The organism is Asticcacaulis sp. AC466, assembly GCF_000495815.1.
Taxonomy (GTDB): domain Bacteria; phylum Pseudomonadota; class Alphaproteobacteria; order Caulobacterales; family Caulobacteraceae; genus Asticcacaulis.
In genome coordinates, this window is the sequence record NZ_AWGE01000006.1 from 115,089 (window position 1) to 345,774 (window position 230,686).

The 230,686-nt window shown below is 59.3% G+C and carries 199 protein-coding genes and 2 tRNA genes (2 of these 201 only partly in view); 89 read left to right on the forward strand and 112 right to left on the reverse strand.

Annotated elements, in window-relative coordinates; translation table 11 throughout:
• Both AEAC466_RS29390 and AEAC466_RS29395 read right to left on the reverse strand, forming a co-directional pair.
• Positions 1-796, reverse strand: partial view of an efflux RND transporter periplasmic adaptor subunit gene (locus tag AEAC466_RS29390; protein WP_023457366.1) — the 5' portion only. 230 nt of this gene lie to the left of the window's left edge; the window shows 796 of its 1,026 coding nt (coding positions 1-796); it begins with the start codon at positions 794-796; the stop codon falls past the left edge of the window.
• A gap of 42 nt (positions 797-838) precedes the next feature.
• Positions 839-1,165, reverse strand: coding sequence for a rhodanese-like domain-containing protein (locus tag AEAC466_RS29395; RefSeq protein WP_023457367.1), 327 nt, complete (start codon positions 1,163-1,165; stop codon positions 839-841).
• 134 nt (positions 1,166-1,299) lie between these two features.
• On the opposite strand from AEAC466_RS29395, the gene AEAC466_RS29400 reads away from it, so the two are divergent.
• Together AEAC466_RS29400 and AEAC466_RS29405 are read left to right on the forward strand one after the other, a co-directional pair.
• The gene (locus tag AEAC466_RS29400) at positions 1,300-2,604 is read left to right on the forward strand and encodes an NAD(P)/FAD-dependent oxidoreductase (protein ID WP_023457368.1); all 1,305 of its coding nucleotides are present in this window, start codon (positions 1,300-1,302) and stop codon (positions 2,602-2,604) included.
• A gap of 2 nt (positions 2,605-2,606) precedes the next feature.
• Positions 2,607-2,807: a YgaP family membrane protein gene (locus AEAC466_RS29405; RefSeq protein ID WP_023457369.1), complete on the forward strand. Its 201-nt coding sequence runs from the start codon at positions 2,607-2,609 to the stop codon at positions 2,805-2,807.
• Positions 2,808-3,021: 214 nt separating this feature from the next.
• Here the strand turns inward: AEAC466_RS29405 and AEAC466_RS29410 are convergent, their stop codons facing one another.
• The 8 genes from AEAC466_RS29410 to AEAC466_RS29445 all read right to left on the reverse strand — a co-directional run bounded on the left by AEAC466_RS29410 (position 3,022) and on the right by AEAC466_RS29445 (position 8,647).
• Positions 3,022-3,378 (reverse strand): hypothetical protein, encoded by a 357-nt coding sequence (locus AEAC466_RS29410; RefSeq protein WP_023457370.1) that lies wholly within the window; start codon positions 3,376-3,378, stop codon positions 3,022-3,024.
• A gap of 252 nt (positions 3,379-3,630) precedes the next feature.
• The gene (locus tag AEAC466_RS29415) at positions 3,631-3,834 is read right to left on the reverse strand and encodes a CsbD family protein (protein ID WP_023457371.1); all 204 of its coding nucleotides are present in this window, start codon (positions 3,832-3,834) and stop codon (positions 3,631-3,633) included.
• 113 nt (positions 3,835-3,947) lie between these two features.
• On the reverse strand, positions 3,948-4,742 hold the full coding sequence (locus tag AEAC466_RS29420; RefSeq protein WP_023457372.1) for a hypothetical protein: 795 nt from the start codon (positions 4,740-4,742) through the stop codon (positions 3,948-3,950).
• The gene (locus tag AEAC466_RS29425; protein WP_023457373.1) at positions 4,739-5,026 is read right to left on the reverse strand and encodes an HPr family phosphocarrier protein; all 288 of its coding nucleotides are present in this window, start codon (positions 5,024-5,026) and stop codon (positions 4,739-4,741) included. The genes AEAC466_RS29420 and AEAC466_RS29425 overlap by 4 nt, the downstream gene beginning before the upstream one ends.
• A gap of 182 nt (positions 5,027-5,208) precedes the next feature.
• Positions 5,209-5,613 (reverse strand): PTS sugar transporter subunit IIA, encoded by a 405-nt coding sequence (locus AEAC466_RS29430; protein ID WP_023457374.1) that lies wholly within the window; start codon positions 5,611-5,613, stop codon positions 5,209-5,211.
• 216 nt (positions 5,614-5,829) lie between these two features.
• Positions 5,830-6,255: an HPr kinase/phosphorylase gene (locus AEAC466_RS29435; protein ID WP_023457375.1), complete on the reverse strand. Its 426-nt coding sequence runs from the start codon at positions 6,253-6,255 to the stop codon at positions 5,830-5,832.
• Positions 6,256-6,263: 8 nt separating this feature from the next.
• Entirely contained in the window at positions 6,264-7,826 is a 1,563-nt protein-coding gene (locus AEAC466_RS29440; RefSeq protein ID WP_023457376.1) for a HAMP domain-containing histidine kinase, read from the reverse strand.
• Between the two features lie 110 nt (positions 7,827-7,936).
• Complete coding sequence (locus AEAC466_RS29445; RefSeq protein ID WP_023457377.1) at positions 7,937-8,647, reverse strand: response regulator transcription factor; 711 nt, start codon at positions 8,645-8,647, stop codon at positions 7,937-7,939.
• A gap of 216 nt (positions 8,648-8,863) precedes the next feature.
• Here AEAC466_RS29445 and AEAC466_RS29450 point away from each other — a divergent pair, with 216 nt between their 5' ends.
• The gene (locus AEAC466_RS29450; RefSeq protein WP_023457379.1) at positions 8,864-10,582 is read left to right on the forward strand and encodes a hypothetical protein; all 1,719 of its coding nucleotides are present in this window, start codon (positions 8,864-8,866) and stop codon (positions 10,580-10,582) included.
• Positions 10,583-10,618: 36 nt separating this feature from the next.
• Here the strand turns inward: AEAC466_RS29450 and AEAC466_RS29455 are convergent, their stop codons facing one another.
• The 3 genes from AEAC466_RS29455 to polA form a co-directional block, all read right to left on the reverse strand.
• Positions 10,619-11,020, reverse strand: coding sequence for a VOC family protein (locus tag AEAC466_RS29455; RefSeq protein ID WP_031238419.1), 402 nt, complete (start codon positions 11,018-11,020; stop codon positions 10,619-10,621).
• 82 nt (positions 11,021-11,102) lie between these two features.
• Complete coding sequence (locus AEAC466_RS29460) at positions 11,103-12,785, reverse strand: methyl-accepting chemotaxis protein (protein WP_023457381.1); 1,683 nt, start codon at positions 12,783-12,785, stop codon at positions 11,103-11,105.
• A 199-nt stretch (positions 12,786-12,984) separates the two neighbouring features.
• Complete coding sequence (polA, locus tag AEAC466_RS29465; protein ID WP_023457382.1) at positions 12,985-15,858, reverse strand: DNA polymerase I; 2,874 nt, start codon at positions 15,856-15,858, stop codon at positions 12,985-12,987.
• Between the two features lie 171 nt (positions 15,859-16,029).
• Here polA and AEAC466_RS29470 point away from each other — a divergent pair, with 171 nt between their 5' ends.
• Positions 16,030-16,326: a hypothetical protein gene (locus AEAC466_RS29470; protein WP_155913535.1), complete on the forward strand. Its 297-nt coding sequence runs from the start codon at positions 16,030-16,032 to the stop codon at positions 16,324-16,326.
• Here AEAC466_RS29470 and AEAC466_RS29475 read toward each other — a convergent pair whose 3' ends face one another.
• Complete coding sequence (locus AEAC466_RS29475) at positions 16,327-16,794, reverse strand: VOC family protein (protein WP_023457384.1); 468 nt, start codon at positions 16,792-16,794, stop codon at positions 16,327-16,329.
• 36 nt (positions 16,795-16,830) lie between these two features.
• Positions 16,831-17,046 (reverse strand): zinc-finger domain-containing protein, encoded by a 216-nt coding sequence (locus tag AEAC466_RS29480; RefSeq protein WP_023457385.1) that lies wholly within the window; start codon positions 17,044-17,046, stop codon positions 16,831-16,833.
• Between the two features lie 115 nt (positions 17,047-17,161).
• Between AEAC466_RS29480 and AEAC466_RS29485 the strand changes: the two genes are divergently transcribed.
• Positions 17,162-18,439: an MFS transporter gene (locus AEAC466_RS29485; protein WP_023457386.1), complete on the forward strand. Its 1,278-nt coding sequence runs from the start codon at positions 17,162-17,164 to the stop codon at positions 18,437-18,439.
• Positions 18,440-18,510: 71 nt separating this feature from the next.
• Here the strand turns inward: AEAC466_RS29485 and AEAC466_RS29490 are convergent, their stop codons facing one another.
• The 3 genes from AEAC466_RS29490 to AEAC466_RS44405 are packed head-to-tail and all read right to left on the reverse strand — an operon-like array spanning position 18,511 to position 20,174.
• A complete protein-coding gene (locus tag AEAC466_RS29490; protein ID WP_023457387.1) occupies positions 18,511-18,720 on the reverse strand; it encodes a hypothetical protein in 210 nt (69 codons plus the stop codon).
• Positions 18,721-18,732: 12 nt separating this feature from the next.
• Entirely contained in the window at positions 18,733-20,013 is a 1,281-nt protein-coding gene (aceA, locus tag AEAC466_RS29495; RefSeq protein ID WP_023457388.1) for an isocitrate lyase, read from the reverse strand.
• A gap of 5 nt (positions 20,014-20,018) precedes the next feature.
• The gene (locus AEAC466_RS44405) at positions 20,019-20,174 is read right to left on the reverse strand and encodes a hypothetical protein (protein ID WP_155913537.1); all 156 of its coding nucleotides are present in this window, start codon (positions 20,172-20,174) and stop codon (positions 20,019-20,021) included.
• A 165-nt stretch (positions 20,175-20,339) separates the two neighbouring features.
• On the opposite strand from AEAC466_RS44405, the gene AEAC466_RS29500 reads away from it, so the two are divergent.
• The 3 genes from AEAC466_RS29500 (at position 20,340) to AEAC466_RS29510 (ending at position 22,982) form a co-directional block, all read left to right on the forward strand.
• Entirely contained in the window at positions 20,340-21,746 is a 1,407-nt protein-coding gene (locus AEAC466_RS29500; protein WP_023457389.1) for a helix-turn-helix domain-containing protein, read from the forward strand.
• 103 nt (positions 21,747-21,849) lie between these two features.
• Positions 21,850-22,845 (forward strand): LacI family DNA-binding transcriptional regulator, encoded by a 996-nt coding sequence (locus AEAC466_RS29505; protein ID WP_023457390.1) that lies wholly within the window; start codon positions 21,850-21,852, stop codon positions 22,843-22,845.
• A 60-nt stretch (positions 22,846-22,905) separates the two neighbouring features.
• A tRNA-Arg gene (locus AEAC466_RS29510) sits at positions 22,906-22,982 on the forward strand.
• Between the two features lie 220 nt (positions 22,983-23,202).
• On the opposite strand, the gene AEAC466_RS29515 is transcribed toward AEAC466_RS29510, so the two are convergent.
• The 5 genes from AEAC466_RS29515 to AEAC466_RS29540 form a co-directional block, all read right to left on the reverse strand.
• A complete protein-coding gene (locus AEAC466_RS29515; RefSeq protein ID WP_031238421.1) occupies positions 23,203-23,952 on the reverse strand; it encodes an SDR family oxidoreductase in 750 nt (249 codons plus the stop codon).
• Between the two features lie 124 nt (positions 23,953-24,076).
• The gene (locus tag AEAC466_RS29520; RefSeq protein WP_023457392.1) at positions 24,077-24,991 is read right to left on the reverse strand and encodes an AraC family transcriptional regulator; all 915 of its coding nucleotides are present in this window, start codon (positions 24,989-24,991) and stop codon (positions 24,077-24,079) included.
• Between the two features lie 80 nt (positions 24,992-25,071).
• Complete coding sequence (locus tag AEAC466_RS29525; RefSeq protein WP_023457393.1) at positions 25,072-25,827, reverse strand: class I SAM-dependent methyltransferase; 756 nt, start codon at positions 25,825-25,827, stop codon at positions 25,072-25,074.
• A gap of 274 nt (positions 25,828-26,101) precedes the next feature.
• Positions 26,102-26,944 carry an MBL fold metallo-hydrolase gene (locus tag AEAC466_RS29530; RefSeq protein WP_023457394.1) on the reverse strand — a complete coding sequence of 281 codons (843 nt, stop codon included), beginning with the start codon at positions 26,942-26,944 and terminating at the stop codon, positions 26,102-26,104.
• A 353-nt stretch (positions 26,945-27,297) separates the two neighbouring features.
• Positions 27,298-27,843 (reverse strand): hypothetical protein, encoded by a 546-nt coding sequence (locus AEAC466_RS29540; RefSeq protein WP_023457396.1) that lies wholly within the window; start codon positions 27,841-27,843, stop codon positions 27,298-27,300.
• Positions 27,844-28,011: 168 nt separating this feature from the next.
• On the opposite strand from AEAC466_RS29540, the gene AEAC466_RS29545 reads away from it, so the two are divergent.
• Positions 28,012-28,914, forward strand: a complete 903-nt coding sequence (locus tag AEAC466_RS29545; protein ID WP_023457397.1) for a LysR substrate-binding domain-containing protein — start codon at positions 28,012-28,014, stop codon at positions 28,912-28,914.
• A gap of 178 nt (positions 28,915-29,092) precedes the next feature.
• Here the strand turns inward: AEAC466_RS29545 and AEAC466_RS29550 are convergent, their stop codons facing one another.
• Positions 29,093-29,965 (reverse strand): LysR family transcriptional regulator, encoded by an 873-nt coding sequence (locus AEAC466_RS29550; RefSeq protein WP_023457398.1) that lies wholly within the window; start codon positions 29,963-29,965, stop codon positions 29,093-29,095.
• 195 nt (positions 29,966-30,160) lie between these two features.
• Here AEAC466_RS29550 and AEAC466_RS29555 point away from each other — a divergent pair, with 195 nt between their 5' ends.
• The 4 genes from AEAC466_RS29555 (at position 30,161) to AEAC466_RS43670 (ending at position 35,739) form a co-directional block, all read left to right on the forward strand.
• Entirely contained in the window at positions 30,161-31,198 is a 1,038-nt protein-coding gene (locus AEAC466_RS29555; protein ID WP_023457399.1) for an aldo/keto reductase, read from the forward strand.
• 223 nt (positions 31,199-31,421) lie between these two features.
• Positions 31,422-31,823 carry a DUF4260 domain-containing protein gene (locus AEAC466_RS29560; protein ID WP_035429404.1) on the forward strand — a complete coding sequence of 134 codons (402 nt, stop codon included), beginning with the start codon at positions 31,422-31,424 and terminating at the stop codon, positions 31,821-31,823.
• 242 nt (positions 31,824-32,065) lie between these two features.
• Positions 32,066-33,550: a methyl-accepting chemotaxis protein gene (locus tag AEAC466_RS29565; RefSeq protein WP_023457401.1), complete on the forward strand. Its 1,485-nt coding sequence runs from the start codon at positions 32,066-32,068 to the stop codon at positions 33,548-33,550.
• A gap of 89 nt (positions 33,551-33,639) precedes the next feature.
• Positions 33,640-35,739: a sensor histidine kinase gene (locus AEAC466_RS43670; protein WP_081714573.1), complete on the forward strand. Its 2,100-nt coding sequence runs from the start codon at positions 33,640-33,642 to the stop codon at positions 35,737-35,739.
• A 21-nt stretch (positions 35,740-35,760) separates the two neighbouring features.
• Here the strand turns inward: AEAC466_RS43670 and AEAC466_RS29575 are convergent, their stop codons facing one another.
• On the reverse strand, positions 35,761-36,048 hold the full coding sequence (locus tag AEAC466_RS29575; RefSeq protein WP_023457403.1) for a Dabb family protein: 288 nt from the start codon (positions 36,046-36,048) through the stop codon (positions 35,761-35,763).
• 54 nt (positions 36,049-36,102) lie between these two features.
• Positions 36,103-38,253 (reverse strand): alpha-glucuronidase family glycosyl hydrolase, encoded by a 2,151-nt coding sequence (locus AEAC466_RS29580; protein WP_023457404.1) that lies wholly within the window; start codon positions 38,251-38,253, stop codon positions 36,103-36,105.
• A 244-nt stretch (positions 38,254-38,497) separates the two neighbouring features.
• On the opposite strand from AEAC466_RS29580, the gene AEAC466_RS29585 reads away from it, so the two are divergent.
• Entirely contained in the window at positions 38,498-39,262 is a 765-nt protein-coding gene (locus tag AEAC466_RS29585; protein ID WP_031238426.1) for a FadR/GntR family transcriptional regulator, read from the forward strand.
• A 74-nt stretch (positions 39,263-39,336) separates the two neighbouring features.
• Here the strand turns inward: AEAC466_RS29585 and AEAC466_RS29590 are convergent, their stop codons facing one another.
• From AEAC466_RS29590 to AEAC466_RS29600, 3 genes are all read right to left on the reverse strand, one after another.
• The gene (locus AEAC466_RS29590) at positions 39,337-40,728 is read right to left on the reverse strand and encodes an efflux transporter outer membrane subunit (RefSeq protein ID WP_023457406.1); all 1,392 of its coding nucleotides are present in this window, start codon (positions 40,726-40,728) and stop codon (positions 39,337-39,339) included.
• Complete coding sequence (locus AEAC466_RS29595) at positions 40,728-43,964, reverse strand: efflux RND transporter permease subunit (RefSeq protein ID WP_023457407.1); 3,237 nt, start codon at positions 43,962-43,964, stop codon at positions 40,728-40,730. The genes AEAC466_RS29590 and AEAC466_RS29595 overlap by 1 nt, the downstream gene beginning before the upstream one ends.
• 158 nt (positions 43,965-44,122) lie before the next feature.
• A complete protein-coding gene (locus AEAC466_RS29600) occupies positions 44,123-45,313 on the reverse strand; it encodes an efflux RND transporter periplasmic adaptor subunit (protein WP_023457408.1) in 1,191 nt (396 codons plus the stop codon).
• 319 nt (positions 45,314-45,632) lie between these two features.
• On the opposite strand from AEAC466_RS29600, the gene AEAC466_RS29605 reads away from it, so the two are divergent.
• Positions 45,633-46,340 (forward strand): TetR/AcrR family transcriptional regulator, encoded by a 708-nt coding sequence (locus AEAC466_RS29605; RefSeq protein ID WP_031238428.1) that lies wholly within the window; start codon positions 45,633-45,635, stop codon positions 46,338-46,340.
• A 98-nt stretch (positions 46,341-46,438) separates the two neighbouring features.
• On the opposite strand, the gene AEAC466_RS29610 is transcribed toward AEAC466_RS29605, so the two are convergent.
• A complete protein-coding gene (locus AEAC466_RS29610; RefSeq protein ID WP_023457410.1) occupies positions 46,439-47,119 on the reverse strand; it encodes a Fe2+-dependent dioxygenase in 681 nt (226 codons plus the stop codon).
• A gap of 68 nt (positions 47,120-47,187) precedes the next feature.
• The gene (locus AEAC466_RS29615; RefSeq protein ID WP_023457411.1) at positions 47,188-49,476 is read right to left on the reverse strand and encodes a catecholate siderophore receptor Fiu; all 2,289 of its coding nucleotides are present in this window, start codon (positions 49,474-49,476) and stop codon (positions 47,188-47,190) included.
• A gap of 249 nt (positions 49,477-49,725) precedes the next feature.
• On the opposite strand from AEAC466_RS29615, the gene AEAC466_RS29620 reads away from it, so the two are divergent.
• Genes AEAC466_RS29620 through AEAC466_RS29630 form a run of 3 tightly spaced genes read left to right on the forward strand, consistent with a single transcriptional unit; the run spans position 49,726 to position 52,067 of the window.
• Positions 49,726-49,965, forward strand: a complete 240-nt coding sequence (locus AEAC466_RS29620) for a FeoA family protein (protein WP_023457413.1) — start codon at positions 49,726-49,728, stop codon at positions 49,963-49,965.
• A gap of 1 nt (position 49,966) precedes the next feature.
• Positions 49,967-51,805 (forward strand): ferrous iron transporter B, encoded by a 1,839-nt coding sequence (gene feoB / locus AEAC466_RS29625; protein ID WP_023457414.1) that lies wholly within the window; start codon positions 49,967-49,969, stop codon positions 51,803-51,805.
• 4 nt (positions 51,806-51,809) lie between these two features.
• Positions 51,810-52,067: a DUF6587 family protein gene (locus AEAC466_RS29630; protein WP_023457415.1), complete on the forward strand. Its 258-nt coding sequence runs from the start codon at positions 51,810-51,812 to the stop codon at positions 52,065-52,067.
• Between the two features lie 4 nt (positions 52,068-52,071).
• Here the strand turns inward: AEAC466_RS29630 and AEAC466_RS29635 are convergent, their stop codons facing one another.
• A complete protein-coding gene (locus AEAC466_RS29635; RefSeq protein ID WP_023457416.1) occupies positions 52,072-54,561 on the reverse strand; it encodes a glycoside hydrolase family 3 protein in 2,490 nt (829 codons plus the stop codon).
• A gap of 133 nt (positions 54,562-54,694) precedes the next feature.
• Here AEAC466_RS29635 and AEAC466_RS29640 point away from each other — a divergent pair, with 133 nt between their 5' ends.
• The 3 genes from AEAC466_RS29640 (at position 54,695) to AEAC466_RS29650 (ending at position 57,388) form a co-directional block, all read left to right on the forward strand.
• Positions 54,695-55,117 carry a GlcG/HbpS family heme-binding protein gene (locus AEAC466_RS29640; RefSeq protein WP_023457417.1) on the forward strand — a complete coding sequence of 141 codons (423 nt, stop codon included), beginning with the start codon at positions 54,695-54,697 and terminating at the stop codon, positions 55,115-55,117.
• 5 nt (positions 55,118-55,122) lie between these two features.
• Positions 55,123-56,163, forward strand: a complete 1,041-nt coding sequence (mgrA, locus tag AEAC466_RS29645; protein WP_023457418.1) for an L-glyceraldehyde 3-phosphate reductase — start codon at positions 55,123-55,125, stop codon at positions 56,161-56,163.
• A 73-nt stretch (positions 56,164-56,236) separates the two neighbouring features.
• Positions 56,237-57,388: an aminotransferase gene (locus AEAC466_RS29650; RefSeq protein WP_023457419.1), complete on the forward strand. Its 1,152-nt coding sequence runs from the start codon at positions 56,237-56,239 to the stop codon at positions 57,386-57,388.
• 3 nt (positions 57,389-57,391) lie between these two features.
• Here the strand turns inward: AEAC466_RS29650 and AEAC466_RS29655 are convergent, their stop codons facing one another.
• Positions 57,392-58,303: a DUF2608 domain-containing protein gene (locus AEAC466_RS29655; protein WP_023457420.1), complete on the reverse strand. Its 912-nt coding sequence runs from the start codon at positions 58,301-58,303 to the stop codon at positions 57,392-57,394.
• Between the two features lie 32 nt (positions 58,304-58,335).
• Positions 58,336-59,364 carry a cupin-like domain-containing protein gene (locus tag AEAC466_RS29660; protein ID WP_023457421.1) on the reverse strand — a complete coding sequence of 343 codons (1,029 nt, stop codon included), beginning with the start codon at positions 59,362-59,364 and terminating at the stop codon, positions 58,336-58,338.
• Between the two features lie 774 nt (positions 59,365-60,138).
• Here AEAC466_RS29660 and AEAC466_RS29665 point away from each other — a divergent pair.
• The 4 genes from AEAC466_RS29665 (at position 60,139) to AEAC466_RS29680 (ending at position 68,192) form a co-directional block, all read left to right on the forward strand.
• Positions 60,139-63,489, forward strand: a complete 3,351-nt coding sequence (locus AEAC466_RS29665; protein WP_023457422.1) for a TonB-dependent receptor — start codon at positions 60,139-60,141, stop codon at positions 63,487-63,489.
• A 132-nt stretch (positions 63,490-63,621) separates the two neighbouring features.
• Positions 63,622-65,175 carry a tryptophan halogenase family protein gene (locus AEAC466_RS29670; RefSeq protein ID WP_023457423.1) on the forward strand — a complete coding sequence of 518 codons (1,554 nt, stop codon included), beginning with the start codon at positions 63,622-63,624 and terminating at the stop codon, positions 65,173-65,175.
• Complete coding sequence (locus AEAC466_RS29675) at positions 65,172-66,677, forward strand: tryptophan halogenase family protein (protein ID WP_023457424.1); 1,506 nt, start codon at positions 65,172-65,174, stop codon at positions 66,675-66,677. The genes AEAC466_RS29670 and AEAC466_RS29675 overlap by 4 nt, the downstream gene beginning before the upstream one ends.
• Complete coding sequence (locus AEAC466_RS29680) at positions 66,678-68,192, forward strand: tryptophan halogenase family protein (RefSeq protein WP_023457425.1); 1,515 nt, start codon at positions 66,678-66,680, stop codon at positions 68,190-68,192.
• 22 nt (positions 68,193-68,214) lie between these two features.
• On the opposite strand, the gene gabT is transcribed toward AEAC466_RS29680, so the two are convergent.
• Complete coding sequence (gene gabT / locus AEAC466_RS29685) at positions 68,215-69,492, reverse strand: 4-aminobutyrate--2-oxoglutarate transaminase (RefSeq protein WP_023457426.1); 1,278 nt, start codon at positions 69,490-69,492, stop codon at positions 68,215-68,217.
• Positions 69,493-69,582: 90 nt separating this feature from the next.
• Between gabT and AEAC466_RS29690 the strand changes: the two genes are divergently transcribed.
• The gene (locus AEAC466_RS29690) at positions 69,583-70,245 is read left to right on the forward strand and encodes an esterase/lipase family protein (RefSeq protein WP_023457427.1); all 663 of its coding nucleotides are present in this window, start codon (positions 69,583-69,585) and stop codon (positions 70,243-70,245) included.
• Positions 70,246-70,337: 92 nt separating this feature from the next.
• On the opposite strand, the gene AEAC466_RS29695 is transcribed toward AEAC466_RS29690, so the two are convergent.
• The 3 genes from AEAC466_RS29695 to AEAC466_RS29705 all read right to left on the reverse strand — a co-directional run bounded on the left by AEAC466_RS29695 (position 70,338) and on the right by AEAC466_RS29705 (position 74,670).
• Positions 70,338-71,888, reverse strand: coding sequence for a DHA2 family efflux MFS transporter permease subunit (locus AEAC466_RS29695; RefSeq protein ID WP_023457428.1), 1,551 nt, complete (start codon positions 71,886-71,888; stop codon positions 70,338-70,340).
• A gap of 172 nt (positions 71,889-72,060) precedes the next feature.
• The gene (locus AEAC466_RS29700) at positions 72,061-73,203 is read right to left on the reverse strand and encodes an HlyD family secretion protein (RefSeq protein WP_023457429.1); all 1,143 of its coding nucleotides are present in this window, start codon (positions 73,201-73,203) and stop codon (positions 72,061-72,063) included.
• Positions 73,204-73,212: 9 nt separating this feature from the next.
• A complete protein-coding gene (locus AEAC466_RS29705) occupies positions 73,213-74,670 on the reverse strand; it encodes an efflux transporter outer membrane subunit (RefSeq protein WP_031238432.1) in 1,458 nt (485 codons plus the stop codon).
• 97 nt (positions 74,671-74,767) lie between these two features.
• Here AEAC466_RS29705 and AEAC466_RS29710 point away from each other — a divergent pair, with 97 nt between their 5' ends.
• The 5 genes from AEAC466_RS29710 (at position 74,768) to galA (ending at position 83,216) form a co-directional block, all read left to right on the forward strand.
• A complete protein-coding gene (locus tag AEAC466_RS29710) occupies positions 74,768-75,469 on the forward strand; it encodes a TetR/AcrR family transcriptional regulator (RefSeq protein WP_023457431.1) in 702 nt (233 codons plus the stop codon).
• Positions 75,470-75,679: 210 nt separating this feature from the next.
• On the forward strand, positions 75,680-77,533 hold the full coding sequence (locus AEAC466_RS29715; protein WP_023457432.1) for a sensor histidine kinase: 1,854 nt from the start codon (positions 75,680-75,682) through the stop codon (positions 77,531-77,533).
• A gap of 115 nt (positions 77,534-77,648) precedes the next feature.
• Complete coding sequence (locus AEAC466_RS29720) at positions 77,649-79,283, forward strand: sensor domain-containing phosphodiesterase (RefSeq protein WP_023457433.1); 1,635 nt, start codon at positions 77,649-77,651, stop codon at positions 79,281-79,283.
• Between the two features lie 69 nt (positions 79,284-79,352).
• Positions 79,353-80,690: a glycoside hydrolase family 53 protein gene (locus AEAC466_RS29725; protein ID WP_023457434.1), complete on the forward strand. Its 1,338-nt coding sequence runs from the start codon at positions 79,353-79,355 to the stop codon at positions 80,688-80,690.
• A 54-nt stretch (positions 80,691-80,744) separates the two neighbouring features.
• Complete coding sequence (gene galA, locus AEAC466_RS29730; RefSeq protein ID WP_023457435.1) at positions 80,745-83,216, forward strand: beta-galactosidase GalA; 2,472 nt, start codon at positions 80,745-80,747, stop codon at positions 83,214-83,216.
• Positions 83,217-83,256: 40 nt separating this feature from the next.
• On the opposite strand, the gene msrA is transcribed toward galA, so the two are convergent.
• From msrA to AEAC466_RS29745, 3 genes are read right to left on the reverse strand one after another with little or no spacing between them, the layout of a single operon-like run.
• Complete coding sequence (gene msrA / locus AEAC466_RS29735; protein ID WP_023457436.1) at positions 83,257-83,880, reverse strand: peptide-methionine (S)-S-oxide reductase MsrA; 624 nt, start codon at positions 83,878-83,880, stop codon at positions 83,257-83,259.
• 9 nt (positions 83,881-83,889) lie between these two features.
• Positions 83,890-84,357 (reverse strand): peptide-methionine (R)-S-oxide reductase MsrB, encoded by a 468-nt coding sequence (msrB, locus tag AEAC466_RS29740; protein ID WP_023457437.1) that lies wholly within the window; start codon positions 84,355-84,357, stop codon positions 83,890-83,892.
• 56 nt (positions 84,358-84,413) lie between these two features.
• Positions 84,414-85,259, reverse strand: a complete 846-nt coding sequence (locus tag AEAC466_RS29745; protein ID WP_031238435.1) for an MTAP family purine nucleoside phosphorylase — start codon at positions 85,257-85,259, stop codon at positions 84,414-84,416.
• Positions 85,260-85,494: 235 nt separating this feature from the next.
• On the opposite strand from AEAC466_RS29745, the gene AEAC466_RS29750 reads away from it, so the two are divergent.
• From AEAC466_RS29750 to pstB, 5 genes are all read left to right on the forward strand, one after another.
• Positions 85,495-86,520: a porin gene (locus tag AEAC466_RS29750; RefSeq protein WP_023457439.1), complete on the forward strand. Its 1,026-nt coding sequence runs from the start codon at positions 85,495-85,497 to the stop codon at positions 86,518-86,520.
• Between the two features lie 151 nt (positions 86,521-86,671).
• Positions 86,672-87,727: a phosphate ABC transporter substrate-binding protein PstS gene (gene pstS, locus AEAC466_RS29755; RefSeq protein WP_023457440.1), complete on the forward strand. Its 1,056-nt coding sequence runs from the start codon at positions 86,672-86,674 to the stop codon at positions 87,725-87,727.
• 121 nt (positions 87,728-87,848) lie between these two features.
• Positions 87,849-88,835, forward strand: a complete 987-nt coding sequence (pstC, locus tag AEAC466_RS29760; protein WP_023457441.1) for a phosphate ABC transporter permease subunit PstC — start codon at positions 87,849-87,851, stop codon at positions 88,833-88,835.
• An 11-nt stretch (positions 88,836-88,846) separates the two neighbouring features.
• Complete coding sequence (pstA, locus tag AEAC466_RS29765) at positions 88,847-89,701, forward strand: phosphate ABC transporter permease PstA (RefSeq protein WP_023457442.1); 855 nt, start codon at positions 88,847-88,849, stop codon at positions 89,699-89,701.
• Between the two features lie 30 nt (positions 89,702-89,731).
• Positions 89,732-90,541, forward strand: coding sequence for a phosphate ABC transporter ATP-binding protein PstB (pstB, locus tag AEAC466_RS29770; RefSeq protein ID WP_023457443.1), 810 nt, complete (start codon positions 89,732-89,734; stop codon positions 90,539-90,541).
• Between the two features lie 175 nt (positions 90,542-90,716).
• Here the strand turns inward: pstB and AEAC466_RS29775 are convergent, their stop codons facing one another.
• From AEAC466_RS29775 to AEAC466_RS29790, 4 genes are all read right to left on the reverse strand, one after another.
• On the reverse strand, positions 90,717-92,702 hold the full coding sequence (locus AEAC466_RS29775) for an ArnT family glycosyltransferase (protein ID WP_023457444.1): 1,986 nt from the start codon (positions 92,700-92,702) through the stop codon (positions 90,717-90,719).
• Between the two features lie 127 nt (positions 92,703-92,829).
• Complete coding sequence (locus tag AEAC466_RS29780) at positions 92,830-94,227, reverse strand: glycoside hydrolase family 43 protein (protein ID WP_023457445.1); 1,398 nt, start codon at positions 94,225-94,227, stop codon at positions 92,830-92,832.
• A 93-nt stretch (positions 94,228-94,320) separates the two neighbouring features.
• On the reverse strand, positions 94,321-94,635 hold the full coding sequence (locus AEAC466_RS29785) for a Dabb family protein (protein WP_023457446.1): 315 nt from the start codon (positions 94,633-94,635) through the stop codon (positions 94,321-94,323).
• A 97-nt stretch (positions 94,636-94,732) separates the two neighbouring features.
• Entirely contained in the window at positions 94,733-95,149 is a 417-nt protein-coding gene (locus AEAC466_RS29790; protein ID WP_023457447.1) for a MerC domain-containing protein, read from the reverse strand.
• 357 nt (positions 95,150-95,506) lie between these two features.
• Here AEAC466_RS29790 and AEAC466_RS29795 point away from each other — a divergent pair, with 357 nt between their 5' ends.
• Together AEAC466_RS29795 and AEAC466_RS29800 are read left to right on the forward strand one after the other, a co-directional pair.
• The gene (locus tag AEAC466_RS29795; RefSeq protein WP_023457448.1) at positions 95,507-96,193 is read left to right on the forward strand and encodes a DsbA family oxidoreductase; all 687 of its coding nucleotides are present in this window, start codon (positions 95,507-95,509) and stop codon (positions 96,191-96,193) included.
• Positions 96,194-96,317: 124 nt separating this feature from the next.
• Complete coding sequence (locus AEAC466_RS29800; RefSeq protein WP_023457449.1) at positions 96,318-98,159, forward strand: ABCB family ABC transporter ATP-binding protein/permease; 1,842 nt, start codon at positions 96,318-96,320, stop codon at positions 98,157-98,159.
• A gap of 205 nt (positions 98,160-98,364) precedes the next feature.
• Here AEAC466_RS29800 and AEAC466_RS44410 read toward each other — a convergent pair whose 3' ends face one another.
• From AEAC466_RS44410 to AEAC466_RS29820, 4 genes are all read right to left on the reverse strand, one after another.
• Positions 98,365-98,586, reverse strand: coding sequence for a hypothetical protein (locus tag AEAC466_RS44410; protein ID WP_155913539.1), 222 nt, complete (start codon positions 98,584-98,586; stop codon positions 98,365-98,367).
• 129 nt (positions 98,587-98,715) lie between these two features.
• A complete protein-coding gene (locus tag AEAC466_RS29810) occupies positions 98,716-99,504 on the reverse strand; it encodes a 3-hydroxybutyrate dehydrogenase (protein ID WP_023457451.1) in 789 nt (262 codons plus the stop codon).
• Between the two features lie 11 nt (positions 99,505-99,515).
• Entirely contained in the window at positions 99,516-99,887 is a 372-nt protein-coding gene (locus tag AEAC466_RS29815) for a phasin (RefSeq protein WP_235074197.1), read from the reverse strand.
• Positions 99,888-100,004: 117 nt separating this feature from the next.
• Positions 100,005-100,424: a hypothetical protein gene (locus AEAC466_RS29820; RefSeq protein WP_023457453.1), complete on the reverse strand. Its 420-nt coding sequence runs from the start codon at positions 100,422-100,424 to the stop codon at positions 100,005-100,007.
• Between the two features lie 138 nt (positions 100,425-100,562).
• Between AEAC466_RS29820 and AEAC466_RS29825 the strand changes: the two genes are divergently transcribed.
• From AEAC466_RS29825 to AEAC466_RS29835, 3 genes are read left to right on the forward strand one after another with little or no spacing between them, the layout of a single operon-like run.
• Positions 100,563-101,474 carry a response regulator gene (locus AEAC466_RS29825; RefSeq protein WP_031238439.1) on the forward strand — a complete coding sequence of 304 codons (912 nt, stop codon included), beginning with the start codon at positions 100,563-100,565 and terminating at the stop codon, positions 101,472-101,474.
• Complete coding sequence (locus AEAC466_RS29830) at positions 101,474-102,649, forward strand: hypothetical protein (protein ID WP_023457455.1); 1,176 nt, start codon at positions 101,474-101,476, stop codon at positions 102,647-102,649. Before AEAC466_RS29825 ends, AEAC466_RS29830 begins: the two co-directional genes overlap by 1 nt.
• Entirely contained in the window at positions 102,649-103,839 is a 1,191-nt protein-coding gene (locus AEAC466_RS29835) for a hypothetical protein (protein WP_023457456.1), read from the forward strand. Before AEAC466_RS29830 ends, AEAC466_RS29835 begins: the two co-directional genes overlap by 1 nt.
• Before the next feature lie 75 nt (positions 103,840-103,914).
• On the opposite strand, the gene AEAC466_RS29840 is transcribed toward AEAC466_RS29835, so the two are convergent.
• Positions 103,915-106,092: a prolyl oligopeptidase family serine peptidase gene (locus AEAC466_RS29840; protein WP_031238440.1), complete on the reverse strand. Its 2,178-nt coding sequence runs from the start codon at positions 106,090-106,092 to the stop codon at positions 103,915-103,917.
• Positions 106,093-106,379: 287 nt separating this feature from the next.
• On the opposite strand from AEAC466_RS29840, the gene AEAC466_RS29845 reads away from it, so the two are divergent.
• From AEAC466_RS29845 to AEAC466_RS29860, 4 genes are all read left to right on the forward strand, one after another.
• Complete coding sequence (locus AEAC466_RS29845; protein ID WP_023457458.1) at positions 106,380-106,979, forward strand: hypothetical protein; 600 nt, start codon at positions 106,380-106,382, stop codon at positions 106,977-106,979.
• A 4-nt stretch (positions 106,980-106,983) separates the two neighbouring features.
• Positions 106,984-107,292, forward strand: a complete 309-nt coding sequence (locus tag AEAC466_RS29850; RefSeq protein WP_023457459.1) for a winged helix-turn-helix domain-containing protein — start codon at positions 106,984-106,986, stop codon at positions 107,290-107,292.
• Positions 107,293-107,427: 135 nt separating this feature from the next.
• Positions 107,428-108,330, forward strand: coding sequence for a phenylalanine 4-monooxygenase (gene phhA, locus AEAC466_RS29855; protein ID WP_023457460.1), 903 nt, complete (start codon positions 107,428-107,430; stop codon positions 108,328-108,330).
• A 58-nt stretch (positions 108,331-108,388) separates the two neighbouring features.
• Positions 108,389-109,204: a sugar phosphate isomerase/epimerase family protein gene (locus AEAC466_RS29860; protein WP_031238441.1), complete on the forward strand. Its 816-nt coding sequence runs from the start codon at positions 108,389-108,391 to the stop codon at positions 109,202-109,204.
• Positions 109,205-109,260: 56 nt separating this feature from the next.
• On the opposite strand, the gene AEAC466_RS29865 is transcribed toward AEAC466_RS29860, so the two are convergent.
• Positions 109,261-111,156: a glycoside hydrolase family 2 protein gene (locus tag AEAC466_RS29865; protein WP_023457462.1), complete on the reverse strand. Its 1,896-nt coding sequence runs from the start codon at positions 111,154-111,156 to the stop codon at positions 109,261-109,263.
• An 87-nt stretch (positions 111,157-111,243) separates the two neighbouring features.
• Here AEAC466_RS29865 and AEAC466_RS29870 point away from each other — a divergent pair, with 87 nt between their 5' ends.
• The 3 genes from AEAC466_RS29870 (at position 111,244) to AEAC466_RS29880 (ending at position 112,751) form a co-directional block, all read left to right on the forward strand.
• Complete coding sequence (locus tag AEAC466_RS29870; protein ID WP_023457463.1) at positions 111,244-111,537, forward strand: 4a-hydroxytetrahydrobiopterin dehydratase; 294 nt, start codon at positions 111,244-111,246, stop codon at positions 111,535-111,537.
• Between the two features lie 123 nt (positions 111,538-111,660).
• Entirely contained in the window at positions 111,661-112,356 is a 696-nt protein-coding gene (locus tag AEAC466_RS29875; protein ID WP_023457464.1) for a response regulator, read from the forward strand.
• 212 nt (positions 112,357-112,568) lie between these two features.
• The gene (locus AEAC466_RS29880) at positions 112,569-112,751 is read left to right on the forward strand and encodes a DUF1328 domain-containing protein (RefSeq protein WP_023457465.1); all 183 of its coding nucleotides are present in this window, start codon (positions 112,569-112,571) and stop codon (positions 112,749-112,751) included.
• A gap of 103 nt (positions 112,752-112,854) precedes the next feature.
• Here the strand turns inward: AEAC466_RS29880 and AEAC466_RS29885 are convergent, their stop codons facing one another.
• The 9 genes from AEAC466_RS29885 to AEAC466_RS29920 all read right to left on the reverse strand — a co-directional run bounded on the left by AEAC466_RS29885 (position 112,855) and on the right by AEAC466_RS29920 (position 120,243).
• On the reverse strand, positions 112,855-113,580 hold the full coding sequence (locus AEAC466_RS29885) for a sensor histidine kinase (protein ID WP_235074198.1): 726 nt from the start codon (positions 113,578-113,580) through the stop codon (positions 112,855-112,857).
• 192 nt (positions 113,581-113,772) lie between these two features.
• On the reverse strand, positions 113,773-114,132 hold the full coding sequence (locus AEAC466_RS29890; RefSeq protein WP_023457467.1) for a hypothetical protein: 360 nt from the start codon (positions 114,130-114,132) through the stop codon (positions 113,773-113,775).
• A 117-nt stretch (positions 114,133-114,249) separates the two neighbouring features.
• Positions 114,250-114,420, reverse strand: a complete 171-nt coding sequence (locus AEAC466_RS44415; RefSeq protein WP_023457468.1) for a hypothetical protein — start codon at positions 114,418-114,420, stop codon at positions 114,250-114,252.
• A gap of 41 nt (positions 114,421-114,461) precedes the next feature.
• Positions 114,462-115,100: a hypothetical protein gene (locus AEAC466_RS29895; RefSeq protein WP_031238444.1), complete on the reverse strand. Its 639-nt coding sequence runs from the start codon at positions 115,098-115,100 to the stop codon at positions 114,462-114,464.
• A 126-nt stretch (positions 115,101-115,226) separates the two neighbouring features.
• The gene (locus AEAC466_RS29900) at positions 115,227-116,849 is read right to left on the reverse strand and encodes a hybrid sensor histidine kinase/response regulator (RefSeq protein ID WP_031238445.1); all 1,623 of its coding nucleotides are present in this window, start codon (positions 116,847-116,849) and stop codon (positions 115,227-115,229) included.
• Between the two features lie 5 nt (positions 116,850-116,854).
• Positions 116,855-117,301 carry a response regulator gene (locus AEAC466_RS29905; RefSeq protein ID WP_023457471.1) on the reverse strand — a complete coding sequence of 149 codons (447 nt, stop codon included), beginning with the start codon at positions 117,299-117,301 and terminating at the stop codon, positions 116,855-116,857.
• Complete coding sequence (locus AEAC466_RS29910) at positions 117,298-119,151, reverse strand: sensor histidine kinase (protein ID WP_031238446.1); 1,854 nt, start codon at positions 119,149-119,151, stop codon at positions 117,298-117,300. The genes AEAC466_RS29905 and AEAC466_RS29910 overlap by 4 nt, the downstream gene beginning before the upstream one ends.
• Positions 119,152-119,382: 231 nt before the next feature.
• Positions 119,383-119,823, reverse strand: coding sequence for a hypothetical protein (locus AEAC466_RS29915; RefSeq protein ID WP_023457473.1), 441 nt, complete (start codon positions 119,821-119,823; stop codon positions 119,383-119,385).
• A 93-nt stretch (positions 119,824-119,916) separates the two neighbouring features.
• The gene (locus AEAC466_RS29920) at positions 119,917-120,243 is read right to left on the reverse strand and encodes a DUF883 family protein (protein WP_023457474.1); all 327 of its coding nucleotides are present in this window, start codon (positions 120,241-120,243) and stop codon (positions 119,917-119,919) included.
• 373 nt (positions 120,244-120,616) lie between these two features.
• On the opposite strand from AEAC466_RS29920, the gene AEAC466_RS29925 reads away from it, so the two are divergent.
• Positions 120,617-120,805 carry a hypothetical protein gene (locus AEAC466_RS29925; protein WP_023457475.1) on the forward strand — a complete coding sequence of 63 codons (189 nt, stop codon included), beginning with the start codon at positions 120,617-120,619 and terminating at the stop codon, positions 120,803-120,805.
• A 74-nt stretch (positions 120,806-120,879) separates the two neighbouring features.
• On the opposite strand, the gene AEAC466_RS29930 is transcribed toward AEAC466_RS29925, so the two are convergent.
• The 8 genes from AEAC466_RS29930 to AEAC466_RS29965 form a co-directional block, all read right to left on the reverse strand.
• Entirely contained in the window at positions 120,880-122,199 is a 1,320-nt protein-coding gene (locus AEAC466_RS29930) for a glycoside hydrolase family 130 protein (protein ID WP_023457476.1), read from the reverse strand.
• A gap of 110 nt (positions 122,200-122,309) precedes the next feature.
• A complete protein-coding gene (locus tag AEAC466_RS29935) occupies positions 122,310-124,646 on the reverse strand; it encodes a glycosyltransferase family 4 protein (protein WP_023457477.1) in 2,337 nt (778 codons plus the stop codon).
• Positions 124,647-124,876: 230 nt separating this feature from the next.
• On the reverse strand, positions 124,877-125,647 hold the full coding sequence (locus AEAC466_RS29940; RefSeq protein ID WP_023457478.1) for a DUF6445 family protein: 771 nt from the start codon (positions 125,645-125,647) through the stop codon (positions 124,877-124,879).
• A complete protein-coding gene (locus tag AEAC466_RS29945) occupies positions 125,631-126,998 on the reverse strand; it encodes an efflux transporter outer membrane subunit (protein ID WP_023457479.1) in 1,368 nt (455 codons plus the stop codon). Before AEAC466_RS29945 ends, AEAC466_RS29940 begins: the two co-directional genes overlap by 17 nt.
• Positions 126,998-128,959 carry a MacB family efflux pump subunit gene (locus AEAC466_RS29950; RefSeq protein WP_023457480.1) on the reverse strand — a complete coding sequence of 654 codons (1,962 nt, stop codon included), beginning with the start codon at positions 128,957-128,959 and terminating at the stop codon, positions 126,998-127,000. Before AEAC466_RS29950 ends, AEAC466_RS29945 begins: the two co-directional genes overlap by 1 nt.
• Positions 128,960-128,973: 14 nt before the next feature.
• Positions 128,974-130,209 (reverse strand): efflux RND transporter periplasmic adaptor subunit, encoded by a 1,236-nt coding sequence (locus tag AEAC466_RS29955; RefSeq protein ID WP_023457481.1) that lies wholly within the window; start codon positions 130,207-130,209, stop codon positions 128,974-128,976.
• Between the two features lie 108 nt (positions 130,210-130,317).
• Positions 130,318-131,322, reverse strand: a complete 1,005-nt coding sequence (locus tag AEAC466_RS29960) for a Gfo/Idh/MocA family protein (protein ID WP_023457482.1) — start codon at positions 131,320-131,322, stop codon at positions 130,318-130,320.
• 2 nt (positions 131,323-131,324) lie between these two features.
• The gene (locus tag AEAC466_RS29965) at positions 131,325-132,107 is read right to left on the reverse strand and encodes a DUF72 domain-containing protein (RefSeq protein WP_023457483.1); all 783 of its coding nucleotides are present in this window, start codon (positions 132,105-132,107) and stop codon (positions 131,325-131,327) included.
• Between the two features lie 111 nt (positions 132,108-132,218).
• Between AEAC466_RS29965 and dinB the strand changes: the two genes are divergently transcribed.
• From dinB to AEAC466_RS30005, 8 genes are all read left to right on the forward strand, one after another.
• A complete protein-coding gene (dinB, locus tag AEAC466_RS29970; protein ID WP_031238449.1) occupies positions 132,219-133,322 on the forward strand; it encodes a DNA polymerase IV in 1,104 nt (367 codons plus the stop codon).
• A 70-nt stretch (positions 133,323-133,392) separates the two neighbouring features.
• Positions 133,393-134,022 (forward strand): thymidine kinase, encoded by a 630-nt coding sequence (locus AEAC466_RS29975; RefSeq protein ID WP_023457485.1) that lies wholly within the window; start codon positions 133,393-133,395, stop codon positions 134,020-134,022.
• A gap of 62 nt (positions 134,023-134,084) precedes the next feature.
• Entirely contained in the window at positions 134,085-135,107 is a 1,023-nt protein-coding gene (gene moaA / locus AEAC466_RS29980) for a GTP 3',8-cyclase MoaA (RefSeq protein WP_023457486.1), read from the forward strand.
• Positions 135,108-135,344: 237 nt separating this feature from the next.
• Complete coding sequence (locus tag AEAC466_RS29985) at positions 135,345-138,818, forward strand: response regulator (RefSeq protein WP_031238450.1); 3,474 nt, start codon at positions 135,345-135,347, stop codon at positions 138,816-138,818.
• Complete coding sequence (locus tag AEAC466_RS29990) at positions 138,818-139,642, forward strand: CheR family methyltransferase (RefSeq protein ID WP_031238451.1); 825 nt, start codon at positions 138,818-138,820, stop codon at positions 139,640-139,642. Before AEAC466_RS29985 ends, AEAC466_RS29990 begins: the two co-directional genes overlap by 1 nt.
• A 2-nt stretch (positions 139,643-139,644) precedes the next feature.
• Positions 139,645-140,283: a chemotaxis protein CheB gene (locus AEAC466_RS29995; RefSeq protein ID WP_235074199.1), complete on the forward strand. Its 639-nt coding sequence runs from the start codon at positions 139,645-139,647 to the stop codon at positions 140,281-140,283.
• The gene (locus AEAC466_RS30000; RefSeq protein ID WP_023457490.1) at positions 140,280-141,905 is read left to right on the forward strand and encodes a response regulator; all 1,626 of its coding nucleotides are present in this window, start codon (positions 140,280-140,282) and stop codon (positions 141,903-141,905) included. Before AEAC466_RS29995 ends, AEAC466_RS30000 begins: the two co-directional genes overlap by 4 nt.
• Positions 141,898-142,311, forward strand: coding sequence for a response regulator (locus AEAC466_RS30005; RefSeq protein WP_023457491.1), 414 nt, complete (start codon positions 141,898-141,900; stop codon positions 142,309-142,311). Before AEAC466_RS30000 ends, AEAC466_RS30005 begins: the two co-directional genes overlap by 8 nt.
• A 7-nt stretch (positions 142,312-142,318) precedes the next feature.
• Here the strand turns inward: AEAC466_RS30005 and AEAC466_RS30010 are convergent, their stop codons facing one another.
• Both AEAC466_RS30010 and AEAC466_RS30015 read right to left on the reverse strand, forming a co-directional pair.
• Positions 142,319-143,587 (reverse strand): sensor histidine kinase, encoded by a 1,269-nt coding sequence (locus tag AEAC466_RS30010; protein ID WP_031238453.1) that lies wholly within the window; start codon positions 143,585-143,587, stop codon positions 142,319-142,321.
• Entirely contained in the window at positions 143,577-144,113 is a 537-nt protein-coding gene (locus tag AEAC466_RS30015) for a response regulator (RefSeq protein WP_031238454.1), read from the reverse strand. Before AEAC466_RS30015 ends, AEAC466_RS30010 begins: the two co-directional genes overlap by 11 nt.
• A 156-nt stretch (positions 144,114-144,269) precedes the next feature.
• Here AEAC466_RS30015 and AEAC466_RS30020 point away from each other — a divergent pair, with 156 nt between their 5' ends.
• The 3 genes from AEAC466_RS30020 to AEAC466_RS30030 are packed head-to-tail and all read left to right on the forward strand — an operon-like array spanning position 144,270 to position 148,704.
• Complete coding sequence (locus AEAC466_RS30020; protein WP_023457494.1) at positions 144,270-145,562, forward strand: efflux RND transporter periplasmic adaptor subunit; 1,293 nt, start codon at positions 144,270-144,272, stop codon at positions 145,560-145,562.
• A complete protein-coding gene (locus AEAC466_RS30025; RefSeq protein ID WP_023457495.1) occupies positions 145,559-146,263 on the forward strand; it encodes an ABC transporter ATP-binding protein in 705 nt (234 codons plus the stop codon). Before AEAC466_RS30020 ends, AEAC466_RS30025 begins: the two co-directional genes overlap by 4 nt.
• A complete protein-coding gene (locus AEAC466_RS30030) occupies positions 146,263-148,704 on the forward strand; it encodes an ABC transporter permease (RefSeq protein ID WP_023457496.1) in 2,442 nt (813 codons plus the stop codon). Before AEAC466_RS30025 ends, AEAC466_RS30030 begins: the two co-directional genes overlap by 1 nt.
• A gap of 2 nt (positions 148,705-148,706) precedes the next feature.
• Here AEAC466_RS30030 and AEAC466_RS30035 read toward each other — a convergent pair whose 3' ends face one another.
• The 4 genes from AEAC466_RS30035 to AEAC466_RS0122240 are packed head-to-tail and all read right to left on the reverse strand — an operon-like array spanning position 148,707 to position 152,436.
• Complete coding sequence (locus AEAC466_RS30035; protein WP_023457497.1) at positions 148,707-149,741, reverse strand: aromatic ring-hydroxylating oxygenase subunit alpha; 1,035 nt, start codon at positions 149,739-149,741, stop codon at positions 148,707-148,709.
• On the reverse strand, positions 149,741-151,180 hold the full coding sequence (locus tag AEAC466_RS30040; RefSeq protein ID WP_023457498.1) for an APC family permease: 1,440 nt from the start codon (positions 151,178-151,180) through the stop codon (positions 149,741-149,743). The genes AEAC466_RS30035 and AEAC466_RS30040 overlap by 1 nt, the downstream gene beginning before the upstream one ends.
• Positions 151,181-151,229: 49 nt before the next feature.
• Positions 151,230-151,718, reverse strand: a complete 489-nt coding sequence (locus AEAC466_RS30045; protein WP_023457499.1) for an MOSC domain-containing protein — start codon at positions 151,716-151,718, stop codon at positions 151,230-151,232.
• A gap of 58 nt (positions 151,719-151,776) precedes the next feature.
• Complete coding sequence (locus AEAC466_RS0122240; protein WP_023457500.1) at positions 151,777-152,436, reverse strand: response regulator; 660 nt, start codon at positions 152,434-152,436, stop codon at positions 151,777-151,779.
• 467 nt (positions 152,437-152,903) lie between these two features.
• Here AEAC466_RS0122240 and AEAC466_RS30050 point away from each other — a divergent pair, with 467 nt between their 5' ends.
• The 3 genes from AEAC466_RS30050 (at position 152,904) to AEAC466_RS30060 (ending at position 158,428) form a co-directional block, all read left to right on the forward strand.
• Positions 152,904-155,018, forward strand: a complete 2,115-nt coding sequence (locus tag AEAC466_RS30050) for an outer membrane protein assembly factor BamB family protein (protein WP_023457501.1) — start codon at positions 152,904-152,906, stop codon at positions 155,016-155,018.
• A 73-nt stretch (positions 155,019-155,091) separates the two neighbouring features.
• The gene (locus AEAC466_RS30055) at positions 155,092-157,122 is read left to right on the forward strand and encodes a TonB-dependent receptor (RefSeq protein WP_023457502.1); all 2,031 of its coding nucleotides are present in this window, start codon (positions 155,092-155,094) and stop codon (positions 157,120-157,122) included.
• A gap of 7 nt (positions 157,123-157,129) precedes the next feature.
• Positions 157,130-158,428: a leucine-rich repeat-containing protein kinase family protein gene (locus AEAC466_RS30060; RefSeq protein WP_023457503.1), complete on the forward strand. Its 1,299-nt coding sequence runs from the start codon at positions 157,130-157,132 to the stop codon at positions 158,426-158,428.
• A gap of 41 nt (positions 158,429-158,469) precedes the next feature.
• Here the strand turns inward: AEAC466_RS30060 and AEAC466_RS30065 are convergent, their stop codons facing one another.
• Positions 158,470-159,405 carry a sugar phosphate isomerase/epimerase family protein gene (locus AEAC466_RS30065; protein ID WP_023457504.1) on the reverse strand — a complete coding sequence of 312 codons (936 nt, stop codon included), beginning with the start codon at positions 159,403-159,405 and terminating at the stop codon, positions 158,470-158,472.
• Positions 159,406-159,549: 144 nt separating this feature from the next.
• On the opposite strand from AEAC466_RS30065, the gene AEAC466_RS30070 reads away from it, so the two are divergent.
• Together AEAC466_RS30070 and AEAC466_RS30075 are read left to right on the forward strand one after the other, a co-directional pair.
• Entirely contained in the window at positions 159,550-161,688 is a 2,139-nt protein-coding gene (locus AEAC466_RS30070; RefSeq protein ID WP_023457505.1) for an exonuclease domain-containing protein, read from the forward strand.
• Positions 161,689-161,818: 130 nt separating this feature from the next.
• Complete coding sequence (locus tag AEAC466_RS30075) at positions 161,819-162,346, forward strand: isochorismatase family cysteine hydrolase (RefSeq protein ID WP_023457506.1); 528 nt, start codon at positions 161,819-161,821, stop codon at positions 162,344-162,346.
• A 2-nt stretch (positions 162,347-162,348) separates the two neighbouring features.
• Here AEAC466_RS30075 and AEAC466_RS30080 read toward each other — a convergent pair whose 3' ends face one another.
• Both AEAC466_RS30080 and AEAC466_RS30085 read right to left on the reverse strand, forming a co-directional pair.
• Positions 162,349-162,612 (reverse strand): hypothetical protein, encoded by a 264-nt coding sequence (locus tag AEAC466_RS30080; protein ID WP_023457507.1) that lies wholly within the window; start codon positions 162,610-162,612, stop codon positions 162,349-162,351.
• Positions 162,613-162,732: 120 nt separating this feature from the next.
• Positions 162,733-163,965 (reverse strand): flavin monoamine oxidase family protein, encoded by a 1,233-nt coding sequence (locus AEAC466_RS30085; RefSeq protein ID WP_023457508.1) that lies wholly within the window; start codon positions 163,963-163,965, stop codon positions 162,733-162,735.
• 148 nt (positions 163,966-164,113) lie between these two features.
• Here AEAC466_RS30085 and AEAC466_RS43675 point away from each other — a divergent pair, with 148 nt between their 5' ends.
• Complete coding sequence (locus AEAC466_RS43675; RefSeq protein ID WP_162148936.1) at positions 164,114-165,364, forward strand: mechanosensitive ion channel family protein; 1,251 nt, start codon at positions 164,114-164,116, stop codon at positions 165,362-165,364.
• A 204-nt stretch (positions 165,365-165,568) separates the two neighbouring features.
• On the opposite strand, the gene AEAC466_RS30095 is transcribed toward AEAC466_RS43675, so the two are convergent.
• Positions 165,569-165,742 (reverse strand): hypothetical protein, encoded by a 174-nt coding sequence (locus AEAC466_RS30095; RefSeq protein ID WP_023457510.1) that lies wholly within the window; start codon positions 165,740-165,742, stop codon positions 165,569-165,571.
• A 198-nt stretch (positions 165,743-165,940) separates the two neighbouring features.
• On the opposite strand from AEAC466_RS30095, the gene AEAC466_RS30100 reads away from it, so the two are divergent.
• The 5 genes from AEAC466_RS30100 to rhaT all read left to right on the forward strand — a co-directional run bounded on the left by AEAC466_RS30100 (position 165,941) and on the right by rhaT (position 169,394).
• Positions 165,941-166,240 carry an antibiotic biosynthesis monooxygenase family protein gene (locus tag AEAC466_RS30100; protein WP_023457511.1) on the forward strand — a complete coding sequence of 100 codons (300 nt, stop codon included), beginning with the start codon at positions 165,941-165,943 and terminating at the stop codon, positions 166,238-166,240.
• 11 nt (positions 166,241-166,251) lie between these two features.
• Positions 166,252-166,560, forward strand: coding sequence for a transcriptional regulator (locus AEAC466_RS30105; RefSeq protein WP_023457512.1), 309 nt, complete (start codon positions 166,252-166,254; stop codon positions 166,558-166,560).
• A gap of 110 nt (positions 166,561-166,670) precedes the next feature.
• Positions 166,671-167,432: an SDR family NAD(P)-dependent oxidoreductase gene (locus tag AEAC466_RS30110; RefSeq protein ID WP_023457513.1), complete on the forward strand. Its 762-nt coding sequence runs from the start codon at positions 166,671-166,673 to the stop codon at positions 167,430-167,432.
• A 9-nt stretch (positions 167,433-167,441) separates the two neighbouring features.
• Positions 167,442-168,320 (forward strand): amidohydrolase family protein, encoded by an 879-nt coding sequence (locus AEAC466_RS30115; RefSeq protein ID WP_023457514.1) that lies wholly within the window; start codon positions 167,442-167,444, stop codon positions 168,318-168,320.
• Between the two features lie 9 nt (positions 168,321-168,329).
• Positions 168,330-169,394, forward strand: coding sequence for an L-rhamnose/proton symporter RhaT (rhaT, locus tag AEAC466_RS30120; protein WP_023457515.1), 1,065 nt, complete (start codon positions 168,330-168,332; stop codon positions 169,392-169,394).
• 122 nt (positions 169,395-169,516) lie between these two features.
• Here rhaT and AEAC466_RS30125 read toward each other — a convergent pair whose 3' ends face one another.
• Genes AEAC466_RS30125 through rhmD form a run of 3 tightly spaced genes read right to left on the reverse strand, consistent with a single transcriptional unit; the run spans position 169,517 to position 172,370 of the window.
• Positions 169,517-170,263: an SDR family NAD(P)-dependent oxidoreductase gene (locus tag AEAC466_RS30125; RefSeq protein ID WP_023457516.1), complete on the reverse strand. Its 747-nt coding sequence runs from the start codon at positions 170,261-170,263 to the stop codon at positions 169,517-169,519.
• Positions 170,260-171,132: a fumarylacetoacetate hydrolase family protein gene (locus AEAC466_RS30130; protein WP_023457517.1), complete on the reverse strand. Its 873-nt coding sequence runs from the start codon at positions 171,130-171,132 to the stop codon at positions 170,260-170,262. Before AEAC466_RS30130 ends, AEAC466_RS30125 begins: the two co-directional genes overlap by 4 nt.
• Positions 171,133-171,170: 38 nt before the next feature.
• The gene (gene rhmD, locus AEAC466_RS30135; RefSeq protein WP_023457518.1) at positions 171,171-172,370 is read right to left on the reverse strand and encodes an L-rhamnonate dehydratase; all 1,200 of its coding nucleotides are present in this window, start codon (positions 172,368-172,370) and stop codon (positions 171,171-171,173) included.
• A 102-nt stretch (positions 172,371-172,472) separates the two neighbouring features.
• Between rhmD and AEAC466_RS30140 the strand changes: the two genes are divergently transcribed.
• A complete protein-coding gene (locus AEAC466_RS30140) occupies positions 172,473-173,276 on the forward strand; it encodes an IclR family transcriptional regulator (RefSeq protein ID WP_023457519.1) in 804 nt (267 codons plus the stop codon).
• 10 nt (positions 173,277-173,286) lie between these two features.
• On the opposite strand, the gene AEAC466_RS30145 is transcribed toward AEAC466_RS30140, so the two are convergent.
• Entirely contained in the window at positions 173,287-173,589 is a 303-nt protein-coding gene (locus AEAC466_RS30145) for a hypothetical protein (protein ID WP_023457520.1), read from the reverse strand.
• A 354-nt stretch (positions 173,590-173,943) separates the two neighbouring features.
• Between AEAC466_RS30145 and AEAC466_RS43680 the strand changes: the two genes are divergently transcribed.
• The 4 genes from AEAC466_RS43680 to AEAC466_RS0122255 all read left to right on the forward strand — a co-directional run bounded on the left by AEAC466_RS43680 (position 173,944) and on the right by AEAC466_RS0122255 (position 177,785).
• Positions 173,944-174,468 carry a GlcG/HbpS family heme-binding protein gene (locus AEAC466_RS43680; protein ID WP_023457521.1) on the forward strand — a complete coding sequence of 175 codons (525 nt, stop codon included), beginning with the start codon at positions 173,944-173,946 and terminating at the stop codon, positions 174,466-174,468.
• A gap of 1 nt (position 174,469) precedes the next feature.
• Positions 174,470-175,315, forward strand: a complete 846-nt coding sequence (kduI, locus tag AEAC466_RS30150) for a 5-dehydro-4-deoxy-D-glucuronate isomerase (protein WP_023457522.1) — start codon at positions 174,470-174,472, stop codon at positions 175,313-175,315.
• Positions 175,316-175,383: 68 nt separating this feature from the next.
• The gene (locus AEAC466_RS30155; protein WP_023457523.1) at positions 175,384-176,571 is read left to right on the forward strand and encodes a glycoside hydrolase family 88/105 protein; all 1,188 of its coding nucleotides are present in this window, start codon (positions 175,384-175,386) and stop codon (positions 176,569-176,571) included.
• An 8-nt stretch (positions 176,572-176,579) separates the two neighbouring features.
• Positions 176,580-177,785: a DUF4861 family protein gene (locus AEAC466_RS0122255; protein ID WP_023457524.1), complete on the forward strand. Its 1,206-nt coding sequence runs from the start codon at positions 176,580-176,582 to the stop codon at positions 177,783-177,785.
• Between the two features lie 31 nt (positions 177,786-177,816).
• Here the strand turns inward: AEAC466_RS0122255 and AEAC466_RS30160 are convergent, their stop codons facing one another.
• From AEAC466_RS30160 to AEAC466_RS43685, 5 genes are all read right to left on the reverse strand, one after another.
• A complete protein-coding gene (locus AEAC466_RS30160; protein WP_031238464.1) occupies positions 177,817-179,076 on the reverse strand; it encodes a DUF2264 domain-containing protein in 1,260 nt (419 codons plus the stop codon).
• 221 nt (positions 179,077-179,297) lie between these two features.
• On the reverse strand, positions 179,298-182,129 hold the full coding sequence (locus tag AEAC466_RS30165) for a TonB-dependent receptor (protein ID WP_023457526.1): 2,832 nt from the start codon (positions 182,127-182,129) through the stop codon (positions 179,298-179,300).
• A gap of 489 nt (positions 182,130-182,618) precedes the next feature.
• Positions 182,619-183,464, reverse strand: coding sequence for an IclR family transcriptional regulator (locus tag AEAC466_RS30170; RefSeq protein WP_023457527.1), 846 nt, complete (start codon positions 183,462-183,464; stop codon positions 182,619-182,621).
• A 676-nt stretch (positions 183,465-184,140) separates the two neighbouring features.
• Complete coding sequence (locus AEAC466_RS30175) at positions 184,141-185,034, reverse strand: glucosamine inositolphosphorylceramide transferase family protein (RefSeq protein ID WP_023457528.1); 894 nt, start codon at positions 185,032-185,034, stop codon at positions 184,141-184,143.
• Between the two features lie 75 nt (positions 185,035-185,109).
• Positions 185,110-186,129, reverse strand: a complete 1,020-nt coding sequence (locus tag AEAC466_RS43685) for a glycosyltransferase (protein ID WP_023457529.1) — start codon at positions 186,127-186,129, stop codon at positions 185,110-185,112.
• Positions 186,130-186,248: 119 nt separating this feature from the next.
• Between AEAC466_RS43685 and AEAC466_RS30180 the strand changes: the two genes are divergently transcribed.
• From AEAC466_RS30180 to AEAC466_RS30195, 4 genes are all read left to right on the forward strand, one after another.
• Positions 186,249-186,866, forward strand: a complete 618-nt coding sequence (locus AEAC466_RS30180; RefSeq protein ID WP_023457530.1) for an RNA polymerase sigma factor — start codon at positions 186,249-186,251, stop codon at positions 186,864-186,866.
• Between the two features lie 80 nt (positions 186,867-186,946).
• The gene (locus tag AEAC466_RS30185) at positions 186,947-187,942 is read left to right on the forward strand and encodes a FecR family protein (protein WP_023457531.1); all 996 of its coding nucleotides are present in this window, start codon (positions 186,947-186,949) and stop codon (positions 187,940-187,942) included.
• Entirely contained in the window at positions 187,872-190,298 is a 2,427-nt protein-coding gene (locus AEAC466_RS30190; protein WP_081714576.1) for a TonB-dependent receptor, read from the forward strand. The genes AEAC466_RS30185 and AEAC466_RS30190 overlap by 71 nt, the downstream gene beginning before the upstream one ends.
• A gap of 160 nt (positions 190,299-190,458) precedes the next feature.
• The gene (locus tag AEAC466_RS30195) at positions 190,459-190,755 is read left to right on the forward strand and encodes a hypothetical protein (RefSeq protein WP_023457533.1); all 297 of its coding nucleotides are present in this window, start codon (positions 190,459-190,461) and stop codon (positions 190,753-190,755) included.
• A 10-nt stretch (positions 190,756-190,765) separates the two neighbouring features.
• On the opposite strand, the gene AEAC466_RS30200 is transcribed toward AEAC466_RS30195, so the two are convergent.
• The 6 genes from AEAC466_RS30200 to AEAC466_RS30225 form a co-directional block, all read right to left on the reverse strand.
• On the reverse strand, positions 190,766-194,014 hold the full coding sequence (locus AEAC466_RS30200) for an error-prone DNA polymerase (RefSeq protein ID WP_023457534.1): 3,249 nt from the start codon (positions 194,012-194,014) through the stop codon (positions 190,766-190,768).
• Positions 194,011-195,546, reverse strand: coding sequence for a DUF6504 family protein (locus AEAC466_RS30205; protein WP_031238467.1), 1,536 nt, complete (start codon positions 195,544-195,546; stop codon positions 194,011-194,013). Before AEAC466_RS30205 ends, AEAC466_RS30200 begins: the two co-directional genes overlap by 4 nt.
• Positions 195,461-196,216 carry an ImuA family protein gene (locus AEAC466_RS30210; RefSeq protein ID WP_023457536.1) on the reverse strand — a complete coding sequence of 252 codons (756 nt, stop codon included), beginning with the start codon at positions 196,214-196,216 and terminating at the stop codon, positions 195,461-195,463. Before AEAC466_RS30210 ends, AEAC466_RS30205 begins: the two co-directional genes overlap by 86 nt.
• A gap of 108 nt (positions 196,217-196,324) precedes the next feature.
• A complete protein-coding gene (locus AEAC466_RS30215; RefSeq protein ID WP_023457537.1) occupies positions 196,325-197,716 on the reverse strand; it encodes an efflux transporter outer membrane subunit in 1,392 nt (463 codons plus the stop codon).
• A 1-nt stretch (position 197,717) separates the two neighbouring features.
• Positions 197,718-200,894, reverse strand: a complete 3,177-nt coding sequence (locus AEAC466_RS30220) for an efflux RND transporter permease subunit (RefSeq protein WP_023457538.1) — start codon at positions 200,892-200,894, stop codon at positions 197,718-197,720.
• Between the two features lie 67 nt (positions 200,895-200,961).
• Positions 200,962-202,119, reverse strand: coding sequence for an efflux RND transporter periplasmic adaptor subunit (locus AEAC466_RS30225; protein WP_023457539.1), 1,158 nt, complete (start codon positions 202,117-202,119; stop codon positions 200,962-200,964).
• Positions 202,120-202,344: 225 nt separating this feature from the next.
• Here AEAC466_RS30225 and AEAC466_RS0122265 point away from each other — a divergent pair, with 225 nt between their 5' ends.
• Positions 202,345-202,983 carry a TetR/AcrR family transcriptional regulator gene (locus AEAC466_RS0122265; protein ID WP_031238468.1) on the forward strand — a complete coding sequence of 213 codons (639 nt, stop codon included), beginning with the start codon at positions 202,345-202,347 and terminating at the stop codon, positions 202,981-202,983.
• 143 nt (positions 202,984-203,126) lie between these two features.
• On the opposite strand, the gene cyoD is transcribed toward AEAC466_RS0122265, so the two are convergent.
• From cyoD to cyoA, 4 genes are read right to left on the reverse strand one after another with little or no spacing between them, the layout of a single operon-like run.
• The gene (gene cyoD, locus AEAC466_RS30230) at positions 203,127-203,555 is read right to left on the reverse strand and encodes a cytochrome o ubiquinol oxidase subunit IV (RefSeq protein WP_023457541.1); all 429 of its coding nucleotides are present in this window, start codon (positions 203,553-203,555) and stop codon (positions 203,127-203,129) included.
• Positions 203,555-204,211: a cytochrome o ubiquinol oxidase subunit III gene (cyoC, locus tag AEAC466_RS30235; RefSeq protein WP_023457542.1), complete on the reverse strand. Its 657-nt coding sequence runs from the start codon at positions 204,209-204,211 to the stop codon at positions 203,555-203,557. Before cyoC ends, cyoD begins: the two co-directional genes overlap by 1 nt.
• Position 204,212: 1 nt before the next feature.
• Positions 204,213-206,222, reverse strand: coding sequence for a cytochrome o ubiquinol oxidase subunit I (gene cyoB, locus AEAC466_RS30240; RefSeq protein ID WP_200863949.1), 2,010 nt, complete (start codon positions 206,220-206,222; stop codon positions 204,213-204,215).
• 43 nt (positions 206,223-206,265) lie between these two features.
• A complete protein-coding gene (gene cyoA, locus AEAC466_RS30245; RefSeq protein WP_052025089.1) occupies positions 206,266-207,297 on the reverse strand; it encodes a ubiquinol oxidase subunit II in 1,032 nt (343 codons plus the stop codon).
• Between the two features lie 223 nt (positions 207,298-207,520).
• Here cyoA and AEAC466_RS30250 point away from each other — a divergent pair, with 223 nt between their 5' ends.
• Complete coding sequence (locus AEAC466_RS30250) at positions 207,521-208,156, forward strand: hypothetical protein (protein WP_155913543.1); 636 nt, start codon at positions 207,521-207,523, stop codon at positions 208,154-208,156.
• 56 nt (positions 208,157-208,212) lie between these two features.
• Here AEAC466_RS30250 and AEAC466_RS30255 read toward each other — a convergent pair whose 3' ends face one another.
• The gene (locus tag AEAC466_RS30255; protein ID WP_023457546.1) at positions 208,213-208,923 is read right to left on the reverse strand and encodes an SURF1 family protein; all 711 of its coding nucleotides are present in this window, start codon (positions 208,921-208,923) and stop codon (positions 208,213-208,215) included.
• A gap of 204 nt (positions 208,924-209,127) precedes the next feature.
• On the opposite strand from AEAC466_RS30255, the gene AEAC466_RS30260 reads away from it, so the two are divergent.
• Entirely contained in the window at positions 209,128-210,216 is a 1,089-nt protein-coding gene (locus AEAC466_RS30260) for an acyltransferase family protein (RefSeq protein WP_023457547.1), read from the forward strand.
• Positions 210,217-210,314: 98 nt separating this feature from the next.
• Here AEAC466_RS30260 and AEAC466_RS30265 read toward each other — a convergent pair.
• Positions 210,315-210,390, reverse strand: a tRNA-Ala gene (locus AEAC466_RS30265).
• Positions 210,391-210,528: 138 nt separating this feature from the next.
• Here AEAC466_RS30265 and AEAC466_RS30270 point away from each other — a divergent pair.
• Positions 210,529-210,834, forward strand: coding sequence for a YggT family protein (locus tag AEAC466_RS30270; protein WP_023457548.1), 306 nt, complete (start codon positions 210,529-210,531; stop codon positions 210,832-210,834).
• A complete protein-coding gene (locus tag AEAC466_RS30275; protein ID WP_031238473.1) occupies positions 210,827-211,117 on the forward strand; it encodes a DUF167 domain-containing protein in 291 nt (96 codons plus the stop codon). Before AEAC466_RS30270 ends, AEAC466_RS30275 begins: the two co-directional genes overlap by 8 nt.
• 110 nt (positions 211,118-211,227) lie before the next feature.
• On the opposite strand, the gene leuB is transcribed toward AEAC466_RS30275, so the two are convergent.
• From leuB to AEAC466_RS30325, 10 genes are all read right to left on the reverse strand, one after another.
• Positions 211,228-212,295 (reverse strand): 3-isopropylmalate dehydrogenase, encoded by a 1,068-nt coding sequence (gene leuB / locus AEAC466_RS30280; RefSeq protein WP_023457550.1) that lies wholly within the window; start codon positions 212,293-212,295, stop codon positions 211,228-211,230.
• Positions 212,295-212,885 carry a 3-isopropylmalate dehydratase small subunit gene (gene leuD / locus AEAC466_RS30285; protein WP_023457551.1) on the reverse strand — a complete coding sequence of 197 codons (591 nt, stop codon included), beginning with the start codon at positions 212,883-212,885 and terminating at the stop codon, positions 212,295-212,297. Before leuD ends, leuB begins: the two co-directional genes overlap by 1 nt.
• 1 nt (position 212,886) lies before the next feature.
• A complete protein-coding gene (leuC, locus tag AEAC466_RS30290) occupies positions 212,887-214,299 on the reverse strand; it encodes a 3-isopropylmalate dehydratase large subunit (protein WP_023457552.1) in 1,413 nt (470 codons plus the stop codon).
• Between the two features lie 246 nt (positions 214,300-214,545).
• Entirely contained in the window at positions 214,546-215,490 is a 945-nt protein-coding gene (locus AEAC466_RS30295) for a branched-chain amino acid transaminase (RefSeq protein ID WP_023457553.1), read from the reverse strand.
• Positions 215,487-217,079, reverse strand: coding sequence for a 2-isopropylmalate synthase (locus tag AEAC466_RS30300; protein ID WP_023457554.1), 1,593 nt, complete (start codon positions 217,077-217,079; stop codon positions 215,487-215,489). The genes AEAC466_RS30295 and AEAC466_RS30300 overlap by 4 nt, the downstream gene beginning before the upstream one ends.
• The gene (locus AEAC466_RS30305) at positions 217,076-217,363 is read right to left on the reverse strand and encodes an ACT domain-containing protein (protein ID WP_023457555.1); all 288 of its coding nucleotides are present in this window, start codon (positions 217,361-217,363) and stop codon (positions 217,076-217,078) included. The genes AEAC466_RS30300 and AEAC466_RS30305 overlap by 4 nt, the downstream gene beginning before the upstream one ends.
• On the reverse strand, positions 217,341-219,026 hold the full coding sequence (gene ilvG / locus AEAC466_RS30310; protein WP_023457556.1) for an acetolactate synthase 2 catalytic subunit: 1,686 nt from the start codon (positions 219,024-219,026) through the stop codon (positions 217,341-217,343). Before ilvG ends, AEAC466_RS30305 begins: the two co-directional genes overlap by 23 nt.
• A 75-nt stretch (positions 219,027-219,101) precedes the next feature.
• Positions 219,102-220,109 (reverse strand): ketol-acid reductoisomerase, encoded by a 1,008-nt coding sequence (ilvC, locus tag AEAC466_RS30315; protein WP_023457557.1) that lies wholly within the window; start codon positions 220,107-220,109, stop codon positions 219,102-219,104.
• Positions 220,110-220,142: 33 nt separating this feature from the next.
• Complete coding sequence (locus AEAC466_RS30320; RefSeq protein ID WP_023457558.1) at positions 220,143-220,706, reverse strand: dihydroxy-acid dehydratase domain-containing protein; 564 nt, start codon at positions 220,704-220,706, stop codon at positions 220,143-220,145.
• A gap of 102 nt (positions 220,707-220,808) precedes the next feature.
• The gene (locus AEAC466_RS30325; RefSeq protein ID WP_155913546.1) at positions 220,809-220,958 is read right to left on the reverse strand and encodes a hypothetical protein; all 150 of its coding nucleotides are present in this window, start codon (positions 220,956-220,958) and stop codon (positions 220,809-220,811) included.
• A 347-nt stretch (positions 220,959-221,305) separates the two neighbouring features.
• Between AEAC466_RS30325 and AEAC466_RS30330 the strand changes: the two genes are divergently transcribed.
• From AEAC466_RS30330 to AEAC466_RS30340, 3 genes are all read left to right on the forward strand, one after another.
• Positions 221,306-222,265 carry an alpha/beta hydrolase gene (locus tag AEAC466_RS30330; protein ID WP_023457561.1) on the forward strand — a complete coding sequence of 320 codons (960 nt, stop codon included), beginning with the start codon at positions 221,306-221,308 and terminating at the stop codon, positions 222,263-222,265.
• A 124-nt stretch (positions 222,266-222,389) separates the two neighbouring features.
• On the forward strand, positions 222,390-224,255 hold the full coding sequence (ilvD, locus tag AEAC466_RS30335; protein ID WP_023457562.1) for a dihydroxy-acid dehydratase: 1,866 nt from the start codon (positions 222,390-222,392) through the stop codon (positions 224,253-224,255).
• Positions 224,256-224,366: 111 nt separating this feature from the next.
• Positions 224,367-225,041, forward strand: coding sequence for a DUF4197 domain-containing protein (locus AEAC466_RS30340; protein WP_023457563.1), 675 nt, complete (start codon positions 224,367-224,369; stop codon positions 225,039-225,041).
• Positions 225,042-225,065: 24 nt separating this feature from the next.
• Here the strand turns inward: AEAC466_RS30340 and AEAC466_RS30345 are convergent, their stop codons facing one another.
• Positions 225,066-226,553, reverse strand: a complete 1,488-nt coding sequence (locus tag AEAC466_RS30345) for a methyl-accepting chemotaxis protein (protein ID WP_023457564.1) — start codon at positions 226,551-226,553, stop codon at positions 225,066-225,068.
• A gap of 286 nt (positions 226,554-226,839) precedes the next feature.
• On the opposite strand from AEAC466_RS30345, the gene AEAC466_RS30350 reads away from it, so the two are divergent.
• Entirely contained in the window at positions 226,840-228,474 is a 1,635-nt protein-coding gene (locus AEAC466_RS30350; RefSeq protein WP_023457565.1) for a long-chain fatty acid--CoA ligase, read from the forward strand.
• 9 nt (positions 228,475-228,483) lie between these two features.
• Here the strand turns inward: AEAC466_RS30350 and AEAC466_RS30355 are convergent, their stop codons facing one another.
• Positions 228,484-230,394 carry a putative bifunctional diguanylate cyclase/phosphodiesterase gene (locus AEAC466_RS30355; RefSeq protein ID WP_235074202.1) on the reverse strand — a complete coding sequence of 637 codons (1,911 nt, stop codon included), beginning with the start codon at positions 230,392-230,394 and terminating at the stop codon, positions 228,484-228,486.
• 185 nt (positions 230,395-230,579) lie between these two features.
• A protein-coding gene (locus AEAC466_RS30360) for a peptidylprolyl isomerase (protein ID WP_023457567.1) crosses the window boundary here: on the reverse strand, positions 230,580-230,686 show its 3' end. It continues 790 nt past the right edge of the window; the window shows 107 of its 897 coding nt (coding positions 791-897); its start codon lies off the right edge, out of view; its stop codon occupies positions 230,580-230,582.

The following is a 230,686-nucleotide window of genomic DNA, read 5'->3' on the forward strand; positions in this document are numbered from 1 at the left end:
CTATGACAACGGACCCAAGTCCGTCGGCGGTAACGTCGGCGACCACCTGTCCAGCCGTGACGGACGGATAGATTTCGGTGATGGTGCCGGTCGCCCTGACCCCGTTGGCATCAAGAGACAGGGCTTGGCCGACACTAAGCGCGCTTGCCTGGCCCTCAGGCAGTTCTATCCGAACGACACGGTTTCCGGCAGTGATCGTCGCCACGGACTGGCCGGCCATCACAACCGATCCCACCGGCACAGTCGCATGAATCACACGACCTGACGCAGGAGCGATGATAGCCCCTTGTCTGGCGCCTTCGCCGCTGGCCGAGGCCTGGGCGCGTGCTGCCCGGACATTGGCATCGGCGGCGGCGGCGGCGGCTTTGTCCTGGTCCAACCTGGCCTGGGCATATATGCCCTTGTCGAAAAGGGTTTGGGTGCGGCCAAGCGCCGCACGCGCGAGATTGGCCTGCGCTTCGGCGGCAGCGGCGGCCTGATCATAGGCGCTCGTTTGCAGGTTGAGCCTTTGATCCTGGACAAAGCCGATAACCTGACCTTGTGCGACCATATCGCCTTCGTGGACCTTAAGGGAGGTGAGGATGCCTGAGACGCGGGCCGTGGCTTCGCCCATCTGACGCGTGGTCAGGGTCGCTGCCACCGGCTTCACATCATTTATTGTGCGGGATTCGATCTGAAAAGTTTCCCCCTTGAAGGTGGCGAGCTTAGCAACCTCCTCCTTGTGGCCACAGGCAGAAAGGCCCGCGCTCGACAGGGCGAAGACGAGAACGAGAAGGGAGGCTTTGGACCGTACCATGCGGGTTTCCTGAACGTTTTGACGGTTTCTTGTCGTCTTGATCTATCGGATTGTTGGCAGGCCTTGGGCCTTCCAGGCGCCGATACCGCCTGCAAGGTGATGATCGACCTTCAGGCCGCGCTTGCGGCAGACGCCCACGGCCTTGGCTGATCTGACACCGCCTTGGCACTGCATGACAAGGGTCTTGCCTTCTGAGCCCGGCAGTTTTGCCGTTTCAAGCTTCGATAGAGGCACATTGACCGCACCCTTTATGCGCTCGGCATTGTGTTCTTCCACTTCGCGTACATCGACGAGCACGATCTTGCCTTCGTCGAGGCCGGTCTTCACCTCCGCCGGGGTGAGGTTTTTGACGGTGAACATGCTGAACATGGTGTGGACCTTTCGGGGAGAAAAAGATTATTTGCAAATTCGATAAAGCGAATATAAGGTAACGCAAATACAAGGTCAAGACTCATTCTTCCGACGCTTAAGGGAGGACGGGCATAAACACGGAGGAAGCCTAAATGGCCCAGAACCCTAGTAATAAACTAAAACCCCGTATCGTTGTCCTAGGCGCAGGCCTCGGCGGCACGATCGCTGCTTTCGAGATCAAGGAAGCCGTGGGCGATAAAGCCGAGGTCGTTGTCGTGAATAAGGGCGACATCTATCACTTCGTGCCGTCGAACCCTTGGGTCGCGGTCAGTTGGCGCACGCGCGAGGCCATTGAGGTCAAGCTTACGCCTGTCTTCAATAAGAAAGGCATCGTCTTCCATACGATGGGCGCTAAGACGATTGAGCCGGCTAAGAACCAGCTCATCCTGAACGACAATATGGAATTGGTCTATGATTACCTGGTGATTGCCACCGGCCCAGAGCTCGCCTTCGACGAGATCGAGGGCCTGGGACCGGCTGGCTTCACCTCATCGGTCTGCCACGTCGACCATGCTGTTGCGGCGTCACAGGCCTTCGATGACCTCGCCGCCAATCCACGCCCGGTCGTAATCGGCGCGGTTCAAGGTGCGTCCTGCTTCGGGCCTGCATACGAATTCGCCATGATTGTCGATACCGAACTGCGCAAACGCAAGGTTCGCGACCGCGTACCGATGACATTCGTCACGTCCGAGCCTTATGTCGGACACCTGGGGCTCGACGGGGTAGGGGACACCAAGGGACTGCTCGAATCCGAGATGCGCAACCGACATATCAAATGGATCACCAATGCCAAGGTTTCCAAGGTTGAGGCAGGTAAGATGTTTGTTGAGGAATTGACCGAAGAGGGTGCCCACAAGACGGATCACGAATTGCCTTTCGGTTTCTCCATGATGCTCCCGGCCTTCCGCGGCGTCGAGGCCGTCCAGGGGATACCGGGGCTTACCAATCCGCGCGGCTTTATCCTGATCGACAAGCACCAGCGGAACCCGACTTTCCCGAACATATTTGGTTTAGGTGTCTGCGTGGCGATCCCGCCCATGGGCAAGACGGCTGTGCCCGTTGGCGTGCCCAAGACCGGCTTCATGATTGAATCGATGTGCACGGCGATTGCCCACAACATCAAGGACATCCTGGCTGGTAAGCCGCCTGTTCACGAGGCGACCTGGAACGCGATTTGTCTTGCCGACTTCGGTGATGGCGGCGTCGCCTTCTTTGCCCAGCCGCAAATACCGCCGCGTAACATCAACTGGTCGGCGTCGGGCAAGTGGGTTCACATGGCGAAGGCCGCCTTTGAAAGCTACTTCATCGGCAAGGTCAAGGCCGGCAAGAGCGAGATGTTTTTCGAGAAAATGGCGCTCGATATGATGGGCGCGCACAAGCTGAAAGAGGAGAAATAGCCATGACCGTAGAACGTGCCGTCTTTGCTTTTGCCGGATTTATGGTCCTGCTGAGTGTTGTCCTTACGCACTATGTCAGCCCTTACTTCATCTGGTTGACTGTCTTCGTAGGGGCGAACCTGTTCCAGTTCGCCTTTACGAAATTTTGCCCGGCGGCTCTGATATTCAGGGCTATGGGGCTGAAATATGCCGGACAGAAGTAACGCTTGTGGTCTCAGGCTAAGCGAATGCGTGCGGATTTACGGGTGCCTCCCGGGTTAGTTTCAGCCTCGGATTGGTTGGCGGCAGCGTTTTTATCTTGATGCCGCCGTTTCGCCAGAACACTCTTTCAGTCTGCATATGACGAGACTAGGCCAGACTCCGGTCACTATGTGGTGTCCGGCCTAGCCGGGGCTTCTTCACCTCGTCATGCAACCTTTACCGTGCGAGGAACCTGTCCATTTCGTGATGGAGGCGCTTCGCCTGGGTGGCAAGCTCAGAAGATGAGCTTTGCACCTGAGTTGCGGCTTGTCCTGTCTGCTCGGCGGCATCAGCCACACCCGTAATGTTCGATGTCACTTCGGTTGTGCCAATCGAGGCTTGGTTAACGGCCTGCACGATCTCTTGTATGGCGACCGACTGTTGTTCCACAGCCGAGGCAATGACCGTGGAGGTGCGGTTTATGTTTTGGATGGTGCCTGTGATGCGTTGCATCGCGGCGGCGGCCTTGTCGGTCGCTTCCTGAATCTGGGCGATCTTGGCCGATATTTCGGTCGCGCTTTGGCGGTCTGTCATTGGCCTTTTGAATACGTAATCGGGTTCCAACGGTGCCCCCCGCACGCAATGGCGTGTCGCCTATCGGAAGTGCCTTCTGTGACGTCAGCTGGTCCGAATTGGAAATGCCGGCGAAGCCAGATTGACCGGCAAATACTCTAATCATTGCGGCAAAAAAACAGAGCGGAAAGACGCATCTGAGGAAACGCCCTTCCGCCCTTATCATCGCTGCCATCCGGCGGGAAAGCAGCGACAATTCATAAATTCTCGCAATCAGGCGTCGTGACGCTTGTTCCACTCGTCAACCTGCCGATCCGCTTCATCCTTGGCGATGCCGTAGCGTTCCTGGATCTTTCCAGCCAACAGCTTACGGTCGCCTTCGATGACGTCGAGATCGTCATTGGTGAGTTTTCCCCATGCCTTCTGAACGTGACCCTTAACCTGTTCCCAACTGCCTTGCATACGATCGTTGTTCATAATTATCTCCTGAATTCAATATGTTAATCTGGGAGATATCTTAGCGGCCCGCGGGCTAAGTTTTCGACGCTTGAGCGTCCGGGTTTCATAAGAAAGGCATAAGGCCTTTGCGATCAGAATAGCACACTGGGCAGCTTTTGCGGCACACAGTAGCCTTTTTCTCCGAGATGGCTATCGCCTCCCAGGCGGCTGTTCTCGATATCTTCGGCGTAGAAGGCGCCATTTGAGCGATCAAGCGTGATACGCAGCGCGCTACCCCTGCGAGTGACGCGGTTGACCAGGTAATAGGCCGTGCCGCTAACCGTCGCCGAACAGCCAACATCAAGACATACCGATTGGCGTATCAATGACTGGTGCGCCGGATCAACAAAGAGGAACTTGAAATCGGCATTTTCGTCCGGAAAGACCGGGGACGGAAACAGGTCGATATAGAAGGTGCCCTGGGAAATGAAACGCGATCCACGTGTGACCTGGGTTTCGCACTTCAGGCTGACCTGACCGGTGGAAAAGGCGGGGGGGCGCACGACCTCCGGAGCGGGCATGGCGGCAGGCGGCGCAGTCAAAGGTTGACTTGTTACAGGCTGACTGATCGCAGGCGCGGAGGGAAGGGTGGACGGCAGCGCAGACGTCGCGGGGAACTGTGATTTTTCCGGGGACGAAGGGGTGAGCGCGGCGGCCATCTCCGGGCTGAGGGCAGGTGTCGAACCGGCACCTGTGCTGTAGGCTTTGTAAGGAATGGGTGTCGACGGTGTCACCGGCGCCGCAGCGGGCTTGGCCTTAGGCTTGACCCGCTTCTTGACGGGCTTGCGTACGACATCCTCTTCGAGCGAGCCTTCGGCATGGGCAATCGGAGCCAGAATAAGAGGCCCGGCCAGTAGCGCAACGCATAAAGCGATCAGCGGCTTCATGCGTCTTCGTCAAAACGGTTGGCGACCAATTCGACCAAGGCGTTGACGGCGTCCTCTGCCTGGGCGCCTTCGGCTTCGATACCGATCATCGTACCCTTTCCTGCGCCGAGCATGAGCAGGCCCATGATCGACTGCGCATCGACGCGATTATCGTCTTTGATGACATATATCTGTGCGTCAAATGAAGAGGCCAACTTCACGAACTTGGCCGAGGCCCGCGCATGCAGGCCCTTGTTATTGCAAATCTCGACGTCGGCACGCACGCTTTGTTCAGTCTCGCTCATTCACCGCCTCCCTGCCGGGGCGCGATGAGAATGAAAGCGTTCGCGGTTTTAGTCCAGTATTTAGTTAGCCCTCAAGCAGCGAAGCGGTGGGGCATCACAAAGCCCTCAATCAGCGAAGCGGTAGGGCATATTCAAAGCCCTCAATCAGCGAAGCGGTAGGGCGGGCGCTGCGGGTAAGTGGATCAATTGTCGCCCGACAGGACGTAGGACGCGACCGTGACGTATTTGCGGCCGGCCTCCTGGGCGTGGCAGACGCAGGCGCCGAGGTCCTCGTTCTTGCGCAGGGACGCCAGCTTTATGAGCATGGGCAGGTTCAAACCGGCAATCACTTCTGCTTTGGTTTGCTCCATGACCGAAATGGCCAGATTGGACGGCGTGCCGCCGAACATGTCGGTAAGCAGAATGACGCCATCGCCCGAATCGTTCTTGAAAGTGGCGTCGAGGATATCCTTACGGCGTTGAGCCACGTCATCGTCAGGGCCGATGCAAATAGCGGCGACCTGATTTTGCGGCCCCACCACATGTTCCATCGCGGATACGAACTCGTCAGCCAACTTGCCGTGAGTAACGATGACCAGTCCGATCATATAAGCATAATCCTTGCACCTTTTGTGCTAAACGCGCCGGTTATTCGCCGGAGAGCGAGTAGCCCAGCATCATAATCCCGATTTCATCGCACTGCAAAATGAGATTTACCGCCAACCTGCAAATTTTGCGCCGCCATAGAGGGGGTGTGTCAAATATGACAGGGCCGATACGGCAGGTAATAGATGGCCGCGATGACCTCGAATATGTAAGTCTTTTTAAGGGACTTTCAAGCGCAGCAGGAGTTTATTGAGGCTGGAGGCCTCGCGCGGGTTGAGGCGTATGGTCGGGATATTGTGTCCCAATATGGTAGTGACATCGTGTGCGGGTAAACGCTCAATCGGGTCAGATTGGACCAGGACAGCCAGACCGATGCGTGTTACCGGCCGGGTCCTGGCGGTCATAATGCCCAGCCCGCGCACTTCCATGCGCCCGGCGATGGTTTGAGGCGCCGTCGCATACAATGCGCCACCAGAGGCCCACAGGTAGCTGTAATCGTCGCTGACCAGGGCACAGCCGGCATCTATGGCACGCAATGCCAGGTCGCTTTTCCCGCTGCCGGACGGGCCAAGGATAAGCACACCGCGCCACTCGGACCCGACAAGCAGGCTGACGGTGGTGGCGTGGATGACAAGTTTGCTCATTGCGTCAGTTAATACACCGACGGCAACAGAATGCAAAAGCGCGCCCCAATCACGTTACCTGCCGCATCCTTGCGATTTTCGGCCCATATGCGGCCGCCATGCGCGGCGATGATCTGGCGTGAGATTGACAAGCCCAGGCCGGAATTCCTGCCGAAGCTCGTGCCCTTGGGACGCGAGGTGTAAAAGCGCTGGAAGATGGTTTCCAGATTGTCTTCCGGAATGCCGGGCCCGTCGTCTTCCAGAACGATGCTGAGCGGCAGGGCGGGATCGAGGCCGCTATGTTCCAGCCGCACGCGCACCTCGCCGCCTGGCGGCGAAAAGGAGCGGGCATTGTCGATCAGGTTGCGGAAGACCTGACCAAGCGGCCCTTCGCGCCCGCTGACCTTGGATGCGGCCGGTGTCAGGGTACGCTTGAAATCGACGCTCACCTCGCCGGCGATATGGCTTTGCTGATAGAGCGAGATGACGTCTTCCAGCAGGGCGCCGATCTCGACCGTGCGCGGGGTATCGCGCGACAGTTCGGCATCCAGACGCGAAGCGTTGGAAATGTCCGTAATCAGACGATCTGCGCGGCGGACATCCTGGTTGATGACAGCCAGCAATTTTTCCTTGGCGGCTTCGTTCTTGACCATGGGTAAGGTTTCGAGCGCGGACCGGATTGAGGTTAGGGGATTCTTGATCTCATGCGATACATCCGCCGCAAACCGGTCAATCTCTTCCATGCGCCGCCACAAGGTGTCGGTCATGCTTTCCAGGGACCGCGCCAGGACGCCGATTTCGTCGCGGCGAGCCTCCAGATCGGGCAGGGATATGGCGCGCGTCTGGGCCATGCGGACGCTGTCGGCAGCGGCGCTCAGGCGCTGGATCGGTCGTGACACCAGCCATGTCAGCAACAGAGACGACAACATGGTGACACCGAACGCGATCAGGATGAAGGGCAGCATGGCCAGACGCTGAGCCTGGACGATCTTGTCAACATCGCCGCCTTCTATGGTGAGGACGCCCAGCACTTCCTTGACGCGTTTCAACGGAATAGAAACGGAGACAATCTTGACGCCGCGTTCATTGGCGCGAACCGTGGCCGATTCCGATCCCGAAAGCGCCATCATCACTTCGGTGCGTAGTTGCTGCTCGGCCGCCTGGCGGAGGGCCTCGCGTTTGGACGTCTTATCCTTGGGAGGGGGCTCACCAGGCAGGCGGGCGGGCGCCAGGGCATGAACGTCAATTGTGTCGGAAAGCGGATATGAGTCGAGCAGTTGCTTGCCCTTGTCGTCGAACAGGCGGGCGCGCTGGCCGGCCGGTATAAACCGGCTGAGGACAAAGACGGCGTTTTCCGGTTCAAGGTGCGGCTGGGGCTCGCCTTCGGTCGAGACTTCGGCGATGACCTCGGCCATCAGTTCGGCCTGGGAGGTCAGGGATTTGATCTGGGTGACGATCAAACTGCGGCGCAGGTCGCTGAGGACCAGTGCACCAATGACCAGAATGACCAGCCCAAGCAGGTTCAGCCCGAAAATCAGCCGTCCAAGACGGGATTGACCGAAGGGGAACCGTTTAAACCAGGGTCTGGCCATCAGCCACTTTCCAGAATATCAGGGAAGCCTGAGCTTCCTGGCGAAGGGTCATGCGACGTTCGGACCGGGTTTGCCGCCAAATCGAGACGTCTTGGTCCAAACGTCTCGGCCTAGATTTCCCGGTAGCGGTAACCGACACCGTAGAGGGTTTCGATCGAATCGAAGGTCGGGTCCACCTGGCGGAATTTCTTGCGCATGCGCTTGACGTGGCTGTCGATGGTGCGGTCATCGACATATACCTGGTCATCATAGGCGGCATCCATCAGGTTGTCGCGGCTCTTCACAAAGCCGGGACGCTGGGCGAGGGCATGCAGCAGAAGGAATTCTGTGACGGTCAGGCGAACCGGCTTGCCGTCCCACGTGCATTCGTGGCGGGCGGCGTCCATGACCAGTTTACCGCGCTTGAGAGACTTGGCGTTCAGTGCTTCTGTAACTTCTGGCGCCTCGCCCTGCTCGACAATGCCGGCGCGGCGTAGCACGGCCTTGACGCGTTCCAGCAGCAAGCGTTGCGAGAACGGCTTGTGCATATAGTCGTCGGCGCCGAGGTTGAAACCGAGAACTTCGTCGATTTCGTCGTCCTTGGATGTCAGGATGATGACGGGGAGGTTGGAGGTGGCGCGCAGGCGACGCAACACTTCCATGCCGTCCATGCGGGGCATCTTGACGTCGAGGATGGCGAGATCGGGCGGATCCTTTTCAAGCGCTGCCAGGCCGGCAGCACCGTCGTAATAGGCCTGTATCGTGTGTCCGCCGCTTTCCAGCGCCAAGGAGACGCTGGTGACAATGTTTTCGTCGTCGTCGACCAAGGTAATTCTGGCCATATTTTCTCCAGTCCGCAGGTGAAGCCTGCCTGTTTCACTACCCATGCCAAATCGAATTACAAAAATTCCATTCGGATTTTGGACAGGCGCGTTCGATGCATACAACCTTAGGCGCGTTCTTTTAAAGGCGTCAACGCGGCGAATTCGCGGCCATAAGGATAATTTAATATCATATGTGTAAGATTTTGAAGAATATCAAGCAGGTGACAAACACGCATGAGCCACCATCCGGTGCATTACGAGTTGTTTTCGCGCCGCACCCCGCAGGCCTCGTGGGTGCTCGAAATGGCGTCCGAAACGCGCAACCTGGTTATGGAAGCAGCGGAGGACATGCTGAAAGGCGGCCGTTCGGCGGTTCGCGTCTCCAAGGAGATATACGACCAAGATAGCGGAGAGTTCCGCAGCCTGACCGTCTTTGAAAAGGGCATTACGGCGCCGCCTAAGAAGCTGAAGCTGGCGCCCGACACCGACACAATCTGCACCAGCCCTCAGGATCTTTATACCCCGCTGGCCCGCGAAAAAATCTCGCGGCTGCTGGAAGACTGGCTGAATAAGCAACAGGTAACGCCGTTTGAACTGTTGCATCGCCCGGACCTGGCCGAAAAACTGGAAGCATCTGGCAGCGACCTGCTGCATGTCGTGCAAAAGCTGTCCGTGCCGGAAAGTCATGAAACCGGCCAGGACCTGCACAATCTGATGCGGCGCTGGACAGCTTTGTTCGACAAGGCCTGCACGCGCCTGATTCAGGATGGCCGAAAGAATCTGTTTCCGGCCGCCTCGCCAGAAACGGCCGTGCCCTTGGCGGGCCGGTTACAGGCTCATCCGGAACGCGCCTATGTCTTGGGTGGCGCCATCGCGGCAGCGCTTAAGCCGCATCAGCGTCCCGCCGCGAAGCTTGAATTGCTCTTACGCTTTGCACAAGCCTTCGCCGATGAAGAGACCTGCGGCTGGGCCCTGCTGGTGATCGAAGGCCCGATTGTAGAGATTTTCGCGTCGCGCGCCACTTTGAATGACGTGCTGGGCCAGGAAACGGACCTGGGGGATTCCATGGCCGTCATGACGCGAATGGCGGCGGGCCGCGAAGTTGCCTGCATCGCCGACATCGACCCGCGCGTGGCGCGGCTGATGCCGCCGCTGGACGGTGTGCTGGGCGGCTATCACGATTTGATTCGTGACGGTCATCTGCCCCATTTGGCGACCAACATATCGCGTCGCCTTATGCAGGAACTGAAGGGGCCGCGCCGCCTGAAGCCGGGCAATCCGGATGGCGAGATCGAGACATTGCGTGTCCTGGCCCTGTGCATGACGGCCGCGGGCCGCGACGAAGCCCAGCGCGAAGATATCAAGGACGCATTTGCGGAGCGCTCCAAGAAGCTGGTGTCCGCCGATTTCGTTGACAGCCTGCTGCAAACCGCGACATCGCCTGCGGATGAGGCCGACAAGCTGATCTGGCTATGCGAAAACATGGTCGGCGCTGCTAATAAGCGCCAGGCGGCACGCTGGTTGACCCAGACTGTCGGCGCGGCCAAGTTCGAGCGCTATATGCGTGAAAGCGGCCAGGGCAATACCCGGTCGCCGGCGCAACGCCTGCTGGCTCTGGCTCAGATGCAGGACCGCGTCCGCGCTGCGGCACTTATCGATCAGGACGGTCAGGAGATCAGCCTGAAGCTGGGGCAGATCGGTGATCGGATTGCCGGCGAGATCAAGCTGCTGGCGCATGTGGTGCGGGGCAATGCCTCACCGATGCAGAAATTATCCATGCTGCTCAGTTTCGCGTCAGGCCGGTCGGCGCCATTGGGGCCATTGAGCGACCAGGCGAAGGCCGAAGTGATGCGCATGCTGCGCGACCCGCAAATCCGCTCCGGCCTGTCATCGCAGCCGCAGATACTCGCGACCTTGCGACCGATGATGCAGGCGGCCGGCCTGGCAGCCTAGCGGACGTAACGCCGGATTCGGAACAGGCCGCAGATGTCAGGCCAGGTGCCTGAAATTCAGCTCAAGCAGCACATTGTTGGGATCGACCACGAACAGTTGCGTCAGATTGATTTCCGGTAGTTCTGCGCGTTCGTACCGCAGGCCACGAGCCTCCAGCTTTTGCACCATGTCCTCCAGCCCATCGCATTCGAAGGCGACATGATGGATGGCGCCGGTCGGACCGCCGGGAATGACTTCGCGCGCATAGGTGTTGTCGGTGCCGAACAGGTTGAGGTGAATGACCGCGCGGCTCTCGCTGTCATATAACCATTGTCGTTCTTCTGGCTTGCGACGCGGCGCGGTGCGCGCCTCAAGTCCCAGCAGCTCACCGTAAAAGGCGATGGTCCGCGCCATGTCGCGCGTCTGAATATTGATATGGTTGAGATTCTTTACGATCATATTGTCACCATAAGCAAAAAGCGTGGCGATGTTCAATCGCCGCGCCTTTGCCTATCGTGTTTTGCCCCAGTTGTGGGTAGGGCTATGCCGCCCGCACGTGCGCCAGGAAGCTATTGATCTGGCTGCGCAGGTTTGACGCCTGATGGGCCAGTTCTGCCGATGCGCTGAGGACCTGAGAGGCGCCCGCGCCGGTTTCCTCGGCCATGCGCGCCACCCCGGTGATATTGTAGGTGACTTCCTGCGTGCCAGATGACGCCTGATTGACGGCGTGGACGATTTCACTGGTCGCCGCGCCCTGTTGTTCCACAGCGGCGGCGATGGTGGAAGAGGCGATGTTGATGTCGCGGATCGTGCCGGTAATGTTGCCAATCGCTTCAACCGCACGCTGGGTCGTGGTCTGAATGCTGCCGATATGCTGGCTGATTTCGGCGGTGGCCTTGCTCGTCTGCTGGGCCAATTGCTTAACTTCGGCGGCGACGACCGCGAAGCCCTTGCCGGCCTCTCCCGCGCGCGCCGACTCGATCGTGGCGTTTAGCGCCAGCAGGTTGGTCTGGGCGGCAATGCCGGTGATCATGTCGACAATGCCGGTGATGCGGCCTGCGGCCTGGGACAGTTCGAAGACGATGGCGGCGGTGGCGTCCGCTTCGGTCACGGCAGCGCGGGCCTTAGCCGACGAATGTTCGACCTGGCGACCGATCTCGGACACGGACGCGCCGAGCTCTTCGGCTGAACCGGCGACGGAGGTGACATTGGTGCCGGCCTCTTCGGCGGCGGCGGAGACGGAAATGGCCTGGGCGGCGGATTCCTGGGCAGAAGACGTCAATTGAGATGCCGTGGCTTGCATCTCTGTGGCCGCCGACGATACCATCTCGACGATACCGCCGACGGCATTTTCGAACTGATCGGCCAGTTCATACATGGTGCGTTTGCGCTGAACTTCCGCCTCTTCGCGTGCCTGACGGCTGTCTTCTTCTAGTTGATGCGTGCGGATCAGGTTGTCGCGGAAGATTTCGACGGTCATCGCCATATCGCCGATTTCATTGCGTTCACCGGTATTGGGAATAGCCACCGTCGTATCACCGTCGGCCAGTTTCTGCATAATGCTCGACATGCGCTTGATCGGCGTCGAGATCGTGCGGATCATCACGAAGCCTATGGCACCGCAGATCAGAGCGGTAAACACAAGGGCAAACATAATCAGTGTCACAGCCGATTTGCCGAGCGCCAATCCGGCCTGCGCGGCGTTATGGCCTTCGGTGAGTTGGTAGGCACGGTCGGCGCGGATAGCGGTGCGGGCAAGGTTGGCGCTGTCTTGCATATTGCCGAAATAGAGGTTTACGGCACCGGTCATGTCGCCGGCATTGGCTTTGTCGAGCAATGCGTCGCTAGTGGCGATATAGACGCCGACAGAGGTATTGATCGAGTCGGCTAAGGATTCCTCCTTACCCTTGGTGATCAGCGGCTTATAGGCAGCCAGCGAGTTTGAAACAGCTTTCTCCGAATCCCTGATCATGTCGGCCAGTGCCGGTTTCTTTTCGGCCGGAGCCAGCAAGTACTGGCCTTGGCGCGCGCGAAGCCGTTCGAAGTCCTGGGACAGGTCCCCCAGCACATTGGCGGACGGCAGCCAGTTGGTGCCCACGTCGTTGGCAGCGGCGTTTACGGCGCTGAGGCGCAGGATCGAGAAGATGCCGAGCGCGGCAGTGGCGCACAAGACCACGGCAAATGCCGCAATGACACGTGCACGGATCGTCATGTTTTTCAGCATTTAAGCCGTTCCCAAGGGCCGGACACGGGACAAGTCGCATCCGGCAGCCTGCGCAAACTGCGGTGGATGGGTGGCCCTAATACGCAGCCCGTTTCGACACTTTACGGAAAATGTCGTTTTAGGGTGAATAATGAATTAATTTTTACCAACGCTAGACGTTTTCAGGCGGATTTTGCCTCTGAAATTTCAACGTGTGGCATTAGTGCGCTTCGTCCCAGTTAAGAGCGGCATGAGCTTCAACCACAAGCGGGACGCTCATTTCAAGTGCGGGCAGGGTGGCGTCGGACATAATCCGCTTGATCAGCGGCATGACGGTTTCAACCTCGGCCTCCGGCGCTTCAAAAATCAGTTCGTCGTGGACCTGAAGCAACATGCGGGTGGAGAAGCCTGCGTCGCTAAGCGCCTTGGGCATGCGCATCATGGCACGGCGGATAACGTCCGCGGCCGTGCCCTGGATCGGCGCGTTGATGGCGGCGCGTTCGGCGAAGGCCTTGAGCGCCCCGGCCTTGCCGTTGATTTCGGGGATGTGAATCTTGCGCCCCATCAGGGTGGTGACGAAGCCGTGTTCCCGCACAAACGCCTTGGTGGCGTCCATATAGTCCTTGATGCCGGGAAAGCGTTCGAAATAGGTCTTGATGTAGCGCCCGGCCTCTCCCTGATCGATACCGAGCTGGTTGGCCAGGCCGAAGCCCGAAATGCCGTAGATGATACCGAAATTGATCGCCTTGGCACGGCGGCGGATTTCCGAAGTCATCTCGGCCATCGGCGTATTGAACATTTCCGACGCGGTCATGGCGTGGATATCATCGCCGCGCGCGAAGGCCTGTTTCAATTGCGGAATGTCGCCGATATGGGCCAGGATGCGCAGTTCGATCTGCGAATAGTCGGCGCTGATCAACTTATGTCCTGGTTTGGCGATGAAGGCCTGCCGAATTTTACGCCCCTCCTTGGTGCGGATCGGGATGTTCTGTAAATTCGGTTCGTTGGACGACAGCCGGCCCGTCGGCGTCGCCGCCAGATGGAAACTGGTATGTATGCGCTGGGTCTGTGCGTCGGCGTAGGTCACCAACGCATCGGTATAGGTGCCTTTTAGCTTGGCCATCTGACGGTAATCGAGCAGCAGCCGCGCTAGGGGTTGGCCGGCTTCGGTCCCCCCCTTGCCCTCGGCGATCTCCTCCAAGGTCTTTGCATCCGTCGCCCATTGTCCCGACGCCGTGCGCTTGCCGCCGGGCAGGTTCATCTCATCATAAAAGATGGCGCCCAATTGTTGGGGGCTGTTCATGTTGAACGGTCGGCCGACCAGGTTTTGCGCCTCGGCTTCGATCTCGGCCATACGGGTACCAAAATCGTGCGACAAGGATTGCAAGACCGCCGGATCGATGCGGATTCCGGCCAGTTCCATTTCGGACAGGACGGCGGGCATCTGGCGTTCCAGGGTTTCATAGACCGTAAGCAGGCCTTCGCGTTGCAGGCGCGGCTTGAGTATCTGCCACAGGCGCAAGGTGACATCGGCGTCTTCGGCGGCATATTCGGTGGCGGCCTTGAGCTCGACATATTTGAACGACTTGGCCGTTTTGCCGCTGCCGGCCACCTGCTTGAACGTAATGGGGGTGTGGCCCAGATGCTGTTCGGACAGCTCATCCATGCCGTGGCCGTGCAGACCGCCTTCCAGGACATAGGAGATCAACATGGTATCGTCATACGGCGCGACATCTATGCCGTAGCGGTGCAGGACCGACAGGTCGTATTTGATGTTCTGGCCGACCTTCAGAATCGTCGGATTTTCGAACAAAGGCTTCAACGCGGCGATGGCCTGCCTCAGATCAATCTGTTCCAGCCCGCCACCATCGCCGAAATCGAAGCCTTCGGTCGAGGTGTGGCCGAGCGGAATATAACAGGCCTGGTTCGGTCCGACGGCCAGTGAGATGCCGCACAGGTTGGCATGCGATGCCGACAGGTCGTCGGTTTCCGTGTCGACGGCGATGACCTGGGCGTCGTAGGCGCAAGCGATCCAGCGTTCCAGTTCGCTCAGGGTCTGCACGCAGACATATTTGTCGCGCTCGACCGGCTGAATGGCGGTCTCAGCGGGCCCCTTGACCGGTGCGCCGTAAAGCGGGCGCAGGATCGGTGCGGTCGGCACCTTGTCGAGCGCCGTTGACGAATCGAGATTGGACAGGGTGCCGCCGACCCGTCTTGCCAAAGAGGCAAATTCCATCACGCTCAAAAAGGCCGTCAGGACATCGGGCTCCGGTTGTTTCAAGGCGAATGTGTCGATGTCGACCGGCGTGGGGGAATCGCAGCGCAGTGTCACCAGTTCGCGCGACATCAGGATCTGGTCGCGGAAATCGATCAGGGTCTGGCGGCGTTTCTCCTGCTTGATCTCGGACGCGCGTGCCAGCAGGTTGTCGAGATTGCCGTATTCGAGCAGCAATTGCGCGGCGGTCTTGACCCCGATACCGGGTGCGCCCGGCACATTGTCGGCGGAATCACCGATCAGCGCCTGCGCATCGACGACTAGCTCCGGCGGCACGCCGAATTTCGCAATGACTTCCTCCCGCCCGACCAGCGTGCTCTTGACCGGATCGAGCATCATCACATCGTCGTCGATCAGCTGCATCAGGTCCTTATCCGACGAAATGATCGTGACCTTGAAACCGGCCTTCTTGGCCAGATGCGTATATGTACAGATCAGGTCGTCGGCTTCGAAGCCCAACTGTTCGACGGCGGGCAGGCCGAAGGCGCGGGTGGCGTCGCGGATCAGGGGAAACTGGGGGATCAGGTCTTCCGGGGCCGGGGGGCGGTGCGCCTTATACTGATCGTAAATTTCATTGCGGAAGGTGTGCGAAGACGCGTCAAAAATGACAGCCAGATGCGACGGCGCATCGTCGCCGCGGTTTTCCTTGATCAACTTGTACAGCATGTTGCAGAAACCGGCGACCGCTCCGATGGGCAGGCCGTCCGATTTGCGCGTCAGAGGGGGGAGGCCGTGATAGGCGCGAAAAATATAGCCCGACCCGTCAATCAGGACGAGGCGCTTCTGTTTTTCAGCCGGGGTGGTCGACGTGTCATCCATCTTGGGTCGGGTCTCTTGTCTGCGGTCAGCCTTCATACGGCGATCTGACGATCATGCCAAACAAAAGCGACAGCCATCGTCAGTATCGGTGACGTGGGCACTATGTCGCAGTGTCAGGCGGTTCCGTCTGTGTATAATAACCATGCAAATTTTATGGAAATGGAGTGGCAAATGTCCATGGTCAAAGATGCCGGTCATACGGCGGCGCGCATCAATATCAGCCGGATTCTCGAAATGTTTTTGCGCGGCGACATCACGCCGGGCGATGCCGTGGCCGATCTGAAAAAATTCTGCCATCCGCAACTGAGCAATGACGACGGCGCCGGTCTCGATGCCTATATCGCCAAGACCTTGGCTATGGTTCAGACGCGTGAATTCGACGTGGACAGCGCCTTAAGCCATCTGGTGGAACTGTCTGCCGCGAAGACGCTGGACGTCACGCAGACGCCGGTTTTCAAGGCGGTCTGACTACCAGCTTCCACTATTGGGCATGGACACCCACGGCTCCGCCGGAGGCTTTGGCCGGCCTTTTTGCAGCAGCTCGACCGAAATACCGTCCGGCGAGCGCACAAAGGCCATCGCCCCGTCACGTGGCGGGCGATTTATGACCACGCCCATATCGCTCAGATGCTGGCAAAGCGCGTAGATGTCATCAACCTCATAGGCCAGGTGACCGAAATTACGGCCGCCCTTATAGTCTTCGACCGCACCGGTTTCGTCGGGCCAGTTATAGGTCAGTTCGACATGCGCCTGGCCGCGTAGGGCTTCGGTCGGTGTTGCCATGTCCCGGTCTTCCGGCGCCGCCAGGAACACCAGCGTGAACCGGCCGGCGTCGTTGTCGATACGGCGCTGTTCATAAAGCCCCAGACCGTCGCAGTAGAAGCGCAGGGACGCGTCGATGTCCTTCACGCGGACCATGGTGTGCAGATAACGCATCAGCCTGGAAAGCCTGCGAACATGTTTGACATGCGCCTAGTGCTCGCCTTCGGGGCGCGGCGCCGGATCGTGATAGTCGTGGGCGTGATCCTTGTGCACGAACTTGCGGTCGCAATAGCCGCATTCCGCTGTGCCGTCCTCACCCAGCTCATAATAGGTCAGGGGGTGGCCCAAGGCGCCACCGCCGCCGTTGCAGGCGACTTTGTGCGTGTCGACATAGATGACTTCGGGGGCTGGGAGGGTGTCGCTCATGACGCTGCTGTACCTTAGGGGCAATTGGGGCGGAAACCGCTCCGATCCTTAAATCAAACCGCCTTGTGTCGTCAATTGAAGTGTGAAACCTTCGGTCGATACAACAGGGATGCAAATGAAACAGGGCGGCAAACTCGGTTCTATCCTGGGCGGCTCCATCGGCAATTTGGTCGAATGGTACGATTGGTACGCCTATTCGGCCTTTACCCTCTATTTTTCAAAGGCCTTCTTTCCCAATTCCAGCCCGACGGCCCAATTGCTCAATACGGCGGCCATTTTCGCCGTGGGGTTTTTCATGCGACCGATCGGTGGATGGCTGCTGGGTTGGTATGCCGACCGGTACGGGCGTAAAACCGCGCTGACCGCCTCGATTTTGTTGATGTGCGCAGGCTCCCTGATCATTGCCGTCACCCCGGGCTATGCCGCTATCGGCATTGCCGCACCTGCGCTTCTGTTGTTTGCCCGCCTATTGCAAGGCTTAAGCGTCGGCGGGGAATACGGCGCCAGCGCCACATACCTGTCGGAAATGGCCGGGGCGACCCACCGCGGGTTCTGGTCGAGTTTTCAGTATGTCACCCTGATCATGGGCCAGCTGATCGCGCTCGGTGTGTTGATCGCCTTGCAAAAGTGGCTGCTGACGCCTGAACAGCTCGACGCCTGGGGCTGGCGCATTCCCTTTGTCATCGGGGCTATTCTGGCCGTCACGGCCCTGTTCATCCGCACCCATATCGCCGAAACCCGTTCGTTCGAAGAGGGCCGCGCCTTTGCGCGCAATCGCACCTGGGCGCTTCTGAAAGACCATCCGTGGCAGGCGCTTCAGGTCGTGGGCCTGACGCTTGGCGGAACGGTCGCCTTCTATACCTACACCACCTACATGCAGAAGTTTTTGGTCAACACGACCGGCTGGAGCAAGAACGACGCCACCACCCTGTCGGCCCTGACCCTGTGCCTCTACATGCTGTTGCAGCCGGCGTTCGGCGCATTGTCGGACCGTATCGGCCGCCGTCCTCTGCTGATCGGTTTCGGCATGCTGGGCGTCCTGTTCACCGTGCCGATCATGAGCGCCTTAGCGACGGCGCAGGACTTCTGGACCGCCTTCGGACTGGTCATGGCGGCCCTGGTCATCGTTAGCGGCTATACATCCATTAATGCGGTGGTGAAGGCGGAGTTGTTTCCGTCGCATGTCCGGGCGCTTGGTGTCGCCTTGCCCTATGCCGTGGCGGTGTCGGTGTTTGGCGGATCGGCGGAATATGTCGCCCTTTGGCTGAAAAACGCCGGTCATGAATCGCACTTCTTTTGGTACGTGACCGCCTGTATCGCCGTTTCACTGCTGGTCTATGTCTTCACCGCCGATACCCGGCGGGCATCGGCTTTTGGCTCAGACGAGACGTGACCACGCCCTTTCCACCTGGGAGCGGAAAGGGCGTGGCCAAAAGGCAAGACTTGCGAAGGCATGCCTGGCGGCTATTCGTAGCCGTGCGCCGCCTCATTGATGACCAGTGACGGCATCTTGGAAAAATCCACCGCGACGGGCTGTGTGATTTTCGTCTGGTAGGTCTTGATGACATGCTCCAGGCGGCGGCGCACCTCCAGGGTGGTTTGGGCATTGGGATCGAGCGCCAGCGGCGACAGGCAAAAGTCGATGATGGCATCGGCTCGGTTCAGGGGATCCATTGTCATTACTCCTTATTCGGCGGCGAACTGTGCGGTCTCAGTTGAGGCTTTCATGGCGGTGGTGGAAGACTGGCCATTGGTGATCGTCTCGGCAATCTTGTCGAAATAGCCGGTGCCGACCTCGCGTTGGTGCCGGGTGGCGGTGTAGCCCCGTGCTTCGTTGGCGAACTCCCGCTGCTGAAGCTCGGAATAGGCCGCCATGCCGTGATCGCGGTAGCCGTCGGCCAATTCGAACATCGAATTGTTGAGGGCGTGGAAACCGGCCAAGGTGACGAACTGATACTTGTACCCCATGGCGCCCAATTCGCGCTGGAACTTGGCGATGGTCGCCTTGTCGAGCTTGGCTTCCCAATTGAACGACGGCGAACAGTTATAGGCCAGAAGCTTGCCCGGATACTGCTTGTGGACGGCTTCGGCGAAGCGGCGGGCGTCATCCAGGTCGGGGTGCGAGGTTTCCCACCACAACAGGTCGGCATAGCGCGCATAGGACAGGCCGCGGGCGATGCAGTGATCAAGGCCGGTGCCGGGTTTCAGACGGAAGAAGCCTTCGACGGTGCGGTTGTCGCGTTCGATGAAGGGGTGATCGCGTTCATCGACATCCGACGTGATGAGTTGCGCGGACTCCGCGTCAGTGCGGGCGACCGTAAGGGTCGGCACGCCCATGACATCGGCCGCCAGGCGCGCCGAAATCAGGTTGCGTTCGTGGGCCTGGGTCGGGATCAACACCTTGCCGCCGAGATGCCCGCACTTCTTTTCCGAGGCCAGTTGGTCTTCGAAATGGACGCCGGCGGCGCCCGCCTCAATGAAAGCCTTCATGATCTCGAAGCTGTTGAGCGGGCCGCCGAAACCGGCTTCGGCGTCGGCAACAATGGGGGCGAACCATTCGCGTTTGGCGCCGCCTTCACTGTGCTCGATCTGATCGGCGCGTTGCAGGGTGCGGTTGATGCGGCGGCACAGTTCCGGCGCGGCATTGGCTGGATACAGCGATTGGTCCGGATACATGGACGACGCAGTGTTGGAATCCGCCGCGACCTGCCAGCCGGACAGATAAATCGCCTTAAGCCCGGCGCGCACCATCTGCATGGCCTGGTTGCCGGTCATGGCGCCCAGCGAGTTGATGAATGGCTCGGTGTGCAAAAGGTCCCACAGACGGTTCGCGCCGCGTTCGGCCAGGGTGTGCTGGATAGGAAATGACCCGCGCAGCCTCAAAACGTCGGCCGGGGTGTAAGGGCGCTCGATGCCGTCGAACCGGTCGGGCGCGGCGGTGGGAACAAGGTCTTGAAAGGTTGTCATGTCGGTTATCCTTGAGACGATTGGCGCGAAGGCTGGGGTGGCGGCGGAACGCGGCGGGCGGCCATGAGAAGGCCAGGCGCGAACAGCCCGAAGGAGGCGGCGTAGGCGGTGGCCACGTCCCACGGGGTGGTAAAAGGTGTGGGGTCTGGTCTATTTGTCATAATATGTCTCCTTTCGGACGGTCTTGCCGTCGGTGTGCGTGGAGGCATAAAGCGCTTGTTTTGAAGGAAAATATAGAGCTAGGAGGGCGCAATTGGCGACATTTGGAAAATTGTGACATTGCAAATTTTGTAAATTTGTGACAATATGCCTATCTGTGAGGTGCCATGGCAGACCTGGATCGCAAACTGTTTCTCGGCGGGCGGCTAAAGCGGCTGCGTTATGATCTGTCCTTGACCCAGACCCAGATGGCCGCCGATCTGGGCGTGTCGGCCTCCTATCTCAACCATCTCGAACGCAATCAGCGGCCCGTGACGGCTCAGGTCCTGCTTAAGCTGGCCTCTACCTACGATCTGGACCTGCGCACCTTTACCGACGACAGCGAACCGGCGGGGGAGGCGGACCTGCTCGAGATCTTCGCCGATCCCCTGTTCAAGGACCTTCATTTGCCGCGCCGGGAAATATCCGAACTGGTCGCCGTATCGCCCATGGCGGCCGAAGCGGTGACGCGGCTGTACCGCGCCTATGTCGAACGTCGGAAACGCGACGCCGTGGCCATTGCGCCGGAAGACGCCGATCAGTCGCCCTCCGACTGGGTGCGCGACCAGATTCAGACTCATCACAACTTCTTTCCCGAACTGGACGAACTGGGCGAACGCCTGTTTGCGGTGCTGGGCGGCGATCCGCATGGCTTGGCCGAGGCGGCGCAAAAGCGGTTGGCCGAGGTCTATCGCATCGATATCCGGTTGATGCCGGCCCAGGTGATGATGATGTACCAGCGCCGCTTCGATCCGCACCGTCGCCGCCTGATGATTTCCGAGACGCTTGGCGCCTCATCGCGCCGTTTCGCCATCCTCTATCAATTGGCGCTTAGCGAATATGGCTCTGAAGTCAACGCCTTGGCGGAGAAGGCGCGGGCGCCGGACCTGGCGACACAGCGTCTGTACAAGATCGCCCTACTCAATGCCCTCGCCGCCGCGACCTTGATGCCTTATTCCGCTTTTCTGGAAATGGCCGAGCAAAACGCCTATGATATCGAGTTGTTGCGGGCGCCGTTCGAGGTGTCGTGGGAACAGGCATCTCAACGCCTGACCACCCTGTCACGGCCGGGTGCGCGCGGTGTGCCGTTCTTTCTGATGCGGATCGACAGCGCCGGCAATGTGTCCAAGCGTTTCGCCGCCGGACATTTCCCGTTTTCGAGATATGGTGGCGCCTGCCCGCGCTGGAATATCCATCAGGCCTTTCAAACACCAGGCCGCGTAATCACCCAGGTTATAGAAACGCCGGATGGCCTGCGCTATTTCACTGTATCGCGCACGCTTGATCGCAACCTCAGCCCCTATGCCGATGGGGCCTATTCCCAGGCGGCCATCGGCCTGGGTTGCGAATTGAAATATGCCGACAAGCTGATCTATGCCCGCGGGCTTGACCTGGCTCAGCCCAATGCGGTCCAGACCGGGCCGATGTGCCGTCTGTGCGAGCGGCCGAACTGTCGCGAACGCGCTGCGCCGCCGGCGGTCAAGGCGTTGCAGATCGACGAATGGATCAAGGGCGTGACCGCTTTTCCGTTTTGACCTTAATACGAATAATACCAAGTGCGTGGCCTCTGAGCGATATAAAGTCTGCATTTACACCTGTGCCCGAAGCGCATAGGTTGGCGCTATTCTGGGAGACACTATGTCGGGAGTTACGCTGAAGGACATTGCGCGCGAAGCGAACGTTTCGATCGCTTCGGCCTCCCGCGCCATAAACGGGCTGGACAATGTCACCGACGATGTGAAGGCGCGTGTCCTCGAAGCCGCCAAGCGTCTGCGTTATGTGCCGCACGGTGGCGCCCGTTCCCTGGTCATGTCGCGCACAAATACGGTCGGCGTTCTTCTGCCCGACATCTACGGCGAGTTTTTTGCCGAAATCATGCGCGGCGTCGATGTGGCGGCGCGGGCGCGTGATTTGCATGTGCTGGTGTCGGGCTCGCATGGCAATCCGGACGAAGCGGTGCGCGCGGTGCGGGCCATGGGTGGACGCGTCGATGGGCTGCTGGTCATGTCGCCGTTTGTCGAATCGCACGACTTGGCCGCCATCATCCCGCTCAACCTGCCGCTCGTGACCATTTCCAGCCGGATTGGCAAGGTGGGCCAGGGCTCGATCAGCGTCGATAATTTCGGTGGCGGCGTCACAGCGGCGCTGCACCTACTCGACCAGGGATGTCAGCGGATTGCGCATATTTCCGGGCCGAAGCACAATTTCGAAGCCGAGGAACGCAAGCGTGGCTTCCTTTCGGCGACCGAGGGCCGCACGCCGCAACTGTTCGAAGGCGACTTCACCGAGGCATCGGGCTATCGCGGCGCCAAGGCGTTCCTGGCGTCGGGCAACCGGCCGGACGGCATATTCGTGGCCAATGACATGATGGCGGTGGGGTGTCTTCTGGCCCTGCGCGAAGCCGGGCTGAACGTGCCGGAGGATATAGCCGTCGTCGGCTTCGACGACATTCCCATCGCGCGCTTTACCTCACCGCCCCTGACGACCTTACGAGTCGGCATCTTCGATATCGGACGGCGAGGGCTGGAGCTGCTGGTGGCCGCGCTCGACGAAGGCGAAATGAAGCCGCACGAAGGCCTGATCGTCACGCCCGAACTGGTTATCCGCGACAGCACGCGCCGCAAAATTACCTGAACGCATTTTAGCAGTTGAGTACAACGCCGCTTTCGCTTAGGTAGGCTTCTCAGGCCACAGGCACCCATAGCTCAGCTGGATAGAGCGTTGCCCTCCGAAGGCAAAGGTCAGAGGTTCGAATCCTCTTGGGTGCGCCATAATCCGCCGGTTCCACGCTATTATACGCGATTGCCACCTGTTATGTGTGGGACTGGATATGCAGTGCCAAACTTCCACGCTCCACATTTAAAAACGGCGGCATTCGGCGGAGAAAAGTTCGTATTCTCTGGATGGTAAAGATGGCCGACGAACAGCCAGCACCGGCGGGGAGGCCGATGCTGGCTGTGATCGTCCTTTGATGATCAGGACGCTTTGCGCTTATCGGTGACGGGCCTCATAGAGTGCGACCGCGTCGGCACCGCCCGGAAACTGAAGGCGACCTGTTGTGTCGTGGGCTGCATCCCAAATGGCCGCGGCGACATCCGTTTCCTTTGTTGTCATGGCGGGATGCGCAAACTCCGCGAAGATCGGCCCCGCGAAGCCGGCATAGGCAGGCGGGATCAGGTCTTCGATCCGCACGTCCGTATTCTGCGCAAAGCGCGTCGTCGGGGCATAGCCGGGCTCGACCAGTTTGGCGCGGACATTGAAATAGCCAAGTTCATGGGCGAGCGAGCCTGTGAAGCCCTCGATCGCCTGCTTGCTGGCGGTGTAGGCGGCGGCCAGTGGCATGGCGGTCAGTGTCACGCTTGAGGTCACGTTGACTATCACGCCGGAGCGGCGTTCGCGCATCTGCGGAATGACGGCCTGGCACATGGCCATGACGCCGAACGTGTTGGTGGCGAAGACCTTGCGGACATGCGCCATCGGCGTCGCCTCGAATGCGCCGACAACACCGATGCCGGCATTGTTGACCAGCACATCTATGGGGCCGGCGGCGGCGACGGCGGCGGCGATGCTCTCGTCGCTTGTGACATCAAGCGGCAGAATGCGCAGCCGGGGCGAGGCCGGGAAAAGGCTGGCGTCGGGGCGGCGCATCGTTGCTATGACATTCCACCCCTTGCCGAGGAAGTGGCGCGCCGTCTCCAGGCCGTAGCCAGAGGATGTGCCGGTGATCAGGATCGTTTGCATGGGAACCTCCATTCGTTTCAGATGGTTCCTTGATAGTCCGGATCGACTAGACGATCTATAATTAGAAATCCAATTATATTGCTCAATCGTCCAGATTATAATGAAGCGCCTCCGCGCCTCGATTTCAGGCGTGCCCGGCGCTGCCATTCATCCTGGCGAACTGCCCCGGCGGACATCCAAGCCGCTTGCGGAACGCCGTGCTGAAGGCGCTGGCCGAGTCGTAGCCGATGTCGTCGGCAATCCGGTCGAGCGTCTTTGCCCCGCGCAGCAAGGCATCTTTGGCCAGCGCCATCCGCCAGCGGACGAGATATTCGATCGGACCGCAGCCGAGCACCGCGCCAAATCGCGCAGCAAAGGCGGAACGCGATTGGCCGGCGATTCGGGCAAGGCCTGCGACTGTCCAGTCTGCGCGCACATCGGCATGCATCGCCGCAAGCACCCGTGCAAGCGCCGGATCGCGCATACCATGCAGCAGACCAGCGCGGTCTTCGCCCATGGTAGTTCCCTGCGAGCGAAGCGCTTCGATGAGAAGAACTTCGAGCATGCGCTGAAGGATCATATCCTTGCCCGGCTCGTCGCCACGGCACTCATCTGCAATGAGGTCGATCAGCCGGCCGAGCCGCGCCGATCGCCCTTCGGACGGCGGAACATGGATCATGCGCGGCAATAGGGCGAGCAGCAGCGGCGCATTCGCCGCCTCGATACGAAACGTGCCGCCAAGTGCCATGAAGTCCGCTTCATCCTCCTGCTCGCCATGGCGCACGGGCACATTCATCGGGTCTGTCGGCCTCCCGACCAGGCCGGGATGGCTGCTCAAGGTAAAGGCGGGGGTCGAGGGCAGCAGAAGAAATGCTCCCGTTTCCAGCTTCAAGAGCGCCTCGCCTTCAAATGCAATCCAGCATTCGCCCTTAAGAATGATCGTAAAGCCGGGGGCTTCATTCGCGGCATAGTGTACGGCCCAGGTGCCCCGGCCAGAAATGGGCTTCGAGATGGCCGTGTTCGGCCGAAGCAGGGCGATCACATCGCTGAGCGGGTCCACGTGGATGATCCATATAATATCGAGACAATTAATTATAGATCGTCCGAAAGGGCAAGTCCAGTGCCCGACGGCGGACCTGGCTACAGCTTGCGATAGGCAAACATGCTCGTCTCATAAGGGAAGGAAATGTCACCGCCCTTGGAGAGTTCAGGGGTGTGCGCGATCAGCGCCCTTACCTGCTTTTCGACTTCCGCCTGTTTCTGCTGAGGCAAGGCCGCGATGAAGCTGACGGATAATGTCCGTTTGACAATGACCTGGTCTGCCGTACCAACATGTGCGTTGCGGGCATGGCGCTCATCGATGAACTCAAATCCAGGTGCGGGAAAGACACGGCGCCATTCTCCCGTCACATAGCGGGGCGTATTTCCCTCCCACTCGTCCGTGATGGCGGACAGTTCAGCGACCCATGGCACGGTCTCGTCCCGCCCATTCCAAATGAGCCCCAGCACGCCGCCCGGCACGAGAACCCGCCTGATCTCCCGCAGGGCGGCGACGTTTGCGAACCAGTGAAAGGCCTGCGCGCAGACGACGGCATCAACGGATGCGTCTGGCAAGGGGATAGCTTCCGCCGATCCGGCCAGCGCCTCGACCTCCGGAAAGTCGGCCGTCAGTTGCGCGCGCATGGCATCGATAGGCTCAACGGCCATGAGCGTTGCCCCGCATTGCCTGAGCAAGGGCATGAACTTTCCGGTACCGGCACCCAGTTCCAGGACTTTTCGGCCGGGCCCGACACCCACGATGTCGCGCAACCAGTCCAGTGCCTCGGGCGGATAGCCAGGCCGCCCGCCGACATAGGCCGCAGCACCGGTCTTGTAGCCTTCAGATGATGTATGCATTGCAATGGACCTTGCTTGATGGAATTTTGCCTGATCGTCGAGGTGGGCGCATTTAGGCGGGCTTAGAGGGCTATGACGTAGACATAATTGTTATCATCACCGGGCGTGGTGCGCCAAATTTCTCAAATTCCCCTTTGGCGAACTTGTTATCGCCGATAGCTCGATATTCCAACCTGCGATTTGAACTGGGATAATTTTCGTGCTGAAAATTCTGGTGGCCGCCTTCCCACGCGCCGAGAAGCCAAGACGCGGAGGTGAGGCGGCTGACCCACTTTCATTTTTCGTAAGAGACTGCATAGGTCCTGTTTGCTGTTCGCTCGATCCGCGCGAATCCGGGTTCGCCGAGGTGCATGCCCGCGATTAGCAGTTGCTCGGCGGCCACGCAGTCGAGAAGCCTCGATCGTGTCGCGGCGGAGAGCGATGCATCTTGATCGAACGCAATCGACACCTCCGGGCGCGGAACCTGAATATGCGGGAAATGAACGATGTCGCCCCAGACCAGCAGGCTCTTGTTACCCGAATCGAGCCGATAGCCGGTGTGTCCAGCTGTATGTCCCGGCAGCGGCATCGCCGTGACGCCGGGCAGCACCTCGCCACCCTCAAAAGTGCGCAGTCTATCGCGATAGCCATCGAACGCCTGACGCGCCACGAGGAAGTTGCCACGGGCGCGCTCGGGTGCGCGGTTCAGATTGCCGTCATCTCGCCAAAACGCGACTTCCCGATGGTGGGCAATCAGTTCGGCGTTCGGGAAGACTGCTTCTCCCGAGGCGTCCATTAGCCCTCCGACATGATCGGGATGGGCGTGCGTCAACAGAATCGTATCGATTTCGGATGGCTGGATGCCCGCGAGCAGCAGATTGGCTTTTAATTGACCGCCCCATTGCTTGAAACCGCCTGCTCCTGCATCGATCAAGACGATGCGACCGCCCGCACGGACAAGGTAGCAGTTGATATGGATCGAGGTAGGGTCCGTTATCCCCGCATTTTCCTGCATACGGGAGGCATTGGCCGGGTCGATATTCGCCAGAAAATCGAAACTGGCGTTGAGATAGCCATCGCTGACGGCGGTGATGGTTAAATCACCGATCTGTTGGTTGGGTAATGCGAAACTAGACATTGGTTTTCTCCTGGCGTCCCCTCAATTTCGCGCATGAACGCTTGACGCCTCATAGCCAAAGCAACGAATGCGCACGGTGAGACCGGTATTGCGCCTTATGGCGTCGTCCAGTTCCTTCATGAACTGCGCCATGACTGGCGGTGTCCGAAATGGTTCAAGGCGATATTGAATTTCTGCAAAAGCGGGGTGGCCCCGGCCATGCCGGACAGCGACATAGACAATATGCACATTCGCCAATGCGGCCCGGAGTATGCCGGTGCAAACGTCTGTGCATTGCTCCGTGAGGTCTGTGAGTGCTTCGTCCGGCGGCATTCTGTCTGCGGGAATATAGATCGTGACATTCGGCATGGGTGTTACCGCGCCTTCCTGACAGCGGCGTTACCATCATTCGTCAACTGCGCCGTCATCGGTGCATAGATATGGATGCCTTCCGGTAGATGCTCGATGTCAGGCAGATTGCCGCGCTCCACCTTGGCAAGCCAGCGATGTTCCGGGAACGTCTCCATAGCGACCGCCTGCATCGCATATGGGGTGAGGCCCAGCCGGATCAGAAATTCGGGGCCTGTGACGCTCGACGCTAGATATTCGCCCTCACCAATGGCCTGCGCTCGCTCAATGCCGCCATAGAGGTTCCGGTGCCAGTCGGTGATGTGCTGTTGCCAGCGTGCAAAATTGCCGCCGCCCTTTTGACTATATTCCTCACCTGTAAGGATATTGAGGCCATCAATCGAATGGAGAGCAAGATAAACGGGGCAACCGCGGCTCAAAGCCTTGAAACGCTGCGAAGTGTGAAAGCCGCTCACCGAAATCAGGGCTGGCAGTTTGTCCAAACTGTAAAAGTCGTTCCATTCCGCTTCACTGGCCGGATCGGCAAAGCTGCATTCTACTGTATAGATCATCGCACCACCTTCGACCGAAAGAGTGGATCTTCCGGCCTTGTCTATCGTTGATATTTTCTCATGATAGACTGGCGACCACCGTCCATATATGGACAATGGATCATGCTTCAGTGAGCTAATATCAAGGTAGAGGCGAATGCGATGCCGAGCTACCTGTCAGGAACCGCTATGCGCCGCAAGATTCCCAGTAATTCCGCACTCATGGCGTTCGAGGCGGCCGCTCGTCATTGCAGCTTCGCGCGCGCGGCCGACGAACTTGCTCTGACCGAAGGGGCGATCAGCCGCCAGATTGGCCGCCTTGAAACGTTTCTCGGCGTCACGCTGTTTCTGCGGGTCGGCAATCGTGTTCGGCTTTTGCCGAATGGCGAACGTTATGCGCTTCAGGTTCGCGAAACACTGGACCGGCTGGAACGAGACAGCCAATATCTGATGGGGCAGCCCAGCGGAGGCGCGAGCCTCGACATCGCCACCATCCCGACCTTTGCCACGCGCTGGCTTATTCCCCGGCTGGCGCGGTTTCGTGAAATGCACCCTAACATCACCGTGCACCTTGCCGAACGTATGGAGCCTTTTGTGCTTGCCGGAAGCGGTTTCGATGCTGCGATCCATTTCGATCATCCCGCTTGGACGGGAATGAGAACCCACCGCCTATTGCGTGAGAAGTTGGTACCTGTTTGCCATCCGGCGCTTCTTTATGGAGGTGAAGGAGCCGTTTCCCTGGATGAACTGCCGCGCCTTCATCGACGTCAGAACCCGGACGCCTGGCAACGCTATGCACAGGAAACCGGGATCGCGCTCACGAATCCCGCAGTTGGCGCCCGTTATGATCTTCACTCCATGCAAATCGAAGCCGCGCTGGCCGGTCTCGGCGCCGCGCTCGTGCCGCGCCTCTATATAGAGACCGAATTGGCAGAAGGCCGCCTGGTTGCTCCTTGGCCTGACAGTGAGTCGATCTCCAAGACCTTCTGCCTCGTCCTTCCGGAGCCTATCCGATTGAGCGAAGGGCCTATCCAGATGTTCGCGAACTGGCTGATCGAGGAAGCGCGCCGTCATAGTCCAAGCCTCGATTGACACGGGGCAGCCGAATACTCCTGAGATTCGAACCGTCTTAATGGAGGGCCATAGCGTAGACGTAGTTCTCATCTTCGCTCGGTGCCGCGCGCCATATTTCCTAGAAATGACATTTTCAGCGAACTGATTTCCGCCGATTGCTCTACACTGACGCATTAGGGGAACGCGAGCGTCCGACTCATAAAATCCTTCCGCGTTCGGCTAGGTAATCGAGCAGCACCCGGACGCGCGACGGGAGCGGTCCGCCTTGTCCTATATGGATTGCGTGGAAGGCTTCGCGATCACCGGGGTTCAGATGTTCCAGCACCGGCACCAAACGCCCCATTTCGATATCCTCGCGCACCGTAAATGCCGCGAGACGTGCCAGCCCCGCGCCGTTTAGCGCCAATCGGCGTAGCCCCTCACCGTCACTTGCCTGAACCCTCCCCACAGCGGGGACGGTGACGGTCTCGGTTCCCTTCTTCATCAACCAACCATCTACGGTTCGGGCATAGCCGAAGCTGATACGGTTGTGCCGTTCCAGGTCTTCAAGCGTCTTAGGCTCGCCGAATCGGGCAAGGTATGACGGAGCAGCGGCGACGATCATCGGCGTGTCGCCCAGCTTACGAGCGACGAGACTGGAACTCTTGAGCGGACCGGCGCGTACCGCCACGTCGGTCCTTTCCGCCACCAGATCTACCACCATATCGGTTTGCACGAGATCGAGCGTGACGCCCGGATAGCGGTCCAGAAACTCCGGCAAGATCGGCGCCAGGATGTGAGTGGCGTATGACGCACTGGTGTTTAGGCGGATGCGTCCCACGGGCTGTTCTCCAGCGCCCGCGCCGCGTTCTGCATCCGTAATATCCGCCAGAATGCGCGTCGCGCGTTCGTAGAACGCGCATCCTTCTGGCGTGAGCTGGAATGCGCGTGTCGAGCGATTGATGAGCCGAGCGCCAAGGCGCGCTTCGAGCCGGATAGCGAGCTTGCTGACGGCGGAAGGCGTCATGCGGCAAGCGCGCGCGGCCGCCGAGAACCCTCCGCGTTCCACGACACAGACGAACACTTCCATTTCGCGGGTCCGGTTTATCTCGGAGCGTGCCATCGGTCTTTCAATTCATAAATGATGTTCTATTACGCCTACTATATCATCTTATGATGGAGATCTATGTGTCGTATCGAACTTGAAACTTGCGAGACAGATCATGCCCTTGGCTCTCTACGCCCTGACGGCCGATGCCTCATCCACCATAGAAAGGATCTTATCATGGAATATCGTTTTCTCGGCCGGTCGGGCCTCAAGGTTCCAGTGCTGAGTTTCGGCGCGGGCACATTCGGCGGAATGGGGCCACTGTTCGGAGCTTGGGGCACTACAGATGTTGAGGAGGCGCGGCGCCTGATCGACATTTGCCTCGACACCGGCGTCAACCTGTTCGACACCGCAGATGTTTATTCCAATGGAGCCTCTGAAGAGGTGCTCGGGACGGCCCTCAAGGGGCGGCGCGACAGCGTGCTAATTTCGACCAAGACTAGCCTGCCGATGGGAGATGGTCCCAATGACGCCGGTTCGTCGCGGTTCCGCCTCATCCGCGCCGTCGAGGATGCGCTGAAGCGCCTTCGCACCGACTATATCGATCTCCTGCAATTGCACGCCTTCGACGTGAACACGCCGATGGAAGAGGTTCTGTCCACGCTCGATACACTCGTGCGAGCCGGGAAGGTTCGCTATGTTGGCGTGTCCAACTTTTCCGGTTGGCAGATCATGAAGGCCTTGGCAGTCGCCGACCGCTATGGCTGGCCGCGTTACGTCGCCAACCAGACCTATTACTCTCTGATTGGCCGCGACTATGAATGGGATCTGATGCCGCTGGGGGCCGATCAGGGCCTGGGCGCGCTGGTCTGGTCGCCGCTCGGCTGGGGCCGCCTGACGGGAAAGATCAAGCGCGGTGCGCCGTTGCCCGAAGGCAGTCGCCTGCACGAAACCGCGAGCTATGGCCCTCCCGTCGACGACGAACACCTGTTCCGGGTTGTCGATGCGCTGGACGCCGTGGCGGAGGACACCGGGAAGACTGTGCCGCAAGTGGCGCTCAACTGGCTGACGACGCGGCCCACCGTCTCCTCCGTCATCATTGGCGCGCGTAACGAAGACCAGCTTCGCCAGAACCTCGGCGCGGTCGGTTGGACGCTTGCACCCGAGCAAATCGCAAAGCTGGACGAAGCCAGCGCCGTCTCCGCACCTTACCCCCATTTTCCCTATCGTCGCCAGGAGGGGTTCTCGCGCCTCAATCCTCCGATTGCTGGTTAGCAATTCGGAGGGTGAACACTAGGCATCTCCGGCGAAACCTTCCTCGTCCATACGCTGCTGTCGAGCTGCGGACGGCACCGACGACAATCCATTGCCTCGCTCACATGATCGCGCACATAGCGCAATCACATTCCATGCAAAAGCGGATGGGTTATGTTCAGAATTAGTCAAACTCAATTCATCGTCAAATGGGTTAGCGTCGTGGCCTATCAAGGAGATTGCGATGTCAGGGTCTGTAACAGGAATGCCCAAACTCATCCTTCGGACAGAAGGCCTGGTCATATTTGCGGCCGCATGTCTGACCTATTCAAAATTCGGTGCGGGCTGGATGTGGTTTGCCATATTTTTCCTTGTGCCGGACCTCAGCATGTTTGGCTATCTGCTGGGCAAAAAGACGGGTGCTGCGATCTACAATGCCGGGCACAGTTTGATGGGGCCGATTGGGTGTCTCGTGGTTGGGCAATATATCGGACATGCTGAGGTGCTGAGCGCAGGCCTGATCTGGATTGCTCATGTCGGCTTCGACCGCTTTGCAGGCTATGGCCTGAAATACGCCGCGGGATTTGGTTTCACGCATCTGGGGCTGAAAGGCCGCGACAAAAAACGGAACGAGGTTGCGGTGTGAAGAGATTGGTATATCCGTCCTGCGACTTTAACATGTAATCACGTTCTGTCATCGGTGATGTAACATAGTTAATTTTTTAAACAAAACGAAAGCAATTCTATTGTATAGAGATCATATCGGCAGATATGCTCATAAATTATGATTTACGAATTGTAACATTGGTGTAAGAATTTATTTTATCAGCATTAAGATCGCAGGCCTTATACTGCTTATATAAGTATGTATAATGTGTTGGAGAATCTATGCTTTTCGGATCTGGTAAGAATGATGACAAGGCGGTTATCGCTAGTCTCAACGCGTCCCAAGCGCTCATCGAATTTTCGCCTGATGGCAGCATTCTGTCGGCGAATGCGAATTTCCTGGAGGCGGTGGGCTACACCCTGTCAGAGATCAAAGGGCGCCACCACAGCCTGTTTTGCGATCCGGCCTATGTGGCATCGGATGACTACAAGACATTTTGGGCCGGCCTGCGCGCCGGCCAGTTTCGCGCCGGAGAATTCAAGCGCTTCGGTGCTGGCGGACGGGTCGTTTGGCTCCAGGCGTCCTATAATCCGGTCGTAGATAACGCCGGCAAGGTTATAAAGGTGATAAAAATCGCCGCAGATATTACCGCCGCCAAACTGGTTGCGATCGATTACGCCGGCAAGATTACCGCGATCGATCGTGCTCAGGCCGTGATTGAGTTTACGCCGTCGGGCGATATTATCCAGGCCAACAAGAATTTTCTGGATACAATGGGCTATGTTGCCGACGAGATTGTCGGCAAGCATCACCGAATATTCTGCGAACAGAGTTATGCCAACTCGTCCGATTACAAGGTATTTTGGGACCGACTGGGCCGGGGCGAAGTTCAGGCCGCCGAATATAAACGTATCGGCAAGGCGGGGCGCGAGGTCTATATCCAGGCGACCTACAATCCGATTTTTGACGATACCGGCGCTGTGGTCAAGGTCGTGAAGTTTGCAACTGATATTACCGCTTCCGTCGTGCGACGCCTGCGCAATGACGCGCTCGGCCAGGAGATCAACGCCGAACTTGGCAGTGTTATCCATCAGATGGTCGACGCGACCCAAATGACGTCTGGCGCAGCTCAGGCTTCGAGCGACACCACGTCGATTATTCATTCTGTCGCTGCGGCATCGGAAGAGTTGAGTCTTAGCGTCCGCGAGATTGGCGAGAGCATGACCAATGCTCAGGCCGGTGTCGAGAGTGTATTCAACAGTGCCCAGAAGGCGAATGATTCCGTAGCGACATTGGATGTGTCTGCAACAGCCATGAACGATATCGTTGCCCTCATTCAAAATATTGCGTCACAAATCAATCTTCTCGCGTTGAATGCCACAATCGAGTCTGCGAGAGCGGGGGAGGCGGGTAAGGGTTTCGCCGTCGTCGCCTCGGAGGTCAAATCGCTTGCCAATCAGGCGGCGGCATCTACCAAAACTATCGGTACGGAAATCGCCAAGATGCAGTCCGTAACGACTGAGGTTGTGGGCGCGATGGGGTTGATCTCGTCTTCGCTCAATTCCGTGTTGGAAAATGTCGCGAGTGTGGCGAGCGCCATCGAAGAACAACACGCGGTTACCGGCGAAATCTCCAATAATATGCAGATGGCCGTGTCTTCGGTGCAAAAGATTGAAGATAGTCTTGGGCAGATAAATTCAACCTTCTCCAGCGTCGCCAATGCCTCCGAACAGGTCAAGCAGAGCGTCGAGCAACTGGTTGCCTGATGTTTCATGGTTTGGGAAAGCGTGAGCTTGTTTGCCTGCGAGGCTCAGCAGGCGACCGTAAGCGTCCAGCAGAATAGTCGAGAGAAATAATGCCAAGGCTGCGAAACCTCAAAAGTGAAGCCCAAAGGCTTAACGCCTTGGCAGCGCTGGACATTCTCGACACGCCGCCAGAACCCGCCTTCGATCAACTGACAGAACTCGCGAAGCTGATCTTCGGCGTGCCTATCGTACTCATCTCGCTCGTCGATGAAGAGAGGCAGTGGTTCAAATCCCACATCGGCCTGGATGTGGATCATACGGCGCGCGAAGTCTCCTTTTGCGATCATGTCATTCGTGAAGATAAGGTCATGATCGTAACCGATGCGTTAGACGATCCACGCTTTTCGACCAATGCGCTGGTTGTCGGTGCGCCTCATATTCGGTTTTATGCCGGCGCGCCGGTGCGTTACGATAAGGTGCTGATCGGAACCCTTTGCGTGATCGATCGCATACCGAGGCCAGATTTCGGCCCCGTCGAAGCGAGTAAACTCGAACAGATGGCCGCCGCCGTTTCCTCAGTCCTGGCGATGCGCAAGGCGGCGTTGATCAACAGCGCTATAATAAAGGCGAAGGAAGAGGGGCAGAGAACGCTCGAACTGGTCGAAGATATAGCCGGCATAGGTCAATGGTCGTTCAATGCAAAAACAGGCCGTATAACTTGGTCGGATCAGGTCTTCCGCATTCACGGCCTTACGATTGCCGACGAACCGCCTGATTACGCGCAGGTGCTGGCGCTCTACGAACCAGAAGACGCATCAAAGCTCGCCATGATGGTTAAGCGCGCCTTAGATACGGGCCAGGGCTATACCCTAGAGGCGCGTATACGTCGCGCCGACGGTTCACTGCGCAATGTGGTGGCGAAGGCCGTGGTGCTGCGTGGTGACGACGGCGAAGTGGAAACGCTCAACGGCGTCTTCCAGGATACGACCGATTATCGCAAGGCCATCGAACAATCGCGCCAAGGCGAGGCTCGTCATCGGCTTCTGGCGGAAAACATGCCCGGCATGTTGGGATACTGGGATGTGGACCTCAAATGCCGCTTTGCCAACAATGCCTATTTTGAATGGTTCAACAAAAGGCCGGATGAACTCATGGGCATTCATCTGAAAACCTTGCTTGGCACAGAAATTTTCGCTTTGAACCAGCCCTATATTCGCGGCGCGCTGAGCGGTAAAAAGCAAACCTTCGAGCGGGCGATTACAAAGCCCGATGGCGCCGTAGGCTACATGCTGGCGCAATACCTGCCTGACTTCGAAGAGAGCGGTCGCGTCTGCGGCTTCTACGTGATGGTTACAGATATCACCAATATGAAGCTCAAGGAACTGGCGCTGGCCGATAGTAATGCCCAACTGATTGCCGCGCGCAGGCAAGCTGAGGCGGCACTTGAAATCAAGGCGCAGTTCCTGGCGACGATGAGTCATGAAATACGAACGCCGATAACGACCATATTGGGATATTCCAATCTTTTGAGTGATCAGGACGGCTTGTCGACGGAAACCCAGTCGTTTGTAAAGCGTATTGAAAGGGCAGGGCAGACGCTTCTCGGAATCGTCAACGACATCCTCGACGTCTCGCGTCTGGAAGCTGGCCAGCTGACGCTGAGCCCCAAGGCTGTCAATGTGAGAGAGCTGGCCCATGACACGGTTGATCAGTTTCAGCGGCAAGCCCAGGTGCACAATCTTAGCCTGACTGTGGCCTATGACGAAGCGCTGCCGGAATGGCAGGTAATCGACGATACGCGCCTGGGTCAGATACTGAGCAACCTGATTAGCAACGCCTGTAAGTTCACTTCGGGTGGCGATATCTGCGTCTCTATGCGCGCGGTTTCAGGACAAAATGGGGGGCGCATGCGGGTTGAGGTTTCCGATCCGGGGCCCGGACTCAACACCGAACAGACCGGAAAGTTGTTCCAGCGTTTTCAGCAATTGGATGCCGGCATAAATCGTAAGCATGGCGGGAGCGGCTTAGGCCTCGCCATCTGCGCGGAGCTGGTCAAGCTGATGCAAGGTCAGATAGGGGTGGTGTCAGATGTCACTTCGGGCAGTACGTTCTGGTTTGAAGTTCCTTTGGAACACGCGACGCCGGCCAGCGAAGACGCGTCGCCGTCGGGCCAGATGGCCTCACCTTATGCCGTCGGGGCAAAAAAATAGTCGCACAAATCCCGTTGAGCTCTATTCCGTGAGGTCTATCTCCATAAAATCCGCCACGTCTACGAGCCAGCGCGTTTGCACGAAATCGACGTGGGCCGGATGGGTGTTATAGGCCTCGTAAGCGGCCTGATCCGCAAAGGCCATGGAGACGCAGAAGTCGAAGTTCGACTTCGGGCTGACCTGACGTAGCAGTTCAAAATTTTCGACACCCGGAATGTCCGCCAGGCGACGATTGGCGACGAGGAAGTCGGCCTCTGCGGCCGAGCCATGGGCATGTGTCAGGCGGAACGGAACGATATGGCGGATCATGCGGGGCTCCAAAACATAAAAAGCAGAGTGGGCTGCATACCTGACCGGGTTCAATCAGTTGTGACCTGGAGCATAGGGGAAGTTGAGGCCCTTATAATAGTCCAAATCGTGCGCTGGCGCGGCAATGCCGGCGGGCAGGGGCAGGCCGGACTTCGACTGGAAATAGGCAATGGAGGCGTCACGCCACCATTTTGCTTCGCGTTCCTGAATGGTCAGATTGGCCGATATGGCGGCGAAGCGTTGCGGATCGACATAGGCGCTCAAGGCCGACCAGGTCCGGCGCATATCGGTGGCAGACCGCGCGCCGGCGTCATAGTCGATAACCAGTTCGTCCCACAGGCTGCGGCCCGACTGGACCCTATACGTCCAGGGCAGATGGTGGAACCACAGCAGGTAACGTTCGTCCATGGTCTTCGGGTCAGCCCACAGCCTGGCCGCCTTGGGCGTATATTGCGCAAGCGCGTTGGAGCCAGTGGCCGTACGGTCGAAACCGATGCCCTGAGCGTCCGCTTTGGCGTAGTAGCATGGGTTCCATTCCGGCCGCGCCAGATCGCAGACCCACGGTCCGGGTCCATAGTGATGCCCTGTCGCCATCTGATGCGCCAGCCCGAGCGGCGTCATGTAGTTCGCCGCCGTTTCGCGCGAGTTCATCATCATCTCGACAACGGGCTTCACGAAGGCCGGATCGGCGGAGAAGGTCATTTTTACCCAATCGTCGGCAATGTCGCGGCTTGAGGCCTCCGGGTCCCAGGCCAGCCGTCCGAAGGCGTACCAGTCGGCCTGGCTGAAATCGTGCGCCGTCCAGTTGCGGTCGTCGCCGACATTAGACACGCCCGCAATGCCGGTCAGGGCGTGGCCATCGAGCGAACCGTCGATAATTCTGGCGACGGTTGAGCCCTTGCCCTTGGCGAAGGTGTCGGCCTTCAGCGTCTCTTCATAGAGCGGCCCCTGATAGACCAGGTGCGTGCCCTGGCCGAGATATTCCTTGGTGATCTGCACTTCCAGCATCTCGTTGGTTTTGGGCATGGCGCCGAACAAGGGGTGGAAAGGCTCGCGCGGCTGAAAGTCGATGGGCCCGTTCTTGATTTGCAGCAGGACATTGTCGGCGAACTGGCCTTCGACCGGGGCAAATTCGTTATAGGCCTGTTTGGCGCGGTCATCGGCATCATGCTCGGAATAGACAAAGGCGCGCCACATAACGATGCCGCCGTGCGGTTTGAGCGCCGCCGCCAGCATGTTGGCGCCCTGGGCATGGTTGCGGCCGTAATCGCCAGGGCCGGGCTGGCCTTCGGAGTTGGCCTTTACGAGGAAACCGCCGAAATCGGGGATAATCCTGTAGATCTCATCTGCCTTGGCGGCCCACCAGGCCTGAACGGCGGGATCGAGCGGATCGGCGGTTTTCAGCCCCCCCAGTTCGATGGGGGCGGAAAAACGCGCCGACAGGTAAACCTTGACGCCGTACGGGCGCAGGACCTGCGCCACAGCTTCGGTCTTGCGCAGATAGGGTTCGGTCAGGCTGTCGGCTTTGGCGTTGACATTGTTGAGCACCACACCATTGATGCCGATCGAGGCTTCGGCGCGGGCATAGTCGGTCAGGCGCGGATCGACCAGATCGGGCAGCCGCCACCAATCGAAAATCGAGCTGCCGGAATAGCCGCGTTCGACCGTGCCGTTGAGATTGTCCCAATGGTCGATGATGCGCAGCTTGATTTTCGGCGCATCATCGATGTTGATGTGATCAAGGCTTTGGCGCGTCTGGATCTGGCGCAGAAAGCGGAAGGCGCCATAAAGCGCACCTTGGTCGGTCCGCGCCGAAATGATTGTCACCTCATGGCTGTCGAGGGTGCGGGCTTGGATACGGTAGCCCTCTTCCGGTACGCTTTTGTCCTCCGTGACCAGCATGACGGCGCCATCTACCGGCAAGTCGACAATGGGCGTTTTCTGGTCAAGCAGGCCGTCCAGCCCGCGTTGCAATTCGGCCTTTGCGCGGGTCAGGATGGGGGTATTGCCGCCGATGATGGCGGTCGCATGCGGTCTGTACTGCGCGGCAAAGGACGCGTCTACCGGCCGGTAGCGCAACCACAGATCGTAACCGTCCTCCGCCCGTGCCGGCTTGGCCTGGAGTGGGGATGTCGCGGCGACGAGGGTAATACAGGCGATGGCGATACGGGCGACGGTAATCCAGCGGTATGACCAATGATGCATAACGAACCTTTTCGGCGGTGACTTTTTCCCGGCGCGGACAAAGCGAGTGAATGACGCAGGCGCCGAACAGACTAGCAATTAAATATCCGTCTGTCCCGACGCGATTTATCGGCAGGTAAGTGGCCAGATTTGGGCATTCTCAGCGTCTTTAAGGTGCAGGCTTTGCGTCGTTGGTCCTTTCTTTATTGTGTCGGGCGTGGTTAAAGGTCATACCAATGGTTTAGCCTTATCCCTTGACCGCATAATGTCAGATACCAAGAAGCTCTATCGTCAGATAGCCGATTCTATCGCCGCCGAAATCGAGTCGGGGCGGTACAGGCCCGGCGACCGCCTGCCGACGGAGCGCGATCTGGCCCTGCAATTCGGTGTCAGCCGACCCACCCTGCGCGAAGCTTTGATCGCGCTGGAAATCCTGGGCCTGATCGAAGCCAAGCACGGTCACGGCATTTTGGTCACCGGCACCGGCCACGCTGCCAAGGCGCCGCCCATTACCGACTCGGAAATTGGCGCATTTGAATTGATAGAGGCGCGGCGTCTGTTCGAAGGCGAGGTCGCGGCCATGGCGGCGGCACTGGTTCACGATACGGACATCGCCGAGCTCGAAAAACTGGTCAAGGCCATGGACGACAAGGATCCGGTCAAGGCGGAAAAGGCCGACCGGGAGTTCCATGTCATGATCGCCAATATCACCGGTAACGGTGCGCTGATCACGACGGTCGAAAATCTGTGGGACTGGCGCTACCAATCGCCTTTCGCCAAGATGGTCCTGGCCCGGGCTGCCGACATGGGCATGAAGCAGCGTATCAACGAGCATACGGGAATTCTCGAAGCCTTGCGCAGTCGGTCGTCGTCCGCCGCGCGTCAGGCCATGCACGAACATATGGACCGCGTTATCGAACACCTGCTCAACGCCACGGAAGTGTTGGCGGTCGAAAGCGCAAAGCAAGCCAGCCATGACCGCCGCAAGGCCATGGCTGGGCGCTTCAAGGCCATTTCCCAGGATATCTGAATAAAGGACATCTGAACTGAAAACAGGCGCGCAGCTTTGCCGCGCGCCTGTAAGGGGTCAGCCTGGCCGCCAGATCAGGCCGACCACCCCCCGCCGAGGGCTCTGATCAGGCCGACGGTGGACTGGTATTGCGCCGCCCGCACACGCAGGGCCTGACGCCTTATGGTGAGCAGTTGCCGCTGGGCATCGAGCACCTCAAGCTGTGACGACGAGCCGTTGGTGTAGCGTGACTGCGACATGTTCAGCGCGCGGGTGGCGGCGGCGACCGCCTGATCCTGCGATGCCTGCTGCTGCTTGAGATAGGTCAGGTCGGACAACTGGTCCTCGACATCGGCGAAGGCGACCAGGCCGGCTTGCCGGTATTGAGCGAAGGCGGCTTCGAGACCGCCTTTCGCGTAATCGACACCGGCGCGGCGGCGGCCGCCGTCGAAAATCGCCTGCGACAGAATTCCGGTCAAGGACCAGGTTCGCGCCGCGTCCTTGAACAGGGTGTCTAGGTCGCCCGACGCGTAGCCGCCATTGGCGGTCAGGCTCAGCGTTGGGAACCAGGCCGCCTTCGCGATACCGACGCGGCGTTGCGCGGCGTAAAGCGACGCTTCGGCGGATGCGACATCGGGGCGGCGATGCAGGATGTCGGCGGGTATGCCGGCGGGAATAACCGGCACGGCGCTGGCCCAAGGCTGGGAGGCCCATTGTGCGACACCGAAATTGAACGTGCTGGCCGGCTCGCCGAGCAGGACGGCCAGGGCATGGGCGACCTGAGCGCGTTGTTGGTCGAGCGCGGCGGACGCCGCTTCAGTCGATGCAACCTCGGTCTGGAGACGGGCGACATCCAGCTCGGCGACATCGCCTTCCTGGAAGCGGCGTTGCGTGACCGACAGACTGCCGCGGTAGGCAGTGAGGGTGTCGCTCACGATAGCGCGGTCTTCATCGAGGGCGCGCAGGGCGAAATAGCTTTCGGCGACACGGGCCTGGACCAGCAGTTGGGTATCGCGCAGCATGGCCTCATTCGATTGTGCATCGAAACTGGCCGCACCGGCGGCGGCACGCAAACGCCCGAACAGGTCGACTTCATAGCTGAGGTCAGCCCCCAGGGTGTGGGTCGTACCGGGCTTGGTCGAGCCATTGTTCAGGACCGGATTGGCCCCATGGTTGACGGAATAGCCGGTGCCAAGCTGGGGCCACAGGTCGGCACGGGACGCCCCCAGCAAGGCCTGGGCCTGATCGAGGCGAGCATAGGCCAGTTTGATGTCGTTGTTCTTCTCCATGGCGCGGGCCATGAGGCCGTTCAAGGCATCGTCGTTGAAGACCAGCCACCAGGTGCCGACCGGTGTCGGCGCACGGACGCCGGCTGTGGTCTGGCCGGCAAAGGCGGCGGGGGTCTCCACGGCTGCCTGCTGGAGCGGGGCGGTGGCGCAGCCGCTCAGCAGGGCGGCGGCGAGGGTGAGGGAAATCAGGCGTTTCATCAGAAAGCCTCCGGCTTGAGTTTGGCGGGCGTAGAGGTCGGTTGCGGCGCGAGCTCATCGTACACATCCTCTTCGCCTTCGAGCGTCGAGGTGTGCGACTTGAGCGGCCGGTTGCCCGACAGGGCGCGCAGCAGGACATAGAAGAAAGGCGTCATGAACAAGCCGATCAGGGTGGCCCCGATCATGCCGCTGAATACGGCGATCCCCATGGCGCGGCGCATTTCGGCCCCTGCCCCTTGCGAGGTGACAAGCGGCAGGACACCCATAATGAAGGCGATGGACGTCATCAGGATCGGGCGCAGCCGCAGGCGGGAGGCGCGAATGGCGGCTTCCAGCGGATTGAGCCCCGTCAGTTCGAGTTCACGGGCGAATTCGACGATCAGGATGGCGTTCTTCGCCGACAGCCCCACCAGGACGAACAGGCCGATCTGGGTGAAGATGTTGTTGTCGCTATGGGTCAGGAAAACCCCGACCATGGCGGACAGCAGGCCCATCGGCACGATCAGGATGATCGAGATCGGCAGGACGACGCTTTCATACTGGGCGGCGAGGACGAGGAAGACCAGTAGGATGACCAGCGGGAAGACGAGCGATGATGAATCGCCGGCCAGGATCTGCTGGTAGGTCAGTTCTGTCCATTCGTAGTCGATACCGGACGGCAGGGTTTCGGCGGCGATGCGCTTGATCGCGTCCTGAGCCTGGCCGGACGAATAGCCGGGTGCCGGACCGCCTGAGATGTCGGCGGACAGGTAGCCGTTGTAGCGGCTGGCCATGACCGGGCCGGAGGTCGGATCGACCTTGAGGACGGCAGCGAGCGGAATCATTTCGCCGGATGCCGAGCGGACCTTAAGCTTGCCTATGTCTTCCGGGTGGGCGCGATACGGGGCATCGGCCTGGACCCGGACGCTGTAGGTGCGGCCGAAGCGGTTGAAGTCGTTGACATATTGCGAACCGAGATAGATCTGCATGGTGGCGAAGATATCGCTGACGCTAACGCCCAACTGGCGGGCGCGGGTGCGGTCGATATCGGCGTAGAGCTGCGGCGTGTTGATATTGTAGCCGCTGAACACCCCGGCCAGTTCCTTGGTCTGCGACGCCTTGGCGATGAAGGCCTTGGTGGCTTCGTCGAGCTTGGCGTAGCCGAGGCCGGCGCGGTCTTCCAGTTGCAGCTTGAAGCCGCCCGTGGTGCCGAGACCGAGCAGTGGCGGCGGCGGGAACATGACGGCATAACCTTCCTGGATACCGGCCAGTTTGCCGTTAAGCGCACCGGCGATGGCACCAGCGGACAGGGCCGCGCCATGGCGTTCCTTGAACGGCTTCAGCGGCATGAAGACGACGGCTTCGTTGGAGGCGATAGTAAAGCCGTTGATCGACAGGCCGGGGAAGGCCAGGGCGTGGGCGACGCCCGGCGTCTGGGCGGCGATTTCCGAGACCTTGCGGGCGACGGCTTCTGTGCGATCGAGCGTCGCGCCGTCCGGCAGCTTGACCATGCCGACCAGATAGGCCTTGTCCTGCTGCGGGATGAAGCCGCCGGGGACGACCTGGAACATGACATAGGCCAGGGCGGCCAGACCGGCATAGAGGCCGAGCATCAGGCCCTTGCGGGTAGCCGTTTTGCCGACGCTCTTGCCATAGGCTTCCGATCCACGCTTGAAGGTGCGGTTGAAGCGGGCAAAGAACCCGCCCAGCCATTTGTCCATGAAGCGGGTCAGGCCGTCCTTGGGGGCATTGTGCCCCTTGAGCAGCAAGGCCGCCAGGGCGGGCGACAAAGTGAGCGAGTTGATCGCCGAAATCACGGTCGAGATGGCGATGGTCAGCGAAAACTGGCGGTAGAACTGACCCGACAGGCCGGTAATGAAGGCCAAAGGCACAAAGACCGCCACAAGGACGAGCGCAATGGCGATGATCGGGCCGGAGACTTCGCGCATGGCCTGATAGGTGGCCTGGCGAGGAGACTTGCCGGCTTCGATATTGCGTTCGACGTTTTCGACGACGACGATGGCGTCATCGACCACGATACCGATGGCCAGCACCAGTCCGAACAGGGTCAAGGCGTTGATGGTGAAGCCGAAGAGGTGCATCACCGCGAAGGTGCCGATAACCGAAACAGGCACGGCCAGCAGCGGGATGATCGAGGCGCGCCAGGTTTGCAGGAACAGGATGACGACGATAACGACCAGTATGATGGCTTCGAGCAGGGTGTGGATGACCGAGTCGATCGATTCGTGGACATATTCTGAGGTGTCGTAGGCGATCTCGTAGGAGACGCCTTCCGGCATGGCTTTTTTCAACTGTTCCATGGTCTCGTGGACCTCTTTGGACAACTGAAGTGAATTGGCGCCGGCGGTTTCGAAGATGGGAATGCCGACCGCGTTCTTGTTGTCGAGCAGTGAGCGCAGGGCATAGTCCGACGCACCCATTTCAATGCGGGCGATGTCGCCGAGGCGGGTAACGGCCCCGTCGGCGCCGGTTTTGACGATGATGTTGCGGAAGTCTTCTTCGGTGCTCAGGCGGCCCTGGGCATTGACCGACAGTTGCAGGGTAAGGTCGGGCAGGCCGGGCGAGGCGCCGATGACGCCGGCGGCGGCCTGGACGTTTTCGGAGCGGATGGCGTCGGCGACCTGGGAGGCCGACAGGCCGCGCTCAGCGACCTTTTGCGGATCGAGCCAGACGCGCATGGCATAATCGCCGCCACCGAACATCTGGATCGGGCCGACGCCCTTGATGGCTTGCAGGCGATCCTTGACATGGAGCAGGGCGTAGTTGCGCAGATAGGTCGCGTCGTAGCGGCCATTGGGCGACGTGATATGCACCACCAGCGGCAGGGAGGATTGGCTCTTCTGCGTTGTGATGCCGAGTGCGCGGACGTCGGCCGGAAGACGAGCTTCGGCCTGCGATACGCGGTTCTGTACCATTTGTTGCGCCAGATCGGCATTGGTGCCGAGCTTGAAGGTGACGGTCAGGGTCATCTGGCCGTCGGCTGTTGCCTGCGACGACATGTAGAGCATGTTCTCGACGCCGTTGACCGCTTCTTCGATCGGTGCGGCGACGGTTTCGGCAATGACGGCGGGGGATGCGCCGGGATAGGCGGCGCGCACCACGACCTGGGGCGGCACCACTTCGGGATATTCGGAGACAGGCAGGACGCGCAGGCTGAGCAGCCCGGCGACAAGGATCAGCAGGGAGAGCACCCCGGCGAAGATCGGCCTGTCGATAAAGAATTTGGAGAGGTTCATGTTTGCCTCTTGAGCTGGCGGATTTGAGGTAAGCGTCGCCCGCCGCCGCGTCGCAAGGCGATGCGCCGTCTACCCGTTTCAGGGCAGGCAGGGAGCGGGCGGAACCGTGACCGGCTTCGGTCACGGTGGGCGCTTATAGAGCTGAGGTCAGGGTGTTATCAGGCTTTCGGGGCGGCGGTCTTGCCCATCGCCACGACGGTTTCAGCGACGACGGAACCGGGACCGACATGCTGGAGACCGCTGACGATGATGCGTTCGCCGTCCTTCAGACCGGAGGTGACGATGCGCAGGCCATTGGCCGTCCCGCCGATCGTCACTTCGCGATAGGCCACCTTGTGATCGGCGCCGACGACATAGACGAAGCGCTTATTCTGATCGGTGCCGATAGCCAGCTCCGAGACGAGCAGGACCGGCTTTTGCTGGGCCGCACCCATATGGACGCGGACGAACTGACCGGGGATCAGCTTGCCTTCGGCATTCTGGAAGACGGCGCGGGCGCGAAGGGTCCCGCTGGTGCCGTCGAACTGGTTGTCGATCAGTTGCAGGTGGCCGGAGATGGGCTCGCTGCTCGCATCTGTGTCAACCGTGACTGGGATGGTTTCCAGAGAGGTTGTGCCCAGGTCGGCAAGGGTGCGGTTGATGACCGCTTCGTCGGCGTCGAAGCTGGCATAGATCGGGCTGACCGAAACCAGGGTCGTCAGAACTTGTGACTGCGGGCCGGCCCCGATCAGGTTCCCGACGGTTACCTCGATACGGCCGACGCGGCCGGAGACCGGGGCGCGAACCTGGGTGTAGCTGAGGTTCAGGTTGGCGGTTTGCAGATTGGCGCGCGCCGCAGCCAGATTGGCTTCGGCCGCCTTCAGGTCATTGGTGCGGCTTTCCAGTTCGGATTGCGCAATGGCGTGATCGTTCCACAAACGCTGGGCGCGGGCGGCTTCGGATGTGGCCAGGGTCAACCGGGCAGAGGCGGCGGAGACCTCAGCCTGTGCGCGGGCCGCTTCGGCTTGGTAGGTTGCCGGATCTATGGTGACCAGCAAGTCGCCGGCCTTGACCAGAGCACCTTCGCGGAAGTGGATGGCCTTAACGGCACCGGCAACGCGCGGGCGGATTTCCACGCGATCGACGGCTTCGAGATGGCCGGAAAAATCGGTCCATTGGGCGGCGTTTTGCAAGGCAACGACCGAAACGGTGACGGGTGTGGCGGCGGGCGCCTGAACCTGGCTGGCGGCCTGGGTGGTCAGGGCCGTTCCGATGCCGGCAGCGGCCAGGACGGTCAGGGATACAGCACCGGCGACAAGTATTTTGCGATAGCGATTAAGCTTGAGGGTGGAGATGACAGGGTCGAACATAACGGATTTCCTTTGGGGAGAAAGGAGCAGGAGGGAGAACGCATACTGGCGGTTGGCGGCAAAAGGGCTTGCGCTTCTCGGGTGCAGGCTTATTTTATGCGGCGTCGCAGTTAAATAGTCCGGGCCTGTCATTTTGTAAACATATTTTTATGCGACATCGCAAATAAATATGCTAAGGCAGGATCTAAGGCTCTGCCAAGGCGCCGTAAATGCCGCAGAATCGCCCGCTTTTTCAGGCTGGCCTCCGCGGCAGAAGAGGATTACTCTGCGGGATCGCCAATAAATGGCAGTTGCCGCTTTTGGGTTTGGAGTTTGTATCGTGGACGATTTCAAAGCGTTTGAATTGCCCGATGTGGCGTGCGGCGGCGAGGCGGTCGATCCGCAAGCCTGTGCCTGCGAAGCTCCGCGCAAACGCGGACGACCCCGCGCCTTCGATCCCGACGCCGTGCTGGAAACCGTGCTGGAGATGTTTTGGATGCGGGGGTTCGCCAATACGTCGCTAGACGATATTGCCGCTGCGACGGGCGTCAGCCGGCCTAGCCTGTCAGCGACGTTCGGCGACAAGGAAGCGCTGTATCTCAAGGCCATGGAGCGCTATCGCCAAGGTATTTCCGGGCAGCTGGATCAGGTGCTGCAATGCAACGGTTCGAACGACAATCTGCGCGGCATCATAAACCGCTATTTCGACGTCATGATCCGGTCATATACCGGCGATGTAGACGGTGAGTCGGAAGCCGGTGAGTGCCTGGGTTGCGCCTTCATGTGCACGGCTCTGAACGAAGCGCCGCGGCATGAATCGATCATGAGCGTATTGCAGGGCACGATCGAAGAGTTCGATGCCCGCTTTGAACGGTTCTTCGTCAAGGCGCAGGAAATGGGTCATATCGGTTCCAATCAGAATCCGAAGGTGATGTCACAAATGATCACCTCCCTCACCTCCAGTCTGGCCGTTCGGGCTCGGGCCGGTGCCAGCCGCGACGACCTGAAGGCCATCGTCGACGCGACGACAAGCTTCCTGTTTCCCTAGAGCCTTATGCCGAAAAGTGGACACCACTTTTCGGAAAATATGAGGCGTTACAAAAAAAGAGCCATGAGGCGGCTCAACTGAGCCGACGAATGCTCTAGCTAGAGCTCCGCCCACTGGCGGATCAGATTGTGATAGTGGGCCGTAAGTGCGACCACTTCCGGCGTGTCGCCCAATTGCGCCCGCAGCTTCAAAATGGTCATATCCAGGTCGAACAGCATCTGGCGGCGATGGCTGTCACGCACCATTGACTGTGTCCAGATAAAGGACGCCAGCCGCATCCCGCGCGTCACCGGCTCAACGCGATGGATGCTGGTTCCCGGATACAGGATCGCATCGCCAGCCTTCAACTTGACTTCGTGGGCGCCGTACGTGTCTTCGACGACGAGTTCGCCGCCGTCATAATCATCCGGATCACTCAGAAAGACGGTGGTCGACACATCGGTGCGCACCATGGCTTGCGTGACGGGATCGGGCTGGATGGCTCCATCGACGTGATTGCCGAAGTAACCGCCGTCTTCATAGGCGTTGAAGCGTGGCGTCAGGACCGTTTTCGGCAGCGCCGCCGATTGAAACAGTGGGTGACGCAACAAGGCGCCGCGAACCAGATTGGCCAGGGGTTGCGCTTCCGGCGCCAGGACGGGCAACTGGTAGTTCCATTTTTGCCCGGCCGCCTGCGCGCCCGTCGTGTGGCGGCCGTCGGTCCAGCCGGCCTGGGCCAGCACACCGCGAATATGGGTCAGTTCGGCGGACGTCAGAACGTCGGGAATGTGCAGCATCATGGTCCATACTCCTTATAGACAAAGCGCTCCGGCGTAAACCGGAGCGCTTGACAGCCCGTCGGCTACGGTCAGAACCTGACGTTCAGGGTCAGGGTGCCGCTGAGCGGCGCGCCTGGCGTCAGGCGTGAACCGCCATTGTTGAGGGTGGCGATATAGTCTTCATCGAACAGGTTGTAGATGTTGAGCTGAAGCGCCACACGCGATGTAATGTCATAGGAGGCCATGGCATTGGCGACCCAGTATTCGGGGATTTTTGCCAGGCCAGGCGATTGGGCGAGATTGACGCTGGGGTCGACGACGCGCAGTTGGTCGCCGGTATAGGACGCGCCACCGCCGATCGTGAATTTCGGTGTCACCTTGTAGGTTGTCCAGACCGTGCCGGTCAGCTTCGGCGACCAACGGGCGGCCGCGCCTTCGGAGTTGTTGCCGGTCGTTCCGCCGGTGATTTCGGTGTGCAGGGTCTGCACCCCGGCTGAGATCTGCCAGCCTGGGGTGATTTGACCGACCAGACCCAGTTCGATGCCGTCAACCTTGCGTTCACCGACCTGAAGGAAAGAAGTCGGGTTCAGCGGGTCGGCCAGGGTCAGCTCGTTCTTGGCGATCGTCTGGTACCAGGCCGCGGTGAGCGATACCTTTTTCGACATCAGGTCCCACTTCGTCCCGACTTCGAGATTACCGACCTCAACCGGATCGAAGGCCGAGTTCGATGTGCTCGACGCCGAAGCGCTGAGAACGAAATTGTTCCCGCCGGGCGGGGTCAGAGAATTGCCATAGGCAATGTACAGGCTGCCATTGTGACGCGGCTTGTAGACGACACCGAGGTTCCAGCTGGCCAGGGTGCCTGACGCCTTGAGGTGGTCGACCGTCGGCGTATAGGCGGGGGCCGTACCCGCTTTGGCGACATCGGTTTCTGTGGCGTAATTGTCCAGGCGCAGGCCTGCGTTTAGCAGCCATTTTTCGTCTAGCTTGATGGTGTCGAAGGCGTAGGCCGCCACGGTCACCGTATTGCCATCCGTATAGGCCCCGGTTGCGCGCGGCATCGGCAGGGCGGTGTCTGAGTTCGGCGTGTACAGATTGCTTGGCGGCACGATGTCGGTTACGCCCATGGCCGAGGTGCTGTAGGTGCGGTTGAACTGGCTTTCATACGAGACTTCCGCTCCGATGGCCAAATCGTGTTCCCATGTGCCGGTATGCGTCGTCAGGCTGACATTGGTGGTGTTGATGAGTATCTTGTTGTCCTGATCGACGCGCTGACGGTTGCGCGTCATGGTCCAGGTTGACGGGTCCGCCGGGTTGATCGCGTCGATGCCCGAAGACCCCGCGCTGATACCGGTCAGAACCCGGTTCATGCTGTTTTGACCATATCGACTGGTGTTGGTCAGAACCGCGCCGCCGGCGAAATTGTGCTCGACCTTTCCGGTCAGCATGGCGGCATCGACCTTTTCGTAGTCATCGGCGCTGCCGTAGAAGTTTTCGCGGTTCACCCGCTTTCCGGCACTGAGGGCGGGAACGCTGTTAAAATAGCCGTCATAGCCGATGGCTGAGATGCCGCCGTCGGGCAGATTGTCCTGATGAAGGGCCTGCGCGAAGACGTAAAACCGCGTGTCCGTGCCCAGGCCGATAGCGAAGGACGGCGCGATACCGTAACCGGTATTGTTGACGTGGTCGCGACCGGCAACATCGATATCCTGGGCCATGATATTCAGACGGAAGGCGCTGGTTTCACCGGTGCGGAAATTGACGTCGGCCGTGGCGCGGGCGCCGCCCTGGCTATATACGCTGGCGGTCGCCGAGTGCCCGCCTTTAAGCGTTGGCAGCTTGGACACCAGATTGATATAGCCGGACGATGCGCCGCGACCGATGTCCGCGCCGGCCGGCCCCTTCGCGACCTCGACCTGCTCGACATTGAACACATCGCGCGACACAGCGCCAAGGTCGCGGACCCCGTCCAGAAATACCGATGACTGAGCCGAAAACCCGCGTAGCTGGAAGGTGTCGCCGGCGCTGGTATTGCCGTTTTCACCCAGCTGCATGGTAATGCCCGGTGTGTTGCGCAAAGCGTCGATCAGGGTGGTCGCGTTTTGGTCCTGCAACACTTCCTTGCTGATGACGGCGACCGTTTGCGGTGTGTCGATCAGCGCCTGAGTCTTTTTCGGAGAGGAGGTGTGGTCTGCCTTGTACGGCCCGTGGCGTTCGCCCTTCACGGTCACCTCGGTGCCGCGATCATTTAAATCGGCGCCTGCGTCAGCGGCGGCGTCGGCCAGGGCGGGGAGGGCGATGCTGGGAAGAGCGATGGCAGCCAGGGCGATGGCATAGGGATTGACGGGGTGTTTACGGCTGCGAATGGAGGCGGACATGATGTATTTTCTCTCAGATTTTGCCGGAGGGGGAGTCGGCGTCGCCAAGCGTGTTATTGCGAGCTATTATCAATTGCAAGTGAAATTTTGCGAATAACTTGCATTCTTGACAATGAAAAGCCGTCTTCCCGCCTGAATCTTCGGTCTTAAGCCTGTGCGCTGCGAATTGTCGCAGCGCCGCGACTCGATGTCCCTTGACCCGCAGGGTTCATAAATGATAATCATTCGCAACCTTTAGAGTGACTATTTATGAAACTGACTGAGTTGCCCGCTTTTTCACCTGCCTTGGTGACCGGTGTCGTCGATGCACATGACGGCGACCTGATCAGTAATCGCTTGCGCGAATTGGGTTTCGTAACGGGTGAAGAGGTCAAGGTTGTCGGGCGCGGGCCAATTGGCGCCGATCCCCTGCTGATACAGATCGGCTTTACGCGCTTCGCTCTGCGCCGTTCGGAAGCGGCCCGGGTGACGGTTGAGCGGGCGGCATAGGATGGACACGCTTACAATTGCTCTCGTCGGCAACCCGAATTGCGGGAAGACGGCGCTTTTCAACCAACTGACGGGCGCCAAGCAAAAGGTCGCCAACTATGCCGGTGTGACCGTCGAGCGCAAGGAAGGCCACTTCACCGCGCCCTCCGGCCGCAAGGTGCAGGTGCTCGACCTGCCCGGCACCTATAGTCTAGATGCCATGGGCCCGGACGAGATTATTACGCGGGACATCTGCCTGGGGCGCCGGCCGGGCGAGACCATGCCTGACCTGATCGTTTGCGTCGCCGATGCCACCAATCTGCGCCTGCATCTGCGTTTCGTGCTGGAGGTCAAGCGCCTGGGGCGGCCGATGATTCTGGCGCTGAACATGATGGACGCGGCCCGCAAGCGCGGCATTCAGATCGATACGGCCCGCCTGGAACAGGAACTGGGTGTTAAGGTGATCGAAACCGTCGCGGTCAAGGCGGACGGTACGGCAGCGCTGGTGGCGCATCTCGACGCCAATGTGGCGCCACACGTGCCTGAAATTCGTGAAAGCGGCGACCTGCACGGCGATGTCCGCCGCATTCTTAAGGCTGCCGTCGTCATGCCGACACGGACGTCCCTGATCGACGACCGCCTGGATGGCATCCTGCTCAACCCGGTTCTCGGCATTCCCATACTCGTGGTCATCATGTTCTTGGTGTTCCAGTCGGTTTTCACCTGGGCGACGCCGGCCATGGACTTCATTGAAGGCAGTATGCGCTGGCTCGGCGGGGTGGTGACGGAAACCCTGCCGGACGGCCTGTTGAAAAGCTTCATTGCCGATGCCCTGATCGGTGGTCTGGGGGCGGTGATCGTCTTCCTGCCGCAGATTCTGATTCTGTTTTTCTTTATTCTGATCCTCGAAGAGTCCGGCTATCTGCCGCGCGCCGCCTTTCTGCTCGATAACCTGATGTCGAAGGCCGGCCTGACGGGGCGGTCGTTCATTCCCTTGTTGTCCAGCCATGCCTGCGCCATTCCCGGCATTATGGCCACGCGATCGATACACGATGTCCGCGACCGCATAACCACCATCCTTATCGCGCCCCTGATGACCTGCTCGGCGCGCATTCCGGTCTATACGCTGCTCATCGCCGCCTTCGTTCCAGAACAAAAACTGTGGGGTTTTGTCAGTCTGCAAGGCCTGATCCTGTTCGGCATGTATATCATCGGCATCACGGGGGGGCTGACGGTCTCGCTCGTCATGTCGATCTTCCGGCGCGACAAGAGCGAACATCCGCTGATCATGGAACTGCCGTCCTATAGATTGCCGCACGCCAAGAACCTGCTCATCGGTTTGGGTGAACGCGCCATGATCTTCATGCGCCGCATCACCGGCATCATCTTTACCGTCAATACCCTGTTGTGGGTGCTGACCACCTTCCCCGGCAAGCCCGCGGGCGCGCAAGGCCCAGATATCGATTACTCCGTCGCCGGCATGATCGGCCATTGGATGGAAGCGGTCTTCGCGCCCATCGGCTTCAACTGGCAAATCTGTGTTGCCCTCATTCCCGGTCTCGCTGCGCGCGAAGTGGCCGTTTCGGCGCTGGGCACCGTCTATTCGGTCTCCGGTGATGATGCCGCCGTGGCCGATCAACTGGGGCACCTTATTTCGGCGCAGTGGCCGCTCGCCACGGCCTTGTCCCTGATGGCCTGGTACGTTTTCGCGCCGCAATGTCTGTCCACCCTGGCCGTGATCCGCCGCGAAACCAATTCCTGGAAAATGGTTGGCGTGACGGCTGGGTATCTGTTCGCCCTGGCCTATATTGCGGCGTTCCTGACCTACCAGATCACGCACTATTTCGTACCGGGAGTCTGACCGCATGTATGCCAACGTCCAGGCCGTCATTATTGTCCTCATTGTCGCCTTCTGCGTCGTGCAGATGCTGCGCCGCCTCATGCCCAAGCTTAGCCGCGAGCTTCAGGTGAAAGGCGCGGACGCATTGACCCGCGCCGAATTACCCCCTGTCGTTCAAGCCATAGGGCAGACCCTAAAACCGGCCGAAATCACCGATAGCGGCTGCGGCTCCGGCTGCGGCAGTTGCAAGGGGTGTTCGCTGTCGGAACTGAAAAAGGGGTAAGACCCTATTCCGCAGGACAGGCCGCCCCCGGCCTGGTTTCGATCAGGCGAATATCCGCCACTGATATATCCAGGCTGCTGGACGTTTCCATACGGGCTACGCTCGGCGTTGCGGACAGGTCCTGCGCCTTGAAGCAGGACAGGGGCACGGCCAGTGTCGCATAGGCCGCAGGGGATGACGTTTTTAGCCAGGCTGTGACCGGGACGGACGCCGTGCCGACGCCCAGACGCACCTCGCCGGTCGGCGCTGAATTGACACGGACAGACAGTGAAATCATCATTGCGCCATTGGCTTCGCGGGCAATGTCGGAGGGCTTTTCGGCGCCGACTTCCAGCGCGGCCCTGGCCTTGCCGTTCCACATGGCGTGCAAGGCACCGTCATCCTGCGGCGATACCGTCAGAGCCGCGGAGCCGTACAGGGTTGCCTGTGTGCCGACATACTCCATGCGATGCTGGGCATCGTCGGATAGGCTAATCTTATAACCATTCCAAGCGGTGCCCTTGGTGTAATACACGTTTTTCTCGCCGTAGCGGACGGTGTCGGCCACCTCGACAAGGTGGGGCGTGACCGCCGGCGCGGCGTAGCTAAGCCCGTAACCATAGGCGAATTGCGGATCATAATTGGCGTCACCGACATTCAGCGGTGTCTGGTCTGGCCGTTTTGGCCACGAAAAACTTAAACGCCCCTGAAAATCGCGCTTGCCGGTCAGTACATCAGCGATTCCGGCGCCTTCCGATCCGGGCAGCCAGGCAGCGACAAAGGCATCGGCGGCGTTGATCTGAGGATTCACATACAAAGGCCGGCCGGACATCATTACGGCGACAACAGGAATGCCCTGCGCCTTCAGCTTGCGGATCAGGGCAAGCGATTCGACATTATCGTGGTGCAGGGCGACATCTGACTGATCGCCCATGAATTCGGCATAGGGCGTTTCACCGAATACCACGATAGCGACGTCCGGGGTCTGGGGTGCGCTGCCGTCCGGGCTATACAGGACCTGGCCACCGGAGGCTTCGATCTCGGCTTTGAGTCCTTCATAGATGGAGGTGGCGCCCGGAAAATCGGCATTTTTGTTGTCGGCGCCTTGCCAACTGAGCGTCCAGCCGCCCGACTGCATGGCGATATTGTTGGCGCCATCGCCAGCGATCAGCACCCTGGCCATCGGTTTCAAAGGCAGGACGCCGGAATTTTTGAGCAAGACGAGCGATTTGGCGACGGCTTCGCGGGCAACGGCGCGATGTTCCGGCGTACCGACCGGGCGGTAGGTCGCGGGGCGGTTGGCGGGAGAAGGCTGCTCGAAAACCTTCATGCGCATCTTGACGCGAAGGATACGGCGGACGGCATCATCGAGGCGCTGCATAGAAATGGTGCCATTTTTTACGTCGCGCACCAGGTTGGCGTGCAGCAGCTTCCAGTCCTGAGGCTGATTGAAAATGTCCAGACCGGCATTGAAGGCGGCGGCGCAGTCGGAATTGGTGCAGCCGGGAATCTGGCCATGGGCCAGCCAGTCGCCCATGACGAATCCATCGAAACCCATCCGGCCTTTCAGCACATCGGTCAGCAAGGCCCGGTTCGCGTGCATCTTCGTGCCGTGCCAGGCGTTGTAGGACGCCATGACGGACTGTGTGCCGGCATTGATGGCCTCGACATAGGGGGCGCCATGCAGGCGGGCCAGGTCGGTTTCGGAAACCGTCGAATTTCCCTGATCGCGTCCGCCGTCGGTCGATCCGTCGCCCAGGAAATGCTTGGCGGTCGAAATGACATGGCTGTCGTCAAGGAAGGTCGCGCCCTGTCCCTCTATGCCCGCCACCATGGCGGCGGCATATTGCGCAACGATTTTAGGGTCTTCGGAGTAGCTTTCATAGGTGCGGCCCCAACGGTCGTCACGCGCCACGGCGATGGTGGGCGCGAAGGACCAGTCCATGCCGGTGGACCGGACCTCGGCGGCGGTCACTTCGCCGATGCGCCGGATCAGGTCCGGATCATGCGCGGCGCCTAAGCCAATATTGTGCGGAAACAAGGTCGCACCGTAGACATTATTGTGACCATGCACGGCGTCCGATGCCCATATGAGCGGGATAGTGACCTTCTGGCCCGGCCGTACGGATGCCTGGTAATAGGGTTCGATCAGATCGACCCAGTCCTTCATCGTTGCATGGGGGTTGCCGTTCGGCACCGCGCCCCCGCCGTTCTCTATTGAGCCAATGTGGTATTTTGCCACCTCTTCCGGTTTGATGGTCTTCCATTCCGGCTGTATGACCTGGCCGACCTTTTCTTCGACCGTCATCTGCGCCAACATGGCGGTGATGCGCTTTTCCATGCCCGGATCGAGACCGATCGGTGACTTCGCGACTGGCCACAGTCCCGGATGGACGACGGCTGGCGATGGGCCTGTGGGGGAGGGGCTTTTGGGCGCGGCATCCACCGCAAAGGCAACGGCAACAAGCAGCGCAGCCACGGAGGCGGCGCCCTTCGAGAGGGGGCTGAGGGACATGGGCGCTTCTTCTCCACTGATTATATTTTTTTACAGAGGATCACGATGACAGCGTTGTCGTCAAGTCCCTATTGACACCGGTGATATCGCGTCTCTATTCAGATTCACCCATAAAAAAGTTGAGGAGACGCGGGTGCAAACCACATTGAATTTGGGCGAAGCGGAAGCGCGCCTGGCTATAGATGCCTGCGTCCACGCGCTCAAGACGCGCGGCAAGGCGGGCGTCGTCGCGGTCGGTGACAGCCATGGCGAATTGCTGGCCCTATGGCGCACGGACGGTTGCGCCTTGCCACCGATCGTCATCGCTCAGAACAAGGTGTATACGGCTGCCCGCGTGCGTGGTCCGTCCGGCGACCTGGGGCGCGCCGCGCAAATTGACGGCTCGGACGTGCATTACCATGGCGATGCCCGCTATGTTGGCTGGGATGGCGGCGCGCCCGTCATATATAACGGTCAGTGTATTGGCGCCGTCGCGGTCAGCGGCCTGTCCGGCGTCGAAGATCTCGAAATCGCCCATATCGGCATCACGGCAATTCTCAACTCTCTGGACGCATAAAAATCATGGCCTTTCCTGTTCCCTACGTCGCCTCACCCACCCGTTACGACACCATGCCCTACCGCCGCTGCGGGCGTTCGGGGCTCAAACTGCCGGCGATTTCGCTGGGCCTGTGGCAGAATTTCGGCGGTGTCGATGTCTATGAGACCGGACGTGCCATTTTGCAGTACGCCTTCGACAAGGGCGTTACGCACTTCGACCTGGCCAACAATTACGGCCCGCCCTATGGTTCGGCGGAAGAGACGTTCGGGCGCGTCATGGCCTCCGATTTCAAGGCGCATCGCGACGAACTGGTTATATCGACCAAGGCTGGCTGGGATATGTGGCCCGGGCCCTATGGCGATGTCGGCGGTTCGCGCAAATACCTGATTGCGTCGTGCGACCAGAGCCTGAAGCGCATGGGGCTGGACTATGTCGATATCTTCTATTCGCACCGTGTCGATCCGGAAACGCCATTGGAGGAAACCATGGGGGCCTTGGTCACCCTGCATCGCCAAGGCAAGGCGCTCTATGTTGGCATTTCTTCCTACTCACCGGAACTGACGCGCAAGGCTGCCGCCATACTGAAATCGGAAAATGTGCCTCTGCTGATTCATCAGCCCTCCTATTCCATGCTTAATCGCTGGATCGAGGAGGAACTGCTCGATACGCTCGAAGACCTGGGCACAGGCTGCATCGCTTTTTCACCCCTGGCCCAGGGCATGCTCAGCAACAAATACGTCAATGGCGTGCCGGCTGACGCCCGCGCCGCCAAGGCGGGGTCCTTCAATCAAAAACTGATCACGGACGACAATATTCGCCGCATTCGGGCGCTCAACGATATCGCGAAAAAGCGCGGCCAGACCTTGGCTCAGATGGCTATTGCGTGGGTTCTGCGTGATCCTCGCGTCACCTCGGCGCTGGTCGGGGCCCGTACGGTAGAGCAGATGGCAGACACGCTGAACTCGCTGAACAATCTTGCCTTCACCGATCAGGAACTGGCCGACATCGACACCTACGCCACGGAAGGCGGAATCGATCTCTGGAAGGTCTCTTCGACACTGTAGAGACAGGTTAAGTTTGCTTATCTGTCGGGCGATTTTTTGATCGCTCGGCAATCTACAAAAATTCGGTAGCCGCGTGAATCCTGTCTTCTCCGACCTGCCCGTCAGTATTTTCGAGATCATGTCGCTGGAAGCGCGGGCGCGCGGTGCGATCAACCTCGGGCAGGGCTTTCCGGAGGTGGACGGCTTTGCGGACGTGCGCGAAGCCGCCGGGCGGGCCTTGATGACGCAGTCGAACCAGTATGCGCCCATGCGCGGATTGCCGATCCTGCGCAACGCGGTGGCCGACTTTTACCATCGGGTGCAGGGCGTGACGGTTGATCCGGATACTCAGGTCCTGATTACATCGGGCGCCACCGAGGCCATCTGCGCCGCTATTATTTCGATGGTCACGCCCGGCGATGAAGTGGTGGTCTTTGAGCCGATGTACGACGCATACGTCCCTCTCATCCGTCGCGCCGGCGGCGTACCACGCATTGTGCAGCTCAGACCGCCGCATTGGGAATTCAGCGACGACGACCTCCGGAATGTCTTCAGTGATAGAACGAAGCTGGTCCTCATCACCACCCCCAACAATCCAACGACCCATTGCTTCAGCCGCGAACAATTGACCCTGCTGGGTGACTATTGCCAGCGTTTTGACGCGTGGGTGATGAGCGACGAGGTGTGGGAGGAGGTTGTCTTTGACCGCGCACATGTCAGCGTGCTGCACATTCCGACGCTGGCGCAACGCGCGATCAAGATCGGCTCGGCGGGCAAGATATTCTCGCTCACCGGCTGGAAGGTCGGCTTCGTTGTCGCCGAAAAGGCGCTTATCGATCAGGTGGCGCGGGCGCACCAGTTTATCACCTTTGCGACGCCCCCTGCCTTGCAACACGCCGTTGCCTATGGCCTGGGCTTGCCACGAGACCGGTTCGAGGCAGCGCGTGCGGAATTGAAATCGCAACGCGATTACCTGGCGGGATTATTGGCAGAGGCGGGGTTTGCACGCCTGCCAACCGAGGGCACCTATTTCCTGAATATCGATCTGGCCGCTTCCGGTGTGACGGGTTCGGGGCTCGATTTTGCCTATCGCCTGGTTCGCGAACAGGGTCTGGCCACGATCCCGTTGCAGGCTTTTTGCGAAACCGGACGCGACCTGCCGGTGCTGCGCCTATGCTTTGCCAAGGCGCGCGACAGCCTGACGCGCGGTGCAGCCGCTTTGGCGGCGGCGCGTAAGGCAAACTAGGCCTTACTCTACCGGTTCCATGTGGAATGGCGTGACGCACAGAGTGGCGCGGATCGCGTTGCAAAGCGAGTCACGCACGGCTTTGAAATCGCTGTCTGTTTTGGTTTGGCGCGCCGGATCGGCCATGAAGGCTGCGGTGGCCGGCCATAGTCGTTCATAGCTGTACAGATGTATGTCGGCCTTCATCTCAGGGGCTGCCGCCTGAACATTGCGAACATTCTGGAAGGTGTCATCGACAAAATAGACATCGGTGTAACGATGCCCTTTCAGGCTTTTGAGCAAAATGCCCAGCATGACGCCCTTGTCCTGGCCGGACAGCATCATGACGCCGTCAGAAACCGTCACCGGACGATAGGGTTTTGTTTGTACCGAAATGCGCGCCCGCTTCGCCGCCCGGCGAATTTCGGCATCCCCCAGATTGCCCCGGCGCACGCACAGAGGCGGGCCGCATTCCGGCGCCGACGACAGGTCGATGCCATTGGCTTTCAGGGCGGCTTCGGTGGCGCCGCGCAAATCGGACCCGCGCGCGCTCAAGGCATAGACGGCTATTCCGGCGGTCTGAAGGCGCCTGACCTGCTGGGCCGCGTCCGGCTGCGTGGGGGATAGGGTGCTGAGTTGCAACAGGGCGGTGTTGTTGAGCAACAGGGCCTGAAAACCAGCCTCGCTTTTATCGCGTGTCTGTTGCCAGTTGAACCAGGTGTCGCTGCCCAGGTCTTGGGGCATGGTGAGGAGCGTATTGTCTATGTCGAAAACGACCAGGACGCGGCGGCCTTGCGCATGGGCGGCCAGGGCGGCATCAACCGGATTGGCCAGGTCGGTGACGGAGGTATAGGCCGGTTGTGGCTTTTGCGCGGCCTTGGCAGCGGCAGGCAAACACGCCAGGGCGGCGATCAAAAAAACGTATGACAGTTTCATGACGGTTTGTTAGCGCGCTTTTGCGCCAAAAACTAGCCGCGTCCCTCAATCAGCTTGCGCAGGCTGTCGAAAATCTCTTTGCGCATCTTGGCATCGTGCCGCCCAAGGCCGCCTTGGCGCGCGGGCGGTACATGAGCCATCGGGTCGCCGTCGACCTGGAAGATATAGTTGTCGAACATGGCCTTCCAATAGACCTTGTCCGCCGGCGAAATGTCCTTGAGCGACAGGAGCGCCGCCAGAAAAGCCGACATGGGGTTTTCGACCGTGGAGGCGCTATTGCCCCACCAGTAGTTGATCAAGACGTTGAAGGGGCTGAGTGACTGAACGTGGTGCCACCAGTATTTCGGCACATAGAGGGCGTCACCCGGCTCAAGTTCAGCGACCGTGGCCGCGGCTAACGCATCTTTCAGGCGCGGGAAGCTCTCGAAGTCCGGTTCCTCCAGGCTCGCCAGGGAAATGGCGCGTCCGGACGGGGTATGATCCATCGGGCCGATATACAGGTTTTTTAGCTGCTCCGGCGGGAACAGGATGAAGCGCCGTCGCCCGGCAACGACGCAGGCCAGATTATGATCGTTGTCGTTATGGGTTTGTGCGCGGGTGGCGTTGCTGATCCAGATGCGCGGGGCAATGGCGGGCGGGAGAAGCGGATTTATATTTTCGGCCAGGAAACCCGGCAAATAGTCCTTGATCACCGTGGACTGGATGTAGGTGTAGGGCGGATTGGGGTGATCCATCGCCGCCAGAATCTGGTCTATGCCGGCTGAAACCGTTTTGAACCGCTTGTTGAAATTGAATTCGCTCATGTCGGGGCTGTAGGAGAAGCGGCCCTTTACCCCACTATGGGCTTCAAGCACGGTTGTTGGATGGCCGGTGTCGAGCGCTTTCAAATATTGCGCCATGGGTTCAGCCCCGGCCAGGCCGCACCTTACTGAGGGCCAGTCCGCGACCAGTCCCCGCATCAGGACGGGCCGGTTCGCCGACAAGATTGCCTGCGCGAACATATCCGGCGTAATACCATCGATCGTATCGACGCGGGATGGGGATTCGATGATGTCCGGCATCGGGAACTCTGGGTATAGATTTGGGTTGACCCTTGCGGCGCGAATTAGGCCACGGCTTGGTGGTAGATCAGGGCGATTGTCTTGGCAAGGTGTGCCGTGTCGTCCGCCGTGAGTGACTGCACCAATGCTGGACCAATCAGTGAAGCCTGTGAGGGTGTGGCCTCAAAAATCTCTACGGTATGGTGCGGACACGCATATGGCGATTTCGTCACACATAGTATCGCCTTGGTTTAGCCTGCTGGATTGGCTTTGTCAGATCTCTCACTATCATTTACGCTCATTGGGGTGTTAAAAGCCGATATATTGAATTGATTTATAACGATTTTTATGCCGAAGCCGCACGTTGATTTATATTTTAAATCTAGAAGTGCAGCCAATAATCCGGGCGCAATGAGGAGCGTGAACCGGTTCATGACCGGTGGGAAGTGTGGCATTCGTGCCATCTTTGGGCCAGATTGTGGCGAAAACCTATCTTGAGGCTGGATATTCTTACGACGTTTCTGTAACAAATAAAGACGAAATAATTAATCAGGTCGAGAAGCGTCACAGGTTACCCCGGAAATTGAGAGACATGCGGCAGTACTGTCGGCTCAATTAATTTTGACATATGCGTCAAATTAATTGTCGTCAGCTGACCAAGCGTGCGAATTGCCAGTCCGGACCATCCTGATCAAGACAAACCCGCTTAGCTCGTCACGGTTGCTGTTTTGTATAACGGTCTCACCGGCAGCATCTCGGGTCTGCCGTTCAGGACAACTAGGGAGAAGAAGTATTATGAGAGATACCAAAGGCAAGGCTCGCGGGCTGACCCTGTTGAGCGGCGCGTCCGCCGTCGCCTTGACCGCCATGGCTGCCAGCCTGGCGGTTCCTGCGTTTGCGCAGGATGCTAAGGCGACAGACGATTCCGGCGCGCAACAGGTCGTCGTCGTCGGCGTCCGCCGCTCGCTGAAAACCGCCCAGCAGATCAAGAAGGATGCCGATACCGTCGTCGATTCGATCACGTCCACCGATATCGGTTCGTTCCCGGATAAGTCGGTCGCCGAGGCGCTGCAACGCGTCGCCGGTATCACGGTGACCCGCTTCGCCGCCGCTACCGATACGGCGCACTTCTCGGCCGAACCCTCCGGCGTTCTGGTTCGTGGTCTGCAACAGGTCCGTTCCGAATTCAACGGCCGTGACGTGTTCTCGGCCAACTCATCGCGCGGCCTGTCGTGGGGCGACGTATCGCCCGAGCTGATGGCCGGTGTCGATACCTACAAGAACCAGACGGCTGATCTGATCGAAGGCGGTATCGCCGGGTCGATCAACCTCAAGACCCGCCTGCCTTTCGATTCCAAGGGCCGCCTTCTGGCGCTGTCGGCCGATGCCTCCTACGGCGATCTGGCCAAGAAGTGGACGCCGTCCTTCTCCGGTATCTATTCTGATCGCTGGTCGACCGATATGGGTGAGTTCGGCCTGATGGTGAACGCCGCCTATTCGGACATCGCCACGACCTCGCAGGGCATCCAGTACGGTCGTATGGGTATCTTCTGTAATGACCAGAATCTGGGCGAGCACGATACGTGTAACGGCAACCAGTTTGGCCACAACGATGCCGACACGACGCACAACTTCGCCTATATTCCCGTCTCAACGACGTTGCGCGATACGAATTTCGATCGCACGCGTCACGGCATCTCCGCTGCCGGTCAGTGGGAAAGCCCGAACAAGAGCCTTCTGGCGACCTTGCAGTTCAATACGTCCAGTTATGAAAACAAGTGGCATGAGCACGCCGTCACTTCGAACTATTTCGACGTTTGGGCGCAACCGCTCGGCTATCAGTTCTCGAACGATACGGCGGCAAAGCCGCTGCCGGGGCAGAGCTTTACCTTCAATGATCAGGGGCTGTTCCAGACGGGCGTCCTGACATCGGATATCGGCTGGTGGGGTGCCGATAATGCTGGCTCGGCCGTGATCGCGCAAAATTCGTCCGGGCAGCAAATGGTAAATGCCTGTTACGGCTGGAACGGATGCGAGCCCAATCGCCGCGGCGCTACTGTGGGAACAGCTACGCGCTTTAACCACAACAAGGAAACAACCACCGATACCTCGTTCAATTTGCGCTGGATCATCAGTGACCGTCTGCGTGCCAACTTCGACGTTCAATATGTCGACGCCGATGTCACCAATTATGACATCGAAATCGATATGAACTCGTTCGCCAATGTCGGTTTGGACGCGACCGGCAAGTATCCGGTCACCACCCTGTCGCCGGGGACCAATATCAACCTGTCGGCAGGTGGTTTGGCCAACCCAAATAGCTACTACTACAACTCGGTCATGGACCACACCGAAGACTCCCACGGCAAGGAACTCGCCAGCCGTTTCGATCTGCAGATGTCGTTTGACGAAGGCTGGATCGACACCCTGAAGGTGGGCGTCCGTTACGCCGACCGTCAGCAGAACGTGAACTGGTCGGCCTACAACTGGAAGAATATCTCTAACACGTACAGTCCGAATGCCTCGACCTTCAACATCGATACGCCCCTGCGTACCGGCGGTCCGCTCTATCATGTTGAAGATTTCGGCACCGAGTTCATGCATCGCAGCGACCTGATCAATCAACATCAGTTCGTCTTCTTCAACTATGATACGCTGGAAAGTCGTGCGGCGTTGTCGAAGGCCATGAGCCAAGCCAGCACAGGCATCGGTTCGTGGATTCCAATCTGCGATCGAACCGACGAAGTTGCCAACAGCTGCTATACGGCGGCTGAACAGATGGATATCGAGGAAGAAAGCTACGCCGGCTATCTGCAGGTTAAGTTCGGCGGCAATGACAAGACGATCTTCGGCAAGGCCGTTACCGGTAATGCCGGGGTGCGCTGGGTTCAGACCAACATCACCTCAAAGGGTGGTGGCGTTAAATATCCAGACGCCTTCGAATATAACCAGAACAACTGCGATGGATCTTTGACTGCCCTGGAGCAGTCTCAGGCACAGGCCGCAGGCCAGTATGCGGTGTTCCTGCCCTGTATCACCAATCACTCCGTGGACGACGTTGCTTTCCGCGATGGGGCCATCACCGGGGATGCGCAATTCCCGGCGGTCGTCAATACAACGCACATCAACTTCCTGCCTTCGTTCAACATGAAGGTTCAGTTGAATGATACCTGGCTGGCGCGCTTCGCCTATTCACGCGCCATGTCGCGTCCGGACATGGGCTATCTGCGCAACTACTTCTACGTCCAGGGGTCGGCCTTGACCTCGTCAGAAATGTATATCGGTAACCCTAATGTGGTTCTGGGTACGGGTACGGGTGGTCCGGCCACAAGCTGTGACGTGGGTACACCCTGTAGCTACAAGGGGTATCGCTATACAGCGTCTTCCGGTAACCCATACCTGAAGCCGACCACGGCCGATCAATACGACCTGACGTTCGAAAACTACTTCGCCGCGGTCGGTTCGTTCTCGTTCGACCTGTTCTACAAGAAGTTCTACGATTACGTCCAGAACGGCACGCGTCAGGTCGTTACGCTTACCCATGCAGGCGTAACACGTGACGTTCAGGTTACCGGACCGGTCAACGGTCAGGGCGCCAGCCTGAAGGGCTTCGAAGTGGCCTATCAGCGTTACTTCGACTTCCTGCCCGCGCCGTTTGACGGCTTCGGTATTCAGGCGAACTACACCCATATCAAGAATACTGGTGTTAAAAATACAGGCCTGGGTTCGACCTCCGCCGGCGGCGGCGGTGGTCTGGGTTCGGCAGGCGGCGGCGTTATCGCGGCCTACGACAACATCACGGTGGATCGCCTGGAAGGGCTGTCGGACGACTCGTACAACCTCATCGGCATGTACGAAAAGGGTCCGTGGGCCTTGCGCGCCGCCTATAACTGGCGCTCGAAGTTCCTGGTCACCGCCGCTGACTGCTGCGTCGGTTTCCCGATCTGGCAAAAGGGCATAGGTTACCTCGATGCGTCGGCCCGTTATCGCGTCAACGACAATATCGAACTGTCGATCCAGGGCTCCAACCTGCTCGACTCCGATACGGTCCTGATGCAGCAGGTCGACAACCGTGGCACCCTGATGCCGAACGCCTGGTTCAAGAATGACCGTCGCGTTCAGGTCGGCGTCCGCCTGAAGTACTAAGAGACCCTACACGGGGCAAAGGGGGAAGCGCGTCGCGGGAAACTGCGGCGCGCTTGCTTTTTTTGCGGGCGGCGGGCAACCTGCATTGCATAATAAGTCGCGCGGCAAACCGCGCCACTGGAGGCGTATATAATGGCATCACCCCTCAAGGTCGTCATCCTGGGCGGCGGGACGTCTGGTTGGATGTGTGCAGCCGCCCTGTCCGCCATCCTGAAGCCGGGGACGCCCAGCAGCATCCTTGACCTGCGATTGATCGAATCGGCGGATATCGGCACGGTCGGTGTCGGCGAGGCGACCCTGCCTCATATAAAGGAATTCAACGATTTCCTCGGCATCAACGAAGCCGAGTTCATGCGCAAGACCAAGGCGACCTTCAAGCTGGGGATCGAGTTCCGCGACTGGGGGCAGGTGGGCAACAGCTACATCCATCCTTTCGGGACATTTGGTCAGACCCTGGCCGGCGTGGAGTTCCAGCACTACTGGACGCGCGCCCAGGCCTTGGGCGAAGCAGCGTCGATCGAGGACTATTCCTACGCCATCCAGGCCGCGCGCGGCCAGAAATTCGATTTCCCATCGGAAGACAAGGAATCGATCAAATCGACATTTTCCTACGCCTATCATTTCGACGCCGGCCTTTACGCCGCATTCCTGCGCGACTTCGCCGAAGCACGGGGCCTCAAACGGACCGAAGGCAAGGTTGAAACCGTTGCTCTGAAACCGGACAGCGGTGATATTGCCAGCCTGACCCTGGCGTCGGGTGAGGTGATCGAAGGCGACCTGTTTATCGACTGCTCCGGTTTCCGCGGTCTGTTGATCGAAGATCACCTGCACGCCGGTTGGGAAGACTGGTCGCGCTGGTTGCCATGTGACCGCGCCTTGGCGGTTCCGAGCGAACGCACCGACGACTTCCCTTCGTACACGCGTTCGACCGCCCTATCCGCCGGCTGGCAATGGCGCATTCCGCTTCAGCACCGGACCGGCAATGGCTATGTCTACAGCAGCGCCTTCATTAGCGATGACGACGCCCAAAAGGCCTTGCTGGCCAATCTCGACGGCGCGGCCCTGATGGACCCCAAGCCTCTTCGCTTCAAGGCCGGACGCCGCAAGAAATCCTGGTACAAGAACTGCCTGACCATCGGCCTGTCGTCTGGCTTCCTCGAACCGCTCGAATCGACGAGCATCTATCTGGTCCAGATCGCGGTCCAGACCTTGATCGCCCTGTTTCCGTCCAGCAAGCCGGGTGAACCGATCGACGACAAACTGGCCGATGAATTTAACCGCCTGATCGATATCGAATATGAACGGGTGCGTGACTTCCTGATCCTGCACTATCACGCCAACACGCGCACGGACTCAGCCCTGTGGGACTATGTCCGTCATATGAACGTGCCCGACAGCCTGACGCACAAGATCGAACAGTTCAAACGGCGCGGCTATGTGAAAAAATATCGCGACGGCCTGTTTTCACCGCCGTCATGGCTTGCGGTCTTCATCGGCCAGGGCGTTGTCCCGCACGGCTATGATCGGATGGCCGATACGATGGACGATGCCACGGTGATCGAGAAACTGGCCGATATGCGGGTACGCATCCGTGCCAATGTCGACGCCATGCCGGATCATGCGGATTTTGTCCGCGACTACTGCTTTGTCCCGCCTGCGAAAGTCATGGCTGAGGTGTCGAAATGAGTGCGCAAAAGATCGATAAGGTTGTCATTTGCGGCCGCGATGCGGCGGCCTGGCTGGCGGCCAATGCCTTGTCGCGCGCTTTTAGCCGCAGCGGCCTGACGGTGGAAGTCGTTGAGTTGCCGAGCCTGCTGCGGTCTCACGACGTGCTCAGCAGCCTACCGCCGCTGGAGGCCTTTCATCGCCTGCTCGGCTTCGATGAATACGCCCTGATGAAGGCAACTGCGGCGACCTTCAGCCTGGGGCAGAGTTTCGTCAATTTCGCGCGATCGGCGCCGCCCTTCTTCCATGGCTATGGGGGTCACGGCGCGCCCATTGCTGGCCAACCCTTCATGCCATTCTGGATCAAGGCGCGGCAAGCGGGCATGAATGTCGCGCTTGAGGACTTTTCCCTGACCGCCGCGGCGGCAAAGCAGGGACGCTTTTTCTTGCCCACAGAAGCCTACAGCGTGTTTGGTCGTACCGACTACGCCTACCACCTCAAGGCCAAGCCCTATGTGCAATTGCTGAAAACCCATGCCTTGCGTCGCGGGGTGACGGTTCACGCCGCCCGTTTTGTCACGGCGCGTCTGGACGACACCGGCGCAATCCGTGCCGTGGTGCTGCCGGATGGAAGCGAAGTCGCCGGTGATCTCTTCATCGACGCGTCTGACGTCGAAAGCACCTTGCTGGGGGATGCTCTGGGCGTGCCGTTCGACAGCTGGCAGGCGTGGTTCCCGGGCAATCGCGTCTTGACCGTCGCGGGCGAACGCCTACGCAGCCTCCCGCCCTACGGCCAGGTGCGCGCCTTGTCGAACAGCGTCTTGCATCTGGCGCCTGTGCAGGACCAGACCGGGGTGCAGCATGTTTTCAATGACGCGACCTCGAGCGATCAGGAAGCCCTTGAAGCGGCGGCACTGATTTCAAACCTGCGGTTGGCACCGGATGCTGTTGTATCGCCCCTCGCTGTCGGCCGGCGGGTTTCGTCATGGGTAAAGAACTGCATCGCGATTGGCGAAGCCGCGTGCGTCCTCGATCCGATCGACAATGCCAGCCTGCATACCGTCCAACTCGGCCTGGCGCATCTGATCAACCTGTTCCCGCTTGATCGTCATGTCGAGACGGAGGCTTATGAATACAACACCCAAATGGGCAGTGCCTTCGACCGTATCCGTGACTACCAGATCGCCCATTACAAGCTCAATCGCATCGACAACCAACCCATGTGGGATGCGCTGCGTGACATGGCGGTCCCGGAAACGCTGGCTTACAAGATTGATCTGTTCAAGGCGCGCGGCACGGTTGCCATATATGAGGAAGAAACCTTCGAAACCGATGATTGGCTGGCCCTGTTCACCGGCCACGGCCTGATCCCTCGCGGCTACGACCCGGCAATCGATCTGGTCCCGACCGAACAGGCGGTGCCGCAGTTCCAGCGTATGCTGGGCTATATCAAGGCGCAGGTGCAGGATATGAATTCGCATGACGCCTTCCTGGAAATGCACGCCTCCAAGGATTTTGCCTGAATGGATCACCGGATACGCAGGCTCGTCATCGTCGGGGGCGGTACGGCTGGATGGATGACGGCGGCGGCCTTCGCCAAGATACTCGGCACCGTCAATTACGACATCGTCTTGGTCGAATCAGAAGACATAGGCACGGTTGGGGTCGGCGAAGCGACCATTCCGCAAATCCGCACCTATAACGATCTGCTGGGAATAGACGAAAATACGTTCGTGCGCGAAACCAATGGCACGTTCAAGCTCGGCATCCACTTTGTCGACTGGAAGCGTCCGGGGGAGAGCTATATTCACCCCTTCGGCCTCTATGGCGTCGATATGGACGGCATCCCTTTCATTCACTTTTGGCATCGTCTGGCCAATATGGGGGGAAATGGCGACTGGGGCCGCTTTAATGCCGAAACCATGGCCATGCGGGAAAACAAATTTACCCGCATCCCGAAGGGCGAGGCCTCCGGTCTGCCGCAAATCAACTACGCCTACCAATTCGATGCCAGCCTTTATGCCGCTTTCCTTCGCCGCTATGCCGAGGCGCGTGGCGTCACACGGCGGGAAGGCCGGATTGTCCGCGTCGGTCAGGCGCCGGAGTCGGGCAACCTCACTGCGCTGCATCTGGAGAATGGTCAGTCGATTGCCGGCGATTTCTTCATCGATTGCTCAGGCTTCCGTGGTCTGCTGATCGAACAGACGCTAAAATGCGGCTATGAGGACTGGAGCGAGTGGTTGCCCTGCGACCGCGCGGCCGCCGTGCCATCGGCCAAGCCCGACGGGCCGATCACGCCCTATACACGGTCAACCTCGCGAGAGGCGGGATGGCAATGGCGTATTCCGCTCCAGCACCGGACGGGTAATGGCTATGTTTTCTGTTCGGAGTTTATCAGCGAAGATGAAGCCTGCGAAAAGCTTCTGACGCGGCTGGACGGCGCCCCGCTGAAGGACCCGAAGGTGTTACGCTTCACCACGGGCCATCGCCGCAAGATGTGGCACAAGAACGTCGTCGCTTTCGGCCTGGCGTCGGGTTTCCTTGAACCGCTGGAATCGACCTCCATTCACCTCGTGCAGGCGGGCATCGCCAAGCTGCTGGCGCTCTTCCCCCGTACCGGCATAGCCCAAAGCGTCGTCGATCAGTATAACCGGGAAACGATCGCCGATTATGTCAACGTCAAGGACTTCCTGATCGCCCACTACAAGGTCACGGAGCGTGAGGACACGCCTTTCTGGCGACGGTGCAAGCATATGAGCGTTCCCGACAGCCTGACGGCGCGTCTGGAGACCTTCCGGGCCACCGGGCAAGCCGCCGCTCAGCAATGGGAGCTGTTCAAGGAGGTGAGCTGGTTCTCGGTTCTGGCGGGCCAGGGGCTGATGCCGGGAGATTACCATCCAGTCGCCGATGTGATTTCCGACGACGACCTGAGACAACGCCTCGGGCGCCTGCGCAGCCAGGTCGATCAGCGCGTCAAGGGCATGATGTCCCATGATGACTATATCGCCAAATTCTGCGCGGCGCCAAAAGCCGCCTAAGCTACACTTTTCGGAAAGCGCTTTACCGCCTGAGCGCGGCTTCCAGCTTGTCCAGCCCTTCATCTAAGATGTCATCCGAGGCGGTCAGTGGCGCCAGTAGCCGGATCGTGTTTCCATAGACCCCGCAGGATAGCAGGATCAGGCCGTGTTCCTGCGCCTTGAGGCATACCGCCTTGGTTGCCGTAGCATCCGGCGTGTGGCCGCCCGGCTCGGTCACGATATCGAAGGCGATCATGGCACCAAATCCGCGCAGGGCCGATATTGGCACGCTGTCGTTGCGCTGGCTGATGCTTTCGATGCGGGCCTTCAGCCGCGCCCCCTGACGGTTGGCGGCGTCGAGCAGAGCTTCCTCCTCGATAACATCTAATACGGCCAGCGCGGCGGCGCACGCCACCGGATTGCCGCCATAGGTGCCACCGAGTCCGCCGGTTACAGGCGCATCCATCACCTCGGCGCGACCCACGACACCGGACAGCGGATAACCCCCGGCCAGCGATTTGGCCATGGTCATAAGGTCCGGCTTGACGTCGTAATTTTCCATGGCGAACAGCTTGCCGGTCCGGCCAAAGCCGGTTTGAACTTCGTCAGCGATCAGCAGGATGCCATTGTCGTCGCAGATTTTCCGCAAGGCGCGCATGAGCTCGGGTGGCGTGATGAGGAAGCCGCCTTCGCCCTGTACCGGCTCGATGATGATGGCTGCCACGGCATCGGGTGCAATGTCCGCCTTGAACAGGTAGTCGAGCATTTTCAGCGTATCGGCGGTGTCTATACCAGAGGCTTCGACGGGAAAGGGCAGATGGTAGACGCCGGGTTGCTGCGGGCCCAGGTCTTTCTTGTACGGGACCACCTTGCCTGTCAGCGCCGATGTTAGTGCCGTACGTCCGTGAAAGCCGCCGGTAAAGGCGATGACGCCGTCGCGTCGCGTGGCGCAACGCGCGATCTTTACGGCGTTTTCCACCGCTTCGGCGCCGGTGGTGAACAGGACGGACTTGGCCGGCCCGTCGATGGGGGCCAATATGTTAAGCCGTTCGCACAGGGCAATATAGGATTCGTACGGCACGACCTGGAACGCCGTATGGGTGAAGGCGTCCATCTGTTTCAGCGCGGCGGCCTGGACCTTGGGATGGCGATGGCCGGTATTGAGCACCGCAATCCCGCCGGCGAAATCGATGAAGCGATTGCCGTCGGCGTCCCACAACTCGGCGTTTTCAGCGCGGGCGGCGTAAAGCGTGGTGGCGTGGCCTACGCCGCGCGGCACGGCGGCGGCCCGGCGGGTGGCGAGATCGGCGTTATGGGTCATGGTAAGGCTCCGCGAAATTTAGCGAAGAGTACATATTGTGATCACAATTTGCCAGTTGAATTTGATTGCATCTGTGTCTTGTCTGTCGGGATGGAACCCCTTGTTGAAACGGTTATTCTCCTGCACGGCACGGGGCGCTCCCCGCGTAGCCTGGCCTCGCTCGAGAAACGGCTAGCACGCTCTGGCTTCCCGACGTGCAATCTCGCCTATCCCTGGCGCGAGAGGGATATTGCGGGTCTTGCCAGCTTTGTCGCCGATGCGCTCGAAGCGAAAGGCCTGACTGGGCCGACGAACAGATTGCACTTTGTCACCCATTCTATGGGCGGCCTCGTGGTGGCTTATCTGCTCGGTAAACAGCGGGATCGTTTGGCAGCCGAGATTGGCCGCGTTGTGATGTTGGGGCCGCCACTGGGCGGAAGTGAAGTCGCCGACGCCTTGTGCCGATTGCCTGTGTACAGGTGGATGTATGGACCGGCCGGACAGGACCTCGTCACCAACTCCCGCCTCCTCGACAATATCTACCCAGACTATTCGCTCGGCATCATCGCGGGAACCGTCGGCTGGCCATATCCATCCGGACTGATGTTCATCCGCGAACCGAACGACGGTCGTGTGTCCGTGGCGCGGACGCGATGGGACGGTATGGCTGACCATCTGGTCCTGCCCGTGACGCACAGCTTCATGCCGGCGTCTCCCGACGTACAGGCACAGGTGCTGCACTTCCTGAAAATGGGCGCTTTCAGACGGTCCTGAAACAAAAAAACGGAGCGGTTGTGAGGGGACACAAACCGCTCCGCCATTTCAGGACCCGCCGGGGAGAGGGTCCCGAAATTCCTAATATCCGATCAATGGACGTTGGACATGTCGACCGGCCCTTTGGGGCGCGGGATTGTCCAGACCAGAAGGGCGCAACACAGGAACAACACCGCAGCCCCCATGAAGACTTCATTGGTGGACAGCATCAGGGCCTGGCCGCTGACAAGTCGGTCGAGAATGCCAAGCGCCGCACCTGGGTTCACGCCGTGCTGGACCAGGGTTTGCACCGACTGATTGGCGTCCAGCCCGCTGACGATCGCGGCGCGGTTGGACGTGGCGTTGTTTTCCCAGATCGTGGCGACCAGAGACGTCGCAACGGCGCCAGCCATGGTGCGGATAAAGTTCTGCAGGCCGGCGGCATTGGCGGTTTCTTCCACCTTCACCGACCCCATCGATATTTGCAGCAAGGGCATGAAGAAGAAGGGCATGCCGGCGCCCGTAAGGAAGATGAGGAAGGCAATCTGGCCGAAACTCATATCCATATTGGACAGGCCGCGGATGAAGGTGATCAGGGCCAGCCAACCGACGCCGAAGAATATAAGGCGGCGCGGGTCGATCTTGACGGCCAGCTGCGCGGCTATGGGGGCGGCGAAGATCGCCAGAATGCCGACCATGCCTGTGGCGTTGCCCGCCCACGACGCCGTCCAGCCCAGGTTATTCTGTAGCCATAGCGGACCGATGACATTGATGGCGAAAAAGGAGCCTATCATCAAGGCCATGCAAACCATGGCGATGGAAAAGCCCCTGTGCCGGAAGACGCGCAGGTCCACAATAGGATTAGAGTCTGTCAGCTCCCAGATCAGAAAGGCGATGAATCCCAGCACAGCGACAACAGCCAGGGCGACGATAAAGGGTGACGAAAACCATTCATGCTCCTTGCCCAGGTCGAGCATGATCTGCAAGGCGCCGACCCAAAGGACCAGAAGCGCAAGACCAACCACGTCGACGCGTGCTTTGACGGTGCGCGTTTCCTGACTAAGTAGCACCCGCCACACCAGGAAGCCGGCGCCAATGGCGACGGGTACATTGACCAGGAAGATCGACCCCCAGCCGAAATTATCGCACAGGGTGCCGCCCAGCACCGGGCCGGCCACCGGCGCAACAAGGGTGGTGATGGCCCAGATTCCCATGGCCGCCGGTTGCAGTTTTTTCGGGAAGATGGTGAGGAGAAGAGTCTGAGACAGCGGCATCAAAGGCCCGCCGCAGAACCCTTGAAGTATACGGGCGACGACCAGGATTTCCAGCGATGGCGAAATACCACAGAGGAAGGACGCAAGGCCGAACCCGACGAGAGCGACCGAAAAGGTGCGGACAGTGCCGAACCGCATCGCCAGCCATCCGGTCAGCGGTACGGAAATGGCCTCCGCCACGGCGTAGGAGGTGATGACCCATGTGCCTTGCGAGGTCGATACACCCAGCGCACCGGCGATATTGGGCACTGAGACGTTGGCGATTGACACATCGAGAATGGCCACGAAATTGGCCATGGCCAGAAGGATGCCGCACAGCCAGAGCGTCAGCCCTGTCAACGGTACGGGTTCCTTGTAGGTCGGGTCTGGGACGGCGGTGGAAGCGGACATGGTCGCAACTTTCCGATGACGTTAATGTACAATGGTCGCAGGGCTGCGCGCCGGGCAGGTTTTGCCAGAATTCGGACACGCGAGCTCATTCCCCGTTACCTGGCCCCCGCTATCAGGAGAGGGTGCCAAGGGGCGGGAGGGATAGTCGAAACATATTATTAGCCGGTCAGGTCTAGTCGTTGACGCTGATCGTCGCCTTCATGCTCATGCCGACGCGCAGCGGATGTTGCTTTAGCTCGGTGGGATCGAGCGCGATGCGAACGGGCAGGCGTTGGACCACCTTGATCCAGTTGCCGGTGGCGTTCTGTGCCGGGATGATGGCGAAGGCTGAGCCCGTGCCGCCGCTCAGTCCGGCTACCTTGCCGTGGAACTTGATGCCGCCGCCATAGGTGTCGGCGGTCAGCAGAACTGGCTGACCGATGCGCACCTTCTTAAGCTGCACTTCCTTGAAGTTGGCGTTCACATACGCATTGTCAATCGGCACAATGTTCATCAGAACCTGGTTGATCTGGACGCGTTGGCCGATTTCGACGGTATTTTTGGCGATGACCCCGGAAATCGGCGCGCGGATAACCGTGCGGTCGAGGTCGTTCTGCGCTTGTTCGACCTTGACGCGGGCAGCGACGACCTGCGGATTGTCGCCACGGTCGACACCGGAAATCAGGGCGCCATTGGCGGCGCGTTGACCCTGAGCCGCCAGCGCCTGGGCGCGGGCGCTGTTCAGCGCGGCCTGGGTCTGGTCGACCGTCGTCTTGGCATTTTGCAGGTCTTCGCCCGACACCGCGCCGATGGCGACCAGGCTCTTGCGATCATTATAGGCCTTGACGGCATTGTCGTAGGCCGCCTGAGCATTGGCGACCTGGGCCGTCGAGGCATCGGCCTGAGCTGCCAGCGTCGTATCGTTTTCGTAATAGGTGCCGACCTGGCGCTCGACCTGGTCAAGTTGGGCCTTGGCGGACGCGAGCGCCAGCCGGGCGTCGGTGTCATCGAGCACGACCAGTATGTCGCCGGCCTTGACAGCCTGGGTTTCTATAATGTTCGACGATTTGACCGGTGCGGAAATCTGCGCCGTGACGGCGGCGGAACTGGCATCGACATAGGCATTGTCGGTTTCGACCGATTTGCCGCCTTCGATCAGCATGTAGGCGCCAACGGCCAGACCGGCCAACAGCACGACGCCGCCGAAAATGAGAAAGAGCGGACCGCGCGCTCGCGATGATGCCGGAGGTTTACCACCGCCGCTTGGGCCATTGGCACCGGGAACGGGGGGGGCATTGTCTTGCGGGGCCGCATCGGGGGAGGATTGATCGGACATGGGCTAAACTCAGTTTTGGGATTGGTAGCCGCCGCCAAGCGCGGCGATAAAGGTAATGCGATCACGATAGGCTTGGGCCTTTAGATCGGTAATCTCGTTTTCGGCCGATACCACGCGGGCATGAGCGCTGATCACGTCTATTTTCGTGGCCAGTCCCTTGCCGAAACGGGCTTTGGACAGTTCGTAACCTTGTAAGGCCGTGTCGTGACGGCCTTGCGCGGCCGCCAGTTCTGCCGTCGTGGCTTTCGTGCGGCCGGCGGCGTCTGCGACTTCATGCAAAGCGGTTGTCAGGGTCTGGTCATAGGTGGCGACGGCCGAGTTGTAATCCGCCTCATAGGACCGGTAGCTCGCGTTAAGGCGCTTCTGGTGAAAAAGCGGCAGGCTGATGGCTGGACCGAACGATCCAAAATTCGAAGCCGATTGGCCGAAATATTGCAGCCCAAGCGCTTCGCGACCCCAGGACAGAGACAGATTGAGGTTCGGATAGTAGTCGGCCTTGGCGTATTTGATGCCCTGGCCGGCGGCTTCGACACGAAGGCGGGCGGCGACCACATCCGGGCGGCGACCGATCAGGTCCGCAGGTACATTGCCGGGCAGGGTGGTGATTTCGCTAGGCGCCAGTTGCGGCCGTGAAATAGATAGGCCACGATCCGGCCCAGCCCCGACCAGCGCGGCGATCAGGTTATCTTGCAACTGGATAGCGCCATCGATAGTGGCCAGGCGCCGGTCAAGTTGCTGCTGGTCGTCGCGTGCCGACAGGACGGTATCCTTAGGTTCGAGATTGTGGTCGGCGCGCGCCTGATACAGATCAAGCTTGGCAGCGGCGCCACGCTTCAATTCGGCCAGTTCGTCGCGCGTTTCATAAAGGCGGTTCAGTTCGACATAGGCGTTGGCGACGGCTACGGCCAGGTTCTGACGCACCACTTCGCGTTCGACCTCGGAGGCTTTCGCCTGACCGATGGCGCCTTTCAGCGCCGCGCGGCTCTTTCCCCACAGGTCGATATTGTAGTTGGCGTCCAGAGTGATACGCCCCAGTGGCAGGACGCCTTGGGGCAGGACGCTCTTGAATTGCTGTGGGAAGCCCATGTTCAGGCTCTGCTCAGTCGCGGCAACAGACCCATTGAGCGTCAGGTCGGGATCGAGCGCCGATTTGACCTGGGCCTGGGTCGCCAAAGCCTTGTCGAGGCGGGCTTGAGCCGCCAGCAGGTCCGGGGAACCGGCGAAGGCTTCATCGATCAGGGCGCTCAACTGAGCATCGTTGAAGCCCTTCCACCACTCCCGTGCCGGCCACTGACCGCTTTCGGATGGCAGACTCTGGGTCGCGGCGAGATCGCTGTGTGGCGTAATGGTATGCGAGGCGGGAACAGACGCACAGGCCGTGAGTACGGCCGCAGCGGCAACAAGTGCGCTCAGGCTGACCGCTTTCCGCAAGGGAAGGGGGGCTTTATGGGAAGCAGGGGAGTGCATAGGGGGGAGGTCCTGAAACACAAAAAGGTGAACCGTACTGTACAGTCTTCTTTCTTTGCGCTACACTCCAACACGAGTCAAGTGCGAACTGTACAGTATGGTACAAATTTTTATGGAATTGCCAATCAATAATTTCCCCGACGCGCCAGAATTGAAGGACTCTTTGAAAGAGCCGGCGCATACAAAAGACCAGCCGTCCTTCAAGGATCAGCGCCGCGACCGTATAATCCAGGTGGCGCGCAGCGTATTTTATGAAGTCGGCTATGCTGGTGCCAGCATGTCGATGATTTCGAACCGCCTCGGCGGATCGAAAGCGACGCTTTACGCCTACTTCAACAGTAAGGAAGAGCTGTTCGAGGCGATTGTACGCGAACAATGCGGTGAAATGGCAGCCCTGTTCCAGCGTCATATCGGCTCTGAGGATCTGCGCGCCAGCCTTACGGTGATGGCGCGTCAATTGATGAGTGCCGTCATGTCCGATGGTGTTATTCGCACCATTCAACTGGTCGTCGAGGAAAGCTACCGCAATCCGCATCTGTCCGAGATGTTTCATAATGTGATCCAGAGTCAGGGGCGCGATAATTTGATCGGCCTGCTTCAGGCGGCGCACGACAAAGGACAGATCGATGCGCCGAATATTGCCGAAGCGACCATGGTGCTCAAAAGCCTGCTGTTCGGGGACTGCCATTTCAAGCGCATCATGAACCTGTTGCCGGAACCGACCGAGGCGCAACTGCATCGTCAGATTGACCTGGCTATCGACGTTTTCATGACCTATTACGGCCGTCCCGCTGACTGACCGACGAACCGCACGACATATTGTCCGGCGCTCGAAGGGGCAGAATGTGCGCAGGGCGGCGGCCATGTCCTGTCTGCTCATTATGCCGCTCCGGTAGGTTCGCCCGTTTATGAGGGGTGCGCATGTCAGCGTACGTCAGCAGCAATTCGAATTGTTTACTAATGTGTAAATATTTGTGGTTAACGTCGATTCGTTTTTAGAGGTTAATCCATGGTCCGCTCGTCCGACTCGTCTGCGTTTCCGACCGATAACCTGGCCGCGGTGACGAGGGATGGTGGCGCGCTTAAGGCCCTGTGCGATTCCGTCTGTGCGTTGACGGCGGCGATCTTTGACCTGCCGATAGCGTTTCTCAGACTTGTGGACGGACCTGTTGCCGCCTTTGGCATGGACAGCGGACACCTGGATCGTTTTGCCTTTATCGAACGTGCGCTGGACGGGCCGCTGATCGTAGCCGATGCCACCCACGACAGCCGGTACTTTCTGGAAGCCGCAGTCCTGCGTGCACCGCACATCCGCTTTTATGCCGACATGCCGCTGGTGCATGAAGGTCGCATGCTGGGTGTTATCGGTGTCGCCGGATCCTCGCCGCGCCACGATTTCGATGTGCGTGAACTGGCCTTGCTTGAGGCATTCGCCGGCCACGCGGCGAAACTGCTATTCCTGGCTGGACGCGCCCGCCAGCAGACAGACCTGATTGCCGAGTTGCAGGCGCGCCAGGCACGCCTCGATTCCGATATGACCGGGCTGGGTTACTGGAAAATTGACCTGAATACGCGGGAGGTGACCTGGTCCAGTGGTTTTTACGCCATCCTGGGTTTGACGCCGGAAACCTATACGCCGACGGTTGCGGCCCTGCTTGATATTTTTGAGCCGGAAGACCGGTCTATGCTCATCGAGCGCTTGCAGGCCTCGGTGAATGATGGCCGGGATTTTGACGTTCAACTGAACGTTCTGCATCGCGAGGATCAGATTGCCCGACGCATCCGTATGCGCGGGGGTGTCGAATCCGATGCGGCGGGTATGCCGGTGCGGTTATGCGCCGTCGTTCGCGACCTGAGTGTGGCGGGAGCGCCTCAACGTGACGTGAACGCAGCAAAGGACGAATTTCTGGCGCATGTTACGGACGAATTGCGCCGGCCGCTCAACGATATCGTTGGCTACGCCCGCCTGCTCGACACCAAGGCGCAGCTTAATCCGGACATCGCGACCTATACACACGACCTGCTGCAATCGGCGGAGACCTTGCAGCAGACGCTTGGGCGGCAGGGGGTGACCATTGTGCCCATCGTGCCGGCCGCGAGCGAACGCAGCGCTGCGGATGGCGAGGTGATCGATGTGATCGACCTGATCCGCGAGGTGGTGAATGCGTTTACGGAACAGGCGGCGCGCAATCACACGCGGCTTGGCGTGCATTTCAGCGACTTCGCCATTACGACCGCGCGTATCGATGTCATGCGCGTCCAGCAGGTTCTGAAAAACCTGATCTCCAACGCCTGCAAGTTTACACAAGGCGGTATGATTACCGTCACGGCACGTCAGGTGCCGGCACAAAATCCAGATGACCTGACGCCTGAAACCTATTTGCCTGAAACCTATTTGCCTGAAACCCATCTCCATGTCAGCATACACGACACCGGCATCGGCATGAGCGATGAGCAGCGGGCGAGTCTGTTCGGCGGCCGCGCACGCGGGTTAGGCCTGTCCATCGCCAAGACGATCGTCGATATGCTCGGTGGCCGGATCGGTGTGACGTCTCGGTCGGGAAGCGGCACAACCGCCTGGTTCGAAATTCCGGTTGCCTGGACCGCGTCCTCGCCATCCGCCGCGATATCCGCGCATGATCTACAGTCTACGCGCGACCCTAAGGCCCCGCCGAAGCCGAGCACCTTGGCGCGTGAAAGCTTCGCATCCGCGCCGCCGCCCGCCGCCCGCCGCCCGGCCTACGCGCCGATCCGGCCATCGCCAGAGGCCATATTGCCCCGGGCGCATCCTCCCGTCGACGCGGATCGGATAAATCGCGAATATCTGCGGGCGCTTCTGGCCGACATGAAGCTGGATCTATGATATCGGCACGGCGTTGAAATAACGCCATTCGGCGATAAGCCCTATCTTAAGACTTGCTGTCTACGGTGTAACCCAACAAACCGTCCGATGAGGCGGAGTCACAGCGGGTACACGCATGGTTGAGGATCTCAAGAGGCAGCGCGACCGATACATCGCGTTTTCTCTGGCGGCAGCGGATCTGTTGATCGAGGTCGACACCCATTTTCGTATTGTCAGTACTGTCGGCGCGACCCAGGCCCTGCTCAGCGGGCCGGCCGAAGACGTGATCGGCCGCGACGTGTGCGACATCTTCATCGCCGGCGATCGGGCCTTTGCCCGCCGTCTCCTGACCAAGGCCCAGTCGATCGGCCGCATCGAACCGTGCAGCCTGCAACTCAGTCAGCCGCAAGGGCCAGCGCTTCAGGTCAATATGGGGGCGTGCTTCCTGGGTAGCGGTGACAGTCATACCTTCATCAGCATTACCGTTCTATCCGACGGCGTCATGATCGACGGCGAAGGTGGCCTGCTCAATCTCGATTCCTATCTGAAATTCGTTAGCAAGAAGATCGGTATCCTGGGCTACACCGCTCCTAATGATCTGAAACTGGTCCGCGTAACCGGCCTGTCTCGTGCGATGCGGGACTTGCCGGCGGAACAGGCCGACATGCTGATGGACGAAATCAGCTCCGTCTTGCGTTCACAATCGATGAGTGGCGCCGCCGCGGCGCAGCTTTCAGATGAGGCATTCAGCTACATGCCGTCCGCAAAGGGCGAGGCCGCGTCTTCCGACGCCATTTCCAAAGATATTCAGGCGGCGGCGCGGGCCGTTGGCCTGCCCGAAGACAGCCTGCGTCCCAGCATGATGAATCTGGAGCTGTCGATCGGCAATCTCGATCAGGACAGCATCGCCCGCGCCCTGCAATATACACTTCAGGACTTCTGCAAGCCTGAACGCAGTCCGATCCATTCGCTGGCCCAGGGGCTCAAGGCCGCGATGGCCGAGACCGTTCAGCATTTCGACGATATCCGTGCGCTGATCGACAGTGACAGATACACCCTGTTCTATCAGCCGGTGGTCAATCTGGACGACCGCACCACGCACCACTACGAAGCGCTCCTGCGCTTTGCCGACGGCCATAAACCGTTCGACACCATTCGTCTGTCGGAACAGCTGGGCCTGGTGCAGGATTTTGACTTGGCCGTTGCGCGCAAGGCGATTGATACCTTGATCCGACGGCCGGATGTAAAGATCGCCATCAACCTGTCCGGTCTATCTATTCAAAACGATACCTTCCGCGAAAACCTGCGTCATCTGGTTCGCCCATACAAGGACATCAGTGAGCGACTAATGTTCGAACTGACTGAATCCAACACGATCGATGACATGGACGCTGCCGGAAACTTTCTGCGTTGGTTGCGCCGCGGCGGGTTCCATATCTGCTTGGATGATTTCGGGTCCGGAGCGGCCACCTATTCGTATCTGCGTAAGTTCGACTTCGATTTCGTCAAGATCGATGGACCGTTCCTGCGCGAGGCGCAGGAAAACCCGCGTCAGCGCGCCCTTATCCGTTCCATCAGCCACCTGTGCAAGGAATTGAACTCCGATGTCGTCGCCGAGATGATAGAGGACGAGTCGATGGCCAGGCTCTGCCAGGAACTGGGCATAGGCTTCGGTCAGGGCTATCATTTCGGCAAACCAAAGCCCGAGATCGACACGCCGCGTCACAATCTGAACGGCAAGCGCAAGGGCGTCACCCAAACCTGGCGGTAGACATTCGCCTAAGCACCAGAATGGCGCTAAACTCCGGCGGAAAATTCATCGCCGGACATCTTGGTAGGTATGAAACCGAAAAACCTGATTTCGCTCCTCCCCGCCCTGGTGCTTGCCATCGGCTTCCCCGTTCACGCCCGCGACTACTGGTTCGGCGCGGACCTGTCCTATGTCAATGAGATGAAGGACTGCGGCGCGCGGTACAGTTACGGCACTCAAACCGACCCTTACGCGATCTTCGCGCGGTCAGGCCATAACCTGGTGCGCGTTCGTATCTGGGTTGACGCCAAATGGACGCCCTATTCCAATCTGGCCGATGTCGAAAAGACCATCGCGGCAGCCAAGGCGCAGGGGCAAAAGGTCCTGCTCGATTTCCACTATTCGGACGATTGGGCCGACGGTGGAAAGCAACTGGTGCCCGCCGCCTGGGCGGGCTTGAGTGACGATGATCAGGCCAAGGCGCTCTACCAATATACGCGTGATACCCTGAACACGCTCAAGGCCAAAAACCTGATGCCGGAAATGGTTCAGGTTGGCAATGAGACCAATGGCGAAATCCTGCGCACCCAACCGGAAGAACACGTCGCGATCAATTGGGCGCGCAATGCCAAACTATTCAATGCCGGCATCAAGGGCGTGCGCGATGCGTCGGCCGACAGTACAATAAAACCGGAAATAATGTTGCATGTCGCCCAGCCGGAAAACGTAGAACCATGGTTCGAACAGGCCACGAAGGCGGGCGTCACCGGTTATGATATCATCGGTTTGAGCTATTACAGCAAATGGTCGAAGGAAGACTTTTCCGGACTCTCGGAAACAATTCGTCGCGTCCATTACCGCTTCGGCAAGGCGGTGGTTGTTGTCGAAACCGGCTACGCCTTTACCGATGACGCCGCCGACAGCGCCCATAATCTGTTGGGTTCGGATTCCGCACTGAAGGCCTATCCGGTAAGCCCAGCGGGCCAGGCGCTGTACATGCACGATATCATGCAGCTAACGCTCGACGCGGGCGGACAGGGCGTTGTCTATTGGGAGCCGGCATGGGTGTCGACCAAATGCCGGACACGTTGGGCACAAGGCTCCGATTGGGAAAATGCTGCCTTTTTCGACTATAAGGGCAAGGCCTTGCCCGCTATGGACTGGCCGAAAGCGTCCTATGTCTGGCCGGTGGAAACACGCTTTGCCGTGGCCGATAAGGGCCAGGCGGCGCAATATCTCAGTGGTGATTTTACCGGCGGTGTCCCTGTAGCCATGCTCAGGGAGGGCGGCCGTTTTGTCTATAGCGCCTGGTTACGGCCGGACAGCGACATCGTAGTCGGTCATGCCGAGGCAGAAGCCGGGCTGGACACGGCCGAGGCGCTTCAAGTCAAGGTGCCGAAAACGGGGGGTGTGATTACACTCCCTTGACCAGCGCGATTTAGCGCTTTAATTGTATGATAATAAAAAACAGGGAATGCCATCATGCTCGAAATGCACCGACGCCACTTACTGGTCAGCGCGGCCGCAACCTTTGCCGCCGTAAGCGCCGGCCTGCCCACCCTGGCGCAAACCGTCGAAACAGACTCGCGGCGTCGCCTGCGGTTCGACACGGGCTGGAAATTCGCTTTCGGTCATCTCAACGACGTCGAAAAAGACTTCGGCTTCGGCGCCGATCTGCGCACCTACGCCAAGCAGGGGCCGGACGCGACGCCGATAGCCAAGTCGGATTATGACGATTCGAAGTGGCGCAGCGTAACATTGCCGCACGACTGGGCCGTCGAACTGCCGTTCGTGCCGAATCCGAAGGCTGCAACCTTTAAGCCCGACGACCACGGCTCGGTCTGGGATCCGGCTGCCAATCATGGTTTCAAGCCGCTGGGCCGCGACTACCCGGACACCAGCGTCGGCTGGTATCGCAAAACCTTCACACTTGATGCAAGCGATGCAGGCAAGCGCATTTCCCTGGAATTCGATGGCGTTTTCCGCAATGCCATGGTCATCGTTAATGGATACATCCTGAAGGTCAACGACAGCGGCTATTCGCCGTTTCGCGTCGAACTGAACGACGTGCTCAATACCGACGACACGCCCAATACGGTGCTGGTTCGTGTCGATGCCTCGCTCGGTGAAGGCTGGTTCTACGAAGGTGCCGGCATCTATCGCCACGTCTGGCTGGTTAAGACCGATCCGGTGCATGTGCCGCAATACGGCGTACGCGTCCGGGCGAAGACGGACGGCACGGTCGAAGTCGCAACGACGGTCAAAAACGATAGCGACCAGGCCCGCACCATCGATATTTTGTCAGGCATCCGCAGTCTGACGGGCGATGTTGTATCTACCGATACGGCCCCGGCATCCCTGACATTGGCGCCGTGGGGTCAGGCAACGGTGTCCGAGACCATTCAGGTGAGCGCGCCCAAGCTGTGGTCGCTCGAACAACCCAACCTGTACGCGGTGACGACGACCCTGCGTGTAGATCAAACCGCTGTTGACCGCATCGCCACGACCTTCGGCTTCCGCGACATCAGGTTCGACGCAAAAGAGGGCTTTTTCCTCAACGGCACATCCGTCAAGCTGAAGGGCACCTGTAACCATCAGGACCATGCTGGGGTTGGCGCGGCCATCCCAGATGCGCTTCAGGTCTGGCGCCTGCAACAGCTCAAGGACATGGGCTGCAACGCCTACCGCGCCTCGCATAATCCGCCGACGCCGGAACTGCTCGATGCCTGCGACCGCATGGGCATTCTGGTCATCGACGAAACGCGCATGATGGCGTCGAGCGAGGAAGGGCTGGCCCAACTGGAAACCCTGATCCTGCGCGACCGCAACCACCCGTCGGTTATCCTGTGGTCCATCGGCAATGAAGAGCCGCAGCAGGGGACGAAGCGCGGCGCCAAAATCGCCCACACCATGAAGCGTCTGTGCAACGATCTGGACCCGACGCGTCTGGTCACCGCCGCCATGGACAATGGCTACGGCCAGGGCATTACCGAAGTTATCGACGTCATGGGGTTCAATTATCGCGACAGCGTAATCGACGGATTCCATGCGAAATTCCCCGACATGCCCATTATCGGCACCGAAACGGCGTCGACCGTTTCGACGCGCGGGGAATATATTAAGGACGACGCCGCCCATATCGTTCCGGCTTATGACACGACGGCGCCGTGGTGGGCGACGACCGCCGAAGGCTGGTGGCCGCATTTCGATGAAAAGCCCTATATAGCCGGCGGTTTCATCTGGACCGGCTTCGACTACCGTGGCGAGCCCACGCCCTATTCGGAATGGCCCAGCATTTCGTCGCAGTTCGGCGCACTCGATACCTGCGGATTCCCGAAGGATAACTACTGGTACTATCGCGCCTGGTGGCGGCCGGAGCCGCTTCTTCACCTGTTCCCGCACTGGAACTGGGAAGGCAAGGAGGGCCAGGACATCTCCGTCTGGGCGCATAGCAATGCCGACGCCGTCGAGCTGTTCGTCAATGGCAAGTCGGCAGGTCGAAAGGCGGTCGTGAAGAACCGCCATGTCGAATGGACGGTGCCTTACCAGCCTGGAAAGATCGAAGCCTATGCCTACAAGGCGGGCAAGGTCATTCTCAAGGCGGTGCGCGAAACAGCCGGTGCGCCGGCGAAGGTTGTGTTGACGACAGACCGCGCGGCTTTGAGCAATGACGGTATGGATTGCACGGTGATCAAGGCGGAAGTGTTCGACGCCAAGGGCCGTCCGGTGCCGAAGGCTGACAGCCTTGTCCGCTTCACCGTATCCGGCCCGGGGGCGGTGATTGGCGTCGGCAATGGCAATCCGAACAGTCACGAAGCCGACAAGGCGTCCGAACGCAAGGCCTTCAACGGCCTGTGTTGCGCCATTGTTCAGGTCACCGGTGCGGGCGCAATCACCATCACCGCCAGCGCGGATGGTTTGGCTGGCGGCAAGGTGGTCCTAAAGTCGGCATAGCTGGTGCGAACGCCTCCCGGCTGGAGAGGCGTTCGTTTTCTTAGTATTTCGGCGCCTGGTCGCCCCACAATTTCTTGAGTGCGCCCGGGCGGCCGCACCCGATCACATAGCGGTCGTAATGATCGCTATGGGTTTGCCAATAATGCTGATGGTAGGCCTCGGCCGGATAGAAGGGCAATCCGGTCTGTGTCGATTTGACGACGAGCGTGTAGATCGGCTTGTTCAACTGCTTGCCGACAGCCTGCTTGGATGCCACGGCGGCATTATATTGCGCATCGGAAAAGGTGAAGACCGCCGTGCGGTAATTGTCACCGAGGTCACAGATGACGCCACGCGGATTGGTGGGGTCCGTCGAATGCCAAAAGGTATCGAGCAGTTGCTGGTAGCTGACCTTATCGGGATCGTAGGTCACCTCGACGGCTTCGACATGGCCGGTACCGCCGCGCACCACATCTTCATAGCTGGGAGATTTGACGCTGCCGCCCATGAAGCCGGCCCGCGTATTGGTCACCCCCTTGACATGGTCGAAGGCTTTCTGCGTGCTCCAGAAACAACCACCGGCAAATACGGCGACTTGACTATCTGCCGCGATGGCATTGCCGGCCAAGCTCAGGGCCATCACGCCGGCCAGAACGACACGACCCAAAAAAGTGCGCTTCAACATGTGATGGTCCTAGGCTGGAATGAATTTAAGGGCGACGCCATTGTTGCAATACCGCTTACCGGTCGGCCGCGGGCCGTCGTCGAACAGGTGTCCCTGATGGCCGCCGCAGCGTGCGCAGTGATATTCCGTGCGCGGATATCCTAGGGCGAAGTCGGTCTTGGTTTGCAGGTGATCCGGGATCGCCCGGAAAAAGCTCGGCCAGCCGGTGCCTGAGTCATATTTGGTGTCTGAGGTAAATAAAGGCAGGTCGCAGCCCAGGCAGGCGAACGTGCCCTTGCGGTGTTCGTTAAGCAAGGGACTGGTGCCGGCGCGCTCGGTCGCTTCGTGACGCAGCACATTATAGGCGGCGGGTGGCAAACGCTTTTTCCATTCGGCGTCGCTGAGCTTAAGCGGCGCGACGGTTTCGGCCTGGCTCTTGGCGCAAGCCGCGGTCAGCGCGCCCGCGCCAACCAGGGTAAGAAAATGACGGCGTAACATGAGCAACCTCCATGAGGGTTTACCTGTTATACGCCTGAAAATGGCTTTGGGTTACATCATGCCTGCAAAACCGCCAGCAGCGCCCGTTTTTCTGGCGTCAGGCTTTCCGGCTTGACCATCAACGCATGTTTTAGGGTCTGACGGCGGGCCTCATCGGTCGGCGGCAGGGGGCCATCGAGCAGGGTGCGCAAAATATGTCGGGCGATGCCCAGGCTGTCGCCGAAGCGCTTCATGATGGCGGCAATGCTGACATGGTCGTCGGGATCGTCGCGCCAGCAGTCATAATCGGTGATGATGGCCAGGGTGGCGTAGGCGATCTGGGCTTCGCAGGCCAGAAACACTTCCGGCACATTCGTCATACCGACCAGATCGGCTCCGATCGTTCGCAGCATGTGGCTTTCGGCGCGGGTGCCCAGGCGGGGACCATCGACACAGGCATAGGTCACATTGCTATGGACCCTGTGGCCGCTGGCGGTAATCGCCGCCTCTATCCAAGCCGCCAGACGGGGGCAGACCGGTTCGGCGGTGGAGATATGAGCGCTAAGCCCGCCGCCCAGGAAGGTCTTTTCCCGATGATTTTTTACGAGATCGAGATATTGCGAGGCGACAGCGAAATGACCCGGTGCCATACCTTCGCGCAGTGAGCCGACAGCGGATACGCCCAGAATCTGGCGGACGCCGAGGGTTTTAAGCGCGTAGATATTGGCGCGGTAATTGACCTCGTGCGGCAGGTACTGATGGTTGCGCCCATGTCGCGCCAGGAAGAAGACGGTATGATCGCCATAGCGCGCTTCGAGAATCGGCGAAGACGGTGCGCCGAACGGCGTCCTAACATCGTGGTCGCGGATCGTCTCCAGCGAATCGAGCGAATAAAGGCCGGTGCCTCCGATAATGGCCAGCATGAGGGCCTCCGTCTTGAAAGCGGCGCGATTTGAAATCACCGCGCCTGTGTGGCGAATCTGTGCCTTTTATAACGCACCATGTGCGTATTGAAATTGCAAACGCTGCATAAAGGGCGGTGTCACGCCGCTGTCATACAACCTACATGCGACTGTCACACGTGGAGCCTATTGCCCCGTGCGTGGCCACAAAGCGGCCCCAAATTTGCCATTTCAAAAAACGCACAAGGTTCATCACATGAAAAAATCGTCTTTCGCCATCGGTGTCGCCGTTGCGGCGCTCACGATGGTCGCTGCCGTGTCGGGCGCCTCGGCCGATGACACGAAGATCTCGGGTCGTATGTACGCCGACTTCACGAATATCGATCAAAAGGTTGATGGCGTTCAAACGGCTCCGTCCGGCACAGGCTTTGACATTAAGCGCCTCTATATCGGCATTGATCACACGTTCAACGACATGTTCTCGGCCAATGTGACGACCGACTTCCAATACAGCTCGGCCATCAGCTCGACTGAAGTTTACCTCAAGAAAGCCTACGTGCAGGCCAAGTTCAGCGATGCTCTCGTCGTGCGCGTCGGTGCCACTGACCTGCCTTGGGTGCCCTATGCCGAAGGTATCTACGGCTACCGTTACGTTGAAAACACCGTTGCCGATCGCACCAAGTTCGCCACGTCTTCGGACTGGGGTCTGCATGCTGCCGGTGACCTGGGCCAGAACTTCTCGTATGCTGTTGCTGCCATCAACGGTAACGGTTACAAGAATCCGACGCGCTCCAAGAGCATGGATTTCGAAGGCCGCCTGAGCGCCAAGTTTGATCAACTGAACTTCGCCATCGGTGGTTACACCGGTAAGCTCGGTCAGGACGTTCCGGGCGTCGCCACGCCGAACACCGCCACGCGCTTCAACGCTCTGGCCGCCTATGTCGGCGACCGCAGCCGCTTTGGCGTCGAATATTTCTCGGCTAACGACTACTCGGCCGCTCTTGTCAAGGACCCGCTCCATGAAGACAAGGCGGATGGCGTGTCGGTATTTGGTTCCTACCGTGTGACCCCGATCTACACGATCTTTGGTCGCGCTGAAGAGGTGAAGCCTTCGAAGACTCTGTCGCCAACCAAGAAGGACCAGTACTACAACGCCGGCGTTTCGTTCGCCGCGTTCAAGGGCGTTTCGTTCTCGGCGGTGGTAAAGCATGACGAAGTGACCTCGATCGGCCACAAAACCACCAATAACGAAGTCGGCATCTGGACTGAGGTTCGTTACTAAAAATCTCTACAGGGCAGGCCGCTGAGTAATCTCGGCCTGTCTTGGCGACTCTTGTCTTTTTAAATTCTGCAGGCCGTTACAAATCTGTCATAAAAAACAGATAGAGCATTGAGTAATAGCCTGCCCAACACTTCCTCTCAAGGAGATACGGATGTTCAAGTTTCTGAAAGGCGCCATCGCCGCCGTGCTGATGACCGCAGCGGTCGCTCCGGCCGCCATGGCTGCCGACACGATTTCGGGTGCCGGTGCTACCTTCCCGGCCCCGCTCTACGCCAAGTGGGCCGAAGGCTACAAGCGCACCACCGGCATCGCACTGAATTATCAAGCCATCGGTTCCGGCGGCGGCATCAAGCAAATTAAGGCGAAGACCGTTGATTTTGGTGCCTCCGACAAGCCGCTGACCCCTGATGAACTGTCGGCTGCAGGCCTCTACCAGTTTCCGACCGTCGTTGGCGGCGTGGTTCCGGCCATCAATATCCCGGGCGTGGCGACTGGCAAGTTGAAGCTGCCGGGCACTGTTCTGGCTGACATTTTCCTCGGCAAGATCACCATGTGGAATGATCCGGCCATCACCAAGTGGAATGCCGGTCTGGCTCTGCCGGCCATGCCGATTACCGTCGTTCACCGTTCGGACGGCTCCGGCACCACCTTCCTGTTCACCTCCTATCTAGGCATAGCTTCGGCTGAGTGGAAGCAAAAGGTCGGCGCCAATGACGCCGTTGAATGGCCCGCCGGTGTTGGCGGCAAGGGCAACGACGGCGTTGCCGCCCTGGTTCGCCAGACGGCAGGCTCGATCGGCTATGTCGAATATGCCTACGTCATGAAGACCGGCATCAGCTATGCTCTGGTCGCTTCCAAGGAAGCCACCTGGCCGATGCCAACCGCCGCGAACTTCAAGGCGGCGACCGCCGGTGCTGACTGGGCGCACGCTCCCGGCAACTATGTGCTGATCCTGAACCAGCCAGGTGCCAACGCCTGGCCGATCACTGGTGCCACCTTCATCCTGATGTACAAGGAACAGGCCAACGCTGTCAAAGCCGCCGAAGTGCTGAAGTTCTTTGATTATGCTTACAAGACTGGCGACTTTAGCGCTAATGAACTGTACTATGTGCCGCTTCCCGCCGCTGTGAAGTCCATGATCCGCAAGCAATGGATTGATAACGTCACGGCGAACGGGGCTGCGGTTTACACCTCGCCGAACAAGTAAGATCAGGATTGCCTGACAGGAAGGCGAGGTTAACCCCCATACGGTTATACCTCGCCTTCTTTTTTATCCAGCTCTTGCAACACCTATCGCTGCGCCCCGAAGATGAAACCAGGACCCGATTATGCCTGCTGAAACCAAGTCAATTCGTTTTGATCCGACCGACCCGATCTTTCGTTGGGTATCGTTCAGCGCCGCCACCCTTTTGCTGGTGGTTCTGGGCGGGCTGATTGCCTCCTTGGTGTATGGTGGTTGGCCGGCGCTCTCGACCTTCGGTCTGGATTTTTTCCTGAAATTCAAGGACTGCCCGGCTGGTAGTGGCGCGCATTTTTGTATCGATACGCCCTGGAATCCGGTGACGGATGTCTACAGCGCCACGGCTCCGATCGTGGGTACGATCGTGACCTCATTTCTGGCCCTGCTGTTCGCCCTGCCGATTGCCATCGGCGTCGCGGTTTTCCTTACACAATTTTGCCCACGCTATCTCGCCCAGCCATTGTCAACCGCTGTGGAACTTCTGGCTGGCATTCCATCTATAGTATACGGCATGTGGGGCCTGTTCGTTTTTGCCCCCTGGTTTGCCAAGGATATTCAGACGCCCCTTATGATAGCCGCCTCGCAAGACCCGACCTCATGGGTGGCGAAGCTGGTGGCCGGTGTTCCAAATGGTGCCAACCTGTTTACGGCATCGATTATTCTGGCGGTCATGGTGCTGCCATATATGGCCTCCGTTTTCCGCGAACTCTTCCGTTCCATCCCGCCGCAGGTGCGTGAAGCTGCGTTCGGAATTGGCGCCACGCCGTTCGAGGTCACGACCTCAGTCATTATTCCTTACGTAAAGAAAGGCATGATCGGCGTGATCATGCTGGGCTTGGGCCGCGCGCTGGGTGAAACCATGGCAGTTACCTTCATTATCGGCAATTCGCACCGTTTCCCGAAGTCGCTATTCGACTCGTCATCGACTATCGCCTCGACCATCGCCAATGAATTTGCCGAAGCAACTACCGATCTGCACACTTCTGCCCTGGTCGCGCTTGGACTTATCCTGTTCCTGATCACCTTCACGGTGCTGGCGATTGCGCGCTGGCTCTTGTCCTCGCAACGCTACTAGGAGAGATAGAAATGGACCGCGCGCTTCGCCGTAAAATTGCTAACTACATCTTCATTGGCCTCTGCATAATCGGCACCGCCATCGCGCTTGGCGCCCTTGCTCTGATCCTCTGGTCGCTCTTCAGTCAGGGCATCGGCGGTATGAACCTTAAGATATTCACCATGGATACACCCGCAGCTGGATCCGAAGGCGGCCTTCGCAACGCCATCGTCGGCTCAATCCTGATGTGCGGGGTCGGTATGATCATTGCGGTAGTGATTGGCATTCTGGCCGGCACGTGGTTGGCGGAAATCGGTGGCGACACGGCCTATGGCCATGTTGTCCGCTTCCTCAATGACGTACTGCTGTCCGCGCCGTCCATCCTGATCGGGTTATTCGTCTACGAACTACTGGTTTTCAAGAGCAATCCTTTGTCTCTGGGCCACTTCTCCGGTTGGGCGGGTGCCATTTCGCTAGCCATCTTAGCCACACCGATCGTGACTCGGACAACTGAGGATATCCTCAATCTGCAACCGAACGCCCTTCGCGAAGCCGGTATGGCGCTGGGCGCGTCGCAATTCACCACTATCCGCACCATCATCTGGAAGGCGGCGGGATCAGGCCTTCTGACCGGAGGACTGCTGGGCTTCGCCCGTATTTCCGGGGAGACCGCACCTCTGCTCTTCACGGCGCTCGGTAACCAGTTCTACAATGGCGATCTGAGCCAGCCTATGGCCAGTCTGCCGGTCACGATGTTCAATTTCGCGCTTACTCCCTATGCCGATCTAAACAAACTCGCCTGGGCTGGCGCGCTACTGGTCGCGGTGGCTGTTCTGGCTGTTAATATCCTCGGCCGCTGGCTTGCCCGCGATAAAAACTCTCACTGATTTCATTCTTGACCGTAACTGAGAACCGTTATGACCGACACAACGTCCCCCGATTTCCAGAGCGTGATTACTCCCCCACCGGCCGACAGCCTGGTGCTTGAGGTCAAGAAGCTCAACTTCTTCTACGGCCAGAACCAGGCGCTATATGACGTCAATCTGCCGGTGAAAAAGAACGCTATCACGGCCCTTATTGGTCCCTCGGGCTGCGGCAAGTCAACGCTGCTGCGTATTATCAACCGCATATATGATCTCTATCCTGGCCAGCGCGCCGAGGGGGTCATCGATTTCGAAGGCGAGAATATCATTGGCCCGAATGTTGATCTCGTCGCCTTGCGTGCCCGCATCGGCATGGTTTTCCAGAAGCCGACGCCGTTCCCGATGTCCATCTATGATAACGTCGCCTTCGGCGTGCGGCTACATAGCTCGAAGTCGAAGTCCGAACTCGACGAAATTGTCGAGACGTCGCTGCGTCGAGCGGCCTTGTGGGAAGAAGTCAAGGACAAGCTGACCAAGTCCGGCCTCGGCCTGTCGGGCGGCCAGCAGCAGCGTCTCTGCGTCGCGCGCGGCATTGCGGTCAATCCGGAAATCCTGTTGCTCGACGAACCGGCCTCAGCGCTCGACCCGATTTCGACCGCCAAGCTTGAAGACACGCTGGAAGAGCTGAAGACCGACTACACCATTGTCATTGTCACGCACAACCTGCAGCAGGCGGCGCGTCTGTCGGACTATACGGGCTTCATGTTCCTGGGCAAGATGATCGAATTCGGGCCGACCGAAGAGTTGTTCGTCAAGCCGAAGGTGGATAAGACGGGCGAATATATCGGCGGCCGTTTCGGCTGATCGAGATATTTAGAGCGCTTTCCGAAAAGTGTGACGCACTTTTCGGATCAAAAAGCGCGTAGAAACAAAAAATTAGAGCGCCGATCTGATGCAGTCAGATCGGAACACGCTCTAAAATCACTAACGAAAAAGACCCGCCATCTGACGGGTCTTTTTTATGCCTGCTGGCCGTAGATCAGCGCACGTACAGGGTTCGTGGTTCACTGTCGAGAGTGGTCCCGTCGCTGCGGGTGGCGCGAACCGAAAGTTTATGTTCGCCCGACACCAGCGATCCCTTCGGAAACTGGAAATCGTATTGCAGCCGGGGCCAGTTCGGATCGTATTTCAGCATGTCGGGCACACGGAATTCCTTGGGGTCCAGGCCATAGCGGGCGCGCGTCACTACCCTGCCGTCAATCAGTATATCGACTGCCGTCACCCCTTTCGGATCGGCGGCGACACCGAAAAAGTTGCTGCTGTTGTCTGTGTCCAGAAACTCGCCGCGTTCCGGGTGGGCGATATAGACCTGAGGGAAGAAGGGGCAGGGCGCCTTCGAGATATCGGTCAGCGGGGTCTGACGCACCCTGGCCGTATAGAAATCGACCGCCATCTTGTACGGCGGCAGGCTAACGACGCGGAAGGGTTCGACGGCTTCGAAATTACGGCACAATGCGGTGTACATCGCCACCTGATCCGGCTCGTGGTACAGATAGGACGGTTCCAGCATGGCCATCATCACCCCCTTGCCCTTGTGCGTCTGAATCAGGGTCGGCAGGTCCAGGCCCCAGTGATGGCGTGCCACGACAAAGCGGGTCAGTTCATCGTTTGGATCGTCGAGTGTGAACAGGCGCCGGCCCCGCACACCCGGAACGGCGGGAAACTCAATGTGGACCGCGCTCATGTGGCTGTTGGCCGCCCAAACAATATCAGGACCGAACCGGGCCTTGGCGCGTGCGTCGGCTGCGGCCAGATCGGGTTCCAGCAACGACCAGTTTTCATTTTTCAGGATGTTATGCTCACGCACGCGATAGGGCAGTTCCGCCGAATGGACAAAGGCCCACTGATAGGCGGTGCCGGCGACGCCGATGGTCAGGGCCAGGAGCGGGCCGGTGGCAATCAGGGCCTGCCGCATCCAGCGACCGCCGCCGGTCACTGCCTTGGCGACGAAGTTTTCCAATAGTTCCGGGACGTAAGGTAGCAGGGGAACGAAGGCCATGAATGGCCAGTGGGGCATGATCTTCTTGTTCACGATTGTCTGCAGGCCGTAGAACAGAAAAATGACGACGGCCTGATACGCCAGAAGGCTTTCCGGCTTGTCGCGGTCGCGTGTAAGCAGGTTTTTGGCCGCAACCACCATAGCGATGAAGAAGACGGGCGTGGCCAGGGCGAACTGGGTTTCAACATAGCCCAGTATCCGGCCGAAATTGGGTTGCAGTTTTGGCCGGTTCAGGACGTGGAACTGGATCGCTGGCCATTCATTCACGGCATTGTAGATCAGGGACGGCACAAGGCCAAGGAAGGCGATGCCGGCGGTCACCCAGACGCCAGGTCGCGTCCATAGCTTGCGGCCTTCGCGGCTGATCAGCATATAGGCGATGACGCCAAGGCCGGGACCCATGAAACGGAAATGGACCAGAAGGCCCAGCGCGGCGCAGACGCCGGTCAGTATCCACCACTTCATCTCATCGCGCTGGATGCTGCGGATCAGGCAACCCAGCATGAGCGCCATCAGCAATTGCAGAGCGCCTTCCGGATAGAAGACCGTGCCATTGAGCGACAGAGGCGGCAGGAGCAGGGCGATCATCGCTGCCCATAGGGCGTTGCGATGGCTGACCAGAGGTTTCGCCATGAAATAGACCGCGAACGGAATGGCCGTCGCGATCAACAGCGACACGATGCGCAAAGGCATGAGGTGCCAGCCGAAGAGGGTAGTGACCAGACGCGCCAGCCAGGGAAAGCCGGCAGGAATGTCAGGATAGCCCAGGTCGAGATATTCACCGGACAGGACAAAATGGCCCTCTTCCCAGATCACATGGCTGATCAGGGCGATATAGAATTTCCAGGCCACCAGAAGGGCGCCAACGATGAAGATGGCGCGTGTCAGGTTTTTGTCGTCGCCGAGGAAAGGCTTTTGCGGTGCCAGCGCCGGACGGCCGGCGTTCAGATCGTAGAATTCAACCATGGTGTCTCCCCAATGCGGCTTTATTGCCAGCAAGCGGACAGCGCGTAAACCCTACTTCTTTGCCAGGCACCGGTCCGTAAGCCATTGCCGCACCCTGGTCATATCTGTACGGCTTTAGCGGAGGAGGTCAGGATTTTTCAAAAGACCAATAGTCCAGATTGAAAAGCGGGCCATCTCCCTCGCCTCTAAACACCAGGATAAGGTCATGTGTTCCAATGGCGCTCGACACCTGTGTCGTTTGCACCTTCCAATGGTTCCAGTCGCCAGTGGGCGTAACAGTCAGACGACCGATCTGCGGGCCATCAACCGAATCCAGGTGTAGCTCAATGACGCCGCCCTTGCCGTCGCTCGCGACATTGGCGCTAAAGGTTGATGCGCCACCCGCACCGAACTCAACGCCATTGATCTTGACATAGGTCAGATCTGTAATGCGGGTGAGATAAATGCCAACCGTGTCGCTGCGGGCTGTTTTGATGCCTGGCGCCCAGTCGATCGGCCGGTCCCGATCCCGCTTCACTCTCGATGTCCAGGCCATTGTCTCTGCCTCCACCCGCTGATAGGGCGACAGACTGTGGAGTTGCTTGACACCGATGGTATCCCACCAGGGCTGGGTGTTGATCGTACCGTCGGGGTTATAATTGAATTCCGTAACGGTCACTGACCGGCGCTCATGATGAATGGGCGTCTCCGCGAAATTGAGGCGATAGTTGAAGCCGAACAGATAGGAATGGCCCTTGAAGTCGATGATACCTGGGTGATTACCGGTTGATCCCGGATTATGATCCATGATGTCGCCCTTATACGTCCACGGGCCCGTAGGCTTGTCAGCCATGGCATAGCCGATGCCCTCCGGACAGCAGGTCGAGGCATATGCCAGATAGTATTTTGATTGGCGTTTGTAGAACCAGGGCCCTTCCTGATAGTTGGCAGGCTTGGACGAAACGTTTTCGATGTTTCCGCTGTAGGAAATCATGTCTTTGTTCAGCTTGACGTACCACAGATTTGGATTTCCCCAGTACAGATAGGCTTGGCCATCATCATCGATCCAGACCGTCGGATCAATAAAGCCCTCCGCCTTGTCTATTAGCGGCTTGCCGAGCGCATCCCGGAAGGGGCCTTCAGGCTTATCGGCCACCGCCACAGCGATCACATTCTTCGGCCAACCGGCGACGCTGATGGGGACGTACAGGTAAAACTTGCCGTCGCGCGCGACAACCTGCGGCGCCCAGGCATCGTTTTCCTGTACGGCCCAAGGAAAGGTTTTCAATGACGCGACAACGCCCTTGTCAGTCCAATTCACCATGTCGGTAGAGGTGTAGAGCCGCCAATCCCGCATTTTGAAGCCGTTGGCGTCGTCTTCGTCGTGGCTGGTATATAAATACACGACACCGTCGTACACTAACGGCGCCGGATCGGCGGTGAATGAGGTTTGAATGATCGGATTTTCGGCCAAAGCGGGCCGGGCAAGGCACAGAGGTGCCGCAAATGCCAACGCTATGGCTAAGGAAATGTAGCGGCCGAACATCGAAAACCTCCTCAGAAGAGGCCGAACTATAGCAGCTATCTTCGCTAGAAGAGATTTTTATAATGCAAAGGTTCGAGTGGGCTAGCCGATGGCTCAGCCCTTGACGAGTTCGCGCGTGGCGTTTGACACGGTGTAGTCGGCAGCGACACGCACGTCACGCAGGTGGCGGACCTGACGGATCGATTCTTCGTAGAGCGGGTGGGCCTTATAGGCGCGGAAATCGTCGATATTGGCGAATTCACCGTAGACGATGACGTCGATATCGTTGGCCAACTGGTCGATTTTTTCGTTGTACGACACTTCCAGCACGGCGGCATGTTCAATCTGGGTCAGGACGGACAGGCCGCGATAGATGGTGTCGCGATCCGCGGAGTTTTTGCAGGAAAACATAACGATGTGACGGATCATGGTGGGCGCTTTTCGTAACAAATCTAACGACCGCTTCCTTAAAGCCTCAGGCTTGTCCGTCAAGCTGTGATTTTGCCGCAGAGCCCTGCGCGTCGAATTACTCGCCCGCCAGACCGTCGGCATGGCCGCACTCACGACTGTGCACATGAGAGGGTCGGCTGTGGTACAGATAGTTATAGGCGTGACCAAAGGCGATGCACAGCGCGCCGATCACGCTGATCGCGACTTCGATATCCGCCAGGGGCGGTATGAAGGCCGCCGCCGCGAGGAGAATAAGCCCGACGACGATGGGCGCGGAAATCTGCCACTTGCGCCAGACATGCGACGCGCGGATGGCCCATATGCTCACAGGGGCGGCGGTCAGGACGAGGGCGGCATGTACCCAACTGCCTGTAAACGGCGTCAACATCGGCAGGAAGGCAACCAGCAGAGGCAAGGCCAGACAGTGCACCACGCACAGGGCCGACAGCCCCATTGAGGCGATATCAAGCCATTTCTTCTTCAGGTGCAGCATGGTCAAATGTTCCGTCGGCGGCGGAAGGCCGGTTATGCAAATATGTTATATCATAACTTTTTGCAAGGCTTAGGTCGAAATAAACTGCGTGTGGTCACGCGACGCAGACGGAAATGCCGACCCGAAAGGGGCCGATAAATTCGCTCGTGTTTAATGGTGCAGATTCAATTGGAGGTTCGACGCAAGACGAAAAAACCGGCCCCTTGGGAATATCGGTGCAATGCGGAAGGGCGCAAACGCGACGTCACTGTCGCGTGATAAGCCGGCTTGGGTTTGGAAGGGCTTGCCAGCTAGGAAGGGCTTGCGCAAAACCGTAACCGTACTACATACAGTAGGCCGCAATTCGGAGGTCCCGCTGTGAAAATTGAAATCTGGTCCGATGTCATCTGCCCCTTTTGCTATATCGGCAAGGCGGAGCTGGAAACGGCTTTGGCGCAATGGGGGGGTGAGGCTGAGATCAGCCATCGCGCCTTCCGCCTGAGCCCCGGCGAAGCGCCGATGCCGGTCGAGCAGATGCTGGGCCGCAAATACGGTCTCACGCCCGATCAGGTAAAGGCCAATCTGGCCAGTGTTGAAGCCCATGCGGTGCGTGCCGGCCTGGAATTTCACCTGGCGGGCACGATTGCCGGCGATACCACGGACGCGCATCGCCTAATCGCTCTGGCGGCCACGCGCGCCAAGCAGGCCGAAGCCGTCGCGGCCCTGTACCGCGCCTACTTTACCGATGGCCGCAATATCTTCGATCGCGCCGTCCTGCATCAGATCGGTGCAGAGATCGGACTTGAGGCCGCGGACATCGACGCCGCTTTCACCTCGTCCGACATCGACATGTCTATCGCCCTGGATCAGCGCCAAGCCCAGGCCTACGGCGTGCGCGGTGTGCCCTTTGTCGTGGTTGACGGCAAGTTTGCCGTGTCGGGGGCGCAGCCGGTCCAGGCGTTTCTTCAGACCCTTCAGGCCGCCGCCGCCGAAGCCGAAAAGACCGCCGCGATCAGCGAAGGAGAAGTCTGTGGCATAGATGGCTGCGAACCCGCACAAAAATAAATAATGGTTTCGATTGGCGAACGGTAAGGCGCGGCCTATATAGGGCCGATAAAACCTCCCTCCTGTACTTGAGCCAGTCGAAAGCGACCGCCTGATGAGTTCTCCCAATCTGCAGAATACCCCCATGCCCAAGTCGAAAGGCAAGGCATCGGAGACCATCGCGTTCCTGAAACCTTACCTGTGGCCGTCCGACCGTGCCGACCTGAAGATCCAGGTCGTCTGGGCGCTGCTGGCCATGCTGGTCGGCAAGATTCTGACTGCCTTTACGCCGCTGACGTTCAAATGGGCGACCAATGCCCTGACCGTCCACGCGCCGCAACTGGCTCACCCGGACTGGTGGACCATGATTATCGGCATGCCGCTGGTTATGGTGGCGGCCTATGGCCTGGTCCGTATTCTATTCAATATTTTCAATAATATCCGTGATGCCATGTTCGCGGCCGTCGGTCAGCACGCCGTCCGCGGCCTGGCCAACCGGTCGTTTGTGCACCTGCATAACCTCTCGCTGCGCTTCCATCTCCAACGCCGCACCGGCGGGCTTTCGCGCGTCATCGAACGCGGCAAGGCCGGGATTGAAACCATCATCCGCCTGACCATGATGGTCGGCATTCCGACCATTGTCGAATTCGTCCTGACGGCGGCTATCATCGCTTTGCAGTTCGATCTGATTTATGTCGGCGTCGTTGCCGTGACGGTGGTCGTTTATGTCTGGTTCTCGATCATCGCGTCCAACTGGCGCATCAGCATCCGCAAGGACATGAACGAAGCCGATTCGGATTCGATGTCGAAAGCGGTCGATTCGCTGCTCAATTTCGAAACGGTCAAATATTTCGGCAACGAAGATCACGAGTCGCAGCGCTATGATCGCGCCACCGCCATGTATGAAAAGGCGGCGATCAAGACCTATACTTCCCTGGCCTGGCTCAATATCGGCCAGACGGTGATTTTCGGCATCGGCATGCTGGTGGTCATGGTCATGTCGGTTCTGGAAGTGATGAACGGCACGAAGACGCTCGGCCATCTGGTCATGGTCAACGCCTATATGATGCAGTTGTCGATTCCGCTGAATTTCATCGGCACCCTTTACCGTGAAATCTCGACCGGCCTGATCGACATGGAAGCCATGTTCAAGCTGCTCGACGAACCGCAGGAAGTCACCGATGCGACGGACGCAACCGACCTGGTGATCAGCGATGGGCATGTCAGCTTCAAGGACGTAATCTTTTCCTATGATCCCGACCGCGCGATCCTGAAAGGGGTGTCGTTCGATATCCCGGCCGGCAAGACGGTGGCCGTCGTCGGCCCGTCAGGCGCCGGCAAATCGACCCTGTCGCGCCTGCTGTTCCGTTTCTATGACGTGAAGGGCGGCAGCATTGAAATCGATGGCCAGGATATTCGTCAGGTGTCCCAGGCGTCGTTGCGCAAGGCCATCGGTATGGTGCCGCAGGATACGGTCCTGTTCAACGACACCATCGCCTATAATATCGGTTACGGCAAATATGGCGCCTCGCGCGCGGAAATTGAACATGCCGCCGAACAGGCCCAGGTCGCTGGCTTCATTGCCACCTTGCCGAAAGGCTACGACACCGAGGTTGGCGAGCGGGGGCTGAAGCTATCTGGCGGCGAAAAGCAGCGCGTGGCCATCGCTCGTACCCTGCTCAAGGCGCCGCCGATTCTGATCCTCGACGAAGCGACCTCGGCGCTCGATACGCATACCGAACGTGAAATCCAGGCGTCTCTCGACGACGTGTCGAAAAATCGCACGACCCTGGTTATCGCCCACCGCCTGTCTACTGTGGTCGGTGCGGACGAAATCCTGGTGCTCAAGGACGGTGTCATTGCCGAACGCGGCAAACATGCCGATTTGATGCGCCTCAATGGCCTGTATCATTCAATGTGGGAGCGCCAGCGTGCCGCCGATGCCGCGCGCGAAACCCTGGCCAAGGTTGCTGCCGAAGTCGAATAATCCGGACACGGAGTATGGTCGAAGCCCATCCGAGATATAATTCCGGAAGGGCTTTTGCGTTGCACACAGCAAAAATCCCCCTCACCGGTGGGTAAGAGGGACTATGGCGCACAAAGTAGGGACGCTTTGTGTTGAGCGGTCTCTATTATAAAGAGTCTGCAAATCTGCGTAACTCAGCCGGAAACGAACGTTTCCGGCGAATGACTTACATCGAAGACGAGGTCGTCGTCGTCGTGGTCGTGGACATGGCAGCTTCCGAAGCCGGAGCCATTTCCGATGTCGGCGCCATGGCGTCAGCGGCCGGGGAAGTCACTGCAGTCGACGTTTCCGTCGTCGTGGAGGTTTCTTCCTTCTTCGAACAGGCGGCAGCCGACAGGCACAGGCTGGCAGCGGCAGCGATGGTCATGATTTTAGCAATATTGCGCATAATTGTGATTCCTTCTCACCAAGACGTGAAGCGAATATGGAGGAGAGGGTGTATGGAAGCGCTGTGGCTAGGGTCGCAATTTCATAAAAATTTAGTAAGTGCGAAATAATCGCGGTCCGCGTCGGACGCCTATTGCGCCGTCCAGCCGCCATCGATGCTGAGCGGAGCACCGTTTATCGACTTGCCGGCATCTGAGCACAGGAATACGGCAAGCGCGGTAATGTCTTCCACTGTCACGAATTCGCCGGTCGGCTGTGCGGCCAGGATTACCGTTTTGATGACCTCGGCTTCGGTCATGCCGCGCGCCTTGGCGGTGTCCGGAATCTGCTTTTCAACCAACGGTGTTTTTACATAGCCCGGGCAGATGGCGTTGCAGGTAATGCCATGCTCCGCACCCTCCAGGGCGATGGTGCGCGTAAAGCCGAGCAGGCCGTGTTTAGCAGCGACATAAGCCGCCTTGAACGGCGAGGCGACGAGCGCGTGCGCCGAGGCAATATTCACGATACGACCCCATTTTTTCGCCTTCATGGCGGCGAAGGTCAGGCGCGTCGTGTGAAAACTCGCCGTCAGATTCAGGCTGATGATGGCATCCCATTTTTCCGGCGGAAAGTCCTCGATCGGGGAGACGTGCTGAATCCCGGCATTGTTGACCAATATGTCCACGCCGCCCAGCTTGCTATCGATTTCCGAAATCAGGGCTGCGATTTGGTCCGGCTTGGTCAGGTCAGCGCCATTGAACAGGACCTCGACACCGAATTCCTTGGCCAGACCACTGCGTTCGGCTTCGATGGCTGCCGGGTCGCCCATGCCGTTAAGCATGATCTTCGCCCCTTGCGCCGCCAATCCCCTAGCTATGGCCAGTCCGATGCCGCTGGTGGAGCCTGTAACGAGGGCGGTCTTGCCGGAAAGGGTAGCCATGAGGGTAGTCCTTATTCTTTGGGAGTTTCAGTAGAGGTCGGCGTGTCGGCGTGGGCAGCGACAGTCAGCGCCTGTCTTCCGCACTGTTCGACGAAATGCATGGTCGCTTTGGTTTGGTCCTGGCCATATTTCAGGCATGTCTCGGCCCATTTTTTTTGCAGATCGGCCACGGCAGCCGCGTCGCGGTTGCCGTCTTTGGTAAGATGGGCCGCTTCGTTCATCAGGTTCAAGGCTTCCTGGGTGAAGGCGGTCGTATCTTCTGCGTAGCGGCGGGATGTCGTGCTGATCATTTCGATCAGATTGATCAGGCTGCGCGCGGCGCGCTGCTGCTGGTCTGCCATTAGCCGCAGGCCGTTTTCGAAAGCCGAGGGAGTGCTCATCATAGGCCTCAATTAGCGTATGGATTCTGGTCGCGCAAACAGATCCTAAAGATCAAAAGCCACCAAACTATGGCGATATTTACACTTGGGTGCAATGCGGAAAATATTTTGCAGCGGCGCTTAGTTGAGCAGAATCGAACCGAGGAGGACCTTTGCCCCCTTCTGCCCCAAAATCTGGTCAGTGACGGTCTGGAATTGGCTTGAAATGAAGTCCGGGTCGACCAGAGACTGAGACGTCAGGCCACCCGCATAGCTCTGAAGACGCGTCAGATAGGCGTCCTGAAGGCGCGGCATCATCAACACGATCTGTTCCGTTAGTTTGGGATTATCTGTGTAGAGGCCCATGTCGACGCTCAATGTCCCATGTTTGCGCCGCCCGACGTCCGTGAAGGCGGTAACCGTACGGAACTGGGTATAGCCCGCGCCACCGCCCTTTTTTTTGGGTTCGCTGGCGATGGCTGGCAAGGCCATGAAGCTGGCGGCGGTGAAGCCAAGTGCGGTGAAGCCAAGTGCGGCGGCAAGAAAGCGTCTGCGGATCATGATGCGCTATTCTATCTGTACAGGGTTAAAAGGCGGTATATTGTGGTAATAAAAAAGTAACCATAAAATCAATGGTTTAAGTCAACTTCAGATTAAGGGGTTTCGGCTAAGCTCAGGGCATTGCAACCCGGAAGCCGCATGACGACCCCACATTCCCAGACCCAGAGGCTATTGCGCCGCATCAACAGTGCGATGACCTCTGTGTTGATTGTCGAGGACAACGACGCTTCGCGCCGGCTGGTTATGGAACTGCTGCGCGCGGCCGGTTTCAACAACCTGTCCTTCGCTCGCAACGCAGAAGAAGCCATCGATCATCTTCAGGCCCAGAACCCCGATGTCATGTTGCTGGACTGGGGGTTACCGGGCATGTCCGGCATCGAGCTGGTCACTGCGCTGCGCCAGGCGGCCCTGCGGCCCGATCCCCGTTTTCCCAATCCGCAATTACCCATCGTCATGTTGACGGCGCGCCAGCGTGCGCATGACGTCACACTAGCGCGAAATGCCGGGGTCAATGAGTTTGTTATAAAGCCGTTTTCAACGAGTTCGCTGCTGCGCGCCCTGTCGTCCGCTCTGGTCAAGAAGCGCCGTTTCGTCGTCTCGGAAAATTTCGTCGGGCCCGACCGCCGCCGCCGCGCAGGCCTTTTTCCCGGTCTGCTTCGGCGCTCCGAAGATACCCAGGAATTGTCGATCTTGGGGCAGCGGTCCCTAGGGCAGGAAATCAACGCCTTACGCGGTTTGATCCGCGCGGAAGGCCAGTCTGGCACCCAGCTAGACCGCGATCACGTCAACCAGGTAGTCATGCGGCTTATGCATACCCAGACGGTCGCTCATGACTTCCGGATGCGATTGATCGAACAGGCGACACAGTCTTTAAATGACTATGTGCGATTGTTCGGTGAAAAGGCCGAAGCCGACGTTCTGGATGTGCACCTCGACGCCCTGACCCGCCTGAACGAAATACCCTATGCCGATCCCGATGAAGCCTTGAATATCGTCAAGCATCTGACCGCGCTGGTCGACAAGCGCAAAGCCAATCGCAAGGTCGCCTAATGAACGCGTTCGCCACCATTGACGCCAAGGGCGCTGCTACCAATAACAGCAACAACCGCGATGTGCGCAACCTGGCAAATCTGGGTGAAACCGCCTCCACCAGTCGGGTGCTCAACCTGTCTCAGGTCTATCTGGCATCGGCGCGTGAGAAGGAATACCAGCTTAGGCCGTTCTTTCGCGACTCGCAGATGAACAAGTGCATTATAATAAAGCACACCCTGCGCGCCAACGAACGCGATATGTTTACGCGGCATCGTCGCACGGCGACCAAGATTATTCTGCCGTTCGATCCGCAGGATCTGAAATTGGGCGGACGCTCCATTCTGATCAACCAGGTCGGTTTCGACGTATTTTGCCGCAACTATTTCAATACGGATGATGTCAACGCCAATGGGGATGTCCAGGTCCTGCGACTGCTCGACCAGCTACCGTCGCTGGATCCGTTCCTCGTGCGCGAGCACCTGTCGCGCCATGGTTTCAGGCCGGGCGCCGTATACCTGAAGATTTCACCGTTCGACCTGCAGCGCATGATCGGTTTCGCCAACGAAGAAATCGAACGCCTGGTGCGGACGGCCTTTTCAAACGCCCTGTCCGGCGGCGCGGCAATCAAGCTGGCGGGCAAGATACTGGCTAACGAGCTTGACAAGGAATTGTGGCCGCTCAAATCGACCTTGCGCATGTCAGACGAAGAGTTTTCCGATGGTATCTTCTCCTGGCGCGGCTTTCTGTATTTCAAGTGGCGGCATCTTGAGCTGCAAGATGAGATGCGCCGGGTGCTGGAAGGCCTCGCGACCTACCAACCGGTCGGACCGTGCGATGACGGCATCAGCGACTATCTCAAGGAAACGCGCCCGCGTCTCGCGCGCCGCATCGTCAATGCCATCGCCAGCGTCGGCCGCACACTCAGTGTCTACGATCACGCCTATCACGCCCTGGTCGAAGGCGAAAATCCCGCTCCGTTCCGCCGGTTCCTGATCGACGGCCCCGGCCTGTTCTTCGAACTGGGAGAAAGCATTGGCATTCTGTCGCATATCGGTTCCTTCTGGTCTTATCGTATGAGCCAGTCAATGATGACCCAACGTCTGACGCCGATCGAGTACGGTGATATCCTGGCGGATTTCGAGGACTCCTTGTCCCTCGTCACACGTTACGATGAAGACGACAGGGACCGGTGATGGGGGACGCTCCCATCCTGTCTGCCGGCTTGTTGCGCGCTGCGAGCGACAGCGACTTCTCGACGACACGGGAAATCCGCAACCTGGCGAATCTGAACCGCACTTGGTCGTCGTGCCGAGTGCTCAACCTTGCCAAGCTGTACACCGCCTATAATGAGAACGAGGACTATATCGCCAAGCCGATGTTCGAGCATTCGGCTTTGAACCGGGCGGTCATCCTCAAGCACACCTTGCGCCTGGACGAGCGTGACCTGTTTCCCAATGGCCGCCGTACGGTAACCAAGATTATACTGCCCTATGATCCTTACGATCTGAAGCTGGGCGGCCGGTCCTTCTTTTATCGCCAGACCCAGTTTGAAACCCTGATGCGAAGCTATCTGGGCATCGAGGATCTGGGCAAGAATCGTGACGCCCGCATTCTGCGCTGCATTGATGAACTGCCCTCGCTCGATCCCTTCCTGCTGCGTGAACATCTCGACAAGGCCGGTTTCAACCCGTCCGGAGTCTATTTCCAGATTTCCGCGGCGGACCTGAAGGCTATGACGGCCTTCACGGCGCGCGAAATCGAAAACCTGGTCAATATTGCCTTTGGCGGGACCAAGGGAGGCGGGGCGACCAAGCTCGGCAATAAGATTCTGTCGGACAAACTGAACCAGACCCTCGCGCCATTGCAGGAAACCCTGCATATGTCGGATGAGGAGTTTCAGGAAGGGATCATGTGCTGGCGTGGCTTCCTCTATTACAAGTGGTGCCATGTCGAATTGCAGGACGGCCTGCGCGAAGTCCTGGCCGGCATCGGCAGTCACCGTATTTCCGGAACCTACGACGATCACCTGCGCACCTATCTGCGTAAGGCGCGTCCGCGCATAGCGCGCGCCATCATCGGCATGATCAACGATGCGAAGGAAACCCTGACCCATTACGACGATGTCTATACCGCACTGGCAACGCGTGGCGATCCGGAGCCCTTCCGTCAATTCCTGCTCTTCGGTTCGGAACTCTTTGTCGAGCTTGGGCAAAAAATTGGTACGCTCAACCATATCGCCTCGTTCTGGCGGTTCCGTATGGCGCGTCTCAACAAGAAGGGCGTCAAACCGCTTCAGGACATAGAATTCGCCGACATCCTGATGGATTTCGAAGCTGGTCTGTTCAATGTCATGAAAAGAGACATAATGCGCCAGCGGGCGTAGGCGCAAAAAAGCTCCGGACGCCTGCCCGGAGCTTTGGAGCCGTCAGGTGCCGAAAACGGCACCTATCGTGTTCGTCTACTTGTCCATCAGCTTTTGCATGAAATAGGTGTAGTCGATGGCATAGCGCCGCGCCCGTTCCGGCAGGTTTGACGCCGCCGCATGGCCGCCTTCGGTATTTTCATAATAGTAGAAGGGCAGGCCCATCTCTTCGAACAGTGCCGCCATCTTTCGGGCATGCACCGGTCCGACGCGATCGTCCTTGGTCGAGGTTTCGAACAAAGGTTCCGGATAGGCAACGCCAGCCTTGACGTTGTGATAGGGCGAAATCGAGCGCAGGAAAGCGCCTTCGACCGGATCGTTCGGATCGCCGTACTCGCCTTGCCACGACGCGCCCGCCGACATGTGCGTATAGTTGACCATGTCGAGCAATGGCACCTGGACATCGACGGCGTTCCACAGGTCCGGACGCTGGGTCAGTTGCACGCCCATGAGCAGGCCGCCGTTCGAGCCGCCCATGATGCCGAGATGACGCGGGGTGGTAATCTTGCGGGCAATCAGGTCTTCGGCCACGGCCTGGAAATCGTTGTAGATATTCTGGCGCTTGGTTTTCAGCCCGGCTTCGTGCCACGCCGGGCCGAATTCACCGCCGCCACGGATATTGGCCAGCACATAGGCGCCACCCTTTTCCAGCCACAGCTTGCCGATCGTGCCCGAATAGGACGGCGTCATGGACACTTCGAAACCGCCGTAGGCGTTGAGTATGACCGGAGTCGTGCCGTCGAGTGGGATATCCTTGCGCGCCACCAGGAAGTAGGGAACCTGCGTGCCATCCTTGGATTTGGCCCAGAATTGCTGGACCTGCAAGCCCTCGGCATTGAAGCGCGCCGGTGACGATTTGAGCGTCTCCGACCTACCGGACGCTGCATCGACCATCACCAGGGTCGCAGGGATCAGGAAGGAAGAGACGCTGACCAGAACGCGGTCGCTCTGATCATCGGTCGAGGTCACGGCGATGGCCGAATTGGATGGCAGGTCGAGCTTTTTCGATGACCATTTGCCGTCGCTGTATTGATAGCTCCAGACCTCGCTGGTGACATTGTTCAGCAGGTTGAGCACAAGGCGGTTTCGGGTCTGGCTCAACCCCTCCACCGATTGATGCGCGTCCGGCTGGAAGAGCAGGGTGGGCTCCAGCGCCGCCGGTTTGGCCAAGGCTTTTTTCAGGTCGAAGACCAGGACGGCGCCGGTTTTGAAGGCCTTGCCGCCGGCGGAGGTCCAATCTTCTTTCAACGTGTAGATGGCCTGGCCTTGCATGTAGCCGGCAAAGCTCGACGACGTGGGGAGGGGCAGGGCAACCGCCTTGCCGTCGACATAGAACATCTGCTCCGTATGGAAGAAATCTATGCCGCGGTAGGACATATCCATTACATAGCTGCCGTCGATATTGCGCAGGACGTAACGGCCGGCGCTGACATCGGCCTTGGTGCCGCGGAAGATTTCGGTCGCCTGGTCGAGGCTCTGACCGCGCTTGAGCGCCTTGGTGATGTAGGCATAGCTCGACGCGGTGACATCGCCGGGTGTCCATTCGCGCGTCACATAGACCGTATCGGCATCGCGCCAGGTGACGCTTTGCTTGCCCTCGGGCAGGTCGAAACCGCCGGCGATGAAGGACTTGGTGGTGATGTCGAATTCGCGGATGACGTTGGCATCCTTGCCACCGTCGGACAGGGAGATCAGGCAACGCGTATAGTCGGGCGCCAGACAGTCGGCGCCTTCATAGACCCAGTTCTTGCCTTCCGCCTTGGACAAGGCGTCGATGTCAAGAATGGTGTCCCATGCCGGGGTGGCCGTCTTGTAAGAGTCCCAGGTGGTCTGACGCCAGATACCATGAACGTGGTCTGCGTCCTGCCAGAAGTTCTGGACCATGCCCTTGTGGGCGAAGCTGGGATAGGCGATCCGGTCGGTCGCCTGAAGAATGTCGAGCGCTTCGGCCTGGCTCTGAGCGAAACGCGGGTCTTTCGACAGCCGGTCGAGCGTCGTTTGATTGTGCGCCAGAACCCACTTCATCGCCTCCGCGCCGTCGATCTCATCGAGGAAGGCGCGCGGATCGGCACTGCCCTTCGCGGCCGTATTGGGGTTGGACGAAAGAGGCTTGGCGACTGTGGTCATGGTCTGTGCGTAGGAGACGAGGGGATAGAGTGGGCTAAGGGCGACAAGCGCCGTAGTCACACATAGGGATTTCAAGGAGTTTTGCATCGGAGGCCCACCCTTTTTTATTGAGCAAGAGATAACGGGCGAAACTAGACCGTTTCCACGCCTTGGCAAGATTACAAAAGGTTCATCTTTTTTGTTGAAAAAGTACTTTACAAAATAAAGTTCTTTTGGCATTGGTATCTTCGTGCCGGAATGGGAGCTTTCAGGTTTGCCACATTGTCCTTGTCGACAGCCTATCGCCTTCGCCGTCATTCGCGGGCTGGCCCTGCTTTTGTGTCAGCAAACGCCTGACGCCGCTGAATAATATACCGTTCAAGAGGAAGTAACTGATGTCCAATCTCCAGTCCGATATCGACTACATAAAATCTCTGGCCGAAGACGGGAGTAAAGGTCCGTTGAAAAATGGCGCTACCCTGTTCTGCGCCGGCCTGATCTACGGTGTGGCCGCCATTGCCCACTATGCTATGATCATGAACTGGATACCCAAGTCGGGCGCCATGTCGGCGGTGATCTGGATCGGTGCCAGCATTCTCTTCGGGATCTGCGCCACGGTGCTTGGCCTCTCCCGGATCCGCGTTAAAGGATCGGCCAGCAACCGCGCCACGGCGTCGGCCTGGTCGGCGGTAGGCATCGGCATATTTTCCTTCATCGCCTGCTTGGTGATTTTAGCCAATATATACCAAAACTTTGAGCCGCTATCTTACCTGATCGCACCGGTCATCCTCCTGCTTTACGGCATGGGATGGTGGGTCAGCGCTCTGATGTCCTGCCAAGGCTGGCTGAAACTGGTCAGCCTGGGATGCTTCCTGGGAGCGCCGGCCATTTCCTTCCTGGCCGGTAATGCGCTTCAGATGCTTGCCTATGCCGCCTGTCTGTTTCTGTTCGCCATGGTGCCTGGCATTGCGTTGATGCGCGCAGAAAAGGCCTAAGGTCATGGGTGACGATTTTTCCATCGACGCCATTGACGATGTCATTCACGGACGTTTGCGGTTAGGGATTATGGCCTACCTGTCCACGGCCGGTTCGGCGGATTTTACCTTGCTGAAAACCAAGCTCCAGGCAACGGACGGCAATTTGTCGGTTCAGTTGCGCAAGCTGGAAGAGGCCGGTTACATCGGCATAGACAAGAGCTTTGTCGGCAAGAAGCCGCTGACAACCATAAGCCTGACTCCGGCCGGCCGGACAGCCTACATCGCCTATCTCGACGCCATGCGAAAGCTGATTTCCGATATGGAAGGGTGACCGATTATCCGTAAGGCCGTCTTTCCGCGCTCCCCTTGCCAAAAGGGGAGCGCTTCGCATTTGGCTCACGAAAAAATTCATTTCATGTGAAACCAAATCCGCGTTACACTTCCGAAAAATCAGAGGAGGCGTGACATGCTGGAGACGCAAGCGGGCGAAAACGCCCAATCCGACTTTCATGGCATTGTCGGTGGTTATGTGCCCGAACGCGCCGACTGGACCATCGACCAGAACTGGGGCGCCTACACCCCGGAAGAACATGCCACTTGGAAGACCCTGTACGAGCGTCAGATGACACTCATACCCGGCCGGGCCAGTCAGGCTTATCTCGATGGGCTGGCTGAACTGCCGATCACGGCCGACCGCATTCCTGATTTTGAAGCCCTGTCCGATGCGTTGGAAAAACGCACCGGATGGCGTGTTGTCGCCGTGCCGGGCATGGTGCCCAATGAAGTGTTTTTCAATCACATGGCCAACCGCCGTTTTCCGGCGGGACAGTTTATCCGCAAGGCACATCAGCTAGACTACCTGCAGGAACCTGACGTCTTCCACGATATATTCGGCCATGTGCCGATGATGGTCAATCCGGTCATGGCCGACTTCATGCAAGCCTATGGGGAAGGCGGCCTGCGTGCCGAACGGCTGGGCGTGCTCGATTATCTGGCGCGGCTCTACTGGTACACGGTGGAATTCGGCCTGATCGAGGAAGCCGGCGCCCTGCGCATTTTTGGCGGCGGCATCCTCTCATCATTCACGGAAACGCGCTTTGCGCTGGAAAGTGCGTCGCCAAACCGTATCGGCTTCGATCTGGAACGCGTTATGCGCACGGCCTACCGCATCGACGAATTTCAGGAGACCTATTTCGTCATGCCGTCGCTCGATACCCTGTTCGACATGGCCAATACAGATTTTGCGCCCATCTATGAAAAGCTGAAAGCCTTGCCCGATTTCGGCCTGGCCACGGTGACGCCCGATGACCGTGTGTTCACGCGCGGCACCGGCGAATATCACCGGGCGTTGCTCACCGGCGACTGCTGACCAGGAATTGACACCCGGGTAAAACCCATGATTGATGTCCCAAACGGGAGAAAACATCATGGAACTCAATCGTCGTCATCTTCTTGCGGCCCTGTCCGCGCTCGGTCTGGCCGGTGCATCCGCCCAGGCCAAGCCGGTTAAATCACCTTTCAAGAAAATCGGCGTCCAGTTGTATACGGTGCGCGATGCCTTCGCCAAGGACCCGGTCGGTACGCTGAAACGCGTAAAGGCTCTGGGCTACGATCAGGTCGAAACGATCACGTTTGGCGGTGTCTCCGCCCGTGATTTCAAGGCCAGGCTCACTGACGTCGGTTTGACTGCGCCCTCGGGTCACGTTGGCCTTACTGACTGGCAAACGCGTGCGGAGGCGGCGCTTGACGATCAAGTCGCTGTCGGTGCCCGCTATGCGGTCCTGGCCTGGTTGCCGACCGAAGACCGCGATGGCTGGAAAGCCTGGGCCGACAAGATGAACACCTGGGGGCAACTGGCCAAGTCGCGCGGCCTGACCTTCTGCTATCACAATCACGATTTCGAGTTTAAGAAGACAGCGTCCGGCGATATGCCGTATCACGTTCTGCTGGAAAACACCGACCCCTCGCTGGTGACCTTCGAACTGGATTGCTATTGGGCCAGCTTTGCCGGCCATGATCCGGTCCATATCCTGCAGGAACACGGCACTCGCATTCGCCAACTGCACCTGAAGGACAAACTGGCCGATGGTTCGATGGCGCCGGTGGGCGAGGGCACGATCGACTTCGCTGCCGTGTTGGACGCCGCCGTTAAGGGCGGCGTGGAAAACGTCTATGTCGAACACGACAACCCGGCTGATCCCTGGGCCAGCATCGCGACCAGCATCAAGAATTTGAAGGGCTGATACGCTGATACCAAGCGTCATGACCTTCGACTCATGACGCTTGGCCATGACCGGCCCTACTGCTTCGCCGCCATCTTCGCGTAATAGTCGCTGAGAACGAAGAAGGCCATTTTGCGTTCACCATTCTCCGAGACTACGCCCTTGCGATTCCAGCCTTGCTGCCAGATGTTCTGGCGGCGGGGCGAGCGGAAATCCTTCAGAATCCATGGCGACAGGCCGGCCAGGAAGGGAATCCGGTCGGCCATGGCCAGGGTATTTTTGTAGTATTTCGCCTGATAGTCCTCGGTGAAGCGTCCTTCACGCGCCGGGTCGCGGACGCCGTAGAGACTTGCGGCGCCGAATTCCGACAGGATCAACGGCTTGTTGAAGCTGGAATGCCAGACGGTCGCCGGTACGTCGGCAATCTTGTCGTTGCCGTACCAGCCGTTATAGGTGTTGACCGCCATGACATCGAGTTCCGGGATTAGTGGATCGTCGATGGTGATATCGATATGGCCGTCCACGGTTTTCTTACCGGTGAGCAGCGCCGCCGACACGAGACGTGTGCCGTCGAGGGCCTTGGCTTCGCGCGCCAGGGCGGTCAGGAAGCTGTTGCGGGCATCTGATATCGGTGTCTCATTGGCCACGCTCCAGATGATGACCGAGGCGCGGTTCCGGTCGCGGAGAATGTTTTCCGCCATCATCCTCTGCGCCACCTTGAGCGTGTCCGGATTGTCGAACTTGACCGCCCAATAGACCGGCACCTCGCTCCAAACCAGAAGGCCCATTTCATCGGCCAGGCGCGTGGTGATTTCCGAATGCGGATAATGGGAGAGCCGAACATAATTGCCGTGAAGCCCTGTCTTGATCTCGCTGAGCAGGGCGCGCGAGGCTTCCGGCGTGATGCGTCGCGACGGATTGGGACCGAATTCTTCTTCATGCAGGCAGATGCCGCGCAGGAAGATGGGCTGGCCGTTGAGGATGATCTGCGTGCCTCTGACCTCGATCGTCCGGAACCCGATCCGGTCGGTTAAAACGTCAGAGCCCGCCTTGACCGAAACGTCATAGAGGGTCGGCGTGTCCGGCGACCAGCGTTTCAGGTCCTTGGGCGCGCGCACGCTGAGTGAGACGTGACCATCGGCATCTGTCGTGCCTTTCAGGCTGAGTTTGAGCGCAGGCACGCTGACTTCGACGGCCTGTCCCGCCTTGGTAGGGCCGTCCAGTGCGACGTCGGCCTTGATCAGGCCGTCCGTGGTGAGGCGGATGAAGTCGTCATCGACATAGGTTTCCGGCGTGGCGACCAGGGTGACATCGCGTATCAGCCCGCCGTAGGTTTCCCAGTCAGTGACCTGGGTCGGTACGGAGTCGGGTGTGCGGGTCGAGTCCACGGCGACGACAAGGTTGTTGTTCTTCTCGCGCAGCAGATGGGTGACGTCGAAGCTGAAGGGGGTAAAGCCGCCTTCATGCTCGCCGACGCGGTGCCCATTGAGGTAGACCATGGTCTTGTAATCGGCGGCAGCGAAACGCAGGAAGACCCGTTGTCCGGATTTGATCAGGGCGGTGTCGAAGCTCTTTTGATACCACATCAACCCGTTATAGTAGCGCAGTTCCGGTGCGTAGGCGATCCAGGCGGACGGTACCGGACCGACCGGAGCACGCGCCAGATCGTATTCGAAAAAGACGTCGGGATCAGCCTTCATCGCCGCTTCGACATTGACGTCAGAACCGCGGCCACGCGTGACATCCAAAGGCTTGCCGTGGAAATCGGCCATCCCGTCCTTGTACGGGTCCACCGAATAGTGCCAGGGGCCAGACAGGCTTTCGCCCGCGCGTCGGTCGGCATTGACCAGGACCGTACCCGGCACAATGCTGCTGTACGCAGGCGCATCGGCCGGGCGGGCCGGCGTGGCGCCGGCAGGCACGGCCACAAGCGCGGCCGTGGCGACGACGACGAAAATCTGCGCTAACCTCATGACATCTCCTCTCCTGAATTTTGCCTGTGACAAGACACCGGTCGGCAGGCCTTGTCAAACCCGCCGATGGGGCGCAGAGTGACGGATATGCGCCCGACCTTATCTTCTGCTGAAATTGACGCCCTCACCGATAATCTGCCGCAATGGGGGCTTGAGCCCGGCGGCCTCGCCATAACAAGACATCTGGAATTCAAGGACTTTAAGACGGCGTTCGCCTTCATGACCGAGGTCGCGGAAGCGGCTGATCGGTTGGACCACCATCCCGAATGGTCCAATGTTTACAATCGGGTGTCCATCCGGCTAACCACCCATGATTCCAATGGCTTAACCGCCAGCGATATCGCCCTGGCGCGGGATATCGATGCCGCCGCCGGCGTCTGACGGGCGATACTCACGCATTTAATTTTTATTTTTCTGACCGTAGTGCTGTAGGTACAAAAGTTTGTGATCCCCTGAGTTCCAGGGGTCCGGCGGCGTCTAATAAGAGGATCACGGAATACCCCCATGCTTGAAAAGAAAAACACCATTCTGATCGTTGATGACGAGGAAGAGATCCGCAAGATGCTGAGCATCTTCCTCGATGCCGCGGATTTCAAGGTGTGCGAATGCGATAGCGGCAAGCAGGCCCTGCGCATGAGCGCTTCGGTCAGGCCGGATCTGATCCTGCTCGACCTCGGTCTTCCAGATATCGACGGCAAGGAAGTCATTACCAAGATCCGCGAATGGTCCAACGTGCCCATCGTCGTGCTGACCGCCCGTGCTGAGGACATGGAAGCGGCCCCGGCCCTGAACATCGGCGCGGATGACTATGTCACCAAGCCGTTTTCGGCCGAAGTCCTCTTGGCGCGCATCAATGCCAATCTGCGTAAATCCGCGGTCAAGGAAGTCGGTGACCCGGAAATCGTCCACGGTCCCATCCGCATGGATTTGGTACGCCATGAAGTGTTCATCGATGATGAGCGTATCGGCTTCACGCCCAAAGAATACGACCTGTTACGTTACTTCCTGGTCAATCGCGGCCGCATGCTGACGCACAAGCAGATCCTCAAAGAAGTGTGGGGCCCTGCCCACCTCGAAGACACGCAATACCTGCGTGTCTATATCGGGCAGGTCCGTGACAAGCTTGAGACGCGTCCAGGCCTCGGGAAATCGATCGTGTCGGAATCTGGCATTGGCTACCGCATGGATATGGTCAACTAGCCCATATTCTCCGAGCATTCAGACAAAGGGGTCCGGTGGAACATTTTCGCCGGACCCTTTTGTGTTTTTGCGTTATTTGTATTTGAAATTAAGGCTTACCGCTTCCTTACGAGCCGGCGGTTTTTGCCATCTTTGTAATTTATGAAGGAAGGCATAGCGTGGAATAGAAGTTTCCTCCGATTACGGGCGGGGCTGTTCAATAGGAGAATACTATGCTCAACTGGATCGTAACCTTCTTTATTCTAGCCGTTATAGCGGCCTTCTTCGGCTTTACAGGGCTCGCCGGTACTTTTGCAGAAATCGCCAAGTTTATCGCTGTGATTTTCGTCGTGCTGTTCATCGCCAGCCTGGTCTACCGGATGATCACGGGCCGCAGTGCCAATCCTCCCCTATAACGGGCCGCCCTTTAAACGGGGCGGGCAATTCGCAGGGTTTGCGTATGATAAAAAAGCCGGTCCTTTGGGGACCGGCTTTTTCTTGCTTGAGTCTTGCCTGTAGTCAGGTCGCCTTCTTGTTCGCGTACCACAGGGTGAAGATGGCGCCACCTTCGGGGTGGTTCGACAATTCAATGCGGCCGTCGAGCAGCCGCATGATGTATTGGCAAATGGTGAGCCCCAGGCCTGTGCTGGCGTTCTGCTGGTCGGACTTTTGCAGACGGGTATATTTGTCGAAAACCGCCGCCTGCTTCGCAGGAGGAATGCCGTCGCCATGGTCGCGAATGCGCACAAATCCTTCGCTGCCTACGATGCCGTATTCGACCTCAATCACCGGCACCGCCGCCTTACGGCCTCCGAACTTGAAGGCATTGTGCAGGACCAGGCCTATGGCGCGGGCGCCCAGCATCGGATCGGTAACCAGATCGTCGTTGGTGACAGACGGAGCGATCTTTATTTCGCCGCGTGTCTTTAGCGGACCTAACCTCGCCAAGCTGTCATTGATCATCTGACTGAGTCTGGCGGTTTCGAAGCGCGGCTTCACCGCGTCAGCCTCAAACTTGGCCATATCGAGAATATTGGTGATGAAGTGATCGAGCCGAAACGCCTCGGTCAAGGCCGAGCTGATGAGCGACTTGCGCTTTTCCTCACTCAACTTGTCATAAAGCATCGTCATGACTTCGAGTGAGCCGATAATCGTTGCCAATGGCGTCTTGAGGTCGTGAGATACCGAGGATAGCATCTGGCGATGCAGGTACTCACGGATCTCGTCGTGAGTTGGGGAAGTCATCTCTTCGGGTTTCATAACGTGTATTACCAATATTGTGCTGCGCAAGCAACGTGCTCAAGCCATATACGATAGAAAAAGGAGCAAGGTTTTCGAACCTTGCTCCTTTTTTGAAGTCAAAGCCGATCAGCAGGGGGAAACTGTGGCTTTGACATACAGAAAATTCTCAACGCTAAGCAATCGGCAGGCAAATTTCTACTTTTTGTCGGCGTTGTTTTCTTTTTGTTTGTCCGCAGCCGCCTTAACGTCTTCCTTGGCGTCCGAAACGACACGTTCGGTAGCTGCACCGGTTTTGGACAGCGCCGAGGACGCCGCATGGCCGCTCTCTTTTATGGCGTCGCCAGCCTTGGCAAGCGCCGGACTGTCCTTCAACTCATCAGCCGCCTTGCTGGCACCAACCGGCAGTTCGTCAATCACCTTACCGACATGATCTCCAACCGTCACCGAATGACTTTTATTATAGAACCACACGCCAGCGACGGATACGATCAGGACAAGGACGATCATTAACAGAAATCGCCCAAGTCCCGGTCCGCGGTAGATATCATTGGCCATAGGTCATTTTCCTGTGCAGGCTCTTTTTTAGAGAGCGCTTTCCGAAACGTGTGACGCACTTTTCGGATAAAATCTCGTAAACGAGGCCGGTCTGATCACAGTCAAATCTGCCTCGCTCTAGTCGTTCCACGTGTCGGCAATGTGCGCATAGGTCGCCAATTCATCCAGATCCTCTTCCGGATCGAAAAGTTCCGGTGGGAGATCTTCTTCAAAACTTTCGCCATCCACGTTGAACTGGCGGACGGTAGAGGGTTTCGGCGCGGAAAAGGGGAGACTGGTGGCGTTCATGGCAGACGTCCGTGTGATGAGGGTGGCTAAACTCGTAAGGTCTAGGCTGTCTTGAATTGAGGATTGGTGACCGGAGGAATTTCAGACGGTAATTCCGGATTTCCGTCCGGTGCAGGCGGATTGTATTCGGGCGCGTTGTCCGGATCGGTCGCGGGTTCATAGGGCTCGATTTCCGGATCCTCTGGATCGTTCGGGCCTTCAGAAGCGAAGGTGTTTTCGACGGCAGGAATCAAACCGCTGATGCGTCGCAAAGCCTTGGAAATATCCTCAATTCTGCGTTCCTGATCCGAGGAGGGTGGATTACCGCCTTCGCCTTCAAACCTTAAGAAATCGTCCAGAGACAGTGCCAATTCCTTTTGAGCTTCGATCAAGGTGTCGTAACCGGCCTCGCTGATCTTCTGAGCGGCGTCCAGTCCCTTAAGGTAGGTGTTGGTCCAGTCATTCAGTTTGGCGACCTGAAGCTTGACATCTGTCTTCAGCCGCGCAGCGTCGCAACCTGCCAATAGGCGCTTTAGATCGTGCGATACCTGTTGAACGGAGGCGATATGGTCTTCGTCATAAAGCGCAGATACGCCCGCGACTCGACTGGCGGCCTGCATTGAGCCGTGCGCGGCTGCGCCTGCCGGTCCCTGGGTTGTTCCCTGGCTTGTCGGACTGGTACGGACGTCTGAATCGAGCATGGCCTTTTCCTCCTGCAAAGTAATTTCACCATCCGCGACGGCGGATATGGATTACCGTACGAAAAAGACTGCAAAGGCACAGTGCCTAAGCCGGGCAGGGAGATAAGGGGGGGATAAACGCCCGTATCAGGCCGGATGGCGCGTGCCCACGGCGCGTAGCTTTTGCGCCAGTATGTCGGGCAGGACGGGCTTGGAAATGTAATCGTCCATCCCCGCAGTCAGGCAGCGTTCGCGATCCCCGGCCAGGGCATGGGCGGTTACGCCTATAATGGTGTGACGCGGGCCGCCTTGGGTCTCATCATTGCGGATTTGACGGGTGGTTTCCAGGCCATCCATGCCGTGCATCTGGACGTCCATGAGGATGGCGTGAAAGGGCCCCTCCGTCTCAAGCAGGGTCAAGGCTTCTGCCCCCGATGGGGCGGACATGACGTCGTAACCCAGCTCTTCGAGCATGAGGGTCAAGACCATGATGTTGGGCTCATAATCTTCAACAATCAACACCTGGGGTTTACGACCGTCGGTTGGCAGCTCCGGTCGATAATCGGCCGCGGGCGCCGTCGGATGGTTCGGATTTGTGCCGCGCGGCAGGTCGAGCGTCAGGGTGAAACTGGACCCTTCGCCCGGTTGGCTTTCGACATGAATATCACCGCCCATAAGCTGGGCCAGGGAGCGGGCGATGGACAGCCCCAAGCCTGAACCGCCGAACCGTCGGGTGATGCTCTCGTCGGCCTGAGTGAATTTCTCGAAGATGGCAGGCAGCTTGTCGACCGGTATGCCTATGCCGGAATCGTGCACCCGGACGATCAGGCCGCACATATCGCTGCTCAGCGGTCTGGCGCTGGCCTGGATAAGAATTTCGCCGGTATCGGTAAATTTGAGCGCATTGCTGACCAGGTTCATCAGGACCTGTTGCAGACGCGACCGGTCTCCGATTAGCCACATGCCGTTGGTGGTGTCCTCGATGCGGAAGCTCAGGCCTTTACGTTCTATATCCTGGCCGAACATGACGCGAATATCTTCCAAAATAGCCGAAATCTCGAAAGGTATGGCTTCGAGTTCGATATGATCATCTTCGATGCGGCTGATATCGAGCAGGTCATTGATGAGTTTGAGCAGCAGGTCGGCATTTGTGCGCAAGGTATCGACGATCTTTTTCTGGTGATCGTCCAGGCGCGTGTTCGCCAATACGGTGGCCAGTCCGGTGACGACGTTCATTGGCGTGCGGATTTCATGGCTCATGGTTGCCAGAAAGCGACTCTTAGCCTGGTTGGCCGCTTCGGCGCGCTCCTTGGCAGCGGTCAGCTCGATGCTTTGCTGGGCGTTTTCACGCAACAGCCGCTCCTTGGTGAAGGCGGCGACCATGATGGCCGGCAGAAGATCGAGATAGGTTTGGTTGACATCCTTGACGCAGTAGTCGGCGGCGCCCTTTTCCAAGGCTTCCAGGGCGATGCGTTCATCGCCGCCGGCAGTCAGGATGACAGCGGGGGGCACGACGGTCAGGTCGGTCAGGCGGTCGAGCATCTGCAGGCCGTTCATACCCGGCAGGTTATAGTCGATCAGCAGCAGGTCGAAATCATGCCTGTGCAGCAGGTCGAGCGCGTCTTCGGCGCTGCCTGCGGTTTCAACCTTTAGCCCCAGTCTTTCCATGCGCTTTTGCAGCAAGCGCGCCAGGGCTGCGTCGTCTTCGACGTACAGAATCTGATGCATGGTCGGGGGTGTTTTGGAATCGTGCGTTATGGTGTGGGGCATGGGGATCAGGCTCGGGTATGCGGAACGCGAACTGTGGTCAGCATCAGGCCAAGCTTGCGGATAGCGTCGGAAAAATCATCATACCCGACGGGCTTGATCATGAAGGCATTACAGCCCAGGGCATAACACCGGTCGATGTCTTTCGGGTTGTCGGTTGTGGTCAGGACGACGACAGGGATGTGGCGTGTGCTGTCATCGGTCTTGAGGCGGTGGAGAACCTCAAAGCCGTCGATGTCAGGCAGGTTGAGGTCGAGAACAACAATGGTTTTGTCGAGCGGTTCGGTACGTGCGGACTTACCAAAGAAGTAGGCAATGGCTTCGCTGCCGTCGCGCAGACGCACGATCGGATTTAATACGCCGGCCCGTTGTAAATTGCGGCTTATGAGGCTGGCATGACCTTCGTCATCTTCGACCAGCACGACTGTGAACGGCTCGGAAAAGGCGCTGATCATGCCGCATCCTCCCGTTTGCCGGACAGTTTTTCCACTGCGTCATTGGCGACGGGCTGGCGGCGTGGCAGGCTGACATAGAATGTCGTACCGACATCAAGCTTGGATTCGAACCATATGCCGCCATTCATCTTGCGCAGAGTGGCCTTGACGAAAGCCATGCCCAGGCCTAGCCCACGCACGTCACCGGTATTACGCGCACGGCGGAAGATGTTGAAAACGCGCTCGGCATCTTCCGCATCTATGCCGCGTCCATTGTCGCGGATCGAGAAAGTGTAGTCGCGCGACGTCTCCAGGCAGCTCATCTCGATATGGCCGGCGACGCCTGGCCGCAAGTATTTGACGGCATTGTCAAGCAGGTTGGAAAAGACCTGCTCCAAGGCAACGGGATCGGTCACCATCTTGGGCAAGGGGTTGACCTTAACCTCTACCCCCTTGTTGGAAATCTCGTAACTTTGTGCGCCCAGACATTTGTCGAACACGGCCTGGGCGTCGACGACTTCATCGCGGTAGGTGAACTTACCGATGCGGGACAAATCGAGAATGGCGGTTGTCAGAGTGTCCATCCGATCAACCGCATTGCCGATAAAGCCCAAGGCCTCGGGTATGTCGCGTTTGAGAATGTGTTCCAACTTCGCCCAGCTTTCCTCGCCGATCCCCTTGCGCTTCGGTGCAAGCAGATCGTCTATATCCTTCACAGCCAGCGTAAGTTCGTGAGAGAAGCCTTTGAGATTGACAAGGGGAGAGCGCATGTCGTGCGACGTGATGTAGGTGAAGGCTTCCATGTCGGCATTCAATTGGCGCAGTTCTTCTTCACGGCTTTTTTGTTCGGTGATATCGGTATTGGTGCCGATCATGCTGCGGATCTGGCCGAACTTATCCCAGGTGCCGATGCCGCGCGACATAACCCAGCGCCAGGTGCCATCTTTGTGCTTGAGCCGGAACACGTTGTTATAGGTCGGGGTTTTTCTAATGATGTAGTCATGACGGACCTGCATGTAGGATTCCAGGTCGTCGGGGTGAATGCGACTGATAAGGGTGCGGATATCTTCATCCAGTTCCCCCTCTTCAAAGCCCAGCATCGCCAGGTATTCCTTCGACATATAGATGGTTTCGTTGACGAAGTTGATCTCATACACTCCGTCATTGATCCCGTTCATAACCGCCCGGAACCGGGTTTCTGCCCGTTCATTCTGCGCTTCGATGGCTTCGTTCTCGGTTTCCAGCTTTATGATCAGAATCGTGCCGGCCAAGAATATGCCGACACCCAAAATGCTTCCGATGATCAGGATATAGGCGAAGTTTCGGCGTCGCGGCTCTACCAGTTTGCGCCGTTCCTCCATGTTCGTCAGGCGGCGCGCGGTGATGGTTGCGACAAGATGGCGCAATTCGTCCATCTGACGCTTTTGAATGCTTAGTGCATTCATGCTGATCTGACCGCGGCCATGGCCACGCATATAGTTAATTTGCGATTGCAGCAGGCGCTCCATTCCGTCGAAGCGGTCGAGCAGGTTGCTGGTCTCAGCAAATGCAGTGTCTTCGTAATAGGTCGATTGGCGCAGGGTGTTGATTTCGTCTGGCAGACGGGCGGCGGCCACCTCGTACAGTTCAAGAAAAGCCGCGTCGCCGGAAAGCACATACCCGCGCACGCTCGTTTCCATATTCACCATGTCCATCAGGATAACCTTGGTCTGGCGAATATTCTCATACTCATAACGAATGTGATCGTTCAGGTTTTGGGATTTTGTGTACTGATCATAAATAATCAGGCTGAAAGAGCAGAGCGCTATCGAAATAACACTGAAGAATGCCAGATATAGATGCTTAACATTCAAGCCCCAGGGTAGTCGCATATCTATTCGCCGGCCTCTATGGCGCCAATGAGATATATGTGGTCGACCCGCTCAATATTTGCATTAATCAAGAGCTATTTAATGAAAACCTTAACGCAGGAAGGCGTCTCTCAAGCGCAATGAGTGACATATCCGCCTTAAATCTAGCTTAAGGGCGTGTAATGGAGCAATAAGCCGGCGCCTTGTTTTTATAAATATGGCATAAGTCCCAATTGCGCGAAAATAGGCCAATTAGCGCTGGACTCCCTTTGTCTTGTCTCTGGGGGATACCCCGCGCGAGGTTCGCAAACCCTGCACAAATGCGCCGACCATGTTTGTTGCCTTGTCGATGACCGGCGCGGCCATGGGCGCCTGGCTGTGAAATATCTGCTCGACGTCGCTGCGGATGCGATTAAAGATACGCATAGCTACAGTCGCTGCAACACCCAGTATGACAAGGGTAAGGGCAGCGATCACCGCACAGGATGGCAGAACGTCCAGGTTGGCGGCAATTAACTGCGCGTAGATGAGCCACAACAGGCCGCCAATCACCAATGCGGAGAGGAATGTCCCGAATATTCCGAGCAACAGCACAAGTGTCAGACCGGAAGCTGCGCTCATCACATGGGCTTTCGCCGTATTGAGCTTTTTCGTCGCCGACAAAAGCTCGAAAATTCGCGAAACCCAGAACATGATGCGATGGTCTCCTGTGAGTGGGGGCTCCGGTACGTGCGACACAAAAACGCCGGGCAGCCCAAAGGGCTGTCCGGCGTCATGTCTGTTAGCTTATCGACGGGTAAGCAGGGCGCCGAGAATAAAGCCGGCGCCGAGCGCGATAGCCGACGAACGGACAGGGTTCGTCTTGATTTCGCTTTCGATTTTGCGCGTATATTGCGAAGTGGTGTCGGCGGTGCGATCGAACAGGCCGCGCACCTTTTGTCCGGCTTCGTTAGCGTAACCGCTGACATTGTTGAGAACATCTTCGCCGCGATCCTTCACGTCGTCGATCGCGTCGCGCGCCCGATCGGCGGCATCGCGGGCGCTATTGCGCAGGTCGTTTTCGGCCAGGCCCTTGGTGACATTTGCGGCGGCTTTGGTTGCGGAAGACAGCATGGGTCGATTACTCCTGCACAGAGACTGCCGGAAACCGGCATTTACGGGTTTTTCGGGGAGGGAAGAAAAGGGGTCACGTTCACAGCAGGCTTGTCTGAAACCCAGGGGCTGGGGGGGCGGAGAAGGGCTTGAGAGAAGCGGCCGTGAACGTGATGATTTGAGATTATCGGCACGGCTTTAAGGAAGCGATGTGCAGCCTGCTGGGTGAAAATAAAGATTGTATAAAAATGAGCGGCAGCCACCTGCGGCTGTGATGACTTACCCTATTCTTATCCCTGTGCGACGGTCCGGTGCATCCTTTTTATGTGGGAATGGCTAGCGTGTAAGGCATCGCGGGGGATAATCCCGGCGACAGATTACAGGAGACTTCACCATGACTGTTAAAGCCAGCATCAAGGAAACCGCCGGCGCTGCCGAAGAGGAACTGGGCGAAGCGCTGAACAATGACAAAATGGCCGATAAAGGGCGTCAGCTGCGCAATGAAGGCCGTATCGAAAATGGCAAGATGCCGAAGACGCACGTCCCAGGGACCGAAAAAGACCATATCAATCCCGGCTCGTGATTTTCTCGACATATGAAAAAAGCCTCCCCATCGGATGATCGGGAGGCTTTCTTTTTATGACCTGACGACGCTGCTTATTCTGCGGCGTTTTCCTGGCTCACCGATGCCGCAGGGTAGCCCAGGTGGGCCAGAAGGTCCTTGATCTTGATAGACGCGAAATGAATTGAGGAGTCCGCAACGCCATAGGGCATGAAGATCCAGTCACCGATGCGCATGGCGCCGCAGGTATAGATAACATTGGGGACATAGCCTTCGCGGTTGTCTTCGGACGGTGACAGAAGCGGTTCCGTCGATCGGGCCAGGACAATGCGCGGATCGTCCTTGTCCAGGAGGGCTGCGCCCAGGGAGTAGCGACGCACAGGGCCGACCCCGTGAGTCAGGACCAGCCACCCTTCTTCCAGTTCGATGGGAGAACCGCAATTGCCCATCTGGATCAATTCCCATGGCGCTTCCGGGCCTAGAATACGGTCGCCGTAATTCCATGTGTATTTGTCGTCGCTCTCCAGGTAGAAGATGCTTTCGTGATCAAGACGTCCCACGGCGGCCCACCGTCCATTTATCTTGCGCGGAAAGATGCCGAGCCCCTTGTGGCCAGAGGCGGCGCCCCGGAAGGGCGTAAGTTTGAATGAGCGGAAATCCGACGTTTCCAGACATTCGCACGCGGTTTCCTTGCCGTTATAGGCGGTGTAGGTGCCCATATAGCTGGCGCTGCCGCTTTCGTCGGTGAATTTCAGCATGCGCAGGTCTTCCAGGCCGTTGCTTTGCGACCGGGTGACCGGAAAAAGAACGGTTTCCGAGATCGGACACGCCTGGTGGCCGTGGACGGTCACTACACCATCTAGCGGTGCATTACCCAGCGGCTTGGCGGCTACGGCAAAATCGGCTTCCGGTTTGAGTTCGACCGTGCCGTCGGGATGAAAGGTGCCTTCGCGAAATGACACGGTCGAGATATGGCCTTCACCGACGGTGCGTGTTGACATGATGAAGTTCACGCCTTCGCCGGCACCGCTCTGGTCGGGGTGATAAACGACGGAAGGATTCATAACCGCCGCCGCCGAGTAGCTGTATTCGTGGCAGAAATAGGCGCCGATGAGCGCCATGTGATCCTCATCTAATGCGTCCAGCCCGCCGTTCATGGCCTTGATCTGGCGGAAGCGTTCGAGAAAAATGCCGCGTGCCTGCCAGTGACGTGAGGTGAAGTCGCGATTGACCACCTCCAGTTCGTTACGCACCTGTTCGAGCGACATGGCGGCAATGGCGTCGCAGATGCGACTGACTCGGGAGCCGGCGCCCATGGCGCTGTCACGCGGACTGATGGAAATGGTGAACGGCAGGATGACCACTCGTTCGGGGTTGGCGTGCAGAGTAATTGGGCTAATAAGCATTTCAGTCATAGTGTATCCCTCAGATGCCGGCCCTTCCGGTCCGGTTTAGGCAAGGCAAAGTCGCGAACCGCCTTGGCGGTTCGCGTGCGTGAGGGCCCGTATTTTTCAGGCCAGGTGTTTTACAGGTCGGCTTTGAGGGCCGCCCAGCTCATGGGATAGGACAGGATCGATTCCGCCCCCTGATTCAGGTTGACGCCATTCGGGTTCAGCCCATCATAGCAACCGCCGTTGCCGTCGAGCAGACTGAGACCTGAGGTGTTCTCACCATGGAACCAGGCAAAGGCGCGCATGGCTTCGTCACGCCATTTCGTATCGCCGCTGATCCGCAGGGCCGTCAGGCAGGCATCGATGGTCGCGAGGACTTCCAGGGGTTGCTGGTCATACAGCGGGTGATCCGGACCATCGTCGGAAAACTTCGAATTGGGAATGGGCGCGAAGACGCCGTTTCGGGTTTGTTTTTTCATCAGCCAGGTCAGGGAGGCGAGGCCATCCTTCACCATTTCGGCTTCGCCCAGGAAGGCGCCACCGACGATCAGGCCTTCGCAGACACGCGCATTGTCGTAGGACAGGGACGGTTCGAACCAGTCGTGCCCGGCGCGTGATTGCACTCTGTAACGGTCGTGGACATCACGGGTGAGGTATCGCACCATGGCCTGAATTTCCTGGCCATCGCCGACAACGCCGAAGGTGCGGATCAGGTTCTTAATCATGACAGCGCGCGAACGCAGCGAATTCCACGTCGGCGTCTTGGGCAGAATCTGAGCGGCCAGATCGCTGGCCCATTGTCGCAGGTCGGCAGGCAGGTTTGAGCGGGCTACATCCACCAGGCACTCATAGGAGCGCGCGCAGCAATCGTCGGAACCGCCGTCATCCAGCCATTCGCGGTTGTAGGACATGAAATTGCGGAACCGGCTGTCATTATTCCAGGCATGGTTCATGAAGGATGCGTAGATGTAGCCAAGCTTCATCTGCTCGGCTGTCAGGGGGGCTATGTTCGATTGCCGTGCCACCAGGGATAACGCGCGGGCATTATCGTCGGCGCAGTAGCCATGCTGACGATCGGGCAGGCAATATTTCCCATGCTGGAAGATGCCGCAATCGTCGGTCATGCGAGAAACGGCATTCCAGGACGGCGCTTCAGGCAGAGAAACAATCAATTTTTCCGGCGGCAGGTCGTAATTGGCGACATCGGCTTCGGCCTGGACGACATAGGCGCGGGCGACTTCGCTCCAACGCGACGGTTGGGCCGCCTTGTAGGCTCTCATGGACATCTCCGTACGCAGGTTATCGTTGTCCAGCAGGCTGGAGATGGCTGTGGTAAAGGCGGCGACATCGCTGAACGGACAAATGATACCGACGCCGTCAGCCAAGGCTTCGGTGGCGTGCCAGTAGGGCGTCGAAACGGTTGGCCGTCCCAGCGCCAGCGCATAGCTTAGCGTGCCCGACGTGATCTGGGTTTCCGTCAGATAGGGGGTGACATAGACATCTGTCGCCTGAAGCACATCGATCAGGTCATTGTCGTTCATGAACCGGTTGATGAAGCGCACATTCTCTTCGACGCCCAACTCCGCCGCCATGGCGATCAGGCTTTCGCGGTACTTTTCACCTTCGTCACGCACCAGGTGCGGATGGGTGGCGCCAATGATGAGATAGACGACTTCCGGGCACGTCTTGCGGATTTCCGGTAAGGCCTTGATCACCGTTTCGATGCCCTTGTTCGGCGACAGAAGCCCGAAGGTCATCAGGGTCTTCTTGCCGGTCAGATGCAGCATGGGCTTGAATTCTGAAGTGGCGCGCAGGGGGCGCGACGGCGCGCCATGCAACACGACCTGGATCTGCTCATCCTTGACGCCGTATACGCGCTTGAGAATGTCCCTGCCCTTCTGGGCCATGGTCACCAGGGTCGAAGACAGGCGGATCAGGGCCCTCATGACGTGGCGCTGCTCATCGTTCGGGTTTTCCAGAACTGTGTGCAGGGTGGTTACGATCGGCATGTTCAGGCGTTCCAGGCATTCGATCAGGTAAGCGCCCGAAGGACCGCCATAGATGCCGAATTCATGCTGCACGAAAAGCACCTGGGTGCCGTTCTCGTTGAGTTCGTCGGCCAGGGCGCGATAGGCGGCGATATCGTTCTGAGGCACCTGATGCGTCACTTCCGACGGATAGTCATAGGCCGCGCCGGGGTCGTTCATGGCGATGACGCTCCAGCTGGCCTGGGGCAGTGCGCGTGACAGGCAGGCATACATATCGCGTGTGAACGTGGCCAAGCCGCATTGACGGGGCGGGAAGTTACCGATGATGGCGGTTTTCGACAGAGTCACGCCGGGGGTGCCAATACGGTCAGGACCAATACGATCAGGAACGGATCGGCTGAGCGTTGCGGCCGCCGTAGCGGGTAAGCCTTCCATCTCCGCTTCCAGGTCACTGGCGATTTCGAAGCTGTTGGCTTGTAACATGTCGCTCTCCGCTAGAAATTCAGAGTCCCAGCCGAAAAGTTACAGATACGCTCTGACAAAACCTTTTTAGGGGACGTGATGTTAGGAATGGGGTGCAGGGCCTCATATTGCCTGCGCTTCACGCGACACTGCCGGTTCCCCTGTAAAGATTCAGTACGGAACACCCCGCACTGCAATAAGTGCGGAGTCACAAGCGCGTGAAGGGATTGCGGCTGGCCGTCGCTATGACATCAGTCACAGAAAAAGAAGCTGTTGGCGGTGAGGCGCCCGGTCCGCGGATCATCGCTGAGGCGCGCACCGTCGAACAGCGCGCAATGCAGCAGATTGCTGCGGTATAGGATGAGACGATTGAATCTGGGCTCGACAGCTTCCAAAAGGGTATAGTTGGGCGTGTCCGCGCCCGTATATCCGTTCAACTGCGTGGCCGCCTCGAGTTCCTGCGCGACAATGGTCATGTAGCCCTCGCGGCGTTCGGGCGGGATGGATTCGTAGCCGGTCGTGTCGTGGCGAAAGAAGCCGGTGCCGCCGGCCTGATCGCGTGCCAGGTAATGTACCATAGCCAGGCCGCGGGGGTCGGGTTGATCATAATGCGGAATTTTTTGCAGCGGCACCAGTTCGTCCGCCCTTCGCGTCGACAGGGCGAAAAAGGCGCGGGCGCTCATCTGGCCCTTCCCAATGCCGAACGCGCGCATCAGAGTTGGACGCAGGATGGGCACCAGCGCCTGAAGATAGGCGGTGGGGATGGCGGCGTTCACGCCGGGATAGTAGGTTGCTTCCGGGGCGGCGAATGGGGTTCGCGCCGCCGCTTCGATCAGATCGTCCGGATTGAGCAGGACATCGTCTATGACGATCAGCGGATTCTGTTCGGCGCCAATATGGGTCAGGCGCACGCGCGCCTGCGGATTGAGTTGAATGCTTATTTCTTCCCCGGACATGTCGTCATGATAACGCAGTCCGGCGATATCGGCTTGATTTTTTTTGGCGCTATTGTGGCGGCACACCGCCGCCCAGCGCCTGATAGAGGGTCGACTGGTTGATCAACTGCGACAGGCGGTTGTTGTCATAGCTGAGCTGTTCCTGGCGCAGGGATTGCTGCGCATCCAGCCAGATGCGAAGAGCGACCGAGCCGGTGCGATAGCGCACGGCATAAAGGGATTCGGCCTTACGCGCGGCGGCCAGGCTGGCGGCCTGGGCCTCAGCCTGACGCGCCAGTTGCGTGCGCGCCGACAGGGCATTGTCGGTGTCGGCGAAGGCCTGCAAAAGGGTTGTCTTGAAGGTCAGGACAGCGATGTCGTATGTCTTTTCGCTGATCTTGACGTTGCGGTTCAGGCGGGGGAAATCGAGAAATGGCAGGCTGAGCGCTGCGGCCAGCGACCCGGTCGGATTGCGGAACAAGGCGCCCAGTTCGCTGGACGATGCGCCGCCCGATGCCGTCAGGTTGAGACCAGGATAGAGTGACGTTCGGGCAATATCGACATCGGCCAGGGTTTCACGCAGACGCCATTCGGCAGCGCGCAGATCGGGCCGGCGACCCAGCAGTTCGGCGGGCAGGCCGGCGCGGACATCGGGCAATGGGGTATCGGGCAGGCCTTGCGGTTCGCTGGTCTGCGGCCACGGATCGCCGCCCAGCAGTACGGTGAGGGCCGACCTGTATTCGACAAGCTGCTGTTGCAGGTCGGCCAGACTGGCAATTTGCGAATTGACGCTTTGCTCGCTTTCCGACACCTCGACGCCCGACACGGCGCCGGCCTTATGCTGGATGGTGACGAGGTCCAGCACCTTGCGCGCATAGGCCAGGTTTTGTTCGCCGACCGTGATCTGCTGATGCGTGTAAGCGATGCGCCAGTACAGTTCCGCAGTGGTCCCGATAAGGGCGAGGCGGGCGGCTTCGCGATCTTCGGCCGTCGCCTGCACTTCCCAATTCGCGGCGCGCGTGGCAGCGGCCAGGCGGCCCCACAGATCGGCCTCGTAGGAGACGCCCAGACTGGCCGACCAGCGCGTTGCGTCCCCTGTACTCACTCCCACATTGCCGTTCGCTGACGGGAGCTGATCGAGCCGCGTCAGCCCGGCCTGGAGTTGGGCCTGTTGTACGCGCAGGGCAGCAGCTGCCAGGTCGTTGTTCTTGGCGAGCACGTTCGAAACGAGACTGTTCAACGCCGGATCGTTGAAGGCCGTCCACCAGTCCGTCAGATCGGAAGCGGTATTCGCTCCCTGTCCGGTCGCATCCTCGGCATGGGCAAACCGGCCCGGCGTCGGCACCGATGGCGTATGATAAGGCGTCGATGCGCATGCTGTCAGCAGGGCGGTCAGGCCGAGGGCAGAAAATGTTCTGATTTTCGCGAAATGATGCATTAGTCCCTCGCAAGCGCGGTGACGGGATCAAGCTTGGCGGCATTACGCGCCGGCAGGAACCCGAAGACGACGCCGATCAGGGTCGAGCACAGGAAGGCCGCGATGATCGATATCGGTGAATAGACCAGGGTGAAATCGCTGCTGAACAGCTTGAAGATCACACCGAAAAGCAGGGCGGTGACAATCCCCAGCACGCCGCCAATCAGACAGACCAGAACCGCTTCGATGAGGAATTGCTGCATGATATCGCGCGTCCGCGCGCCGACGGCCATGCGGACGCCGATCTCGCTGGTTCGTTCGGTGACGGAGACAAGCATGATATTCATCACCCCTATGCCGCCCACGATAAGTGAAATAATGGCGATGGCGGAAATCAGAACAGTCAGGGTCGTGGTCGTGGCCGTGATCGTCTGGCGAATTTCATCCGTGTTCAGAATGGTGAAATCCTGGGTGCCGTGGCGCTGGGTGAGAAGCGTGGTGACGCCTGACTGGGCCACGCTTGATTCCGTGTCGTCCTTGATGCGGACGGTGATGCTGCGCAACACATTGCTTCCGACAATGCGTGAATTGACGGCCGTATAGGCCATGTAGATATTGAGCGCGTCCGGGCTGCCGCCGCCTATGCCGGTGCTTTTGTTGGTCACGCCGACGATGCGCGCCGGAACGGACCCCAGCAGAATGACCTGGCCGAGCGGTTTCCCGCCGTTTGGATATAGGGTGTTGTAGGTGTTATCGTCTATGACGACATCCTGGCTAAGTCCCGAAATATCTTCCGCCGTCAGCCAGCGCCCCTGTGCCATAGTCAGGCCGCGCACCCGGTCATATTGTTCGCCTACGCCCATTATGGTCGCGTTGGCGGCGATGGATCCGGATCGCATGACGGCGTTCGATTGCACCAGCGGGGTCACGCTGTCGGCATAGGGCTGTTTGGCCAGCGCATTGGCGTCTGAGACCACCAGTGTCCGCACCCGTCCGGAGCGCGTATCGCCAAAGCCCTGACCGGGATTGATTTGCAAGGTATTTGTGCCGATCGAGGCGATCTGCGCCAGGACCTGCTGGCGCGAGCCCTCACCCAGAGCGACGACGCAGACGACCGATGCGATGCCGATGATAATGCCGAGCATGGTCAGGAAGGTACGCATGCGGTGCGCGTTCATGGCCAGGACCGCCATGCGGAAGGCTTCGTTGAAGCTGTCGATCGCGGCCTGAAACCCGCCCTGGCTCGTCGCGGCGACCGGCGGCAGGCCCTGGTCCTCAGCGACGCCGCGGCCTTCGCCCTTTCGGTCGTTAATGATGCGGCCGTCACGGATTTCGATGACGCGTTCGCAGTGTTCAGCCACCTCCATGTCGTGAGTGACGATAATGACGGTGTGGCCTTCCTTGTGCAGGCCTTTCAGAATGCGCATCACCTCTTCGCCCGACGCGGTATCGAGCGCGCCGGTGGGCTCATCGGCCAGGACGATTTCGCCGCCGTTCATCAGGGCGCGGGCGATGGAGACGCGTTGCTGCTGTCCGCCCGATAATTGTCCCGGGCGGTGGCCGGTACGATCGGCCAGGCCTAGTCGGCCCAGGAGATCGGCTGCGCGTGTCTTGCGGTTCTCCGGCGGCGTTCCCGAATAGATGGCGGGCACTTCGACATTGCCAAGCGCCGTCAGGTCGCCAAGCAGATGATAGCGCTGGAAAATGAACCCGAAATGCTCACGGCGCAGTTCGGCCAGTTCATCCGGACCGAGTTCCGAGGTCGGCCGGCCACCGACCTTGTATGTTCCTGCCGTTGGCCGGTCGAGACAGCCGAGAATATTCATCAGCGTCGATTTGCCCGACCCCGACTGGCCGACAATGGCCAGCATTTCGCCGGGCATGACGGTCAGGTCAATATCGTGCAGAACGGTTATGGTGCCTTCGCCGGCGGGAAATTCGCGCCTGAGCTTGGACACTTCCAGGGCGGGAGGCGCCGTCATGACAAATCTCCCATTTACAGGCCACGTGGCGGACGCGTACCGCCGCCCAGACCGCCCGCAGCACCGCGATTATTGCCGCCGCTGCGGTTCGCCGATGAGCTGGCGCCGGATTGCGCCTGGGCGATCACGACCTGCTCACCGGCGGCGATACCGCTCAAGACCTGGACATTGGTGCCGTCATTGATGCCGATCTTGACGTGGCGAACCTCCGGTTTTTTCGAGTCTTTGGCGACGACACGGACCGTATAGGAGCCGTCCTTGTCCTTTCGGCCAAGGGCGGCCGCGGGAATGGTCAAAACATTCTGGGCGCTTTGCTGCACGATATAGACCTGTGCCGTCATGGAAGGGCGCAAGACCCCATCGGGATTGTCGACGTCGAACAGGCCGTAATAATAGATGGCGGACGAACTGGTGGCATTGGTTGTCGAGGTGTCGCCGGAAAAATCGGTCGGGGCCGGTTCGATGCTGCGCAGAGTGGCGTAATAGCGTTTGTCGGGATCGCCCAGGGTCGTGAAATAGACGCGCATGCCGGGCTTGATGTTGATGACGTCGGCTTCGGAAATCTCCGCCTTGACCGTCATCTTGTCGAGCTGGCCCAATACGACGATGGTCGGCGCCGACTGGTTGGCATTGACCGTCTGGCCCTGCTTGGTGACGATGGCGATCACCGTCCCATTCATCGGTGCCGAAATCCGGGTATAGCCGAGATTGACATTGGCCGTGCGGACCGAGATCGACGCCTGGTCGATCTGGGCATTGGCAGTGTCGAGCGCGGCCTGCGCGCTTTTCAGCTGCTGCACAGCCGCCTCATAGTCCGCCTTGGAGCCGGCATCGGCCTGATACAGGGTTTGCTGACGGGTGAAATTGTTTTGCGCCTGGGCCAACGTGGCCTGGGCCGATGCCCGCTGAGCTTTCTGGCTATTGAGCGCAGCGGCGCTGGTGTCCAGGTCGTTCCTCTGCTTTTGCGAGTCGATTTCGGCGATCAGAGCGCCGGCCTGGACATTGTCGCCCAGCGCAACGGCCAGCTTCGTGACCTGGCCCGATACTTGCGCGCCGACATTGACCTGTTCGAACGGTTCCAGCGTACCGGACGCCAGGACGGTTTTTTCGACGGTTCCCATGGCGGCGGCCTGGGTGATCAGTTCCGGACGTTTGGGTTTATTGAAGATGGTGAGCCACAGAACGATGACGAGGAGAAGACCGGCCGCAAGACCTGCGAAGGTGAGGAACCGCCTGTTTTTATACCACATGCCTTACGCCGCTATTCCATCTGGATTGCGCCCCCGCAGACCATGTCCATGGCCATTCCACGCAATGAGTGTGAAATATCCGTCGTAAAAAAACGATGGGGTTCGATTTTAGGCGGTCACGGCCTCCCAGTGCCCGGACGTTTCCGAGCGGAACAGAGCGTCGATGATCCGCATATTGAGGGCGGCATCCTGAATGCCGTAGGGCAACGGCGCCTCGCCACGGACGGCGCGGCTGAAGGCCTCCCCCATCAGTTGGTATTGATTGGAGGGTTGCAGGGTATGGGTGACCGCAGTGCCGCCGATAAAGGTCTGGCCGTCGTCTATGGTGATGACCTGCGGCGCATCGGGCGGCTGGTTGAAGGGGATAGACAGGCTGAGACGCGCCTTGTCGCCATAGACCGTGACGCTTTGCGCCGGCGCCAGCGCGGTAGAGACGGCGAAGGTCAGTTGCCGTCCTTCGCCGAAATCGAGCAGGCCGGAGGTCAGGATATCTGTCCCGAATGTCTTGTCGCGGCTGATCAGCGCCATGACGCGCACCGGGTCGGCCTCGAAAAAGAAGCGCCCGGCAACAATGGGATAGCAGCCGATATCCATCAGGCCGCCGCCGCCCCATTCCACCTTGTTGCGGATATTGGCCGGGTCGGTGTTGTTGTAGCTGAATTGCGACTGGATGATGCGCGGCGTGCCGATACCGCCTTCGCGGATCAGGCGGCGGGCCTCCAGCCATTGCAGGGAGTGGCGCACCATAAACGCTTCCATGATGTGTACTGACTGCGCCACCTCGGTCAGTTGTTCGATTTCCGCAGCGTTGAGCGCCATCGGTTTTTCGCACAGCACATGCTTGCCCGCCCGGGCCGCTTCGAGTGTCAGCGGCACATGCAGGTGATTGGGCAAGGGATTGTAGATGACCTCGATTTCGGGATCGGCGATCAGGTCCTGGTAAGAGCCGTAAGCAGCATCCAGCCCCAGCTTGTCCGCTGTCGCGCGCGCGGCGGTCGCGTCGCGTGACGCAATCCCCTTCACGCGGATCTCGTCGCTTTGCATCAGGGCCGGAATGACCTTGTTGACGCCGATCCTGGCTGTGCTGAGCACGCCCCATACCGTCTTTTTCATACCTACACTCTTTCGATCAGCGCCATGGCGGCGGCGGGGTTGCGCGTCTTGTAGCCGCTGATGACGTACAGATAGACGTCGTGCGGGCGGGGCGGCTGTTTCGCGCCGAAGGTGTCCAGATCGTTCGGCACCTGGCCTTCGGACAGGGTACGGGCGCGATAGGCCCATTCATCGAGCGCCTGCTCGCTATAGCCCTTGTCGTGCTGGTCGGTGGTGCCCATGATGCGGACATAGGCGAAATCCGCCGTCAGATCGGCAATGACCGGAAATTCAGAATCGGCCCCGGTGATAATGGCCACGCCATAATGCCGGGCCAGGTCGATAAATTCCTTGCAGCCGAAGCTGGGGTGGCGCACCTCGACCGCGTGGCGCAGGCGAACGCCATCGACCTCAGGCGGCAGCAGCTTGAAGAAGGTTTCGAAATCCGCCGGATCGAATTTTTTCGTCGCCATGAACTGCCAGTTGATCGGGCCCAGCTTTTCCTTGAGTTCGCTGATGCCACTGCTCAGGAAACGATCGACGCTGTCCTTCGATTCAGCCAGGTTCTTACGGTTGGTAGCGTAACGCGTGCCCTTGACCGCGAAAACGAAATTGTCCGGGGTTTCGGCGCGCCATTTCTGGAAGGACGCTGGCTTTTGCGCGCCGTAATAGGTGCCGTTGATCTCGATCGAGGTCAGTTTCGAGGAGGCGTATTCCAACTCGCGCTTTTGCGCCAAGCCTTCCGGATAGAAGGGGCCGCGCCACTCCTCATAGGTCCAGCCGCCGATACCGACATAGATGGTCATGTGTTCCTCCTGCTGACACGTATCGCCTAAACGCGTGCCAAACTATGCTATGGCATGGCAACGCATTTGTGGCAGTAAATTTTCACGTTCACTTTATGTTCTTGATGTGGCATGAGTCAAACGGTTATGGACGACGAACAGCCCGCGCCGACACGAAAGATCATCCATATCGATATGGATGCCTTTTTCGCGTCGGTTGAACAGCGTGACAATCCCGACCTGCGTGGCAAGCCCGTGGCCGTGGGCGGCGGCTCCGAGCGCGGGGTCGTGGCCGCGGCCTCGTACGAGGCGCGCAAGTTTGGTGTTTATTCCGCGATGCCATCGGTAACAGCGCGCCGCAAATGCCCCGACCTCATTTTCGTCAAGCACCGTTTCGACGTCTATAAGTCGGTGTCGCGCCAGATCCGCGATATTTTCGAGGACTACACGCCCCTGGTCGAGCCCCTGTCGCTCGACGAAGCCTATATCGACGTCACCGAAAATCTGAAAGGCATGTCGTCGGCCACGGAAATCGCCGAGGAGATTCGCGCGCGCATCTGGGAGGCAACGCAACTGACGGCATCGGCGGGCGTGTCCTATAACAAGTTCCTGGCCAAGCTGGCCTCCGACCAGAACAAGCCCAATGGCCTGTTCGTCATCAAGCCGGCCATGGGGCCTGTCTTCGCGGCCGCCCTGCCGGTCAAAAAATTTCACGGCATCGGTCCGGCGACGGCCGCCAAGATGAACCGGCTGGGTCTGTTCACCGGCCAGGACATACGCAACCAGACACTCGATTTCCTGGAACAGCATTTCGGCATCTCAGGCCGCTATTATTACGGCATTTCGCGCGGAATCGACCATCGCCAGGTCAAGCCCAACCGGGAACGCAAATCGATTGGTGCCGAAAACACGTTCTTTACCGACACGACCGATTTCGACACGGCCTGGAGCTTCCTGGAACCTTTGATCGAAAAGGTCTGGCGCTATGTCGAGGCCAATCAGATCAAGGGGCGCACCGTCACACTCAAGGTCAAGTTCAGCGACTTCCGCAGCATTACGCGCAGCCGGTCAGGTCTCGCGCCCGTGGCCAGCCGGGCCGAACTGACCGCCTTCACCCGCGCGCTTCTGGAAGGTGTTTTCCCCGTTGCCAAGGGGATCCGGTTGCTCGGCGTATCGATGTCATCCCTGGGCGAGAAGGATCATCCGCAGGCTGAACAACTGAGCCTGTCGCTTTAGCGCGAACATGGGTGTTGGTAACCCTGACATCCGACTCGCGGAATCGCGGCGCCTTCGCTAAAACCAGGGAATGGCCAAGCTTTATTTCTCCTATTCGACCATGAACGCGGGCAAATCGACCTTGCTTTTGCAGGCAGCCCATAACTATCGCGAACGCGGCATGACCGTGTTGATGTACACCTGCGCGGCCTATGCCGACGGGCCGCAAGGCGCCATCAGCTCGCGTCTCGGTATCTGCGAACCGGCAGAACTCTATAGCGACGGTGACGATCTGTTTCAGAGCATCCGCGATCACCTGGAAGCCGACCGGATCGATTGCGTCTTCGTTGACGAAGCCCAATGCCTGACGCGAAAACATGTCTGGCAATTGGCGCGGGTCGCCGACCGTCTCGGTATCCCGGTCATGTGCTACGGACTACGCACCGATTTCCGGGGCGAGCTGTTCGCCGGATCGGCCGAGCTTTTGTCCATCGCCGATACTTTGCGCGAAATCCGAACTATCTGTTTTTGCGGGTCCAAGGCGACGATGGTGGTGCGCAAGGGCGCCGACGGTTTGGTGGTTTCCGACGGCGATCAGGTGTCGGCGGAGAAGTCGGACTATATCTCCCTGTGCCGCAAGCACTGGGAAGAAGCCATCGGGCACTGGCCGGTCAATGGACCGGAAGATTGGCTGGAAGTGGCCAATCCGCGGCCGGTCTGATCCGCGTTTTCGCGACGATGGCCCGCCTTGTTATTTCCACAGGTTGGACTTAGATTGTAACCATGTCATTGCGCGCTCCCCTGATCGACGGTTTCGGACGCCGCATAAACTATGTGCGTCTGTCGGTGACGGATCGCTGCGACCTACGCTGTACCTATTGCATGAGCGAGCGCCAGACCTTTTTACCGCGCACGTCATTGCTCAGTTTCGAAGAGATGGAACGTCTAAGCCTGTGCCTCATCGACCGGGGCGTTGAGCGGTTGCGTATAACGGGCGGCGAGCCTTTGGTCCGCAAAGGCGTGCTCGATTTCCTGCTGCGACTGGGCGAGCAGGTCCATAACGGCCGCCTCAGGGAGCTGACTCTGACGACGAACGGCACTCTGTTGGCGGGGGCTGTGCCGGCGCTTGTCGGGGCCGGTATCGGTCGCATCAACGTATCGCTCGACAGCCTGGACCCGGAGACCTACCGCCGTATCACGCGCGGCGGCGATCTGTCCCAGGTTCTGGACGGTATTGCAACGGCCCAGGCCGCCGGCATCCATATCAAGCTTAATGTCGTCGTCCTGGCCGAAGATAATCGCCGAGATATTCCTGCCATCGTGCAATTCGCCCATGCCCGCGGCATGGACGTGTCGCTGATCGAAACCATGCCGTTGGGCGACGAAATCGCCGGCCGCGAAGATCAGTTCGTGTCTGTCACGGACGTCCTCGCCGATCTGCGCAGCTTCTGGCACATCGACGGTGTCAATGACACGACGGGCGGACCCGCGCGATATTACCGCATTGCTGAAACCGGGGGGCGGCTTGGGTTGATTACGCCGCTGTCCCATAATTTTTGCGATACCTGCAATCGTGTCCGCGTCACCTGCACGGGTCAGCTCTATATGTGCCTGGGTCAGGACGATCACGTCGATCTGCGCGCTGCCCTGCGCGACGACCCGACAACGGCAGCCCTCGATACCGCGTTAGATGGCGCCCTGGCCACCAAGCCCCAGGCGCATGACTTTTTTATTGCCGGCGCCGGGCTGGAGCGGCCTGCACGCGTATACGCCCCCGCACGCACCATGTCGTTGACGGGCGGTTAAGCGGTTGCTGTCTATCGATTGCGGCATATATGTTTGCAGTGGCGGCGCGCTTAAGGGCCACAACCCCATATCACCGCCAAGTTTATATCAGTGGCGCGTAAACCATTAAATCTTTATGGAATTTTTATAAGCGGTGCCGGGCTCCTTATTGGATGCTTATGTGCCGCTCCATAGGGTTTTTTTCAGACGAACGGCCGGAACCTTATGTTCCTGGCCGCAAGGGGGCATGGAAATTTGATGTTACGAATTTTTGGCAAGCAGACAGACAAGCAGAAGCGCTCGGATCTGACGACCTCGCTCGGACTGTCCCTTGTCGGCGTGTTTTTCATCGTCAGCGGCATCATTTCCTACGTCAATATTCAGACAATCCGCCGCGACACCGTTCTGGTGACGCAGACCCACATTATTCTGATCAGCCTGAACGAACTGCTTTCGACGGTTAAGGACGCCGAAACCGGCCAGCGTGGCTATGTGCTTACGGGTGATGAGGCCTACCTTGATCCGTATAATAATGCAGCGACGCACATTGACGAGGAATTCACCAAGATAAGTACCTTGGTACAGGATGACCCTGAGCAGGTCGTCCGATTGAATCGCATGCGGGAGCTGGTCAATGGAAAAATGGCCGAGTTGGCACGCACCGTCGAACTGAGGCGTACCTCTGGCCTAGACGCGGCGGTGGCCGTGGTGAAGGAGAGTTCGGGCAAGATCTATATGGACCAGATCCGCTCGCAGGTCATGGGTATGCAGGCCGTGACGACCCAGCGTCGCGAGCAGCGTATCGCGGAAATGAACGATGCCTACAGCGTCGCCCGGGCAAGCGTGACCATCGCCGCCATAATCGGTATCCTGCTTTCGGCTATGATCACGTGGATGATCAGCCGCGCGTCGGCGGCACGTCGCCGGGAAGAGTGGCTACAGGTGGGGCAGGTGGGGCTTTCGGCCGCCATGATGGGTGAACAAAGGCTCGATCAGTTGGGCAGCAGCGTTCTTACCTTCCTGTCAGATTACACCGGCGCTCATGTCGGCGCTTTTTTCGCCTTGACCGACGGGCGGTATATGCGGATGGCGACGGCAGGCGTGCCGGAACAAAACGATGTTCCGGCGACATTTTCGGTAAAGGATGGCCTTCTGGGCCAGACTGTCTCTACGGCTAAGCCGGTCATATTGCGGGATCTGCCGGAAACACATCTGGCCATCGGCGCGGCTCTCGGTAAATGGCAGCCGCGTCATCTGATCATTGCGCCGGCGAAATCGGAGCGCATGGTAGATGGCGTCGTTGAGCTGGGCTACATCCAGCCTATCGACGACCGTACGCTGGAACTGCTTGAACGGGTCTCCGAAACGATCAGCGTCGCTGTTCAGTCGGCGAACTACCGGGCTCACCTGCAAAACCTTCTGGAAGAAACGCAGCGTCAATCGGAAGAGTTGCAAAGCCAGGGCGAGGAATTGCGCGTCAATAACGAGGAATTGGAAGAACAGAGCCGTGCGCTCAAGGAATCGCAATTCCGTCTGGAGCAGCAGCAGGCGGAACTGGAACAGACCAATTCGCAACTGGAAGAACAGGCCGCCGCTCTCGAAAGTCAGAAAAGCGACCTGTCGCGCTCGCGTGGCGAAATAGAGCTCAAGGCGCGCGAACTGGAGCAGGCCAGCCGGTATAAGTCGGACTTCCTGGCCAACATGTCGCACGAACTGCGTACCCCGCTCAATTCGTCGCTTATTCTAGCCAAACTCCTGGGTGACAATCCGGACGGCAACCTGACCGAGGAACAGGTCAAATTCGCCCGCACCATTCAGTCTTCGGGCAATGATCTGCTGGCCCTGATCAACGATATTCTCGACCTGTCGAAAATCGAAGCGGGGCAGATGGACATCCGCCCAGAGGCGCTGTCGCTGACCCGTCTCGTCAAGGACATGCAGCGCCTGTTCGATCCTGTAGCGGAACAAAAGGCTGTAACCTTCAAGGTCAGGCTGGCCAAGAATCTGCCCGACACCATCGATACCGATCGCCAGCGCGTCGAACAGGTGCTGAAGAACCTGCTGTCAAACGCCTTCAAATTTACGGAGACAGGGTCGGTCGAACTGGCCATTAGCCTGAGCGGCGACGGCCGCATCGTCATGGCGGTGAACGACACTGGCATAGGTATTTCGGAAGATCAGCAGGCGGCCATTTTCGAAGCCTTCCGTCAGGCCGATGGGACGATCAGCCGCAAATACGGCGGTACCGGCCTGGGCCTGTCGATTTCACGCGAACTGGCCCGCCTGCTTGGCGGCGCCATCGGCCTCAAGAGCACCCCCGGCAAGGGATCGAGCTTCGCCCTGACCTTGCCGCTTGTCTACGATGCGGCCAATGTCACCTCCGGCATGATTACGCCTTTTGTCGCACCCGCCGACTCCGAAGACGATATCGCGCTTCTCCCGCCGCCGGCGACGGCGGCCAAAACAGCGGGCAAGGCGACCAAAGGTGTCCTGCGCCCCGGACGTGTTCAGGATGACCGTGACCGGCTCGATCCCAAGCGTCGGATTATTCTGGTGGTTGAAGACGACGTGTCCTTCGCCGGCATCCTGTACGATTTGGCCCGCGACCAATCGTTCCAGTGCCTGGTGGCGACCTCGGCAGAGGAGGCGCTGGAAATGGTTCAGCAATACACGCCCCATGCCGTGGTGCTCGATATCGGCCTACCCGACCATTCGGGCCTGTCGGTTCTTGATCGCCTGAAACGCGACAACCGCACGCGTCACATTCCGGTTCACGTCGTGTCGGGCAGTGATTACCAGCATACCGCCCTGTCGCTCGGTGCGGTCGGCTACATGCTCAAGCCGGTCAAGCGTGACGAACTGGTCGATGCCTTCAAATCGCTCGAAGGCCGCCTCAGTCAGCAGATGCGCCGTGTACTGATCGTCGAGGACGACGAGGTGCAGCGCGACAGTGTATCGCGTTTGTTGAAGTCGAACGACACCGAAACCGTCGCCGTCGGCACGGCTGCGGAATGTCTGGAACAGTTGAAGGAACACACTTTCGACTGCATGGTGCTTGACCTGAGCCTGCCCGACGCTACGGGCTATTCTCTGCTCGAAACCCTGTCGCACGAAGACGCCTACGCCTTCCCGCCAGTCATCGTCTATACCGGCCGCGATCTGAGCTATGAAGACGAGCAACGCCTGCGCCGCTACTCGTCATCGATCATCATCAAAGGCGCCAAGTCGCCCGAACGCCTTCTGGATGAAGTGACCCTGTTCCTGCACCAGGTCGTTTCCGAACTGTCACCGGAACAGCAGACCCTGCTCAAGAAGGCCAAGAGCCGCGACGCCATGCTGGAAGGCCGCCGCATTCTGATCGTCGAGGACGACGTGCGTAACGTCTATGCCGTCACCAACATCTTCGAGCCACTGGGCGCCATCATCTCGATCGCGCGCAATGGCCGCGAAGCACTCGACATGCTGGAAAAGACCAATGACCGCAAGGACGCCGACACCGCCATTGATCTGGTCCTCATGGACGTCATGATGCCGGAAATGGATGGTTTGACGGCGACACGTGAAATCCGCAAGCGGGCCGACTGGGCCAAGCTGCCGGTCATCATGCTGACGGCGAAAGCCATGAAGGATGACCAGGAACGGTGTCTGGACGCCGGCGCCAACGACTATATGGCCAAGCCTCTCGACGTTGAAAAACTCATTTCTCTGGTACGTGTATGGATGCCGAGGTGATGCCAAAGACAGAGGACATCGAAATCCGGCTGCTGCTGGAAGCGATCTTCCGTAAGTATCATTACGATTTTCGCGGTTATGCGATGGCTTCCGTCAAGCGCCGCCTCTTGCAGGCGCGCGATCATTTCCAGTGCCAGACCGTATCCGGATTACAGGATCTGGTGCTGCACGATCCCACCATGATGGCTGCCATCCTACCCTATCTGACGGTTCAGGTATCGGAACTGTTCCGCGATCCGCTCTATTTCAAGGCTGTTCGTGAAAAGGTCGTGCCGCACCTCAGAACCTATCCGTCGCTCAAGGTGTGGATCGCCGGATGCAGCACAGGCGAGGAACTCTATTCCTTCGCTATATTGTTCCGTGAAGAAGGCCTTTTTGATCGCACCATGTTCTACGCCACCGATATCAATCATGAGGCGCTGAAGAAGGCAGAGGCGGGGGTATATAGCCTGGATCGTATAAAGTTGTTCACGGAAAACCATCGCCTGTCGGGAGGCAAAGGGTCATTGTCAGACTACTATACCGCCGCCTATGGCGCGGCGTCGTTCGACAAGGGCTTGCGAAAGAACGTCGTCTTTTCCGATCACAGCCTAGCCACAGATGCCGTCTTCGCCGAGACGCATATGGTGTCATGTCGCAATGTGCTGATCTATTTCGATAGAGAGCTGCAGGACAGGGCCATAACCTTGTTCCAGGGATCGCTGGCACGAAAAGGATTTTTGGGCCTCGGTTCGAAGGAAACCTTGCGGTTTTCGGCGAGCGCCGACGCGTTCAGCGACTTCGCGCATGATGAGCGTATATACCAGAAGCGGGACGTGACATGAGCATGGCCGCGCCAACAAAATCCATGAAAGACAATCCGATCGTGCATCCCGGCGGCGCGCAGAAAAAGGCCGTCGTGACACCCGAAGCGGTGGCAATCGGTGTATCCGCCGGCGGGCTTAAGGCGCTGTCCGCCATCCTGCCGGCATTACCGGCAAATTATCCGTTGCCGATCATGATCGTCATTCATCTGCCTCCCGACCGCGACAGCGTGGTTGCTGAGCTGTTCGATGCCAAATGCGCGCTTACCGTGCGGGAAGCCGAAGACAAGGAAGACATCTTGCCTGGCCATGCCTACTTCGCGCCGCCCGACTATCATCTGCTTATCGAGCCCGACCGCCGCCTGTCCCTGTCATCGGAAGAGCCTGTGCTGTTTTCGCGTCCCTCGGTCGACGTTTTGTTCGAAAGCGCGGCCGACGTCTACGGCGAGGGCCTCATCGGTGTTGTCCTGACGGGTGCCAATCCGGATGGCGCACTGGGTTTGAAGGCCATATTGGAAGCGGGTGGTCGCGGGTTGGTGCAAAGACCCGACGAGGCCTACGCCAGCGCCATGCCTGAGGCGGCGCTGGCGCTCAGTCCGAGCGCGGAAGCGATGACTCTGGAACAGATCGCAGACACGCTGCAGAAAGCGGTGACGACATGAATCCGGCCCTGATCAAACCTGTTCCGATTCTGATTGTCGACGATTTGTCCGAAAACCTGATTGCGCTTGAAGCCGTGCTTCGCCGGGATGGGCTCGAGTTCATCAAGGCCAAGTCCGGGATGGAGGCTCTGGAAATCCTGCTCAAGCGCGAAGTTGCGCTGGCACTGCTCGATGTGCAGATGCCGGAAATGGACGGCTTCGAATTGGCGGAGATGATGCGCGGGTCGGAACGGACGCGGCGCATTCCCATCATTTTCCTGACGGCCGGCGTGACGGACCGGTCGCGGAAATTTCGTGGCTATGAAGCCGGCGCCGTCGACTTTTTGGAAAAGCCGCTGGAAGCCGATATTCTGCGTTCCAAGGTCGCTGTCTTTTCGGAGCTGTACCTGCAACGTCGCCAGATTGCCGTGCAGCGTGACAATTTGAAGGCCTTTGCCGAGGAAAATCTGCGCCTGCTTAAGGACAGCCGTGACAATGCCCAGGCGCTCAAGGAGGCCGATGTTCGCAAGGACGAATTTCTGGCCACATTGGCGCACGAACTGCGCAATCCCCTGGCGCCGATCCGCAATGGTTTGCAGATATTGAAAATGTCGCCGGACGGACCGCGCGCCGAAGACGTTCGCAGCATGATGGACCGGCAACTGACCCACCTCGTGCGCCTGATCGACGACCTGCTCGATGTCTCACGCGTCTCGCGGGGCCGCATCGACCTGCGCAAGGAACGCATCAGCCTCCAGGATGCCGTCAAAGCCGCCGTGGAAACGTCTAAGCCACTCATCGACGCCAATGGTCACAAACTGACGCTCGATATCCCGACGGAGCCCTTATGGGTCGAAGGCGACCTGACGCGCCTGGCCCAGGTGGTGTCGAACCTGCTCAACAATGCCGCCAAATATACGGCGCATGGCGGCCGCATCGGCCTGACTGTGACGCCACATGCGAGCCATGCCGACATCATCGTTTCCGATAATGGCCTGGGCATTGAAGCCGACATGCTGCCGCGCGTTTTCGACCTGTTCGCCCAGGCCGACAGCCATCTCGACCGCTCGCAAGGGGGGCTGGGCATCGGCTTGGCCCTGGTGAGCAAGCTTGTCGATATGCACGGCGGCACCAGCAAGGCCGAGAGCGAAGGACCGGGCAAGGGGTCTACCTTTACGGTCAGCCTGCCTCTGGTCGGGGCCAGTGGAGAAGTCCAAGGCAAGCCCTTGCAGAAGAATGGCCGCCCCGCAACTCCGATGAAGGTACTGATCGTGGATGACAATGTCGATTCCGCCCAGACCAGCCTGTGGATGCTTGATTTAATCGGACACAAGGCCGAGGTGGCGAACGATGGCGCCAGGGCTCTGGAGATGGCTCGCGAGATGAAGCCCGATGTTGTGTTGCTGGATATCGGTATGCCGGGAATGGACGGCTACGAGGTCTGCCGCCAGTTGCGCAAAATGCCAGGGATGGAACAATTAGTGTTGATAGCCCAGACGGGATGGGGCCAGGAAAGCGATCGCCAGAAGGCGTTTGCGGCGGGTTTCGACCATCATATCACCAAACCGGTCAGCCTTGACCTGCTTACCCAGTTGTTGGCAGATATCAATCAGACCGCTACCGAAGGACAAACCCATGGCTGACGACGGAAATGGCGGGACTGAGACCATGCGCATTATGATTGTCGAAGACAATGAAGCTCTGGCACAGACCACCGGCTGGCTGGTCGAAATGATCGGCTATGATTACAAGCTGGCCGCCAACGCCAAACAGGCGATTGACACATATGCGGAGTATAAGCCGGACGTATTCATGATCGACATCGGGCTGCCGGGCATGAACGGCTACGAGCTATGCCGGGAGCTGAAATCACGCCCGGATTTGAAGGATGTCGTATTCATTGCGCAAACCGGTTGGGGGGAAAGCGAACATCGCAAGATGACGGCGGAAGCCGGGTTTGACCACCACATGGTGAAGCCGCTTTATCTGGAGGCGCTGGAGGCGCTTTTGGGTGACATCGCCAAACAGAAGACCGGCTCCGTCGGATAGTCCTGAGTCAGGCGGCCTTGACCCGAAACCGGAAGCAGGCGCCGCCCAGCGGCCTATAATCTGGCGGAAGAGGACGCGTTTCCTGAGGCGTCACGAGCTCCAGCGTGCTGCCATGGCCCTGCACGATCTGCTTGGCCAGGCTCAGGCCAACACCCGTCCCCGTAGCCTTGGTCGAATAGAAGGGCAAGAAAATTTGTTCGGCGCTGTCGGCTCCAATGCCTTTGCCTGAATCCTCGACTTCGAAGATCATGCCGTCTGCGTCGCGTTTCAGGCGTAGGCGCACGCGTGGGTCAGGCTTTTCCAGCGCCGCCTGCGCGCCGTTATTGAGCAGGTTCGATACGCCGAGCCACATCTGGTCCTCATCCATCAGCAGCGATATGTCGCTTTCGGCCAGGCCGTCGACGTGTTCCGCGTTAAACCGCACGCCCTTTTCTCCCCATTGCGCCTCGAAGCTTTCCATCAGTACGTCAAGCCACAGGCCGAGCGTGCAAGGCCGAATTACGGGCGGCGGCAGACGGGTCAGGGCGCGGTAGGCATTGATGAAATCGGTCAGGCCCTCGGTGCGCGCGACCACGCGTTCCAGTGCTTTACGTGCCGCCGCGTGCGATTCGGCCGTCTCATCACCCAGCAGATCGAGCGCGCTTCGGCTCATCGACGCCACAGGCGTCAGGGCGTTCATCAGTTCGTGGTTGAGCACCTTCAAAAGGTCACGCAAAGCGCTGGCCTCCGCGGCGCGCACATCGGCGGAAATATCGGTCAGCACCGCCAGATGCGACAGGCGAGCCTCTTCCTCCATCTCGGCCAGGTGTACAGCAAAGGTTTGGCCCTTCCACTTGATTTGGGAGCCTATCGTCGCCAGCCCCATCAGCCGCTGACCGGCCGGATCGGCGACATCTCCCAGCAAAGCCTTACGCGCGGCGACGGGCAGGCCGTATGACACATCGAACAGGTTGCGAGCGGCGCGATTGACGGCAATCAGCTGGCCGTTATCGGGTTGAAGCAGGATCGGGGAGGGCGTCTGATCGAGCAGGACCTGGAGACGGCGACGGCTGAGTTCCGCTGTGAAATTGGTGCCCGGCTGGTTACGCTTCAGCAGATCGCGTCCCAGCACGAAGGCAGACTGGGTCAGGCCCAGAGAGGCCAAAGTCACAGCGCCCAGCCCGCATACCAGGGCGCTGGCGTACAGGCCCTGCGTGAGCGCCAGCCATCCGAAGGCACCCAGGATGAAGACACCCATTTGCGCCGCCAGCGGCAGCATGATGCGTCTAAAGACCATGTTTTTCCATCCGCCGGTACAATGCGGCGCGCGTCACGCCCAGGTCTTTGGCCGCCGCCGAAATATTGAACTGGTGCCGGTTGAGCGCCGCCTTGACCAGCTCTTTTTCCGACCGCTCCAGGTTGAGGTCCTGGGGCGCCTGGGGCAGGATGCGTGGCGCTTCCATGGCCGCCTTGATGGAGGCGATGAAACGGTCATTGTTCCATGGCTTCACGACGAAGTCCTGGGCGCCCATGCGCATGGCTTGAATGGCGATATTCATGCCCGAATGTCCGGTAACTACCACTACGGGCAGGCCGGCATCGCGTTTCATCTGCTCATCCAGAAAGCTGAGGCCGGCGTCGCCCGACGTGTCGCCGCGCCGGTAATTGAGATCGAGCAACAGCACATCGACGGCATTGGCCGCCAGTTTTTCACGCGCGGCCTCCGGGCTTTGCGCCTTGAGCAGACGCATGCCATGGCGCGTCAAAACCAGCTCGGCGGCGTCGAGAATATCGGCATCGTCATCGAGGAACAGAGCGGTCAAAGGCCCTTTTTGTACAACATCTTGAGCGGTTTCAGACATGTTCGAAAACGGACACTTTCATTGGAACGGTAGGTGCGGATAATGCCTTGAAAGGGATAAAAGTCAAATAGAATTAGGTGTTTATGTCTATTGCCTATCCTGTGTTAGCCTTATAACATGCCCGATAAACCTCTCAATTCCGCTTCAAATGACCGCCGCCTGGCCAAACCCTGGTGGCGTCGCCGTCCCGTTCAGATCGCCGGTGCCGTTGCGGCAGCGGGCCTGGTGGCCCTGGGCGTCTTTGTCTTTCTGCCGCCGCCCAATACGGTTACGGTCAGTGCCGCTTCGCTCGATACCGGCGTCGTCAGCCGTGCCGCATTCCAGGACTATGTCGCCCTGCGTGCGGCGGTCGAGCCGCTCGAAATCACCTACATCACGGCCGAAACCAACGGCCGCGTCATCGCCGTTAGTGCGACCGATGGCGATATGGTCATGCCGGGCCAGGCCCTGGCCGTGCTGGGCAATCCCGATCTGACCCTGGCTGTGTCTTCGCGCGAGGCCGATATTTCCGCCCGCCTGAGCGACACCAACAGTCAGCTCATGACCTTGCAAAATGCGCAGAACGCCAGCGAACAAAGCATCGCCGATGTCGCCTACGCCCTGCATAAGGCCCAGGAAGAACTGACGAAGCGCAGCCTGTTGCGTGAGCACGGCGTATACAACGATGCGGCGGTTCAGACCTATGTCGATGAGGTCGCCTATCAAAAGCAACGTTTGGCCGCGCTCAAGGCCCAGCAGGCGCAGCAGACGCAATTCTATACCTCTCAGCGCCAGCAGATCCTGGCATCGGCCAATGACCTGCGCCGCAGTCGCGACGAAGTGCGCGCCGGCCTGAAAGCCCTGAGTCTGACCGCTCCGGCGCAGGGGCGCCTGACCGGCTTTACGCTCAAGCCCGGACAGGCCGTCAAGCAGGGCGACCCGGTGGCCGAGGTCGATTCCGAGGGCACCTACAAGCTAAAGGCCGAGGTCGATGAATATTATCTGGCCCGTCTGTCGGTCGGCCTTAAGGCCATAGCCAATGTGCATGGCAAGGATGTGGCTGTGCACGTCTCTAAAATCTTTCCGCAGGTCAATAACGGACGCATCACCGTCGAACTGGAATTCGACGTCATGCCGACCGACCTGAAACGGGGCGAAACCGTAGATATCCGCCTGTCGCTGGGGGCCACGCAAGACGCTCTTCTGGTACCGACCGGCGGCTGGCTCACCGATAGCAACGGCACGTCCATCTTCGTGCTTAACGCTCACGGCGACGCGGCGACGCGGCGTCCCATAATCGTCGGCCGAAGAAATCCAGAATATGCCGAAATCATCTCTGGCCTGAAGATCGGTGAGCACGTCGTCACCGGCGGCACCCAGGCCTATCTCAAAGCGCAACATCTCCGTATCCGAAAGAGCGACACAGAATGACCAGCCTTATCGAACTTCAGAATATCACGCGTCTGTACCGCTCGGACGAAGTCGAAACGACGGCCCTGCACAATATCTCGCTGCATATCAAGCGCGGCGAATTCGTCGCCATCATGGGCCCTTCCGGCTGCGGCAAGTCTACTCTGCTCAATATCCTGGGTACAATCGACCGGCCGACATCGGGCGCCTACCTGTTTACCGATTCCACGGGCGCACAGCAGGACCTGGCGCGGATGAACGAAGTCAAACTGGCCCGGCACCGCGCCCGGCATCTGGGCTTCATTTTCCAAAGCTTCAACCTGGTTGACGATCTGACCATCTATGAAAATATCGAACTGGGCCTCCTCTACCGCGGCGGCGTGAAGGGGGGGCGACGGGCTGTCATCGAAGCCGCCATGGACAAGGTCGGCATCGCCCACCGTGCCCGCCACTTCCCGCATCAATTGTCCGGTGGCCAACAGCAACGCGCCGCCATAGCCCGTGCCATCGTGGGCTCGCCCGACCTGATTCTCGCCGACGAACCCACCGGCAATCTCGATACCGAAAACGGCGCGCAGGTGATGCAGATATTGCAGACGCTCAACCAGGGCGGCGCGACGATCATCATGGTCACCCACTCGCAATCCCATGCCGACCAGGCCTCGCGCCAGGTCGATATTCTCGACGGACAACTCGTCGCCTCCGTGGCGCAGGTGCTGTGATGTTGAAAAGCACCTTTACCGCCTTTTACCGGTCGTTTGTCCGCCATCCGCTCTATGCCCTGCTCAACCTCTTAGGCCTCAGCCTCGGCATCGCCGTCTTTATCGCGCTCAGTCTCTTCTATCGGTTTGAAACCAGCTACGAAAGCTGGAGCCCCAAATTGCCGCAAATCTACACGATAGGCATAAGTTTCCATTTTCCCGGTATGACGGACGATACAGGCATCGGCTCAATGGGCGGCCTGTTGGAGGAGATCAAGACGGCCTATCCGCAAACCGACGGTACGCGTTACTGGCCCGACAGCGTCATCGTCCACAAAGGGGCCGATGTCTTCAACGAACAAATCAGCCTGGTGGACGCCAATTTTCTTACCTTTTTTGCCGTGCCCGTCCTTTACGGTGACCCGGCTAATGCGTTGAGCGATCCGTCTCATGTGGTGTTGAGCGCCAGTCTGGCACGTAAATACTTCGGCGTGACAAATGCCGTTGGACGCACCATGACCCTAAACGACCCGGAGGGCTTAAAGGCCTATACCGTCAGCGCCATCATTGCCGACCTGCCAAAAAATACGGAGATGAAACTCGATATATTGCGCCTGATTACACCGCAACGCACAGCGCTTCATTCCAACTGGCATCACTGGGGATCGGTGCAGTTAGCAACCTATATAAAATTCAAAAGCCGAACTGAGGCCAATGCACTTGCGGTGCAATTTCCCGCCTTCACCGATCGCCAGGTCGGGCAGTCCTTTGGCCCCGATGTCGTGCCGCACAAACTGCTGGAGCTAAAACTCATTCCTTTGGCCGATGCGCATCTGGTTTCGCCTAAGCTGAAAGCCGCCGTCATTTCATTGGGTGTTGTCGGTATCGTTGCCCTGGCGCTCGCCTTGATCAACTATGTCAACCTGGCCACGGCACGCGCAGGCCTGCGTGCGCGGGAGGTGGCTGTGCGCAAGACGCTGGGGGCAGCGCCCGTTGTTCTGCGCCTGCAATTTATTTTCGAAGCCGTGCTGACCCTGCTTCTCGCATTCGTGGTTGCCTTGTCTTTCGTTGAGCTGAGCCTGCCCTTGCTCAATAGTGCCGGTGGCCTGTCGCTCAAGCTCGACTACCATGCTGACGCCATCTGGCTCTTATCTATCTTGGCGATCGTGATGGTGTCGGGGCTCATTGCCGCGCTTTATCCGGCGTTCGCCTTGTCCGCATTCAAGCCCGCCCAGGTTCTGGCCTCCAGCCGCACACCCGGCGGCGGCCGCACCGCAGGTATTCTGCGCACGGGGCTGGCCATGGTGCAGTTCACAGCCGTGGCCGTAGCCTTTGTCCTGATCATGGGCTTCATGCTGCAAATTCGCCATATCCAGAATGCCGATATTGGCTTTCAGCGCAGCAATCTGATGATTGTTAATTCGATCCGCGACAATGCCGTAACTCAGTCACAACGGGATGCCTTCGTCGCAGGAGCAAGTGCCCTGCCGGGCGTCAGTTATGTCACGATCGCCAATGCCATCCCCGGCGACACGAGCTCGGTCAACAATTCGAATATTGTCCGGCCCGGCCAGGTTGACAGCGCCACCGAGTCGCCGACCGTGAACTACTCTATTGTCGGGCCTGATTATTTCGAGCTTCTCGGGGCGAAAATGTTGGTCGGACGTGTTTTCGACGTGCAACGCGGCGAGGACCAGATGTGGGGTGACAAAACGACCGACAAAGACCGCGTTTACAGTGTCGTCATAAGCCGTCGCACCGTCAAGGACATGGGCTTCCCGTCACCGCAGGCGGCGCTTAATCAAACGGCACGCTTTAACGACCACACCGTACGTATCATCGGCGTCGTCGAAGACATGCGCTTCTACAATCCCAATGAACCCATACCGGCCAAGCTCTATTTGTTCGATGCGCATGCGTCCGAGGCCGTCGTTGGGATGGTCCGTTATCAAGGATTGTCTGCACCGGCCATGCGCGCAAAGCTGCAGCATCTGTGGCGGCAAATAGCCCCGGGCGTCCCCTTCGACGTGACGAGCGCGGCCGACAATCTCGACAAATACTATAAGCCTGAGCGCGACCGGACGCACCTGTTCACCATCGGCGCCGGAATTGCCGCTCTTATCGGATGTATCGGCCTGTATGGCATGGCTGCATTCAACACAGGGCGGCGCGTCCGTGAGATCGGCGTGCGCAAGGTGTTGGGCGCATCCGCCGGGCGGGTGGTTGGACTGCTGCTGAGGCAGTTCCTGTATCCGGTCGCTATCGCCAGCCTCATCGCCTGGCCGCTGGGCTGGCTTGCCCTTGAGCGTTGGTTGTCGCAATTCGATGATGCGATTGCCATGCCGTTGTGGGTCTTCCCGGTGGCCTCAGGTGTGGCCCTGGCCATTGCCCTGGTGACGGTGGCCGGCGTGGCCTTCGGTGCCGCCAGCACGGAACCCGGAAAGGCGTTGAGGCACGAATAGGGTCAGGCGATAACCGCGCCGACCCAGCGCTGAAACGCCGTCACGGCCGTCTCATGCTTCGGCGAGAGACGGCCGGTGTCGTAGACGCCGGCATTCAGGTTCTCCTGCACCGTCTCGACGATCCACTTGTCTTCGGCCGTCACCTGATCCGACATGGCGATGGTCGCCTCCGGCACCGCTTCGCCGTCGGGCGTCAGGTATAGATAATCGAGCTGCGTCTGATGCGGACCGACCGGTGACATGCGCTCGATCATCAGGCCGCGATTATAGACGTTGATGCCGATATTGGGCCAAACCCAGCCCCATAGCCCGTCATAGACGGCATCCGGTGATTTGGGCGGCGCGTCGTGCAGCACCACACGGCCATCGACCGTGACCCTGTATTGTTCGGAAACGATTTCGGCATCGAGCGACGGGTGCATGGACGGCACATGATAGCCTTCGAGATAGTTTTCGACATAGGTTTTCCAGTTGCAGTCGAGCACGTGCGCGCGGCGCAGTCCAACCTTCAGATTCGACCAGTCGGCGTTTGTCAGCCGGGCATCCAGCGGGGCCATTTGCGCGCTCAAATCGGGCAGGTCATCGCCGATGCCGGCAAAGACCAGGCCGCGCCAGGTCTGAAGCCGGATCGGATACAGGCCGTATTCGCGCGGGTCGAAATCGGCGGTCGCGCCGAAATCGCGGGCGGCGCGCAGGCGGCCGTCAAGCGTGTAGCGCCAACCGTGATATTGACACGTCAGATAGCCGTCGCAAGTCCCCGACGCTTCGCGGGTCAGCGGTCCGGCGCGGTGACGGCAGACATTGTGAAAGGCGCGCAACTGCCCGTCATCTCCCCGCACAATAACCACCGGATAGCCGGCCAATATGTCGGCCCGCCAGTCGCGCGGATGGGGCACGGCGCTGTCGTGCGTCAGGAATTGCCAGTTGCGGGCGAAGATGTCGCGGCGTTCGACCGGCCAAAGCGACGGATCGGTGTACCATCTGGCCGGTGCGGTGACCGGCGATACGGGCTTGGCGGTCGTGTCCGTGCTGTCCATCACTGTGTCCTCCTGCTGCGAAACCAGTGGGTGCCGTAGATGCCCGCGCCTATGGCGATCAATACGGTCGATGCGCCGGCCAGTTTGAGAAAGTCGCCCATGGCGTCTGTCGTCGCGGAACTGGGGACCAGGCTGCCGAGTATGGCGGTGAAGGCGACGATGAAGCCGAGCGCTGCCAGTATCTTCGCCCCCGTGACGCCACCGGGCGTGCGCCAGTCCAGCCCCGTGTCAGGTCGCTTCTGGGCGATCCAATAGGCAGCGAACATCCACAGATAAGGAATGACGAACGTCAGCACGCCCATGCTGACGACAAAATCGTAAGCCCCGGCCAGGGTGGCGCCAAAGGCGCTCAGGCCCATGATGAGGATGACCAGGACAGCCTGAATGGCGATAGCGACAACCGGGGCGCCGGTCTTGGGATCGGTGCGGCCCAGCACCTTGGGCAACATGTGGTCGACGCCGATGGCGAAGGGGAGCCGTGCCGCCGCGCCGAACCAGGCGCTCATCCCGCCCAGAAAGGTCAGGGCGGCTGCCGCCAGAAGGTAAGGCAGCCAAGCTGAGACGTGCAGCTTGGTCAGGGCGGCGGCAAGCGCATCGGGCAGGCCGCCCAGACGCGACGCCACCTCTTGCGGAACGATGGCCAGCATGGCGGCGGTGCCGCCCGCATAGCCAATGGTCTGGAACAGGCCAAGCAGGATCAGGGCCGGGACGATGGTCCGTACGCCGCCCTTGACGTCGTTACGCATCAGGGCGACGCCTTCGACCCCGCCAAAGGCGAACACGATGCTGGCCCACAGGATGGCGCCATTGGCATCAAATGGCGGCGTGTAGTTGGCGCGGGCGAAATCGGTCGCCGATCCGGTCACGTCGCTCAGATAAAAGCCGGCCCAGATCAGAAAGAACAGAATGGCGACCGACACGGCGGCGCTGGCAATCGGCAGCCACTTGCCGACGCCGAAGCCGCGTGCGTGCAGGGCCGCAACGACCAGTAAGATCGCCGTGGCGGCCCAGAAGGCGCCCATGGGCTGACTGAGCACGGCGCCCAGTCCCGCCGTTGCCGGAATGCCGAGAAAGGCCTTGCCCAGCAGGTTGACGATGAAGAACAGCAGGCTGGCGAAATAGGGCAGGTTGCAGGCCCAGTAGAGCCAGCCGGTCATGAAGCCGGCGAAGGGCCCCTGGGTTTCGCGCACCCAGGCATAGACCGCGCCTTCCTCCGGAAAGCGCGCCGACAGCTCCAGCGTGGCGCAGACCAGCGGCACAAGGAACAGAAGCGCGGCGACAATCCATAAAGTGATGGCCACGGGTCCCGTGGCCGCACCTGTGGCCAGCCATCGGATGCTGAAATTCATGGCAGTGCCATACAGGGCGATGCCCCACAGACCGGTTCTGGGGCTAGTCTTTGAGCCTGTTGTGGAACCCGTCTTGTCGCCTGCGGTCATGACGCCACCCCTGTGCAAGACAGATGATTGCGACGGGAACGGACGATCGTCAAGCCACCGTGAGTCGGTCGCCGATTCGCACCCGGCCATTGGCCACAACCCGGGCGGTAATGCCGCCATGATGACGCACGGCATTGTAGCCGCCGGTGCCGAACGTCTCCTCCATGCGCGAGCACGGATGACATTCGCCGGTCATTTCCAGGATCGCGTCACCAAGCTGGAACGACTTGTCCTTCAACGCCAGCAGATTGATGCCGCTGACCATGATATTACGGCGAAGTTGCGCGGGCGTTACCGTCTGATCGAGATAACTGGCTATGGCGAAGAGGTCTTCGCGCTGGATAAGCGTGACGTGGCGAGTCCCCTTGCGCGGGTTATTGTAATGATCGCCGATCAAGCCGGCCTGGGTATCCAGATCGACATGGTCAACGACGGTCATGTCACCGCGCCGAATGGACCGCAGGCCAATCCATTCCACCGTGCCGGGACGCATGCTTGCGTTGATGAGGTCCGCAAGAGCGGATTTGGGGTTGAGCACTGCCGGGTCCTTTGGGCCAAAAGCCGTTGAGTTTATCCGGCCGAAAGTAAGGCATCAATTATGGGGCAGGCGTCAACCGTTCGGCGTCGCCCATATCGGCATGCACCCGCGTCAGTGCCACCGACGCCTCGGCTATACGGCGCAGCGATGCCGCGATTTCGGGCGCCGCGCTGAGATGGTCTATGTTGAGCGCCGAATCGAGGATGTCGGCCAGCGGCCCGGTCAGATTTTGTCGCGACAGGTGCAGAACACGGTCTTTCCGGTCGCTGACGCGTTGCAGATCCTGCAACTGGCTACGCATATGGCTTTCGGCCTGCGCATTCCGGAGGACATAGGCCAACTGGTGCGACAGCAGCCGCCAGTTCAGCGGTTTGACGACGAATGAGGTGGCGCCGATCGCAAATGCCTTGTCGACGGCTGTCATGTCTTCGTGGCCGGTGACGACCACGATGGGCAGGTGCTTCAGGGGTTCGTCGCAGCGGATGCGCTCGATCAGTTCGAATCCATCCATGCGCGGCAGGTCCAGATTAATCAGGGCGAGGTCGATACCGCCTTGCTGGAGCCGTTCCAGCGCGGCAACGCCGTCCGCGGCTACCTCGACCGCAAGCGTTGGCGTGGCCAGGTGGAGGGCGGCGAATTGGCCCAAGATGGGATCGTCATCGGCGACAAGGATGCGCGCTGTGTCGAAATCGATGAAATGGCTGCCAAGAACGGTCATTGGGCACACTCTTTCCGGCACCGGCATGCCGGTGGATGCGTTACTGTTGTTGATGACCAGGGTCGGGCGTTTTGCGCAACGTCGATTGGCTGGCGACCGTTACGCGTCTTGCCAGATACTCGGTCGGAACTTGTCCATGGACGACGTCCCTGCATGACTGCCTGGCTCGCCTTCCAGATCGAAGCGTACCAGCGAGCCTTTAAGGATTGCTCATTAAGATTAGTTAACGGCGTAGCGAGCACCTTAAATTAATATAATAAATTCAGTAGGTTCAATTTTTTTTCTCGGGGTTTGATAATAATCTTCATTGCAGGCCGTCTCAACGGATAGCGCTTGGGCGCGGTGTTTCCAGCCTTTTGATCGCGCTGCGTCGAAACGCAAATTTCCGTCGAGGTCGGCCCCCGGCGCCAGTGCATTGTAATCGATAACAGTTCGTGTTTACCTGGCTCAAAAATGGGGAGCTGAACATGAAGCCTGGGTTTATCGCCGTCGTTCTGGCATTGGCGCTTTGCGCGTGTTCGGGACCCCGCGGCATAGATGCGACCTCATCGACCTCCGGCGCCGACTGGCCCTATTATCATGGCAATCCCAACGGCACGCACTATTCGACCCTGGACCAGATCAACACCGACAATGTCAAGACGCTGAAGGTCGCCTGGCGCTTCGATTCTGGCGATGCCTTCGGCGACGGCGCCAGTGGATCGGACATGGAGGGCAATCCGCTTGTCGTCCGCGGCCGCCTGTACTTTGTCTCTCCGAAAGGACGTCTGTTCTGTCTGGATGCCGCCAGCGGCAAACAGCAATGGGTGTTCGATCCGGCCTTCGGCGAAGAGGTCAACACCAAGCAACGCCTGCGCGGCGTATCCTATTGGTCGGACGGTCGCGCCGAACGTATCCTGTTCACTTTTCGTAGTAAGCTGATGGCCGTCGACGCTGCGACCGGCAGGCTGATCGATAGCTTCGGCCACAATGGCGAGGTCGATCTCAAGGCGGGTCTTGACCGCGATCCGGCCAGTATTTCCGTCGGCAATGTCACGCCGGGTGCGGTCTACAAGGACCTGATCATCATGGGGTCCACCGGCAATACGCCGGGGCATATACGGGCCTATGATGTACGCACGGGGGCGATGAAGTGGATATTCCATACCATCCCCTATCCGGGCGAGCCGGGATACGAGACCTGGCCCAAGGACGCGTGGAAAACCGCCATGGGGGCCAATGCCTGGTCCGGCCTGACCCTCGATCCCGAAAACGGCTTGGTCTTCGTCCCGGTTGCGTCCGCCGGCATGGGCAACAAGGATTTTTACGGCGGTGACCGGACGGGCGATAACCTGTTCGGCACGTCGCTGGTCGCGCTTGATGCCGCTACCGGTAAGCGACGCTGGCATTTTCAGTTGGTCAAGCACGATGTCTGGGACCGCGATCCGCCGACGCCGCCAACCCTGATCACTGTAAACGGCAAACCGGCCCTGGCTCAGGTGACGAAGGCGGGTGTAGTCTTTATCCTGGATCGCCTGACGGGAAAGCCGCTCTATCCGTTGCAGGACCTTCATCCACCGGCATCGGACGTACCGGGCGAAGTCACCTCGCCAACCCAGGTGCTGCCGCTCAAGCCGGAACCGTTCGCGCGCCAGCACCTGACGGCTGACCTCCTGACGCAGCGCACGCCGCAAGCCCATGCGGCGGTCGCCAAGACGTTTGCCTCGGTGCGTTCGCGCGGGCCCTTCGATCCGCCGTCTCTGGGCGGCACCATACTCCTGCCCGGCATGGACGGCGGTGCTGAATATGGCGGCGCGGCCTATGATCCGACAACCGGGCTCCTCTACATCAACGCCAACGAAATGGCGTGGATACTGAAGGTCAAGAAGCAGCCGCCGATGCCGGCCGGCCGCTCGGGTGAGGCCCTGTATCAGAACGCCTGTGCCGCCTGTCACGGCGTGGAACGCAAAGGGTCGCCACCGGAATTTCCGTCCCTGATCGGTGTGGGGACACGGCTCAGCGATGCGCAGATCGCGCGTCAAATCCAGATGGGCGGTGGGCGTATGCCGGCTTTCGCGCAATTAGATGCTGCCGACCGCGCCGCCATAGTTGCCTACCTCAAAGGCGATGGGGCCCAGACGGCCAAAAAGGAAGCCCCCGCCTTTCCATCGACCGATGGTGATCCCTATGTCTTCGACGGCTATGCCCGCTTCCTCGATCCCGACGGCTATCCGGCCATCGCGCCGCCCTGGGGCACCTTGTCGGCGCTCAATGTCAATACCGGCGAATATGTCTGGAAGCGGTCCCTGGGCGAATATCCGGAACTGGTGGACAAGACGACGGGCAGCGAAAACTATGGCGGGGCGGTGGTGACGAAGGGCGGGCTGGTCTTCATCGCCGCCACGATCTTCGATAACCGGTTTCGGGCCTTTGACAAACGGACGGGCAAGCTTCTGTGGGAAACCACCCTGCCGGCGGCAGGCATAGCCACGCCCGCCACCTACATGGTCGGCAAAAAACAGTATGTCGCCATCAGCGCCGGTGGCGGGAAGAATCCGAAGGTCAGGCCCGGCGGAGAGATCATCGCCTATAGTTTGCCGTGAGCGTGACCTTTAAGTTTAGCTGGATTTCTTATTTTATTCCGGCCAAGAGGAGGCCTGGCCGGCGGAGACAGATATGTGGCGTTTCGGATATGTGACCGTACTTGGGTTTTGCGCGATGTCTGCCCATGCGCAGCCTGAGACCGCCCCGAACGCCTCCACCCCCACCGAAGTCCCGACCGAAGTGATTGTCGTCGGGCAGCGCTTTCCCGCCTATGCCGGTGATGCCGTCTTCAGCCGGATAGATATTACACCGGATCAGATCGGTAAAAGCGCATCCCTGGATCAGGCCCTGAAGCAGGCGTCGCAGGCCTCCCTGTTTCGCCGGTCTTCGAGCCTCACCGCCAACCCCACGGTTCAGGGCATGTCATTGCGCGCCATCGCGCCGTCCGGGGCCGGGCGCAGCTTGGTGACGCTCGACGGCATTCCGCAAAATGACCCGTTCGGCGGCTGGGTCATCTGGGCCGGCATGCCGACGAACGCCTTAGCCGGTGCCCATATTGTACGGGGCGCGGGCGGGGGCGCCTATGGGGCGGGGGCGTTGACCGGCGTGATCGACGTGTCGCTTGTCCCGCCTCAGGCCCTCAGACCCTATGCGGAGGTGTCGGTCAGCGATAGCGACAGCACGTCCGTCGCCACCGGCTTTGCTGTGGGTAATATCGCTGTGCACCTGAGCGACCAGACCCTACATGGTGACGTGCCCGTGCACGGAACCCAGCGCGGGGCTGCCGACGTCAAAACCTATGGCCGCGACAAGGCGATCCTGCTCAACGGGCAATGGGCGTTGGCCGGAGGCGAACTGGCCCTACTGGCCGGCGGTTATGATAGTGTGCGCAACACCGGCCTGAAAGGGGCCACCGCACGATCGAAAGGCGATCAGGTCGGCATGTCGTGGACGCGCCAGCCGACAGTGGATGCCAATGGCTATCGCCTGCAAATCTGGCATAAGGACTCCGACCTGGCCAACCGTTCGGTATCAGTGCTGGCGGGACGGACCGGCACACTGCTGGCCAATGATCAGGTCAAGACGCCGGCGTCCGGTGATGGCGTCAACGCCGCCATTCGTCATCGCACGCCGTCTGTCGAATGGGAAATCGGTATCGATGCCCGGACGGGAGACGGCGAATCGCGCGAATATTACCGCTACGTATCGGCGGTGGCGACGCGTTACCGCGTCTCGGGCGGACACAATTCCCTGATCGGCGCCTATGCCGAAGGGACGCGGTTTATGGGGCCGTTGACCCTGACCGGCGCGGTGCGTCTCGATCAGTGGAAGACCTTTGACGCTCATCGCTTCGAACAGGACCTCGGCACCGGCAGTGCGGTTCTAGACCTCGACCTGCCGGGTAAATCACAAACCCTGGCGTCCGGTCGGTTCGGCGCCGCCTACAAGGCGTGGCGTCTTGCCGTCTATACCGGCTTCCGGCCACCGAGCCTGAACGAGCTGTATCGCCCCTTCCGTGTCGGCAACGATATCACGGAAGCCAATGCGGACTTGAAACCTGAAACCCTGACCGGAGCGGAAATCGGCTGGCGCGCGTCGGGCCGCCGTGTGCGATTCGACGCCGATCTATTCTATAACGTCGTGACAGACCCGATCGCCAATGTCACCCTGGGCATTGGGCCGGGCACATTTCCCTTGGCCGGCTTCGTACCGGCAGGCGGCGCCTATCGTCAGCGTCAAAATGCCGGCGACATTCGCGCCTATGGACTTGAGGCGCAAGGCCAGTACGACCTGACCGAGGCTGTGCGCGTGACGGCCGCAGTGACGGTCACCCACGCCCGCACGGAGGGCGGATTGCACCCGGCCCAGGCGCCCGATTATGGCGCGTCCGTCGGTGTGGCGGGTCGCTGGATGAAGCTCGATTGGCGCGCCGACATATTGTTCGAAGGACGCAGCTTCGAAGACGACCTCAACGCCTTGCCGCTCGACGCCTATAGCAAGGTTAACCTGTCCGCCGACTATCCGTTGACCCCACGCGTTCAGGTCGGCCTGCGCGTCGATAACGCCTTCGACGCCGCCATGCCGATCCAGCGCAGCAATGACGGGACAATCAATTACGACACCGGCCGCGTGGTCTGGCTGCGTCTCAGCTATCGCCGGTAAGGACATCATGCAGACACTCGAAGACCTTCAGGCGGGCCGGTTGGCCGGCGCCCGCCATGTCAAACTGGCCTGCGGCCTGACCGCCTTTCCCGAGGCGATTTTCGCCCTGGCCGATACGCTGGAAAGTCTCGACCTGAGCGGAAACGCCCTGTCAGCCCTGCCGGATGATCTGCACCGTCTGCACCGCTTGCGGGTTCTTTTTTGCTCGAACAACCGCTTCACCGAATTTCCGGCGGTATTGGGGCAATGCGCAAACCTCAGCATGATCGGCTTCAAGGCCAACCGTATCAGGCGGGTTCCGCCGGGCGCCCTGCCGCCGAAGCTGCGTTGGCTGATACTTACCGACAACGAAATCGACGCCTTGCCGGACGACATCGGGAACTGCCAAGATCTGCAGAAGCTGATGCTGGCGGGCAATCGGCTGTCGGCCCTGCCTGATGGGCTGGCGCGATGCACGCGATTGGAATTGCTGCGCATCGCAGCGAACCGGCTGACACAATTGCCAACCTGGTTGACCGAGCTGCCGCGCCTGTCCTGGCTGGCCTTCGCCGGTAATCCGTTCGGCCAGGCGGCAGACGACCGGCCGACAGGTGCGGCACACCCGATTGCCTGGCGCGATCTCGACATGGGCGAATGCCTCGGCGAAGGCGCCTCCGGGCACATCTATCGCGCGCTCTATCGCACCGCCGATACCGCACGGGAGGTGGCGGTCAAGCTGTTCAAGGGCGCGGTGACCAGTGACGGCTTGCCCGATTGCGAACTGGCGGCCTGTCTGGCCGCTGGCGCACACCCCAACCTGATCCCGGTTATCGGTCGGGTGGCGGATCATCCGGAGCGGCGCCAGGGTTTGGTCATGGAGATGATCGATAGGCGTTTCGCGACCTTGGCGGGACCGCCCAGCTTGGACTCGTGCACGCGCGACATCTATTCGCCCGATGCGCTGTTCGATACCGAGGCCGCATTCGCCATTGCGCGCGGCATCGCCGCTGCCGCCTGTCATCTCCATGCTCTGGGGCTGATGCACGGCGATCTTTATGCGCACAATATTTTGCATGGCTGCCAGGAAGCGGCCCTGCTGGGTGACTTTGGCGCGGCCTCCTTTTACGACCTTGGCGACCCGCTGGCCGCTGCATTCGAACGGCTGGAGGTCAGGGCCTTTGGCAGCCTGCTGGAAGAACTGGTGGCGCGTTGTGTATCGGCGGACCCGCGGGCCAGTCGACTGGCCGACCTGCGTGATGCCTGTCTTGACGAAGTGCCGGCCAACCGACCGTCCTTTGCCCGGATCGTCGAGGCCCTGTCTCTCTAAAGTCGGGCTCCCTAAAGCCCGGCTCTCTAAAGCCTGGCTCTCTAAAGTCTGGCGATAAAGGCGCGGCTTTCTTTCAGCGACTCGATGGCGGGCTTGAGGAAGGGCGGTTCCTGTTCGACGAAGTAGTTCTTGACGCCCAGTGTCTGCGCGGCGGCGAAAACCGGCTTCCAGTCGATCATGCCATGGCCGATTTCCGTCGAGCGGAAGCCGGAAGGTTGCTTGTCGTCCTTGACCATGTCCTTGATGTGCAGCAGATCGAGCCGGTCGGCGTACTTCTTCATCGTCGCCACGGGATCGAGACCGGCAACGGCGACCCAGCCCAGATCCAGTTCGGCGCGGATCAAGGACGCGTCGCCCGCTGACATGAGGATGTCGTAGCCGGTCTGGCCACCGCCCAGATCCTTGAATTCCATGGGATGGTTATGATAGCCGAACTTCAGTCCCGCCTTTTTGACCAGAGGCGCGATCTTAGCCATGTGCTCGGCGTTCATTTTCCAGGCATCGGCCGTCATGGCCTTGGTCATACCGACGATCCAGTCCGACCCGGCGGGCAGGGGGGCGGGCGTCTGAGGCGATGAGCAGATCAGCCATTCGACACCCAGGGCCAGGGCATCATTGATCTCCTTGTCGGCATTTTCGATCAGCTTGGGCATATTGGTGTGCGCCGAGCGCGCCTTCAGGCCCGCGGCCTCGATCAGCGTCTTGAAGTCTGCAGCGGTCTTGCCCTGGGTGCCGGCAGTTTCAACCACGTCGTAGCCGGCGTCCTTGACGGCCTTAAGCGTGCCGGGGACGTCCTTGGCCAGTTCGGCATTAACCGTCCATAACTGCATGCCAACGGGCCAGGCGTCGATGGCTGTCTTGGCGGCGGCGCTGTCGCTGGCCGGCGCAGCCGATGGCGCGGGTTTGCAGCCTGAGAGGGCGAGGAGGGCGGCGGCGCCGAACAACATATGGCGGCGCGAAGCGGTGAATGCGGTCATGGTATATTCCTGCCTGAAAACTACGGTCTGCGCCGTGCAAAGGCAGAAAAGCACGGATTGTATTCGATTACAATGGTCAGATCGCGCAGCTGTGAATCGCATCAGAGTTGTTTTCGATCATGCGAACATATATAGAACAATGCCATGTCCCGTGAGTTTATTACCCTGCCGCCGCTCTATTATCGCGACCATTTCGTGGAAATGGTCGGCTTCATCACGTCTATGTACGGCGCCATGCTGGGTGAGGAAGAACAGGCCTTCATTTCCGCCTTCGGTGAATTGGACGAATGGGCGCAATGTCTCTATATCCGGATGAGCAATCGCAAGAAGGCGGTGTTTTCGCCGCGCGATCTGGCCTATCAGGAAATCGGCGATCTGTGGGGTGGGCTGAATCAGTTGCGGGAACGCGGCTTTGTCCGTGATATCGAAGAGTGCGACTATCGCGCCTGCCTCGATGACCGGGCAAAGCCGGATCTGCTGGCTCTGGCCAAAGATAATGGGCTGGATGTCAAATCCGGCTGGTCGAAACCGAAACTGGTCGACTTCGTATATCGGCACCTGGCCTGGGCGGATTTCTCCGCTGGCTTCCTGCGGTCGGACCATATCGTGCCCCGGCATAAGGACACGCTGGGCTTCCTGCTCTACCTCTATTTCGGTCGCCTGAGCGACAACATGACCAGCTTCGCACTACGCGACCTGGGGGTAGTGTCGGTGAAAAACCGGGACAGTTATCAGGCGCGGTTCGACAGCCTGACCGAAGCGCGCGCCGGTTATTTCTACACGCGGCATTTGCGCGACCTGAAAAACGGAACGGTTATGGCGGCCCTCGCCGACAGCGTCGATACATGGCCGCAGCCCGCGACGCAAAGCACGATTGACCTGCGCGACGCCCTTCTGCATCAACTCGGCCTGGCCTGCGAAAAGCGCCGGGATACGCAGGCGGCGCTGGCCTTTTACGCCCGCTCCGGCGCTTTCGAAAGTCATGAGCGCAGCGTGCGGCTGCTGTATAATCTCGGCGCGGCCGAAGAGGTCAAGGCGCGGCTGGAGGCCATGCTGCAAAACCCGGCGCACGACGAGGAATATATCTTCGCCAGCGACTTTTATGCCCGCAAGTTCGGCCAGCAACGCATTGGCGTCTTTACCCACCTGCTGCGCTCGGCCGAGGTGCTGGAAGTCGATGAACTGTTTCGTGGCGATGCAGAATATGGCGCCATGCAGGCCTATCGTCAGCAAGGCTGGGCCTGTCATCATACTGAAAACGGCCTGTGGCCCGTGCTTTTCGGCTTGGTCTTCTGGGATGAACTGTTCGAAAGCGAAGCCAGTTTCGCGTCGGAATTCGACTATCGGCCGCAGACCCTGAAGGACCGGAATTTTCATACTCGTTTTGCGACTGAAATCACTGCGAAACTCAGTCAGGTACGGGCGGGCGATGGCATGGATTTGGTGCGCGCAACCATCGCCGGTCATGCCGGGGAAAACAATGGCCTGTTCTATTGGTTCAACGGCCTGGACGCCCTCATGACGCAGTTCCTTGCCGTGGCGCCACCTGAGGCGACGGCTATTCTGCTCGGCAAGATGGCGGAAAACTATTACGCTCTGCGCGATGGGTTCCCCGACCTGATGCTGATGCGGGACGGGCAGGTGCGTTTCGTCGAAATAAAGGGTGAGGGCGATCAGGTGCGCCGCCATCAATTGGCCCGCCTGAATCTGCTGCGAACCGCCGGCTTCGAAGCCGACATTTGCCGTGTCAATTATAGGACCGATCCTGATCAGGTTTATGTCGTGGTCGACGTCGAAACGACCGGAGGGCGGCCCCCCAATGATCGCGTCACGGAAATCGGCGCCGTCAAAATTCAGCGCGGAGAGGTGATTGGCGAATGGTCATCGCTGATCAATCCGGAAAAGCGTATCCCGCATTTTATCACGCAACTCACTGGCATTTCCAACGACATGGTGCGCGATGCGCCGACATTTGCCGATATCGCTGACGATTTCGCTGATTTCATGGAGGGGGCCATCTTCGTGGCACATAATGTCGCCTTCGATCACGGCTTTATCGCCAGCGAGTTCCGCCGTCTCGAAAGACGATTTCGCCACCCGAAGCTGTGCACCTGCGCTTCCATGCGCCGCCACTATCCCGGGCTGACATCCTATGGCCTGGCCAATCTGTGCCGCGAGTTCAACATCGATCTCAAAACTCATCACCGTGCGCTTGCCGACGCCCGCGCGGCCGCTGAACTGCTCAACCTGGTCAATGAAAAGCGTCTGGGCATCTGTGCCTAGCTCAGACGTGTGGCTACATAGCCACAATTAGCGTTATGCGCGAAATTTGACTGTACCGTTGATGCGAATTGCCACATGACTACATGATCGTTTTTAATTGCAACAGTCCTGCGATTTCAGGAGAGAATTAATGTCGGAACAGCCGCAAGTGCTGCTTGTCATCGATGTGCAAAACGGGTTTGTCACCCCGCAATCAGAACATGTGGTACGGCCGCTGGAAAATCTCCAGTATGAATTCGACTACGTCATTTTCACAAAATTCTATAATCCCGATCCGTCACCCTTTCGTAAGTTCATCGGCTTTGACCGGATGAAGCAGCACAGTGCCCAAACCGACCTGGCCTTGCAGCCGCGTGACGACGCCGTCATCATAAGCCGTCCCATCTATAGCGGGGTAACGGAGGCCCTTCTGGTGCGGCTGAAGACGTGGGGCATGCGCGAGGTGTTCATTGCCGGGATGGCCACAGACTCTAGTGTGCTGAAAACGGCTATAGACCTGTTCGAGCTGAATATCAGGCCTTGGGTTCTGCAAGACCTGTGCGCCAGCGACAAAGGGGGAGACTTCCACGACGCAGGCCTGAAAATCCTGGGCAATATGATCGGGCCGCAACATATCATTAACAGTTGCGGACCTGAGGCCGATGTGGCCAAGCGCTAAGGTTAGAACGACCTGTCAGAATTCGGTTTCGTCCTTGTGGGCATGGCGTGAAATAGCGCACTTTTACCCGCCCACAGGCCGCCGAGTATGGCCAGTACGCCTATTCCGGCCAGGCCAGCCAGAGCCAGACTGGTTTTCGGCAGGTTCCGGTAATTGGTGAGCAAGCGGTCAGCCTTCATTTGCAAGGTATCCTTCGGCGGCGCGAAAATTGTCGCGTAATCCGGCGATGGCTTGTCGGTGGTCGGTGTTTCGAAATAGGTTTCCATAATCCAGACCTTTCAAGGTTCAGCGTCTCAGGCCAATAGGAAACCCTACAACTGTCGCCATCAAAATGTGGTCGCAAAGGCGGTCTGCCATATAAGGCTGCTATAAACCGGCGGGCACCGTCATCCCAAAAAGGTAGCGATTTGGCGAGCCGCCTTTCGCCCAGACCTGAATGCCCCAGCCAGCGACGCCGGAAAGCGTGTATCGAAGGTATCGCCGCAAAAACAGACCCGGCCTTCCAGCCACGGGGTGCTTCGTCTGTGTCCAGGCAGGCAGGCTGAATAGGCGCCGCGCGTCAGCGGGTTGCCTGACCAGTGAGACAGTATCACGTCGCCGGTCGTATGGGCTTCGAAGCCCGTCAGTGCCTCGACCGGCGCTAAAATGGTACGTAAATACCCCAGCGCTTCCGCGCCGGTGAAGCCTTCGACCGCTTCGGCCTGGCGGCCGGAAATGTAGAGGCTGATCAAGGGCTGGCCGGCGCTGCGGATATGGCAAAAGTGCGGCGGTGAGGCATCGAGCAGTTCCAGTGCCGTATCCGGTGCGATGCCGCGTGCCTCGAAAAACCCGGGCTCGACCTCGACCACGATCTTGTTCATATCCCCCATAACTAAACCGGCCAGGTGATCGGTCAGAGCCTCGCTGAACGGCGGGTCGAACGCAACATCACCGGATTTGAGTACCCCGAGGGAGCCGGTAAACAAGACATAGCGTGCAGTCCAGATATCGTTCTCCGCGCTGCGGACTTCCACTATGTCCTCTTGCGTCAAAATCTCGGCGATATGGGTGTCATATAGAATGCGGTCGCCAACGGCCTCAGCCATACTGGCTATCACCATGCCTATGCCCCCGTCGGGTTGCAGGCCGCCTACGGTATTTTCATCGGTCAGGAATTCGTGCGCCGATGGATAAACCGGTGGATCGACGCCATTCCACATCAGCCCAAACTCGGTCAGCACCTTGCGCCCTCGGGCATCCTTGGCCAGCTCAGGCAGAGGACAGTCAGGCACGGTGCCGGATTTTATGCCATGGGCCTTATCGACATCGAGCAAGCCCTCCAACCAGTCGCCGTCCGCCTGGCGCGCCCGCCCCCCTTCGTACAAGGTCAGGTTATCCGAACGGTCTTCGCGGTAGCCGATACCGTACTCTTCGATCAGTGCCTTGAGGGGCGTGCCATCACCATGCAGCCAATGCGCCCCCAGATCGACCGGTGTGCCAGTAGGCGTTGTCACTGTCGCGGCGCGTCCGCCGGGTTCCGATGCGGCTTCCAGGATAAGAAAATCGAGGCTGTGGCGCTGCAGTTCCAGCGCGGCAGCCAAACCGGCCATCCCTGCGCCAATGATGAGAATATCGGTCATGCGCCTACTTCATCCTGGCTTTGATAAAAACACAATATGGCGCCGTAGCGATATCATCCTTATCCCATTCTTACGGTAGGAGCGGGCACGCCTATTTTTATCTTACAGGATGCGGGGCCATGTTCCGGCAACTCTTAGGGCGGTCTTGGTGACCGACGAGATCACCAATCCGGTGAAAAAAGCAGACCGAGGCCTCATGATTGTTACGCTGCTTTCTGCCAGCGCCGTCGCTACTTCCGCCGCCGCGCCGACACGTATAGCGTCTGAACTCACCCTTAGCGAGCGCCTTATCAGCGGTTTCGATGGTCTGTGGCGGCACTTGAACACTTTGACGCCCCAAGCCCTGGCGCTTAATATCGGCATGAGTGTCGCCGTCGCGGGCGTGTGCTGGCTGCTTGTCTGGGGATCGCGTGCGGGATTGTTTTCTCTGCTGTCCCGGGCGCCAGGGCATGACGGCGAAGCCGGTCGGGCCTCCATCCAGAAGGCCTTGCGGCTGACGCGGTCAATCATCGTTTTTGTCTTCGTTCTGGCGGCAATCGTCATGATCGGCGGCATATGGGGGGTAGATGTCTTTGCCTTGATGTCGGCCAGCCTGGCGACGCGCCTGACCCATACGCTGGTCACACTCCTGATTGTCCTTGTCATTACGGCTGTGGCGTTCGAAACCGCGGGCGTTTTCATCGGGTATTTCCTGACGCGATTAAAGGCGCGCAAAAGTCTCGACCTCCGCCGCGTCGCACAGATAGATACGCTCGGTCCCATCATCCGGCGCACGCTCCAGGCAGCGATACTCGTGGTCGGTGTCATGACCTTCCTGAGCCAGTTGGGCGTCGAAATCGCGCCGCTTCTGGCGGGGGCGGGGGTAGTCGGCATTGCCATCGGCTTTGGGGCCCAGACCCTGGTGAAGGACTTCTTTACCGGCTTTTTCCTTCTGATCGAGGACGTGGTGGCTGTTGGTGACACGGTCACCATAGCCGGCAGCACGGGCGAGGTCGAGAACATGACCCTGCGCTATATTTCGCTGCGCGGCGGTGACGGCACATTGCATGTCTTTCCCTATGGCGAAGCACAGATCATTCACAACACCACCAAGACATTTGCCCGCTATGTGCTCGACCTGCCGATCGCACTGAACAGCGATATCGATCAGGCTATTGCCGTCATCAAGGCGGTCGGCGCCGATCTCAAGGCCGACGCCGTCTTCGGCTCGTTGATCTTGGAGCCCGTGGAGGTGCTAGGCGTTGATAGGTTGGCCGATTTCGGTGCGACCGTGCGCATACGTATCATGACAACGCCGCATGAACGCATAAAGGTCGGGCGCGAATTCAACCGCCGTCTGAAGGTGGCCCTGGGCGATGCGCAGATCGCCATTTCTCATAAGGGCGCTTACGCACCTTAACGGCAATCTTATCTTTCCGTGCGATTTTCAGATTTTTTCCTTAGGGTAAACCTGAGATTATAACGTGTCGATGAGACATCAAAGACAAACAAAGCCAGAGATGATTGAAACCATTGACGCATGTCACTGTATTCGATCTCTCTGGTTTTTTGCTGTGTGCGGATAAAAAAAACGGGCCTTCGCGGACCCGTTTAACGTAATATCCTAATAGGTGCTGGGCGGATCGCTGGCCGGGAAGCTGTCATCGACCATCGAATCGATCTGATGTTCATCCAGGTTGTTTCTGATCTTGCGATCGCCGCGCAGGCAGGTTCGTGTCGGCGTCATATGGAAAAATCCATTCAAAAAGCCGGAAATGAAGGTCGTAATCGTACGCATAATCCATCCTCCTGTGTAAGGCGGCGGCCAGGGTGCCAACGCCATGTCAGATTGTGGTACCTGCCTTCAGTGTATCTGCGACGGGATAAAGTCATTGTGACGAAGAGGCTTGCCGGGCGTAAGGCTATGATAAGCTTTGGCAGCAAAGCTTGAGTAGGGTGCGTGTTCGTGACATAGAAGCGGCCAAAGGAGTTCCGCATGATCACCGAAATCGCCACCATCCGCATCGACCCGGCCCAGGCTGATGCCTTCGAAGCCGCCGTCGCCAAGGCCGCGCCTTTTTTCGAAAGCGCGAAGGGGTGTCATTCCATGTCTTTGGAAGCGGTGATCGAGACGCCGGGGGTCTACAACCTGCGCGTCCTATGGGAAACGGTTGAACATCATACCGAGCTGTTTCGCTCCAGCGAAAACTTCAAGCAATGGCGGGCTCTGGCCGGTCCTTTCTTCATCGAACCACCCATGGTGGTCCACGGCGAAACCGTGAAGCAATATTTTTGAGATCCCGATACATGTCCGATACCGATAACGACACCCCCGAGCCCGCCCGCCTCAAGCGTAAGGCGCTTCTGACGCCGCTGGAATTTGCCCGCATCGCCGACCTGGCGTGGCGGACCGATCCGCGCGCCTCTCTGGCGCGCCAGATTTCCGAAGCGACCGGCGTGTCGGAAAGCTCCATAGAGCGGTGGCTTAAGGACGAACGTCATCCTGCGCCGGCCGAGCGTATTGCCGAAGCCTTGCGCCTGGCCGACAAGCGCATGCATGAAAATTCCGATTTCTTGTACAATGTCGCGATGACATTGGCGCAAAATCCTTCATAAATCCGGCCCATTCCACCACATATGGGTAAAAAGTTTGAATATTTGGGACTGATGGATTGATAAGGTAAAAAACATGAGCAATATTGCGCGAAACAGAAGAGGAAACGCGCATGCTGCTCAAGGACAAGGTGCTGCTGGTAACGGGCGGCTCAAAGGGAATCGGCCGGGCAATTGCCGTTGGCGCGGCGCGGCACGGCGCCCGGGTTGGCATCAACTATGCCGGTGACGAAACGGCTGCCCAGTCCTGCGTGGCGGAAATCGAAGCCGCCGGTGGCCAGGCCTTTGCCCTGAAAGGCGATGTGTCCGATGCCGCATCCGCGCCGGCCTTTGTCGCCGAAGCCGTGAAGCGGTTCGGCCGGCTGGATGCCTTTGTCAACAATGCCGGCATCTGTCCCTTTCATGCCTTTCTCGACATGCCCGCCGACGTGATGGAACGCACCATGCGCGTCAACCTGCATGGCGCTTATTACATGTGCCAGGCCGCGGCCAACCAGATGGTGACGCAAGGGGAGGGCGGCTCGATCACGGCGGTCAGCTCCATCTCGGCCTTGGTCGGCGGTGAATTCCAGACCCATTACACCCCAACCAAGGCCGGGGTTCTGTCGCTTATGCAATCGACCGCCATTGCGCTGGGCAAACACAAGATCCGCTGTAATGCGCTACTGCCGGGCACTATCCTGACCGATATCAATAAGGACGACCTGGCCGACACCGAAAAGCGCGATTACATGGAAAAGCGTATTCCGCTCGGCCGCCTGGGCCAGCCGGACGATCTGGCCGGACCCGCCATTTTCCTGGCCTCCGAACTGGCCGGCTATGTCACCGGCGCCGCTCTGCTGGTCGATGGCGGCATGTTCGTGAACCTGCAATAGAGGCGCGCCATGCGCTTCGTCGATGCCCATATCCATCTGTGGCAACTGGACCGGCTGCGCTATCCGTGGCTGACGCCGCCTTTTTCCGATGACGGGCCCAATGGCAGCGTTGAGGCGATTGCGCACACATATCTGCCGGCGGACTACCTGGCCGATGCGGCGGGTTTTCAGGTCGAAAAGGTCGTGCATATCGATGCCGGCGCCCATGCCGATGACGCCGTGGCAGAGACGCGGTGGCTGCAATCCCTCGCCGATGCCGGCGGTTACCCGCAAGCGATCATAGCCTTCGCCCCACTCAACGACCCCGACGTCGAAGCGCTACTGGCCGACCATACGCTAAGCCCCAATGTGCGCGGCATCCGTCATATCATTAACTGGCACGCCGATCCGCAGCGGACCTACACGCCGCGCAACCTGCTCGAAGACGATGGGTTTGCGCGCGGCTACGCCCTCTTGGCCAGGTACGGTCTGTCGTTCGATTTGCAAATCTACCCTGGCCAGATGCGGCAGGCCGCCGCGCTGGCGGCGCGTCATCCCGATATTCCCGTGATGATCAATCACATGGGCATGCCGGTTGACGCCGATAAGACTGAGTGGCGCACAGGCATGAAGACGCTGGCACAATTGCCGCACGTCGCGGTCAAGATCTCCGGCATGGGCTTTGTCGACCGGCAGTGGACGCCGGAAACCATGGGGCCGCTGGTGCGCGAGGCGATAGACATGTTCGGGACGGACCGTGTTATGCTCGCCAGCGATTTTCCTACCGACAAGCTGTTCAACAGCTACGCGAAAAGCCTAAAATTCTACGACGAGCTGACGGAAAAGTTCAGCCAAAGCCAACGGGACGCCATGTTCGCAGCGAATGCCGAACGTCTATACAGGATTTAGGAAACACCAATGAACCCGTTATTGGGCGTCTTTTTTCACTGGCTGGGAGGGCTCTCCTCGGCCAGCTTCTACGTGCCTTACAAACGCATCCGGCTATGGTCGTGGGAAATCTTCTGGCTAACCGGTGGCGTCTTTTCATGGATCATAGCGCCATGGATCGGCGCAATGATCGGTACACAACACCTGTTCGCCGTCCTCGGCTCGACCGCGCCATCCGTCATCTGGGCGTGCGTCGGCTGCGGCGCGCTGTGGGGTATGGGCGGGCTGACCTTCGGCCTGACCATGCGCTATCTGGGGCTTTCGTTGGGCATGGCCGTAGCGCTGGGCCTGACGACGGTTATCGGTACGCTGGGGCCACCGCTCGTCAACGGCACCCTGGGCGATGTTGCCGCCAAGCCCGGTAGTCTGTACACCTTCATCGGCATTGCCGTGGTGCTGGTGGCCATTGTCGTGGTGGCCCTGGCCGGTCACGCCAAGGAAAAGGAGCTGCCCGGCGAAAAGGAAGGCCTGAGCGAATTCAACCTCAGCAAGGGCCTCATGGTCGCCGTCTTCTGTGGTGTCATGTCGTCCTTCTTCGCCTTCGGTCTGGAACGCGGCACCCCGATCAAGGAGGCCAGTCTGGCCGCCGGGACGGGCGTTCTGTGGGCCGGTTTGCCGGTCATCTGCATCGTGCTGATCGGCGGGTTTGCCACCAATCTGGTGTGGAGCGGCTATCTGATCATCAAGAACCGCTCGGCGGGTGAATGGATCGGCAAGGCCCGGCCCGGCGCACCGGCGGAAAAAATTCCGCTTTTGACCAACTATCTGCTGGCCGCCCTAGGCGGCACCCTATGGTATTTCCAGTTCTTCTTTTACACCATGGGCGAAAGCCAGATGGGCCGCTTCGGCTTCTCCAGCTGGACCCTGCATATGGCGTCGATCATCCTGTTCTCGACCCTGTGGGGCTTCGCGCTCAAGGAATGGAAGGGTACGTCGGCCCGCACGCAGGGGCTGGTCTGGCTGGGCATACTGGCCCTGGTCGGCTCGACCGTCATTATCGGCTACGGCAACTATCTGGCTGGCCTCGCTGGCTGACACCAAGTTGTCGGTGATCAAAAAACAGGCCCGGCAGGATACCTGCCGGGCCTTCAGTTTGGATCATCAGGGAAAGCGATCCATAAACCGTGCAAATGGGCGTGCCGATCCGGCGGATCGAATTAGTAGGTGGTTCGCCCGCCCGACGTATCGAACACCGAAGCGGTGGTGAAGGAGCATTCTTCCGACGCCATAAAGCAGACTGTGGCGGCCGATTCGTCGACCACGCCCAATCGGCCCATAGGGATCTTGGAGCGCATGTAATCGACCTGGCTTTGGGGCAATTGCGCCAGGATCGGACTTTCGAACGTGGCCGGCGTCAGGGCGTTGACGATGACACCTTTGGTGGCCAGTTCCTTGCCCAGGCTTTTCGTCAGGCCGATCACGCCCGCCTTTGAGGCCGAATAGGCCGAGGCGTTCGGATTGCCTTCCTTGCCGGCCACAGAGGCAACATTGACGATGCGGCCGTAGCCGCCGTCCAGCATGTAGGGGATGACCTCGCGGCAGCAATAGAACAGGCCGTTGAGATTGATATCCATGACCTTCAGCCAGCTATCGACCGGAAATTCCCACACGGGCACGGTGGCGCCGGTGATGCCGGCCGAATTGATCAGGATATCGATCTTGCCGAGGATTTCGGCGGATTGTTTGGCGGCGGCCGCGACGGCAGCCTGATCGGAGACGTCGAGCGCCACGACACCGGCTGCCCCGATCTCCGCCTTGGCGGCTTCGAGCGCGTCGGCATTCAGGTCCCACAGCACAACGGCGCCGCCTTCGGCGACAATGCGCTTTGCCGCGGCCTTGCCCAGGCCCGACGCTGCGCCGGTGACGATGGCCGTGCGGCCCTTAAAGCGGTCGGTATAGATCACGCGATAATCTCCAGGCCGTCTAGGCTGAACGGAACGACGGTCTGCCGCTGTTCGCCGAGCGTGGCGATCCCGAGCGTCATGACATCGCCGGCATTGAGGTAGATCGGGTTGGGCTTCTTGCCTTCGCCAACGCCCGGTGGGGTGCCGGTGATCACCAGGTCGCCCGGTTGCAGGGTGATGAAGCGCGAAATATAGCTGATGCAGTGCGCGACATTGAAAATCAGGGTCTTCGTATTGCCGGTCTGCATGCGCTGGCCGTTGACGTCGAGGAACATGTCGAGATTATGCACGTCGCCGACTTCGTCCGGCGTCACCAGCCACGGGCCGGTCGGGCAGAAGGTATCGCAGCCCTTGCCCTTGACCCACTGAGAGCCGCGTTCCTTCTGGAAGGCGCGCTCCGACACGTCGTTGACCAGCACATAGCCGGCGACGTGGCTGAGGGCTTCGGATTCTTCGACATAGCGACAGGTCTTGCCGATGACGAGGCCCAGTTCCACTTCCCAATCCATCTTGGTGGCGTCGCGCGGCTTCATGACGTCGTCATGGGGGCCGCTCAGCGAGGTGACTGCCTTGGTGAAAAAGATTGGCTCCGGCGGCACGGGCAGGTTCGATTCGGCGGCATGGTCGGCATAGTTGAGGCCGACGGCGATGATCTTGCCGATACCGTTCACCGGTACACCATAGCGCGGCGTTCCGTCCACCACCGGCAGCGTGGCGATGTCGAGCGCCGTCAGTTTGGCCAGTTGCGACAGGCGCACCGTATCCGGCGTCAAGTCGGAGACGACGCCGGACAGATCGCGGATCTTGCCATCGGCATCGACGACACCGGGTTTTTCCTGGCCCTTGGGGCCATAGCGGCAGAATTTCATGGGAAGTCCTTTGGTAGATTTTGAGCCCTGGGAAGGTCTTAATGGGTATAGGGGCGATAAAGCTTGACGTCCGGGTTCAGTTCGACACCGAAACCCGGCTTATCCAGCGTGTTGACATTGAGGCGGCCGTTTTCCGGCACCGGTTCCCCGAGCAATTGCGGATGGAACATTGGCGCGACGTGGTCGGCCTTGGGCGCCATCATCAGGAATTCGGCAAACGGCGAATTGTGGCGTGTGATGACGAAATGATAGCTATATACGGACGATCCGTGCGGGACGACCATGATGCCCTTGGCATCGGCCATGGCGGAAATCTTGAGCAATTCGGTGATGCCGCCGCACCAGCCGACATCCGGCTGGATCAGGTCGCAGCAGTCCATCTCCATCAGCATCCGGAAGCCCCAGCGTGTGGCTTCGTGTTCACCGGTGGTAACCAGCATGCCGGCGGGAACATTCATTTTGAGTTGCTGATAGCCCCAGTAATCGTCCGGAGAAATGGCTTCTTCGATCCATTTTAAGCCGTATTCATGACAGGCATGGGCCAGCTTGGTGGCGTAATTCACATCGAGGGCCATCCAGCAGTCATACATCAGCCAGAAATCATCGCCGCATTTACTGCGCATGTCGGCGAGCAACTCGACATTCTTTCTCAGGCCCTCGTCGCCTTCGATCGGACCGTGCAGCAGGGGCAGCTTGCCGCCAATAAAGCCCATCTGTTTGGCCAGGTCCGGACGCGCGCCGGTGGCGTAGAACTGCAATTCATTGCGCACCGCGCCGCCCAGCATGTGATAGACGGGCTCGCCGCGCAGGCGGCCCATCAGGTCCCACAGGGCCAGGTCGACGCCGGAAATGGCGTTCACCACAATGCCCTTGCGGCCATAATATTGCGAGGCGAAGTACATCTGGTCCCAGATGGTTTCGTAATCGAAAGGCGAACGGCCTTCGAGGAACCGCGCAAAGTGCTTTTCGACCATATAGGCCGCCGGTTCGCCGCCGGTGGTCACCGCGAAACCGGTCGTGCCGTCTTCACATTCGATTTCGACGACCAGCGTCCCCAGTACATTGATGCCAAAGGATTTGCGGCTCTGGCGGTATTCCGGATAGCGACCCATGGAGGTCGCGATATGGTTATCAATCCAGTGGCCTTCACCCTGATCGTGATAGTCGGCCCCGCCGCCGCCTTCACCACCCTTGATAACCGAGGCGCGGACCTGTTTAATTTTTGGATATCTAGACATAATCTCACCATTTGGGATAAAGCTTATCCCGAGCCCTGTTCGCAGACAATAAAGCGTGTTATTGTCCCATTATCTAGATTTGAGTTCTACAGAATGAAACAAATGGCGTCAATTGAGAATGTGTCCGAGGAGTCTGACGACGCCGTCGCCAAAACTCTGGGTGGCGCTCAGACCCTGGTGCGGGGTCTTGATGTCATGATGGCCATCGCCGCCGGGGCCAAGACCTTGCCCGACCTGTCCGAGGCGATCGGACTTACGCGCTCGACGACCCACCGCCTGGCCACGACCCTGGTCGAGCAGCGCTTTCTCAATTTCACGCCCCGCGTCGGCTATAGCCTGGGGCCGCGACTGCTCGAACTGGGGCACCTGGCGTCGCGCAATATGAGCCTGCCCCGCGTGGCGCACGACTACCTGCTGCAGCTGTCGCACGACAGTGGCGACACGGTGCATCTCGGCATTCTGGAAAAGGATCAGGCGCTGTATCTCGACAAGATTTCCGGCTCGCGCCGCATCGAGATTTCGTCGCGCATCGGTGAGCGCCAGCCCCTGCGGTCCACTGGCATCGGCAAGGCACTGCTGCTCGATGACACCGAGGAGGCGTGGAAAGAGGTCTACGCCCGCGAAGCCAGGCAGTTTCCGGCCTATCGCGTTCCGGAGACGGAATGGCTTGAGCGCATGAAGGCCTATTCTGCCGCCGGATATGCGCTGGATCTCGAAGAAAATGAAGATCGCATCCGCTGTGTGGCGGCGCCTATTCGCGACGCGGCCGGCCGGATCATTGGATCGATCAGCGTTTCGTCGGCGGCGCAGTATCTGGACGATACCCGCATGGAAATCCTGAAGCGCCAGGTTCTGGATACGGTTCAAGCGATTTCCAGCGAGTTCGGCTGGCGCGCGCGTCGATAAGACCTCAGGGTCAGCGGCGCGGCAGGATGGATCGAACCAGACTGGTTATCGCCACGGTGATGCCGATGCCCGCAATGACGGTAAGGGCGATATTGAGCAGGTCGTCTGTATCCGGTTGCGTGTCCGGAACGCCTTCCGATCCGCCAAGGGGGCGCTTGGCCTGAAGCGGCAGGTTTACAGTACCCATGGCCGGCGCATCGCGCGGCGTCCAGTCCCATACGCCCGGATATTGGCTTTCGGGCTCAAGGGCATTGGGAGGAAACGGCGGGCGTGACAGCGGACGCGTGGCAGTTGGCAATGATAATTCGGGCATCGAACTACGCTCCTGATGACGGAACCGAAACCGATAATACGCCGATTATAAAATAAGTCATCAATCTTGACGTGCACGTAAATAAAATGGCGTAAGCGTTTGTTTCCGCGGCGGCTTCCCGTGTGACGGCCTGCTCCCCTTGAACCTGACATGCACCCCTAATCGTTCCGAATATCGGAACGAAGGGATTTCTTCCATGAAAATTGGAACATATTTTTACATATTCGCATTATCGCATCCAAAATCGTATCTTTATGTGGACGTGCCGTGTCGTTATATGTTACGAAATGTTCCTAACAGGCGTCGATCAAGGCTCACGATCATGCCAATGTCAACGGGTGAGGGAGGGCGCGAATGGTGCGGTTAAGCACACTGGCCTCGCAATATGGGAGTGTCGCCATGCTTGCGGCTGCGGTCGTGGCATCCGGTGCGTGCGCGCAAACGGCAAGCCCGCCGTCGACCGACAGCGGCATGGCCCTGACCCAGGCAATGGAATTGGCCCAGGCCGCCATCGCCGATTGTCAGGCGCGAGGCTATCCGGCCAGTGCCAGCGTGGTGGATGACAAGGGCGTGGTCAAGACCACCCTGCGCGCCGATGGCGCCATGAAGCCGCCGGTCGCCGCACCGTTAAAGGCCTTTACCGCCTTCGTCTTTGATCAACCGGGCGCCGAGATGGAACTGCGCGAAAAGAGTGATGCCGCTTTCAAGGCGCAGATCGATGCGCATAAGGACATCTACAACGACCACGCCGGATCGGTCCCCTTGCACGCAGGCGGCAAATTGATTGGCGCCTTGGCGGTGGCCGATGTGCCGCATGAGGTTGCCGACGCCTGCGCGCGCGCTGCGGTCGTCAGATATCCGGCCATCGGATTGAAATAGAATGTACCGCAAGACCTATTATGCGACGTCCCCGGCGATCATGGCGGGCGCCAGCAATGCCGACCTGTGTGACAACTATCTGATCGACGGGCTTTTTTCACCCGATCGGGTGGTGCTGAACTATCTGCACCAGGAACGCATGGTCATCGGCGGGGCGATGCCGGTAACGACGCCGGTGCGTCTGCCGGTATATGAGGAGCCGGAATCGAACCGTGGCAAGCCCTTCCTGCATCGCCGGGAAATGGGCCTGGTCAATGTCGGCGCGGGCGCCGGTCGCGTCACGGTCGATGGCGTCGCTTACGTACTTCAGCCGCTTGACGGCCTGTACATCACGCAAGGGGCGCGAGAGGTCGTATTCGAAAGTCTGGAGGCGGCCGGCGCGCGATTTTACCTGGCCTCGACGCCCGCCCACTGCGGCTTCACGACCCAGATGTTCTCGATGCAGACCGCTGTGCCGATCGAGCGCGGCGCGTTAGCAAGCTCAAACGCCCGGACCATTTATCAGATGGTGACGCCGGATGCCTGCGCGTCGGCACAACTGCTGTTCGGTCTGACCATTCTCAGGCCGGGCAGCGTGTGGAATACCATGCCACCCCATTTGCACGACCGGCGGTCGGAAGCCTATTTTTACTTTAACCTAAAGGACGACGCGCGCGTGTTCCATTTCATGGGCGAGCCGGACAAGGCGCGCTCCATCGTGGTCGGCAATGAAGAGGCGGTGATCTGTCCGCCCTGGTCGATCCACATGGGGGCTGGCACATCAAGCTATGCGTTTATATGGGCCATGGGCGGGGAAAACCTTGACTATGGCGACTTTAATGAACTGGATATCTGCCAACTGGCCTGAGCCCGGTTGCCGCCGTCCGCTGGCGGCGTTTGAGCTTAGGTACACAAAATAAGACTGAGGAAATACCCATGCGATATAAGCCCTTTCTTCTGGCGCTGACCTTAGGTCTCGGTCTGGCCGCGCCGATACTGCCGGTTCACGCGGCGCCGCCCGCCGCCGCTGTGCCGTCCGTATCGTACACATCCGCTGACGTGATGCGCCTGACTGAAAAGGTGGCGGACTACCAAATTGCCTCGCTCGCCGCCGGACTTGTGCCCGCCCATGCGTCGGGTGATACGCCCGACCCGAAAAACTGGGTCCAGGGGGCTTTGTTCATCGGCCTGACGGCCCTGGCCGATCACAGCGACAATCCTCTTTACAAACAGGTCGTGTTGCAACGGGGCGAAGCCAATCACTGGGAATTGGGTAAGCGACTCTATCACGCCGATGATCATGCCATAGGCCAGGTCTATCTGTGGGCGGCACGGCACGGCGCGGGTCCTGACGCCATCGCGCCCTTGCGCAAAAGCTACGACACCATTCTGGAATTCCAGCCCACAGTCGGGCTGGAACACCGCGAATATACCGATCCGCGCGGTGTCGATTGCGGCCAGCGTTGGTGTTGGGCCGATGCCCTGTTCATGGCCCCGGCGACATGGCTCGAACTGGCCAACCAGACCGGTGAGGCCAAGTATCGCGACTACGCCGTCAAGGAATTTTGGGCGACGACCGATTACCTCTACGACAAAACGGAGCACCTCTATTATCGCGACTCGCGCTTCTTCGAGCGACGAGGGCCCCATGGTGAGAGGGTCTTCTGGTCGCGCGGCGACGGCTGGGTGTTTGCGGGCCTGGCCCATATCATTCCGTTGATGCCGCAGGGCGCCGACCGCGCCCACATGGAAACCGTCTTTAAGGAAATGGCCGCCAAGCTGATTTCGATCCAGAAGGCCGATGGCTACTGGTCGCCGTCCCTGCTGGCCGATCCGGCGACATCGGTGCCGGAATCGAGCGGCACGGCCTTTTATGTCTACGGTCTGGCCTGGGGCATCAAGGCCGGGCTGCTCGACGCCAAGTCATATGAACCAGCCGTCCGCAAGGGCTGGGCTGCCCTGGTCAGGTCGGTCCATCCGGACGGCAAGTTGGGCTATGTTCAGTCCATCGGCGATCAGCCCGACAATGTCAGCTATGACGACACGCAATATTACGGCGTCGGCGCCTTCCTGATGGCCGGCACGGCCGTGGCCGATCTCCAGCTCGACCGCCGCAAAAAGTAGGGACCGTCATGAAGCGCCTGTTGCTGATCACCGCCTTTGCCCTGACGGCCGTCTCTGCCAATGCCCAGAAAACCACCCTGGACGTCACCGTGACCAACCCGCTTGATGTCGCGCGCAGCGACGAAGCGGTCGAGGTCGCCGTTCCCGTCAAGGGGCGTAAGCCGCACAAGGACTGGTCCGTAAAGGTCGGCCAGACTGTGCTGCCGGCGCAATGGATCGATGGCAAGGTGCGCTTCACCCTGTCGCTGAAGCCCAAGGAGCAGGTCAAAGCGACCCTGGTGCCGAAGGCCGCGCCACCGGCGCCGCCGCGCGTCCTTGTCACCCTCAATATCCAGGACGGCGGCAAGCTGGAAGGCACGCCCGCCACCGGCGGGGCGATAAAGGGCGGCACATTTCATCTGCGCGACCGGTTCACCTCACCCAAGGACCATTTCATTCACGACGGCCTGATCGCCTTCGAAGGCATAGGCTGGGAATCGGACAAGGTGGCCTACCGTCTCTATCTCGATGAGCGCAATGTCACCGATATCTTCGGCAAGTACGGCACGGGGATGATCTTCCCCGACGTCGGTCATGGTTTCGATGACTACCAGTATCCGGTGGCGTGGGGCGGCGATATCTTCAAGGTCGGCCCCTCGCTCGGGGTCGGCGGCATCGGCCTGCTGCGCAATGGCAAGGCGACGCAGATCGGCCCTTCGACCATTACCGGCAAGGTACTGGCCAACGGACCCGTCACCGCCATAGCCGGCGTGGATGCCGATGCGATTGGCGGCGGCGTGGGCCGTATCCACGCCACTTACGCCATTACGGCGGGGCGGGTGATCACCGAAGTGACGGTGCGCGCCGATAAGGTGGACGCGCCATTGATCACCGGCCTGACCTTTCACGCGGGGGATCAGCGTATCGAGCCTTCGGATGCCGATGGTCAATGGACCTACATCGCCGCGTGGGGGCCACAAGAACATGGACCCGACCCTGTCGGGACCGCCGCCTTCTATCGTCGCGCCGATGTGACCGGTCCGGCGGTCAATGACGGTCAGACCCTCTTCGTGCAGTTCAAATCCAGGACCGAGGCCAATTATCGTTTTGGCGCGCGCTGGACGCAGGAAGGCAAGGCGGCCGTGCCGGGCATACGCGATCTCGATGGCTTCAAGACCTGGCTGGACGCGATGGTGGCCGAGTTGAATCAGCCGCTTGTCGTCTCGACACGCTGACTGTTGCCGTCACGCGCTTTCAAAAAACGCGTCAATAATCGACGTAGTAGTCCTTTTTGAAGGTCTCGTTCGCGAAGGCCTTTTTCGCCGTCCAAGGCAGGGCGGGGGTTGTCCAGTAGCTGTCGTTCGCGGGCAGGCCGAGGGCCAGAAAGCTTTCCGACACGATATACATGCTGCCATTGTTGGAATACCAGTCACCGAGCGTCGGCTGGTGCCCGGCGAAGCCGATGGTCAGGTATCCTGCCTCGTTGAAATTGCTCGGATTGGCGAAAATACGTTTCTGAGCGGCGGTCAGGGCGGCGCGCACCTGGCCTTCCGGCAGGCTGTCGGGCAGGGCCTTGCGCCATGCCAGCAGGCCGAGCGGCTGGAAGGCGGCGGTACGATAGGTCATGGAGCGGCCGATTGGCGGGTAGGTGCCTTCCGGCGATATCATGCGTTCCAGATGCTCGCCATAGCGCTGCATCCGCTTTAGCCAGAGTGCGTGCTGATCGGCGGGCTTCAGGTTGTTGAAGGACGGATTGAGTCGTTCCAGCACTTCGAGGATTTCGACCATCATCGGGTAAATGACATAGGAATTGTAATAGTCGTAGTGGAAGTGAACGCCGTCGGCCACCCAGCCGTCGCCAACGTACCATTCGTTCATCTTCTTGATGGCCAGGTCGAGGCGCACCGGATCCCAGTCTTCGCCGATCGACAGCAAGAAGGCTTCGTTCATAGCGGCGAACAACAGCCAGTTGGTATAGGGCGGGGAGACGCGGCGCAGGCCCTTGATTTCCGTGACAATGCGCGCCTTTGTCGTGGCGTCCAGACCGTCCCACAGCTTGGGCGCGCGCAGGAAGGCGTTGGTGTAATAGGCGGAATCGACCAGGGCCTGGCCTGCGTTCGACCACAGCAGGTAGTCCGGGCTCTTGGGATCGACGGAATGAACATAGGACTGAAGAGCCTGTTCCGTGAAGGTCTTGCGCAACCGGCCCTCGGGCGTGGCGTCTTCAGGCAGGTTCAGCCAAGGCGCGAGGCCGGACATCAGCCGGCCGAAACATTCTAGATACGCAACCCCTTGAGACCGGCCGTCCCAGGTTGGCGACAGCTCCAGCTTGAAATTCTTTTGCAGCTGGCCTTGCGACATGTTGCTCAGCACCGGGGTCGCGATCTGGGTCATGAGGCCGGTCATATAGGCCCGGTCGTCTGCCGCGGCCGCCGCCGTTCCGTGCGTTGCGGCCGTGGCGGCGCCTGCCACGGCAGGAATCGTGGCCGCGCCCATCATGGCGCCCATGAACTCACGTCTTTTCATCGCAATTCACCCTCTCTGTATGCGCGGCTTGACGGCCCTTATTGTCAAATTCGTATCGTATATAGAAAGAAGTGTCCATTTATAGATACGATTTAGGTAAAAAAAAGAGGCATGCGCCTATGACGCATGCCTGGGAGGTGAGGACAATTTAAATCAGGGAGGTGGCGCGGCGGAGGCTTAGGGAAGACTCCACCGCTTGGTACGCGGTACACAGTTTAGCGTCAGAACCGGCCACGGATGCCGAACTTGATCGTTCGTCCGTCATACTTGGCGTAGTCCATGCGCGTCTTCTTGCCGTTGCCGTAACGGCCGGACACATCGTCGAAATAGTCGTAGCCGAGCGTATTGGCCAGGTTCAGGGCGTCAATGCGCAGTTCGACATAGGAATTCAGCTTGTAGCTGACATTGCCGTCGAGATAGCCGGCGCCGGCGTGCCAGCGTTGCAGGTCCGAACCGTTGGCGGACGTTTCGATGATGTTTTTGTCCTTGTAGTTATAGGTCAGGCGGATGCCCAGCGGACCCTTTTCGTAGTAACCGGTCAGGCTGTACGAATATTTCGGGATGGTGTTGACATTGAGCGTGCGGCCGTCCGTCGTCTTGAAGTCGTAACCCGAAGAATTGACGTGGGTATAGCTGGCCAGGGCGCCCAGGCCATCCCAAGGGGCGGGCAGGAAGCTGAATTGTTGCTGGTAGGCCAGTTCGTAGCCGTCCAATTCGATCTTGCCCGCATTGTAATAGGTCGCCAGCGTAATATCGAGGTTCGGATCGACGTGGCCGTTTGCGTCGTAGAAGATATTGGCCAGCGACGTATCGGGCAGGCCCAGGCTGGAGAACGGCACGTGGGTGGTCTGCGATACGGTGGTGTCAACCAGGTTTTTCTTGAAGAAGCCTGCACTGACCAAGGAGCCGCGGCCAAAATACCATTCCAGTCCCGTATCCCAGTTGGTCGAGATCTGGGGTTTCAGGTCCGGATTACCCGAGGTCGCATACTGGTTGTAGATGTTCGGGATGACGGTCTGGGCGGCGATCAGCGACAGCGAGGCGCGGGTGATCGTCTTGCCCCATGACCCTCGCCAGATCAAATCGTCACGCAAATTGTAGGCGAAGCTGACGGACGGCAGGATATTGTCGTAACCGCTCTTTTCCTGATTGGGCTGATAGGTGCCGCCGGTGCCCGTTTTTTTGTAGTTGTCGATCGCCGACTTGGTGTCCGAATAACGGACCCCGGCATTGATGCGCAGTTCACGGTCGAAAACCTGGCCGGTGAAGTCGGACTGAATGAAGGCGGTCGCGATGTTTTCTTCGGCGGTGAAGCTGGTCGATAGGTCGATTGGGGAGGCCAGGGCGTCGCCAATGGGGTCGAGGGTGCTGTTGACATAGTCGCGTGAGAAGGTCGCCCAGGCATTGGGATAGTTGTCGCCGATCACCAGATTATCGAGCGGCACGCTGTGCAACATCGCGGCACGCAGGCCGGCGACGCCGACGGCGGTCAGCTTGGCCGAGGCAAGCGAGGTGCCGTTGCGCTTGGTCTTTTCCTTGGTGGTGCTGACATAGGACAGGCCCGCCTTCAGATGGCCGGTCCAGCCGCCTAGGCCATAGTCCCAATCGGCGACCAGCTTGGCGGTGCGTTCACGGTCGATTTCACGGTTCCAGTCGAGCGCGGTTGAGAAGTCCTGGTAACGTGATGGATCGGTGAAGTCGATGCCCTGCGCCGTCAGGCCCGGATAGACGTGATCGCTGCCCCAGTCGATGGTGGTGGTAACGCCATAAATGTTCGAAACGATCCGCTTATTGTCATAATAGGCCACGCTCTCGCTCGAACTGACCTGGCCGGTGAGGCTTAAGGTGTCGCTGAGGCTGTATTTACCGTTCAGCGCGATGTAGCCGAACTTGGTTTCATCGTTGTAGTAGTAGCTTTCGCCCAGATACGAGGTATTGCCGAACGTGCCTTCGAGCAGGTTGCCGTTTGGATCGATGGTGACGGCGATGGGGACGAATCCGTTGTGGCCGGAGGCGCCGGGTTGGGCGGCTGTGTTTGTGGTGCGCGAATTGCGGATCGGCAAGCCGAAAGTAAATTCGTCGCGCGAGTCGGTCAGGTGCGAGTACAGCATGTCCAGGCTGACATTCAGATTGTCGTGTTTGTACTGCACCGAAGAGACGAGGCCGTCGCGGTCGCGGGTATTTTGGGCGCCGTAATACCGGTAGAAGCGGGGCAGATAGGCGTTCTCTATTGCTGTGCGGTTCGCCAGCGAAGCAGCGGCGCGCGGATCGTCGAAGTCGAGTGCGAAGCTGAATGGGCCGCTGCCCAGGCTGTTGGCGTGGTTGGCCAGGTAGGAACTGTTATAGCCGCCGGTGGCTTCGAAGCCCGACTTCATATTGACGCTGGTCGAATGGGCGGCGCCGATCAAAAAGCCCCAGTCGCCCCAGGTGTTCGAATAGAGCACCGACAGATTGGGGTCGACCTGCTTCGACGCCGTATTGTACGAGGCCGACGCGGCGTAGCGGATGACCTGGCTTTTGTTATCGAACGGGCGCGGGGTCTGCAAATCGACAACGCCGCCTATGCCGCCTTCTTCGAGTTCAGCCAGAGGCGTCTTATAGAAATCGACGCGCCCGAACAGTTCCGATGCAAAGACGTCATAGTTGAAGTCGCGCGAGGAGTTGCCGACATTGGAGGATGAGGTGACGTGAACCGGTGCGCCATTCAGTGTCGTCACATTATATTCCGAACCCAGGCCGCGGATCGAAATGCGCTGGCCTTCGTTCGAGGCGCCGTCACGGCTCATATAGACGCCGGGAATGCGTTGCAGGGCTTCGGCGACGTTGGCTTCCGGGAATTTGCCGATGTCTTCGGCGACGATCGAGTCGCGGACGACAATGGCTTCCTTCTTCAGGTTGATCGATTTTTGCAGCGAAGAACGAAAGCCGGTGACGACGACGGTCGTTGGCTCTTCGGCCGGTGCCGGTGCCGGCGCGGGGGTTTCCTGAGCCTGCGCTATGATCGGCGCTGATAAGCCGATCAGCATGGTTGTCGCTAACAGATAGGTCTTCATTGAATTTACCTCCCCAGGTCAGTCATTCGTGGCGCGAGGCGTACGACCTCGCTCCGCCACAGGGCTTGGACAGCCCGCAGTTATTGAATTGCATATGATGTGAAAATGGCGGGCCTTGATGCCCGGCCTTACGCGCGGCGTTTACAGACGAGACATCTTGGCTAAGTGTTCAAGCATTTCCTGTTTCCTTGGTTCTTATAATTATGGACCGCCGAAAAAGGGTTTCGGGCTGTCTTGAGGTCATGCGTAACATTTATCGGCATGTCTGTACATATATCGGAACGAAAATGGGGGTGAAATCCGTCCTAAGCGACACTTATGTGCCACTTTCGCAACGTTTTGCGTGCGGGTTCCGTTATGTGGAACGATTTCGCACCGGAATGCGGAACGGCAAACGCATCGCGGTATTTTCGTCGCGGTGGAAACTAAAATCTACGACTAAAATTCCAGACACAGCCCGTTTGGCAGAGCGATTCGCGCCAGGCGGGCTTATGAGCGGCGGTAGCCGAGTTCCTGGCTGATATGCAGGCAGGTTTCCTGGACATAGGCCTTGACCGTCTGGATGCGCTGGTCGTCCATGTACTGCGCGGCGGACGACACGCTGACGGCCGCCACGATGCGGCCATTCATGTCGCGGATGGGCGCGGCGACACAGCGAATATGATCCTCGTTTTCGTCGAGATCGAGGGCATAATCTTCTTCGCGGTAGTGCTTCATGATGTCGAGCCACTGCTTGACGTCATACTTGTAGCGCGGATATTCGGCGGCCTCGCGCTGATAGATTTCGCGCAGAGTGTCTTCGCTTTCGTTCAGAAGCAAGGCCTTGCCCAGACCGGTATGGCGCAGCGGCTGACGTTCGCCGATGACGCACCGGACTTCGATGCGGCGCGTGCCGGGGATTTTGTCGATATAATGGACCTGATTGCGGTCGATGACGCCAAGATTGACCGTGTCGCCGGTGTCGGCAGACAACTGCATCAGATGAGCATGGCTGACCCGGGTCAGGGTGATCTGTTGCGAAGCGGCGTAACCGAGCTCGAGCAGCTTGGTGCCCAGGCTGTACCCGTCGCGCTGCGAAAAGTTGAGATAGTTGGCTTCGACCAGTGTGGTCGCCAGGCGGTGAACCGTCGTCTTGTTGATGCCGAGCGACTTGGCCATCTTGCCGAGCGTATTGTCTCCCTTGGATACGCGCGTCAGCACATCCAGGCCCTTCATAAGGGTCAACGCGCCGGCCATGCCTTTCGACGCAATCTGAGCGTCACCAGACTGAGGCTCACCAAATGGGGTTTCGCTGTCGAGGGACGGTTCGTCGAGTTCAGCCGGATTATGTTTCATGTCGCCAGATGTTTAAGGATGCGTACGTCGGGAACGGCAGCAAGCAATACGCCCGTTCCTATTATGGGTATAGGTGATTTTGACGATCCTTGACAAGAGGGAGCGTTTCACGGGGCAATATGTTCTATCGCCATAACCGGGCTTCGGACATTCTGTATTTGCGACAAGGCGATCGACCCGGGCGCCCTACCCAGATTTATAATGGTTTATACCTAGGACGGCGTGGCATCCGTGACGGGATCGCAAGGAGAGGTAACATCCTCCGCCAGTTATATTTCAAACGCGCAATAGTATGATAAATGCAGGCGTACACGAATGCGTGATATAGTGACGTCTGGAATAGTTGCTGTCTCGATTACTCGGTAAATAGCTTGGATTTTAAGGCGTTTAGCCAGACGAGACGCAAAATGGCTATTTACTGTTGCCCGTTGACCGACTCATGAACTGATGTTACCGATATCACATTCAATGATACCGCTATCAGGAAATTGGCGGTGGCATGGAAGACATGCGCAGGTCGAAATTATAATCGCACCACGCTAAATTTAGGGAAGAATCGTACCCGGCAGTCGAAGCAGGCGAGCGTGTTCGCAACCTCTTCGATACGCCATACCGGTCGCGTCACATGCAATCGAAAACGGGTAGTGCATCGGTAGATGTACTACCCGTTTTCATTTCAGCGTTTACCTAAGGCACGATTGAGCTTGTGTTGCAGCTTTATCCAATGCGCTTTGGCCGAGGTCTCAATGCGCTTGACATCGATGAGCGTTGTGTCGCCAAAACCGGCCAGGGTATGGATTCCGTCGGTATATCCCGGCATCAAACCTTCGGCCGTCAGGCGTTCCACCGGCTCCGCGGCGAAGTGCTCCGGTGTCAAGGTGTCGATCCGCAGGATGTTCATGGCCGCGCCGTAGTGCGCAACGCAGTCCTGCATGGGCAGGTGGAGCTTGCCGTCATGGACGAAGGCATTGCCGCCCGGCCGCGAGGACTCGTATCCTGTGCGGACGGGATTGCCGGCATGTTGTCGCCACGGTCCCATCAGCGCATCGGCGTAAGCTATGTGTAATTCCCGCATGGCGCGGCCATCGGGGCCGGGCAGGGCGTAGAACATCCACCAGCGCCCATCATGCTGTACGACCGTCGCATCTATGGCTGGCAGGTCGAGCAGGGTCGCTATCGGCGTCCAGCGATCGGGGAAATGGTCGCATCTGTAAATCGTCAGTACGCCGCTCTTGTGCGCTTCCGGCAGCATGTAGAGCGCGCCGTCGTCCTGAATGAGATAGGGGTATGACAGGTGGAACGGGGTGACCAGGGCTTCGCCCCTCGTCATCAGTGCCCCCGCGGCGTCATAGCTGTAATAGTGAATTTCGCCACGTTTGATGCGGTAGTCGAAATATTCAACGAATATGGTGAGCCCGTCGTCTGTTTTGATGCCGAAGGGGTCGGCGATGAACTGAAAGCTGGCGGGCAGGGGCAGCCATGTGATGGCGGATTTCGCCAAGGCGCCCGGAACCATCAGATCGGTTACGGGCCGGTTCAGGAATCCGACATGCCACAGATCTGTTTTCACTGGCGCCTCCGCGTGTGTGTTGCAGGCGAAGGTCTGGACGCGTAGGGAGCACGTGTCAACGGGGCGCCGGCGCGATCAGGCGAGGGATTCGATGGCTGTACGCAGGCGGCGGCGACCGGAATCGAAGCCGAACGCATCCATCGCATAGGTTTGGGCGGCGCGAGCCTGGTTGCGCCAGGACGACCAGTCCGAAAAGATGGAGCCGACAGCGGCGGCCAGGGCACTGGCATCCTCGTTCTTGAACAGCGCGCCGAATTGGCCGGCCTTGAGCACCTGACGGGGCCCTTCGGTGTCTGAGGCAACGACGGGGACGCCAGCGGCCATAGCTTCGATCACCACCAGGCCGAAAGACTCATAACGCGACGGCACCACGAACAGGTCAACGTCTGACAAGAATTGGATCGGGTCGGCGGCCCAGCCGCAAAACTCGACACAGTCGCCCAAGCGCAGGTCCGCGGCCAAGGCTTCCAAATTCTGGCGCTCAGGACCGTCACCGGCGATCTTTAGGCGGAATCTCTGACCGGCGGCGCGCAATTGCGCGGCGGCGCGGATGAGGACATCGAAGCCCTTGATGGCGTGGAGGCGTCCCATGGCGCCTATCGTTGGGCAGGCAGCTGTGGTATTTTTTACAGGCAATGTGCGCAGGTGAGAGAAGTTGGCCATGTCGACCACTTTCAGATCCGGAAACGCCTTGCGCGCGCCCTCACGGACATGTTCGCTGATGCACAGGGCGGCGTTGGCCTGCTTGAGGTGGGGCTTGTAGCTGGGCGTATGCAGAACCTGAACCAGCTTCTTTTGTGTCCCCGTGAAGGGCAACATGCACAGGCGCCCGGCACGGTTGCCGTGGGCAATAACGAAGTCCGGACGAAATTCGCGGTTCAGCCCGGCCAGCTTCAGCGCGGCCAACGGATCGTAAAGTGACTGCATATGAATGGGCTTGAACCCGTGGCTGGACGTGGCCTCGGTCAGCATACCCGTGGGTTCGCCGATGCTCAGGACGTCGAATCCTTCTGCACTCAATGCCTCGTGGTAGTGCATGGCCATCAGGCCGTCACCCCCTTTTACAGGAGTCATCATAATGTTCAGCAGACGCATACCAAGTCCCCAACCCTAATCGGTGGAGGCGCCGCATCCCCGGTGCACGGCGCCTCCGATAAGAAGACACGGCTGTTCGGGCGGTCCCTCACGGTGGAGGTAAACAAAAAGTCAATGCGATGAATTTCAGGGGGCTGGCGGGGGCTGCCCTTGCTCCCAATGTCAAGACGGCGCTATATGTGCCCATCCTCTCAGAGAGTGTTGACTTGCCTGAAAACCGCATCCTGTCAGAGACTTATTTCGCCAAGCGCGAAGTGCTCCTGCGTTTTCTGGTTCGCTTGTGCGGCGATGAGTCTGCAGCGGAGGACGTGCTGCAGGATATTTATCTTAAACTCAGCACGCAGGACATTCAGACCGAAATTCGCGAGCCTCTGGCCTTCCTGTTCCGCATGGCCAATAATCTGTACCTCAACCGGCTGCGCGGCGAAAACAGCCATCGTGTCCGCGACACGGCCTGGCGCGATCTGCATCCGCAGGCCGAACACCTGCCGGATGCCGATGCGACGCCCAGCGCCGAAACGGTCGTGGCGGCGCGTCAGGAGTTGCGTGCCGTCATGGCGGCTTTGTCGACTCTGCCGGAAAAAACGCAGGCGATTTTTCGCCTGCACAAGTTTGATGGGCTGACGCAGCCTGAGGTGGCCAAGCGAATGGACGTGTCCATCAGTTCGGTCGAAAAGCATTTGAGCCGGGCGCTGAAACACCTTCTCGCGTTGAACCGAAGTCGAAATTTTCAGTAAGCGGTTCTTATTACATTGGGTATTTTGGTTACGGGGTATACGTACCTGGAGTGTCTTCTATACAAAGAGGCAAGGTTTATATGTCGGATTTGGACACGGACATTGAGGCGCAGGCCGCCGATTGGGTCGTAAAGGCCATGGGCGGTGCCATAGGCGAAGCCGAAATCATCGCTTTGTCCGACTGGGTTGCGGCGTCGCCTCGTCATGCCGATGCGTATCGCGAGGCGCTCCTGCTGTGGGCAGACCTGGACACACCGGACGACCCCGTCACGCCCGCCGATCCCATCATGCCAATTGCGCCGGCAATCCGGCGTCGGCCGGTCGCTCGAAAGGCTTACCTGGCTTGGTTGGGCGGAGGTGCAACCCTGATGGCGGCTGTGCTGGCCGCGATCTTCGTCGTCACCCAGGCGCCAGCAACGACTTATGAAACCGCCAAGGGGCAGCGCAAGGAAGTGGTGCTAACGGACGGTACCCATCTCATGCTCAACACCGATACGCGCGTCGTTGCCCATATCGGCGAAACGCGCACCCTGACCCTGGAAAAGGGTGAAATCGCTTTGGGCGTCGTTCATGACGACGCCCATCCCTTCGTCGTCAAGAGCGGCGATGCACGGCTGACCGATATCGGCACGCAATTCAACGTATCGCGTTTGGATGGAGTGACCCGCGTTGACGTGCGTGAAGGTGAGGTTGAACTGATGTCACAAGGTCAGGCCCGCAACCTGAAGGCTGGCGACAGGGGCACGCATGATGAGGCGAGTGGCCAAAATCGCTTCGACAAGGCCGATCTGCAACAGGCCTTTGCGTGGCAATCAGCCCATGCTATCTACAGAAATCAGCCGCTGTCCGCGGTCGTCAAGGATCTGAACCGGTATTACGACAAGCCGATAATCGTTGATCCTGCTGCCGGACAGTTGAGGCTGAATATGATCGTGACCCTCGATTCGCAGACTGCGGTTGCCGGGCGCCTGGGGGAGTTCCTACCGCTCGAAGTTCGCGTTTCCAATGAAGCCATTTATCTCAGCCGTCGTAGTGATGCCGGCTCTGCTTCTGGCGACAGCGGCAGGGGCGGCTGAGCGCGTTTCAAATATAAATATAGCGGCCAAGCCCTTGCCGGCGGCCTTAGTTGAATTGGCTGCCATCCGGGGATTGTCCATTGGTGGCGTCGATCCCGTTGCCTGCTTTGCCAGGCCTCGGGCCCTGACAGGCAGACTTAACTCTTATCAGGCCTTGAAACGTCTGCTTAAGGACAGTGCCTGCGACGTAGAACCTATAGATACGGTGACCTATCGGCTGGTCGCCAGGGCAAAGCCAGTGACCCGATCGGTTTCGCCGCCGCGGCCGGCCCCGCCGAAGGGGGCGGCGGCTGAAGAGATCGCCGTCGTGATCGTTCGCCGCCAGCAAACCGCCGCCCGCACGCCGGCGGCTATCAATGTGGTGGCGCCGCCATTGTTGTCCGGCAACGATACGGACCTGTCTCTAATTGCCGCACACGTCCCAGGTATGGCCATCACCAATCTGGGGCCCGGCCGCGACAAGATTCTGTTGCGCGGCCTGTCCGACAGTGTGCTGACCGGGCGCACGCAATCGACGACGGGTTTGTATCTCGACGATGCGCCGATCACCTATAATGCACCCGATCCAGACCTATTGCTGGTCGACATGGCGCGTATCGAAGTGCTGAAAGGTCCGCAGGGCAATCTGTATGGACAGGGCGCCTTATCCGGCGTCGTTCGACTGGTGACGCAGAAGCCGCGTTTGAACCTGTTCGAAGGCGAGGCAGGCGCCGCTGTCGGATTTACCCAGCATGGCAAGGAGTCATGGCGCACCACCACCGTTGTCAATCTGCCGTTGATTGAGGACCAAGTCGCGATGCGGGTTGCCTTGTATGAAGAAAAGACTGGCGGGTTCATAAAGGGTGACGGCATTCCTCAGCCGGGCGCTTCGAGTGGGCCGCAGGCCATGGCTGACCCGTCAAGGCAGGCGACCAATACCACAGAACGCAGTGGTGGCCGGGTTATGCTGACCTGGCAGATGGCGCCGGATACGCGGCTTGACGCGACCGCAGTCTTGCAGAACCTCACCTCGTCCAACAGCCAGTACGTTATGGGGCAGCGCGGCCCTTATCGACGGCCGGTCTCGCTGACGGAGCCGCACAACAACCGGTTCAATAATCTGTCCCTGGGCCTGACCAGGGATATGGATATTGGGACGTTGAAGGTGACCTTTAACCAGCTCAGGCATAAGGTCCGCAGCGGCTACGATGCGCAGCCGGTAGGACGGTATGTCTCCATACCGAATTCCGGCATCCTTTATTTCGAAGAAGATCAGTTTTTTCGTATGTCGTCTCTCGATGCCAGTCTGGTGTCGCGCTCGGACCAGCGTTTTCGCTGGTTGGCGGGCGTGTTCGCCGCGCGCAGCGACGAAGTCTTCACACCGCATCTAATGGATTTTTACACCAAGCGCACCCTGTACAACGAAGTGCGAAAGGACCGGATCAGCGACGTGGCTCTGTTCGGTCGTCTAACCTATGACGTGACGCCGCGCTGGAGTCTGTCTGCGGGTTTGCGCATTCAGCGGTCGGATCATGAAACCGACAGCCGCATCAGCAATGTCCGTCTCATCAATTACCGGCCGCAAGGGCATATAGAAGACGGCATGTCGGCCGTCCCCGTGTCGCATGAACTGATGGTCAGCTACCAGGCGTCAGATCGGCTGCTTGTCTACGCCTTATCATCGAATGGTTTTCGCACAGGCGGCTTCAACACCACCACACTGATCGCGACGGCTGTCTCGCCCGCCTATCGCGGCGACAAGTTGAGCAATCGGGAAGCGGGGGTCAAATATCACACCGTCGACAATCGCTGGCGCGTCAATCTGTCAGTGTTCAAGGCAGACTGGGTGGATATTCAGAGTGACCAGTTACGTCCCACGGGCCTTCCCATCACGCTGAATATTGGCGATGGATCAAATATGGGCATGGAGTTGGATGCAGAATGGCGCGCTTCGCCCGTTCTAACCTTGCAATTGATTGGCCAATATAACGACCCAAGGCTCAATCGGGTCAATCCGTTGTTCCCCAGGCGCGTTGGCGGGGGTATGCCCTATATGTCGCGCGCCAGCGGCAGCCTGAACGCGCAATGGAGCCAAAGCCTGAAGGGACTGGTCCTGCGTCACAGCGCCATCCTGGCATATCGAGGGCGGTCTCCGCTCAACTATCCCATCGCCCAGACCACTTGGATGCGCGGTTACACCAATCTGGACCTGACGTCGTCTGCCGATATCGGCCGATATACCGTGTCGGCGCGCGTTACAAACGCCACGGGCGCGCAAAGCAACAGTTTTGCCTACGGTAATCCGTTTGCCGCCGGAAATCAGATAACGCCGCTGCGGCCTCGAACTCTGTGGCTGGCGGTTACGCGACACTTCTGAACCAAGGTCTGATCGGGGACAAACCGATGTAATACCAGCTCGGCGATGTGGGGCGTAAGCGGATTGCCGATGAGACCACCTGAGCCCCAAAGCCACATTGATTCCTGATGACCGAATATGGTCAAGTCGCGAAATTAACGATATTTTAGGGAGTCACGCCATGCAACGGCATCGTGCTGTAACGATCAGCGACAATGTCTTTCCTGCCATGACCTTGAGCATACATACCGGCGTGCTCAGGTGTCGGGACATACTCGATATCGATCTGCCCTCCGGCAAATCGACGGAGGCCCTGGTGGATCGCTTTGACGTGACGGGCCTCTATCTCATCATGAATGGAAAGCGCCTGGTATGCCGGCCGTGGCGCGGCGGAGACGGCCCCGTGACGCGCCTGCCGGGAACAAGCTCCAACTGGACGGTCGACAGGGTCGATGCGCATGAACCGGAAGTCGCCTGATCGGTTGTAGTCATTTGAAATCGCGAGACCGGACCAGAATGACAGGCGATTGTGCCGCGCGGCTGCCCGTCCGTTTCAGAGTACGCGGGTCGGGTCCGGGTTCGCCGTAACGGAAATCATCACCACGCAAGGGCGGTGATAAAAAGCCGTCGTCGCGGTCGCTGACGCTGTCGAGCTCTTCCGACAGGTCGGTCAGGCGGGTGGCAACCAGATGAACCACATCGCCTTCCTTCTGGATCTGACCGCTTACTGCCACCATCCGTGCGGTCAGAATAAGACTGCGCTGGGCTTCGTATAGTCTGCTCCAGATAACGATATTGGCGACCCCGCTTTCATCCTCGATGGTCATGAAGGTGACGTTCTTGGCCGTGCCGGGGCGTTGCCGGACCAGCACCATTCCGGCCACAATAGCGGTTGAACCGTTCTCAAGCGCCGTACCTGCCCGGCAGGTGAGCACGCCGCGTTCGTCCAGATCTCCGCGCAGGAAAGCGACCGGATGGCGGCGCAGTGACAGGCCGACATGGCCATAATCCTCCACGACCTCGCTGCCGGCGGTCATGGGCTTCAGACTGACGGCCGGCTCCGTGGACGGTGCGCCATCGAACAGGGGCAGGGGCGTGTCGCGCAAGCCCTTCAGCGCCCATAAGGCCTCGCGGCGCGGTTTGCCCAGTGCGGGCAGGAAGGCGTCAGCTTCGGCCAGCGGCACCAGGCTTGAGACGGGCAAGCCGCTGCGCCGCCATACGGCGTCCACATCGCCAAACGGGGTATGGGCGCGCGCCATGATCAATTGCGCCGCATCGACATTGGACAGGCCCTTGACGAGGCGCAGGCCCAACCGAACCGCGAACGCACCAGGCTCGCCGGTGGGTTCAAGCGTGCAGTCCCAGCGTGAACGGTTGACGCAGACCGGCCGCACCTCTACGCCGTGGTCGCGGGCATCCCGGACCAGCTGCGCGGGCGAATAAAATCCCATCGGCTGGGCATTGAGCAGGGCGCACAGAAAGACATCCGGGTGATGGCGCTTCATCCATGAGGAGGCGTAGGCGATCATGGCGAAGGAGATGGCGTGGCTTTCCGGAAAGCCGTAGGACCCGAAGCCTTCCAACTGCTTGATCAGGCGTTCGGCGAATGCCTGCGTATAGTTGCGTTCCAACATGCCTTTCAGCATCTTGTCACGAAAGTTTTTCACGCCGCCGGTGTTCTTGAAGGTTGCCAGGCTGCGCCGCACGTGGTCGGCTTCGTCGGCAGTGAAGCCGGCGCAGATGACCGCGACCTTCATGGCGTGTTCCTGGAACAGCGGTACGCCATAGGTCCGGCCCAGAATGTGCTTCACTTCGTCATTGGGGTAGTCAACCGGTTCCAACCCATGCTTACGACGCAGATAAGGGTGGACCATGTCGCCCTGGATCGGGCCGGGGCGCACAATGGCGACCTCGATGGCCAGGTCGTAGAATACACGCGGCCGCAGGCGGGGCAGCATCGACATCTGCGCCCGGCTTTCGATCTGGAAGACGCCGATCGTATCCGCCTTGCAGATCATGTCGTAGGTCGGTGTGTCATTCGCGGGAATGGCGGGCATGGACATGTCTATGCCCTTGTGGCGGCGAAGCAGATCGAAACACATCTGCATGCAGGTTAGCATACCGAGCGCCAGGCAATCGACCTTCATGAACTTCAACGCGTCAATATCGTCCTTGTCCCATTCGATGACTTGCCGGTCGACCATGGCGGCGGGTTCGATCGGCACCAGTTCGTCCAGCCGGTCGCGCGTCAGCACGAAGCCGCCGGGGTGCTGGGACAGGTGGCGCGGCACGCCTTCGAGCAGCCTGGCCAGTTCATGGGTTAGCCGGACGCGCCGGTCGACCGTGTTCAGGTTCAGGCCTTTCATGTTCTTTTCGTCGATCTTGCCGACCCAATGATTATATTCCCGCGACAGGGTTTTGATCAGGTCTTCAGGCAGACCCAGCGCCTTGCCGACATCGCGCAGGGCGCCGCGTGCGCGATAGCGGGTGACGACTGAAACCAGGGCCGCATGGTCGCGGCCATAGGTATCGAATACCCACTGCATCACGATCTCACGCCGGGCATGTTCGAAATCGACGTCGATATCGGGTGGTTCGTTGCGGTTTTTTGAAATGAATCGTTCGAACAACAGGTCGTATTTGGTGGGGTCCAGTTCAGTGATCCCCAGGACATAGCAGACCGAGCTGTTGGCCGCCGATCCGCGTCCCTGGCACAATATGCCCTGAGACCGGGCGTAATTCACAATGGCATGGACGGTGAGGAAGTAGTTGGCGTATCCCATCTCGGCGATGAGGCCGAGCTCATGGCGCAATTGCTTGATCACCTTGAAGGGCATGCCGAACGGATGCTGTTGCGGGTGCCGGTAACGCGCGATGGCGCCCATCCAGACGAATTTTTCCAATGTCTCCTGCGGTGTCAGATGGGCATGGGATTTTTCGTCGGGATATTGATACTGCAATTCCCCCAGATCGAATGTGCAGCGGTTCAGGATTTCACGGCTGCGGGCGATGGCGTCCGGATAGGAACTGAATAGCCGCGCCATCTCCTCAGGTGGTTTCAGGTAGCGGTCGGCATGACGTTCGCGGCGGAAGCCCAGAGTGTCGATGGTGCAGTTATGGCGGATGCAGGTCACGACATCCTGGAGCAGGCGCCGGTCGGGTATGTGGAACAGAACGTCATTGGTCGCCACGGTTGCCACGCCGGCCTCCATGGCCAACTGGGTCAGGTCGTGGAGGCGCAAGGCCTCATTGGGCCGCCGCCGCAGGGTCAGGGCCATATAGCCGCGGTCGCCGAAGATGGCGGCCAGGCGGCGCAGGCTTCGCGCGCACACCGCATCCGCCGCATCGGCCACAAGTACGGCGATCAGCCCGTCGCCGAAGGCTTCGACATCGTCCCAGTCCAGATCGCATTTTCCCTTGCCGGCCCGCCGCTTGCCGAGCGATAACAGGCGGCATAGCTGCGACCAGGCGGGCTTGTCCGTCGGGTAGACCAGAAGCGCGCTGCCGTCGCGCAGATCGAGCCGGCAACCGGCGATCAGACGCACGCCCGTTTCCTTTGCCGCCTGCCAGGCCTGAACGATACCGGCCACCGAGTTGCGGTCCACCACACCCAATGCGTCCAGGCCCAGAGCCTGCGCCTCTTTGAACAGTTCGATGCAACTGCTGGCGCCGCGCAAAAAGGAAAAGTGCGTCGTCACCTGGAGTTCGACATAGGGATGCGCCGGGAACGCGGTCATGCGAAAACGCCGTGCAGGAACCAGCCGCGCGTGCCGGTCCTGTGGTCTTCGCCGTCTCCGGACCGGAACAGCCAGTAGCGCGCTCCGGTTTCGATCTCGACACGGAAATAGTCGCGCACAGCATGGATTTCCGGATCGCGTTTCCACCATTCCCCGAAGATGCGTTCGGGGCCATCGGCGGCGATGACCTGATGCCGCGCGCCGCGCCAGGTGAAAGCCCGTGGCGGATAGTCGGGCAGAAGACCCAGGGTGGTTATCGGCTCCGGCCGGGCGAAGAGGCGAACAGGGCGCGGCCAGTGTCGGGGCCAGATGTCCGTTCGAGCGTCCTCAGCCTCCAGGGGAGACCGCCGATGCGCGCACCGTTCGGGTACGTCGCTTTCCGCAGGATACAGGCGATAAATGCGTTCGGCGCCTATGCGGTTGCTCAACGTATCGATCAGGCTGGACAGGCCCGCACCGGCAGTATCGCCTGGAGTATCGAGGGTGCTGCTCTGCGCGAGCGCCAGTGGCTCGGCGCCCGTGACGACCAGGCGCATGCGCTCGATGCCGAAACCGGGATCGACGGTTTCCAGTTGGTCGCACAGCAATCGCGTCAGCCGGCCGGCATCGCGTACCGGCCGGGCCATCCCGATGCGCACCGCCTCAATGCGGTTATCGACACGATGAAACATCAGGTCGAGTTGCGTTGCCCCGAGGTTTTTACTGTCCAGCCGGTCGCATATCTGCGCCGTAAGCTTGCCTGTATAGCGCGCCAGGGTTTCAGGCGCGCCTATGGGCTCGGCGAACACGCGCGTGACCTCCGTGATGTCGGGCAGATGTACGGGATCTATGGGTTCGTTCAGGCGGCCGAAAAGCTGGTCCAGTCGTCGCGCAATATCCGGCCCGAAGCGATGGACCAGGGGGGCGCGCGGTTGGGCCGCCAATTCTCCGATGCTCTGAAAACCGAGGAGGTTCAGGCTATGCACGGTGTCAGCCGGCAGGCGCAGGGCCGCGATGGGCAGGTCAGGCAGGCGTCTGTCCTCTTCGCCGGGTGTCGTGATGACCGACGAACCGGGGCTGAAGCGGGCCAGGGCGTGCGCGGCTCCCCAGGTGCCGGCCAGGGCGGCGCGTGCTTCGATGCCCTGTGCGGCCAGGGCCTGGATCAGCCCGTCCAGCAAGGCTGTTTCTCCGCCTTTCAGATGCGCTGCTCCGGTCACATCCATCACCAGACCGTCCGGCGGATCGACAGCCACAAGGGGGGAAAAGGTGCGCAGCGCCCATTGCGCCAGCCGCTCCAGCCCGTCGCGATCGGCCTGAGGGTCGGCATCGTGGATGGCCAGACCCGCCACCAGGGCCTGAGCCTTGGTGAGCGCCATGCCGGGATACAGGCCCGCCTGCCGTGCCGCGCGATCCACGGCGACGACCACACGACGTCGGCCGTCGGTTCCTTTCAGGATAAGCGGCGCCTCAGGAGGCGGTGCGCAACTGTGCATCTGGCGCCTGAGCCGGTCGGTGGACCAGCGGGGCAGCCAGAGCGAGACAAGTCTTGCCATCGCACGCCTCCACATCGAATTCGGCGCTATGGCCGCCCTTGCATCGCAGCAGTTCCAGATGCCAGCGCGCCCGTCCAATGCCGGCGACCGGCAAGGGCGCGGACGGGGTGGCCGAAATACGCCAACGGGTGGTCGCCGCCGTCGGCTGGCCATAATCGGCCGTGCCTTTTTCCTGCTTCCAGCGGCGCACAATGAGGCCCAGGGTGCCGAACGCTTCCGCCGCCAGTTGCAGCCGCCGAGACACCATCATCGACAGTTTCGCCACTTCGCCCACAACGGCTGTGACGCCGCCGTGGCGTAAACCTTCCTCGCAACAGGCCAGAACCGATTTTTCATCGCGGGCCTCGACATAGATCACCCGGTCCGGTGTCAGCCCGACCTGGGCCAGGCCCGGGGCGAACAGGTCGGGTTGGGTCACGCACCACAGGACCTGACCGCGTGTTCGCGCGGCTATGCCCGCGGCAAACAGGGCGGCGGCCGCCGCATCGACAACGCCGCCATCCCTCCCAGCGATTTCATGAACGGCGCCCAGAGCCAGGCCGCCACCCGGCAGGTGACGATCTATGGCGTCAATGCCGAACGGCAGGGCACCGGAAGCATGCAGGCTGCCGTCCAGCTTGGCGATATGCTGGCGCAGGTGTGCAAGGTCGCTGGCAACAGGCTTTGACATGGAACAATATCCTCACCGAGTTCTTCGGCACGTTGTTCACTTTTTGTTCTCGTATGGTGAAAGAGTCAAGACGTTTGTTAACGTCTCGACTCTTTGGCCTAGGGGGGGCTAGTTTAGGCCGCCGCCGAGCGCCGCATAGAGATTGATCAGGTTCAAGGTGCGAACCAGGCGGATGCTGATCAATTGCTGCTGCGCGCCGTAGAGGGTGCGTTCGGAATCGGTCAGGGTCAGCCGGGAATCGACGCCGCGATCGAAACGCGCCTGGGCCAGGGTGTTGCTGTCCGTCGCCGCTTCGACGACCCGTGTCTGGGCCGTCAGGCGATCGTCGATGGTGGCGCGGGTGGCCAGTTGATCGGCCACATCGCGGAAGGCAGACTGTATCGCGCCTTCATATTGGGCCACGGCGATGTCGCGGCTGGTCTTGCTGGCCGACAGATTGGCGGCATTGGCGCCACCGGCGAAAATCGGCACGGAAATGGCCGGCGCGAACGTCCAGGTATCGATCCCGTCGAACAGCTTGCCCAGGTCGGTGGATGCCTTGCCGGCACTGGCAGTAAGCGAAATGCTGGGGAAGAACGCCGCACGGGCCGCGCCGATATTGGCATTTGCCGACTTGAGACCGTATTCCGCTGCCATCACGTCCGGCCGCTTGAGCAAAATGTCCGAAGGCACGCCTACCGGCAGATTGGCCAGCACGGCATTGTCCGGGAAGGTGTCGGGCAGAAGGTCGGGCGTCACCTCCGCACCGACGAGCAGGCGCAGGGCGTTCCTGTCCTGCTGTACGGTGGCGGTGAGGCTGGCCACATCGGCGCGCGCCTGTTCGGTCAGCACCTGGGTCTGGCGAAGAATCATCTGATCTGTCGCGCCGACATCGAAGCGCTTTTGCGTCAGGTTCAGGCTTTCTTCGCGCAGGCGCAGGGTTTGCTGCGACAGGCGCAACTGCTCCTGATCGGCGGCCAGGTTGAGCCAGGCCGATGCAACGGCGGAAATCAGGCTGATCTGTGCCGCCTTGCGATTTTCGGCCACGGCGAAATAGCTTTGCAGGGCGGCCTGGTTTAGGGACCGCACGCGACCGAACAGGTCGACTTCCCATGAAGCGCCGACGGAAGCCGTATAGACCTCGGTCGTTCCCACCGGTGTGCCGGTGGCGTCAACGGCTCCAGTATTGCCGCGGCTGCCAGCCACGGTGGCGTTGACGGCCGGAAACAGGCCAGCCCGCTGAATGCGGTATTGCGACCGTGCCTTGTCGACGTTCAGGATCGCAACCCGCAGGTCGCGGTTGTTGGTCAGGGCCTGATCGATGACGCCTTGCAGGCGCGGATCGAGAAAGACCTGACGCCAGGGGAGGGTGTCGGCCGATGCACCGGTGGCGGTGACCGCCGTGGGGAACTGGCTTGGCACGGGCAGAGCACCGCGTTCATAACGAGGCGACATCGTGCATGCGCTCAGAACGATCGCGCTGGCGGCGCCGAGCAGGGTGATTTTGACGAATGCGGTCATCTTAGTGTCCCTTGCTGTCGGTGTCTGGCTTGTCGAGCATGGCCATGGCTTCGCGCTCGAGCGCCATTTTCTTCAGATGCTTTTCGTCGGCCTTGAAGATCTTTTCGACGATGACGAAGAAGAGCGGGATGAAGAAGATGGCCAGCAGGGTCGCCGACAAGATACCGCCGACAAGGCCGGTGCCGATGGCGTTCTGGCTACCCGATCCCGCGCCATTGGCGAAGAACAGCGGCAGGATGCCGAAGGTGAAGGCAAGCGACGTCATGATGATCGGACGCAGGCGGACACGGACGGCTTCGAGGGTAGCATCGATCAGGTTCATGCCGTTTTCGTGGTTATGCTTGGCAAATTCCACGATCAGGATGGCGTTCTTCGAACTCAGGCCGATGATGGTCAAAAGCGCAACCTGGAGGTAGATGTCGTTGGACAGTCCGCGCAGCATGGTGGCGGCAAGCGCGCCGAGGACACCGAGGGGGATGACCATGACGATGGCGATGGGGATCGACCAGCTTTCATAAAGCGCCGCCAGAAGAATGAAAACGACGAAGATCGACAGGGCGTACAGCATCGGGGCTTCTGCGCCGGACTGCTTTTCCTGGAGCGACAGGCCGGTCCATTCATAGGAGATGCCAGGCGGCAGGGAGGCGATGATCTTTTCCATTTCAGCCATGGCCTGACCCGAGGACTTGCCCGGTGCGGCCATGCCTTGGAGGTTCATGGACGGAGAGCCGTTGTAGCGTTCCAGACGCGGTGAGCCGAATTCCCAGTGCGAGGTGGCGAAGGCTGTGAACGGCACCATCTGGCCCTTGTCGTTGCGGACATACCACTGGTTCAGGTCTTCAGGCTTCATACGGAAGGGCGCATCGGCCTGGATATAAACCTTCTTGACCCGGTTGCGGTCGATGAAGTCGTTGACATAGGCACCGCCCATGGCCGTCGACAGGGTAGCGTTGATGTCGGCCAGGCTGACGCCCATGGCGCCGGCTGCGGTCTGATCGATCTCGATCTTGAGCTCAGGCGTGTCTTCCATGCCGTTCGGACGCACAGCCATCAGGCTGGGGTTTTGCGCGGCCATGCCGAGCACCTGGTTACGGGCATTAAGCAAGGCTGCGTGACCGAGACCGCCGACGTCCTTGAGCTGGAGGTCGAAACCGGACGAATTGCCCAGTTCGGTCACCGCCGGTGGCACGATGGCGAAAGCCATGGCGTCGCGGAACTGGCTGAAGGCGCCCATGGCCCGTCCGGCGACCGCAGAGGCTTTTTCGTCGGCCTTTTTCCGATCATGGAAATCCTTGAGCCGGACGAAGGCCATGCCTGCGTTCTGACCGGGGCCCGAGAAGGAGAAGCCCGAGACGGTGAAGGCCGATTCGACGGCGGGGTCCTTCTGGAAGTGCTTCTGGACCTGATCGAGGACGCCGAGTGTGCGTTCTTCAGTGGCGCCCGGTGGCAACTGGACGATGGTGAACAGGATGCCCTGGTCTTCGTCCGGCAGGAAGGAGGTGGGGATGCGAGTGAACAGCAGCACCATCAGGCCGACGATCACGGCAAAGACGGCCATGTAACGCGCCGACTGGCCCAAGATCTTGCGCACGGCGTTGCGATAGCCGTTGGCGGCGCGGTCGAAGTTGCGGTTAAACCAACCGAAGAAGCCCTTCTTTTGGGTGTGTTCCGCATCCGATGGCCGAAGGAGGGTGGCGCACAGGGCTGGCGTCAGGACAAGTGCCACGACGACCGACAGAGCCATGGCCGAAACCAGGGTGATGGAGAACTGGCGATAGATCACGCCTTGCGAGCCGCCGAAGAAGGCCATCGGAATGAACACGGCCGATAGAACCAGCGCGATACCGATCAGGGCGCCGGTGATTTCGTCCATCGATTTGATGGTGGCGACGAGCGGCGGCAGCTTTTCCTCGTGCATCACGCGTTCGACGTTTTCGACAACGACGATGGCGTCGTCAACGAGCAGGCCGATAGCGAGCACAAGACCGAAGAGGGTCAGGGTGTTGATAGAATAGCCAAAGGCGGCGAGCACCGCGAAGGTGCCAAGCAGGACCACCGGCACGGCGATGGTCGGGATGATGGTGGCGCGCCAGTTCTGCAGGAAGAGGAACATGACGACGAAGACCAGAACGACGGCTTCGATCAGCGTCTTGACGACCTCATGGATCGACAGCTGGATGAAGGGCGTCGTGTCGAACGGCACCACGTAATGATAGCCCTTCGGGAAGTTCTTCTGCAACTGCTCCATTTTGGCCTTGACCGCCTTGGCGGTGTCGAGCGCATTGGCGCCGGTAGCCAGACTGATGGCCACACCCGTAGCCGGACGGCCGTTAAACTTGGCTGAACCGGCGTATTGCTGGGCGCCCAGTTCAATACGAGCCACATCCTGCAGGTGAACGGTCGCGCCGCCGGCGGAATCCTTCACAATGATCTTGCGGAACTGATCGATATTGGTCAGGCGCGACTGGGCGGTGATGGTGGCGTTGAGCGCGGTGCCCTTGACGGCCGGCAAGCCACCGAGCTGGCCGGCAGAGACTTGCGTGTTCTGGGCCCGTATCGCGGCGATGACATCGGTCGGCGTCAGGCTGTAGCTGTTCAGTTTCGACGGATCGAGCCAGATGCGCATGGCGTACTGCGCGCCGAAGTCCTGAATTGTGCCGACGCCATCGACGCGGCTGATCTGGTCGACCAGGGTCGAAGACATGTAGTCGCCAAGATCCTGGTCGGTGACGGTATTGTCATCCGAATACAGGCCGATGACCATGAGGAAGCCGCTGCTCGCCTTGGTCACGGTCAGTCCCTGCTGCTGCACTTCCTGAGGCAGGAGCGGGGTGGCCGACTGAAGCTTATTCTGCACCTGAACCTGGGCGATATCGGGATTCGTTCCCGCCTTGAAGGTCAGGGTGACACTGGCCGCGCCGCTCGAATCCGAGGTCGAGTTCATGTAGAGCAGGCCGTCAATGCCCTTCATCTGCTGTTCGACGATCTGGGTGACCGAGTCTTCGACCGTCTTGGCCGAAGCGCCGGGGTAGAAGGCGTTGACCGAGACCTGGGGCAGGGCGATCTGAGGATATTGGGCGATCGGCAGATTGGCGATGGACAATAGCCCCGCCATCATGATGACGATGGCCACCACCCATGCAAAAATGGGCCGATGAATGAAGAAACGCGAGATCATGGCAGTGTCCTTGCGGAACAGGTTTCAGATCGCACCCGGTTGGGCGCATTGGGACCGGAGTCCGTGATTATTTTTCAGCGGCGCCGATGACGGTGGCCTTGACGGGGGCATCGGGGCGAACCTTTTGCAATCCTTCGACAATGACGCGGTCGCCGGGCTGAAGGCCCTCGGTCACAAGCCATTTATCGCCGACGGTCTGGGCGGTCTTGATGGGACGCGGCGCGACCTTGCCCTGCGGGGTTACGGTCATGACCAGGGCATTGCCCTTCGGATCGCGGGTCACGGCGGGCTGAGGCACGAGGATGCCGTTACTGACCATGCCGGAGACAATGCGGGCCTTGGCGTACATGCCGGGCAGCAGCGTGCCGTTCGGATTTGGGAACACGGCGCGAAGCGTGACCGTGCCCGTAGATTCATCCACTGACACGTCGGAGAATTGCAGCTTGCCCTTGACCGGATAGACGCTGCCGTCTTCCAGGATCAGCTCGACATCCGCTGTCGCGGCTTCGCCTATCTTCCCGGAGCTGGTCGCCTGTTTCAAAGCCATAAGCTCGTTCACCGACTGGTTGATGTCGAGATAGATCTGGTCGATGTTCTGGATGCGAGCCAGCTCGGTGGGCTGGGACGCGGTCACCAGCGCGCCGGGCGTTACGGACGACTTGCCGATACGGCCGGAAATTGGCGCGATGACCTTGGTGTAGTTGAGATTAATGCTGGCCGTCTGCTGGGCGGCGTTGGCCGATGCGACCGCCGCTTCGGCCTGTGCCAGAGCGGCCTGCGCGTCGTCATTATCCTGCTTTGACACGGCATTGATCTTGACTAGCTCGGCGTAGCGCTCCGCTTTCAGGCGCGCCGTGGTCAGACCGGCCTTGGCCTGGGCCACCGCGGCCTGCGCACTGGCATATTGGGCCTGGAAAGGCGCCGGGTCGATCTGGTACAGGGATTGGCCTTGCTTGACGTAGCTGCCTTCGGTGAACAGGCGCGACTTGATGATACCGCCGACCTGCGGGCGTACGTCTGAGACCAGATAGGCGGAGGTCCGGCCGGATAAGACAGTTGTCAAATTGACGGGTGTCGAAGCGACGACCACGATACCGACATCGGTCGGTCCGCCCATGGGCTGCCCTTCCGGCTTCTTGCCGCAGGCAGTGACGCCGATGGCGGCGGCCATGAGGACGGCCACGGGCAAGGCGCCGCGCGTCAGGAGTAAGGGGGACGATTTCATTACGGAGGTCTCCGGGTCTGGCGGGCTTTGAATTGCGGTGCAGCAGGTACGCGGAACTTTTTGCACTGCATCCTAACAAATAAGCGTCAGCATGGCTGCTCAAACAAATGTGAATGAACGATCATTCTCATTTAGCTGGCATTAGGCGTCTTTTTGTTGTATGTCAACCGTACTGCCACATTAAAAATCGTTTAGAACCTTGTGTGGCAAGGAAATGCTTAACGAATGAATAACCCAGTTACCCTGAAAAAGCCGGGATCAAAACCTCGCCAGAGCCGTGAAGCGCGGCAACAACATATTCTGGATGCGACGTTGCGCTGTGTCCGGCGTTCCGGTTTCCACGGCGCTAGTATGTCCCATATTGCGGCAGAGGCGAAGATGAGTGTCGGCGTCATCTATCGCTATTTCGCCAACAAGGAGGCGATTATCGAGGCCATCGTCGCCAACGACCTGGCCGAGATGCGGGCGAAGTTCGCCGAATGGGAGACCTTGCCCGATGACGCCCTGCTTGACACCTTGCTGGATACGCTGGAGATGGCCGTAGAGCACAAATATACCGTTGATAACGCTGCCCTGGCCCTGGAAGTACTGGCTGAAGCTGCGCGTAATCCCAGGGTTGCCGCGATTGTCGAAAATGCCGACACCCAGGAACGTGAGTTGGGGCGCAGCCTATGCCGCCGACTGATGCCCGGTGGCGATGCGGTACAGATGGCCGCGCGCGGGGAGATTATAGGCATGATCTTTGACGGCATGATGATCCGCGCTGTATCCAATCCGGCTATAGACCGTAAGGCGCTCCTGGCCGACCTGCGTAATGTGATGCGGGTGCTGTTCACCCTGCCTGCTGAACCACAGGCCGTCTGACTACAGGCCCTTTGAATCACAGGATTAACGGCGCAATCCTGTTAAAATGAAACAAATAAAAAAGACCGCGACATCGGCAGATGTCGCGGTCTTTTTTATTTGGACGTCTGGTGTCAGAGCCTACCCTGAGCCCACCCCAGAGCTTACATCGGCGCCATGCCTGGCATCATGTTGTGATTGAGGTGGAACATCACCCAGATCGAACCAATAACCAGTATGCCAACGATGATGAGGGTGAAGACAAACGCGGCATTGTTCCATACCTGACTGGACGATGCGTTCATGTGCAGGAAGAAATAGAGGTGGACCAGAATCTGGACGATGCCCAGAACCAGGATCACCGGCACCAGAGACGATGACGGCAGGATATGCATCATGGTCAGAGCGAACGGGATGCCCGTCAGGATGACAGACAGGATAAAGCCGATCAGGTAGGATTTGACGGTACCGTGACCGGCGCCGTCGTCATGGTGTTCGTGGTGCGCCAGTTCCGACTTCGACTGATCGATGTCGACGGGCTTTGTGTGCGGGGTCTTGGCCTTTTTAGGCTTTGCGACGTGGGGGGTGCTCATCAGGCGGCTCCCATCAGATAAACGATACTGAAAACGCCGATCCAGATGATGTCCAGGAAGTGCCAGAACAGGCTGAGTTCCATCATGCGGATACGGTTTGCGGGGGTGAGGCCGCGGCGGATAAGGTGGCCGAACATGGCGCCCATCCAGATCAGGCCGGACGTGACGTGAATGCCGTGGGTCCCGACCAGGGTGAAGAAGGCCGACAGGAAGGCCGATCGGTTGGGCCCTGCGCCTTCGTGGATCAGTTTCATGAACTCATGGATTTCCATGCCCATGAAGCCGAGGCCCAGCAGGCCTGTTACGGCCAGCCAGCCGATGACGGCCTTAAGTTTGCCGGCGTCCATGCTGATCATGGACAGGCCGAAGGTCAGCGAGGACAGAAGCAGCAGGGCCGTTTCGATCGCGACATAGCTGAGGTCGAACAATTCGCGGCCGTTCGGACCGCCGGCGATGTTGTCCTTCAGCACGGCATAGGTCGCGAAGATCGACGCGAACAGGATGCAGTCGCTCATCAGGTAGATCCAGAACCCGAGGGTGACCTTGGGGCCTTCGTCGTGATGATCGCCGGCGTGGTGGGTGTCGTTCGGGTTATGGTCGTAAGCCGAATCGATCTGGTTGTTGTGAGCCTCTACAGGGTTGGAGGGTTTGCTCATCTTAGTTTCCCGCCTTCTTCAGGTTGGCGAAATGGGCGTCTTCGATGGCCTTCACCTCTTCGGCGGGCACATAATAGTCGCGGTTTTCATTAAAGGTGTGGGCGATGCCAAGGCCGATCATGACCAGCAGGGCGCCGCCCGCCATCCACCAGATGTGCCAGACGAGACCGAAGCCTAGGCCGGCGCTGACGATGCCGATCAGGAAGCCCGTGGGCGTATTGTGCGGCATGTGGATGGGTTCATAGCTTTTGGGCTGCACGTAGGCTGTGCCGGTCTGCTTGGCGTCCCAGAAGGCGTCATGGTTGCCGACCTTAGGCAGGACGGCGAAGTTGTAGAAGGGCGGCGGGGAAGAGGTTGCCCATTCCAGCGTACGGCCATCCCACGGATCGCCCGTCAGGTCGCGCAGTTCGTCGCGCTTCCAGATCGAGTAAACAATCTGAACGATCTGCGCGATGATGCCGACAAAGATCAGAAGGGCGCCGCAGAGAGCGACGATAAGATAGATGTGCCAGACCGGATTGTTGACGAAGTCGAGACGGCGGGTCATGCCCATCAAGCCTAGCGCGTAGAGTGGCAGGAAGGCGATGTAGAAGCCGATCAGCCAGCACCAGAACGACACCTTGCCGATACCGACGTGCAGCTTGAAGCCGAACGTCTTGGGGAACCAGTAGTTCAGGCCGGCGATGCAGCCGAACACGACGCCGCCGATGATGACGTTGTGGAAGTGGGCAATCAGGAAGACCGAGTTGTGCAGGACGAAATCGGCGCCGGGCACGGCCATCAGAACGCCGGTCATGCCGCCGATCACGAAGGTGATGATGAAGCCCAGCGTCCACAGCATCGGCAATTCGAGGCGCACGCGGCCGCGGTACAGGGTGAATAGCCAGTTGAAGATCTTCACCCCCGTTGGGATGGAGATAATCATGGTGGTGATGCCGAAGAAGGCGTTCACATTGGCACCGGCGCCCATGGTGAAGAAGTGGTGCAGCCAGACGAGGAAGGACAAAATGCCGATGGCGAAGGTCGCGTAGACCATGCCGTCATAACCAAACAGGCGCTTGCGCGAGAAGGTCGCGACGACTTCGGAGAAGACACCGAAGGCGGGCAGGATGAGAATATAGACTTCGGGGTGACCCCAGGCCCAGATCAGGTTGACGTACATCATGGGATTGCCGCCACCGTCATTGGTGAAGAAGTGCATGCCCAGATACCGGTCGGCGCCCAGCAGAGCCAGGGTAACGGTCAGGATCGGGAAGGCGGCCACGATCAGCATGTTGGCGACCAGGGTGGTCCAGGTGAAGATCGGCATGCGCATCATGGTCATGCCCGGCGCGCGCATCTTGAAGATGGTCGTAATCAGGTTGACCCCTGACAACAGCGTCCCCAGCCCGGAAATCTGCAAGGCCCAGATATAATAGTCCGTGCCGACCCCGGGAGAGAATTCCAATTCCGACAGCGGCGGATAGGCCAGCCAGCCGGCGTGCGAAAACTCACCGATGACCAGGGAGGCATTGATCAGGATGGCGCCGGCGGCGGTCAGCCAGAAGCTCATCGAGTTCAGGTACGGGAAGGCGACGTCACGGGCGCCGATCTGCAACGGCATGACGATGTTCATCAGGCCGATGACGAAGGGCATGGCCATGAAGAAGATCATGATGACGCCGTGCGCGGAGAAGATCTGGTCGAAGTGTTCGGGCGGCAGGTAGCCAGCCCCGCCGGCTGATGCGAGGGCCTGCTGGCTGCGCATCATCAAGGCGTCGGCAAAACCGCGCAGAAGCATGATCAGGGCCAGGATGATGTACATCGCGCCGATCTTCTTATGGTCGACGCTGGTCAGCCACTCGGTCCAGACATAGGTCCACTTCTTGAAGTAGGTGGTCAGGCCAAGGACGAGGATGGCAGCGCCAACCATACCGGCGCCAGCGATCATGATGATCGGTTCATGCCAGGGCACGGAATCGAGGCGAAGCTTGCCGAACAACAGGTTCAGCAAGGGAGTGTCGGGTGACATAGCGGGTATATTATGAGCGGGAGCGGTGAGCATTGGCACTCTACTAAATCTTGGGGGCGACAGCGCCGTTCAGCGCCACGTTCGACTGGGTTTGCTTCGTGGTCGGCGTTTGGCCGGCGCGTTGCTTGGCATCTTCCGGCGCCTCACAGAATTTGGCGTCGGGATCGAGTGTCTTCATTCGGGCAAGGTTGACGGAGTCGTCCTTGCAAAGCGAACCATCGGCGCAGCCATTGAGGATCTTGTGGAAGAGTTGTGGGGCAACCGAGGTGAAATAGGTCGGCCGGTTGAACATGCCGGGCTTTGCCAGTGACAGGTAGGTTGCGGAATCAAGTGCTTGGCCTGAGGTGCGTGCCTTTGCGATCCAGGCATCGAAATCCGTGTCTGACAGGGCGTGGGCCTGGAACTTCATGCCGGCGAAGCCTTCGCCGCTGTAATTGGCCGAAATGCCGTCATAGACGCCTTCATGGTCGGCGCGCAGGCTGAGTTGGGTCTGCATCCCGGTCATGGTGTAGATCTGGCTGCCCAGTTGCGGGATGAAAAAGGAATTCATTACCGAGGCCGAGGTCAGCTTGAAATGGACGGGCGTGCCGACCGGCATGGCCATTTCGTTGACCGTGGCGATGCCGTATTGCGGGTAGATGAACAGCCACTTCCAATCGAGCGAGACGACCTCGACCTCAATCGGCTTGGCGTCCGGCTTGTGCGCCGCCGCCTGCACCTTGACGTGCGGGTCCAGTTCGTGGGTCGATATCCATGTGACCGTGCCCAGGGCGATGATGATCAGGGTCGGAACGGCCCAAACCACCGCTTCGATGCGGTTGGAGTGTTCGAAGTCTGGATCATAGGTAGCCTTGGTGTTCGAGGCGCGATACCGCCAGGCGAACCACAGGGTCATGACGATAACCGGTATGACCGGGATCAGCATGAGGAGGACGGCCAGGATGATCAGGTCCTTTTCGGCAAGACCGACGGGGCCTTTAGGGTCCAGGATCGCCATTTGGCACCCACTCAACATGGCGGCTCCGGCGCCAAGCGCCAGGAGGCCCACGCCTCTTTTTATGCTGCGACGCAGCATATTGCTGTGCGGGCTTGATTGTTCAGGTAAACGGAAACGGCGCTTTAAAGCGGCCGCGAAGTCAAAATCAGACACGAGATAAAACCTATTACACACAAGGGCGTACGGGCGCGGCACGGCCGGCCGCATCTTTGATCCTTTGGTGCTGAACAGGAAAAACGCACTGACATCAAGTGTCAAAATGTCGCAAGGGGGAAGATATTTTTTCGCAAATGCGTAAAAATTGATCGCCGAGCGAAAGAGAATATTTTTTCAAATTTGTCAAAAAACGCCGTCACGCCAGCGACCGCGTGATAAAATTTTCGTCAAAAGCTTGAATAAGGTGTTGCAAAAACTCACTTTAAAGATAGCATTGGACAAATTGACGCATGCGTTAATTTGCTGGCCAAGGAGAAAAGTAATGGCGACAATTTCGACGGCTACACGTATTTACCGGTTTGGTCCTGCGGTCAGAATTCTGACTGTTGTTGCGGCGGTGGGACTAATTGCCGCAGGCATTTGGGAAATCGCCAACGCGTTCAGCGCGCATAATGGCGTCATTCAGCAGTTTTTCGGGATCGTTCTGGGCATGGTGCCTGTTGCTCTGGCGCTTTTCGGCGCCCCGGCCGTGCTGAGATGCCAGCTTGAAGTGCATGAAGATCGCCTGGAGTATCAAGGGTTGCTGATTGAAGCGTCCATCCCCCGTTCCGCCATCGTCGATGCCCTGTCACCGCGCGAAAGCTATGGTATGTTTTCGCTGTTCCTGACGGTTGCGGGCAAACCGTTTAAGCGGTTGCATATCGCTATCCTAGGCAAGAAGGACGAGGCGTTCGAGCGGTGGTACAGTGATCTTCCGCACGGACAGACCGCCAAGGTGTAGAATTTCGAAATCACCATACGAAAGGGCGCCCGCGTGGCGCCCTTTTTATTTGGGGGTTATGCCGCCGGGCCAGGGCCGCGACGCCATAACCATATGCCTGCACCCGCCAGCATCAAGGCGAGGCTGAACCAGGTCAGCGCATAAGCCAGATGGCTGTTGGGGAACTGAACTACGGTCATGCCGCCCTTCGGTAGTCCGCCGGGATTGTGTGTGGCGTCGGCGTCGATGAAATAGGGGGCGACGCTGCCGAGATGCCGTGCCCGGGCAATAGTCGCCACGTCGCGGCGATACCAGGCATCGTGATCGGGGTCATTTTCCTGCGAAAACAGCCATCCCTTTGTTTCCGACATACGCAGCAGGCCCGTCACCCGAACCTCTGCCTCCGATTGGCCGAGCGGCCGTGTCGCGGGCGCCTTTTTGTCCGTGGGGACATAGCCGCGATTGATAAAAACAATTGTGCCATCCGCCATCTTTAGCGGCGTCAATACCCAGTAACCGGCACCGAGTTCGGTCAGCGCATAGACCTGAGCTTCCGCCGCATTGAGATAGTGCCCCTCTATCGTCACATGGCGGTACTCGTCGGAAGACTTCGACAGCCCCGCCCATTGCCCGGGGCCGGGGGCGGGTATTGCCGGCGCCGTTGTCCGTTCGTTCACCTGCGCGATAAGGTGGGTTTTCCACGCCAGGCGCTGCAATTGCCAAACGCCCAGGGCGGTCAGGCCGGCTACCGACAGAATAAGCAGAATAGCGAAAGCAATACGGCGCATGGCGGCCCCTTTATCGACAGGTATCGCGCCCGTTCGTGGGCAAATGGCACGGTTTGCTCGCTTTATCACAGGCGCCAGATATCTCAATGTCGCGCTGTTGCTCTGTTCACGCCGCCAGGTGCCTTCACACGCGCTACGACCCTATAATCACATAGATGGTGCGGTCTTAAGTTCCTTTTAAATACTAACAAACAAACTGAATGCATGGAGCATACCCAGTCAAAGTACGATTTTATAGACGTCGTTCGCGCATGTGCCGCTGTCTTCGTCGTAGTATCGCACATACAGCAGATAGTGATTGACCGTCCTTTGTCAGCGGGAATTATAAATCGGGCTCTAAGCTTCGCGACAACCCAAGGGGAAAACGCAGTTATTGTCTTCTTCGTTATTTCCGGCTTTTGGATTATTCGCAGCGTGATCAGGTCCGGCGAGGCGTTTTCGTGGGGAAGCTATCTGCTGGCTCGATTGACCAGGCTATGGGTTGTCTTGTTGCCGGCGCTCGTACTCGGGGGCGTACTGGATTTTCTGGGAACGACCTGGTTTCCGTCGGCCCTGTATAATGGCACGCAAGGAGCGGTTTCTCTTACCAATTCGGTCAGCCAGTCCCTCGGACCTGTGACGTTCCTTGGCAACCTTGCCTTCCTGCAACGTCTATTGGTGAACACCTTCGGCTCTAACGGCCCTCTTTGGAGCTTGGGCTGCGAATTCTGGTACTATATCTATTTTCCGGCGCTCTGGCTTTTGCTGAAATCTAAAAAACTTTACTTCATCTTGCCGGCGCTCGCTTTTTTGCCGTTCATTCCCGGCTTTCATCTTTTTGGTATCTGGCTGCTCGGAGGCGTAGTTTACTTTTTCGCAGAAAACCGTCCGCTCAAATTTCAGGCCACCGGTGCACATGTCGGTCTGAGCTTGCTAATATTCCTGAGCAGCCTAGGGGTTGCCAATCTTATCAACGACCAAAAGATTATAGCTAATGCTTTGGTCGGGATCAGCTTTGCTGCATTGCTCTATTGCGCCCTGACGGCGAAGCTTAGAATGCCAAAGGTTCTGTTGCCGGTCGCGCGATTCGGGGCCACGTCTTCCTACTCACTTTATGCCATGCATTTCCCCCTGATTGTTTTTGTACTGAACTTCATTGTGCCGGAGCACCGACTGGCGGCTAATTGGTTCAGTTGGCTGCTTGTGTTCACTCTGCCAATTCTGGTGGGAATTATTGCATATGTCTTTTCAATAATGACCGAAGCGAACACGGAAAAGGTCAAAGCAGTGGTTCGTAAAGTGATTGCATTTTAGAGCGTTATCGACGGCGATACGGCCATTACAAATCACTTAGCACCTTATTTCTATAAGGCGAACCTGACGGCTAGAAATGTACAAAATGGCGGAAGGAATGGTGGAGCTAAGCGGATTCGAACCGCTGGCCTCCTCATTGCGAACGAGGCGCTCTACCAACTGAGCTATAGCCCCATGCCTTCCGGAAGGAGTTGTCTTAATAAGCGAACTTCGCGGCCTGTCAAGCAGCCATTAACTTGCGCCCGCTATGGAAGTGCCTATATTCACAGAAGTTCAGTCGACTATTAAGAAATTACAAGGGGCGCGCGCGGCATGACCAACTTTATCGCATTTATCGTTTACGGTCTTTTCAGCGTCGTCATATGGGCCCTGATCCTGAGCGCCATCCTGAGTTGGCTGGTGGCCTTCAACATCATCAATACCCGCAACCGTGGCGTCTACATGATCATGGATATCCTCGACCGGATTACGACGCCGATCCTGGCGCCATTCCGGGCCGTTATCCCCCCTATGGGCGGGCTTGATATCAGCTTTATCGTCGCCTTCCTGGTTATTCAGGGCATGCGCAATTTCCTGTTGCCGCCCGCTTTTGAAACCCTGCGGCAGCTCATTGGCTAGGCTATATGTGCGCTTGACGCCGAAGGCCGCCGCCGAGCGGATCGACGGATGGGATGCGGACGACAAGGGCCGCCGCTATCTTAAGGTACGCGTCCGGGCCGCGCCTATTGAAGGCAAGGCCAATGACGCCCTGCTGGCCTTTCTGGCAAAGACCCTAAAGCTACCGAAGTCGCGTCTGACTCTGGCGTCCGGCGATACGTCACGGCTGAAACAGATAGAGATTGACGGGCTGGACGACGCCGATTTGGACGGCCTGGCCGCGACATCTTCTCCAAAAAAATAAGGGGACTGGAGTTGCCTCCAATCCCCAGTTCACCCTTTGCGAGGGATTAGAGCACTTTCCGGAAAAGTGTGACGCACTTTTCGGATCAAAAAGTGCGTCAAAACAAAAATCTACGCGGCGACGGATGCGGCCGCGCGAATTTGGTCATTGATGGCCTGTGAGACCTGAGAGCCCGAAGCGGTGCCGCCCAGATCGCGGGTCAGGACACCCTTTTCGACGATCGCATCAATTGCCGCGTCCAGTGCGTCAGCTTCCGTCAGCAGATTGAGCGAAAAGCGCAGCAACATGGCCACCGACTTCAGCGTGCCGATCGGATTGGCCAAATCCTTCCCGGCGATATCCGGGGCCGAGCCGTGGATGGGCTCGTAGAGGCCCTGGCCGGTTGCACCCAGCGAGGCGGAGCCCAACAGGCCGATGGAGCCCGGGAGGACCGACGCGAGATCGGACAGGATGTCGCCGAACATGTTTTCCGTGACCACGACGTCGAACGAGGTCGGACGGGTGACCAGGTGCATGGCCATGGAATCCACCAGATTGTGTTCCAGCTCGACATCGGCATATTCGGCCTTGTGCAGGCGGATAACCGTCTCACGCCACAGGCGCGAGGTTTCGATGACATTGGCCTTATCGACGCTGGTCACCTTGTTGCGGCGCTTGCGGGCGGCTTCGAAGGCGACGCGGGCGACGCGTTCGACTTCGGCGACCGTATAGACGCATTCGTCGGTGGCCGAGGTTTCGGTGCGGGTCTGCTTGCCGAAATAAAGACCGCCGGTCAATTCGCGGACGATCAGCATGTCGGCGCCCTGGACCACTTCGGCCTTCAGCGGCGAGCGATGCACCTGCGAGGCCTTGACCTCCATCGGGCGCAAATTGGCGAACAGGCCCATCGACTTGCGCACCGCCAGAAGACCCTGCTCCGGGCGCATCTTGCCCAGGTCCCACTTCGGACCGCCAACGGCGCCGAGCAGCACGGCGTCGGCCGCCAGGCAGGCCTTGTCCGTCTCTTCCGGGTAAGGGTTATTGTCGGTGTCGATGGCAATGCCGCCGATGCGCTTTTCGTCGAAATTGAAGCTGTGGCCGTAGACCTCGCCGATGACTTTCAGCGCCGATACGCCGGCGGCGGCAACTTCCGGACCGATGCCGTCACCCGGCAGCACAACGATATTATAGGTACCCATCAGGCGGCCTTTCCGTTCGATTGTTCGTATTGTTCGATTTGCGGCAGGCGCTTGATCAGCCAGCCCATGGCGTCAACCCCTTCGAGTAGGCACTGACGGGCGAATTCTTCGACCTGGAAGTGGAAGACCGTGCCGTCTTCGAGCGACAGTTCGCAGGATTCCAGGTTGATGGTGACGCGCTGTTGCGGATTGGCCAGCAGCTTGTCGTAGGTGGCCTTATCGACGACGACGGGCAGCAGGCCGTTTTTCAGCGAGTTCGACTTGAAGATGTCGGCGATTTCCGTCGAGATCACCGCCTTGAAGCCGTAATCCATCAACGCCCACGGTGCATGTTCGCGCGACGAGCCGCAGCCGAGATTGTTGCCGGCCACCAGCACCTGATGCTCCTGCGCATCGATCTGGTTGAGGATGAAATCCTTGTCCGAGCCATCGGCGTTGTAGCGCCAGTCGTTGAAGGCGACCTTGCCCAGACCGGCCTTGGTGGTGGTCGTCAGGAAGCGCGCCGGGATGATCTGATCGGTATCGATATTCGCTTCGGGCAGAACGACGATGCGCGACGAAAAGGTATTGACGGGTTCTTGATTGCTCATCTTATGCGCTTTCCAGAGCCATGAATTGACGGGGATCGGCGACATGGCCGGCGATGGCGGAAGCCGCGGCCGTGGCCGGTGAGGCCAGGACGGTGCGCGAGCCCGGACCCTGGCGACCTTCGAAATTGCGGTTGGATGTCGAAACGGCCAACTGGCCCGGCAGGACGAAATCGCCGTTCATGGCGATGCACATCGAACAGCCCGGCAAACGCCATTCGGCGCCCGCGTCGGTGAAGATCTTGTCCAGGCCTTCCTTTTCGGCTTCGATACGGACCCATTCGGAGCCCGGCACGACGAGGGCGCGCACGCCTTCGGCGACATGGCGGCCCTTGAAGATTTCAGCGGCGGCGCGCAGGTCGGCCATGCGGCCATTGGTGCACGAACCGATGAAGACGACATCGACCTTGGCGACATCGCGGCTGTCGCCGCCATGCAGGCCCATATATTTCAGGGCGCGTTCCTGGTCTTCGTTGGTGGCGACCGGGACGCCCTTGACGATCGGCGCGCCCTGGTCTGGCGAGGTGCCCCAGGTGGCCATGGGCTCGATGGCGGAGCCGTCGATACGGATTTCCTTATCGAAGACGGCGCCGTCGTCCGACTTGAGCGCCAGCCATTGCTGGGCGGCGGTTTCGTAAGCCTCGCCTTGCGGCACATATTCCCGGCCACGCAGCCATTCGACCGTCTTCTGGTCGGGCGCGATCATGCCGCAGCGTGCGCCGGCTTCGATGGACAGGTTGCAGACCGTCATGCGGCCTTCCATGTCGAGGTCGCGGATAACGTCGCCGGCATATTCCAGCGCATAGCCGGTGCCGCCGGAGAAGCCGAGCGTGGCGATGACGGTGAGGGCGACATCCTTGCCCGTCACGCCCGGTTGCAGCTTGCCGTCGATGGTGATGCGCATGGTCTTGGGCTTGCGCTGGGCCAGGCATTGGGTGGCCAGGACGTGGCCGACTTCCGAGGTGCCGATGCCGAAGGCGATGCAGCCGAAAGCGCCGTGGGTGGAGGTATGGCTGTCGCCGCAAACAACAGTGTAGCCAGGCTGGGTCAGGCCCATTTCCGGTCCGATAACGTGGACGACGCCCCGGTTTTCCGCGTCGTAGCCGAACAGGCGCACGCCATTATTGGCGGCATTGCGTTCCAGGGTTTCGACCTGCTTTTTCGCCTGTTCCGTGACGTAAGGCCGGTTGCCCTGGGCATCCGGGCGCAAGGTCGGAATGGAATGGTCGAGCGTCGCGAAGGTGCGGTCCGGGCGGCGGACCTTCAGGCCGCGCGCTTCCAGTTCGGAAAAGGCCTGCGGGCTCGTGACTTCGTGGACCAGGTGCAGGTCGACATACAGCACGGCGGGGCTGGTGGCGCCCTCCGGCTCGACGACGTGCGCGTCCCATACTTTTTCAAACAGCGATTTAGCGGTCATGGGTCTCTCGTTTTAGAGCGTCATGCCGAAAAGTGGACGCCACTTTTCGGGAAACAGAATGCGTAATCAGGACAAGCGAGAGCCCCCACCACCCCGCCGCAAGGGCGGCGCGGTCCCCCTCCCCAATAGATTGGGGAGGTACAAGATTTTTTGCGCTTCTCTTGAACCTCCCTGGCTTGCCGGGGAGGGGGACCGCACGACGCGCTAAAGGCACGTTGCGGTGGTGGGGTCTCTTACTTTACAAACTTATTCGGCCGGAACGGTCGCCTGGACCGGGTCCAGCCAGCCGAAGCGGTCTTCCGTCGTGCCGTTGAACAGGCCATGGAACAGGGTCATCAATCGCTTGGTGACCTTGCCGGGACCTGCGGCGCGGGTGGGGATGTCATCGACGCTGCGGATCGGGGTGATTTCCGCCGCCGTGCCGCACATGAAGATTTCGTCGGCCAGATACATCATCTCGCGCGGCAGGGCCTGTTCGACGACTTCAAAACCGTCGGCCTTGGCCAGCTTGATGATCGAGTCGCGGGTGATCCCGCCCAGGATGGAGGCGGCGACCGGCGGTGTGTGGATCTTGCCGTTCATGATGAGGAACAGGTTTTCACCGGCGCCTTCCGACAGACGGCCATCCGTGCCCAGGCCGATGCCTTCGGCATAGCCACGGCCGCGCGCTTCCTTGCCGATCAGGTAGGACGACAGATAGTTGCCGCCCATCTTGGCCGCAGTGGGAATGGTGTTCGGCGCGGCGCGCTGCCACGACGAAACGCAAACGTCCACGCCCTTCAGCAGGCCTTCTTCGCCGAGATAGGCGCCCCACGGAAAGGCGGCGATGGCCAGGTCGACCTTGATATTATCGCCCTTCGGCGTAACGCCCAGGCCGTTTTCACCCAGGAAGGCGACCGGACGCCAGTAGGCGCTTTTCAGGCCATTGGCGGTAAGGGTATCCTTACACGCCTGGACCATCTGCTCAAGGGTATAGGGGATCTTGATGCCGTAAATGCGGGCGGAATCTTCCAGGCGGACCAGGTGGTCACGCAGACGGAAGCCGACCGAACCGTTCGGCGTATCATAGGCGCGGATGCCTTCGAAGACAGAGGTGCCGTAGTGCAGGGCGTGGGTCAGGACGTGGACATTCGCGTCCTCCCAGGCCAGCATTTGGCCGTTCATCCAGATTTTGTCAGCGAGTTTTGTCATGTGTTTGCAGCAATCTTTATAGGAGTGGTATCTGGGGCAACGTCTTTACGCTCATTCGCGAGCGCCAAGAAGACGGATTTTTCAAACGCATCGCATAATGCGCGCAATCCGGCCCATACCGGGTCGGGGCCGCGACCACGGCCCCGATAAACCTCTCCCTTGATATTGAGACTGATTTCGGCAAACGCGCCGCCTTCGAAATCGAACCCGGCCTGGGTGATTTCGCAGTCGGCAACCTGCGCCGTGATGCCATAGGCCTTGCTCAGCGCATCCATGCCGGCCTCGAAGGCATTGCTGCCTTCGCCGCGCACCGTTTGCAACGACCGGTCGTCGTGCAACAGGTCGAGCGCGATGTCGGTACGGTCACGGATGACCTGGGTGCGGACGCCGGAGATACGCGCCGTATCGCCATGCGCATTGGTCCGGTTGAGCAGCGACTTCAGTTCGTTTTCGTCGATCTCACCGATTTCATCGGCGCGGCGCTTGAAGGCCTGGAAGACCTCGGTCAGCGCCTTGTCGTCGAGGACATGGCCCATGGCCGCGGCCTGCTTGGCAATGGCGTGGCGGCCGGAATGTTTGCCCAGCACCATGTTCGACTTTTCCAGGCCGACATCTTCCGGGCGCATGATTTCGTAGGTGCGGGCATCGTTCAGCATGCCGTGCTGATGGATGCCGCTTTCGTGCGCAAAAGCGTTCTTGCCGACGATGGCCTTGTTGCGGACCATGACGCTGCCGGTGGCGCGCGACAACATGCGCGACACGCCGGTCAGCTTGGTGGTGTCGATGCCGGTCGTGACGCTGTACAGGTCCGGGCGGACCTTGAGCGCCATGACGACTTCTTCCAGCGAACAATTGCCCGCCCGTTCACCGATACCGTTGATCGTGCATTCGATCTGACGCGCGCCGGCATCAATCGCCGACAAGGTGTTGGCGACGGCCAGACCCAGGTCGTTATGGCAGTGCGCCGAGTAGACCATGTCCGGATGGCCGGTGATCTGCGACTTCAATGCCGTGAAGATGCGGAAGATTTCGTTCGGCGTCGAATAGCCGACCGTATCGGGGATGTTCAGCGTCGTCGCACCGGCATCGGCAACCGCCTGGCAGATTTCGGTCAGGAAATCCGGCTCCGTGCGGATGGCATCCTCCGGCGAAAACTCGACCTCGTCGAACAGCTTCGCGGCATAGGACACGGCGCGGACGCCGATTTCCAGCACCTCGTCGCGGGTCTTCTTCAGCTTGGCGGCGCGATGGATGGGCGACGTCGCCAGGAAGATATGAACGCGCGACCGCTTGGCGGGTTCGAGCGCCCGGGCGGCGGCATCGAGATCGGATTCCAGCGCGCGTGACAATGAACAGAAGGTCGGGCCTTCGACTTCCGAGGCCACGGCGTGCAGGGCGGCTTCGTCGCCGGGAGAGGAAGCGGCGAAACCCGCCTCGATGATGTCTACGCCCAGTTCCTTGAGCGCGTGGGCCATCATCAGCTTTTCCTTTACGCCGAGGGAAAAGCCGGGCGCCTGTTCACCGTCGCGCAGACTGGTGTCGAAGACGAGGATACGATTCGGGTCCTGAAGCGGACTGACATAGCTCATGCATTTATCTTTGCTTTGGGCTCTGTAGGCGATGGCGCGGCCTGACCCCTCGGGTCACTGGCCAGGCGCTTGATGCCGTACAGGCGATCGATCTGAAGGCCCAGGATATCCAGGCTGCGGGATAGGTCGCGCGGCCGCACTGTCAGAGACAGGCCGCGCTTGTCCTCGCCGAGATCGTAGAGTTCAGCACCGTCGATGTTGAAACCCCGTCTCTCGACGAGGCCCAGAATTCGCAGCAGGGAGCCTTCCAGGCGATCCAGCTCAATATGAATCAAGTGGCTCATCCCAACGCTCCTCCATCATTTCAGCATTCGAAGCGCCCGGCGGCACAAGCGGCCAGACGTTCTCTCTCGGGTCAATCAACACATGCAACAGGGTCGGGCCTTCGGCGGCCAGAAGCTTGTCCAGCGCACCTTCGACCTCATGGCGATGGGTGATGCGGAACGCGCTCAGGCCGAAGGCCTTGGCGACCTCGACGAAGTCGGGATTGTCCGACAGGTCGATTTCGCTGTAATTTTCCTGATAGAACAGTTCCTGCCACTGGCGCACCAGGCCGAGCGAGGAATTGTCGAGCAGGACGATCTTCAGGGGGATGTTATAGCGGTTTAAGGTCGCCATCTCCTGAATGTTCATCATGAAGGAGCCGTCGCCCGATATGGTGACGACATGGTGGTCGGGCTTTGCCAGCTTGGCGCCGACGCCGGCCGGCAGGCCATAGCCCATGGCGCCGGACCCGCCCGAAGTCAGATGGGCGCGATTGTGCGCGAATTCGCAGTGCTGGGCGACCCACATCTGGTGCTGGCCCACGTCGCAGGCGGCAATGAACTTGTCACCGGCCTTTTCCGACAGGGATTTCAGCAGACCGGGGGCGTAGATGCCCTTGCCCGGCGCATTGTATTTGAAGCGGTGTTCCCACTTGTCAGCCTTGCACTTTTCGACCCACTTCTGGATCGCAGGCATTTTCGGGTTCAGGCCGGCAATGGTCTTTTTCAAGTCGCCGACGATGGCGACATCGGCCTTGCGCAGCTTGTTGATCTCGGCCGGATCGATGTCGGCATGGATGATCTTGGCGTTGGGCGCAAAGGCGTTGAGCTTGCCCGTGGCGCGGTCGTCGAACCGGGCGCCCAGGGCGATCAGCAGGTCGGCGTCCTGAACGGCGATATTGGCGGCGCGGGTGCCGTGCATGCCCAACATGCCGAGATAGAGATCGGCGGTGGTCGGCAGGGTGCCGATGCCCTTCAAGGTCGAAACGGCAGGAATACCCGTGCGGGCGACCAGGTCGCGCACTTCCTTAGAAGCGTCGCCGATTTCGACACCGCCGCCGATATAGAGCAGCGGGTGCTTGGCCTGTTCGATCAGCTTTTCAGCGGCCTTGATCGCGCCGGCGTCGGGCGCAGGCGGGGTCCATTCCGGGAAGGAAGCGGCAGATGACACGGCGACATGGGCGGCGGCGACATCCTTCGGGATATCGACCAGGACGGGACCCGGGCGACCTTCGGCGGCGATGGCGAAGGCCTCGGCCAATATCGCCGGAATATCGGCGGGATCGCGGACCAGCCACGAATGCTTGACGATGGGCAGGCAGATGCCGAGGATATCGACTTCCTGGAAGCCGTCTGTGCCCATCAGGTGCGTGGCGACCTGGCCTGTTATGCAGACCACGGGCACGCTGTCCATATAGGCATTGGCTATACCGGTAATCAGATTGGTGGCGCCGGGGCCCGACGTTGCCATGCAGACGCCGACGCTGCCCGTGGCGCGCGCATAGGCGTCAGCGGCAAACGCCGCGCCCTGCTCATGGCGCACCAGGATATGCTTCAGGCCCGAACCGGCCAGCGCGTCATAGATGGGCATGATCGCCCCGCCTGGATAGCCGAATAGGGTCTCAACCCCCAGCGCTTTCAGCGTGGAGATGACCAGTTGGGCTCCGGTAGGTTGGTTGCTCATCAAAAAATCTCAGATCGTTCAAATAGAAGGGGTGCGGCGGGTCTGCCTATGACCCGCCGCCGGAGAAGTCGACAGTTACGCGTCGACGTTTGCCTTGTTTTGCAGCCAGCTCATGCGGCCGCGCAGATCCTTGCCGACCTTTTCGATCGGGTGATTGAGGTCGGCATTCATCAGGGCGTTGTAACGCGGGCGGCCGGCCTGGTTTTCCAAGATCCAGTCACGCGCAAAGTTGGCGCTCTGGATGTCCTTGAGTACGTCGCGCATGCGCTCGCGGGTTTCGGCATTGATGATGCGCGGGCCCGAGACCAGGTCGCCATACTTGCAGGTTTCCGAAACGAAGGAGTGCATCTTGGCGAAGCCGCCTTCGTACAGCAGGTCGACGATCAGCTTGAGCTCGTGCAGGCATTCGAAATAGGCGATTTCCGGACGGTAACCGGCTTCAACCAGGGTTTCGAAGCCCATAAGGACCAGCTCGGTCGTACCGCCGCACAGGACGGCCTGTTCACCGAACAGATCGGTTTCGGTTTCTTCCTTGAAGGAGGTTTCGATGACGCCACCAACGGTGCCGCCGATGCCGCGGGCATAGCCCAGCGCCTTGCGGGCGGCCTGGCCGGACACGTCCTTGTCAACGGCGAACAGCGACGGCACGCCGCGGCCGCGCTGATATTCGCGACGAACGAGGTCGCCCGGGCCCTTCGGGGCAACCAGGATGACGTCCATGTCGGCGCGCGGAACGACGCGACCGTAGAGAACCGAGAAGCCGTGGGCGAACAGCAGGGCCGAACCCTTCGGCGCGTGCTTTTCGATGATGTTGCTGTAGATCTCGGCGTGGCTCATGTCCGGCGTCAGGATGGCGATGATGGTCGCGTCCTTGACGGCGTCGGCCAGGTCGGCGGTTTGCAGGCCGTCATGCTTGGCCTTTTCTTCGCCGGCGCCGCCGGGACGCACGCCGACGATGACATCCGCGCCGGAGTCGCGGAGGTTCTGGGCGTGGGCGCGGCCCTGGCTGCCGTAGCCGATGATGGCGATGCGCTCACCCTTCAGGCTGTCGGGGGAAACGTCGTCATTCGTATAGATCTTCACAATAGGCTCCGTAGTCTTTTGAGTAGGTTGAGGTTATGCGCCGAACATGCGCGCGTAGCGTTCGCCGGGGGCAAACGACTTCGGCATATGTGCGGTGAATTTCTGGGCGCCCTGGGCCGCGGTTTCGGTCATCAGGTCGATGTGGCGGGTGGCGATATCGATATGGATGGTGTCGCCGTCGCGGACGAGCGCGATCGGACCGCCGGCGGCGGCCGATGGGGCGCAGTTGCCGATGATGCGGCCGTGTGAACCGTTGCCGATGCGGCTGTCGGTCAGGACGCAGACGCCCTCCAGTTCCATGATGTCGAGGGCGCGGCTGATGGCCGACAGCGCCTCCGTCGAGGCGGCGCGCATGACGATGATGTCAGACCCCTTGATCTCGCCGGAGAAGATGGCGTCCTGCGCCGCTTCGGCGTGGCCGAAGACGCGGGCCGTGCCATCGAACATGTCCTCGGCGAAAGCGCCGGTGCGAATAACGCAGCCTTCCGGGGCGAGCGTACCGTGCATAATCGCAAACCCGCCCTGCTGTGAGCGTACAAGCGAACCGGCGCCGAACGGAGCGGTGGTATCTTGCTTTCTCAGGGTCTGGATGGTCATGGCGATGTCTCGGTTTCTAAAGGTCAGATGTGCGAAAAAATCCCGCTCGTTTGGGGAGCGGGAGGATTTTTATCCTCGAAAGTGCGGGTGTTTAAACCTGCGCTACCACTCCGGCATTAGGGGGCGTACTACGCCCCCAATAAGCAGCGATACGAGGTCTACGATAATGACAACCATGGCAAAAGACGTCGCCAGAGCACGAAGCTCTTGCGTCTTGTTTTGCGAAATGGCGATGGCCGAAGCCTGGGTCATAACGATCTCCCCGCCGCCCGGTGTGGGTGCGTGTGTCCACATATAGACAGATGTTTTTTCAAATGGCAATCGAAATTTTGGAAAAATTTTCCGGCAATTCCATGTATAACGGCGACGCAGCAAAATATTTTGCCTGAAAGTAGAAATATATGGGTTAAATATTTCAAATCGCGACGACAAAAGGTGGAAATCACGGCCCTGTGATGGTAAAATGCGAAAACTTCTGTCCCGGTTTCAACGGCAACCATCGCCTCGGCCGGGTGCTGTACCTTGCCAACCGCCGGCTGAAGCCTATCATGATGCAAAACTAGGGCCCAAAACGGTACCAAAAACACAGGGAAGATATCATGAAGGCGATTGTCACCGCAGCCATACTGTTTTGCGTCGCGCTTCCGGCCGCCGCGCAACCGCATCCGGACGGACGCAAACCCGGCGAATATCCGCCGACGGTTGATTCTCAGGTTCAAAACGTGCCGCACGGTCAGTTGCTGGGGCCTGTCGAATTTCATTCCAAGCTGATTCCGGGCACGGTCCGTCGCTACTGGGTCTATGTGCCGGTCGGATATAATGCCGCCAATCCGCCGAACCTCATCGTTTATCAGGACGGCCAACGCGCCATAGCCGGATCGGAAAAGGTGCCTGTCGTGCTCGACAACCTGATCGCCAAGGGTGACATTGCCCCGACGCTCGGCATATTTGTGACGCCCGGCAATACGGGCGAGCACTATCCCGACACGCTCGGCATGAGCAATCCGGATCATCGCGCCGAAGAGTATGATGCGCTGGACGACACGTTCGGGCGTATGCTGATCGAGGAACTGCTGCCCGAAGTCGCCAAGACCTACAGGTTTACCAGCGATCCGAAGCGCCGCATCATCGGCGGCGGTTCCAGCGGCGCCATAGCGTCGTTCACCGTCGCCTGGCATCATCCGGAGGCGTTTGGCAATGTCATCAGCCTGATCGGCTCCTACACGTCAATCGGTATGCGCCCGGCGACCGCCACCACGCCCTATATCCCCGGCGGCGACGCCTATCCCGGTCTGATCCGCAAGTCGAAGATCCGCCCGCTGCGCATCTTCATGCAGGACGGCGCCAACGATCTCGACAACGAGCATGGCAACTGGTTCCTGGCCAATCAGCAGATGGTCAAATCGATCGAATGGGCCAATGCCAATGCCGACAAATGGAATTTGGGACCGGCGCGCTACGATCTCAAATATGTCTGGGGTGACGGCGGCCATACGGGTGAACATGGCGGCGCGCTGCTGCCCGATATCATTCGCTGGCTGTGGCGCGACGGAAAATAGCCGCCTTCATGCCCGTCACATACGCCGGGGCGACAAAAATATTGCCATTGCGGCAGACAAGCCTATATAGGCGCAATCCCGCAAAGCCTTGTTTCTCCTAGATTTGCTTACACAGGTAACTATCATGCCCGCTTTACGTTCCCGCACCACCACCTTCGGCCGCAACATGGCGGGCGCACGGGCGCTTTGGCGGGCAACCGGTATGAAGGACGGCGATTTTTCCAAGCCGATCATTGCCGTGGTCAATTCCTTCACCCAGTTCGTGCCCGGCCACGTCCACCTGAAGGACCTGGGGCAACTGGTCGCGCGCGAGATTGAGCGCGCCGGCGGCGTCGCCAAGGAGTTCAACACTATCGCTGTCGATGATGGCATCGCCATGGGCCACGGCGGCATGTTGTACAGCCTGCCCAGCCGAGACCTGATCGCCGACAGCGTCGAATATATGGTCAATGCCCACTGCGCCGACGCCATGGTGTGTATCTCGAACTGCGACAAGATCACGCCTGGCATGCTTAATGCCGCCATGCGTATCAATATCCCGACCATCTTCGTGTCCGGCGGTCCGATGGAAGCCGGGAAGGTCGTATGGGCGGACAAGGACGGCGTGGCGCGGGAACATGCGCTCGACCTGGTCGACGCCATGATGCAGGCCGGCGACGACCGCATTTCCGACGAACAGGTCCAGGCGGTCGAGGAAAATGCCTGTCCGACCTGCGGGTCCTGCTCGGGTATGTTCACGGCCAATTCGATGAACTGCCTGACCGAAGCGCTCGGCCTGTCACTGCCTGGCAACGGCACGACTCTGGCCACCCATACCGACCGCGAGCGCCTGTTCTGCGAGGCGGGCCGCACGATCGTGGACATGTGCGAGCGCTGGTACGGCCAGGACGACGCCTCGGTATTGCCGCGGTCGGTCGCCACCTTCGAAGCCTTCGAAAACGCTATGCGCCTCGACGTTGCCATGGGTGGTTCGACCAATACCGTTCTGCATATACTGGCGGCGGCTCAGGAAGCGGGCGTCGATTTCACCATGCAGGACATCGACCGGATTTCGCGCACCACCCCCTGCATCTGCAAGGTCGCGCCGGCCGTCTCCCACGTCCATATCGAAGACGTTCACCGCGCGGGCGGCATTATGGGCATTCTGGGCGAACTGCATCGCGGCGGCCTTTTGCACGGCGAGTTGCCGACGGTCCATAGCTCGTCCCTGGCGGCAGCCCTGGCGCACTGGGACATCAAGTCGTCCAACGACGCCAGTGTGGCCGAATTCTTCAAGGCGGCACCGGGCGGCGTGCGCACGACCCAGGCCTTCTCGCAAAGCAAGCGCTGGGGCGAACTCGACAGCAACCGCCAGACCGGCGCGATCCGCAGCGTCGATCACGCCTTCACCAAGGACGGTGGCCTGGCCGTGCTGTACGGCAATATCGCCGAAAAGGGCTGCATCGTGAAAACGGCCGGCGTCGATGAATCGATCTGGACGTTTACCGGCAAGGCACGGGTTTTCGAATCCCAGGACGCGGCGACGACGGCCATATTGAACAATCATATCGAAGCGGGCGACGTGGTGGTCATCCGCTACGAAGGCCCCAAGGGCGGACCGGGCATGCAGGAAATGCTCTATCCGACCACCTATCTGAAATCCAAGGGGCTGGGCAAGGCCTGCGCCCTTCTGACCGACGGGCGTTTCTCCGGCGGCACGTCCGGCTTGTCGATCGGCCATGCCTCGCCCGAAGCGGCGGCGGGCGGTCTGATCGCCCTGGTCGAGGACGGTGACCCGATCGAGATCGATATCCCCAACCGCTCTATCCATCTGGCCATTTCCGACCGCGAAATCGCCGAACGCCGCGCCGCCGAGGCACATCGCGGCGCTGACGCCTATACGCCTAAGAACCGCGAACGCTACGTCTCAGCGGCGCTCAAGGCCTATGCGGCGCTGGTTACCTCGGCCGATACCGGTGCGGTGCGCGATCTGGGCCAGTTGAAACGGTGACCCGGTTGAAGCGGTGACCCGGTTGAAACAGTGACAATGTCCGGCGCATAATAGCGCTGGATTTTGCGGTTATTGGCTGTAGGCTCGCCTGTTGTAAGAAGGGGAGCGACCATGGACAGACGGCTATTCGTATGGGGAGCTATTGGCGTCCTGGGGTTTGCCGGTGACGCCTGGGCCAGGGCCCTGTCTGAAAAAGACGCGCAGACCGGTCTTCGCGATATCCTGACCAAGGGGACGCAGGCGGCTGTCGAACGGGTCTCCCGTCCCGGTGGCTATTGGGACGATACGCGCATCCAGATTCCCTTGCCCAAAACCCTGGCCAAGACTCAGAAGCTGCTGAAACCACTGGGGCAGTCAGGCTTGCTCGACGATCTGCACCTGCGCATGAATCGCGCCGCCGAAAGCGCGGCACCGGCGGCCAAGGGCCTCTTCATCGACGCCATCAAGGGCATGACGATCAAGGATGCCGTTGGCATCATCAACGGTGGCGACACATCGGGGACGCAGTACCTGCAACGCACGGCGACGCCTGGGCTGAAGACGGCGTTCACCCCGCCGATGCAGAACGCGATGCAGCAGACCGGGGCCGTCGATTATCTCGACCGGGTCGTCAAGCGCAACAATATGCAAGGGTTTCTCAAGACGGATGCCAAGACTTATCTCGGCGACTATGCCGTTGGCCTGGCCCTGCAGGGCTTGTTCTACTATGTCGGCACCGAGGAAACCGCCATCCGCCGCGATCCGGCCAAGCGGACGACGCAAATCCTGAAAGCGATTTTCGGCTAAAGGGTGTCATTCGGCGAAAGCGCGTCAGGCGACCAGCACTTCCACATCCGACCTCACCTTTTCCGATGCGGCTGCGACGTTCGAGAAGGTGTGGGTGATTTGCCCCAGGCTGTCATTGATCTGCTCTACCGCCGACACTGCCGACTGCATGTTGTGGCTGATTTCGGTGGTGACGACGCTCTGCTGTTCCATGGCGCTGGCGACGGAGGTCACATTGCCAAGCACGCTGTCCATCGAACCGGAGATGAGGTCGAGTGCGTCAACGACTTCACCCGTGGCCGCCTGCATGGTGGCGATTTCGCTGGCGATGGTCTTGGTGGACGCCGCCGCCTGATTGGCCAGGGTCTTGACCTCGCTGGCTACGACGGCGAAGCCCTTGCCGGCATCGCCAGCCCGTGCGGATTCGATGGTGGCGTTGAGCGCCAGCAGGTTGATCTGGCCGGCAATGCTCTGGATCAAGGTGACGATATTGTTCATGGCGGCGGCGGACTTGTTCAATCCGGCGGCGGAGACAATGGCGGTTTCCGCATGTTTGAAGACGCCTTCGACGCTTTGGCGGGCATGGCCCATACTGGTCGATATATCGCGTACGCTGTGGTTCAACTCCTCCGACGCCGCTGCGACGGAATTAATGATGGCTCCTGTTTCGGAAGAGGCGGTGGCGGCCGAGGCCGTCATCTGCGTCGCCTGCGTCATATTGGCGACAAGTCCGCTCAGATCGCCATGAATGCTCTGGCTGAGGTCGGTATTGCGCAGGCGCTTTTCCACCGCAACGGTCATATCGGTGGCGAATTTGACGACCTTGATCACGTGGCCGGTGTCATCGAGTATAGGATTATAGCTGGCCTGGATATAGACCTTGCGGCCGCCCTGACCGATGCGGACGAATTCTCCGGTCTGGAAATGCCCGGCGCGCAGGCGCTCCCAGAACTGCCGATATTCGGCGGAGTCGGAAAAATCGGCGTCGCAGAAAAAGCTGTGTGGTCGACCGGTAACGTCGGCCAGGCTGTAGCCCATCGTCTTGAGGAACGTGTCGTTGGCGGTGATGACATCGCCCGATGGGGTAAATTCGATCACGGCTTGTGAGCGGTTAAGCGCCTCGACCTTGCCCTTATGATCGATCTCGGCCAACTTGGCGGCGGTGATGTCCGTGGCAAGCTTAATAATCTTGATGACACGCCCTGACAGGTCATGCACAGGCGCGTAGGTCGCCTGAAGCCAGATGACCTCACCGGTCTTGCTGAAGCGTTTGAAGGTGCCTGACTGAGGCTGGCCGGACGCCAGGTCGCGCCAGAACCGGCGGTAGTCTTCGCTTTCCGTGTAGATGCGGGCACAGAACAGGCTGTGGTTACGGCCCACAATATCGCTTAGCCTATATCCGAGTGTTGTCAGGAAATTGCTGTTCGCCGTCAGGATGCTTCCGTCCGGCTTAAATTCTATAATGGCCTGCGAGGCATCCAACGCCGCCAACACACTCTTGCCGTCAGTACCGACCGGTGCCTTGAAAAACATGATCGCCTGATCCTTTGGAGGCTCTTGCGCCCCGTTTGCAAATTGAGTGGGTCATACGCGGTACAGGTTTTTTTGCTAGACGCGATGCCGTTAATAGCGAGTTACCGCCAGATCCATAACGAAAAATTCGGGAAAAATCATAAACTTAGAGGCGTTTGCGTTGAATTTGCAACCATTCTGCCGAAGGCGGATCGCAAAAATAAGTTTACCTTCACGTCAATTCCTGATTAACTGAAGGCAAGACCCGCAAGATGAGGTCGGATACATACAGATTAAGGGAAACGCCATGCTGGGTCTGATGATGGATGCGCCTTTGCTCATCCCCTCCATTCTTGAATATGCCGCCAAGTATCATCCCAACACCGAAATCGTTTCGCGAAACGAAGACCACAGCCTGCATCGCTATACCTATGCCGAGGCGCTGGTCCGAACGCGCAAGCTGGCCAATGCCTTGAACCGGCTTGGACTTAAAGCCGGCGACCGCGTGGCCACCCTGGCCTGGAACAATTACCGGCATCTGGAAATGTATTACGCCGTCCCGGGCGCGGGCATGGTGTGTCACACGGTCAATCCGCGCCTGTTCAAGGAACAGATCGAATACATCATCAACGACGCCCAGGATCAGTACATCTTCACCGACCCGTGTTTTGCCCCCTTGGTCGAGGCCATGATCATGAACCTGCCTTCGGTAAAGGGCGTGGTGGTCATGGGCAGCCGCGAACAGATGCCGGGCAATATCCTGCACCGTGCCCTATGTTACGAAGACCTGTTAGTGGCGGAATCGCCTGTTTTCGAATGGCCTCAGTTCGACGAACGCACCGCGTCGGGTCTGTGCTATACATCCGGTACGACGGGGCACCCAAAAGGCGTGCTCTATTCCCACCGGTCCACCGTTCTGCATGCCATGGCGATCAACCAGCCGGGTCTGTTCGGGTTCGGACCGGATGAAACCGTCATGCCGGTGGTGCCCATGTTCCACGTCAACGCCTGGTGTGTGCCCTATGCGGCGCCGCTGGTGGGGGCGCGCCTGGTTCTGCCCGGACCGCGCCTTGACGGGCCGGGTCTCCTGGAGGTCATTCGCGGTGAAGGCGTTACCGTATCCGCCGGCGTGCCAACCATATGGATGAACCTGCTCAACCACTGCGCCCAGACAAATCAGTCCGTAGCCCCCATGCGGCGTGTCGTGATCGGCGGGGCCGCCGTGCCTCAGGTGCTGATCGACGGATTCGCCGCCCATCAGGCGCTGGCCGTTCAGGGCTGGGGCATGACGGAGACATCGCCGTTGGGCGCCGTCAGCGTTCTGGATACGCGCCACGACGATTTGCCGGCCGAAGACAGAATGGCCCTGCAACTGAAAGCCGGACGTTCCCCCTTCGGAATCGAGATGCGCATCACCGATGCGGAAGGGAAGGCCTTGCCGTGGGACGGTAAGACACGTGGCGAGCTGGAGGTGCGTGGCCCGTGGGTGGCGTCGGCCTATTACAATCTCGACGACCGGGATCAGTTTACGAAGGATGGCTGGTTCCGTACGGGTGACATATCGACGATCGATGCCGACGGTTTCATGAATATCGTCGATCGGGTAAAGGACGTCATCAAAACGGGTGGCGAGTGGATATCCTCTATTGAGCTGGAAAACCTGGCTCTCCAACACCCCAGTGTCCGCGAAGCCGCGGTCATCGCCCGCGCCGATACCAAATGGAGCGAGCGACCCCGTTTTATCCTGGCCTTGCATCCCGGCAAGACGATCACCGGGGCGGAGCTGCGCAAGGTCGTGGAACCGTTTGTGGCGCGGTGGTGGATCCCGGAAGACTTTATCGTTGTGGATGAAATTCCGCATACGGCGACCGGCAAGATATTGAAAACGGCCCTGCGCGAACTCTACGGCGTCGAAAACCATCCCGACGCCCAGAAAATGTAAAGGGCATGATCAGGCCCGTTTTCGTTCTGCGTCATCGAGATAGTCCATAACCGCTTCGGCTGGCATCGGCCGGGCGAAGTAATAGCCTTGAGCCAGCGTGCAGCCGAGATCGCGCAATATCGCCAGTTGCGCTTCTGTCTCGACGCCTTCGACGATGCAGTCCAGGCCCATGTCCGTGCACAGGGCGGTCAGCGACTTGACGATTTTCAGGCTGATCGGATTACGCACCAGATCGGTGATGAAACTGCGGTCGACCTTGATCTTGTCGAGCGGCAGGCGATGGACATGACTGAGCGAAGAGAAGCCCGTGCCGAAATCGTCCAGAGATACGCCCGCGCCCATCGCCTTCAGGGTGCGCACCGCCGCGTAGGCTTGCTGGAAATCGTGCGTCATCGCCGTTTCCGTTATTTCGAAATCGATGCGCTTCGGATTGATGCCGGAACGGTTGACCAAGGCAATGATCTGAACGACGCTTTCAGCGTCGGATAGATCGTGGGCCGACAGATTGAATGAAATGCGAACGGAGTCGGGCCACGTGATTGCCGCCGCGAGCGCTTTTTTCAACAGGGCTTTCGTCACGCTGCGGACAAGCCCGGCGCGCTCGGCGATCGCGATGAACTGATCGGGTGGAATCGCGCCCAATGCAGGACTTTGCCAGCGCGCCAGGCCTTCCATGGCGACGGTCTGGCCGGTTGTCAGGTTTATAATAGGTTGGAAGACCATGGACAGTTCGGTGTCGAGATCCGCTGACAGTAAGGCGCGTTCAATGACGCTATGACTGCGTATCTGTTCTTCATGCTCTGTGGAAAAGATGACCATCTGACCACGTTGGTGGCGCTTGGCGTAATAGAGGGCGTAATCCGCGCGTTCGAACAATACATCCGCCGTTGCGGCCGATTGCGGGTAGAAGGCGACGCCGATCGAGCAACCAAGCGGGGCATGAGAGCCGCCAATGCTGAAAGGTAGGCTTATGACATCGTTTATGGCGCTACCCAGTGCCCGAAGGTCTTCCGGGGCGGGATTGCTTTCGACCAGGAACCCGAATTCGTCACCGCCAAGCCGGGACAGGATGACGCCGGCGCCGCACGCCCCCTGAATCCGCTGCGCGGCTTCGGTCAGCACACGGTCGCCCGTGGCGTGGCCATAGGTGTCGTTGACCGGCTTGAAACCGTCCAGATCGATGATGCCGACCGCAAAGCTGCGACCGCTGGCGGCCGCGCTGGCCTGCTGGCGGTGCAGTTCCGCGAAGAACCAGCGACGGTTCGCCAGGCCGGTAAGGCTATCGAGATTGGCGATGCGGAAGTTTTCATCCGACAGCCGGCGTGTTTTGCCCTGGGAGGCAACCAGTCGGGCGAAATCGCGCGAATAGGTCAGCAATATGATGATCATGGCCACCGACACCAGCGCCAGGTTCACCGATATCGCCTTTAGGCTGGAATGGCCTTCAAAGAAAAAGAACAGGATGAACGGGATATTCGCTGTGACGGTGACGCCCAGTGCAGCGGGCCGCAGATGCATCAGACAGAAGACGCAGCCGATAAGGGTCAGGGCCATATAGAAGACGACCTGGCCGCGGGCATAGGGGTCGCCATAAGGATAAAGGAAAAGGCCCCAGATCGTAAAGACGAGGGTAAGCGCCACCGCTAAATGGGTCGTCAGCCGCGTCTGCATGATGATTTTCGCGTCGCTGAGTGCCGCCCCCCGCGTCCCCCACCACCACAGCCACCTTATGACGCAGAACAGGCAAAGGGCGGCCGGGAAATATATGCACAGCCAACGTGGCGCCAGAGGGCCGAACGTCCAGGCGGTCGCGAGTGTATTGGTACACAAGATGAAATAGAGGAGGGGAATCTGCTTGGAATAGGCCGCGAACTGGGCGCGCAACAAATCTATGTTGTCGGTCTGAACCCGGAACAACAACAATATATTTTTTAGCGAAAAATTCTCAAAAAACAAAGACTACACCCGTACCGGCAGTCTCCGTCAGACTGCTCTTATCTGATTTTCAGCCGATACGATAACATGGCGATATGTATAATCTCTTTATGAGTTTTCAGAAAAAACTATAAGGGGTTGTGTGTGGCAACTAGACCGTGTGACAGTGATCAGGGTCGAAGCCTTACCGGCACTTGGGCATTGCAGATATCGACCGCGCCGGCCGGACGGACGAAAAACGCGCCTGAGCGGTTGGCCCGCGCCTTCACCCAGGCGG

Excerpts from the sequence above, each read along its gene's own strand:
- AEAC466_RS29395 (WP_023457367.1), bottom strand. The coding sequence starts at position 1,165 with ATGTTCAGCATGTTCACCGTCAAAAACCTCACCCCGGCGGAGGTGAAG.
- AEAC466_RS29400 (WP_023457368.1), top strand. The coding sequence starts at position 1,300 with ATGGCCCAGAACCCTAGTAATAAACTAAAACCCCGTATCGTTGTCCTA.
- AEAC466_RS29405 (WP_023457369.1), top strand. The coding sequence starts at position 2,607 with ATGACCGTAGAACGTGCCGTCTTTGCTTTTGCCGGATTTATGGTCCTG.
- AEAC466_RS29410 (WP_023457370.1), bottom strand. The coding sequence starts at position 3,378 with ATGACAGACCGCCAAAGCGCGACCGAAATATCGGCCAAGATCGCCCAG.
- AEAC466_RS29415 (WP_023457371.1), bottom strand. The coding sequence starts at position 3,834 with ATGAACAACGATCGTATGCAAGGCAGTTGGGAACAGGTTAAGGGTCAC.
- AEAC466_RS29420 (WP_023457372.1), bottom strand. The coding sequence starts at position 4,742 with ATGAAGCCGCTGATCGCTTTATGCGTTGCGCTACTGGCCGGGCCTCTT.
- AEAC466_RS29425 (WP_023457373.1), bottom strand. The coding sequence starts at position 5,026 with ATGAGCGAGACTGAACAAAGCGTGCGTGCCGACGTCGAGATTTGCAAT.
- AEAC466_RS29430 (WP_023457374.1), bottom strand. The coding sequence starts at position 5,613 with ATGATCGGACTGGTCATCGTTACTCACGGCAAGTTGGCTGACGAGTTC.
- AEAC466_RS29435 (WP_023457375.1), bottom strand. The coding sequence starts at position 6,255 with ATGAGCAAACTTGTCATCCACGCCACCACCGTCAGCCTGCTTGTCGGG.
- AEAC466_RS29440 (WP_023457376.1), bottom strand. The coding sequence starts at position 7,826 with ATGGCCAGACCCTGGTTTAAACGGTTCCCCTTCGGTCAATCCCGTCTT.
- AEAC466_RS29445 (WP_023457377.1), bottom strand. The coding sequence starts at position 8,647 with ATGGCCAGAATTACCTTGGTCGACGACGACGAAAACATTGTCACCAGC.
- AEAC466_RS29450 (WP_023457379.1), top strand. The coding sequence starts at position 8,864 with ATGAGCCACCATCCGGTGCATTACGAGTTGTTTTCGCGCCGCACCCCG.
- AEAC466_RS29455 (WP_031238419.1), bottom strand. The coding sequence starts at position 11,020 with ATGATCGTAAAGAATCTCAACCATATCAATATTCAGACGCGCGACATG.
- AEAC466_RS29460 (WP_023457381.1), bottom strand. The coding sequence starts at position 12,785 with ATGCTGAAAAACATGACGATCCGTGCACGTGTCATTGCGGCATTTGCC.
- polA (WP_023457382.1), bottom strand. The coding sequence starts at position 15,858 with ATGGATGACACGTCGACCACCCCGGCTGAAAAACAGAAGCGCCTCGTC.
- AEAC466_RS29470 (WP_155913535.1), top strand. The coding sequence starts at position 16,030 with ATGTCCATGGTCAAAGATGCCGGTCATACGGCGGCGCGCATCAATATC.
- AEAC466_RS29475 (WP_023457384.1), bottom strand. The coding sequence starts at position 16,794 with ATGCGTTATCTGCACACCATGGTCCGCGTGAAGGACATCGACGCGTCC.
- AEAC466_RS29480 (WP_023457385.1), bottom strand. The coding sequence starts at position 17,046 with ATGAGCGACACCCTCCCAGCCCCCGAAGTCATCTATGTCGACACGCAC.
- AEAC466_RS29485 (WP_023457386.1), top strand. The coding sequence starts at position 17,162 with ATGAAACAGGGCGGCAAACTCGGTTCTATCCTGGGCGGCTCCATCGGC.
- AEAC466_RS29490 (WP_023457387.1), bottom strand. The coding sequence starts at position 18,720 with ATGGATCCCCTGAACCGAGCCGATGCCATCATCGACTTTTGCCTGTCG.
- aceA (WP_023457388.1), bottom strand. The coding sequence starts at position 20,013 with ATGACAACCTTTCAAGACCTTGTTCCCACCGCCGCGCCCGACCGGTTC.
- AEAC466_RS44405 (WP_155913537.1), bottom strand. The coding sequence starts at position 20,174 with ATGACAAATAGACCAGACCCCACACCTTTTACCACCCCGTGGGACGTG.
- AEAC466_RS29500 (WP_023457389.1), top strand. The coding sequence starts at position 20,340 with ATGGCAGACCTGGATCGCAAACTGTTTCTCGGCGGGCGGCTAAAGCGG.
- AEAC466_RS29505 (WP_023457390.1), top strand. The coding sequence starts at position 21,850 with ATGTCGGGAGTTACGCTGAAGGACATTGCGCGCGAAGCGAACGTTTCG.
- AEAC466_RS29515 (WP_031238421.1), bottom strand. The coding sequence starts at position 23,952 with ATGCAAACGATCCTGATCACCGGCACATCCTCTGGCTACGGCCTGGAG.
- AEAC466_RS29525 (WP_023457393.1), bottom strand. The coding sequence starts at position 25,827 with ATGCATACATCATCTGAAGGCTACAAGACCGGTGCTGCGGCCTATGTC.
- AEAC466_RS29530 (WP_023457394.1), bottom strand. The coding sequence starts at position 26,944 with ATGTCTAGTTTCGCATTACCCAACCAACAGATCGGTGATTTAACCATC.
- AEAC466_RS29540 (WP_023457396.1), bottom strand. The coding sequence starts at position 27,843 with ATGATCTATACAGTAGAATGCAGCTTTGCCGATCCGGCCAGTGAAGCG.
- AEAC466_RS29545 (WP_023457397.1), top strand. The coding sequence starts at position 28,012 with ATGCGCCGCAAGATTCCCAGTAATTCCGCACTCATGGCGTTCGAGGCG.
- AEAC466_RS29550 (WP_023457398.1), bottom strand. The coding sequence starts at position 29,965 with ATGGAAGTGTTCGTCTGTGTCGTGGAACGCGGAGGGTTCTCGGCGGCC.
- AEAC466_RS29555 (WP_023457399.1), top strand. The coding sequence starts at position 30,161 with ATGGAATATCGTTTTCTCGGCCGGTCGGGCCTCAAGGTTCCAGTGCTG.
- AEAC466_RS29560 (WP_035429404.1), top strand. The coding sequence starts at position 31,422 with ATGTCAGGGTCTGTAACAGGAATGCCCAAACTCATCCTTCGGACAGAA.
- AEAC466_RS29565 (WP_023457401.1), top strand. The coding sequence starts at position 32,066 with ATGCTTTTCGGATCTGGTAAGAATGATGACAAGGCGGTTATCGCTAGT.
- AEAC466_RS43670 (WP_081714573.1), top strand. The coding sequence starts at position 33,640 with ATGCCAAGGCTGCGAAACCTCAAAAGTGAAGCCCAAAGGCTTAACGCC.
- AEAC466_RS29575 (WP_023457403.1), bottom strand. The coding sequence starts at position 36,048 with ATGATCCGCCATATCGTTCCGTTCCGCCTGACACATGCCCATGGCTCG.
- AEAC466_RS29580 (WP_023457404.1), bottom strand. The coding sequence starts at position 38,253 with ATGCATCATTGGTCATACCGCTGGATTACCGTCGCCCGTATCGCCATC.
- AEAC466_RS29585 (WP_031238426.1), top strand. The coding sequence starts at position 38,498 with ATGTCAGATACCAAGAAGCTCTATCGTCAGATAGCCGATTCTATCGCC.
- AEAC466_RS29590 (WP_023457406.1), bottom strand. The coding sequence starts at position 40,728 with ATGAAACGCCTGATTTCCCTCACCCTCGCCGCCGCCCTGCTGAGCGGC.
- AEAC466_RS29595 (WP_023457407.1), bottom strand. The coding sequence starts at position 43,964 with ATGAACCTCTCCAAATTCTTTATCGACAGGCCGATCTTCGCCGGGGTG.
- AEAC466_RS29600 (WP_023457408.1), bottom strand. The coding sequence starts at position 45,313 with ATGTTCGACCCTGTCATCTCCACCCTCAAGCTTAATCGCTATCGCAAA.
- AEAC466_RS29610 (WP_023457410.1), bottom strand. The coding sequence starts at position 47,119 with ATGATGCTGCACATTCCCGACGTTCTGACGTCCGCCGAACTGACCCAT.
- AEAC466_RS29615 (WP_023457411.1), bottom strand. The coding sequence starts at position 49,476 with ATGTCCGCCTCCATTCGCAGCCGTAAACACCCCGTCAATCCCTATGCC.
- AEAC466_RS29620 (WP_023457413.1), top strand. The coding sequence starts at position 49,726 with ATGAAACTGACTGAGTTGCCCGCTTTTTCACCTGCCTTGGTGACCGGT.
- feoB (WP_023457414.1), top strand. The coding sequence starts at position 49,967 with ATGGACACGCTTACAATTGCTCTCGTCGGCAACCCGAATTGCGGGAAG.
- AEAC466_RS29630 (WP_023457415.1), top strand. The coding sequence starts at position 51,810 with ATGTATGCCAACGTCCAGGCCGTCATTATTGTCCTCATTGTCGCCTTC.
- AEAC466_RS29635 (WP_023457416.1), bottom strand. The coding sequence starts at position 54,561 with ATGTCCCTCAGCCCCCTCTCGAAGGGCGCCGCCTCCGTGGCTGCGCTG.
- mgrA (WP_023457418.1), top strand. The coding sequence starts at position 55,123 with ATGGCCTTTCCTGTTCCCTACGTCGCCTCACCCACCCGTTACGACACC.
- AEAC466_RS29655 (WP_023457420.1), bottom strand. The coding sequence starts at position 58,303 with ATGAAACTGTCATACGTTTTTTTGATCGCCGCCCTGGCGTGTTTGCCT.
- AEAC466_RS29660 (WP_023457421.1), bottom strand. The coding sequence starts at position 59,364 with ATGCCGGACATCATCGAATCCCCATCCCGCGTCGATACGATCGATGGT.
- AEAC466_RS29665 (WP_023457422.1), top strand. The coding sequence starts at position 60,139 with ATGAGAGATACCAAAGGCAAGGCTCGCGGGCTGACCCTGTTGAGCGGC.
- AEAC466_RS29670 (WP_023457423.1), top strand. The coding sequence starts at position 63,622 with ATGGCATCACCCCTCAAGGTCGTCATCCTGGGCGGCGGGACGTCTGGT.
- AEAC466_RS29675 (WP_023457424.1), top strand. The coding sequence starts at position 65,172 with ATGAGTGCGCAAAAGATCGATAAGGTTGTCATTTGCGGCCGCGATGCG.
- AEAC466_RS29680 (WP_023457425.1), top strand. The coding sequence starts at position 66,678 with ATGGATCACCGGATACGCAGGCTCGTCATCGTCGGGGGCGGTACGGCT.
- gabT (WP_023457426.1), bottom strand. The coding sequence starts at position 69,492 with ATGACCCATAACGCCGATCTCGCCACCCGCCGGGCCGCCGCCGTGCCG.
- AEAC466_RS29690 (WP_023457427.1), top strand. The coding sequence starts at position 69,583 with ATGGAACCCCTTGTTGAAACGGTTATTCTCCTGCACGGCACGGGGCGC.
- AEAC466_RS29695 (WP_023457428.1), bottom strand. The coding sequence starts at position 71,888 with ATGTCCGCTTCCACCGCCGTCCCAGACCCGACCTACAAGGAACCCGTA.
- AEAC466_RS29700 (WP_023457429.1), bottom strand. The coding sequence starts at position 73,203 with ATGTCCGATCAATCCTCCCCCGATGCGGCCCCGCAAGACAATGCCCCC.
- AEAC466_RS29705 (WP_031238432.1), bottom strand. The coding sequence starts at position 74,670 with ATGCACTCCCCTGCTTCCCATAAAGCCCCCCTTCCCTTGCGGAAAGCG.
- AEAC466_RS29710 (WP_023457431.1), top strand. The coding sequence starts at position 74,768 with ATGGTACAAATTTTTATGGAATTGCCAATCAATAATTTCCCCGACGCG.
- AEAC466_RS29715 (WP_023457432.1), top strand. The coding sequence starts at position 75,680 with ATGGTCCGCTCGTCCGACTCGTCTGCGTTTCCGACCGATAACCTGGCC.
- AEAC466_RS29720 (WP_023457433.1), top strand. The coding sequence starts at position 77,649 with ATGGTTGAGGATCTCAAGAGGCAGCGCGACCGATACATCGCGTTTTCT.
- AEAC466_RS29725 (WP_023457434.1), top strand. The coding sequence starts at position 79,353 with ATGAAACCGAAAAACCTGATTTCGCTCCTCCCCGCCCTGGTGCTTGCC.
- galA (WP_023457435.1), top strand. The coding sequence starts at position 80,745 with ATGCTCGAAATGCACCGACGCCACTTACTGGTCAGCGCGGCCGCAACC.
- msrA (WP_023457436.1), bottom strand. The coding sequence starts at position 83,880 with ATGTTGAAGCGCACTTTTTTGGGTCGTGTCGTTCTGGCCGGCGTGATG.
- msrB (WP_023457437.1), bottom strand. The coding sequence starts at position 84,357 with ATGTTACGCCGTCATTTTCTTACCCTGGTTGGCGCGGGCGCGCTGACC.
- AEAC466_RS29745 (WP_031238435.1), bottom strand. The coding sequence starts at position 85,259 with ATGCTGGCCATTATCGGAGGCACCGGCCTTTATTCGCTCGATTCGCTG.
- AEAC466_RS29750 (WP_023457439.1), top strand. The coding sequence starts at position 85,495 with ATGAAAAAATCGTCTTTCGCCATCGGTGTCGCCGTTGCGGCGCTCACG.
- pstS (WP_023457440.1), top strand. The coding sequence starts at position 86,672 with ATGTTCAAGTTTCTGAAAGGCGCCATCGCCGCCGTGCTGATGACCGCA.
- pstC (WP_023457441.1), top strand. The coding sequence starts at position 87,849 with ATGCCTGCTGAAACCAAGTCAATTCGTTTTGATCCGACCGACCCGATC.
- pstA (WP_023457442.1), top strand. The coding sequence starts at position 88,847 with ATGGACCGCGCGCTTCGCCGTAAAATTGCTAACTACATCTTCATTGGC.
- pstB (WP_023457443.1), top strand. The coding sequence starts at position 89,732 with ATGACCGACACAACGTCCCCCGATTTCCAGAGCGTGATTACTCCCCCA.
- AEAC466_RS29775 (WP_023457444.1), bottom strand. The coding sequence starts at position 92,702 with ATGGTTGAATTCTACGATCTGAACGCCGGCCGTCCGGCGCTGGCACCG.
- AEAC466_RS29780 (WP_023457445.1), bottom strand. The coding sequence starts at position 94,227 with ATGTTCGGCCGCTACATTTCCTTAGCCATAGCGTTGGCATTTGCGGCA.
- AEAC466_RS29785 (WP_023457446.1), bottom strand. The coding sequence starts at position 94,635 with ATGATCCGTCACATCGTTATGTTTTCCTGCAAAAACTCCGCGGATCGC.
- AEAC466_RS29790 (WP_023457447.1), bottom strand. The coding sequence starts at position 95,149 with ATGCTGCACCTGAAGAAGAAATGGCTTGATATCGCCTCAATGGGGCTG.
- AEAC466_RS29800 (WP_023457449.1), top strand. The coding sequence starts at position 96,318 with ATGCCCAAGTCGAAAGGCAAGGCATCGGAGACCATCGCGTTCCTGAAA.
- AEAC466_RS44410 (WP_155913539.1), bottom strand. The coding sequence starts at position 98,586 with ATGCGCAATATTGCTAAAATCATGACCATCGCTGCCGCTGCCAGCCTG.
- AEAC466_RS29810 (WP_023457451.1), bottom strand. The coding sequence starts at position 99,504 with ATGGCTACCCTTTCCGGCAAGACCGCCCTCGTTACAGGCTCCACCAGC.
- AEAC466_RS29815 (WP_235074197.1), bottom strand. The coding sequence starts at position 99,887 with ATGATGAGCACTCCCTCGGCTTTCGAAAACGGCCTGCGGCTAATGGCA.
- AEAC466_RS29820 (WP_023457453.1), bottom strand. The coding sequence starts at position 100,424 with ATGATCCGCAGACGCTTTCTTGCCGCCGCACTTGGCTTCACCGCACTT.
- AEAC466_RS29825 (WP_031238439.1), top strand. The coding sequence starts at position 100,563 with ATGACGACCCCACATTCCCAGACCCAGAGGCTATTGCGCCGCATCAAC.
- AEAC466_RS29830 (WP_023457455.1), top strand. The coding sequence starts at position 101,474 with ATGAACGCGTTCGCCACCATTGACGCCAAGGGCGCTGCTACCAATAAC.
- AEAC466_RS29835 (WP_023457456.1), top strand. The coding sequence starts at position 102,649 with ATGGGGGACGCTCCCATCCTGTCTGCCGGCTTGTTGCGCGCTGCGAGC.
- AEAC466_RS29840 (WP_031238440.1), bottom strand. The coding sequence starts at position 106,092 with ATGCAAAACTCCTTGAAATCCCTATGTGTGACTACGGCGCTTGTCGCC.
- AEAC466_RS29845 (WP_023457458.1), top strand. The coding sequence starts at position 106,380 with ATGTCCAATCTCCAGTCCGATATCGACTACATAAAATCTCTGGCCGAA.
- AEAC466_RS29850 (WP_023457459.1), top strand. The coding sequence starts at position 106,984 with ATGGGTGACGATTTTTCCATCGACGCCATTGACGATGTCATTCACGGA.
- phhA (WP_023457460.1), top strand. The coding sequence starts at position 107,428 with ATGCTGGAGACGCAAGCGGGCGAAAACGCCCAATCCGACTTTCATGGC.
- AEAC466_RS29860 (WP_031238441.1), top strand. The coding sequence starts at position 108,389 with ATGGAACTCAATCGTCGTCATCTTCTTGCGGCCCTGTCCGCGCTCGGT.
- AEAC466_RS29865 (WP_023457462.1), bottom strand. The coding sequence starts at position 111,156 with ATGAGGTTAGCGCAGATTTTCGTCGTCGTCGCCACGGCCGCGCTTGTG.
- AEAC466_RS29870 (WP_023457463.1), top strand. The coding sequence starts at position 111,244 with ATGCGCCCGACCTTATCTTCTGCTGAAATTGACGCCCTCACCGATAAT.
- AEAC466_RS29875 (WP_023457464.1), top strand. The coding sequence starts at position 111,661 with ATGCTTGAAAAGAAAAACACCATTCTGATCGTTGATGACGAGGAAGAG.
- AEAC466_RS29880 (WP_023457465.1), top strand. The coding sequence starts at position 112,569 with ATGCTCAACTGGATCGTAACCTTCTTTATTCTAGCCGTTATAGCGGCC.
- AEAC466_RS29885 (WP_235074198.1), bottom strand. The coding sequence starts at position 113,580 with ATGACTTCCCCAACTCACGACGAGATCCGTGAGTACCTGCATCGCCAG.
- AEAC466_RS29890 (WP_023457467.1), bottom strand. The coding sequence starts at position 114,132 with ATGGCCAATGATATCTACCGCGGACCGGGACTTGGGCGATTTCTGTTA.
- AEAC466_RS44415 (WP_023457468.1), bottom strand. The coding sequence starts at position 114,420 with ATGAACGCCACCAGTCTCCCCTTTTCCGCGCCGAAACCCTCTACCGTC.
- AEAC466_RS29895 (WP_031238444.1), bottom strand. The coding sequence starts at position 115,100 with ATGCTCGATTCAGACGTCCGTACCAGTCCGACAAGCCAGGGAACAACC.
- AEAC466_RS29900 (WP_031238445.1), bottom strand. The coding sequence starts at position 116,849 with ATGCCCCACACCATAACGCACGATTCCAAAACACCCCCGACCATGCAT.
- AEAC466_RS29905 (WP_023457471.1), bottom strand. The coding sequence starts at position 117,301 with ATGATCAGCGCCTTTTCCGAGCCGTTCACAGTCGTGCTGGTCGAAGAT.
- AEAC466_RS29910 (WP_031238446.1), bottom strand. The coding sequence starts at position 119,151 with ATGCGACTACCCTGGGGCTTGAATGTTAAGCATCTATATCTGGCATTC.
- AEAC466_RS29915 (WP_023457473.1), bottom strand. The coding sequence starts at position 119,823 with ATGTTCTGGGTTTCGCGAATTTTCGAGCTTTTGTCGGCGACGAAAAAG.
- AEAC466_RS29920 (WP_023457474.1), bottom strand. The coding sequence starts at position 120,243 with ATGCTGTCTTCCGCAACCAAAGCCGCCGCAAATGTCACCAAGGGCCTG.
- AEAC466_RS29925 (WP_023457475.1), top strand. The coding sequence starts at position 120,617 with ATGACTGTTAAAGCCAGCATCAAGGAAACCGCCGGCGCTGCCGAAGAG.
- AEAC466_RS29930 (WP_023457476.1), bottom strand. The coding sequence starts at position 122,199 with ATGACTGAAATGCTTATTAGCCCAATTACTCTGCACGCCAACCCCGAA.
- AEAC466_RS29935 (WP_023457477.1), bottom strand. The coding sequence starts at position 124,646 with ATGTTACAAGCCAACAGCTTCGAAATCGCCAGTGACCTGGAAGCGGAG.
- AEAC466_RS29945 (WP_023457479.1), bottom strand. The coding sequence starts at position 126,998 with ATGCATCATTTCGCGAAAATCAGAACATTTTCTGCCCTCGGCCTGACC.
- AEAC466_RS29950 (WP_023457480.1), bottom strand. The coding sequence starts at position 128,959 with ATGACGGCGCCTCCCGCCCTGGAAGTGTCCAAGCTCAGGCGCGAATTT.
- AEAC466_RS29955 (WP_023457481.1), bottom strand. The coding sequence starts at position 130,209 with ATGTGGTATAAAAACAGGCGGTTCCTCACCTTCGCAGGTCTTGCGGCC.
- AEAC466_RS29960 (WP_023457482.1), bottom strand. The coding sequence starts at position 131,322 with ATGAAAAAGACGGTATGGGGCGTGCTCAGCACAGCCAGGATCGGCGTC.
- AEAC466_RS29965 (WP_023457483.1), bottom strand. The coding sequence starts at position 132,107 with ATGACCATCTATGTCGGTATCGGCGGCTGGACCTATGAGGAGTGGCGC.
- dinB (WP_031238449.1), top strand. The coding sequence starts at position 132,219 with ATGAGTCAAACGGTTATGGACGACGAACAGCCCGCGCCGACACGAAAG.
- AEAC466_RS29975 (WP_023457485.1), top strand. The coding sequence starts at position 133,393 with ATGGCCAAGCTTTATTTCTCCTATTCGACCATGAACGCGGGCAAATCG.
- moaA (WP_023457486.1), top strand. The coding sequence starts at position 134,085 with ATGTCATTGCGCGCTCCCCTGATCGACGGTTTCGGACGCCGCATAAAC.
- AEAC466_RS29985 (WP_031238450.1), top strand. The coding sequence starts at position 135,345 with ATGTTACGAATTTTTGGCAAGCAGACAGACAAGCAGAAGCGCTCGGAT.
- AEAC466_RS29990 (WP_031238451.1), top strand. The coding sequence starts at position 138,818 with ATGCCAAAGACAGAGGACATCGAAATCCGGCTGCTGCTGGAAGCGATC.
- AEAC466_RS29995 (WP_235074199.1), top strand. The coding sequence starts at position 139,645 with ATGGCCGCGCCAACAAAATCCATGAAAGACAATCCGATCGTGCATCCC.
- AEAC466_RS30000 (WP_023457490.1), top strand. The coding sequence starts at position 140,280 with ATGAATCCGGCCCTGATCAAACCTGTTCCGATTCTGATTGTCGACGAT.
- AEAC466_RS30005 (WP_023457491.1), top strand. The coding sequence starts at position 141,898 with ATGGCTGACGACGGAAATGGCGGGACTGAGACCATGCGCATTATGATT.
- AEAC466_RS30010 (WP_031238453.1), bottom strand. The coding sequence starts at position 143,587 with ATGGTCTTTAGACGCATCATGCTGCCGCTGGCGGCGCAAATGGGTGTC.
- AEAC466_RS30020 (WP_023457494.1), top strand. The coding sequence starts at position 144,270 with ATGCCCGATAAACCTCTCAATTCCGCTTCAAATGACCGCCGCCTGGCC.
- AEAC466_RS30025 (WP_023457495.1), top strand. The coding sequence starts at position 145,559 with ATGACCAGCCTTATCGAACTTCAGAATATCACGCGTCTGTACCGCTCG.
- AEAC466_RS30030 (WP_023457496.1), top strand. The coding sequence starts at position 146,263 with ATGTTGAAAAGCACCTTTACCGCCTTTTACCGGTCGTTTGTCCGCCAT.
- AEAC466_RS30035 (WP_023457497.1), bottom strand. The coding sequence starts at position 149,741 with ATGGACAGCACGGACACGACCGCCAAGCCCGTATCGCCGGTCACCGCA.
- AEAC466_RS30040 (WP_023457498.1), bottom strand. The coding sequence starts at position 151,180 with ATGACCGCAGGCGACAAGACGGGTTCCACAACAGGCTCAAAGACTAGC.
- AEAC466_RS0122240 (WP_023457500.1), bottom strand. The coding sequence starts at position 152,436 with ATGACCGTTCTTGGCAGCCATTTCATCGATTTCGACACAGCGCGCATC.
- AEAC466_RS30050 (WP_023457501.1), top strand. The coding sequence starts at position 152,904 with ATGAAGCCTGGGTTTATCGCCGTCGTTCTGGCATTGGCGCTTTGCGCG.
- AEAC466_RS30055 (WP_023457502.1), top strand. The coding sequence starts at position 155,092 with ATGTGGCGTTTCGGATATGTGACCGTACTTGGGTTTTGCGCGATGTCT.
- AEAC466_RS30060 (WP_023457503.1), top strand. The coding sequence starts at position 157,130 with ATGCAGACACTCGAAGACCTTCAGGCGGGCCGGTTGGCCGGCGCCCGC.
- AEAC466_RS30065 (WP_023457504.1), bottom strand. The coding sequence starts at position 159,405 with ATGACCGCATTCACCGCTTCGCGCCGCCATATGTTGTTCGGCGCCGCC.
- AEAC466_RS30070 (WP_023457505.1), top strand. The coding sequence starts at position 159,550 with ATGTCCCGTGAGTTTATTACCCTGCCGCCGCTCTATTATCGCGACCAT.
- AEAC466_RS30075 (WP_023457506.1), top strand. The coding sequence starts at position 161,819 with ATGTCGGAACAGCCGCAAGTGCTGCTTGTCATCGATGTGCAAAACGGG.
- AEAC466_RS30080 (WP_023457507.1), bottom strand. The coding sequence starts at position 162,612 with ATGGAAACCTATTTCGAAACACCGACCACCGACAAGCCATCGCCGGAT.
- AEAC466_RS30085 (WP_023457508.1), bottom strand. The coding sequence starts at position 163,965 with ATGACCGATATTCTCATCATTGGCGCAGGGATGGCCGGTTTGGCTGCC.
- AEAC466_RS30095 (WP_023457510.1), bottom strand. The coding sequence starts at position 165,742 with ATGCGTACGATTACGACCTTCATTTCCGGCTTTTTGAATGGATTTTTC.
- AEAC466_RS30100 (WP_023457511.1), top strand. The coding sequence starts at position 165,941 with ATGATCACCGAAATCGCCACCATCCGCATCGACCCGGCCCAGGCTGAT.
- AEAC466_RS30105 (WP_023457512.1), top strand. The coding sequence starts at position 166,252 with ATGTCCGATACCGATAACGACACCCCCGAGCCCGCCCGCCTCAAGCGT.
- AEAC466_RS30110 (WP_023457513.1), top strand. The coding sequence starts at position 166,671 with ATGCTGCTCAAGGACAAGGTGCTGCTGGTAACGGGCGGCTCAAAGGGA.
- AEAC466_RS30115 (WP_023457514.1), top strand. The coding sequence starts at position 167,442 with ATGCGCTTCGTCGATGCCCATATCCATCTGTGGCAACTGGACCGGCTG.
- rhaT (WP_023457515.1), top strand. The coding sequence starts at position 168,330 with ATGAACCCGTTATTGGGCGTCTTTTTTCACTGGCTGGGAGGGCTCTCC.
- AEAC466_RS30130 (WP_023457517.1), bottom strand. The coding sequence starts at position 171,132 with ATGAAATTCTGCCGCTATGGCCCCAAGGGCCAGGAAAAACCCGGTGTC.
- rhmD (WP_023457518.1), bottom strand. The coding sequence starts at position 172,370 with ATGTCTAGATATCCAAAAATTAAACAGGTCCGCGCCTCGGTTATCAAG.
- AEAC466_RS30140 (WP_023457519.1), top strand. The coding sequence starts at position 172,473 with ATGGCGTCAATTGAGAATGTGTCCGAGGAGTCTGACGACGCCGTCGCC.
- AEAC466_RS30145 (WP_023457520.1), bottom strand. The coding sequence starts at position 173,589 with ATGCCCGAATTATCATTGCCAACTGCCACGCGTCCGCTGTCACGCCCG.
- AEAC466_RS43680 (WP_023457521.1), top strand. The coding sequence starts at position 173,944 with ATGGTGCGGTTAAGCACACTGGCCTCGCAATATGGGAGTGTCGCCATG.
- kduI (WP_023457522.1), top strand. The coding sequence starts at position 174,470 with ATGTACCGCAAGACCTATTATGCGACGTCCCCGGCGATCATGGCGGGC.
- AEAC466_RS30155 (WP_023457523.1), top strand. The coding sequence starts at position 175,384 with ATGCGATATAAGCCCTTTCTTCTGGCGCTGACCTTAGGTCTCGGTCTG.
- AEAC466_RS0122255 (WP_023457524.1), top strand. The coding sequence starts at position 176,580 with ATGAAGCGCCTGTTGCTGATCACCGCCTTTGCCCTGACGGCCGTCTCT.
- AEAC466_RS30160 (WP_031238464.1), bottom strand. The coding sequence starts at position 179,076 with ATGAAAAGACGTGAGTTCATGGGCGCCATGATGGGCGCGGCCACGATT.
- AEAC466_RS30165 (WP_023457526.1), bottom strand. The coding sequence starts at position 182,129 with ATGAAGACCTATCTGTTAGCGACAACCATGCTGATCGGCTTATCAGCG.
- AEAC466_RS30170 (WP_023457527.1), bottom strand. The coding sequence starts at position 183,464 with ATGAAACATAATCCGGCTGAACTCGACGAACCGTCCCTCGACAGCGAA.
- AEAC466_RS43685 (WP_023457529.1), bottom strand. The coding sequence starts at position 186,129 with ATGCGTCTGCTGAACATTATGATGACTCCTGTAAAAGGGGGTGACGGC.
- AEAC466_RS30180 (WP_023457530.1), top strand. The coding sequence starts at position 186,249 with ATGAATTTCAGGGGGCTGGCGGGGGCTGCCCTTGCTCCCAATGTCAAG.
- AEAC466_RS30185 (WP_023457531.1), top strand. The coding sequence starts at position 186,947 with ATGTCGGATTTGGACACGGACATTGAGGCGCAGGCCGCCGATTGGGTC.
- AEAC466_RS30190 (WP_081714576.1), top strand. The coding sequence starts at position 187,872 with ATGAAGCCATTTATCTCAGCCGTCGTAGTGATGCCGGCTCTGCTTCTG.
- AEAC466_RS30195 (WP_023457533.1), top strand. The coding sequence starts at position 190,459 with ATGCAACGGCATCGTGCTGTAACGATCAGCGACAATGTCTTTCCTGCC.
- AEAC466_RS30200 (WP_023457534.1), bottom strand. The coding sequence starts at position 194,014 with ATGACCGCGTTCCCGGCGCATCCCTATGTCGAACTCCAGGTGACGACG.
- AEAC466_RS30205 (WP_031238467.1), bottom strand. The coding sequence starts at position 195,546 with ATGGCAAGACTTGTCTCGCTCTGGCTGCCCCGCTGGTCCACCGACCGG.
- AEAC466_RS30210 (WP_023457536.1), bottom strand. The coding sequence starts at position 196,216 with ATGTCAAAGCCTGTTGCCAGCGACCTTGCACACCTGCGCCAGCATATC.
- AEAC466_RS30215 (WP_023457537.1), bottom strand. The coding sequence starts at position 197,716 with ATGACCGCATTCGTCAAAATCACCCTGCTCGGCGCCGCCAGCGCGATC.
- AEAC466_RS30220 (WP_023457538.1), bottom strand. The coding sequence starts at position 200,894 with ATGATCTCGCGTTTCTTCATTCATCGGCCCATTTTTGCATGGGTGGTG.
- AEAC466_RS30225 (WP_023457539.1), bottom strand. The coding sequence starts at position 202,119 with ATGAAATCGTCCCCCTTACTCCTGACGCGCGGCGCCTTGCCCGTGGCC.
- AEAC466_RS0122265 (WP_031238468.1), top strand. The coding sequence starts at position 202,345 with ATGAATAACCCAGTTACCCTGAAAAAGCCGGGATCAAAACCTCGCCAG.
- cyoD (WP_023457541.1), bottom strand. The coding sequence starts at position 203,555 with ATGAGCACCCCCCACGTCGCAAAGCCTAAAAAGGCCAAGACCCCGCAC.
- cyoC (WP_023457542.1), bottom strand. The coding sequence starts at position 204,211 with ATGAGCAAACCCTCCAACCCTGTAGAGGCTCACAACAACCAGATCGAT.
- cyoB (WP_200863949.1), bottom strand. The coding sequence starts at position 206,222 with ATGTCACCCGACACTCCCTTGCTGAACCTGTTGTTCGGCAAGCTTCGC.
- cyoA (WP_052025089.1), bottom strand. The coding sequence starts at position 207,297 with ATGCTGCGTCGCAGCATAAAAAGAGGCGTGGGCCTCCTGGCGCTTGGC.
- AEAC466_RS30255 (WP_023457546.1), bottom strand. The coding sequence starts at position 208,923 with ATGCGCCGTATTGCTTTCGCTATTCTGCTTATTCTGTCGGTAGCCGGC.
- AEAC466_RS30260 (WP_023457547.1), top strand. The coding sequence starts at position 209,128 with ATGGAGCATACCCAGTCAAAGTACGATTTTATAGACGTCGTTCGCGCA.
- AEAC466_RS30270 (WP_023457548.1), top strand. The coding sequence starts at position 210,529 with ATGACCAACTTTATCGCATTTATCGTTTACGGTCTTTTCAGCGTCGTC.
- leuB (WP_023457550.1), bottom strand. The coding sequence starts at position 212,295 with ATGGGTACCTATAATATCGTTGTGCTGCCGGGTGACGGCATCGGTCCG.
- leuD (WP_023457551.1), bottom strand. The coding sequence starts at position 212,885 with ATGAGCAATCAAGAACCCGTCAATACCTTTTCGTCGCGCATCGTCGTT.
- leuC (WP_023457552.1), bottom strand. The coding sequence starts at position 214,299 with ATGACCGCTAAATCGCTGTTTGAAAAAGTATGGGACGCGCACGTCGTC.
- AEAC466_RS30295 (WP_023457553.1), bottom strand. The coding sequence starts at position 215,490 with ATGACAAAACTCGCTGACAAAATCTGGATGAACGGCCAAATGCTGGCC.
- AEAC466_RS30300 (WP_023457554.1), bottom strand. The coding sequence starts at position 217,079 with ATGAGCTATGTCAGTCCGCTTCAGGACCCGAATCGTATCCTCGTCTTC.
- AEAC466_RS30305 (WP_023457555.1), bottom strand. The coding sequence starts at position 217,363 with ATGAGCCACTTGATTCATATTGAGCTGGATCGCCTGGAAGGCTCCCTG.
- ilvG (WP_023457556.1), bottom strand. The coding sequence starts at position 219,026 with ATGAGCAACCAACCTACCGGAGCCCAACTGGTCATCTCCACGCTGAAA.
- AEAC466_RS30320 (WP_023457558.1), bottom strand. The coding sequence starts at position 220,706 with ATGACCATCCAGACCCTGAGAAAGCAAGATACCACCGCTCCGTTCGGC.
- AEAC466_RS30325 (WP_155913546.1), bottom strand. The coding sequence starts at position 220,958 with ATGACCCAGGCTTCGGCCATCGCCATTTCGCAAAACAAGACGCAAGAG.
- AEAC466_RS30330 (WP_023457561.1), top strand. The coding sequence starts at position 221,306 with ATGAAGGCGATTGTCACCGCAGCCATACTGTTTTGCGTCGCGCTTCCG.
- ilvD (WP_023457562.1), top strand. The coding sequence starts at position 222,390 with ATGCCCGCTTTACGTTCCCGCACCACCACCTTCGGCCGCAACATGGCG.
- AEAC466_RS30340 (WP_023457563.1), top strand. The coding sequence starts at position 224,367 with ATGGACAGACGGCTATTCGTATGGGGAGCTATTGGCGTCCTGGGGTTT.
- AEAC466_RS30345 (WP_023457564.1), bottom strand. The coding sequence starts at position 226,553 with ATGTTTTTCAAGGCACCGGTCGGTACTGACGGCAAGAGTGTGTTGGCG.
- AEAC466_RS30350 (WP_023457565.1), top strand. The coding sequence starts at position 226,840 with ATGCTGGGTCTGATGATGGATGCGCCTTTGCTCATCCCCTCCATTCTT.